Origin of the sequence: Azospirillum sp. A29 (assembly GCF_042604625.1) — a bacterium.
Classification (GTDB): domain Bacteria; phylum Pseudomonadota; class Alphaproteobacteria; order Azospirillales; family Azospirillaceae; genus Azospirillum; species Azospirillum palustre.
Genome location: NZ_CP170460.1, coordinates 880,172 through 1,110,857, shown reverse-complemented (window position 1 = coordinate 1,110,857; position 230,686 = coordinate 880,172). Strand labels below are relative to the sequence as shown.

Sequence of the window (230,686 nt, the reverse complement as noted above, 5' to 3'; positions counted from 1 at the left end):
TATCACACCGTGCTGGGCGACCTCCGGTTCGACCGGAAGGGCGATCCGAACTCCGAGCCCTTCGTGCTCTATGCCTGGAACAACGGCACCTACACCCCCCTGAAGTGATCGCGGCCGCACGCCTGCCCTGACGAACGGAGCCGCAACCACGGCCGCCGAACGCGGGGACATGCCCGCCGCTCGTCCCGAACCAGGACGAGCGGCGCCGTGGGGCATTGGTGCAGCGAGGATCGGGATTGCCGGTCCTGGGTCATCTTGTAGAAGGGCGCGTCACTTGATTACGGGATTGGTCAGCCTCGGCATGCCGAACAAACACAACGACGCGCGGCGCCATCACATCCCGAAGATGCGGTTCAAAGTAACGAATTGGGCGTCATACGAAGCCGGACTGCGCCGGCGCGGCAGTCTGACGCTGTGGGTCAGCGACGCGGCGATCGCCGTTTGGCGAGCGGCGGCGCGGACGACGCCTGATGGGCAAGCGCGCTACTCGCAGACGGCTATCGAAACAGCCCTCATGGTCCGCTTGGTGTTTCATCAGCCGCTGCGCCAGACCGAGGGGCTGCTCGGCTCGTTGCTGGATCTCAGGGCGTGGATCTGCCTGTTCCCGACCACACTACGATCAGTCGCCGTGCGGCGCGCTTGACGCCGGTGTTGGCCACGGCCCTGCCGACGGGCCCGGTCACGCTGGTGATCGACAGTACCCGACTGGATGTCTACGGGGCTGGCGAGTGGCACCGGGACAAGCACGGTGTGCGCGGCCCGCGGACCTGGCGGAAACTCCATCTCGCGGTCGACGCCGCCGCCAACACCATCGTCGCTGCCACGCTTACGACCACCAGCAACGGGGACGCCTCCCAGGTCGGACCGCTGCTCGACCAGATCAGCGGCTTCATCGACACCGTCATGGCTGACGGCGCGTACGACGGCGAACCGATTTTCCAGACCATCGCCGTCCGGGATGCCGGGGCTCGGGTGACCATCCCACCGCGCGCCACGGCGGTCGTGAGCGAGGCCGCCACAACCGCTCCGACCCAGCGGGACCGCCACATCCAGAGCCTGGCCGAGCACGGGCGCTCAGGCTGGCAAAAGCAGACCGACTATGGCGAGCGGGCGAAGGCGGAAACCGCGATGGCGCGTTGCAAGCGCATCCTCGGCGACCAGCTGCGTGCATGCACGTTGCCCGACCAACGAACTGAAGCCGCCACCGGCGTCATCATCCTGAACCGGATGATCGATCAAGCACGCCCGAACTCCGTCCGCATCGCCTGATCAAAGGTCGTGTCAGGCTTCACTGCGTCTGTGCGGACCTCGCTGCACCGACACCCTATGCCGTCATCAATCGCATGACCAACCCGGGCATGCCAACCACCCGGAAGGTCGCCTGATCGCCATCGCCTCTGGGCGAAATCCGTCCGCAGGCTGAGTTCTGCACCAAAGTCAGCTCATGCATAGTAATGCTGTCAGATTTCGAGAACGGCCGTCGCCACAAACTCGATACGGACACCGGGGGACAGGAGTGCCTTGACCACCACGGTTGCACGGCAGGGATAAGGCGGTTTGAAGAACTCCGTATAGACGGCGTTCATGCCGCCCGCGTCGGCCTGGTCGACCAGATAGATGGCCATGTGCACCACGTTGGCCAGCGATCCGCCGGCCGCGCGCATCGCTTGCTCCAGATTGCGCAGCGCCTGTCGCGCCTGCGTTTCGATGTTGCCCTCCACGATGGCGCCGGTGAGCGGGTCCTTCGGGATGTGCGCGGAATAGACCATGTTGCCGGCGCGCAGGGTGGCGGTTACCGGCCCCTTGGGCGGGGCGATGCCGGTGTCGATGGGATCGAACATTGGTAAACCTCGTTGGTGCCCACTGGTCAGGGCAGGTCGTGCCGGTGGGTGATGAATTTGGTGGTCAGATAGGCGTCGAAGCTTTCCAGTCCGCCCTCACTGCCGTAGCCGCTGTCGTTCACGCCACCGAAGGGGGTCTCAGGCAGCGCCAGTCCGAAATGGTTGATCGACACCATGCCGGTTGAAAGCCCGTGCGCGACCGCATGCGCCGTGTCGGCGGATCGGGTGAACAGGTAGGCGGCCAGCCCGAACGGCAGGCTGTTGGCGCGGCGCAGCACGTCCGCCGCATCGTCGAAGGGCGTGACGATGCCGAGGGGGCCGAAGGGCTCCTCCCGCATGGCACGGATGTCGTCCGGCGCGTCGTGGATGACGGTCGGCGCGTAGAAGAAGCCCGGTCCATCCAGCCGCCGGCCGCCGGTGGCGATGGAGGCGCCGCGCGAGCGTGCGTCATCCACCAGCGCGTCCATGGCGTCCTGCCGCCGGGCGTGGCAGAGCGGCCCCATGACGACGTCCGCGCCAAGCCCATTGCCGATCCGGGCGCTGGCGAGCATCGCGACGAAGCGGTCGAGGAAACGGTCGTGGACGCGCCTCTGGACATAGAAGCGCGTCGGCGACACGCAAACCTGCCCGGCGTTCCGCAGCTTCTGCGCGGCGAGCGCCTCGGCGGCGGCCTCGACGTCGGCATCGTCGAACACGATGGCCGGGGCATGTCCGCCCAACTCCATGGTCGTGCGCTTCATGTGCTGCCCGGCCAGCGCTGCCAACTGCTTGCCGACCGGGACCGAGCCGGTGAAGGACAGCTTCCTCACCTCCGGGGCCTCAATCAGCGTGCGGGAGACCACCGCCGGCTCACCCCAGACGAGGTTCAGGCAGCCGGGCGGCAGACCCGCCTCCATGAACAGGCGGCCGATGGCGACGATGGCCGACGGCGTGTCCTCCGGTCCCTTCAGGATGATGGTGCAGCCGGCGCCCACCGCGGCGCAGACCTTGCGCACGGCCTGGCTGAAGGGGAAGTTCCACGGCGTGAAGGCGGCGCAGACGCCCACCGGGTCCCGCACCACCGACTGGACGACGCGCGGGTCACGGGGTGGGATGATCCGTCCGTAGATGCGCCGGCATTCCTCGGCGTGCCAATCCGCATGTTCGGCCGAAAAGCGGACCTCGCCCAGCGCCTCGGCCAACGGCTTGCCCTGGTCGAGGGTGATGGCGCGGGCAATGTCCTCGGCGTTGACCCGCACGAGGTCGGCGAAGCGGCGCAGAACCGCGGACCGGACCATCGGCGAACTGCTGCGCCATGTGGCGAAGGCCCGCTCGGCGCCCGCGACGGCGCGGCGAAGGACCGCGGAATCGGCGTGCGGGAGCCGCCCGAGCAGGCCGCCGGTCGCCGGGTTGACGATGTCCTGCGTCGCCCGGCCATCCGTACCCAGCCATTCGCCGTCGATCAGCATGCCGATCGGCGGGTAGGCCTCTTCAGCCGCGACCGCGTCTACGGGGTCGTGCCGCATGGGCCTCTCTCCTCTCATATGCGATCAGCCCATCACGGCCTGATAGAGGCGCAGCCAGTTGCCGCCCAGGATCTTCCCGGCCTCCTCAGCGCCGAATCCGACGCGGCGCAGGCCATCGGGGACGGCGGCGAGCTGGCCGGCCTGGACGAACCAATCGGGTTTCGGCACCTTGCCCGGACGCGCCGCGGAACCGGCGCCATACTGCACCGACCGCGTCCAGCGCCCCTTGCGCATCCAGTCGATGTCCACCTGCGTGGTGTTGTGGCTGTAGTCGGTGCCGATGCCGACATGGTCGATCCCGGCCAGGTCGACTGTGCGGGCGACCATCTCGCACCAGCCCTCGACGGTGGCGCAGGCCGCATCGGGGGTGATGTTGCGGTAGGCGACGCAGCCGATGACGCCGCCGTTGCGGCTCAGCGCCTTTACCACCTCGTCGCTCTTGTTGCGCTTGTGCGGGAACAGGGAGGCAGCGTTGGCGTGGGTGATGGCGACCGGCTTTTCCGACCATTCGATGGCGTCCAGCGTCGTCTTGTCACCGACGTGCGACAGGTCGACGACCATGCCCACGCGGTTCATCTCACGCACCACCTCACGGCCGAAACGGCTGAGTCCGCTGTCCTTCTCCTCGTAGCAGCTTCCGCCCAGCTCGTTCTGGTTGTTGTAGGTGAGCTGCACGACGCGGACGCCGAGATCGGCGAACAGCTCGACATAGGCGATGCGGTTCTGGAACAGGTTGCTGTTCTGGTAGCCGAGCAGGACGGCGACCCGCCCCGTCTCCTCCGCCCGGCGGATGTCCGCGGCGGTGCGGGCGATCAGGAACAGGTCGCCCATCTCCCGTTCCATGTCGCGCCACCGGCCGACGGCGTCCAGCGACTCCAGGGTGTCCTCCCAGAAGCCCAGCGTCGGGGTGACGCAGGTGTAGCCGCTGTTCTTCAGTTCCTCGAAAACCGCGCGGTCGAAGTGACCGCACTGGAGTGCGTCGATCAGCATGAGTGAATATCCGTCTTAAGAGGGAATGCCGGCCAGGCGCGGTTCAAGCCGCGGAGGTGTTGCCGTGCAGGAGGGACAGGTCGGTGTCGTCCTCATCCTGGCGGCCGACGACCCGCCCGTCGGCGGTGACCATGATCGCGCCGGCATGGCGGCGGGAGGTGTAGCTGTCCGGCGCCAGCGCCTCGTTGGCGAGATGGAACAGACGCCACCACAAATCCGCCTCCACCGGGATGCCGTGACGGCGGATGGTGTCGAGCACGGTCGGCCGTCCGTCCGCCCTGGACTGCACGGACAGCCGGACGGCTGTGCCATCCTGCTCCGCAGCGGTTACGGTCGCGGACAACCCGTGGGCTTCCGCCAGAGCCCCGGCGATGTGGAGTTCTCCGATCTCGGCGAGATTCTGCGCGACGAGGATTCCGGGCAGTCCGCGGCGATGCCGCTCGACGCACAGGTCCACGAGGAACGGCGCGGCGATCCAGGCATGCTGCCCGGTGCAATCCGCCACCGATATGTCAGTCAGGAGCGTGTCGGCACCCTCGATGATGCGGAGGCCGATCGGCTTGGCAGCCCGCAGCAGGTCCAGGTGGCGCAGCAGTTCCGGAAAGCCGCCGAGGCCAAGGGCCGCGGAATAGAGGGCGCAATCCCGCAGGCTGGGGACCAGCCCCGGATCCACGCGGGTCACCTGCATCAGCCGCTCGAGCACCAGCCGGCTTTCGCGCAGGCTCACCCGCAGCGGCACGCCGGAAGCGGCGGCCGCATCATTGGCTGTCCGTATGGTCATGACAGAGGCTCCGCAGGATAGAACCAGGTCTCGTCCGCACCGGCGGCCAGTTCGACCGGGGTCGGCGCGCCGTGGAACAGCACGCCGCGCAGGTTGCGGTTCAGGAAATCGCGCGTCTTGTCGATGCCGTGGATGCCGACGTTCAGCAGGCGGGTGATGTGGGCGGGAACGAAGCCCTCGCTCATGATGTCGGCATGCGGCGAATGATAGGGCAGCCCGGCCAGCGCCTGCACTCGCGTGACGATGGCGCGGTGATGCGGGTGGGCCAGCAGAAAGCGCGCGGTGCTCTGCTTCGGGTCCTGGGCTGCCAGGTCGGCGTCCAGCCGGACGATCAGGCGCGGCAGGTCGAGCCCGAGATTGACCGCGTCGCCAACCTCGTCCCGCGGGCCGCGGCGCGGCTCCTCCGCCGTCACCGACTTGTACCAGACGTAGCGAAGCGCGGTGTCGGACTTCAGGTCGAGCCCGAAGGCCCAGGCATACTGGCTGTGGATGATCTCCCGCAGCCGGCCGACCGGCATTTCCGGACGCCCGGCCAGCTCCTCGTCGATCACCAGCGTCTCGACCAGCGAGTCGGCCTCCTCCGGCACCAGCTCGATCAGCAGCGAGTGCAGCGTTTCCATCGCGTCCGGATGGATGCGCCCGGCCAGCGAGGCGCAGAGATCGGCGATCGGACGATCGGCCACCGTCTCGCCCTGGCGCAGCCGGGCCAGCAGACGCTCGGTCTGCTCGCGGATGATGACGAGGTCGGCGTGCACCACTTCGCTCGGGGTGATCGCCTCGTAGACGACGCGGTCCTGGCGGCGGAACAGGATGGCCTTGTCCAGCAGCCGCAGCAGTGTCGCGACCTCCGCGGCGTCGGGGCCGGGGATCAGGCACTTCGCCCGCGCGATGGCCTCTTCCCGGATCCACAGCCAGCGGTCGATCAGGCGCGGATGGTTGTTGACGAACAGCATCAGCCCGAGGGCGGAGCCGTTGCCGACACCGAGATAGCGCGCCAGTTCGGGAGCGAGCGTCACCGCCTGCGGCGATGCCGTCCGCGCCAGATGGTGCAGCAGATCCTGGGCGAACGTCCGCATCATGTAGGCGCACAGCATCTGGGCGGAGAGCGACCAGCGCAGCGGATGGTCCTTCTCGAAAGCCAGGAAGCTCTTAGTCCCGAAGGTGCCGTTGCCGTCCAGCCCGGTGTTGCGCATCAGGTAGCAGATCTGGCCCAGCTGGGCGACATCCGGCTGCCGGCCGGCGGCCAGCGATTGCAGGGCATGGTCGAACAGCCGCTGGCTGCGGTTGGAACGGCACCAGATCAGCGTGCCGGGCGTCGCCCGGCCCTCGTAGAGCTTCGGCAGTTCGACGCGGGTCCGTTCCACGTCGGCCGGGCTGATGTCGCCTTCCACCAGGGCGCCCATCATGTCCCAGGAGCGGCCGATGATGCGGCCGGAACGCCCCTGGGTCGACGGCTCGAACGAGAAGACTGGGAAGGAGAAGCGCCAGCCGCCGATGTCGATGCGGTAGCCGGCAGTGCCGCGCCCGCGCTCGTCGATATCGAAGCTGGTGCGGGTGATCGACCAGCGGTCGCGGATCGCCCGGCTCATCAAGGCGCGCGACGCGCTGATGCGGGAGGGCTGGATGGAGGCAAGGCGTTCGGGGGTCATCAGTTCCGCCGGGTTCCGCATCAGCCGGAACAGGCTGTGCGGGTCGGGACCCGGTGCTGTGCCCCCCGCCGACGGGGTTAGGGCAAGGCTCATTCTTTGGCTCCGCGTAGGCGAGCGTTAACCCGGGCCGCCGCCGCGACCACGACACTCGCGCAGGTTTGCGTGTTGAAGCCCGCGGTCGGCCCCGAAAGCGACAGCGCGGCGATACAGTCGCCATGGCTGTCGATCACGGGGGCGGCCACGGCGGAAACGGTTCGGGGGCCGGTGATGCCGGAAACCGCGTAGCCGTCGGCGCGGATGCGCTCGGCCAGTTCGGGTTCCGGCAGTGCGACGCCGGCCTCGGCCAGTCGTACCAGGGTGTCGGGACGGGCGAATGCGCTGAGGACGCGGCCCAGCGCGGTGCGCGCCAGATCGAGGCGGGTGCCGACCCGCAGGTCGGCCCGCAGGATGCCCTTGGCTTCGACGCGCCGCATGATGGCGGCCTCCTGCCCGTCGAGCACGGCCATGGAGGCGGTTTCTCCGCTCTCGGCGACCATGTCGTGCAGGATGTCGGCCAGCCGGGCCCCCAGGTTCGCCTGTTCCATGGCCATGGCCGCATGGGCGACGATGCGCAGGGCGAGGCGGTAGCGCCCATCCTCCGTCTGCTCGACCCATCCGGCTTCCACCAGGGTCTGGAGGCGCTGGTGTGTCGCCGCCCGGGCCTCCTCCACCGCCCGGGCCACGTCCGCGAGCCGCACGGGTTCCGACGACGCCGCAACGACGTCGAGGACGTCAAACGTCTTCAGCACGGAGGAAAGCGGACGAACACTCACGGATGGCTCCTGGTCTGCATGGGTGGCGGGCGGATCAGTGCCTGGTCTTCACATCACCGCCTCGATCAGGAATGGTCCCTTCCGGCGAAGCGCCGCCGACAGCCGGTCGGCGAAGGTTCTGGCATCCTCCACGCGCGCCGCCTCCACACCCATGGATCGGGCGAGACCAGTCCAGTCGATCACCGGCTCGACCAGATCGAACAGCCGGTCGGCGTTGCGGCCCGGTTCCCCGGCGCCGACGCTGCGGTATTCGTTGCGCAGGATGGCGTAGGAGCGGTTGGCGAAGATGATGGTGACGACGTCCAGCCCCTCCCTTGCCTGCGTCCACAGGGCCTGGGCGGTGTACATGCCGCTGCCGTCGGCCTGGAGCGCGATGACCTTGCGGTCCGGACAGGCCACCGCGGCGCCGGTCGCCAGCGGCAGTCCGATGCCGATGGACCCGCCGGTCAGCGCCAGGACATCGTGAGGCGGCGCGCCGCGGGTGAGTTCGAACAGGCGGCGCCCGGAGGTCAGCGCCTCGTCGCACAGGATGGCGCCCTCCGGCATCAGGGCGCCGACGGCCGCCGCGATGGAATCCGGCGTCAGCGCCCCGTCGATCATCGCCGGCCGTTCGAGCCGCTGAATCAGCGGTTGGCCACCCGACCCGACGCCCAGTGCGTCGGCCAAAGCGTCCAGCGCACCGGGCAGGTCGTCCTCCGGCTCGGCCAGCGTCAGGATGCGGCACCCATCCGGCAGCGGGCTGCTCGGCCGCCCGGGATAGGCGAAGAAGGCCACCGGCGCCGCGGCGCCGACGAGGATCACCTGCTCGACGTCGCGGAAAATGGCGATTGCGCCGTCCAGCGGGTAGGGGACGCGCTCCACCGGCACGCGACCGGCGCCGCGCTCGATGCGGCCGTTCGACTGCTGGGCCAGCAGCCGGACCCCGGTGGCCCGGCCGATCCGCTCCGCCGTGGCAAGGGCCGGCGCCCGCAGCGCCCGGCCGGTCAGCAACAGGACCGTCCGCCGACCCGAACGGATCGCCGCCGCCGCGTCCGCGACCATCGCGGCCGACACCTCCGCCGGAGGTGGGGCGGGCAGCGGCGGCAGGCCGGGTGAGGTTTCGCTCCAGGCCGCGTCGGCCGGCAGGATCAGCGTGGCTATTTTGCCCGGTGCCGTGCGGGCGGTCCGGATGGCCTCCGCCGCGTCCTGGGCCACCGTGGCGGCCGAGGCCGTGCTGCGCACCCAATGGGACATCGGGCGGGCCAGCCCCTCGACGTCGCTGGTCAGCGGCGCGTCGTAGGCGCGGTGGTGGATCGCGTGATCGCCGACCACGTTGACGATGGGGGATCGGGCGCGCCGCGCGTTGTGAAGGTTTGCCAGCCCGTTGGCGAGCCCCGGTCCGCAATGCAGCAGGGTGACGGCCGGTTTGTCGGCCATGCGGGCATAGCCGTCGGCGGCCCCTGTCACCACCCCCTCGAAAAGACCGAGGATGCAGCGCATGCGTGGCTGGCGGTCGAGGGCGGCGACGAAATGCATCTCCGAGGTGCCGGGATTGGCGAAGCAGACCTCCACCCCGCCGGCCAGCAGCGTGTCGCACAGCGCATCGGCACCGGCGTAGGGTGCATGTTCGGATGTTGCCCGGGTCATCGTCATGCCACCGGGATGGCGTGGACGGCCGCCGCCGGCCACAGCAGTTTGAGCGAGGCGCCGCTGCCGATGCCATCCGCTTCCTGCGCGCGCAGGCGGATGCGCAGATCGCCGCCGCCCGACCGCCCGATCAGCAGCGTGCTTTCACCGTAGGGCACCACCGTGTGTACATTCACCTCGGCGCGGTTCATCCCGTCGGGGTCGCCGCCACGGGCGTCCATCATGCTGGCAAGGTGGATGGATTCGGGGCGCAGCATCAGCGTCACCTTCGCCCCGGGCGCCGTCTTCAGCCGATCGGGCAGGCGCATCAGGCCGAAATGCTCGGTCCGGACCAGCCCCTGTTCCGGGTCCAGCACGATGCCAGGCAACAGGTTGCTGTCGCCGATGAACCGCGCGACGAACGGCGTGCTGGGCCGCCGGTAGACCTCCTGCGGAGTGCCGATCTGGTCGATGCGGCCCTGTTCGAACACGGCGATGCGGTCGGACATGGTCATCGCTTCGGACTGGTCGTGCGTGACGAAGATCGTGGTTACGCCCAGGCTCTTCTGGATGCGCTTGATCTCGATCTGCATCTGTTCGCGCATGCTCTTGTCGAGCGCGCCCAGCGGCTCGTCCAGCAGCAGGAGCGACGGCTCGAACACCAGCGCGCGGGCCAGCGCGATGCGCTGCTGTTGGCCGCCGGACATGTCCTTGGGCCAGCGGTCGCCGTAACTGGACAGACCGACGAGGTCCAGCATGGCGCGCGCCTTGCGCTCGGCTTCCGCCGCTGGGACGCCGCGCATGTTCAGCGGGAACATGATGTTCTGCAGCGCCGTCCTGTGTGGGAACAGGGCATAGTTCTGGAAGACGATGCCGATGTTGCGGGCGTGCGGCGGGATGTTGCTGAGCGAGCGGCCGCCGATCTCGACGGTGCCCGAAGTCGCCGTCTCGAACCCGGCGATGATCATCAGCGTGGTGGTCTTGCCCGAGCCGCTGGGGCCGAGGAGCGTGACGAATTCGCCCTTTTCTGCGGCAAGGGACACGCCGCCGAGCGCCGTGACGCTGCCGTAGGATTTGGTCAGGGCGGAAACCTGAAGGTGGGGATCGGGCATGGTCGGCCTCAAGCCTCCAGTTGCACGCGGCTCGGCGCGCAGGGATCGATGTCGGGTGACGCGGTGCCGGCGGTCGCCCCGGCGGCGTCGCGGGCGACGGTGCTGGGGCCGGTGGGGGAGCGGCGCTTGCGCACCGCCTTCCACAGCACCGGCACCAGAACGACCAGCACCACCGCGGCGAACAGCAGGGTGGACACGACGGAGATGACGGGGTCGGCCTGCACGCGGATGCTTTCGAACATCTTGCGCGGCAGGGTCTCGCTTTCGCGTCCGGAGATGAAGAGGGCAACGACCGTCTCGTCGAAGGACTGGATGAAGGCGAACAGTGCGCTGATCGCGAAGCCCGGCCGCAGCACCGGCAGCGTGACGTGCCAGAAGGTCCGCAACGGCGTGGCGCCGAGGCTCATTGCCGCGCGCTCCAGGTTGCGGTCGAACCCCTTCAGGTTGGCCGACAGGATCAGGAAGGCGACGGGAACCGACAGCGCGGTGTGGGCGATGATCACGCCGACATGCGTCTGCGTCAGCCGCAGGTCGCCAAGGAAGGAGTAGTAGCCGATCGCCAGCACGATGTGCGGCATCGCCATCGGCATGGTCAGCATCAGGTTGGCGATCCCGCGGCCGAGGAAGCGGTGGCGCACCACCGCGAAGGTCGCCGGGGTGACGAGCAGCATGGTCAGCAGCATCGTCCCGAAGGCGATGACCAGACTGTTGATGGTCGGCTGCGTCCAGCGCTCGTCGGTGAAATAGGCGGTGTAATAGCCGAGCCAGTAGCCGGGGGGCGGGAACTCCAGCGACGGCGCCGTGCTGAAGGACATCGGCACGACGATGAGCAGCGGAGCCGCGATGAAGGCGGCGACCAGAATTCCGATCAGACGGGGCAGGAGCCTCATGGTCATCCCCACAACCGGTCGAGGCCGAAGCGGCGGTGATAGACGGTGAGCACGACCAGCGTGCTGGCGAGCAGGACCATGGCCATGGCCGACGCCTGGCCGAAATCCAGGAACTCCTCGATCTGCGTGCCGATCAGCCCGGCGACCATCTGCTCCTGCGGGCTGCCGAGCAGCACCGGCGTGACGTAGAAGCCGAGGCAGATCATGAACACCAGCGTGGCGCCATTCACCATGCCGGGCGCGCTCAGCGGCAGATAGACCTGCCGGAACACCGCCCAGGGCTTGGCACCCAGGCTTTCCGCCGCCCGCAGCAGGGCCGGATCGATGCGCTTCATCACCGAATAGAGGCTCATCACCATGTAGGGGATGAGGATGTGCACCATGGCGAGCGTCGAGCTGAAGCGGGTGAACAGCAGGTGGGGCGCAGGGTCCCAGCCGAGGAGCGCCAGCAGCGCGGTCACGGGGCCGTTGTTGCCCAGCAGCACCATCCAGGCGTAGGTGCGGACCAGGAAGCTCGTCCAGAAGCTCATGGTGACGAGCAGCATCAGCAGCGCAGCCACGCGCGGCGATGACTGCGCCATCAGATAGGCCAGCGGGTATCCCAACAGCAGGCAGCAGACCGCCACCCCGAGCGCCGTCAGGAAGGTGTTGAGAAAGACCTGGAGGTACAGCGCGTCCCCGGCCAGATGGGCGTAGTTGCCGAAGCCCGGTTCGGGCTCGGTCACGCTCATCATCGCGACCTGGACAAGCGGGACCAGGAAGAAGGCGGAGAGGAACAGAACCAGCGGAAGCAGAAGAAGCCATGGCTTCGACGCTCCCCGGACGGTGGTTGAAATCACGGGCTTCTCCCTTCGCGGCTGCAGCGGGATGCGGTCGAAAGGCGCTGTTCAGCTCGCGAGCCACTGCTCGAATCGCTGGGTCACCTTCTGCACGTTGCCACCGAAGTCTTTGACGTTCTGCTCGAAGGCGAGGGGGTAGTTACGCGGGCCGGTCGGCATGCGGTCGGCCTCTTCCTTCGGGATGAACCCGAAGGCGTCCGGGTTGAGCGGGCCGTACAGCGCCTCGCGGCAGAAGCCGGCCAGTCGTTCCGGCTGTACGGCACTCTGTATGAACTTCCAGGCGATCTCGCGGCGCGGGCTGTCCTTGGAGACCACCCAATAGGCGCGGTCGATCTCCGCCTGCTTCCAGGAGATGCCGACCGGGTGGCCCTGGTCGATCAGCTCCAGCGCGCGGGAGTGCCAAATGCCGATCATGTCCACCTCGCCGTCGCGCAGAAGCTGCTGCGACTGCTGGCCCTGGGTCCACCAGACCCGCAGGTCCGGCTTGATCCGTTCGAGCGCACGGAAGGCGCGTTCGGTGTCCAGCGGGTAGAGCTTGTCCTGCGGCACCCCGTCGGCCAGCAGGGCCAGCGGCAGGATACGGGCGCAATAACGCTGCAGGCAGCGGGTTCCGGGAAATTCCTGCCGGTTCCAGAAATCGGCCCAGTTCTGCGGTCCGCCCTTGGGAAGACGGTCGGTGCGGTAGGCTATGACGGTGGAAAAGGCATGCGAGGCCACCCCGTTCTCGAACACCGCGTCCTTCCACAGCCCGGCCGACGCCAGAGGGGAGCCTGCAAGGGGGTCGATGATCTTGGCGGCGTTGGCACGGACGATGTCGCCGCCTCCCAGCGTCGTCACGTCGAATTCATAGACACCCGTGCGGACCTGTGCCGCCAGCTTCGCGAAGGACACCGGCGACACGGTACGGATTTCCACACCGGTTTCCTTGGTGAACGGTTCGAACAGATGCTTGACCGCAGCCTTTTCCCAGGTGCCCCCCCAGGTGTTCACGTAGAGAATCTCGGCGGCCCGTGCGCTGCGGACGATGGCCGGCATCGCGAGAGCGCCCATGGCACCCGCCGCCACCTTCATGACCGAGCGGCGGGACCATCCCTGAGCCGCAGGCTCATGGCTGGTCTTGTTGCCGGTCTTGTCGATGTCTTTGCTCATAGCCCCTCCTGTGCGGCAGAACATTCCCTGACGACAGCACAGCCGTGGGCTGCAGCGCACCTGCGGGCGTTCCGTCCATGATGATCACAGCATTGGAAGCCACCTGCCCTCTGATGCGATTTCCCGAACGGCATGAAATGCCTTCAGCTTTCGTCGCATCTCTTCTGGACAGCGGATGACTTGCACCGAACTTTTCTTGACGGCTGTCGGTGTATTCTAATAGAATACAACGTCTTCATAAAGAATATGCTGCGCTGGCTGCGGTAACGTGTCAAATCAACGCAGCGTCAATGTGACGCATGTCTGCCATGCCAAAACCCAATGTCGGCTCGGTTCAGATCGGGGTGAGTTCCGGTTGTCGGGCAAGGGGCGTCGCATGAGCACGCTCGCTCCCTGGAATCCGCCCTAGCGGCGGAGAGGGGGCCCTGCCGGGACGAGGCACGGTCGTTCCACAAGCTTGCTTGCTGCTGCCGCCTGAGGTGGGCGCGCTGCGCGCCTTGGAAGATAAAAGCTTCCAGACGCCATGGTGAGGTGGGCTTGCCCCGACCTCGGAAAGAACCACGGAGCCGACAGGCCCCCCTCAATGCCGTGGCCGATGATCCAGCTAGAGGGCTTGCTCCCCTGTCGGCAATTGAAGAACCAAAGTCGTCCGGCATCATCGCCTCGATGCCGGACAAAATGGTGGGCTCAACCTTGCATGGGCCCACGCGGGCAGTTCGTCAGCGGGTGCGGCGCGGCTTCAGTCACGAGAACTGTCTCGCTCACGGCAACGCCGCACGCCGACGCATACATGTGGCATCGTTGGGGTGGGGGCTTTCGCCCCCAGTTTCTGACACGTCTGCGAGTACGCCCTCGTCCAGATGCCGCTATCGTCCCACAGTGCGATCCAAGTGGCCAACGGCCCCCTCCCCTATCGCGCCAGTGCGTCGATAAGCACGCTGTGCATGTTGCCTTCCTTCGCACATCTCAAGGGTGTGCTCGGCAATACCGATCTGGCAACCACCAGGATCCGGAAGCGCCGCCCGTCCCTGAAGCTGTCAGCGACGCGTCCAGCGACCGGCGCTGGTTGGCCCCTGGGCCGCCGGCGCGACAGCTCGAGCGATCCGCTCCCCGCAAAAGGCACGCCCGCCGCTCGCTCCCTCACCAGGACTGACATGAGAGCTGACGGACTCTGTACTCCGCCGACACGATCGACGGAACGACAGCGTTGGCTATCCGCCGGCAGACAGCCAGGGATCGTTCGCCGCGCTGAAATATCCTGCCTCATCGAAGGTCCGGATGAGCCGCATCAGCGCAGGGGACAGCCGCGGCCGGTCGCGGACGATCAGCTGCACCCGGCTTCTCTGCAGAATGGGATTGGCAATCGGGCGGGCGATCAGGCGCCCGTCCGCCAACTCCGTCGCCGCCGCCTGTGCGGACAGGAAGGTCAACCCCAGCCCCGCCTCGGCATAGTGCTTCATCGGCATGACGGTGTTGGAGACGAAGCTTGGCCGCAATTCGACGCACTCGTCGTCCGCTGCCGATTGGATCAGCGTACGCAGCCCGGTCCCCGGAGCAGCCAGGGCCAACGGGTATTTCTGAAGCAAGGCAAGGGTCAACGGCGCCTCGATCCTGGAACAGGAATGGTCGGGGGCCATCAGGGCACAGATCGGGTGGGCGCGCTGGCTGACCACGCGGATGGCCGAACTTGTCGGCGGTGACAGGGCCAGCCCCAGATCGCAGCGGTCCTCGGCAAGCGCCCGCACCGTCTCGCTGGTGCCACCAACCTCGACGGTGACCTCGACCTTTGGAAATTCACTGCAGAAGCGCCCGACCACCAGCCTCATGACGGTGTCGACAAACCCGTCGCCCACCAGCAGATGCAGGCGGCCGCGTTTCAAACCTTCGAGTTCCATGAGCTGGGTCCGCAACGCATCGTCGCCGGTGACGCGGTCCCGGCAATAGGCAAGGACCAGTTCGGCCGCTTCCGTCGGGACCACGCCGCGGCCGCGCCGCTCCAGCAGGCTCACCCCCAGATCGGCTTCCAGGGCGGCGACCTGCCGGCTGACGACGGACGGCTCAACGTTGGAGGCTTCGGCCGCACCGCGGACCGATCCCGCCCTGAGAACCTCCATGAAGTAGGACAGTTGACGGCTGCTGGGTCCGAGCGGCATCGGCACTGACTTTCGTTGCCTCAATCGCAACGTATCACAGCGTATTTTATCATTGTTGGCAACACCGGTCGAAGGAATGCTGGGCACAAGAACAATAGCTACCCGACAGGAGGCCTTCTTGAACGCACACGTGACCACCATGGCCGGACCGATGGACCCGGCGGCGACCGACCGGGAGAAGGCGCGTGTCTTCAAAAAGGTGGGAATGCAGATTCTGCCGCTGCTGATCCTGTCCTATGGGCTGGCCTATCTGGACCGCGTCAACATCAGCTTCGCCAAGCTGCAGATGCAGAGCGATCTGGGTTTTTCGGAAGCGGCATACGGGTTCGGCGCCGGCATCTTCTTTCTCGGCTACGTGCTGTTCGAGGTCCCAAGCAACCTCCTGCTCGCCCGGATCGGAGCGCGGCGGACGATGAGCCGGATCATGGTGCTGTGGGGGCTGGCCTCGGCCGCGATGATCTTTGTCCATGACGAGCATACCTTCTACATCCTGCGCTTCCTGCTCGGCGTTTTCGAAGCCGGCTTCGGACCGGGTCTGCTCTATTACCTGACCCTGTGGTATGGCCGGACCCATCGTGGACGGGTGATGGCGACGGTTCTCCTGGCGAGCCCGGTCGCCGGCGTCGTCGGCGGTCCGCTTTCCACCGCGATCATGGCCGGGCTGAACGGAGCGCTGGGGCTCGCGGGGTGGCAATGGCTGTTCCTCGTCGAGGGGCTTCCCTGTGTCGCCCTCGGCGTCGTGCTGTTCCTCGTCCTGTGCGACGGTCCCGAACAAGCTCCGTGGCTCACCGAGGCCGAGCGTGCCCTGATCAGGTCCGACCTCGCGGAGGAAACCGGCGAACGGCGCCACGACGGCTTTTCCCGGGCGTTGCGCGACCCGCGCATCTATGTTCTCGCATTCTCCTATTTCTGCATGATCGCAGGGCTTTATGCCGTCAGCTTCTGGTTGCCAACCCTTCTGCGGTCGGGCGGCGTCTCCGGGACGTTCACCATCGGGCTTCTCTCGGCACTGCCTTATCTGGTTGCCGTGGCGACCATGCAACTGGTCGCCCGGCGCTCCGACCGCAGCGGCGACCGCTATGGCTACAGCATTGCAGGCTGTTTCATCGGTGCGGCCGGTCTGGCCGCCACCGGTGCAGCGCTCGGCAACGTGCCGGTGTCGCTTGCCGCCCTGGTCGTAGCGACGGCCGCCATCTATTCGGCCTATACGGTCTTCTGGACGATCCCCGCGGATCTGCTCCGCGGCACGGCGGCGGCAGGCGGCATCGCGCTCATCAACAGCATCGGACTGCTTGGCGGCTTCATCAGTCCGATGGTGATCGGCACCATCCGCGACGCGACCGGATCCTTGCAAGGCGGGCTCGCGACAATCGCCTTGGCGCTGGCCGCCGGCGGCGTGGTGCTGATCCTGCTGCGCCGGCGGCGGCAGGCCATCCGCGCCTGATCCGCCGGCCCATCCATTTCCATCCATCTCTTGAAAACCATCCATCCCTGGAAAAACGATGAAGTCACTGCGCGTCTTCTCCGGCTCCCTGGCGACGGAGACCAACACCTTCGGTCCGATGCCGACCGGTGTATCGAGCTTCCACGAGCGGGCGTTCTTTCCCGCCGGCCGGCATCCCGACGCGATGCAGATGCACAGCGGCCCATTGTGGGCCGCCCGCAAGCTGGGGCGAGAGCGCGGCTGGCACCTGACCGAAGGTCTGGTCGCGGCCGCCGTCCCCAACGGGCTGGTGACGAGAGCCACCTATGAACAGTTGCGCGATGCGCTGCTCGACGACCTTCGGGCGGCCCTGCCGGTCGACATGGTTCTGATCGGGCTGCATGGCGCGATGGTGGCGGATGGCTATGACGATTGCGAAGGCGATCTGCTCGCCCGGATCCGGGCGATGGCCGGGCCGGACGCCGTCGTCGGGGCCACGCTCGATCCCCACACCCATCTGAGCGATGCGATGGTCGTCAACGCCGATCTGTTGATCTGCTGGAAGGAATATCCTCACACGGACATCGCGGAGCGTGCGCTGGAACTGGTGGAGCGCTGCGCGGAACTGGCTGGGGGGCGTCTGCGGCTGCGCCCGGCCGTCGCCGATACCGGCATGATCGGCCTGCTCCACACCACGCAGGAACCGGCCCGCGGTTTCGTCGACCGGGTGAAGGCTATGGAAGGCCGGGACGGGATCGTCTCGATCTCGATCGTCCACGGTTTCGCATGGGGCGATACGGCCGATATGGGCACCAAGATCCTCGTTTACGGCGACGCCGACGAGGATCGCGACGGCACCCGCGCCGAATCCGTCGCCGATGCCCTGGCCAACGACCTGTTCGCGCTGCGGGACCGGCTTGCCAGTCCCATGCCGACCGTCGAGCAGGCCATCGATCTGGCCCTCGCCACGCCTGGTCCGGTGGTGCTCGGCGACGGCAGCGACAATGCCGGCGGCGGTGCTCCGAGCGATTCCACCTTCATCCTGCGGCGGCTTATGCAGAGGGGCGTCGAAAATGCCTGTCTCGGCCCCCTCTGGGACATGGTCGCCGTCCGCATCGCCTTCGATGCCGGTGCCGGCGCGCGAATACCGCTGCGCATCGGCGGCAAGATCGGTCCGCTGTCGGGCGATCCGGTGGACGGGATCTGGGAGGTGAAGGCGCTCAAGCGCGACATGACGATGACGGGGCTTGCCGGTACACCCGCGAAGCTCGGCGACTGCGCGCTGGTCGCCTGCGACGGCATCGACGTTGTGCTGACGAGCTACCGCTGCCAGGCCTTCGGCCTCGACCTGTTCACCCAGCTCGGCTGCGACCCGGCGGACCGGCGGATCGTGGTCGTCAAGTCGTCCCAGCACTTCCGCTCGGCTTTCGCGGCAATCGCCTCGCGGATCGTCATGGTCGATGCCCCGGGCGTCGTCACCCGGGATATCACGACGCTGCCCTTCCAGAAGATCAGGCGGCCGAAATGGCCGTTCGACGCAGCCACGGAGCGTCTGCCGTGAGGAAAGTCGATGTCCTCGTCGTCGGCGCCGGCGTCGTCGGGGCCGCGACCGCCCTGCATTTGCAGATGCGTGGACAGTCCGTCGCGCTGGTCGACCGGCGAAGTGCGGCCGGACGGGAGGCCTCATACGGCAATGCCGGTCTCATTCAGCGCGAGGCGATCTTTCCCTATGCATTCCCCCGCGACATGGCGACGTTGCTGCGCGTCGCCGGCAACCGGGGAAGCGACGTCCATTATCATGCGAACGCCCTGCCCGGGCTCGCTCCGTTCCTGCGGCGCTACTGGCATCACTCGCACCCGCTCCGGCACGCGCGGATTGCAAGGGACTATCACAGCCTGATCGCCCGCTGCCTGGAGGAGACCTGCCATCTGGCAGGCATTGCCGAGGCAGGGCATCTGCTGCGCCAGACCGGCTGGCTGAAGGTCTTCAGAACCGCCCGACGGCAGGACGCGGAACTGCAGCAGGCCGACGAGCTGCAGCGCCTTTTCGGTGTCCAGGCGAGGCCGCTCGACCGAACCCGGCTCGCGTCGCTGGAACCGGACATCGACCCGGGGGTGTTGGGCGGACTTTACTATCCCGAGCCGCTCACGGTGACGGATCCCGGCCAGCTTGTGGATTCCTACCGGATGGCGACGGAGCGGCTGGGCGGACTGTTTCTGACCGGGGACGCCGGCTCGCTCCGGCAGGTGGCCGGCGGCTGGTCGGTCGAAAACCAGGACGGTCCGGTCCAGGCGGGTGCCGCCGTCGTCGCCCTGGGGGCATGGTCCGATCAGGTGACGGCGAGGCTGGGGTATCGCTTTCCACTTGCAGGCAAGCGCGGCTACCACATGCATTATGGTTTGCAGGCCGGGGCGCAGCTTGGGCGGCCGGTCCTCGATGCCGAGCGGGGATATGTCCTCGCTCCGATGCGCCAGGGCGTGCGTCTGACCACCGGTGCCGAGTTCGCCCGGCGCGACGCCGAACCGACGCCGGTTCAGATCGACAGGGCTCTGCGCCATGCGCGGCGCCTCATCCCGCTGGGAGACGCGTTGGAGTCCCGGCCGTGGATGGGCATCCGGCCCTGTCTGCCGGACATGCTCCCGATCATCGGTCCCGCTCCGCGGCATCGGGACCTGTGGTTCGCCTTTGGGCATGGCCACCAGGGGTTGACGCTCGGGGCAATTACCGGCCGCCTGATCGCGGAGTCGATCGTTGGCGACGATCCGGTCGTTGACCTGGAACCGTTCCGCGCGGATCGCATTGCACTGCGATGATGGTGGGGCCGGGCACCGTCAACTCGTGATGGTGTAGCCGGCGATCATCCGGCGCGCGGCGTGGAATCTCTTGAAGCCGAGCCCCAGCCGGATCAACCGCTTGATCGGCCGGTGATCCTGCTCGCCGATGTTATTGAGGCACTTGGCCTGTCGCAGCTTGGTCAACCGCCACAATTCGCTGTCCTTCTTCATCGCCTTGGTCACGTCTGGATAAGCGGCGTTTTTGTGGAGCGGGTGCGCGGGCAGACCATCGACGGCGCGGTACAGGTACATCCACCGGCCCTTCACCTTAATCCGGTGGCGCCCTCAAGACGGCACGGGCTCCGGAGCCACGTCGTCGAACCGCCATTTGAGCCGCACGCCCCCCTCGCCCGTCGGTGCCAGCGCCGGAATGGCGGAGAGCAGCCGCCGCGTGTAGGCGTGGGACGGATGATCGAAGACGGTGTCGCGGTCTCCCTGTTCGACGATGCGACCGTCCTGCATGACAACGACCCGGTCGGCGATCTGTTCGACCACACCGAGGTCGTGGCTGATGAACAGGCAGGAAAAGCCGTGCCGCGCCTGGAGGTCGGCGAACAGCTCCAGCACCTGGGCGCGCACCGTCACGTCGAGGGCGGAGACCGGCTCGTCGGCGATGACGAAAGCCGGACGGCGGACCACCGCGCGGGCGATGGCGACGCGCTGGCGCTGGCCGCCCGACAGCTCGTGCGGGTAGCGGTCGGCAAAAGGTCCGGCGAGGCCGACCTCCGACAGCACCTCTGCCACCCGGTCGGCCTTCTCGCCCCGGCCCATGGCTGGCACGGAGCGCAGGGCCTCGCCGACCAGCGCGCCGATGGTCATCCGCGGGTCGAGCGAGGAATAGGGGTCCTGGAAGACCATCTGGCAGTTGCGGCGGTAGTCGGCCCATCCCGGGCCGCCCGCCCCGATCGGCCGGCCGGCATAGCGGATGGTCCCGCCGCTGGAGGGCAGCAGTCCGGCGATGGCGCGGCCCAGCGTCGTCTTGCCCGAACCCGAGCCGCCGACCAGCGCAACCACCTCCCGAGGCATGATCGACAGGGACAGGCCGTGCAGCGCGCGCTTGCCCGCCTCCTTGCGGAACAAGCCGCGGCGGCCGCCATACTCGACGACGAGGTCCCGGACCTCGATGATCGGCGTTGCGGCGGGCGGAATGGGCCGCGCCGGCAGGCGGCGCGGCATCGCCGACAGCAGCGCCCGGGTATAGGGGTGTTGCGGCGCGCGCAGCAGCTCGTCGCTGCGCCCCTGCTCGACGATCTCGCCCTTGCGCATGACGATGATGCGGTCGGTGTAGCGCGCGACCATCGACAGGTCGTGGCTGATCATCAGCACCGCGGTCCCGTGCGCCCGCGTCAGCCCGACCATCAGTTCGAGAACGTCGCGCTGAACCACGGCATCGAGCGCCGTCGTCGGCTCATCGGCGATCAGCAGCGCCGGCTGGAGGAGCATGACCGAGGCCAACATGATCCGCTGGCGCATGCCGCCCGAGAACTGGTGCGGGTAGGAGGCCAGCGACCCGTCGGGATCGGCGATGCCGACCCGCCGCAGCATGTCGAGCACCAGGGCGCGCCGCCCGTCGGCGGACAGCGTGCGCCGGTGCACGGCCAGCCCCTCCTCCAGTTGCCGGCCGATGGTCATCGACGGGTTGAGGGAGGTCATCGGCTCCTGGAAGACCATGCCGATGCGGCCGCCACGCAGGTCGCGCAGCTCCTTCGGCGACAAGCCGGCAAGGTCACGGCCCTCGAAGCGGATGGTGCCGGCGGTGCGGCGGATCGCCGGCGGCTGGAGCGCCATGATGGAACGCACGGCCAGCGTCTTGCCGCTGCCGGATTCGCCGACGATGCCGACGATCTCGCCCGGCGCCACCGCGAAGCTGACGCCGCGGACGACCTCCGTGCCGGTGGCCGCGACGCTGAGGCTCAGAGTCTCCACGTCGAGAAGGGCGCCGGAAGAAATGATGTCGGTCATGTCAGGAGGCCCCTCTCATGCGCGGATCGAGCCTGTCGCGCAGCGCGTCGCCCAGCAGGTTGATGCCGAGCAGGGTCAGGGAGATGCAGAAGCCGGGGAAGATGGCGAGCCAGACCGCCTGGGCGATGAAGGGCCGGCTTGCCGCCAGCATGTTCCCCCAGGTCGGCGCCGGCGGCGGCACGCCCAGCCCAAGGAAGCTGAGCGCGCTTTCGGCCAGCAGCACCCAGCCGAACATCGAAGTGGCCAGCACGATCATCGGCCCGACGCAGTTCGGCAGGATGTGGCGCAGGACGGTGTAGAGTTCCGAGTTCCCCATCACGCGCGAGGCCTCGACGAACTCGCGCTCGCGCAGCGACAGCACCGTACCGCGCACGATGCGGGCGACCGAGGGCGTGTAGGCAAGGCCGAGGGCGACGATGATCCCGGAGCTGTTGGCCCCCGCCACCGTCAGCAGGCCGAGCGCCAGCAAGATCGCCGGAAAGGCCAGAAGAGCGTCGTTGAACGCCATCAGGATGCGGTCGGTCCAGCCGCGCACATAGCCGGAGACCAGGCCGACCGCGGTGCCGAGCAGGCCGGCCGCCGCGACCGTGGACAGGCTGATCAGCATGCTGGTCGCCGCCGCCGCCATCAGGCGGCTCAGCACGTCTCGACCGAACTCGTCTGTGCCCAGCCAGTGGGCGGCCCCCGGCGGTGCCAGCCGGCCGACGAAATTGATCTTGAGCGGGTCGTAGGGAGTCCAGACCGCGCCCAGCACCGCCCCGACGACGACCGTGCCGATGATCGCGCCGCCGAGGACGACGTTGAGGGAAAGCCGTTTCATTCCGCGGTCACCCTGGGATCGAAGAGCGGATAGAGCAGATCGACCACGAGGTTCACGGCCACGTAGACGAAGGCGATGAACAGCAGGCAGCCCTGGATGACCGGATAGTCGCGCGCGAAGATCGCGTCGACGAGCAGACGGCCGAGCCCCGGAATGGTGAAGACCGTCTCGACCACCGCGATGCCGCCCAGCAGGTTGCCGAGCACCAGCCCGATCAGTGTCCAGGTCGGTCCGAAGGCGTTCTTGAAGGCATGCCGCCACAGCACGGCGGATTCGGACAGCCCCTTGGCGCGGGCATGGGTGATGTAGTCGAGGCGCAGCACCTCCAGCGTGCTGGCGCGGGACATGCGGATCAGAACCCCCATCTCGTGCAGGAACAGCGTCATCACCGGCATGACGATGTAGAGCAGGGCCGCTCCCGGATCCTCGGAGAAGGACACATAGCCGACGACGGGAAGCCAGTTGAGCTGCAGGCCGAGGAAAAGCAGCAGCAGCAGGCCGAGCCAGAAGGTCGGGATCGAATAGAGCAGCGTCGCCGTTCCGACCAGGAACAGGTCGGTGCCGGTGTTCTGGCGCCACGCGGCGATCATGCCGGCCGGCACCGCGAACAGGCTGGCCAGCAGCACGGCGATGAGAACGACACGCGCGCTGATCCAGAAGCGGTCAAGCACCAGCGGCAGGACCGGCTGGTTGGAGGTGATGGATGTGCCGAGGTCACCGTGCAGCACGTTGCCGAACCAGATGCCGAACTGGACCGGCAGGCTCTGGTCGAGGCCCAGCCGCTCATGCAGGTCGGCGAGGCTGGCCGGGGTCGCGAGATCGCCGAGCATCAGTGCGGCGGGATCGCCCGGTATGAGGCGGATCAGCACGAAGACCGTCACCGCCATGATCAGCAGCGTCGGCACCGCCATGGCGATCCTTTTGAACACGAAATGCAGCACGCCCGTCTCCTCTCCGCGGCGGGACCCCGCTACCGGGAATCCCGCGACCTTACCCATGCGCGGACGATCAGTTCCCGACCACCCTGGCGCCCCAGACGCGCGCCTTGCCTTCCCACGGGTCGGCTCCCTGGACACGCTTGGTGTGGGCCCAGGCTTCCTGACCGTTGGAGAAGATGATCAGCGGAGTCGCCTCCATCTGCCGCTTGTGCAGCTCGTCGAAGACCGCCTGGCGCTGCGCCTCGTCGGAGATGGTGGACGCCTTCGTGATCAGGTCCTGGACCGCGGGATCGTCCCACACCTTGCGCGGCTGGCTGTCCTTCGGGCCCGAGAACTGCTCGTAGCTCAGTGCCGGGTCGAGGCGCCCGGAATAGGAGAAGGACATCATCTGGTAATTGCCGGTGTTGTAGCGGTCGAGCTGCGTCACCCACTCCAGCACTTCGATCTGGGCGTTGATGCCGACCGCCTGCATCATCGCCTGGGCGATCACCGCGGCGTTGAAGCTCGGGACATGGACGCGCTTGTTGGCAATGATCTTGATCGGTTCGCCCTTGTAGCCGGCCTCCTTGAGCAGCGCCTTCGCCTTGGCCGGGTCGTAGGCGTAGCCCTTGGCCTGGACGGCGTCGTAGTAGGCGGAGGTGACGGCAACGCCCGAATTGTTCGGCTTGCCTTCGCCGTTCGTCACGGCGGCCACCAGCTGCGGGATGTCGAGCGAGGCGGCGATCGCCTGACGCAGCTTGACGTTGCCGAGCAGCGGGTCGCGCGTCTGGAACAGGAAGGTGTGCTTGGTGGTGGACGGGTAGAAGCCGGCCTCGACCGTCTTGGTCTTGTTCAGCTCCGGCACGTCGGTTTCCAGCACCTGGGCGACGTCCACCGCGCCGGAGGCCAGCGCCGCCTTGGCGGTGGAGGCGTCGGGAACCACCAGGAACTTCACAGAGGCGAGCGCCGTGCGCTTGGCGCCGACCATGCCGTCGGGCTTGTCGCCCGGCGGCGACTGGTAGCCGTCGAAGCGGGCGACCGTCACATACTCGCCGCGGCGCCATTCGCCGAACCGGAAGGGGCCGGTGCCGACCGGCTTGTCCCAACTGCCGTCGGGCTTCAGCGAGTCCTTGTGGAGGATGGCGGTGCCGCCGCAATCGGTGCGGGCGAGGGCGTCGAGGAACAGCGCGCTGGCGTGATCGAGCGTCATGGTGACGGTGCGGTCGTCCGGCGCCTCGACCTTCTCGACCTTCAGGCCGTTCCGCCCGTCGAAGTCGGAGCGGCAGCGCCAGTCCGTCTTCGGATCCATGTAGCGGTTCCAGCTCCACAGCACGTCCGCCGAGGTCAGCGGAGCACCGTTGTGGAAGGTCACACCCTGGCGCAGGCGGAAGCTGTAGGTCTTGCCGTCGTCCGACCGGTCGACCGATTCCGCGAGCAGCGGGGCGACGGAGCCGTTCGCGCGATAGCCCACCAGCCCCTCGACCATGTGCAGGACGACGGCATCGGTGTTGTCGTCCCGGTTCACGCCCGGATTGGTGCTGCGGATGTCGGCGTTCAGCGCGACGGTGATGCTCTGGGCGGAGGCGGTCGCCGCTCCAGCCGCCAGCGCCGTGCCCAACAGGGCTGCCAGGAACCTCGTCATCGACCTACCCCTCTGTTCATGCGTCATTGTCGTTGAACGCCGGCCTGTTTGCCGGCCGGCGCGTAAAGGCTAAGAACCACCTGCCGCCGGCCCGGCCGCCCCGGTCGGCGGACGCACGCGGATCGCCATGCCGTCCCGCTGCGGATCGGCACCGCCGCTGCAGACTCCGCCGTCGATGCGGATGCCGTGCAGGGCGGCGAAGGCATAGCTCTGCCACGACCGCTTCACCGCATAACCCTGCTCCGTCAGCGCATCGGTGACCGAGCGGCGGATGCGGTTCGACACGTCGATGGTGTTGGAGACCGCCATGACGCGCGGGGCGCTGACCGCCTCCAGCATCGGCATGCCGAAGTCGATCACGTTCATGATGCCCTGCGCCATGGCCGGAGCGATGTAGCTGCCGCCCGGCGCCCCCATCACCACGAAAGGCCGGTCGCCCTTGAAGACGATGGTCGGCGCCGCCGAGCTGGCGCGCCGCTTGCCCGGCGCGATGGAGCCGGCGCGTCCCGGCCGCGGGTCGAAGCGGGCCATGGTCCCGTTGTACATGAAGCCGAGACCGTCGGTAATGGCGCCCGACGGGCTGCCCAGCGTGTGTGTCAGGGCGACGGCATTGCCCTGGCCGTCCACCACCGAGATGTGGGTGGTGTCGCGGCTGGATTTGTCGAGGCGCGACACCTCGGCGCGGTTGCCGGCGCGGATGTCCTCGGCCAATTCCCGGCAATAGTCCTTGGCGATGAGCCGGTCCACCGGAACCTCGACATAGGCGGGGTCGCCCATGTGCCTGTCCTTGTCAATCGTCATCCGCTTCATCGCCTCGGCCAGCAGGCGGACATGCTCGGCCGAGCCATGCTCCAGCGCGCCGATGTCGAAATTCTCCAGGATGTGGAGAAGCTGGAGCATCGGGAAGCCGCTGGCCGGCGGCGGGCTGGTCGAGATGCGGTGCCCGCGATACTCGCCCCAGACCGGCGCCGCGGTCGAGACCGCGTAGGCGGCGAGATCGTCCAGGCCGATCAGCCCGCCATGCGCCGCCATGTCGGCGGCGATCTCCTCCGCGATCTCGCCGCGGTAGAACAGGTCGGGTCCGCCGGCTGCAATCCGCTCCAGAGTCCGCGTCAGGTCGGGGTTGAGGACGAGGTCCCCCGGACGCTTCACCGTCCCGTCGGGCCGGAAATAGATGTCCCGGCCGGTGCGGCTGTGGCGCAGCTTGTCGATGGTGTCGACCTCGCCGCTGCCGCTCTGGTCGAGCGACCAGTACCAGTGGACATGGGGCCGGACCATGAAGCCGCGCCTGGCCTGGACGATGGCCGGGGCCATCACGTCGGCCCAGTCGAAGGTCCCGTAGCGGCCGAGCGCCTCGGCATAGCCCTTCAGGCTGCCCGGCGTGCAGACGGCGAGATGACCGATCTCGCTGATGCCGCCCTTGAGCAGAAAGCCGAAGCCGTCGCGCGTCTGGCCGAGCAGCAGGTCGGTCCACATGTCGGGCCGGGCGGCGAGCGGAGCGCGGGCGTAGAACTCCAGGATGTCGTGGACGCCGCGTCCCGGCATGTAGACTTGCATCGAGCCGAAGCCGCCGATGCCCGACATCTGGGGATCGACGACCCCCTGGACGAAGGCGCAGGCGATGGCCGCGTCGACGGCATTGCCGCCGCGCTCCAGCACCTCCGCCCCGGCTTCCGCCGCCTCGGGTTGAGGGGCGACGATCATCGCCTCCCCGATCCGCTCTGCCACCATGATCGGCCCTCCTCTCAGCCCCTGGCCGCGCGGCGGCGCTTCAGCATGTCGGCGAAGAAGTCTTGGACATGGCCGACCACCTTGTTGCCGTCATGCGGGACGTTGGGGACCAGATCGAAGCGGACCTGCATGCCGGCGGCCTCGAAGGAGCGGCGCAGGCTGTCGAGCCGCTCCGGCCGGGTGCGGCCGGCGTCGTTGGCGCCGGGCATCCAATGACGGCCGCCCTCGCGGTGGGTGATCTCCCAGGTCTCCAGATCGGCGGCGCCGACCACCATCTGGACCGGAACCGACGCCATCGCCGCGGGATCGGCCTCGATGCCGAAGCGCGCCTTCATGTCGCGCACGCCGACCCACCAGTCGCGCGTCGGGTCGAGCAGCGTCACCGACCCGGGCGCGCCGATGGAGACGGCCCACAGCCGCTGCGGCCGCAGCAGGAAGAAGCGGTTGGCGAAATGCCCGCCGCCGGAATAGCCGAACAGGGCGAAGCGGGAGACGTCGAAGCCGTAGCGCTCCCCGACCTCGTCGACGATCGACAGCAACACCTCGTCGTACCGGATGTCGGCTTCCTGCATGTACTTGAAGCCGTCGCGGTTGCCGTCGCCGCGCACCCCGACCGGGAACAGCGGGCAGAGGATGGCGCAGTTGTTCCAGCGGCCGAAGTCGGCGAAGGCGTCGCGGTAGGCCATGAAGGCGCGGCCGGTCCCGTGCATCACCACCGCCAGATCCGGAGCGGCGCCCCCGACCGGCGGCGGAACGTAGAGGCAGTAGGAAAAGCGCGGATCCTGCCGGCTGGCGAACACCGTGGTGTGGCCGAGGTCGTAGATTTGCCGGCCGCGGTCCTGTGGAGCACCGCCCTGGGCACCGGTAGGGCCGCCCGGCGGCACGTCGAGGAGAGTCATCGCGTTTCCAATTGGTGTAGAAATTGGCGCCAAAATTGGTTACACATCGCCGACGCCTTGGCAAGGGGGCAATTCCGTTTTTCCGATGATCGGCGGACACAACGTTCCGCCGGTCCGGATTGGGGAGAGCGGCGGCGGCGCTTCGACGGAGAGGGAATCCCCTGGAGAACCGTCGCCACATCCGTTGCCGCGTGCGTGGGGCGGCCTTACGATATGGCGCCTCTTCCGGCGTTGCCGGAGCGAGGGTTCAGACAGAATGCGAGGTCACCTGCGTCCCATGAGCGTCAAAGCGGATTCCGTCACCGGCAACCTCGTCGACCGCATGGCGCGCGACATCCAGGCCGGCGTCTTCGCACCGGGAATGTGGCTGAAGCAGATCGACCTGGAGACCCGCTACGAGGCCAAACGAATGGAGGTGCGGCGCGCGCTCGACCAGCTCGCGCTCAAGCGGCTGGTACGGCATGTCCCGAACCGGGGCTATCACGTCCACACTCCCGACGACCGCCAAGCCGAGGAAGTGCGCGAGGTCCGGCTGATCCTGGAAACTGCGGCGGCGGGCAGCGTCGTCGCCAATGCGACCGCCGCCGACATCGCGGATCTTCGTGCGCTGGCGCAGCACTTCGCCGACCTCATCCTGGAGGGGACGCTGCTCGATCTCTACGAGGCCAACATCGCCTTCCATGCCAAGCTCCTGGCGCTGGGGTCGAACCGCGAATTGATCAACATCGTGTGGGAATTGCGGGGGCGTGGCCCGTCGGCACCGGTCACCCAGTGGAAGACCCGTGCCCGCATCGAGCAGTCGAGCCGCGAACATTTCCACATGGTCGAGGCCATCGCGGCCGGCGATGCCGCGTCACTGCGCCAGTTGACCGCCGATCACATCCTGCAAAAAGGGCAGAACAGCAACTGTCATTCAGACGACATGACGAACCCATCTTGACCATGGGAGGTCATGGCGCCGCCCGCCCGACCGTTCCCCGTCCATTTCAAGGACCTTCGATTGCGGTTCGATCTACCGGAGACGAATATTCCATCTAACCCCGTCACGCCCCGGTAGGCGGGCCGCCGATCTAAGTCCTCTGGCTTCCCAGATTGGCAATGATCTCTCCCACCCCCTGACGGAGCCGCTCGACCACGTCTGGTTCCCTTTTTGCGGTCAGCCGCCGCTGCACCGCGGCGAGGGTCAAGGCGGCCTGAGGGCTTCCGGCTGGTCCGGTAAAGGCCACCGAGATCGCTTTGGTCCCCGGCACCAGACCGATGTTGCGGATGCAGAAGCCCAGTCTGAGCGCCTCGGCCACCTCGGCGGCGGCGGTCTCCTCCGCCGTTCGGTGGCGTTTGAAGCGCTCACGGTTGCGTTCCAGGATTTCGGCCGCCTGTTCGGGCGGAAGCTGTGAAAGCAGGGCGATGCCGGCACTGCTGCCCCCCAGAGGACGACGCGTGCCGACCTCCAGCGAAATGACCTGTATCGGGAAAGGACCGATGCGACGGGCAACGCACAGCGTGTCCAGGCCGGTCCGGATGGTCAGGAAAAGGGTGTCGCCCAAGGTCTGCGACAGCTCGTCCAGGGGATGCTGCGCCGCCTCCAGCAGCGGCGAGCGCGACGACCGTGCCAATGCCAGCAGCGGCACCTGCTCGCCGATGGCGTAGCGCCGGCTTCTCGGCTTCTGCTCCACCACCCCCTCCTCAAGCAGACACGGACGATCCGATGCACCGTCGGGCGGCTGATCTCGGTGACGCGCGCGACCTCCGACAGCGACACCCCGGCGTCGCGGCCCTCGGCGAAGATGCGGAGGATCGTCAACGCCCGGCGGATGCTCTGTGCGCCATCGACCGGCCGCACATCCGCGGCCTGATCCACTCGTCGGCGACGCCGATCTGCCGCTGTGTTTCCGCTTCTGCCACCATCGGACCATATCGTCGTGGCCGCTCCCACCATGGACCTCCCACCCGTGACCCACACGACCGACTCCACCGCCGCGACGACGGCGCCCGCTGTCCAGCCGCCCCAGCAGGAGCAGCGGATCGTTCCGCTCGAGAAGTTGCTCGGATTGGCGCGCATTCTGGCGCGCCATGAGATGCGCCGGCGGCCGTCCCAGGCCGGCTTCATGACGTTCGCTGCCGGCCTCGCCCTTGTTCTTCACGCGGCCCTGATCGCGTTCTCCCTGAAGGCCCTATGATGACCGTCCTCCACCACCCCCGCCGTCGCGGCCGTCATCTACGCCCGCTACTCGACCGACAAGCAGCGCCAGGAATCGATCGCCGACCAGATCGAGCTGTGCCGGCGTTACGCCGTCCAGCAGGGCTGGGAGGTTGTCGATACCTACACAGACGCGGCGATCAGCGGCGCCTCCCGACACCGCCCGGGCTTTCTGAGGCTGGTGGATGACGCCGGGCGCCGCCGCTTCGATGTCGCGGTGTCCGAAGCCGTCGACCGTCTGGGTCGGCGATTGGCGGACACCTCCGATCTCTATGACCGCCTCAGCTTCTACAACATGAAGCTGTACACGCCGCACGTCGGCGAGATCACCACGATCCACGTCGCCATCATGGGCATGATGGCACAGGTGCAGCTCAAGGAGATCGGCCAGAAGACCCAACGCAGCCATCTCGGCCTCGCCAAGGAGGGACGTATTCCCGGCGGCAAAGCCTATGGATACGACGTCGTCGACGGCGACAAGGCAGGTGGCGGGTACCGCCGCATCAATGCGGACGAAGCCGCCGTTGTCCGCCGCATCTTCACGCTGTACGCCGACGGCATGAGCCCCCGCGCCATCGCCCGCCTGTTGAACGATGAGAACGTTCCAGGCCCCAGGAGGAGAAAATGGGTCGATACCACGATTCGCGGACAGGTCGCCCGCGGAACCGGTATCCTCAACAACGCCAATTCTGCCGGCGTTCTGGAATGGGGATGTTGCGAGTTCGTCAAGGATCCGGGCACCGGCAAGCGCGTCGCCCGCATCAACCCTCAGGAAAAGCGGGAGATTGTCGAAGTCCCCGAGCTGCGCATCATCGACGACGTTCTGTGGAACCGCGTCAAGCTGCGACAGGAGGCGGTTGCCACCGAGATCGGTCGGGATGAGCAGGGCAACGCTCTGAACCGCGTGCATCGGCGGCGCTTCCTTCTGTCCGGCGTGCTGGTGTGCGGCGTCTGCGGCGGCCGCTACACCATCATGGGCAAGGACCGCTACGGTTGCGCCGGCCACCGGAATTCGGGCACCTGCCCGAACGACCGCACCATCACCCGACAAGCGATCGAGGGCCGTGTTCTTGCCGGGCTGAAGGAGCGCCTGCTCGGCGCCGACGTGGTCGCCGCCTTTGTCGAGGAAATGGTGGTGGCGCAACGGCGTGATCAGGCCGAGGCCAGGAACCAGCGCGGCGACCAGGAGCGCGCCCTCGCGGGCATCGACCGGAAGATCGCGTCGATCCTGGAGGCAGTGGAGAACGGGATGTACAACCCGTCCCTGAAGGAGCAGCTGTCCGCCCTGGAGGCCGAGCGTGCCGGGCTCGCCGCCGAGATCGGCGCCCTGGGGACGGAGGCGCCGGAGATGCTGCTGCCGGCCAACCTGCCGGAGCTGTACCGGCGGAAGATCGCGGAGCTCGAGTCCGTGCTCAGCGACGGCGACGAGGGGATGGCCGCGATGGAGATGATCCGGTCCATGGTCGACCGCGTCGTGCTGTCCCCCTGCCCCTCGGGCGCCGGGCTGGAGGCGCAGCTTCATGGCGATCTGCTGGCGATCATAGAGGCGTGCGCCGAAGCGGACCCGAAATGCCGACAGCCCGCCTCGTTGGAGGCGGGCTGTCAACTGTCGGTGGTTGCGGGGGCAGGATTTGGCCTTTACCGAACATCGTCCTTGTGCTGAGGAACCGAACGCAAGCGCATCACAATGCTTACGAATTAAACTCACCCGGCGGAGAGTTCCGGTTCAGCTGTTACGCTGGACTGCCGCGACCGTTGCGCTTCGCGCATTTTCGATGCGCCACAAACAGTGGCAAGGGCACAGGCCGTGACGTACCAAGCGGGGGAGATCGGATTCCCGGTGACGCTGATCAGCCAAGTAACGATAAACTGGGCGAAGCCACCGAAGATCGATACGCCTACACTGTAGACGATCGACAGGCCCGAGGCGCGGACACGGGACGGAAAGCTCTCCAACAGCAGAAGCAGGCAGGCCCCAGCCCCAACAGCATTCATGGCGATCAGCAGCCCGATCACTGCCAACGCCACCGGAAGGCTGGCGGCTTGGGACAGCGCCCAGAAAGCGGGATAGGTCAGCAGCACGCTTGCCAGCGCGGTCCAGATGACGAAGGGACGGCGTCGGCCCAGGCGGTCCGACAGAAGCCCGGCCAGGGGAGCCACCGCCAGCATGGTCGCACCGGCAGCACAGCCCGACAGGAATGCGGTCTGAGGCGGCAGCCCGACGATCCGGATCAGGTAGGTCGGCATGTAGAAGATGTTGACGTAGGTGGAGGCGGTCCCGCCCATGATCATCAGAACGCCGATCAGTAGCTTCGTCCGATGACGGGACAGCAACTCCGCCAGGACGGCCTTACCGCCGGAATCGTGTCGCGCGGTTTCCGGAAGCAGGCGGCGCAGATGAAGGCCCACCGGAACGATCATCAGCCCTGCCAGGAAAGGAAGGCGCCAGCCCCACGATTCCAGCGCGTCGGCCGACAGGTGCGTCGACAGCAGATAACCGCTGAGCGCGCCCAACAGGGCGGTCGCCCCCTGGCTGGCCATCTGCCAGCTGACCCGCAGTCCGCGGCCGGCGGGATGGCCCAACTCCATCAGCATGGTCGTCGCCACGCCGATCTCGCCGCCGGCTGAGAAGCCTTGCAGGGTGCGGCCGATGACGATGATGACCGGTGCTGCCGCACCGATCTGCGCATAGGTTGGACAGAGTCCAATCAGCAGAGTGCCCAGCGCCATCAGGGCGATGGTCAGCACCAGCGCCGGCTTGCGCCCGACCCGGTCGGCATAGGCGCCGATAATGATCCCGCCCAAGGGCCGGACGACGAAGCCGATCCCGAAGGTCAGCAGCGCCAGCAGGAGTGGACCAAAAGCCGATTGGACCGGGAAGAACAGCTTGCCGATGGTCAGGGCGAAGAAGCTGTAGATGGTGAAGTCATAAAGCTCCACCGCGTTGCCGATCGACAGCGCCAGGATGGTGGCGGGAGGCGACGGCGCGGACGGACCGCCGCCGATTAAACTCGACGATGCCATGGTCCTTTCCCCTCTTCCACTGCCCGGAGCGCACGACGGCGTTCATAAGATTCATGTCAATTAGTCTTTGCAAAAACAGGGGCCCGGCGATTCCGGGATATCGAATGGACAGGGCTGCGTCTCTTTTCTCAGCAGAACCGCAAATCAAGACACAATCTGCTCAATACCAATCCTGAATCCATGCCGATTGTTTCCCTGGGAATATTGATAATACCTACGGATGGCTTTGAAAAGTGCCTCATTCCGGTAGGGGTTGAAAGCACCGGCGTTCCGCGGCGCCGATCAGCTGAACCGTTGACGCACTGACATAAGGACTTGAACGATGCGACCCGAAGACTCCACGTCGGCGCCGGATGCCACGCGCCGCAGCTTCATCGTCGGCACCGCAATGACCGGGGCCGCCGTCGCGACGACTGCCATTACAACCACCGCCGCCGCGGCCGAACGCCAGCCCGCCGGCAACGGCTCTGTCCACCACAGGGAAGGAAAACGGACGATGACCAACGGCAAAACCGAAGACGGATTCGTCACCGCCAAGGATGGCGTATCGATCTATTACAAGGATTGGGGGCCGCGCGACGCCCAGACGGTCATGTTCCATCACGGCTGGCCGCTGACCGCCGACGATTGGGACGCGCAGATGCTGTTCTTCCTGAATCATGGCTACCGCGTCGTCGCCCATGACCGGCGGGGCCATGGCCGCTCGACCCAGACGGCGACCGGAAACGAAATGAACACCTACGCCGACGACGTGCTGGCCGTCGTGGCCGGGCTGGGATTGAAGAAGGTCTTCCATGTCGGCCATTCGACCGGCGGCGGCGAAGTCGCGCGCTATCTGGGCCGCCACGGCACCGCGCGGGCGGGCAAGGCGGCTCTGCTGGGAGCCGTTCCGCCGATCATGGTCAAGACCGAGGCAAATCCCGGCGGCCTGCCGCTGGAGGTGTTCGACGGCTTCCGCGCGGCGCTGGCCGCCAATCGCGCCCAGTTCTTCCGGGACATCCCGTCGGGCCCCTTCTACGGCTTCAACCGCGACGGCGCCCAGGTTTCCCAAGGCGTCATCGACAACTGGTGGCGGCAGGGGATGATGGGCGGCACCAAGGCCCATTACGACTGCATCAAGGCCTTCTCCGAAACCGACTTCACCGAGGATCTGAAGAAGATCGACATCCCGGTCCTGGTGATGCACGGCGACGACGACCAGATCGTGCCGATCGCCGATTCCGCCCTTCTGTCTTCCAAGCTGCTGCCGAAAGGCACATTGAAGGTCTACAAGGGCTTTCCGCATGGCATGGCGACCACGCATGCGGAAACCATCAATGCCGACCTGCTGGCCTTCTTCAAGGCCTGAAGGTGCTTCGCCCCCGCAGGGCCGCGCCCGGCGCTGCGGGGGTCAACCTATACGCAGGTATGAATGCCGCATCCTGCTCCACCTGTTGAAATGAGTCGGCCGCAACGGAGGTTGTTGACGGGCCGTGCCGCGGCTGGAGTGCGATGTTGTGCTGAGTGTTCCCACCATCTGTGTCGTCGACGATGATGAAAGCATCCGGGAGAGCTTGGACAACTTCTTGCGGTCGGTCGGAATGCAGGTTCGCACCTTTTCCTCGGCGGAGGAGTTCATCGCCTATGACGGCGAGGCGGACTGCCTGATCACCGATCTCAATCTGACCGGTATGGACGGGCTCAGCCTGCAGATGGTGTTGCTGCAGCAGGGCCGCACTCACCCCGTCATCGTGATGACCGCCTTTGCCACGCCTGCGGCCCGCAGCCGCTCGCTTGCGCAGAAGGTCACCGCCTTTCTGACCAAGCCGCTCGATCCGGAAAAGCTGCTCGTCCTCGTCGAAGACGCCATCAAGACCAAACGGGATCGCACCCCATGACCGCTCAGCGACACCGCAGTGACACCACCGTTGGGAGATACGACTTCGCCGGCTTTGCCGCGGGAGAGCGGCCCAGCTACGATGAACGGGCCGGTCGAAAGGAACGGCAGATGGTCTTGACGGAGAGAGCCATGGCGGACGGCGGCACCCCTGCCCTGGTCTGCATCATCGACGATGATGCCGACGTGCGATGTGCGGTGGAGAGCCTGCTCCGCTCAGTCGATTACAAGGTGATGGCCTTCCCCTCGGCGGAGGAGTTCCTGGCTTGTGACGAAGCCGCAAGCGCGGCCTGCCTGATGCTGGACGTCTATCTGGACGGCGCCGATGGGCTGGAGGTCCAACAGGCGCTGCACGACCGCTCCATCGCCGTGCCGGTGGTGCTGATGACCGGCCAGGGCGACATCCCGATGACTGTGCGCGGAATGAAGGCCGGCGCCGTGAACTTCCTGACCAAGCCCTTCACCGAACCGGATCTGCTGCAGGCCGTCGCGGAAGCGGTGGAACTGGACAGCCGCCGCCGGGCCGAACGCGGACAGGACGACACGGTGCGCGGGCTCTACGCCAAGCTCACCCCGCGCGAGCGCGACGTCATGGCCCTGGTCACCGCCGGGCTGATGAACAAGCAGGTTGCGGCAAAGCTGGACCTGAGCGAAGTCACGGTGAAGATCCATCGTGGCAACCTGATGCGCAAGATGCAGGCGCAGTCGCTGGCCGACCTCGTCCGCATGGCCGAAATCCTGGACGTGCGCGAACGGACGGTCACCCGCTACAGCACGGCCGGCTAATCCACCGCTTCCCCCGCGGCAGAGACCACCGGCAGCGAGAAGGACAGGGCGGCGCCTTGCCGGCTGTCAGGGGCCGCCCACAGCCGGCCGCCATGCTCCTCTACGATCGTCTTGCAGATCGACAGGCCCAGCCCCATCCCCTCCTGCTTGGTCGAGAAGAAGGGTTCGAAGATCCGTGGCAGCACATCGTCCGGAATGCCGGGGCCGCTGTCGGCGATGGTGAAGGTTACGGCATCCGGCCCGTCCGCCGCGGCGGCGATGGCGATGCGGCGCTCCGGTGACTTCGCCGCCTGCATGGCCTGGATCGCGTTGTAGGCGATGTTGACGATCACCTGCTGGATCTGCGTGCGGTCGCCGACAATGGCCGGAAGATTCGGCGGGACATCGACGGCGATCCTCGTTTTCTGGCGGTAGGCCTCATGCTCAACCAGCGTAACCGCGTCGGCGACGCAGTCTTGCGGCTTCAGCGCTTCGGTGACGAGTTCGCCGCGCCGCGCGAAGGAGCGCATCTTGCCGACGATCCGCACCGCATGCTGCGTGCTGGCGGTTATGCGGTTCAGGCTGGTGGCCACCTCGGCCAGGTTCGGCGTCTCGCGGGACAGCCAGCGCGTCGCCGCCGCCGCATGGCTGGCGATGGAAACCAGCGGCTGCGACACCTCATGGGTCAGCGACGCCGCAAGTTCCCCCACCAGCGACAAGCGTCCGGCATGGCTGAGGTCGGCCTGGGCCGCCATCAGCGCTTCCTGCACCCGCTTCAATTCCGTGACGTCGACGGCGAAGAAATAGAGCCGGCTGTAAGCCTGCGGGTCGGCAGGGCCCGGCGGCAGGCTCGCCTGCCACAGGATCGGAACGACGCGTCTGTCCTTGGTGTGCAGCACGCGTTCGCCCTGGCAGACCGTCTCGCCGCGCACCATTGCCTTGAACACCTGGGCATTGCTGGCCGGATTGGCCGGCAATCTCACCCGCGATTCCCGCAGGAAGGTCTCCTTGTCCCGGAATCCCAGCAAAGCGAGCGCGGAAGGGTTGGCGTCGAGGATGCGGTGGAACCGCCGCACGTCGAAGAAGAACTGCGGGTTGTCCTCCAGGAAGCGGTCGAAATCCGTCACCCCACGGGCAATCGCCTCGTCGACGGCACGCTTCACCCCCGACCAGTCCTCGCACAGGATCGAGATGGGCGAGATCTCGAACAGGTCGGCATGCCGAAGCTCCATCGCTCGATTTCCTTCCCTGTCGCCGTTCACCATCCCGCGACGCTGCGGTTGCCTGTTCTCAGTCATCTATAGAAAACACTTGAAAAGACGGCAACTTTGTCTTGATTGGCGGTCTTACGCGGTTTCCGGTCATTCAACGTCCATATGGTTCGGCATCCTTAATACCTAGGGATGGATACGAGACCGGCGGGCTGTGGGCAAGAATAAGCATCAACTGAATTCCCCCACATGAACTCCCTGACGGAGACCGTCATGACCACCCTCCATGTCAACGGCCACGCCTATCAGGTGGCGGTCGAGGATGACACGCCGCTGCTCTGGGTCCTTCGCGACACGCTGGGGCTGACCGGGACGAAATACGGCTGCGGCATCGCGCAGTGCGGCGCCTGCACCGTGATGATCGACGGCACCGCCACCCGCTCCTGCCAAGTGCCGGTGGACAGCGTCGGGTCAGCCGACATCCGCACCATCGACGCCATCGAGGAGGACCCGGTCGGCCGCAAGGTGGTGGAGGCCTGGGTCGCCGGACAGGTGCCGCAATGCGGCTATTGCCAGTCCGGACAGGTGATGGCGGCGACCGCCCTGTTGAAGCAGACGCCCAATCCGACCGACGGCGACATCGCCGACGCGATGACCAACCTGTGCCGCTGCGGAACCTACAACCGCGTCGCCGCCGCCATCCGCCAGGCCGCCGGCTGAGAGGAGGACACGTCATGGATCGCCTGCTCACCGTCGCTTCCCCCACCCTCCCGCACCCACGCAAGGACCCGCTGGAACTGCAGATAGAGGCGCAATCGGCCGTCGCGCTGATGAAACCGGACGGCGTTTCCAACCTGTCGCGCCGCGCCTTCCTCGGCTTTGGGGCCAGCGCGCTGGTGCTCGGCGCCCTGCTGCCGTCGATGCCGGTGCGGGCGCAAACTGCCACCGCCGCTGCCGTCAAGCCGGGCACCCGCATTCCCGCCTTCCTGGTGATCGGCAAGGACAATGCCGTCACCCTGCTCAGCCCCTTCGTCGAGGGTGGCCAGGGCATCAACACCGGCCTTGCCCAGATCGTCGGCGAGGAGCTGGACGTCAACCCCAGCCGCTTCACCGTCGAATGCGCCCCGCCGGGGCCGGATTATGCCGTCATCAACGGCCTGCGGATGACCGGCGGCAGCTTCTCCACCCGGTCCAGCTATCCGCTGATGCGCCGGCTGGGCGCGACCGCCCGTGACATGATGATCCGTGCGGCATCCGCGAAACTGAAGGTCAAGCCGCAAAGCCTGACGACGGAGGACGGCTTCGTCATCCATGCCGCCAATGGCAAGCGGCTGTCCTACGGCGAACTGGCTCCGGTCGCCCTCGCCCTGCCGCCGCGCGACGATGTGGCTCTGCGCGATCCGGCCAGCTTCCGCTATATCCGCCAGCCGGTGGCGCGGCTGGATGTACGAGCCAAATCGACCGGCAAGGCCGTCTACGCCATCGATCAGAAGCTGGAGGGTATGCTCTACGCCGCTGTCCAGCATGCGCCGAACCAGGGCACCACGGTCCAGGCCATCGCCAACAAGGACGCGGTGGCGGCGATGCCCGGCGTCCATTCCGTCCACATGCTGCCGGGTGCGGTGGCGGTCGCCGCCGACAGCTGGTGGCGGGCCCGCAAGGCGGTGGAAACCCTGTCGGTGAGCTGGTCGGCCCCGGCCGCGTCGGGCCTGGACACAGTGGCCGCCGACTATGCGTCGGACGGCATGCTGGCGGCGCTGAAATCCTCCACCGAAGCCGGCCTCCCCGCGGAAGCAGCGGGCGACGTGGCCTCGGCCTTCGCCGCCGCCGCCAAGGTGATCGAGGCGGAGTATGACGCCCCCTATCTGGCCCATGGTCAGTTGGAGCCGCCGTCCTCCATGGCGCGCTTCAACCCGGACGGCACGCTGGAGCTGTGGGCGCCCAACCAGATGCCGGAGCTGTTCCAGTCGGTGGCGGCCCAGACCGCCGGGCTGGCGCCGGACAAGGTCATCCTGCATTCGCCGATGCTGGGCGGCTTCTTCGGCCGGCATTTCCTCTATGGCAGCGCCAACCCCTTCCTTCAGGCAATCCAGCTGGCGAAAGCCACCGGCCGCCCGGTCAAGGTGCTGTGGTCGCGCGAGGAGGAGTTCCGCATGGATGCGCTCCGCCCGCTCAGCTTCAGCCGCTTCCGCGCCGCCATCGGCAAGGACGGGCGCCCCACGGCGATCCAGGCGCGCACGGTGGGCGAAGGGCCGCTCGGCCGCTGGTTCGGCGCGGTGTTCAAGGATCCGGTCGACAGCTCGGCGGTGGAGGGCATCACGGAGAAGCCCTACGCCATCCCCAACCGGCGGATGGAGTACGTGAAGTTCCCCCATCCGGTGACCATCGCCTTTTGGCGCTCCGTCGGCCATTCGATGAACGACTTCTTCTATGAAGGCTTTCTGGACGAGATCGCCGACGCTGGCGGCCAGGACCCCTTCGCCCTGCGGATGGAACTGCTGAAGGACAAGCCACGCCACCGCAAGCTACTGGAAACCGTCGCGGCGATGTCCGGCGGCTGGAAGCGCGGCCCCTACGAGGTGGACGGCACCCGCCGCGCCCGCGGCGTCTCCATGGCCTCCCCCTTCGGGTCGGAGACCGCGACGATCGCAGAGGTATCGGTCCAGGGCGGCGAAACGCAGGTCCACAATGTCTGGGTCGCCTTCGATCCCGGCAGCATCGTCAACCCGGCCATCGTGAAGTCGCAGGTCGAATCCGCCGTGGCGCTCGGCCTGTCGGCCACGCTATTCGAGGAGTTGGTCTACAAGGACGGCGTGCGCCAGTCGCATAATTTCGACGATTACCCGATCCTGTCCCGCCGCTCCATGCCCGCCGTGCATGTGGAGATCGTGGAAAGCGGCGCTCCGATGGGCGGCGTCGGCGAACCGGGCCTGCCCGGCGTTCCGCCGGCGGTGGTCAATGCGGTGGCGGCGCTGACCGGCCAGCGCATCCGCAGCCTGCCGCTGGCGAAGAACAAGATCGGGGTCTGAGGCCAAGAGCCTCCCCGTGTGGCGTGAATGTCCGGAAACGAGGTTTCCGCGATATTCACGCCGCCGCTCCCCTGTCCTAAACTCCATGCATCCGTCATTTCTTGCCGCCGGTCTGCCGACGGGGCGCAGAGGCCCCATGGCTGGCATCGCCCGGGCTGGCTCCGCACAGGAATTTCCCATGGCCACCACACCCCTTCATTCCAGGGCGCCGCTCTATTGGCTGGCGCTCGGGTCCTTCGCCGTTGGTACCGAGAGCTTCATGATCGCGGCGATCCTGCCGGACATCGCCGCGGACCTGTCGGTCAGCGAACAAGCGGCGGGACAGCTGGTGTCCGTCTTCGCGCTGACTTATGCCGCCAGTTCGCCGCTGCTGACTGTCCTGACCGCGGCCGTCAGCCGCCGGCTTCTGCTGATCGTCACCATGCTGGCTTTCGTCGTCGCCAATGTGGTGGCGGCGCTCGCCGGCAGCTATGGCGGGCTGATGGCGGCCCGCGTGCTGCTCGCCATGGCGGCGGGGCTGTTCGTGCCGAACGCCAACGCGCTGGCCGGCGTGCTGGTGCCGCAGTCGGAGCGGGGTCGCGCCCTGTCCATCGTGACCAGCGGCCTCAGCCTCGCCATCGTCTTCGGCGTGCCGCTGGGCGCGGTCGTCGGCCACACGCTGGGCTGGCGCATGACCTTCGGCGGCGTCGCCGTGCTGTCGGTCGTGGCAGCGGCCGGGCTGCTGGTCGGATTGCCACGCGCCATCGGCTCCGCCGCCCCGGTCGTCGGACTGCGCGAGCGGCTGGGGGCACTCGCCAATCCGGCCGTGCGCCGGCCGCTGGCCGTCACCACCCTGTGGGCGATGGGCCCCTTCACCGCCTACCCCTACATCGCCTCCTACCTGCAACGGGTGACCGGGCTGGAAGGGGCGGCGGTCGGCTTCGCCCTGTTCGCCTGGGGCCTGTCGGCCTTCATCGGGCTGGCGGTGGGCGGGCGCCTGACCGACCGGCTGGGCGGTGCCCGCATCGTCGCCCTGACCCTGCCGCTGATCGTGCTGGCGCTGGCAAGCCTGTCACTGACCGCGGAGCTGCTGCCTCCGGCCTTGGCGCTGATCCCCGCCTTCGTCGGCATCATGCTGTGGGGTTTCTCGGCCTGGGCCTTCTATCCCGGCCAGCAGGCCAGGCTGATCGGCATCGTCGGACCGAAGCACGCCCCGATCATCCTGTCAGTCAACGCCTCCTTCCATTATTTCGGCTTTTCGGTGGGGGCGGCGCTGGGCTCGCTGGTGCTGAGCGCCGGCAGCGTGCGGGAGCTGGGTTGGGTCGGCGCGCTATGCGTTGCGCTGGCATGCCTGCTGGAATTCACCCCTGCCAAGGCGCCGCGGATGGCTCGCGCCCCGGCCGAATGAACTGACGGCGAAAAGGAAAGGCCGCCGGGCTTTCGTCCGGCGGCCTTTCCTTCTTGCGTCGGCTCCGATCAGACCGGGATCGGGTTCTCGGCGATGTAGCTGTTGAAGCCCATGACCAGGGCATGCTCGTTGGGGCCGGCATTGTCGCGCATCGGGCGGGCGCTTTCGACGATGGCCTCCTCCGCGTCGGTGCCCAGCGCCGCCATCGTCTGTTCGATGAAGGCGTCCAGCGGCATGGCACGCGGATCGTCGCCCTTCTTGATCAGGTCGGTGTTGACCCAGGGCGGCGCGATTTCCTGCACGGTGACGCTGGTGTTGCGCAGCATGAAGCGCTGGGACAGCGTGAAGCTGTGCAGCGCCGCCTTGCTGGCGGAATAGACCGCGGTGGTGGCCAGCGGCGTGAAGGCGAGCACCGAGGTGTTGTTGACGATCACCGAGCGGGGCTGCGCCTTCAGATGCTCGATCAGGGCCGAGGTCATGCGGATCGGGCCGAGCAGATTGGTGGTGATGATCGACTGCGCCTGCGCGTCGTCAATCGGGCCGGAGGCATCGTCGAACGGCATGATGCCGGCGTTGTTGATCAGGACGTTCAGCGTCGGGTTCCCGGCGACCAGCCGTTCGGCGGCGGCCTGGATGCTGATCGGGTCGGTGATGTCCAGCTCGATGCCCTTCATGCCGGGATTGGCGGCGGTCACCTGATCCAGCAGGGCCTTGCGCCGGCCGGCGATGATGACTTGGTTGCCCAGCTTGTGGAACGCTTCGGCCAGACCGCGGCCGATGCCGGAGGTGGAGCCGGTGATGAAAATGGTGTTGCCGGTGAGTTGCATGGCGTGATGCCCGTCCTTGCTTGATATCGGGTAAGTGAAGGCATTCGGGGAATGGAAGTATTCCCCGGGAAAGCCCTGTCTTGGGTGATGTGAAAACCTACCGCACCCGACGTGCCGGCGGATCCATATCTAGGTGTTAATGGCCGCCCGAACCTCCGATCCCCGGACGCCGCCTACTCCGGTCCCGCCTATTCCAGCGCCGAAGCGCGGCCAGTTTCGACGGCGCGGCGCACCACCTGCGGCGGCTGGCCATAGGCGCGCAGGAAAGCGCGGCGCATGCGCTCGCGGTCGGCGAAGCCGGTTTCGCGGGCGATGATGTCCATCGAATGGCGCCCCTCCTCCATCATCACGCGCGCCGCCTCCAGCCGCAGATGCTCTACCGCCTTGGCCGGGGTCTGGCCGGTTTCCTGGCGGAACAGGCGGCTGAACTGGCGCGGGCTCAGATTCGCCGCCTCCGCCAGCTCCTCCACCGACAAGTCGTTCGTCAGATTCTCCTTGGCGTGGACCAGCGCCCGCCTGATACGGTCGGAGCGCGGTTCCAGCTCCAGCAGGGCGGAGAACTGCGACTGCCCGCCGGGCCGGCGCAGATAGACCACCAGCTTGCGCGCCACCGCCTTGGCGACCTCGGCGCCGAAATCATCTTCGACCAGTGCCATGGCGAGGTCGATGCCGGCGGTCATCCCGGCCGACGTCCAGACATTGCCGTCGACGCTGAAGATGCGATCCTCCTCCACCTTCACGGCAGGATAGAGGCGCTGAAGGCTGCGGGCATGGTTCCAATGGGTGGTGGCGCGGCGTCCGTCGAGAAGCCCGGACTCCGCCAGCACATAGGCGCCGGTGCAGATTCCGGCGATCCTGCGCGACGCGGCGGCGGCGTCGCGCAGATAGGCCAGAAGTCCGGGCGTGCTCGGCTTGACCCGCAAGGATCCGATCGTGATGGTCGTGTCGAAGAAATCCCTGCCGAACGGATTGGTTTCGATGGCGAAGCCCAGCGAATTGCGCACCGCCCCACCCTGTTCCGACAGGACATGAACCTGATAGGCCTGCCTGTCGAGCACGAGATTCGCCATCTCGAAGGCCGACAGCGCGGCCATCCCCATCACCTGGAAATCGTCGAAGACCACGAAACCGATGGTGAGCATATCCCTCTCCGCCTCGCCCGCTGCCCCATCCCGCAGCCGCGCCCCTGGAGGTAATGCGGCCGTGACCAGCCTATGCCGCGGCTTGGCTGTCTGGAATGTCAAAGATCCGACGATTCCAGCCATCAGGCCGGTGCGTGATGTCCGCTTCCACCAGGATCAAGGGCCGGAAATGCGCCCTGAACCTCGTCCAAAAGACGAGCACTTCCTTCTATATCGCCACCAGACCGGGAGATAGCGTGTGCTGACAAAGCCGGCCGCCGCGACCGCGGGGGTGGCAATCGCAGGAGACAGGGACCATGATGCTCAACTGGAACGAATACCGTCAGCAGGTGCTCACCGGCGTCGGCGAAATCGCCAAGCTCAGCCCCGATACCGTGAGGGGCTATGCCGGTCTCAGCGCCGCCGGGCAGAAGAAGGACCTGCTGGGCGCCAAGACGCGGGAGCTGATCGCGCTGGCCGTCGCCGTCAGCCTTCGCTGCGACGGCTGTATCGCCGTGCACACCGAGGCGGCGATCAAGCAAGGCGCCACCCAGGATGAGATTGCCGAGGCGCTGGGCGTCGCCATCGCCTTGAACGCCGGCGCGGCGCTGGTCTATTCCACCCGTGTGATGGACGCCTACGCCGCGCATGGCTGAACCGAAGGCGGCGGACCCCGATCGTCGGGCCGCCGCCCTCCTCCCGGCAATAGACTTTGTTACCGGTCTTCTGCACCGCCCACGTTCGGCGCGTCGACCGGATCGGCGCCGTCAATCAGATGCTTGTGCCGCCACACCCGGGGAACCTCTCCTGTCACTCGGCGGAAGATGCGCGAAAAATGCGACTGGTCGGAGAAACCGCAGTCGAGCGCGATCTGGGACAATGGCATGGTCGTGGTTTCCAGCAGCTCCTTAGCCCGATCGACCCGCCGACGCACGATGTAGCTGTGTGGCGGGCAGCCGAAGCTGTCCTTGAAGCTCTGACAGAAATAGCCGCAGCTGAGCTTCGCCGCCGCCGCCAGATCGCGGTTGCGGATGGAACTGGCCAGATGGGTGTCGATGTAGGCGGTCACCCGCCGCACCTGCCAAGCCGCCAGCCCGGTCTTCGCCAATGCGGCCTTCTCCGGCCCGTTCGCGTGACCGGCATCGTCCGGCATAAGGATGGCGCGGTCCAGTTCGCCATCGCCACCTTGCAGCCGCGCCAGGGCAAGCGACAGGCACTCCTCCACCGACTGCCGATCCGGCTCGAGCATGTCGCGCACGACCCGTAGAAGCCAGTCTGCCGCCGCGGCCAGCTTGTCGCCATTGTCGGCATGCTGCCCGTGCGGTCGCAGCCCAACGGAGACTGGAACCGGCGGCACCGGAAAACGCTGATGCGTCTCGAAAGCAGCCGAATGCATATCGCTCTCCTGCAGAGGGTCACCTTGAAGGCGACAGTGCCGGAGGCGCGGGTGTACCGGAACCCATACTCAGGTATCGATTTCAAACCGGATAGGGGCCGGGTTGGCGAACTCCTGCTCCGGAAGCCGGCGGGGCGAGGTGTTGCCGCACCTGCGAGGGGTGCGGGTGAGGCTTCGCCATCAGCCGGCGGTGGCAGGCCGACGCCGTCAGGGTCGCAAACGCTGCCTACAGCCTGCCCAGAAGTGCTGCCGCCTCCCGGAGGTCGGGGGTGTCGTGCCCTTCGGAAAAGCTGTTGTGAACGGAAGAAAGGACGGATGGGGCATCGGGGTGACGCCCGGTCTCCAAATGCCACCTGACCATGCTCATCGCCGTTCGCAGGCTCCAGGACCGAGCCCCCTGTGCCTCTGCGATCTCCATGGATTGCCGAAGCAGCGCCTCCGCCGCCTCCACTTCACCAACGTTTTCGGATTTCAGGCGGAGCAGTTCGGCCGTCGCCCAATTGTTCGAGCCGTCATTCACCTCATCCAGGATGGCCGGCGTGATCAAGCGCGGCGCGACGGTCGCGAGCATCCGGATCCGCTTGTTCCGGTATACGTCGGCAAACCGAGTAGACCAGCGGAGTGCGGCAATCCGATGATCCGGACACTGCCGCGCCTCCAGCGCCAGCTGGTAGCACAGCCCATAGGTGCGCCAGACGAACAGCGAGCCTTCACTGGTCTTTTCGACCAGCAGGCTGGCGTAGCGCTCCGTCAGATCGTAGTCCCCGCACCAGAAGGCCACCGGGCAGGCGCCGAGCGACAGGGCGAAGCACAAGGAGAGCGCGTGCCCGGACGCCAGCGCCAGCTCCACCGCCTCGTGCATGGCCTCCCGCGCCCGGTCCGGCTGGCCCTGGATCCAGGAAATGCGCGCCAGATGGGTGTGGGAGACGATCCGCTGTTCGAACTGGTATCCCCTCAGGCTCGAACCGGTGGTCGGGGCCGGCGCGCTCAGGCAGCGTTCGACGAAGTCGCGGGCGCGGTCGAATTCGCCCACCGTGATCAGACCGAGCGCCATCATGCGCTGGTGCATGGACTCCGCCCCGGGATCGACCGGACTTCCCAGGAGATCCCCGAAGCGCTCCGCCGCCTCCAAGGCGTCGTGGTCCTTCTCCAGCGCCAGATAATAGAGCCACAGCCCCCACAGGGCGCGGCGCTGGCATCCGACGTCGCCGAGCTGCTGCGACAGTTCGAGGCTGCGCAGCAGCACGGCGCTGACCTCCGGCGCGGGGCCGAGCGAGTTCCAAAGCGCCGGCCCCAAATGAGCCGTGATCGCCATCTCCGACTTCAAGTCGGGCTGCGGTTGCCGCCGAACGACCTGGAGCACCGTCTCGGCGCGCCGGCGGAATTCGTCGGTCAGCGACAGCTGGAACCACATCGGTGCCGACGCGACGGTCAGGTCGACGGCGGTCGCCAGATCCCCGGCCGGCGACAGGCACCATTCCAGCGCGCTGCGGACATCGTCCACCCGGGTCCCATACACGACATTCCAGGCCACTGTGTTGGTCGACTGTGATCCATCCAGCATCCGGCAGAGATGCCGCGCCAGATTGCGGCAGACCACGTCCGCCTCACCGCTTTCCTGAAGCCGTTCCGCCGCATATTGGCGGGTGGTTTCGAGCAGACGGAACTGGACGCTCTGCTGCCGGTGCTCCACCGACAGCAGCGACTTCTTGGCCAGTTCCGAGATTCCCTCAACGACATCCTCCTCCGAAAGCGCTCCGAAGGCCGCAACGCCGATGGCCAAGTCGCCGGTGAAGGACCCGCGGATCACGGAAAGTCGACGCAGGACGACGCGCTCGCGCTCGTCCAGCAGGCGGTGGCTCCACTCCAGCGTGGCCCGAAGGGTCTGGTGACGGGGCAGCGCGGTGCGACGGCCGCCGCGCAGAACGTCGAAGGCCCGGTCGAGGCTCGCCGCCAAGCCGTGGATGCCCAGCAGCGGCACGCGGGCCGCCGCCAATTCCAGGGCGAGCGGAACGCCGTCCAAGTGGCGGCAGAGTTCGGCGGCAACCGGCGCGTCGGCATCCGACAGGCTGAACATCCCGTCGCCGGACGACACCCGCTCAATGAACAGCTCCACCGCCGGATAGGTCAGCGCCTGTTCGGCGGTCAGCGTGTGTTCCTGCCCCGGTGGAACCGACAGGGGCGGCAGGCGGTAGACCCATTCGCCCTGCGCGCGCAGTATCTCACGGCTGGTCACCAGGATATCGATGTCGCGGGCGGTCGTCAGGATACCTTCGACGACGACGGCGACCTCCTCGATCAGATGCTCGCAATTATCGAGGATCAGCAGGGCGTCCCGCCTCTTGACCGCCGTCAGGAACCCTTCAAGGGCGCCCTTGCCGCCACCGGGCAACTTCATCACCTGCGCGATGGTGGCGCACACCAGCGTCGGGTCCGACAGCGTGCTGAGATCGACGAAATGGACCCCGTCCCGGTGGCTGCCGGCGGACAGCTGCGCCACCTCGATGGCGACGCTCGTCTTCCCGATGCCGCCGACGCCGGTGATGGTGACAAAGCTCTTCTCCACCAGCTTCCGCACGATGTCGTCGATCGTCTCGTCACGCCCGATCAGGCGGTCGATGTTGCGCGGCAACAGGCTTGACAGGTCGACCTGAGAAGCGGGCGGAGGCGCGGCGGCTTCCTCTCCGGTCTCGGCCATCGGTGTCAGGAACGTCCCGACAAAGCGGTAGCCCTGCGCCGGAATGTTCTCGATGTAATCCGTGCCGACATCGTTCTTCCCCAGCAGCTTGCGCAAGGAGCCGATGTGGACGCGGATGTTCGCCTCCTCGACGAACAGACCGGGCCAGACACGGGCCATGATGTCACGATTGCTGACGACCGCACCGGCCTGTTCCAGCAGCAGGGCGAGAATGGCCAGGGGTCGGCTTCCCACCTTGACGGCCATGCCGTCCTTCAACAGCCCCCGCATCGGGGAAAAGCGGAAGGGTCCGAAGGTGACCTCGCCCTGCTCGATGGCAGGGACTGTCATGGACCGCGGTTGGGAAACCTCGGAACGGGGGGATACGGACGTGTCAGCCAAAGGTCGCGTCCACCGTCCCGCCAACGGGAAAGCGGTGACACAACCTCCGGCACGGCTCCGTCTTTTTCAGGTCATCGAAGGCAAAAGAAAGCGTCATTTCCCAGCGCTAAGCATACGTAAGACTTCACCATGATACGTATGCTTTGCCGTAGGTCAACGCATCATAACGTGGCATGGTGCGGTGCCATAGGTATGGTTCCGCACTGGGCATCAACGACCATCGGCGCCATCCTCCAGCATGCCGGCTTCGACCCCGATGGTGTCGGCCCAGCGGCTTCTCACCAACTCTATCGCGCGCTGCCGGGTGAAGGCGCCGGACACGATGATCGCGGAGGGAAAGGCTGCGCGAAGGCGGTCGGCGGCGCTGCGGTCCTCATAGGGCAGATGGCCGAGCGGAGCCCCATCCCCAGCGGTGCGGACCAGATGAACGAAGGGAATCTCCTGCCCGGCCAACGTGGTAAGGAGCATGGTGAACAGCGCGACGGGGTCCGAATCCGACATGCCGCGGAATTGGCCGAACGGCGACAGGCGAACACCGACCCGCTCCGCCGTCCAGACGCTGGTTACCGCATCGACAAGTTCGCAGAGGAAGTTCAACCGGTTCTGGATGGAGCCGCCATACCGGTCCGTGCGCCGGTTCACCCCGTCCTGAAGGAACTGGTCGGGAAGTGTGCCATCCGCCGCGTCGAGTTCCACGCCATCGAACCCAAGGCGCTTGGCCTGCTCGGCCGCGCGGCAGAAATCCGTGATGATCGCATCAATGCCGGTGCCGTCCAGGGTGGCGGCCCGGACAGGGGCGTATCCCGGGTGGCACAACCGCACCACCACCTTGGCTTTCCTGGCATGTGCCAGGCTGATCGCCGCAGCCCAGGCCACAGCCACCCTGGGCTCGTCGAACCCCTCCAGGACGGGGGCGGTCGCCGCCGTGGCGGAAACCGGCACGGGGGGCGTTATGACCAACCCACCGGGCGAGACATGCGGAACGCAGGCCACGTAATCGGTCACCGAGCAGCGCTCGCCGATCCGCCTGTGGTCGGTCCCCGCCGACATGACGACGCGATGGGCGAGATCGAGCGCACCGATGTTGATTGGGAGGAACAGCTTTTCCATTCCGGCACCTTCCACCGGATCAAAACCGCATCGCGGTGCGACCGGACGCCGGAGCTTCAATCACGCCAGACACGGGCCAAACGAACACGAGCCAAACGAACTCTGCCATGCCAAGCTCAGCCATGCCGGACCCGGACCTGCTTGTCACTTTGCACCGTCCTCAGCCCCGGGGCTGAGCGGAAGGCGGAGACCGGAGCCGCATTGGCGCGCTTGGGAAACGATGGCGGGGTGGACGCCGCGCGCACGGACGCCACCAGCTCAACGATGCGGTGTGCCATGTCGTCGGCACGGTCCATCTCGGCCTCGATCAGCCGGGACATCTTCTCCGCGTCGGGGCAGGCAGGACCATTGCGCTCCGTCCAGCGCCGCCGGGCGTCCGACGCCAACCGGATGGAGGTGACGGCATTGACGAGGATCCTGACGTAGGAGACATAGGTGTTGATCTCCACCTCGCCGAATGCGTGCGGTTGCATCGCGAAGGTTTCGGCTTCGGGCCACAGCTGGTGCGGCGACATCGACGATGCACCAGCGTCATGGGCGGAAAGGTGAGCCATGGCCCCTGCTCCTGTCTGGGTTGTTCTGACGAGAGTGTGGCCGGGCGGTGGACTGTAAGCGAGTAAAGCGTTGTAAAGGCCGGTGCCCCTTTACGCGCATCAGCGCCCTTCTCCCCACGCTTGCGAAGGAGCTTGGCAATCAGGCGGAAGCTCCGCAATATTCTTTTGTATGCAAGTGCCATTGGGCTCCCGACGGAGATGCGGCACGCCCGCTGCCTTTGATTTGATTGATGGAATTGACCATGACGGTAAATCGGCGGAAAGTGCTGGCGGCCTCTGCGGCGGGCATGTTCCTCGCCTCGGTAAGGCCACTGGGTGCACAATCGCAGGACGCCCTGTCCATCGTGCTGCCCACCCACTTCATCCTGGCCTTCATCGATGTGCTGTTCGCACAGGCTGCCGGATATTTCGAACGGGAAGGGCTGCAGGTCGGCATCGAGGAAGGCCGAGGCTCCTCCATGGCGTTGCAGCAGGCCCTGGGTGGAAACGCAACGATCGCCCGCATCGGGGCGGTCGATCACATCCGGGCCGTCGGGCAGCCGGCGGGCCGCGATCTCGTCGCCTTTGGTACGGTACAGCAGACCTCCCCCTGGTTCGTGGTGAGCCTGCAGGACAAGCCGGTGACCGGGCCGCAGGATATGGCGGACCGGACCATCGGCATCCAATCGGTCGGCGGCACCACGGAAACGCTGCTCGACATCATGCTGGCTGCCCGCGGCATCGATCGCGCCGGTGTCCAGCGGGTGGTCGTGGGTAACTCGCCGGCCGGGGTCGATCTGATCCGCCAAGGCCGGATCGACGCCTATCTCGTGACCGCCAGCATCGCGGTCGCATTGCGGAAGAGCGGCCAGCCCGTGCATGTCTGGAACACGGACGAGGTCGCCCCGACGCCGGGCTTCTGCTATTCCGGCAAGCGCAACGTGATCGAGCGGCACGGGGCCCTGATCCAGCGTTACGTTCGCGCCGTCCGCACCGCGATGCTCGACCTGATCGACGGGAAGGTCGCCGTCGCCGACGCGCTGAAGGCCATGGAGCGCTACGACATGGCCGAAGCCCGCAACAGCGAGCTTGCCGCCGCCATCTACAAGGAAAACGTCGCCTTCCTGGTGGCGGACGGCCGGGAGAATCTTTTGCGCAATGTGCCGGGGCGCTGGCAGAGCGCCTACGACCTCATGGTCTCCTGCGGGTTGGCACCGCCGAACCTGAAGCAGGAGGATCTTTACACCAACCGGTTCATCGACGCGCTGTGACCGGGATCGGCAGCAGCGGGCGGTCGCCTCTGATCACCCTGACGGAGGTCGGCAAGACCTTCGATGTCGGCGACGGGACGGTGCCGGCGCTCCTGCCCAGCAGCCTGTCGATCGCCGACGGCGAGTTCGTCGTGTTTCTCGGGCCGTCGGGCTGCGGCAAGACCACATTGCTGCGCATGATGAGCGGGCTGCTGGAACCGACTGCGGGGACCATCGCCATTGCCGGAAGCCCTCTATGGGACAAGGGGCGCTGCCGGAAGGGGATCCGGTCCCGACTTGGGCTGGTTTTCCAGGAATCGTCCCTGCTCCCCTGGCTGACGGTGGAGGAGAATGTCAGGCTGCCGCTGGACCTGCGTGGGCTGCCGCGCGCGGAGCGGCTGTCCGGCGCGCGGGCGATGCTGGCGCTGGTCGGCGCCGCCGACATCGGCGCCCGCATGCCTCACGAGATTTCCGGCGGCATGCGCCAGCGGGTGTCCATCGCCCGGGCGCTGTCCTACGATCCCGATGTGCTGCTGATGGACGAGCCCTTCGCGGCACTCGACGCGATCTCCCGCGAGGCCTTGAACATCGAGCTTCAGACGCTCTGGCTCGCGACCCGCAAGACCATCGTCCTGGTGACGCATTCAATGGCGGAGGCGGCCTTTCTGGCCGACCGGATCTTCCTGTTCTCGCCGGGGCCGGGTCGCATCGACAGCGTGATCGACGTGCCTTTTCCGAGGCCACGCACCCGCGATCTCACCTATTCGCCGGAATTCCAGCGGATGGTGCGCGACCTGCACGAACGATTGGCCAGGCTGATGGGGCAACCATGAAAAAGGTCCGGTTGCGCGATACGGTCTGGCTGCCGTGGCTGGTCACGCCCTGCCTGCTGGTGGCTGGGCTTCTGGCATGGCACGGATTCGTCACTGCCTGGGGTGTCTCCCCCTTCATCCTGCCCGCGCCCCGGCCGGTGCTGGAGGAGTGGGTAGCGCTACTGTCCAGCAGGCGGGCCTGGAGTCACACGGCCATGACCTTCGCCGGTTCCGTGGCCGGCTTCCTCCTGGCGACCGTCCTGGGCGTGGCCGCGGGCATCCTGCTCTCGCTGTCGCCGACGCTGGAGCGCCTGTCGAAACCCTTCATCGTCGCCTTCCAGGTTCTTCCGAAGGTGGCGCTGATACCGCTGTTCGTGGTTTGGATGGGATTTGGTCTCGGCCCGAAGATCCTCACCTCCGCCATTCTGCCCTTCTACCCGATCATGATGAACACGCTGCTCGGCATCAGGTCGGTGCCGGACGGGTTGCGCGACGTGATGGCCTCCTTCGACGCCAGCCGCTTCCAGCTGCTCCGTCGCCTGGAGCTTCCCTATGCCCTGCCCTTCATCGTCACCGGCTTGGAAGTGGGCATCGTCCTGGCTCTCGTCGGCACCGTCGTGGCGGAATTCATATCCGGAAGCTATGGGCTGGGGTACCTGCTGGTCAGCCGGATCAATTCCTACGAAACCGCACAGATGTTCGCCATCGTCCTGCAGCTTTGTTTGCTGGGGCTCGTGCTCTACGCCGGGGTGGCGGGGCTCCGCCGGCTGCTGGTGCCGCGCCTCACGCCGCCGCGCTCCAACTGAGACCCGCCCCACCGACGATAAGGCCGGCTAGACCCGCCGCCCGTCATTGTCGGTGCCGGACATGCCCAGCCGCTCGACCGTCTCATCGGTGCTCCACAGGGCATTGGCCAGCCAGCGGAAGTTGATCAGCGCAGCCAGATAGCCATCGCCTTCCGGCAGCTTGCTGGCGGCTGTGGCGTCGCGCACCACGGCGACCTCGAAGCCATGCTCGACGAAATCGCGCAGATGCGATTCAACGCAGAAATTGGCGGCCATGCCGGCCAGGATGACCTGATCCACCCCGCTTCTTGCGCAGTTGGAACAGCACGTCGTTGGTCTGCGGGCCAGCGATCTTGTGGGGCGAACAGACGATGGTCCGCCCATCCTGGATCAGGTCGTGGTATTCGGGCATCCAGTCAGCGCCCGATCCGGCGAAGACCTCGAGCGACAGCGGGTCGCGGCGATCGAACATGCGCAGTTTGTGCATCAGCACCTCGCCGGGGGCGGCATGGTCCCAATCATGGTCGTGCGGGTAGTAGTAATGCGGCGAAATCACGACCGGGATACCGGCACTCTTGGCGGCGACGAGCAGCCGGCCGATGTTGCCGACGGTGCCGTGCTCGGTGATGCTCTCGCCGAAGGCCCCCCAGGCGGCGCCCCGTGGGCTGAGAAAGTCGATCTGCGGGTCGGTGATGACGAGCGCGGTTCGGGCGAGGTCCAGGACCATCTCGCCCTTCGGCAGCGCAGGGGATGCGGGGTCGGCATAGGCGGCCGGAATCCGGGTGGCCATGGTGAACTCCTTCTTTACAGGGGATGAAATCGTGAGGAGAAGATGACGGACGGGCGCGCTCAGGCGTCGCCTTTCAGGACCGCCGACGCCGCGCGCGACCGGTGCAGGCCATGGGCGACCGCCCAGGCGACGGCGAAAAGAACGACGATCAGCAAGCCCAGGCTGTCGGACTCGTCCTTCAGCAGGCCCAGGAGGCTCCAAACTCCGCCGTCCAGGCCGAAATGCGCGCCGATCAGGCCCAGCAGCTCGGTTCCGCCGATGAAGCCGGCGAGAAGGGCGGACAGCAACGTGATGCCCATGTTGTAACGCAGCCGGCGGGTGGGACGGGCGGTTGCCCAGCGATAAGCTCCCAGCATCAGCAGCCCGTCGGCGGTGTCGACCAGCAGCATGCCGGCGGCGAACAGCAGGGGAAAGACCAGGATCGTCGCGAAGGGCAGCCCGTTGACCGCCTGCGCGGCGGACAGCCCGAACATCGCGATCTCGGTCGCCGTGTCGAAGCCCAGCCCGAACAGCACGCCGAGCGGGGCCATGTGCCAGCTCCGGCTGATCAGACCGAACAGCGGCCGCAGAAGCTTTGCCAGCAGCCCCTGCCCGCCCATCATGCGGTCCAGTTCCGCCTGATCCGGCGAACCGCCCGCCCGCAGCGCGCGATAAGCCCGATAGACCGACCGGAAAACCAGGATGTTGAGCAGCGCCACGGTCAGCAGGAACAGCGCCGAGATGCTCGTGCCCAGATAGCCGCCGACCTCCTGCACGCTGCGGAACAGCTCCAGCGAGCCAGCCGTGGCGCCGACCGCCGCGGCCACCAGCACCACCAGGGCCGAATGGCCGAGCGCGAAGAAGAAGCCGACAGCGACCGGGCGTTCTCCTTCCTGCATCAGCTTGCGCGTGACATTGTCGATGGCGGCGATGTGGTCGGCGTCCAGCCCGTGGCGCATGCCGAGCCCATAGACCAGCAGCGCCATGCCGAACAGCGCCGGATCGCCACCGAAGGACAGGACGGCACCGAGCCAGCCGCCGGCGTTCAGCAACAGGACGGCTGCGGACACCAGGACAAGCCGGGCTTTCAGGCCGGGGCGGCCGAGGACGGCCGAGGGTTTCGGAAGCGGACTCATGACGCTTCTCCTTCGACAGGGGTGGGAGCCGCCCCGCCAAGCGAAAGCGACCTTTTCGGATAGGCGATGGAAATCACCAGAAAGGCGGCAAGCGCCCCCGCCGATTGCGCCAGGACATAAAGCAGCGCCGATCCGCCCGACAGCGCCACCGGCCCGCCGGTGAACAGCGCCCCGAGCGTCACCGCCGGGTTGGCGTAGGAACCGGACGGCGTCGCCAGGATGGCCGCCGTCAGCCACGCGCCGACGGCGAAGGGACCGGTCTGCGCCCGGCCGCTGCGGCTGCATCCGAACACGATGATCATCAGACCGGCCGTCGCCACCGCCTCGCTCAGCAGCGGGTTGCCGAACGGCAGGGCGGCGACGGCCTGGGTCCGAACGCCGAACAGCGCGTCGGCCAGCATCGCGCCTGCCACCGCACCGGCGCTCTGCGCAACGACATAGGCGATGGTGCAGTCGAGCCGCCTTCCACCGGCCAGCCATTGCAGTACGGTGATCAGCGGGTTGAAATGCCCGCCCGACACTGCACCGAAGGCCAGGATCAGGCCAATCAGGCTTCCGGAGGTCGCCAGTGCGCCGGGCAGCGGGCCGCTTCCGGCCAATCCTCCTGAACGCAACACGGCGTCCCCCGCTCCTGCCACCATCAGCATCAGCAGAAGCGTGCCGATTCCCTCGACCGCCGCCCGGCGGGCCAGCGCCACCCGCGGATCGCGCTCGACGAAGCAGGTCGCGGCGGCGGCCGGCCGGGCCACGCTCATGGCTGCGGAGCGGGGTGACGCGCCGCGACCTCGTCCATCTTGCGGGCCAGATCCTCCGGGGTCAGCAGCCCCTTCTGGAAGAGGATGTTGGAGAAGGCGACGATCCAACGCTCGTAATAACCAAGCGCTCCGACCATCTCCGACCCCAGCGCCTCGACGCCGCGGCGCTTCTCCTCGGTGTTGATGATCTTGCGGAAGTCGAGCACGTCGGCCAGCGCGTGGCAGCGCTTTTCCCACGGCAGCAACTCATGCTCGACCTGCTCGATCGGTCCGGCGGACAGGCCGCCGATGTCGTTGGGCAGACGCCTGACCAGCTGTTCGCCACCGCTCATTGCACCGTCCTCCCCGTGGGAGCAGCCACCGGGACCACGCCGATCATGGCGTCCCTGGTCACCAGCGCCGCCAGACTTTCTTCATCCATACCGTCCGTTCCGGCCGGCCGGCGCGGCAGCACGAGGTAGCGGACCATGGCAGTGGAATCGCTGACGCGGATTTCGACGTCTTCAGGAATGACGGTCCCGAACTCGGCCAGCACCGCCCGCGGCTCCACCACCGCGCGGGCACGGTAGGCCTTCAGCTTGTACCAATCCGGCGGCAGCCCCAGCACCGGGCGCGGGTAGCAGGAACACAGGGTGCAGACGATCAGGTTGTGCACCGTCGCGGTGTTCTCCAGCACGATCAGCCGGGTGTCGTCATAGAAGCTGATGCCCAGCTCCTCGCACGCCGCCCGGCCGTCGGCGAGAATGCGGTGGCGGAATTCCGCATCCACCCAGGCACGGGCGACGACCTTGGCCCCCAGCGCCGGCGTTCGGGAATCCAGAACCTCGATCTGCCGGCGGATCTCGTCGGGACCGATCATCCCGCGTTCGACCAGCAGTTCACGCACCGCGGTTTCCATGACCTCGTAGTAACCGGGCGGGCTTTCCTGCCCGATGGGGGCATGCGGATGGGCATGCCCATGCTGATGCCCATGCTGATGGCCGTGTTGGTGGCCGTGATCTGAGTCGGTCATCGGGTCAGGCCCTTTCCAGCCAGGTCTCGTAGATTTCGATGCGCAAGCCGTCCTGTTCCGGACCGGCATAGTCGGGCCACACGTCGGTCAGCGGGATGGCGACCCGGTAATAGTGTCGCTTGGCGCCGGCATTGCGGCCGTACGCCTCCTGCTCGTTGTCGATGGCGGCGGGTTCGATGACGGCTTCGACCGTGCCGGTCTTGCCGCGCAGGTAGGCCGGTACCCGGTAATGGCCGATGGGGCTTCGGGTGAGGATGCGGACGGCGTCGCCGGGCCGGAAAGCCGGCTCCTCGCCAAGCGCCGTCACGATGCCGGGCAGCGGCGCCGTTCCGGCCGGTTCAGCTTGTCGGTTCACGCAAACCTCCTTTTGCGACAGGGCCACGGGCTGGCCGACATAAAATTTTGCAAGGGATTGCGGGGCGGACAGGGTTCCAGGGGAGGGAGCCCTGTCCGGCGCGATCAGCCGGCGGCGCGGGGAAACTCCACCGGTTCCGTTCCCGAAAGCGAACGGATCGTCATGATTCGTCTTCAGGAACCATGGCGGCGATGTTGCCCGTCCAGGTCAGGATCGTCTTGGACAGGGCACCGCTGATTTGAACGCTGCACGGTTTCGACACCAAGCGGTCCGCGACATCCGGCTTTCGTTCAAATCGACGTGGCTTTTCACAAGATCGGCAGGCGGTTGATGGGAAGAGTCGGGCAAGCCAGTTGGGGGACATCCCGGCACACCCCCATACAAATGCGAACAAGGCCGACTGACATGTCCCACACGCTCCGTGTCGGTCACATCGACCTCAGCTTCCACGACGCAGCTGCCCGCGCGGTGGAGAGCATTCTCGGCGCTAACGGCCATCGGATCGAAAGCGCCGCCGCACTGCATGAGGAGATGTTCCAGCGGATGGTACATGGCGAGATCGACATATTGGTCTCGGCCTGGCTGCCGGCCAGCCACGGTGCCTACCTCGCCCCCTTCGAGCGGGAGGTGACCAAGATCACCGTTCTTTACGAGCCCTACTGCATCTGGGGCGTACCCGATTGCGCGCCGGAGGATGAGGTGGTGGAGGTCGCCGATCTGCTGAAGCCGCCAGCGCTCGACCGGATGGAGCGGTTTATCCAGGGCATCAACCCCGGTGCAGGCATCAGCCGCTTTTCCAGGGCCATCGTCGCGCAGTACGAGTTGGGCCGCGCCGGCAATGAGTTTCGCACCGGCACCGAAGAGGGCTGCTTCGGCCGCTTTATCGAAGCCGTCGACGGAAAGCGCTGGGTGGTGGTGCCGCTGTGGCATCCGCAATGGCTGCACAACCGCTACCGCATCCGGGCGCGGGCGCGGGCGCGGGCGGAGCTCCAAAGGACTTTTGAGCGGCCAGGACAAGGCTACCCTGATCGTCCACAAGGAGGCCGAGGCGCGGATCGCACCTGCCGCACTCGCCGCCCAGGCGGCCCTCCATTTGGGAAATGCGCGGGTCAGCGCGCTCGACGACCAACTGCGGCAGGCATCCGTCGCCTCGGCCGCTTGAAGGGCGCCCGTGAACGGGCCCGCTCACCCCCTTCCATAGGAAAGACGACCCATGAAATCTACACTCTTCGCTTTGGCCTTCTGCACGTCAGCCGGTGCCCTCACCGCGCTCCTTCCCGCCGCCGTCCAAGCCCAACAGAAGATCGAGGTCGTGGCCAACTTGACCGGCGCTATGCCGACCGGCGTCACCGTGGCGCCGAACGCCGACTCCCTTGAGGTCTTTTACGACCCAAACCACCCAGAACATGCCGATATGAAGCGAAGGGCAGGACGCGCCTTCCACCCGGAAAAGTTTGACCTCACCAAAACCGATCGGGCTGTTCGAGCCGCCGTTCGATCCGCAAAATGTCGAGCGGCACTCTTACGGTACGACTGACCGATCCACATGCGGCAGGACAAGGTAATTGACGTCCGCCGGACATCGAAATTGTCGTCACACACACGGCTCCATTCCCGGCTGGACGTTTCAAGCCTGCGATCCGGCGCGGACGGCCGCCTCAAGCGCAGCGATGTCGATTTTGCGCATCGTCATCATAGCGTCGAAGGCGCGTTTTGCCGCGATGCCGTCGGAACCCGTCGTCAACTCGAGCAGCCGCCTCGGCGTGATCTGCCAGGAGAAACTCCATCGGTCCTTGCACCAACCACATGCGCTCTCAGTGCCGCCATTGGTGACGATCGCATTCCAGTAGCGATCGGTTTCTTCCTGGCTTTCGGTAACCACCATGAAGCTGACCGCTTCGTTCGCCGTGAAATTCGGTCCACCGTTCAGACCCGCGAAGCGCCGGCCGAGCACCGTGAATTCGACGGTCAATTCGGCGCCTTCGTGCCCACCGGGAAAATTGCCGGGCGCCATGTTCACACGGTCGACATGGCTGTCGGGAAAAGTGTCGGCGTAGAACTTGGCCGCTTCGGCGGCTTGGCCATGGTCGAACCACAGGCAGGTTACGAGATCGGTCATATCCGGTACTCCTACTGGCTTGGTTGCTTCCGCGCTGGCGTGCGGCGATCGGTGCCGCACTACATGTTGATTTCGGGTTCGACCAGCTTTGCGAATTTTCGCAGGCTTTCCTGCCAGCCGAGATAGCAGGCCTCCAGCGGGATCGCGTCCGGCACGCCCGCCTGCTCGATCGCCATGTCCGTACCAACCGACACGGCCCTCAAGGTCACGGTCACTTTCATCTCGCCCAGCAGGTTGGGATCATCGAACCTGTCCGTGTAGACGAGCCGCTCGTTGGGGACGAGTTCGAGATATTCGCCCCCGAAGGCGTGGCTGTGGCCTGTGGTGAAATTGCGGAACGACATCCTGTGCGTGCCGCCGACCACGGCATTCAGTTCATGTACGGTGCAAGTGAAGCCGTGGGGCGGCAGCCAGCTGGCAATGGCGTCCGGCTCCACGAAGGCCCGGTAGACTTTTTCCGGCTTGGCACTGACGACACGATGCAGGCGGACGGTGTTGGGCATGTCAGTTCACCTTCGTTGCGGGGTTGGAGCTTTTGCCGCTGTCCGAGCGGAACAGAAGCGTCAGGTAGCGATGGAGATGGTCGATGCTGTCGGCGGCGATGGACGCACCGCCCTTGGCCTTGGCGAGGACGAAGGCGCCCTGGAGAACGGCTTGGGTGTGAAGTGCGAGGCTTTCGGCACTCCAATCGGCGTTCACACCATATTTCCGCATGGCTTCGCGGATGTCGGCTTCGAGTGTCCTCGCATGGCCGGCGATATTGCGGGCGCATGCGGCCACGATCTCGGGACGGGTCTCATAGGCTTCCTGGGTGATCATGCCGGCGAAACAGGTGAAATCGGGAAGGTCTCCGGCGAGCAACTCTTTGCGGAATTCCAGGTAAGCGAGCAGCCGGTCCAGCGGGTCTGCGAGATCATGGTAGGGCGCCCGTGCGAACAGGCCGCCGGTCACAGCATCCCAATGGGCGACAGCCGCAAGCATCAGGTCGTCCTTGCTCTTGAAGTGATGGAAGAAGCTTCCTTTGGTGACGCCGGCCTCGGCGCAGAGATCCTCGATCCGCGTTGCCGTATAGCCCTTGGTGCGCACGACCTTCAGCGCCGCGTCGAGAAGTCTGGACTTTGAATCAGGCTGCATGTCGATCACCCACCCACCATACCCACTGGTTGGTTTTTTGTACCGACTGGTTGGTATGGTGTCAAGCGGATAGAGTGCGCCTGCCGGTGATCGCTGGAAAATGTTTCCTCAATCTCGACCGCCGGATGTCGGCGGATGCACCCGACGTCTGGGCTGGCTCTCGCGGCTTTCTTGGCCAGGCGCGGCGGATAGATGCCGTGCGCCGCTATGGAATTTCGTGCGTTAGAGTGAAGCCGGATCAAGCGGGACCGCGTGAACCGGTTGCACGGAAGATCGGAAGCGCAGGGTTCTTCCGGCGCTTCGACAAGCACCGGAAGAACCCTGGTTCCAAGTCCACGATGATCCATCCCTTCATTTGGCGATCGGCTTCACGCGTCAGATCGAAGCCGAATTCACGCAATCCGTTCTAATTGCCGAACCAGTCTCCAAGAGCCGTCAGGAGGCCTTCGGTGCTTCCTTCTCCGACCCATGCCACATGTCCATCCGGTCGGATCAGGACGGCGGTCGGAGTCCGGACCATGCCGATGACGGGAAGCTCGCACACCCCCTCAAATTCCACATCGACCAGCTTGACGCGCTCCTTCCACGCGTCGATGGCCGGGAAGCCCGTTTTCCCGAAATCGAGCAGCACCGGCCGCGCATCACGCAGGAGCGCGAAGACCCGCGTCGGCCCCTCGGCGGTGACGATGTCCAGATCCGGTATGCGACGGCCGAGCAGTGGGTGCCCCCCTTCCGGGCCATACCGGATGTCGAGGCCGGACACCATGGCGGAATACCACCTCCTCGGCTCGTCCATCTGCATCGTCTTCGCCACGAACGCCCGGAGCGCCGTTGTGTGTTCGTCGCCGCGGTTGAGAGCGGTCAGCGCCAAAGTAAGCTCGAGCAGCGCGGCTCCGACCGGGTGCCGCTCCGCATGGTAGGTATCGAGCAGGCTTTCCGGCGAAATACCCTTCACCACCTGGGCCAGCTTCCATCCGAGGTTCACGGCGTCCTGCAGCCCGACGTTCAGCCCCTGCCCGCCAACGGGAGAATGAACGTGCGCGGCATCTCCCGCAAGCAGGACGCGGCCCTTCCGATAGGCCTCCGCCTGTTGCGCCGCATCGGTGAAGCGCGACATCCAGGTGATCCGATGGATGCCCATGTCCGATCCGTAGGCGGCTGTGAGCGCTGCCCTGAGTTCCTCCTCGCCGGGGCTTTCCCCCCGCTCCAGCCGCTGCTCCGTCACTATGCCGCGCACGCGCGGCCCCTCGTCGAGCCGTCCGAGGGCGTACAGGCCGTGCTCCCCGTACCGGATGCCGAGCGGCGGTTGATCCTCCATGTCGGCCTCGAAGATGAGATAGCTCGCCCGCGCCTCGGTTCCCGGAAAGCGGATGCCCGCCGTCTTGCGGACAAGGCTGCGGCCGCCGTCGCAGCCGACCAGATAGCTGGAACGGAACCTTCGTCCGTCCGTCAGATGGAGGTCCACGCATTGTTCGGTGTCGGCAAAGGCCGCCATTTCGCACCCGCGATAGAACGGCACCCGCAGTTCGGTGACCCAGTCGGCCAACCCGCGCTCGATCTTCTCCTGCCAGAGTCCGAGCGTATAGCTGTGGCGGGTCGCCCGGTCGCTGGCATCGAGGATGATGCCGGCAAGGGCGACCGAATGGTGCTTCGTTCCCTGAGGGAGGAACTTGTCCGTTATGCCGCGCTGATCAAGCAGTTCGATCGCGCGGGGATGAAGGCCGCTCGCGCGCGACCCCTCAAGGTCCTGGTTCTTGCGCCGCTCGACTATCGCGACATCAACCCCCGCGAGCGCCAGTTCGCCGGCCAGCATCAACCCGGTTGGACCGCCTCCGACGATGATCACGTCGTGTTGGGTCACCTGCATCGTGCCACCTCATAGATTCGGTCGATGACCCGTCTTGTAGTGAATGGCGGGGGGCTTGAAGCAAGAGCCTTGCGCAACCTATCTAAGAAATGCGGGAGTTCGGGTGTTTTCCATTCCGGGGTCGCGGCGACAGGAGCGTCATCGGGGCATTTGCGGGCATCCCGATACGAAGCCGAAAGACCTCCATGGGAATGAGCCATATGGCTGCGCCGGCCGCCCCGGTCCTTTTGCGCGACGAGCATGAGCATCCCTGACAGCGACGCTGGAGGGCCCGGGTCACCGGATCGAAGCAAGCGACCGGCTACGCCCACTAATCGAGCGGGTGGCGGTGCGCTTCGGCACAGCCGATGCCCGAGGGGTCGAGATAACGCTGGAGGGTGATCTGATGGCGTTGCTCAGCCTCGGGCTGAGTCCGAACGCACCGAAGGCCGGCGCTGCGGGAACGGCCGGCCTTCGGACGTAGGTGCGTTCGGAAATGGTTGGTTGCGGGGGCGCGAAGCCACCGAGAGTTGACTCTGCCTCCAGTGGCGATCTGATCGCTCAATTTATGTGCCTTCGCGGAAGATAAGACTGTCCGCTTTGCGCCAGGAAGATCGCCGATGTCTAAGAGGCGGTTTCCAGAACCTTCATCCGATGATCACCCGTCCTGAAACCCGCTGATCTGCTGTCGGTTTCCTGTGTCTTTGGCGCAGAGAGGCAGGTATGGGACCGACAATTGCGGACTTGGTGGCGGGGATCATCGACCGGATCGAGGATAGGCCTGTCGGCCCCGGGCGCCCACCGATGCCCACCGTGGAGGTCATCGAAACACTCCGCTTCTTCCTGCGCGAGGGCATCCAATGGCGCGAGCTGCGGGCGGTGGACGGGCGTGCGTCGGGCTTGACCCTGCGCCGCCGTCTGGATGAGTGGCATGGGGCCGCGTTGCTTCAGCGGGTTCATGCCGTCCTCGTGCGTATGGCGCGCTCTGGTCCTGACGTCGCCGCGTGGGACGTCGTGGTCGACAGTTGCTCGGTACGGGCCAAGCACGGTGGTGAGCTGACCGGCCCGAACCCGACCGATCGCGGCAAGTCCGGGACCAAGTACCACGTCGTCATCTCGACCGACGGCTTGCCACTGGCGGTCATGCCGTCTGCCGCCAATGTCCATGACACCATGCTCTTTCCGGACTTGCTGCGCTTGGCTCAGGTCGTCTGCACCGCCATTGCCAAGCTCTACGCCGATGCAGGCTATGACAGCGCAGACAACCGCTGGCTCTGCCTGCGTGACGGGGTTCAGCCGCACATCCGCAAAATCGGCGAGACCCATGGCTCGGGTCTCGGCAAGGTCCGACGCGTCGTCGAGCACGGCTGTGCTTGGCTGCTCGCAAACAAACGCCTCGACCGAAGACACGATCGGTTGGGGCGGATCATCCTCGCCCAGCTCACCGCGGCCGTCATCTTCATCATCGCAAACCGACTCAGCAAATTCTGAAAACCGCCTCTTATGCAGCGCGCCAGGCGCTCGCAGACGCCCAGAAGCCGATCAATCTCCGCCAGCAGCGGAACGCCGGCATCGGAAGTGAGACGGCCGCCATCGAAGGCGGCGTGAACCGGCTTGCCGGCAACCGGTGACAAGCCGGGCAGAACCCCGGTACTCTCGGCCATGGCGGGCGTGAACTCCGTTGATCCGTGGTGAAACTGTTTCAGCATCAGAATCATACACGAATTCAGTGGATTAGCCTCGCGTCCGCCGCCCAAGCTTCAGCTCCGGTGAATTATCCGGCTTGGTGCGCATAGGTGCCGACCAGTTCGGCTTCGCCCAGCAGGTGCTTGCCGGCCTCCTTGCGCACCTCGTCGACCGTCGCCTTGGGCCCAAGGCCAAGCGCGTCCACGTCCAACGCCATCAGGCTTAAGCGGTAATGGTGCGCAGCGTGCCCGCGGGGGGGATTGGGGCCATCGTAATGGGCGTGACCATAATCGTTGATGCCGTGCCCCAGGCTTTCGGTCTTGGCGCCCTAGGTGGTGCCTTCGGGCAGACGGTCGCGCTCGGCGGCGATGTTGTAGACCGCCCAGTGCTGGAAGGTCTCGCCCGCCTCGCCCGGCGCGTCGGGATCTTCGACGATCAGGGCATAGCTCCGAGTGCCGGCGGGAGCATCCGACCATTCCAGCGGCGGCGAAACGTTGTCGCCGTCCGCCGTGTGCCTTGGCGGAATTGTCTGGCCATTTGCGAAGGCCGGGCTGTGCAAGGTGAAAGCCATGCTATCGGTCTCCAACGCCGGTTCCCAATGTTTGTCGCCGACCGAAGCGTCCCGTTCCTTCGGCTGACCCGGAACCTCGCTGCGGACAGCCGGCCGTTGCCGGAGTTCGGAGGAGGGCTTCACCTCGGCGGAGCTACCCGGTGTCTCATGCAACCATTCCCGTTTCACGCAAATGCCCATCTGATGCTCCCAAGCATGCCTGTCGTGTGAGAGGCTCCGGCCTGCCGTGGAGCGGTGGGCCGGAGGTGAGCGGTCGAGCTTGCCGCCGGTGGAGGGCCTGGCGGCGGTGTGCGGATCATCCTATGCGGGCGATCGTCACCCTCCACGGCGCGGCAGGAGATTCGAGGAGCGCCGGAATTGACGCCGCCGGGCGGGTCGCCGCGCACCTGCTCTCCCGCATTCACGAAGAAGGATCGTTCCGCATCGCCGGCCGGCCATCCGGCGTGTGCCCAAGGGGGATCTCATGCAGAAGCCCTCAGCGATGCTGCACGACGGGCGCCTGCACGAGAGCGACCGAACCACGCAGCCCCGGTAACGGGCAGCCGCCTTGCGACTCACTGCTTTGCCGCCCCCCTCCTGCTCGATTGCTTGCATAGGCCGGTGCCGGTGAAGGCAGGACACGATGATGCGGATCGGCGGATGTGGGCGTATACGGCGCGACCTCCATCCGGCCGGCGGCCAGTGTATCGATGAGCAGGAATATGCAGACCCGGAAGTTTCCCCTCTTGATCAGTAAATAGGCATGCAATACCACTGCCGCATGCCGCACGTCCGGTATAGCTGGCTCAAGGCCATACATTCTGCCCCTATACTTTCAGGGCTCACCTGATGTCTTCGCGCTTTTTGCATCGGTGGTAGGAACTATTTTATTATTGAAAGGTTGATAAAACGACCGTCTCCACGCCTCGTGGTCATCCGCCGCACCCGAGGGAAATCGTCATGAGTTCAGCATCATTGGCACAGGATCCCCTGGGGTTTCTCCGCGGTGGGGGAGAGCTCGGCGCGCTGATGCGCGCAAAGGACTGGTCGGCACATCCGCTTGGACCGCCCGAGATCTGGACCCGGAGCATCAAGACCGCCGTCAGCCTCTGTCTGAACTCCCGCTTCCCGATCCTGCTCTGGCTCGGCCCCGAACTCCGCATCGTCTACAACGACGCCTACATTCCATTCCTCGGCGAAACGAAGCATCCGGCCATGCTCGGTGCCCCCGGGCGCGAGGCTTGGAGCGAGATCTGGCCGGCCATCGGCCCGATGCATGACGAGGTCCGGGCCGGGCGGGCAACCTGGGTCGAAGACCTCCAGTTCTTCTTCGCCCGGCGGCTGCCGCTCGAAGAGGTCTATGTCACCTTCAGCTACAGCCCGATCCTGGCGGAGGATGCCCGCACGGTCGAAGGCGTCTTCTGTGCCTGCACGGAGACCACCGAGAGGGTGCTCGGCGAGCGGCGGCTTTCGACCCTGCGCGACCTCGGCCTGCGGGTGTCCGAGCAACGCGCGGTCGACGCCGCCTGTCGGAAGGCAGCCGAGGTTCTGGACGCCAATCCCTTGGACATCCCCTTCGCCGCCATCTATCTCCTGGATGAGGATGGCGCAACCGCCCGCCGGATCGCGGGGGTGCGGCTGCCCGACGATCCCTCGACGTTCCCTGCGGTTTTTCCCCTCTCCGGACAGGCCGCGCACCAGCCCTGGCCATTGGCCGCGGTCGCCCGGACGCAGAAGTCCGTGGACGTGCGCAACCTCCCGGGCCGCGGCGGCACCTTCGCCGCTCCCCTATGGCCCGACCTCGTCCAAACCGCCCTCATCCTTCCCTTGGAGATGCAGAGCCAATCGGCCCTGACGGGATTCTTCGTTGTCGGGATCAGCCCGCGGCGCGTTCTGGACGCCGATTACCGCAGCTTCCTCGACTTGGTGGCGGGGCACATCGCGGGAGGTATCGCGGATGCACGGGCTTTCGAAAGCGAACGCCGGCGCGCGGAGGCGCTTGCGGACATCGACCGGGCCAAAACGATATTCTTCTCCAACGTCAGCCACGAGTTCCGCACGCCACTCACCCTGGTGATCAGCCCCCTCGAGGAGCTGCTGGCCAAGCCCGAAGGCGAGTTGCCGGCGGACGGCCGGGTTCTGGCGACGATGGCCCATCGCAACAGCCTCCGCCTGCTCAAGCTCGTGAACATGCTGCTCGACTTCTCCCGCATCGAAGCGGGCCGGGTGCAGGCAGCCTACGAACCGACCGACCTCTCGCGCTTCACCGCGGAACTGGCGTCAAGCTTCTGCTCGCTCTGCGAACGCGCCGGCCTGCGGTTCGACATCGCCTGCCCGCCGCTTCCGCGACCGGTCCATGTGGACCGGGACATGTGGGAGAAGATCGTCCTCAACCTGCTCTCCAACGCCATCAAATATACCTTCGAAGGCGGGATCACCGTGTCCATGACCGCGACGGCCGACGGCGCCGCGCTGCGGGTCAGCGACACCGGAATCGGCATCCCGACCGCGGACCTGCCGCAGGTCTTCAAGCGCTTCCACCGCATCGGGGGTCAGAAAGGCCGCTCGTTCGAGGGCAGCGGCATCGGCTTGGCGCTCGTGCAGGAGCTGGTCCATCTGCATTGCGGTACGATCACGGCCGAGAGCAAGGTCGGCCGGGGCACGACCTTCACGGTCGTCCTGCCGTTCGGGACAGGCTCCCTGCCGGTGGAGCGGGTCGAGGTTCCGCGCTCCCACTCGCTCACCTCCACGCGAGCGGCCGGCTATGTCGAGGAGGCGCTGCGATGGCTGCCCGGCGATGACCCCGCAGACGGGATGCCGCGTCCTCCCGGCGAGGTGGCGGGTGCGACGCACGTCAAGGAACGTGCGAGGATCCTGCTGGCCGACGACAACGCCGATATGCGGGACTACCTGATCCGCCTGCTGTCGGCGCACTGGGATGTCGCGGCGGTCCCGGATGGCCAGGAAGCGCTGGAGGCGGCGCGGCGGTGCAGGCCCGACCTCGTGCTGTCGGACGTGATGATGCCCCGCCTGAACGGAGTCGAGCTGGTGACCGCTCTGCGGCGGGAACCGAGGCTCGCGGACGTGCCGATCATTCTGCTGTCTGCGCGCGCCGGCGAGGCAGCCCAGGTGGAGGGGCTCGCTGCGGGAGCCGACGACTATGTCATCAAACCGTTCGCCGCCCGCGAACTGCTGGCCCGGGTGAATTCCGCCCTTGCCCTGTCACGGCAGCGCCGCGACGTGGCCGACCGCGTGCGCCGAAGCGAAGCGCGGCTGAGGACCGCCGTCGATCTCGTCGGCATGACGCTCTATTCCTGGGATCCGGCAACCGGCGCCCTGGAGTGGGATGCGCGCCTCAAGGCGATGTGGGGCCTGCTTCCCGAAGCCCATGTGGACGTGGACGTCTTTCTCGGCGCCATCCACCCGGACGACCGGCCAAGCGTCGAGGCCGCCATCGCGCAATGCCTCGATCCCCGGGGCGACGGCGTCTATGCCATCGCCTATCGCGTTATCGGCATCGAGGATGGGATCGAGCGGTGGATCTCCACGCACGGCCAAACGGTCTTCGATGCGGGGCGGCCCGTCGGATTCATCGGAGCCGCGCTCGACGTCACCGCGCACAAACGGGCGGAAGATGAGCTGCGCGAGAGCGAAGAGCGCTTCCGGCAATTCGCCGCGCACTCCGCCAGCGTGCTCTGGATCGTCGATGTCAGGACCATGCGCATGGAATACCTCAGTCCCGCCTACGAGCATGTCTGGGGAGAGCCGCCGGACGCGATGCTGCGGGACTGGCGTCATCATTGGCTCGGGACCGTGCATCCGGAGGATCGCGGGCTTGCAAGCGACGCGATGGACCGTGTCCTGCAGGGCGAGACCGTCGACCAGGAGTACCGCATCGTCCGGGGCAACGGCTCGGTGCGCTGGATTCGCGACACCTTCTTCGCCATCCGCGGCGAGGGCGGCCGGATACGGCGCGTTGCCGGCATCGCCCAGGACATCACGAGCCACAGCGGCCCGCTGATCTATGTGGTCGATGCCGAGGAAGGAGCTCATCGAGAGCTGCCCCTCCTGCTGCGAAGCGCAGGGTACGACGTAAAGGCCTTCATTTCCGCGCGTGCCTTCATCGAGATGGCGCCGGCGCTGCTTCCCGGCTGCGTGCTGCTCGACATCAGGGCGCCGGAGACGGGCGGTCTGGCGATCCCGAGGGAACTCCGGGCACGAGGCCTCCACCTCCCCGTGATCGTCGTGGGCAGCTGTGATGGAGACATCAGGTTGGCGGTGCAGGCCATGAAGGCGGGCGCGGTGGATTTCCTGGAGGTGCCTTACGAGCGTGAGGCGTTGCTGGCCGCTGTGGCGTCCGCCTTGGCGGACATCCGGGACACGGCGGAACGCGACAGCGTTACAGAAATCGCGCGGGCGCGCATTGCGGACATGTCCACCCGTGAGCGGGCGGTGCTGGAAGGATTGCTCGCCGGCGGTACGAACAAGACCATGGCCAGGGATCTCGGGATCAGCCCGCGCACAGTGGAGATCCACCGGGCCCATGTGATGGAGCGGCTCGGCGCACGGACCCTGCCCGAGGCCGTGCTCATGGCCTCAGCGGCAGGCATGCGCCCCCCGCTCCGCACACAGAGCGAAACACAGGAGGAATAGGGGCGTACCGTAGGAATGCGCCGGATTGCGGCGCCCCGACCCCATCGTGATATTGCACATCGTCCTGCAGCTGGTGGCGCAACGACGTACCGGCTGCACCGTCTCGACAGTTCGATCTGCCCCGATAGGCACGAGGAACGGCCTTCATGCATGTTTCCAGCCAGCTTAACCATGACCGACCCGCGAGGCATCGCCATGATCCTGGCGATGTTCTGGGCTCACTGGCGATGACCATACGCTACGGCCACGGGCAGGAGATTTATACCCAGGATGCCCCGGCCGAGCACTGGTACCGCGTCGTCTCCGGCGCGGCACGGCGATTCACCGTTCAGGTCAACGGACGGCGGCAGATCGTAGATTTTCTGCTGCCCGGGGATTTCTTCGGCTTTGCATCCCGGAATGCGCATCTCTTCGCCGTCGAGGCGCTCGTGGAGGGCACGATCGTGGCCGCCTACCCACGCGAGCGCGCCGAGGCCCTTGCCGACGCCAATCCCCATCTCGGACGGGACATCCGTACCGTGACGGCTGCGGAAATAGCCCGCCTGCAGACGAGGATTCTCATCCTTGGGCGTATCGGCTCGCTGGGAAAGGTCAGTGCCTTCCTCCTCGAAATGGCGGAACGCCTGTCCAGCAGGCCCCAGGCCGGCAGAAGCGGGGAAGAAATTCTCCTGCCGATGTCGCGCTACGACATCGCCGATTATCTCACCCTGTCGGTCGAGACGGTGAGCCGCGCCCTGACCAGCCTCAAGCAATGCGGCGCCATCAGGCTCGTGGGCACCCGCCGCGTCAAGATCATCCATTATGACGCCCTCGAGGACAACGACGAATAGACGGGGCACTCCAGGAGGAGGGAGAAATGTCCGAAGCGCTGCACATCGTCTGCCCCCACTGCGACACGACCAACCGGGTTCCGCGTGCCCGGCTGGGCGGCGGCGGCAAATGCGGCGCCTGCCATCGGCCGCTGTTCGAGGGGCACCCCCTGTCCCTGGACGACCCGGGCCGGTTCGCAAAGCACGCCGAAGGGAGCGACATCCCGCTCCTGATCGACTTCTGGGCCGCGTGGTGCGGTCCGTGCCGCATGATGGCGCCGATCGTCGAGCAGGCGGCGCAACGACTTGAGCCGCATGTCCGGCTGGCAAAAATCGATACCGAGGCCGCTCCCAATCTCGCTGCGCGATTTGGGGTGCAAAGCATACCAACGCTTGCGCTGGTCCTGCGCGGCAGGGAAATTGCCCGGACCGCCGGTGTCATGCCTCTGCCCCAACTCATCGCGTGGACGCAGCAACACGCCGGAACAACGGCGGACTAGACCCGCGGCGGCAGGGCGCCGGGCGATTGGGGCACCGACGCCCGGGCGGATCGAACGCTATCTTCAGGCACCATCGCCTTCCGGGTCGGCATCGGCGCCATCCATCGGCGCTGCGCTCGCGCGTACGGCGACCAGGAGCGTCCGGCGGACCTCCTCCGGTTGGGCGTCGATCGCCTGGTACAGCAGCTTCATCTGTCGCCGCACGCCGTAGAGCTGGTCGAGCAGCGAGAGCACCAGCGGCAAGGCCTCATCGTCAATCGCCAGCTCACGCAACTCCGCAACCAGATGCGCACGTGCGACATCGATCTCATGAAAGACATAGGCACCCCGCCGCTTTTCCGGCCGGATCCAGCGGTTGTCGATCCATCGATCGAGCTCCGCCGCATCAAGGTCGGCGAAGGACCGTCGCAACTCGTTCAGCGTGATCATCACGGTATCATCCCCAATTTGCGACGCGGATCGAACGCATGCCCGGGCGCCCAATTCCGCAGGAATGCCTTGAGCTCGGCATCGTCGGCACCGGGCCCGACCTCGACCTTCAACATGACGTACTGATCGCCGCCCGGCCGGCCGACGCGCCCCGCCGGCACGCCCTTGCCACGCAGGCGCAGCACCCGACCGGTGTCCGAGCCGTCCGGCACCGTCATCGTTACCGGCCCGGTCCGTGTGGGTACGGTGATGGAGCCGCCCAGGACCGCCTCCGAAAGCGTCACGGGCACTTCGACGTGAAGGTCGTTGCCGACGCGCTTGAAGAATGGGTGGGGGGTGATCCGGACCTCGATCAGCGCATCGCCCGGCGGGCCGCCCCCCAGACCCGGATCGCCCTGCCCCTTGAGCCGCAGCACCTTGCCATCCTCGATCCCGGAAGGAACCGCAACGTCGAGCGTCTTTCCTTCCGGCAACTGCAGCCGTTGCGTCGTCCCATTGATCGCGTCGAGGAAGTCCACCGTCAGCGAATAGCGGCGGTCGGCTCCGCGCAGCCGGATCTCCGGCCCGGCACCGCCACCGGCGGCCCGGGCGCGAAACCTGCCGCCAAAGAGGTTCTCGAACAGATCGTTGAAATCATCGGCTTCCTCCTCATCACCGCCGTGGTATCTGCCGCCGTTCCGCCCCTCGGCGAAGTCACGGTAATAGGAGTGGTCGGGCCGTCGCTCCGCACCCGTGGCATCGATCTCGCCGCGGTCGTAGCGGCCGCGCTTGTCCGGATCGGAGAGGAGCTCGTGGGCCGATGCCACCGCCTTGAAGCGTTCCTCTGCCTGGCTGTCGCCGGGATTCAGGTCAGGATGGAATTTCTTGGCAAGCTTGCGGTAGGCGCGACGAATGTCGTCGTCGCTCGCGTCCCGCTTCACCCCGAGCACCTCATAGGGGTCTTCCACGACGATGCCTCCAGCAACAGGAACGGATTGGCAAGCATTCGGCTCAAATGACGCTCAACATAAAACCATATTTCGGACAAAGACGGAAAATATGGAACTCAAATGCACAAGATCCGATACCCATGTAAATATCCAAGAAGATAACTCCCGCAAGCTCCGAACAAAATGACATTCGTCAATTTGACATCTGTCAACGTCATTCCACACTGATTGATGCATCCTCTTTTCAAGCGCGACGCCTCCTTGGCCGCACAGAAGCTCGACAAGGCTGAATGGCGCAGCATTCCCGTTCCCTATGGCTTCGTGCATCCAATATGAAACGCCCGAAGCCGCAGGCCGTTGTTCGGCGATCGGCGTCACGCTTCAAATCGAGTCCGATTTTGTGCGATCCGATCTATCGAAAGGCCCCGCCGGCAAACGCACCGGGATTGGGCGGCCGGGAGCGGCGTCGGTGCGTCGAAGCAGGGATCGTCCAGGCTTGGAAAAACAAAGAAATGTTGACGCTCGTCAACGCGGCCGTCAGCCACCGCATCATACTCGACGCCATGCGGATAACGCTATGGAGACCATTGTCGTCCACTTCAGCGAGGTGACCCATGTCTCAAGTCTTATCCCCGGGGACTTCGGCTCCCGATTTCACGCTCCATGTCACGCCCGACCAATGCTTGTCGCTTTCTGAATTGCGTGGCAAGCCGGTGATCCTTGCCTTCTACCCTGCCGATTGGAGCCCGGTCTGTGGCGACCAGATGGTGCTGTACAACCAGATCCGTCCTGAGTTCCTGAAGCATGGAGCCGAGGTGCTGGGTGTTTCCGTCGACGGCGCTTGGTGCCATCAGGCGTTTGCAAAAGCGCGCAACCTACACTTCCCGCTGCTTGCCGATTTCGAACCCAAGGGCGGCGTTTCGAAGTCCTACGGAGCCTATCGGGAAGGCGACGGGGTCAGCGAACGCGCGCTGTTCGTGATCGACAAGGACGGCGTCATCTTCTGGAGCCATCGCTCGCCACTCGCCGTCAACCCCGGTGCCGACGGCATCCTCGATGCGCTGGAGCGGTTGCCCAGCTAGACCGAATTCACATTGGGGGCGACCATGCCGTTCATGCCGAACGGACCATCGCTCCGGGAGAACAGCCATGGCGGTATCGAAAATGCCGGTCACGTCGAGTGACCACATCCAGGGAGACGCCCACGCTCCGGTTACCCTGGTGGAATACGGCGACTACGAGTGTCCGTACTGTGCGGCCGCGCACCCTCACGTCAATCTCGTGCAGAAACAATACGGCCGGCAGCTTCGGTTCGTGTTCCGGCACTTTCCGCTGACGGAAGTCCACCCCAATGCCCAAAGCGCGGCGGAGAGTGCGGAATTTGCAGGGGTGCATGGGCGGTTCTGGGAGATGCACGACCTCCTCTTCGAGAACCAGGAGCGCTTGAGCATCGAGCTTCTGTTCGCCGCGGTGCGGTCGTTGGGGTTGTCCGAAACCGAGCTCCGCGACGCACTGGCCGAGGGGACATACACGCCCAAGGTCCGCGACGACTTCCTCGGCGGCGTGCGCCACGGGGTGAACGGCACCCCGGCCTTCTTCATAAACGATCGGCGCCACGATGGCGCGTTCGACTTTCCCCATCTCGCCGCAGCCATCGACAGCCAGCTTTAGGCTGTCGGTTTTAGGCGGGTTTGTCCCGAAAGAGCGACCCGACGGGCCGGAGCGCAGACGCAGAACCCCGGCGAAGGCAAGTTGTGTTTGGCGCTGGCGCCGTGGCCGGTCCTGCCGATGTGGCCAAGGCGGTGGAGGAGACGCGCAATGCCAGTGCTCGTTCTGCGTCTGCATGAAGACGGCGCCCTGATTCTTGCCGCTGCCGGTCGTGAGCCGACCCTGAAGAGGATAAAGACCATGCGGACCTCAATCCTGCCGTCGCTGTATGCAACCGTGCCGCTGAGTGCCAATCCCTGTGCCCAACGCGGAGACCGGCAGGATGGGGCGTCGGTGCTCCCGTCTCCAGCCCACATGCTGGTCGGCCTCGTTGTCCTATCGGAGGATGGGAGCCGGCCGGTGGGAACCGTCCACGACGTCGTGATGGACGCCAGCAACCAGCCGGCCGAGATCATCGTCGCGAGCGGGTCGCCGACGAGTCCCGTGATTCACCTCGTCGCCGTCAGCCCGGCGAACATGCGCTACGCGCCGGAACAGGCCGCCGTCGCTCTCCTCGACCTGACGCCGGAGCAGTTCGCCGCCCTTTCCCCAGGGCGTTTGAGGATCGCATGATCTTCATGCGGTTCCCTGGACCGAAGACTGGTCGGAAGCAACGTCACCTTGGTAAGGAGCTGCCATGCTGGAGGCGAACACGACGGCCCGGCCGGGCGATTCGAAGGGCTTCCGGAGGATGTTCGCGCCGGACCGGTTGACGCTCGGGGTATTTTTCCCGATTGAATCCTTCCAGCGCGACGAGCCGAGCATGCGCAACCAGGAACGGCTGGCCAGGCGGGCCGAGGAATTGGGCTTCGCCGCGCTCTGGGTGCGGGAGGTGCCGTTGCGCGACCCGTCCTTCGGCGACATCGGGCAGGTCTATGACCCCTGGGTCTATCTGGCATGGATCGCGGCGCAGACGCGCGACATTGCGCTCGCCACCGGTTCCGTCATCCTGCCCCTGCGCCACCCGTTGCACACGGCGAAGGCGGCCGCTTCGGTGGATCGGCTTTCCGGCAGTCGCCTCGTGCTCGGGGTCGCGTCCGGCGACCGACCGGTCGAATTCCCGGCGTTCGGCGTCGACATCGACAGGCCGGGCGCCCTCTTCCGCGAGAACCTCGCCGTTCTGCGCACCGTGCTCACCCAGAACTCCCCCCGCCTCCAGTCCTCCTATGGCGTGATGCAAGGGACCGCCGACCTCGTGCCGAAGCCGGTCGGCGCGCTGCCGATCCTGATCACCGGCACCAGCCGGCAGAGCCTGGACTGGATCGCCGGGCATGCCGACGGCTGGATCACGTATCCGCGCCCCCTCGCGCAACAGGCGGAGCGCGCCGCGCACTGGCACGCCACCGTAACGGCCGCGAGGCCGGGCGTTTTCATGCCATTCGTGCAATCGCTCTACATCGACCTGACCACGGATCCCGACCACCCTGCCCAGCCGATCCATCTGGGTTTCCGCGGCGGCCGGAACGTGCTCCCACATCTCGATGCAGCCCCGTGAGTATTGATCGCGAGGGTCATGAATCGAGATCGCCGACATGGCTTTCGCCGCCGGTCGGGGGCATCAATCGACGTACTTGAATTCCGGCAGCTTCTTGAGTTCATCCTTCGACGCTCCCGGCAGCGAGATCCTTTTGCCGGTTTCGTCCAACTGCAGGTCGCTGAACGGGACGGCCACCAAGTGGGCGCCGATGCCGAGGAAGCCGCCGACCTCGAGCACCCCAAAGAGCACCTTGTCCCGTCCGATGATGATGTCGTCGAGGGAGCCGATCTTCTCGTTCTTCTCGTTCACGACGGACGTGCCCGTCAGCTTGCTCGCGCGGTAGCCCGCCGCGACCGCCTTCACATCGACGACGACCAATGCGACGGCCTGCGACAGCGCCGGCCGGGGGGTCTGGACAGCCAGGACGGCGGCGGCCAGCGCCGCGCCGGTCAGGATGCTCCGAGATGACTTCATTGTGGCTCTCCCGAATTCGTATGTTATGGGACGATATGGCCGATGGCCGTCAGGCGGCCTGCTGCATGGTTTGGTTCCTCGCCTCGCGGACGAGGATGACAACACCGAGGTGCCGGGTTCGAAAGCTTCGCCGAGTTCCCGCATGAAACCATCATCGATGCCGATGCCGATGCCGGTGAACCGCATCATCCGGACATGGATCGTGTCACTCCGCAGCGTTTCGAGACTGCTGTTCAGTCGCCCCATCGCCATGTTGCGGCGGCTCAATGAGCAGGCCCAGCTCCGTGGCGGTGACCCGGACCGTATCGCCGTCGCGGACTTCGCCGCGCAGGATCTTCTCCGCGAGCGGATTCTGCAGCTCGCGCTGGATCACCCGCTTCAGGGGCCGGGCGCCGTACACCGGATCGTAGCCGGCGTCGGCCAGCCAGCGCTTCGCCGCGTCGTCCACCTCCAGCACGACCTTGCGGTCGTCGAGCAGCCGTTGCAGCCGCCGGAGCTGGATGTCGACGATGCCGCTCATGTCCTCGCGCGAGAGGCGGCGGAAGATCAGGAGCTCGTCGAGCCGGTTCAGGAACTCGGGCCGGAACGCCGCCCGCACCGCCTCCATCACCTCGGCGCGCACGTTGTCGACGTCCTGGTCCTCCCCCAAGGTCGCCAGATACTCGCTGCCGAGGTTGGAGGTCATCACGATCAGCGTGTTGCGGAAGTCGGCCGTGCGACCCTGCCCATCGGTCAGGCGCCCGTCGTCGAGCACCTGGAGCAGCACGTTGAAGACATCCGGGTGTGCCTTCTCCACCTCGTCGAACAGGACGACCTGATAGGGCCGGCGCCGCACCGCCTCGGTCAGGCTGCCGCCCTCTTCATAGCCGACATAGCCCGGAGGGGCGCCGATCAGGCGGGCCACGGAGTGCTTCTCCATGAACTCCGACATGTCGATGCGCACCATCGCATGCTCGTCGTCGAACAGGAATTCGGCCAGGGCCTTGGTCAGCTCGGTCTTGCCCACACCGGTGGGGCCCAGGAACAGGAAGGATCCCATCGGCCGGTTCGGATCCTGAAGGCCGGCGCGGGCGCGACGCACCGCGTTCGAGACCGCAACGATGGCTTCGTCCTGCCCGATGACACGCCGCCCCAGCGCGTCCTCCATGTGCAGCAGCTTCTCGCGCTCGCCCTCCAGCATCTTGTCGACCGGGATCCCGGTCCAGCGGGACACGACGGCGGCGATGTGCTCGGCGGTGACCGCCTCCTCGAGCATCTGCTGGTCGCCTTGCGCCTCGGCTTCCTTCAGCTTGCTTTCGAGATCGGGAACGATGCCGTAGGCGAGCTCGCCCGCCCGGGCCCAGTCGCCGCGCCGCTGCGCCTGCTCCAGTTCGATGCGGGCTTGGTCGAGCCGCTCCTTCAGCACGCGCGCGCCGGCGAGCTTCTCCTTCTCCGCCCGCCACTTCGCCGTGAGTTCGGCGGAATTCTGCTCGAACTCGCCGAGCTCCTTCTCCAGCCTCTGCAGGCGCTCCCGCGAGGCCGGATCGCTCTCCTTCCTGAGCGCTTCGCGCTCGATCTTCATCTGCACGATGCGGCGATCGAGTTCGTCAAGCTCCTCGGGCTTGGAATCGACCGCCATGCGAAGCCGCGAGGCCGCTTCGTCCATCAGGTCGATGGCCTTGTCGGGGAGGAAGCGGTCGGTGATGTAGCGATGCGACAGCGTCGCCGCGGCAACAATGGCGCTGTCGGTGATGCGCACGCCGTGGTGAACCTCGTACTTCTCCTTGATGCCGCGCAGGATGGAGATGGTGTCCTCCACCGAGGGTTCCCCGACGAAGACGGGCTGGAAGCGCCGGGCCAGGGCGGCGTCCTTCTCGATGTGCTTGCGGTACTCCTCCAGCGTGGTGGCGCCGACGCAGTGCAGTTCGCCACGGGCAAGCGCCGGCTTCAGCATGTTGGAGGCGTCCATCGCCCCCTCCGCCCCGCCCGCTCCCACCAGCGTGTGCAGTTCGTCAATGAAGAGGATGACCCCTTCCCGGCCCGAGGTGACTTCCGACAGGACCGCCTTCAGCCGCTCCTCGAACTCGCCGCGGTATTTGGCCCCGGCCAGCAGCGAACCGAGGTCGAGCGACAGCAGCTTCTTGTCCTTCAGGCTTTCGGGCACATCGCCCTTGACGATGCGCTGCGCCAGGCCTTCGACGATGGCGGTCTTGCCGACGCCCGGCTCGCCGATCAGCACCGGGTTGTTCTTGGTGCGGCGCGCCAGAACCTGGATCGTGCGGCGGATCTCCTCGTCGCGGCCGATGACGGGGTCGAGCTTGCCGTCGCGCGCCACGGCCGTGAGGTCGCGCGTGTACTTCTTCAGCGCGTCGTACCCGTCCTCGGCCGAGGCCGTATCGGCGCTGCGGCCCTTGCGGATGTCCTCGATGGCCTTGTTGAGGCCCTGGGCGTTGACCCCCGCCGAGGCCAGCGCCTTCGCGGCCGGCGTGCCCGCGGCGGCGGCCAGCGCCAGCAGCAGCCGCTCCACGGTGACGAAGCTGTCGCCCACCTTCTGCGCCAGTTGCTCGGCGGACTCGAAGACGCGCGCCAGTTCCGGCGCCATGTAGACCTGCCCGGCACCGGACCCTTCGACGCGCGGCAGTTTGTCGAGCGTGGCGTCGACGGCTGAAAGCGCCGCCTTCGGGTCGCCTCCGGCCGCGCGAATGAGGTTCGCACAAAGCCCTTCCGGATCCTCCAGCAACACCTTGAGCAGGTGCTCCGGCGTCAGGCGCTGATGGCCGCGGTTCACCGCCAGCGTCTGTGCCGACTGGAGGAAACCCTTCGCCCGATCCGTGTATTTTTCGAGGTCCATGGCTGCGGTGCTCCTTTCCCGTGGCACTCAGCCGCGCTGCCGATTCTGGTCGTCCACTTCCTCGAACTCGGCGTCGACGACGCCTTCGCTCCCGCCGGCCCCACCACCGGACGGACCGGACGGGCCGGCATTGGCGGCGGCGGCCTGTTCCGCCGCGCTGCGCGTGCCGGTGTCGGCGGCGGCACGGTGGATCGTCTCGCCGAAGCGCGTGAGCGCCTGCGAGAGCGTGTCGATCCGCTGCCGGATGCGGTCGAGGTCGTCGCCACCGACCGCCTCGCGCAGGGCGTTCAGGGCGTCTTCCACGGGCTTGCGCTCCGTCTCGCCCACCCGGTTGCCATGCTCCTGCAACTGCTTCTCGGCCGTGTAGATCGCGGCGTCCGCCTGGTTGCGGACATCGACCAACTCGCGCCGCCTCTTGTCCTCCTCGGCGTGCGCCTCGGCATCCTTGACCATCTTCTGGATGTCGGCCTCCGACAGACCGCCCGAGGCCTGGATGCGGATCTGCTGTTCCTTGCCGGTCGCCTTGTCCTTGGCGGTCACCGAGACGATGCCGTTGGCGTCGATGTCGAAGGTCACCTCGATCTGCGGCATGCCGCGCGGTGCCGGCGGGATGCCGACCAGATCGAACTGGCCGAGCATCTTGTTGTCGGCCGCCATCTCGCGCTCGCCCTGGAAGACGCGGATGGTCACCGCGGTCTGGTTGTCCTCGGCAGTCGAAAAGACCTGACTCTTCTTCGTCGGGATGGTCGTGTTGCGGTCGATGAGCTTCGTCATCACGCCGCCCAGCGTTTCCAGGCCGAGCGACAGCGGCGTCACGTCGAGCAGCAGGACGTCCTTCACCTCGCCCTGGAGCACGCCCGCCTGGATGGCGGCGCCGATGGCGACGACTTCGTCCGGGTTGACGCCCTTGTGCGGCTCCTTGCCGAAGAAGTCCTTGACCACCTCCTGCACCTTCGGCATGCGGGTCATGCCGCCGACCAGGATCACCTCGGCGACGTCCGCGGCCTTGAGGCCGGCGTCCTTGAGCGCCGCCTTGCAGGGCTCGATGGTGCGCTGCACGAGATCGTCGACCAGAGCTTCCAGCTTGGCGCGGGTGAGCTTGACGTTGAGGTGCTTGGGCCCGTGCTGATCGGCGGTGATGAAGGGCAGGTTGACGTCGGTCTGCACCGTCGAGCTGAGCTCGATCTTCGCCTTCTCCGCGGCTTCCTTGAAGCGCTGGAGCGCCAGCCGATCGTTGCGCAGGTCGATGCCCTGCTCCTTTTTGAACTCGTCGGCCAGATAGTCGATGATGCGTTTGTCGAAATCCTCGCCGCCGAGGAACGTATCGCCGTTGGTCGCCCTGACCTCGAAGACGCCCTCGCCGATGTCGAGAACGGAAATGTCAAAGGTACCGCCGCCCAGATCGTACACCGCGACCTTGCCCTGGCCCTTCTTCTCGAGGCCGTAGGTCAGCGCGGCGGCGGTCGGTTCGTTGATGATCCGCAGCACCTCGAGTCCGGCGATCCGGCCGGCGTCCTTGGTCGCTTGGCGTTGGCTGTCGTTGAAGTAGGCGGGCACCGTGATGACCGCCTGGGTTGCCTTCTCGCCGAGGTAGGCTTCCGCGGTCTCCTTCATTTTCGTCAGGATGAAGGCGCTGATCTGGCTCGGGCTGTACCTCTTGCCCTGCGCCTCGACCCAGGCGTCGCCGTTGTCGCCCCGCACGATCTTATAGGGGACGAGGGCCTTGTCCTTCTCCGTGATCGGGTCGTCGTAGCGGCGGCCGATCAGGCGCTTGATCGCAAAGATGGTGTTCTCGGGGTTGGTGACCGCCTGCCGCTTCGCCGGCGTGCCGACGAGGACTTCGCCTTCCCTGCCGAACGCCACGATGGACGGGGTGGTCCGCATCCCTTCGGCGTTCTCGATGACCTTGGCTTGGCCGCCCTCCATGACGGCGACGCACGAGTTCGTGGTGCCGAGATCGATTCCGATGACTTTTGCCATGTCGCCCTCCGGCGTGTTCTGTCCCGGTTGTCAGAAATCCATACCGCCCGGGCCGGTATGTCGATTGGATGGCGCGGTGCCGTTCCCGGCGACGCCGACCAGCGCGGGGCGCAACAGACGCTCATGCTGGGCGTAGCCGGGTTGCAGGACCTGCGCCACGGTGCCGGCCGGCAGCCCGCTGTCCTCCACTTCGAACATCGCCTGATGGCGATGGGGATCGAACGGCTCGCCGGGAGCCGGATCGATCCGGAGGATGCCGTGCTTCGCAAAGGCGTCGAGCAGCGCCTTCTCGGTCGCCACGAGGCCGGCCATGAGGTTCTGGACCCACAATTCGGCCGCGGCGAACTCCATCGGCACGCTCTCGATGGCGCGGCGGAGATTATCGGTCGACGGCAGCAAGTCCCGCGCGAACCCCGAGGCGGCAAATCGCACCGCGTCCTTACGGTCGCGCTCGGCCCGGCGCCGCATGTTTTCCTGCTCCGCCAGCGCGCGCAGAAGCTGGTCCTTGAGGCGGGACACCTCGTCTTCGAGCCGCGGGACGGCATCATCGCCGCCGCTATCGTTGCCGTCCCTGTTTCTGCCGGTGCCTTCGGCTTCGGAAGTAATCCCGCGTTCGCCACGAACGGGAGTCCAGGCCGGCGGGTCGCTCGCGGGGAAGGACTCGACGGACGCCTCGTCGACACGGTCCACAGGAGGCTCGTCCGGCATGGGATCGGTGCGTCTCGGGTCAGGGATCATGGGTGCGCCGCCTCGACGGGGTCTGGAATGGGAAGTAGGGCGGTCCTCTCTCAGGCACTCGTCGACCTCTCAGGCACCCTGCGGCACCGCTCCCCGCGGCTCGTTCCGGTGCCCTCTGAGCCGGAACGCCAACACGATCAGCGCACTGCCGAAGACGAGCGCGTAGGCGCCGAGCCACCACGTCATGACCACCGCGCCCTCAATCGGCGCCACGAAGAGCAGGACGCCCCAGACGATGGACACCAGGCCGCCGAACCCCAGCCACCACTTGCCATGCGATGTCCGCAGGCGGACGGCGGCGGCGATCATCATCACACCCGAAACGACCGCCCAGGCGCCGCCGAGCCAGACGAAGGCGAGAACGGTTGCAATCGGCGCGACGACGGCGACCAGCCCCGCCGCGAGGTCGATCACGCCTTCGAGGATAAAGGGCCACCATCGCTCGTGGCGGGTGGCCGCGCGCACGCCGGCGACGACGGCGAACACGCCGTCGACCAGCATGTAGGCGGTGAAAAGCAGAACGAGGGAAGCGATCGTGGCGCCCGGAAGCAGCAGCGCGATCAAGCCGAACAGGACGGCGCATACGCCGCGCAATGCCATCGCCCACCAGTTCCGGGCCAGCATGGCGCTCATTGCCCCGGACTTCGCGGGCCCGGAATCGGGAAAGGCGGTGTCTGCGCCGAAAGTCGTGCCCATCGCAGCTTCCTCTCACGGACTGATGACGGATCCGGTTCTCAATCCCGGTGATGCCGGCTTGGTGACGCCGGGTGCCCCGCCCGGGCAGCCCCGACACAGTCGAAGGCTCCCATATCGATGGTCAGCAGGGCACATGCGAGGCGGATTATGCCTCTGCATCGTTTTGCCGCCTTGACGGTCATCAACTTTCCGTCGTTCGCCGTCGACCGTCCGGACGATTTTCTTCGTCTCGGGGTAGCTTCACATATGCTGCGTTCTGGAACGCCCAATGTCTTCAATATCTTGAGAGCAGAGTGGCGAAGGCCCGTGAACCGAGGCGGGCCGGTGACTTGGTCAAGCAAGGAGTCGAGAGACCCTGCAGCGGTGAGCGGAAATCGAGCCGCGCTACGGAAACTTCCTCAGGGAACGACCGGGTAGATCGATGGCAGGCTGCGCGACACTCTTCCTATCGACCATGCAGCTTCAGGTCGGGAGAGCGAAATGAGAGCAGTTGTCTATAACGGACCGCGCGATGTCGCGGTACAGGACGTGCCCGACGCGCGGATCGAGAGACCGACCGACGTGTTGGTGCGGATCACGAGCACCAATATCTGCGGCTCCGACCTGCACATGTATGAGGGCCGGACCGACTTCCCGCAGGGCGGCGTGTTCGGGCACGAGAACCTCGGGCAGGTGGCCGAAGTGGGCGATGCCGTCGATCGGGTGAAGGTCGGGGACTGGGTCGCCATCCCTTTCAACATCGGCTGCGGATTCTGCAGGAATTGCGAGCGCGGCTTGAGCGCGTTCTGCCTGACCACGGCGGATCGAAGCGTCGTGCCGAACATGGCCGGCGCCGCGTACGGCTTCGCCGACATGGGGCCGTATCGGGGCGGCCAGGCCGACCTTCTGCGCGTTCCCTATGGCGACTACAATTGTCTGAAGCTGCCGCCGGACGCGGAGGAGCGGCAGAACGACTATGTGATGCTGGCCGACATCTTCCCGACCGGCTGGCACGTCACCGAGCTTGCAGGACTGCGTCCCGGCGAGTCGGTCGTCATCTACGGGGCCGGGCCGGTCGGCCTCATGGCTGCCCACGCGGCGATGATCAAGGGCGCCTGCATGGTCATGGTCGTCGACCGTCACCCCGACCGCCTGCGCCTTGCAGAATCAATCGGGGCCCTGCCCATCGACGATTCCAAGGGCTCCCCGGTGGACCAGGTCCTTGAGTTGACGAACGGCATTGGCGCCGACCGCGGCTGCGAGTGCGTCGGCTACCAGGCGCACGACCCGGAGGGCCACGAGCACCCCAACATGACCATGAACAACCTGGTCAAGTCGGTGAAATTCACCGGCGGCATCGGCGTCGTCGGAGTCTACACGCCGGAGGACCCGGCCCCCCAGGACCCGCTCTACAAGCAGGGCGAGATCGTTTTCGACTACGGCCTCCTGTGGTTCAAGGGGCAGACGATCGGCACCGGCCAGTGCAATGTGAAGGCGTATAACCGGCAGCTGCGCGACCTCATCTCGACCGGTCGGGCGAAGCCGTCCTTCATCATCTCGCATGAGCTGCCGCTGCGTGAGGCGCCGAACGCCTACCAGCACTTCGACGCGCGCGACGATGGCTGGACCAAGGTGGTCCTCAAGCCCGCCGCGTGACCAGCCGGGCCGGGCGGGCAACCGCTCACCCGGCCTGTCCGCCATCCCGCCGGATGGGTTCGAGCGTGAGGAGACGTCATGCCGATCTACGATTACGAGTGCGAAGCTTGCGGGCCCTTCACAGCGATGCGGCCCATGGCACAGTTCCGGGACCCATGCGCCTGCCCGGAATGCGGGGCAGCGGCACCGCGAACCATCCTCAACGCACCAGCCATTGTCGGCGGTAACCCGGGCGGCAGCATTCGCCACGCCGCAACCGACCCGAGTGGGACCTCCCAGCACCGGGCTTCGGCTGCGCATCCAGCCGGCTGCGGCTGTTGCGTGCGCCGTTTGCCATTGCCGGGCGCCCTGTCCGCGGGAGGGCGGGTGTTCACGTCGCACGGGCCGGTCCGACGGAGCGGACGGTAACCAGGGAAGGGCTGTCCATGGCAGGCGGAACCCTGGCTCTGTAACTGCGGTTGATCCCCTCAAGATCTTGACGATTGGAAAGAACGATCTTGCTCGTTGAAACACGCCAACGCCGTTGACATGAGTTCCCTCGTTGCGGCAGTCGAGCACACCATGACCTTCTGGGCCGCCTTGACCGGCGTAACGGTGGGGCTGTTCCTGGCCGTGGCGCTCGGGTGGACGCTGGCCGGTTTTTCTAACAGGCGGCACGAGGCGACGCGGCACGCACGCGCCATGCAAGCCGTCTCCTCGGCGGAACAGCGATGTACCGCGATTCTCGAAAGCACGACCGACAGCGTTTATGAGGTGGACCGTGACTGGCGCATCACCTTCATCAACAGGCGCGCGCGCCACCTCCTGGCGCAAGGGCGGGATTTGACCGGACGCATTCTGTGGGAAGAGTTTCAGGACGCCCGTGATACACCGTTTTGGGACAACTACCAGCGCGCCATGACCGGGCAAGTTCCGGTCGAGTTCGAGGTGTTCTATCCGCCGCTTGGCGGTTGGTACGCAGTGCGTGCTTTCCCGTCCTCAGCGGGGCTGGCAGTGTATTTTCAGGACGTCACCGAACGCCGGCGACTGACCGAGGAACTGCGGCGCCATGAGGCGCTGCTCGACCGCGTGCTGGAAACCTTGCCGGTGGGTGTGATCATCCTGGAGGCCGACGGGATGATCCGGCGCGCCAACCCGGCCGCGCAACAGATCTGGGGCGGCCTGCTCGCCGTCGGCATCGATGATTTCGAACAATACCGGGGTTGGCGGGACAATACGGGCGAGCGCATCGGGGCGCAAGATTGGGCCGCGGCCCGGGCCATCACGCATGGCGAGACGGTGCTTGACGAAGTGATCGCCATTGAAGCCTTCAACGGTCGCCGTAAAACCATTCTCAATTCCGCTCTGCCGGTCCGAGACGCGAGGGGAGCCATCATCGGCGCCGTGTCGGTGATGGAGGACGTCACCGAGCGCTTCCAGGCGGACCAGGAACTGCGCCGGGCGAAGGCGGAGGCCGACCAGGCCCTTCTCTCCAAATCCAGGTTCCTGGCCGCAGCCAGCCACGACCTGCGCCAGCCCATGCAATCGCTCTTCCTGTTCTCGGCGGCACTGGCGCCGCACGTTGCCGACGACCGGGGGCGCCACGCCCTGGCGCTGCTCGACCGCGGGTTGGAGACGCTCAAGGCCCTGCTCGACAGCCTGCTCGACGTGTCACGCCTGGACTCCGGCGTGATCGAGCCGCAGGTCGGCGATGCACCGCTCGGTCCAATTCTCGACGACATCGCAGCGGCCTACGCGCCGGTGGCCCAAGCCAAGGGGGTGGCGTTCGAGATCGGGCAGTCGTGCCGCCTGGTCGTCCACACCGACCCGATGCTGCTCGGTCGTATGATCCGCAACATGGTCGAAAATGCCGTGCGTTACACCGATCACGGAAGCGTCCGCATCGGGTGCACCGTCACCGGCGGCTCGGTCCGCATAGAGGTGAGCGATACCGGGGTCGGCATCCCGCCCGTGCACCTGGAGCGCATCTTCGACGAGTTTCATCAAGTAGGCAACCTCGAGCGCGACCGCAGCCAAGGCCTCGGTCTCGGGCTGGCGATCGTGCGGCGCCTGTCGCAGATACTCGCCCTGCCGGTCCACGTGACGTCGGAACTCGGCCGGGGCTCGAATTTCTCCATCGACGTGCCCCTCGGCAAAGGCAACATGGAACCCGCGGAATTGCCCTGTGCCCCGGGGCCGGCTCGCACTCCGGGCCTGCTCGCCCTGGTCGTCGACGACGATGTCCTAGTGCTGACGGGACTGCAGGCCATACTGCAGAACTGGACCTACGAGGTGATCACCGCCACCTCCGGCGACGAGGCGGTGGAGCGCGTGCGGAATGCCGGCCGGCCGCCGGATATCGTCATCGCCGACTACCGGCTGCGCAACGGCGAGGTCGGCCCTCAGGTCATCCAGCGTCTTCGCGACGTTGCCGGAGTATCCGCCCCGGGGATCATTCTCACCGGCGAGACCGGCCCTGAACACCAGGAGGAAGCCGCCCGCCATGGTTTCGAACTCGTGCACAAGCCATTGACCCCAAAGCAATTGCATGATGTTCTCGAGCGGACATTGCACAGGGTGCAATAGCACGGCGGCGCTTTTCCGGCCTGCTATTCGGCGACCTGCAGGCGAGACCGGAAATCGCTCGGGCCGCCCTTCGATCCAAGAGCGCTGATTGCCGCGTCGATCTCCTCGATGCTGTAAGCCATCGAGGGAGCTAGGTTCGTGATGTGATGGTCCCATTGCATTCGGCAGGAGATATAAGCCTCGGCACCGGCCTGCCCGTCGGCCGCGACCTGGATCCCCGCCTGCCGAAGCCGCTGCAGGGCAGCGTCGTAGCGTGCTCGCCAGAGGTCCCGGGTCTGCTGGTCCGGTTGCGCCTCCCGGTCCGGTGCCCCCTGGGGAAGGAAGGTGTTCTCCAGGGAGGTGACGAGCATCATCGATGCTTCCCGCAGCTGCGCGACGGCTCCCGCCTGCTTCAGCCAGCGGTATTTCTGATCATCCAGGGCGCTCTCGATCAGGCTCACCGTGTCCAGAACGACCAGCGTGGAACGCGACACCGAGTGGTACGGATCGCTGAAGCGGAAATAGAACAGCACCGGGTAGAAGTGATGGGCCTCCTTGGCCTGGGTCAACTCGACGCCGAGTTCCGACAGGTTCGTGTAGCCGCCACTGAACTGCCCCTCGGGTCCGAGGCGTGCCAGCAATTCGGCGGCATCCCCTGTGCACCCCGAGAGGAAGTGGATGTTCATGGCCAGCACGTTGCGCCGCTGGAGCGCCGTATAGACCTGCATCAGATAGGTCAGCGTCAGCGACATCACCGACATGCCGATCAGCGAATTGAACAGGAAAAGCAGCCGCATGATGCTGCTGTGCGGGGTGAAGTCGCTTGCACCGACGATGGCCATGCTGGTCCCCCCGGCATACATCGCGGTGACGAAGTCGGTGGGGGTATCGCCGTTGGTGGCGCGGATGGAGGTGCCGAGTTCCGGGTGCATGATCAACGCCGCCCCGAGCGTCAGCCCGAGAGCCCAGACCCCGACCAGCAGCACGAGGATGACCGGACCGCAGAAGGACAGAACGGTTCCTTGTCTGGAGCCGGGCCTGGAGCCAGCCAGCTTCGAGGCTTTGACGAAGGAGGCCCAGACCAACCGCCCGACCCCGGCTGCGATGAGGCTGGTGCCGAGCCGGGCGTAGAGCACGGTCAGGAAGATATCGAGCAGGATGATCAGGATCAGCAGTATCCCAAGGCCCTGTTCCAGTCGCCCCATCATGGCAGCCTCCCGTCATCCCGGCCGGTCCGTCGGAGTCATTGGGGCTGCCCGGCCGGGCCGCCCGCCGTCCCGTTCGATCCCTTCCCATCCTGTCCGGGCTCGATGCGCCACAGCTGCGTCTCGAGGCGCGGGCCGGTTTCGGGTTTGAACCAGCTCATGTCCTGTATGCGGGAACTGGTGACGTAGATGGTCCCGTCGGGTCCCTCCGCGAAGGTATCGGGCCAGCGCAGCCGTTTGTCCTGTACGAGAGTGGCGATGCGATCCCCGTCACGGACCTTCACCGCATCCTGCTCGATCGCGCTCAGATAAAGCCGCCCCTGCCCGTCGATCCAAAGACCGTCCGTCGGCTCGGTTTCGGCGGCACGCTCCACGCGGGCTTTGAGGTCCTTCTCCGACAGGCGCGGATTTTCCAAGGCATCCGTCCTGATGCGATAGAGGGTCCGGCCGGTCAGCGCCTTCCAATAGAGCGTGCGCCCATCGGGAGAGAGCGCGATGCTGTCGGCGGCAAATTCGACCCCGCGCCCGTCGGGCCGGCGCAACTCACGCCCATCGGTCTTCACCACCACATCCTTTTCCGGCTGGGTGCTCGGGTGGCTGTTAAGGACGCGTCGAGCCTTGCCGCTCTGCAGGTCCACGACGACGAGAGCCCCCTTGGCCCCGGCATCGGTCAGGTAGGCGTGCCGCCCATCCGGCGAAAACCGCACATCGTTCAGGTAGCTACCCTGAGGGGCGACCGTCTCGTCGAAGCGGATCACCTGTGCAACCTTGTTCGTCTTCAGGTCGATCCTGACGAGCTCGGGTCCGCCCTGCACGACGGCTGCGGTGGCCGGCGCGGCCGGATCGACGACCCAGAGATTGCCATGCGCATCGGCCACGACGCTCTGGACGCAGACGAAGTGATCCCCTGCCGACATCTGGTTCTTCCTGGCATTGCGCCAGGAGTTCCAGGCGTCATCCGGGTAGGGCTTGATATGGCCGTCGCGCGTCACCTCGGCGACCGAGACCGGTGCATCCTCCGTCCAGCGCGGGAAGTTGACGAAGATGCGGCCATCCTTCGAAACGGTCACTCCGGTCACTTGGTGTTCAAAGCTGGCGACCTGCTGCAGATGCGCCGTCCCCTGAGAGGGTGCGGCACTCTGCTGCGCCGTGGATGTGCAGGCGGATGTGCAGGCCAGGAGCGTTCCGAAAAGCAGGGTCACCGTTGCGAGCCGTTGCATATTCATTTCCATCGCGTGGCCATGATCCTGTGGGATTCGGCGGCCGTCTCACGGCATGAACGCTGCTCGGAGGCCGCCGCATCGTCGATTGCTCAGTGCGGCCGTGCCTTCTCCTGTGCCTTCTCCTGAGGGGCACGATCGGACACCGCTGCGAGGGCTGGTGCGGCCCGCATGTCCGGAGGCACCTTGAAATCCCTGGCTGCGCCACGCGCCGCCTGGACACCCTGCGGGAAGCCCGTCCGGTCCCGGTAGGAGCGTGGCCGACCACGGGGGCGGCTGTGGCGGGCCGTGACTCCCTGCGCGCCGATGATGTCGAGCAGCGTCACCCCCAGCACCGCCGCAAGAGCGATCCCGACATTGTCGCGCTTGGGATTGTCATGCCGCATGGCCGTCATCAGGGTGGCGATGTCGAGCCCGTCCCCGGCCACCCGGCTCCACAATCCGAGATGTTTGTCGGGCGAGAGCGAGACGATGCCGTGCCCGAGTTCGCGGACGCCATAGGCCCGCACGAGGGCTTCCTTGCCCTCCATGCCGAGCGCCCGGGTGATGCGCTTCGCCGCGAACAGCTCCGCCAGGCCGAGCCCGATGCTGTACCAGCCAAGTGCCCTGGCCAAGCGGTCGGCGGCTCCCAGCGAGCTGGGGCCGGAATGCAGGACCTTCGGGTCGCCCTTGGACCGGGCGATGTTCGAGATGCTGTAAGTCACGTCTTCTCTCCCCGGTCTTTAGGGTTTCAGGACGACCTTGATGCATCTGTCCTGCTTGTCGCGGAACACCTTGTACATCTCGGGTCCCTCCTCGAGACTCACGCTGTGGGTGATGACGAACGATGGATCGATCTGCCCCTCCTCGATGCGGCGCAGCAGGTCATCGGTCCAACGGTTGACGTGCGTCTGGCCCGTCCGGATGGTCAGCCCTTTGTTCATCAGCTGGCCCATCGGGATCTTGTCGACCAACCCGCCATAGACGCCCGGGATCGAAATCACCCCGGCAGGGCGGCAGACGTGATCATCTCGCAAAGGACGTGCGGCCGGTCGCTTTCGGCTCCCAGCATCTGCTTGGCGCGGTCGTAGACCGTATCCGGCATGGAAGGCGAGACATGCGCTTCCATCCCGATGGCGTCGATGCACTTCTCCGGGCCCAAGCCGCCGGTGAGTTCGTTCAGACTTTCGACCACGCTCTCTTCGTCGAAGTTGATGGTGATGGCACCGCCGGCTTCCGCCATTTCCAAGCGCTCCGGCAGATGATCGATGGCGACCACCTGCTTGGCACCGAGGAGGACGGCGCTGCGGATCGCCATCTGACCGACGGGACCGCAGCCCCAGATCGCAACGGTGTCGGTCGGTTGGATGTCGCACTGCACGGCGGCCTGCCAGCCGGTCGGGAAGATGTCGCCGAGGAAGAGAACCTTCTCGTCCGGGATTCCATCCGGCACCTTGATGTGCGTCGCGTCGGCGAACGGAACGCGGAGATATTCCGCCTGCCGGTTACGCCGCTTACCTCGCCAGTCCTCATTGGCGCGCTCTGCGGCGTGATGCGTTTGTCCGCGATGGCGGGCGGTGCGTCCTGTGCAACGCGACAGACCAGTTGGAAGGGCACCACCGCGTTTACCCGCCCCGCGGCGACTGGACCCAGGACCGCCTGGAGGCCGTGACAACGCTGTGCGCGCCTTGCCACTCGACCGTGACCAGCATGCTGCGCGGTCGCCGCTACGCCACGGATACGGTCAACCTCCCCGACACCCAGCCAAGCCGCCCCAGTCCGCGGCTGGAGGCCCCCAATGTATCAGCCCCTGAGCTTCCAGATCACCGGCGTCTCACCCCTTCTCATGCACAATGGCCGGCTGGCCGATCCGCTCGACCCGCTGGTCAAGGACATCAAGAAGCTGAGCAGCAAGCGACCGAAGACGGAGGCCGACCTGGAACGGATGGCCAAGCTTGAGTTCCTCGGCTCGCTTTACCTGCACGGCGGTGAACCTTGCCTCCCCGGCGAGTTGATCGAGGCGGCGCTGATCGATGGCGCCAAACGCAAACGCCGCGGGCCACTGGCCAAAGCGGGCATCCTGTGTGACGGCAACATCCCGCTTCAGTATGAGGGCCCCCGTGAGCCGGAGGCGTTGTGGGATGATGGCCGCTTCCGCTTTCGCACCGGCGTCCGGGTGGAACGCCTGCGGGTAATGCGGGTCCGGCCGCGCTTCAACGACTGGAGAGCTGCGGTCACCATCCAGTTCATGCCGTCGCTGCTGAGCGAGGATGACGTTCGGGACATCATCAGGACCACCGGCGAGGTGGTCGGCCTTGGAGATTGGCGCCCCAAATTTGGGCGCTTCACGGTGCATTGAGGGGCCGACCGGCGCCTCGATGCAACCTTGGCGTGGCACGGATCGGCGTGGCATGGCAAGGCTGGGCATGGCAGGGGAAGGGCGGCGTCAGCCGCCCTTCATGCTATTCATATCTTCTAACGCCCCGCGTTAACACACTACTGTCCATGCAATTTTAGGTCACCGTACTTACCGCTTATGACGCTGTATACGCTGACCGGGCCAACAACTGCCTCCAGAACACTGCATGGGTCAGCAAGATCAGCCTGGATCAGAGCCCGAAACGGTTTACCCCGGCATCGCTCGCCAATACGATAAGCCACCTGAATAAAGCCCCTTTTCCCAAATAGAATATTAAATAGGGGTTCGGGGCTTCTTTCTCGATCACGCTTGGCAGCCTTCTCCGTCGGCCACAGATCATTGAACAAGCGGGATTGCTCGGAGGCAGACAAAAGTAGCACTGCACCTCCGGTTCTCGCGAAAGCTTGATGAAGCCGGTTTCCTCCTGCTACCAGTTCCTTGTGAGAAACAATTTGGTCGTAGGTAAAGTCACAAGCCAGCTCATTGAGGAGCAGGATTCGGCGCTCGTTAAAAATTGGACGCACGCGGTCTGCCGCCTGCGCGATTTCAGCTTCGCGAATTTGCTCCAATACACGCTGGCATCGTGGGTCCGGATGCGTCTGCACTTCCACCACCTCTATGGTGCCGTCTCGCATCCGCCGGCCGCGACTCTGAAGAACGTACCCCCCCAACCATCCCCGCCGTTCTTTTACATTTTCTTCTTGGATAATCTCGCCTAGGGCGATCAACGGCTCTGGGTCAGTGAGGAGAAAAGCGCGTGTCAGCGCCTCCAGGTCTTCTGTGGACGGTTGCTCGCGGCCAATGATGATGGCCGTCCGGCAGTCCTCCCAATCATTAATACCACGCACTGCATTGTAATGACCTGTCCGGGTGTCGGTCGGAAGATCTGGCTGCAACCCTGTCAACACCTTCTTTGAGGCGCTAACGAATACGGGGCCGCTTTGCTGTGACACGATCGTCGCAATGGCCTGGCGCAGCACTGCAGCTGGTTCATGTGGAAGCGGATCGGATTGACAGTCTTCCTGCTTCCTGATGGTGAAAGATCGGCGTGAATATAGCTTTCTCCGTGTGCCTGTGACTGTCGCACACCTTTCAACTGGAACATGGATGTGCTCCATGGCTTTGCCGAACAGCGCTCGATTCAGCCAATCATCGGCAGTTCCGTCCAGCAGCAGCATCGGGATGTCCGCAGAGATTTGTGGCGTTTTAAGCCAGTGAATGAAAACTCGTGGTTGACGCTCACGCTTGCCGTTTATCAACACTTCGGCGTTGTTCTTAAACACCACGGTGTTTGCACGGCTGCGCGCAATGCTCATCTCCTTTTGGAGACGCCGTAGGAGAAAGACAACACTCTTGGTTTCGGTCTTTTCGAAGCTGTCGAGTACAGCGGTAATAGCCGAGTCCGTCATGCTGCCGTTAACTGAGGGCTTTCGCCTCTGATCGGCATCCTCTAGGTAAGCGATTGCTTTCGCCAATTGCTGATCATCAAAGCCGATTTCTCGCAATCCAGCCAATATGTCTCGCCGACTTTCCAACACTTCGCGCACCCTGTGCAGAGTGCTGCGCACGCCAAGCGCCTCATCAAGGTTGCCACCGGCAAACCCAGCAACCTCCGTAATACGATCGGGTGTGAAGCTAATTGGTTCCTGAACAGCGGTGATGGTGATCGCCTCGTCCGCCACCACGAGTCCAGGATCGGGTGCAGGGGAGCGCGAGAACAGATATTCATGTGCCATCAGGAACAAGCCACGCTTATCGATGCTCTTGACCAGTTCCTCCTGGCGGAGATAGCCGCATTCATCTCTCAGCGGGCACTTGGGACAGATGTCTACCCTGGCATTGATCCCGTGCTGACCGGCCCGCTCCACAATCATGTGCCGCGGGCACATCGCCTTGCCGACATGCTCTGGATTACGAGACGAACGACCGCGGATGACCATCACCGGCATGCTTCCGGCTTCAGCCCGTCTATGGTAGTCCGCAGCTTGCTCTTCGGCCTTGGCGAGAGTTGGAACAACCCACCATACGATCAGGGCCTGCGTGATGCCTGCAATCTCAGCAGCCGCGGCGGAACTTTTGCCGCTGCCCTGACTGCCGGTCAACAACAAGCGGCGCCCGCTACGCCGGGGGCGCAACCCCATCTCTGAAATCAGGTTACGGCGAAGATGACGACGTGCAGCGGCGAGTTCACGTGAGGACAGATCATTGAAATCCGTCCATCCACGTTTTGCTCGATCAGCCTCGCGGAACGCTTCGAACCTTCGCTGCAGTTCCTGGCGGAATGCAGATTGGGGGGCCTCGCTCTCAAAAAAGGTCCGAATTGTAGCTCGCTGCCGGTCCAGTGCGGCATCGCGCGGTTCGGTCGGAGCTGGGTAGTAGGGCAATGCGCAGCACACGTCACGCCACGGAACCGCACCCGCAAACGCATGATCGATAGCTTCCAACCCATGACGTACCAGTACGTCGTTCCAATCCGTCTTTTTTAGATCAGCGTGCCGCGATGGTGAGACAACGGTGACCTTACGGCCTCTGTGGTGAAGCACTCTCACGGCCTCGACAAGCTTGATGTCTGCCGCGGACCCCTCAGCGTCGGCATCTCGGGCAACGGTCACTGGTCCGGTCGGTACCATGTCGACGAGTTTGGCGATGCTGCCCAAAGCGATCCAGATCGGCCGCTGGGTCGCTGCCCACACTGACAACCCGGTCTCCGGCCCTTCCGCCAGGATAAGCTCACCTACGCCCGACAGACGCACCGCGGCGCCGACCAAAGGACCCACGGTGCGTTTTGCATCCTTTGGCAGCTTTTCCGCCGTGTTCGTCAGCCGCACCCCCTGAACGGCGTGAACCACACCACAACGATCACTTGCAGCGAACAATAGAGCTGGAAAAGGGCGATCCTTGCTATGCGATCGAAATGTCGGATGAAAACGGACCGGACAGTCACCAGAGGTCACTAGCGCGTTGATTGCCTCTGCCGGAATCATTCGGTGTTGGGTCAGGTAGCACTCGGCCGGGGTTCCAACAATCGACGTGGCCTCGCCCCAAAGCTGGCGTGCAAACACTTTGCGTTTTGCAGCATCAGAGCTCTCCTCCAACGCTGGCATGCTGACCGGTGGGCTGGCCGGAACCGTGCCTTCCCCTAGCCACTCACGCGCCCATTCGAGCGCGTCGTCGCGGTTAAGGCCCCGGACAAATTCAATCAATTGAAGGGGTCCGCCACCACACCCTGCTTCGTGGCTGAACCAGGTCCCACGCTTGGAGCCAGCGATCTCCACAGAAAGGCTATGTTTGCGGTGAAACCGAAGATTTTGGGATGTTTGACTCCTTGGCATTCCTAGCAACCCCACCGCCAGTCGTTCGATCTGGTTGGCCAGGACGCTATGGAGGTCGTTAGCAAAAGTCATATTAGCCACTGATTATGAGCGGTGGAGAGCCTCACCTCAACCGCGGGCGCGCCCGAACAGCCTGTGGTTAGGCAAAGTTGCGCCCCATTTTTGCGCAAAGTTTTCCAGATTCATCAAGACATTTTTTCGTATTGACTCCCGTTCGTGCAGTCGTATAGCGTTTTTTACCGAGGTTGGTGTTGTCATTTTCTGGCAACACCTCTTCTTTTTGAGGAAATTCCAGATGTTGAGTATTTCCTCAACATCAAAAGCACAGGAAAGGCAGATGGATTTTTTGCAACTTTATTTGCTTAGGCGATATTCTTGGATTTATTCGAGATGCATTTCGCTGCCACCACGTATCTCTCATCCCGCTGAAAGGAAACTGACATGCTTGACAAGAACATGAGATATCTACCTGATGGGACTGCCTTTCCATCGACTACATTCCCGGCCAAGCGAGCTCACATTTACTGGAATCAGAAGCCTGAAATTTGTGATGTGGTAGTCAATGATGGACCGCTTCCAGCAGAAGTCGCTCCAAGTCATTCGGCCGGAGCTGTCAATCCGGGCTGGTGTGAGCCCGAGAGCATGGACCTGAAAGCTACTCTATTGCAGCCCTACGAACGCACTCCTGAGGGTGTGTTCGGAATGCTCTTGGCGCGTGACTTCACCAATGAGTATGACGATGTTATCGGCGCCACGTTGTTTGGCTTTTCCCAGATTGATGAGTGTGATTGGGCCCGACGAATGCTGTACGCTTACAACGCGATGGCTCTTGGCTACATTCATCAGCCGAGCGATGGCCCACTGACGACCTGACGAAGACAGATCAAGCACTCTTCCTGCGATCAATGAAGAGGTGACATCAAGCAAGTGGATCGGCAGACACCATCACATTGCTCGAATTCGCCTCTTCACTGATCCAGGATCGAGCAGAACTTCAACTTATATTAGCAAATTGTAGGTTTGCACGTAACATGAGCAAAACCTCTGACCCCCCTGAAGCAGAGGAGGCCATCTTTAATATTGTCGTCGAACGATTGGGGCTTTTGGACCCGTCTAAGATCAAAGCATGGAGGTGTTACGCTCAGCAACTTCCGGCCTTGGCGGCGTCCCAGTCGGCCATCGACCAGACGCCCGCCCCCAGCGCCACCCGCGACCGGATGAAGCGCATCATGGCGGCCTGCAACGCCCTGTTGGATGCCATCCAGGACAGCGCACCGCAGGATGGGCGCCTCCGTCCTGTCCCGCAGCTTCTGTGGGGCTTGGCCGCGCAGTTGGCGCCGGACGATCCCAACGTCGCCATCATCGATGGACAGGCAGACAACGCGCTTGAGGACGCCGTCAGTGGCGTGCTGATGCTGCGCTCTGCGGCTGAACTGGTGCGGGATGCCGAAGCGGATCGCGTCGCCTCCGGCGTCGGTGGAAGGCGCCACAAGGCCGCGGCGGGCTACCACATGACCTTCAACTTCCTGCTGGACGTCTACGAGGCCATCAGCGACCGACCACTCGGCACCTCCTGGGACGACATGAGCGGGGCCGCCGGCGGGCCGCTGGTCGACTTCCTCCAGCTCTGCCTGGAGGCGCTGGGCTACACGCCGACCAAGAACGCCCTGCGCACAGCCGTGAAGCGCGCCATTAAATCGCGGCGAACCGACCCGAACAAATCAGCTGCGCCGCAAAGCTGATCTGGCCCTTTCGGCACAAGAGTCCAGCTTTGGCACGAAGAGGGCATGACCCACCATGTCCTCTCCTCCGACACCGCCCCCTGCACCCCTCCTGAGTCCGAGGCCGCGGTCGAGCGCCTGCGTGCGCTGGCGCGCCTGCTGGGTCGCATGGCGGCGCGGGAGTACCTAGCGGCTTCGGGCGAGGCGACGCAGCCCCAGAAGCCGGAATGAGCAAGCCCCCCTCCCGTCCCCCCCTCCTGCTGACCATCCCTGACGTCGCTGACCGCCTGCAGGTCAGCATCAAGACCGTCCGCCGCTGGATCGTGTCGGGCGAACTGCCCACCGTCCGGCTCGGCCGTCAGATCCGCATCCAGCCGAAGGACCTCGACATCTTCCTGCGGCAGCGCTGGACCAGCTGACCACCACTGTCCACCCTTGTCCAGTAATGGCAAGGCTTTAGACGATCATCGGGAAGAGGTAGCTCTCGTATTTTCGAACCAAAAACGTGCTACGTCTTCCCGATCCGGACTTCCTGTCCACTCCTGTCTTCCCGAGGCCACGGATGACCACTGCCACCACTTCCCAGTCTCAGCCCAGCCTGCCTGCGGTGCTTGATATGCGCTCTCTGGCCGACCTGCTGACCCACGTCCTGGCCGACCCCGCCCTGCCGCCGCAGCGCGCCCGGGACCATGCCTCCTCCCTGCGCCGCTTCGGCCGCATCGTCGGACGCGACCTCGCCGCCATCCCCGCCAGCTTCGATGCCCTGCGCCCGCTGATCGCCTCCGTCCATCCGGCGGCCCACGACCTGTCGCTCAAGCGCTGGCAGAATATCCGCTCCAACGTCAGCACCCTGCTGCGCCACTACGGCGCCACCGCGATCCATCGGCGCCTCGCCTGCCACTTGCCGGAGCCCTGGTGCAGCCTCCGCGCGGCGGTCACCGACCCGGCAATGCAGCGCGGCCTCGCCCGCTTCCTGCGGTACTGCGCCGACCACAACATCGCGCCGGACGCCGTATCGGACGCCACCTTCACCGCCTTTGCCACATCGCTGACGACCGGCACGCTGGTCGCCAAGCCGCAGCGGGTCGAGCGGATGGCCCGCCAGCAGTGGAACCGCGCCGTCGCCCTGCCCGGCTGGCCGATCACGCCGGTGCTGGTCACCAGCAACCGGGATGACTACCAGCTGCCGTTGGAGCGCCTCCCGGCGTCCTTTGCCGCCGACCTGGAGGCATGGATGCGGCGGCTGTCCGGCGCCGACCCTCTGGACGAATTCGGCCCTGCCCGCCCGTTGCGCCCCAGCTCGCTGAAGACCGCCCGCGGCCATGTGCTGCGTTTCGCCGCTGCCCTCGTCCATGCCGGCGAGGCCCCTCAGGCGTTGTCCACGCTGGCGGCGCTGGTGGTGCCGGAGCGCTTCAAGGCCGCCCTGCTGTGGCTGATGACCCGCCGGGGCGGTGCCAGCCCCGGCCTGATCGAACAGGCGAAGTGCCTGCTCGCCGTCGCCCGCCACTGGGTTCAGGTATCCAAGACCGACCTGGAGCGGCTGAACAAGCTGGTCGCCAAGCTCGGCAGCCGGCACAAGGGCATGACCGACAAGAACCGCACCCGCCTGCGCGCCTTCGACGATCCCAAGCACCTGCTGGCTCTGCTCACCTTGCCGGAGCGGTTGATGGACAAGGCCGACCGCGTGGCGGCACCCAGCCGTCGGGAAGCCCTGATGGCGCAGACCGCGGTGGCGGTGCAGATCCTGTTGCTGGTGCCGCTGCGCCGCCTCAACCTGCTGCGCTTGGACGTTCATCGCCATCTCTGCCGCAGCCGCTCCGGCCGCCACGCCGTCGTCCATCTCGTCATCCCGCCGGAGGAGACCAAGACGAGCCAGCCGATCGAGGCGATGCTGCCGGAGCCGCTGGTGCGGATGATCGACCACTTCATGACGCGCTACCGTCCGCTGCTGACGTTGGACACCGGCGGCCTGCTGTTCCCCGGACGCGATGGTGGCTGCAAGCACATCACCGCTTTGACGGCGCAAATCGAGCGGACGGTGCGCAACCATACCGGCCTCGTGGTCAATCCCCACCTGTTCCGCCACCTCGCCGGCAAGCTCAGTCAGCAGTTCGATCCCGGCAATTACGAGCTGTCGCGCCAGCTCCTCGGCCATCGCTCCACCGATACGACGGTGACCTACTACACCGGCCAGGACACCGCCGCCGCGGTCGCCCGCTATGACGCCAACATCCTGGAGCGCGCCCGCTCGCTTCGTGGCCAAGTCGTGGGGCGCTGAGGCGATGAGCAAGACCTCCGTGATGATCGACCGCCGCAGCATGCCGGTCAGCGCTTGGCCCGAGCAGGACCTCAGCTTGTGGCAAGCTGCCTGCGAAGCTGGCGGGCCGCTGGATGACGCCGGTGCCGCCGCCGACTGGGCACCGGCCACCCGTCGCAGCCGCGCCGCCAACTACGGCCGCTGGCTTACCTTCCTCGACCAGCAGGGTCTGCTGACGCCGGATGCCGCCCCTGGCGACCGCGTGACGCCGGACGTGGTGCGCCGCTACATCGACCTGTTGCGTCCGGCTCTGGCGCCGTTGTCCCTGTGGACTACCATCGACCAGCTCGCCGCCATCATGCCGGCCCTGGCCCCAGACGCCGATTGGGGGTGGCTGCGCCGCACCGCTGGTCGCCTGAAGCGGGGCGCCGCCAACCAGCGTCCGGTCTCGCCGCGCATCCGCAACTCCGCCGACCTCTACCAGCGCGCCCTCGCCGCCCTTGCCGGAATCGACGGCAAGCCCGAAACCCTGTCGTTCGCCCATGCCTCCGGCTTCCGCGACGCCCTGATGTTCGCCCTCACCATTGCACGGCCGATCCGCCGCCGCACGTTGGCCGGTTTGCGTGTCGGCCACCATCTCCGGCCGACCTCCGGTGGCTTTCTGATCCAGCTGGAACGCGAGGACCTCAAATGCGGCGGTCCGATGAGCTTCCCGCTGCCGACGAGCTTGGTGCCCCACATGGCGCGCTATCTCGACCACTATCGCCCGTGGCTGCTGCAAGGCCACGCCCATGATGCCCTGTGGATCACCCGCGAAGGGCTGCCGATGACCCTCAATGGCGTCTCCAGCCGCTTCGAGCGCGCCACTCCGGCCATCCTCGGCGAGCGGATCAACCCGCACCTGCTGCGCCACTGCGCCGCGACCAGCATCGCCCTCGACGACCCGCAGGGCGCTCGGTTGACGGCGGCGCTGCTCGGTCACAGCACGCTGCGAACCAGCGAGCGGCACTACACGATGGCCAAGGGGCTGGAAGCCAGTCGCCGCTATCAGACCACCCTCACCGACCACATCACCCGCCTGCGCCGCGCCGTTCGCGGCGAGCGCCCGTAGGAGTTCCATGATGCGTGCCGTCATCTACGCCCGCTACTCCAGCGACCAGCAACGCGAAGCCTCCATCGCCGACCAGATCGAGGTGTGCCGGCGTTATGCCGAGCGCCAGGGCTGGACTGTCGTCGACCATTACAGCGATGCCGCCCTCAGCGGCGCCAGCCGTCACCGTCCGGCCTTCCAGAAGCTGCTGCGTGAGGCCGGACAGCGCCGCTTCGACATCGTGCTGTGCGAGGCGATCGACCGCCTCGGCCGCCGCCTCGCCGACACTGCCGACCTTCAGGACCGTCTCGCCTTCCACGGCGTACGGCTGTTCACCCCGCAGCTCGGCGAAATCACCACCATTCATGTCGCCGTCATGGGCATGATGGCGCAGGTCGCCTTGAAAGACCTGGCGGACAAGACCCGCCGCGGTCAGCTCGGACGCGCGATGGCCGGCCGGATGCCGGGCGGCAAGGCCTTTGGCTATGACGTGCTGGAGGGTGACGCCGACGGTCGCGGCAAGCGGCGGATCAACCCGGCAGAAGCCGAGGTCGTCCAGCGCATCTTCCGCCTGTTCGCCGACGGTGCCAGCCCGCGCGCCATCGCCAAGCGCCTCAACGCCGACGGTGTGCCCGGTCCGGAGGGCCGGCTCTGGCAGGACACCACCATCCGCGGTCAGGTCGAGCGCGGGACCGGCATCCTCAACAACGCGATTTATGCCGGCCGGCTGGAATGGAACCGCTGCTCCTACGTCAAGGATCCGGAAACCGGCAAGCGGGTTGCGCGGCCCAACCCGCCGGAGGCATGGGAGGTGGTGGAGGTGCCGGAGCTGCGCATCGTAGATGCCGCATTGTGGGAGCGGGTGAAGGCCCGGCAGGCGTCGATCAGCTTCGAAATCACTCGCGATGACCAGGGCAACGCGCTGAACCGGGCGCACCGCCGCAAGTTCCTGCTGTCGGGGCTGCTGACCTGCGGGTGCTGCGGCGGCACCTACGCCATCATGGCCAAGGACCGCTATGGCTGCGCCGCCCACCGCAGCAAGGGGACCTGCACCAACGACCGCACGATCACCCGCTTCGACATCGAGCGGCGGGTCCTCATCGGGCTCAAGGAGCGCCTGCTGGCGCCCGAGCTGGTCCAGGAGTTCGTCGAAAGCTTCCGTGCCGGCGTCGAAGCGGCAACGGCCGACCGCGAAGCCAACCGCCGCACGCGCGAGCGCGAACTGGCGGCGGTCGAGCGCAAGATCGCCGGCATCCTCAAGGCGATCGAGGACGGGCTGTACCACGAGTCGATGAAGGAGCGCCTGACCATCCTGGAGGCGGACAAGGCCCGGCTACTCGCCGAGGCCGGGGAGCCCGACACGGACCTGCCGTCGGTCCTGCTGCATCCCCAACTGTCGGACCTCTACCGTCGCAAGGTGGAAGCGCTGGAGGCCGCTCTTGCTGGCGGCGACGACAGCGCCGAGGCGATGGAGATGGTGCGGATCATGATCGACCGCGTCGTCCTGACGCCCTCCCCGGCCAGAGCGGGGTTGGACGCAGACCTGCACGGCGAGCTGGCCGCCGTCCTGGCGGTCTGCGAGGGCGCCGCTCAGATGCGCAAAACCCAGACGCACGAACGCCCCGGCTCTTTCGAACCGGGGCGTCAACTGTCGGTGGTTGCGGGGGCAGGATTTGGCCTTTACCGAACACACTATCGACATGGACGTGAAGAACAAGTCGCCCAAGAAAATTCGGGCCAATGAGAATCGCCACCATGTCACTTGGTGGAAACTTCTTATGGTTGACATGCCAGCGCGTCGGCTGCAAATGCAGGAATGGTGCGCAGAGTGGAGATTACAGCAGCGATGTGCGGCTAACCGAAAATCGAGGTCGGGCCGCTTTCGAGCTCTAGAACATGTCGTCAGTTAAGCCATATGACAACCGATGCGAGATGAACGGCGGCCAGAAAAGTGCTGGCAAGCTTATCGTATTATGTAGCAATGGCGCGACGCCCTTCAACTTGTTGAAGAATCGCTCGACGAGATTGCGTTCCTCGTACAAGACGAAGTCGGTGTAGCGATACGGCACGGCGTCGACGAACAGGCGGTTGTCCTTCGCCGTCCTGCCGACATGGCCGGGACGTCCAGGCGGAAGATCCTGGATCCGCTCCCACTGGTCGTCGCGCAAAACATAGCGTCGCATCGGTCAACCCTTCTGTTAGCCGTCCTTGCTCTGTCGAAAGCCTCGCGGTCTGACGAAGTGATGCCCATCTGCCGGGTATCATGAAAAATCATCTGCTGTGCTTTGCGCGGCTGGCCCATGCTGTGGCGCGCCGCGCACTCCCCATACTTCTGAGCAAGTACGCCCGCCCTGCCTATCGGCCTTCCAGCCTGTTTGCCGCTCTGCTGGTGAAAGAGCATCTCCGTCTGAACTATCGCGGCTTGGAGGACCTGCTGCGGATCTCAGGTCAACTTCGCCGCCTGTTCGGCTTCCTGAGCGTCCCCGACCACTCCACCTTCTGGTGGTTCGCCCGCCGCTGGCTCAGTGCCGAACTGGTGGCGTCGGCTTTGGTGGAGACCGTGCGCCGGGTCAAACGCGATGGACAGCGGTGACAGGTTGCCCTGGACAGCACAGGGCTCTGGCTCAGCCATACCTCACGGTATTTTGAGTGGCGGGCCAAACGCGAGCGCGGTCAGCGCGGATGGCTGAAGTGGGCGTTGGCTATGTGGGTAGGCCCACAAATGCTTTTGGCGCAACGTGTTCGTCCAGGACCAGCGGGCGATTTCCCCGATCTCGTCCCGCTGGCGACTGACGCCTCTGCGGTGATGGCCTTCGACGAAGTGATCGCGGACGCCGGGTACGACAGTGAGGCCAATCACCGCTTCTGCCGCGAGACGTTGGGTGTCCATTCCCTCATCCCGGCGAAGAAGCGGCGCTCGATCAAGGTCATCGCAACCACCCCATACCGGCAGGAGATGCACCGACTGCTCAATGACCCAGGGGATGCTGCCAGCAAGCGCGCTTACCGACAGCGCTGGAAGGTCGAAACCGTCATGTTTGTTGCGAAGCGGAGGTGGGGCGAGGCCCTATCCGCCCGCACCGACCTCACGCAACAGTCTCAAGCATTGCTCCGAGGCGTCGTCTACAACGTTAACCGCCTTGTTCTGCTTGGGATTTCCGCATGAGACTTTCGACAGAGCAAGCCGTCCTTCCATAAATCACGCATTTCTCCCGATGGGAATCCCTCAACTGACGACACGTCCTAGTGCGGTTCAGTTCCCCTTCAATCGGATACCACAACGAGCAAATCCTTGGTCTCGACACTCCATCCCTGCTCGATCACGATGCGCTCGACCGCACCGGAGCGATCGGCGCGCACGATGGTCTCCATCTTCATCGCTTCCAGCGACATCAGCGCGTCGCCGGCTTCGACCCGCTGGCCCGGCCGGATCAGGATCCCGGTGATCAGCCCAGGCATCGGCGCCCCGATATGGGCGGGGTTGCCGTTCTCTGCCTTGGGCCGTCCAGCCCGCGCCGGCGTTACCGAGCGATCCTGGACCTCGATCATGCGCGGCTGCCCGTTCAGTTCGAAGAACACGGCGCGCTGCCCGGCTTCATCGGCCTCCCCGATCGCCAGGTAACGCACCACCAGCGTCTTGCCCGGTTCCAGAGACAGTGACACCTCCTCGCCCCGCACCAGCCCATGGAAGAAAACCGGGGTGGGGAGCACACCGACGTCCCCATAAGCCGCGCGGTGCCCGGCGTAGTCGGTGAACACAGTCGGGTACATGAGGTATGAGGCGAGTTGGCGGTCGTCGACCGGATGGCCTGCCGCACGCTCCGCCGCGCCGCGCTCCGCCTCCAGGTCGGCCGGCGGGATCAGCGCACCGGGCCGGCCGGGCAGCGGCGTCCCGCCCTTCAACACCTTGCGCTGCAAAGCGTCCGGGAAGCCGCCCGGCGGCTGGCCTATCTCGCCGCGCATCAGCTGCACCACCGAATCGGGAAAGGCGATCTCCTTTGCCGGATCGAGCACATCCGCCTCGCCCAGCCCGCCGGTGACCATCACCAGCGCCATGTCGCCGACCACCTTCGACGTCGGCGTCACCTTGACGATGTCGCCGAACAGCCGATTCACCGCGGCGTAGGCCTCCACCACCTGATCCCAGCGCTCCTCCAGACCGAGCGCGCGCGCCTGTTCACGCAGGTTCGTGTACTGGCCGCCGGGCATTTCGTGCCGGTAGACCTCCGACGTACCGGCACGCACGTCACTCTCGAACGGCGCATAGCATCGCCGCACCTGCTCCCAATAATGGGACAGAGCCGTAATCGCCCGCCGGTCAAGGCCGGTATCGCGCGCCGTATGCTCAAGCGCCGCGGCGATGGAACCAAGGGGTGGCTGCGAGGTCAACCCTGACAGGCTGTCCATGGCGGCGTCCACCACGTCCACCCCGGCCTCCACCGCAGCCAGCACGCTGGCCGCGCCGGCGCCGGAGGTATCGTGGGTGTGGAAGTGGATGGGCAGCCCGACCTCCTCGCGCAGCGTGCGCACCAGCAGAGCGGCCGCCGCCGGCTTGCACAGGCCGGCCATGTCCTTGATGCCGAGGATGTGGGCGCCCGCCGCCTCCAGTTCCCTGGCGAGGGCCACGTAGTATTTCAGATCGTACTTCGGCCGGCACGGATCGAGCAGATCGCCAGTGTAGCAGAGGGCCGCCTCGCAGATCGCTCCGGTCCCGCGAACCGCGTCGATGGCGACGCGCATGTTCTCGACCCCGTTCAGGCTGTCGAAGACGCGGAATACGTCGACGCCGCCCGCCGCCGCCTGTTGGACGAAGTGGCGCACCACATTGTCCGGGTAGTTGGCGTAGCCAACCGCATTCGACGCGCGCAGCAGCATCTGCAGCAGCAGGTTCGGCATCGCCGCCCGCATGCCGGCGAGGCGCTCCCACGGGTCCTCCTTGAGGAAGCGCATGGCGACGTCGAAGGTGGCGCCGCCCCAGCACTCGACCGAGAACAGCTGCGGCAGCAGCCGGGCGTAGGCCGGCGCAGCGGCGAGCAGATCTTGGCTTCGAACCCGGGTGGCCAACAGCGACTGGTGGGCGTCGCGCATGGTGGTGTCGGTGATCAGCACCTTGCGCTGCTCGCGCACCCAGCGGGCCAGGGCGTCGGCCCCATCCAACTCCAGACGCTGCTTGAGGCCCGGCGGCGGCGCGTCCGCGGACACGGCGGGTGGCTTCGGCTGTGCCGGACGGGGAGCGGCTTTGCTCTTCAGCTCGGGATGGCCGTTGACCATCACCTCGGCGATGTAGGTCAGCAGCCGGGTGGCGCGGTCGCAATGCGGCGGGCTGCGGAAAAGCTCGGGCGTGAAGTCTATGAAACGCGTGGTGCAGGTGGCGGCGCGGAACTCCGGATGCGCGATCAGCGCCTGAAGGAAGGTGAGGTTGGTCGTCACGCCGCGGATACGGAACTCGCGCAGGGCCCGGTCCATGCGGGCGATCGCCTCGTCCGGTGTCGGCGCCCAGGCGACCACCTTTTCCAGCAGGCTGTCATAGTGCCGCGTGACCAGTGCCCCGGAATAGGCCGTGCCGCCATCCAGACGAATGCCGAAGCCGTTGGCGCCACGGTACAGGCTGATGCGGCCGTGGTCGGGGACGAAGGTGTTGTCCGGATCCTCGGTGGTGATGCGGCACTGGATGGCATGGCCCGACAGGGTGATGTCGCTCTGGGCCGGCACCCCGCTCCCGGCATCGCCGATGCGGGCGCCGGCGGCGATGCGGATCTGTGCCTTCACGAGGTCGATGCCGGTGACCGCTTCGGTGATGGTGTGCTCGACCTGGATGCGCGGGTTCACCTCGATGAAGTAGAAGGCGCCGGTGTCGGCGTCCATCAGGAACTCGACGGTGCCGGCGTTGCGGTAGCCGGCAGCGCGGGCAAGCGTGAGTGCGGCGTCGCACAGCGCGGCGCGCTCGACCGCCGTCAGATAGGCGGCCGGGGCGCGCTCGACGACCTTCTGGTTGCGGCGCTGGACGGAGCAGTCGCGCTCGAACAGGTGGACGAGCGTGCCGTGCGCATCGCCCAGAACCTGCACCTCGACGTGACGGGCGCGGCGGACGAGCTTCTCAAGGTAAAGCTCGCCGTTGCCGAAAGCGGCCTGGGCCTCGCGCCGGGCGGCGGCGACCAGATCCGGAAGATCCCCGGCCGTCTCGACGACGCGCATGCCACGGCCACCGCCGCCCCAACTTGCCTTCAGCATCAGGGGATAGCCGATCTCCGTGGCAAGGCGCGCCGCCCCGGCGACGTCGTCGGGCAGTGCGCCCGTTGCGGGCATGACGGGAACGCCGGCCGAGACGGCAAGGGTGCGCGCCGCCACCTTGTTGCCGAGCAGGCGCATGGTGTCGGCCGACGGACCGATGAAGGTGATGCCCGCCGCGGCGCAGGCGTCGGCGAAGTCCGGGTTCTCGGAAAGGAAGCCATAGCCGGGGTGGATGGCGTCGGCGCCGGTGCGGACGGCGGTGGCGATGATGGCGTCGATGTCGAGATACGCCTCGATGGGTCCCCTGCCCTCGCCGATCCGATAGCTCTCGTCCGCCTTGAAGCGGTGCAGTGAAAAACGGTCCTCGTATGCAAAGACGGCGACGGTCGGGATCCCGAGTTCGGTAGCCGCACGTAGCGCACGAATGGCGATCTCGCCCCGGTTGGCGACCAGAATTTTGCGAAAGGGGGAGGCATGCATCATGATATCCCGACCAAAAGAGAACATCCGGAAGCCGTCCGGACCTGACGGAGGGTTGGCGTCACCCCTACAGGGCGGCGTCCAGGGCCGGCATCGCCGTGAACAGGTCGGCGACGAGGCCATAGTCGGCGACCTGGAAGATCGGCGCCTCCTCGTCCTTGTTGATCGCGACGATGATCTTGCTGTCCTTCATCCCGGCCAGATGCTGGATGGCGCCGGAGATGCCGACGGCGATATAGAGATCCGGCGCCACGATCTTGCCGGTCTGGCCGACCTGATAGTCGTTCGGCACATACCCCGCATCCACTGCGGCGCGCGACGCACCGACCGCGGCGCCCAGCTTGTCGGCGACCGCTTCCAAAAGATGGAAGTTCTCGCCCGACTGCATGCCGCGTCCGCCGGAGATCACCACCCGCGCCGAGGTCAGCTCCGGCCGTTCGGACTTCGACAGCTCCGCCGACACGAAGCTGGACATCCCCGGATCGGCCGCGGCGGCCAGCGCCTCGACCGGCGCCGAACCGGTCGCCGCCACCGGATCGAAGGCGGTGCTGCGCACCGTGATGACCTTCACCGCATCCGCCGATCGCACCGTGGCGATGGCGTTGCCGGCGTAGATCGGCCGTTCGAACGTATCCGGTGACACCACCGCGGTGATTTCCGAAATCTGCGACACGTCCAGAAGCGCCGCCACGCGCGGCAGCACGTTCTTGCCCGTGGAGGTCGCCGCCGCCAGCACATGGCCGTACCCCGGCGCCAGGCTTGCCAGCAGTGCGGCCAGCGGCTCGGCCAGCGCATGCGCGTAGATTGCGTCCTCGGCCAGCAGCACCTTGGCGACGCCGTCGGCCCGGGCGGCGTCCTCGGCCGCGGCGCGGGCGCCTTGCCCGGCGACCAGGACGTGGACTTCGCCGCCGATCTTCCGGGCGGCGGCGATGACGGACAGCGTGGCGGTCTTGAGCGACGCGTTGTCGTGCTCGGCCAGGATCAGGATCGTCATGTCAGATCACCCGCGCTTCCGTCTTGAGCTTGTCCACGAGGTCGGCCACATCTGCCACCTTGATGCCGCCCTTGCGACTGGGCGGCTCGGTCACTTTGAGTGTCGTCAGACGCGGCACGACATCGACGCCGAGCGCGTCGGGCGTGAGCGTGTCGAGCGGCTTCTTCTTCGCCTTCATGATGTTCGGCAGCGAGGCGTAGCGCGGCTCGTTCAGGCGCAGGTCGGTGGTGATGACCGCCGGCAGCGTCAGTTCGATGGTCTCCAGACCGCCGTCGATCTCGCGGGTGACGGCGAGCTTGCTGTCGCTTGCGACGACCTTGGAGGCGAACGTGCCCTGCGGCCAACCCAGGAGGGCGGCCAGCATCTGGCCGGTCTGGTTGCAGTCGTCGTCGATCGCCTGCTTGCCCAGCAGCACCAGCTGTGGAGCCTCCCTATCGACCAGCACCTTGAGCAGTTTGGCGACGGCGAGCGGCTGCAGCTCGGCATCCGTCTGCACCAGGATGGCGCGGTCGGCACCCATCGCCAGAGCGGTGCGCAGCGTTTCCTGGGCACCGGCCGGACCGATGGAGACGGCGACCACCTCGGTGGCCTTGCCGGCTTCCTTCAGGCGGACAGCCTCTTCGACGGCGATCTCGTCGAAGGGGTTCATCGACATCTTGACGTTGGCCGTCTCCACGCCCGAACCGTCCGCCTTCACACGGACCTTCACATTGTAGTCGACCACCCGTTTGACGGGCACCAGCACCCTGCTCAACTCGCCATCCCTCCCTAATTCCGTATGGGTACGGCCGTGGCGTCGCGCATCTCCCTGCACGGCGACCGCCACGGCCCGTTGTCTCGTCACCGGCTCCGGCCGGAACTCCCGGCCCCTACTCCCCGGCCGCAGCGAGGATGAGCCTCGCCCTGCGCGCCACCGCTTCGTCGACCATGCGGCCGGAGACCACGCCGACGCCCTTGAGGCTTTCCTGCAGGATGTGACGGGCCTCTGCCACGGCCTCCGCACCCGGCGTCAGCGCTTCGTTGATGACGGCCACCTGCCTTGGATGGATGGCCGCCTTGCCTGCAAAGCCGAGGCGGATGGATGCATGCGTTTCGGCGCGCAGTCCGGGATCGTCGTCCAGCATGAAGTACGGTGAATCGATGGCGGCAAGCCCGCCAAGCGCCGCCGCCTGGACCACCCGGCTGCGCGCCAGCAGCAACGGCTCCCACGCGCAGTCCGCACCGAGATCGGCGGCGAAGTCGGCGGCCCCGAAGAACAGCGCATCGAGACGCGGCGTGGCCCGCGCCATGGCCTCGGCCTTCTCCACGCCTCCCGCGCTCTCGATCAAAGCGACCAGGCGGGCGGCCTTTCCCGCCTGGGTCAGCAGCTCGTCCAGCAAGCGCAGGATGTCGGGCGAGTCGGCCTTGGGAACGATGATCGCGTCAGGCCGCGCGCCGGAGTGCAGGAGGGCCAGCACGTCTTCGAGCCAGAACGCCGTGCCTGGAGCGTTGATGCGCAACGCACCGCCCGTATGGCCATCCGGCGTCCGGGACAGCCAGTCCATCGCCGCGGCCCGTGCCGCAGCCTTGTCGCCGGGCGCGACGGCATCCTCCAGGTCGATGATGACGACGTCGGCACCGGCCTCGGCCGCCCGATTGAAGCGCTCCGGCTTGGTGCCGGGCGTAAACAGCCAGCTGCGGCGGCGCATCACCCGGCCTCCAGCTCGGCCTGCATGGCGATCCGTCCGGCGGGATCGAGTGCCCACAGCGACGCCCCGCCCGCGGTCGGCGTGCCAAGGAGCGTAAAGGGCTGCACGTCGAACACCGGCCGTTGCGCACGGAACTGGAAGGCGGAGATCCGGGCGCCGGGGTTGTGACGCAGGAACAGGTCCATCAGCAGCGTGGCGATCAGCGGACCATGAACCACGAGCCCCGGGTATCCTTCGACCGCCTCGGCGTAATGTCGGTCATAGTGGATTCGATGGCCGTTGAAGGTCAGCGCCGAGAAACGGAACAGCAGCATGGGGTCGGGTTCGACGGTCCGCTCCCACACGGCCGACGGTGCCGGGTCGGCCGCGTCGGCGGATGGCGCGGCACCAGGAGCCGCGGCCTCGCGATAGACGATGTTCTGCACTTCGCGCAGCGCGGGACCGTCCTGAACGAAGACGTCGTGCGCAACCGTCACGAACAGCATGGGGCCCGACCGTCCCGTCTTGGGCTCCACGGAAAGGATTGTCGAGCGCCGGCGCAGGGCCTCGCCCTGGCGGATCGGTGCGAGAAACTCCAGGCGTCCGCCGGCGAACATGCGGCGCGGCAACGGCACCGGAGGCAGGAAGCCACCGCGGCGGGGATGGCCGTCGCGGTCGAGCATCCCCTGCATGGCTTTCGGCAGGAAATACAGCCAATGCCCGAGCGGCGGCACCTCGCCGGATCGCCAGGGCGGAGCCGCGTAATCCAGCGTGGCGGCCAGCGCCAGAAGCGGCGGCACCGCAGCGACGTCGAGGTTCTCCTCCTCGCGCCCGATCCAGTCCTTCAGGTTTTCCAAATTCATCATACCCATCCCTCGCGGGCGTCCCGGTCAGAACGACTTCGGCATCTGGAGCACGTGCGTGCCGACGTGGGACAGAATCAGGTTGGTGGAGATCGGCGCGATCTGATAGAGGCGCGTTTCACGGAACTTGCGCTCGATGTCGTATTCTTCCGCGAAGCCAAATCCGCCATGAGTCTGCAGGCACGTATCGGCGGCATGCCAGGAGGCCTCCGACGCCAGCAGCTTCGCCATGTTGGCTTCGGTACCGCACGGGATGCCGGCGTCGAACATGGACGAGGCCCTGTCGACCATCAACGCCGCGGCCTGCGTCTCCACGTAATTGCGTGCGATGGGAAACTGAACGCCCTGGTTGGCGCCGATGGGGCGGCCGAACACCTCCCTCTCGCGGGCATAGGTCGAAGCCCGGTCGATGAAGAAGCGGGCATCGCCGATGCATTCCGACGCGATCAGGATGCGTTCCGCGTTCATGCCGTCGAGGATGTAGCGGAAGCCCTTGCCCTCCTGGCCGATCAGGTTCTCCGCAGGGACCTCCAAATTGTCGAAGAACAGTTCGGTGGTGGCGTGATTGATCATGGTGCGGATCGGCCGGATGGTCAGGCCGTTGCCGACCGCCTGGCGCATATCGACCAGCAGAACACTCATGCCCTCCGCGGGCTTGGCCACCTGATCGCGAGGCGTGGTGCGCACCAGCAACAGCATCAGGTCGGAATGTTCGGCGCGCGAGATCCAGACCTTCTGGCCGTTGACGATGTATCTGTCGCCCTCCCGCTGGGCGAAGGTGCGGATGCGGGTGGTGTCGGTGCCGCTCGTCGGTTCGGTCACTCCGAACGCCTGGAGGCGGAGCGACCCATCGGCGATTCCCGGCAGATAGGCCTGCTTCTGGGTCGGCGTGCCGTGCCGCAGGAGGGTGCCCATCGTGTACATCTGGGCGTGGCAGGCGCCGCCGTTGCAGCCGCTGCGGTGGATTTCCTCGAGGATCGCGGTCGCCGCACCGAGGCCGAGGCCGGAGCCGCCGTATTCCTCGGGGATCAGCACCGAGAGAAAGCCCGCCTGGGTCAATGCCTGGACGAATTCGGTCGGGTAAGTGCGGTTCGCATCGAGCTTGCGCCAGTATTCGCCAGGGAAACCCGCGCACAAACGGCGGACAGACTCTCTGATTTCGGGAAAGGAATCCGCGTCCATTTCAATTCCATTAGTGTTGCGGGTCGATGTTCGGGGAATTAAACGGCGCTTGGACGATATCCGTCAAATGGGATGTCATCTATGCGGGCCATAGGGTCCCACTATGGCGGCTTGGCGGAAAACGCGGTGCGGCCGGTCGTCCCTGAAGGCGGGGAGGACCGTCATTTCAAGTCGTGCCTCCGCGTCACTCCGCGGCATGGCTCTACAGTCCCGGGTAGTTCGGTCCGCCGCCGCCCTCGGGGGTCACCCAGTCGATGTTCTGGGTGGGATCCTTGATGTCGCAGGTCTTGCAGTGGACGCAGTTCTGCGCGTTGATCCGCAGGCGCGGATCGCCGCCGTCCCCGCTGCCGACGATCTCGTACACCCCGGCCGGGCAGTAGCGGGTCTCCGGCGCGTCGTAGAGGGCCAGATTGACGCGGATCGGCGTCTCCGCGTCCTTCAGCGTCAGGTGCGGCGGCTGGTCTTCCTCGTGGTTGGTGTTCGACAGGTACACCGAGGACAGCCGGTCGAAGCTCACTTTGCTATCCGGCTTGGGATAGGTGATCGGCTGCGCGTCGCCGGCCTTCTTCAGCGTCGCATGGTCCGGGTGCTTGTGGTGCAGCGTCCACGGCGATCTGCCGCCGACGGCCGTCTCGTAGGCCGCGTTGGCGAGGCCGGCCCACAGGCCCTTCCGGAAGCCGGGCCGGATGTTGCGCGCCCGGTACAGCTCGTCCCACACCCAGGATCGCCTGAGCCGCGCTTGGTATTCGGTCACCTCGCGCCCGTCGCCGCCGCCGGTCAGGTGCTCGAACACCGCCTCCGCCGCGACGATGCCCGACTTCATGGCGGTGTGGTTGCCCTTGATCTTCGGCACGTTCAGGAAGCCGGCACCATCGCCGACGATCAGGCCGCCTGGAAAGGCCAGCTTCGGGATCGACTGGAAGCCGCCCTCGCTCAGCGCACGGGCACCGTAGGCCAGACGCCGGCCGCCCTCGAAGGTCGGACGGATCGCCGGATGCGTCTTGTAGCGCTGGAACTCTTCGAAGGGGCTCAGATGCGGGTTGGAATAGTCCAGCCCCACCACGAAACCGACCGACACCAGATTGTCCGACAGGTGGTACAGGAACGAACCGCCGTAGGTGTCGGGTGTCAACGGCCAGCCGATGCTGTGTTCGATCAGGCCCGGATTCGACTTGGCGGGGTCGATCTCCCACAGCTCCTTGATGCCAAGGCCGTAGGTCTGCGGATCGATGCCGTCGCGCAGGTTGAAGCGCGCCATCAGCGTCTTGGTCAGGCTGCCGCGGCAGCCTTCGGCGAAGACGGTCTGTTTGGCGTGCAGCTCGACGCCGGGGGTGTGGTTGCCGGTAGGCTCGCCGTCCTTGCCGATGCCCATGTCGCCGGTGGCGACCCCCTTCACCGCACCCCATGGATCATAGAGCACTTCCGCGCCGGCAAAGCCGGCGTAGATCTCGACGCCCAGCTGCTCCGCCTGCTGGCCGAGCCAGCGGCCGAGGTTGCCGAGCGAGATGATGAAGTTGCCGGCGTTGTGCATCTGCGGAGGGGTCGGCAGGCGGAACGCCTTGGCCTCGGTGAGGAAGAGGAAGCGGTCTTCCTTGGCCGGGGTGTCGAGCGGGGCGCCCTTGTCGCGCCAGTCCGGGATCAGTTCGTCGAGCGCATGCGGCTCGAACACTGCGCCGGAGAGCAGGTGCGCTCCCACCTCCGAGCCCTTTTCGATGACGCAGACCGACAGCTCCTTTCCGCTGTCCTGCGCCAATTGCTTCAGACGGATGGCCGCGGACAGGCCGGACGGACCCGCGCCCACGACAAGCACGTCGAATTCCAAGCTTTCGCGTCCACTCATGTGCATTTCCATCGAGGAGGCGCAATGGGCCTCGAAAAAGAGGGGAGAGTGTTCGCATCACCCCGACCGAACGCCGCACTTCGCGGGGAACGCGCAGTGCGGCGGGAGGTTCTGACTGCCTTTCGCCGCGCGTCGAAGACGCCGCATCCCGCAAAATGCGATGGTTTGGAAAGGGAGCCGGGCGATGCACGCCCGGCTCAAGTCCCGCGCTCCGCCAGGAGGAAGAATGCGCAGAGCGCGGGAAACTGAGGACGATGTCGAAGAGGCATGCCGGAGAGGGGCGCGATCCCAACCTTCATCTTTTCGATGAAATCCGGGGAACGGACAGCGGCTCCAGCGCAAAGGTGCCCAGCCGCATCCAGGCCGTGTTGTATTGGACCGGTACGCGGGCCTCCCCGGTCCGGTCGAGCGCCACCGCCGCACGCAGCGGCCAGTAGGGATCCCGAAGCATTTCGCGGCCGAGATAGACCAGATCGGCCTGTTCTTCCCGGATGATGCCGTCGGCCTGGGATGGCTCCAGGATCATCCCGACCGCCGCCACCGGAATTCCGGCGCCGCTACGGACCGCCTCGGCACCCGGAACCTGATAACCGGGGCCGAAAGGGATGGCGGGACGCGGCACGTTCCCCCCGGACGACACGTCGATCAGATCGACCCCGTCCTCCTTGAGCCAGCGGGCAAGCTGCACCGTGTCACCGGTGCTCCATCCGCCATCGGTCCAATCGGTGTGGGACAGCCGGAAGGACAGCACCTTGCCGGCCGGCCAGACCGAGCGGACCGCCTGCGCCACCTCGCGGGTGATGCGGCACCGGTTTTCCAGAGTGCCGCCATACTCGTCCTCGCGCCGGTTGGACAGCGGTGAATTGAACGAGTGAAGCAGATAGCCGTGGGCCGCATGAACCTCCAGCCAGTCGTAGCCGGCCGCGTCGGCCCTCCGGGCCGCGGCGGCGAACGCCTCCACGACCCGCCGGATCTCTTCGCCGGTCATGGCGCGCGGGGCGGCATAGCCGTCGTCGAACGCCAGCGGGCTGGCGCCCTCCAGCGGCCATGCCCCCTCCTCCTCCGTAAGGGGGCGGCCCTGCTGCTCGCGCGGGTCGAGCTCCCAGGGCGGGAGCCGGGCGGCCTTGCGTCCGGCATGGGCGATCTGGATCCCGGCGGCGGCGCCCTGGCTTTTCAGGAAGCGGACGACGCGGGCATGTCCCTCGACATGCCCGTCGCGCCAGAGCCCCAGGTCGGATGGGGTGATGCGCCCCTCCGACAGCACAGCGGTTCCCTCCGTCAGCACCAGTCCGGCGCCGCCGGCCGCGCGGGAGCCGAGATGGACGAGGTGCCAGTCGTTCACCTCCCCGTCGACGGAGCTGTACTGGCACATCGGCGAAACGCCGATGCGGTTGCGCAACGTGACGCCGCGAAGGGTGATCGGGTCGAAAAGGCTGGGCATTTGAAGTCCTCGAAGTGCTCAGGCCGGGTTCTGCATGTCCCGCCGCCCTGCTATTTCCGATAATACTGCCATTCGAGCATCAGGCATCCCCGACGGGATGCGTAAGGGCCGTGCGGCGTGCCCGGCGGCCGGCAGGAATAGGCGGGCGCCTGGATGCCGCACTCGCCGGCCTCGCCGTCGAACTGCATGTCTCCCTCCAGCAGATAGACCTCCTCCCAGTAGTCGTGCACCAGGGTGGCGGACGTGGCGAATCCGGGCGCGAAGCGGACGATCCGCGTGCGCGCACCGGTCTTCGTCGTCTCGTCCAGGTCGTCGGAGAGGAGTTTCACCTGCAAGTCGGCCGGGTAGCCCTTCAGCGATTCCCAGCCCTCGGACAGGTCGAGCGCGGTCAGGTCTATGGGACGGCGCGGAGTGTTCATGCTGCTGGTCTCCGGAAAGCGATGTGCGCCGCTGCGCAAGGCCGGTTGCGTATGGCCTGCCGGGCAAGGGGCGCGGAGGGCAGCATTCCATCTTCGCCGTACCGAAGGAAGAGCCGGAGCCCGGCCGCTCCGGCCCCATAGGAAGCGGCTATCCCGGACATAGCCGATAGCCACACGGGGCCGCCCGGCCGCTCCGGCGATGCCTCAGGCCGTGGCTTCGCCGACGCTCAGGTAGCGGTTGCGCAGGGCCTCGTCGTCCAGCAGGGCCGATCCCCTGCCCTCCCACGCCACGGCCCCTTTTTCGATGATGTACTGCCGGTCGACCACCTTGCAGACCGCCTCGATCTCCTTGTCGACGACGATCATCGACATGCCGTCGGAGCGAAGCATGGCGAGGTTGGCCCATATTTCCTCGCGGATCAGCGGGGCCAGCCCCTCCGTCGCCTCGTCGAGGATCAGCAGCGACGGGTTGGTGACCAGCGCCCGTCCGATCGCCAGCATCTGCTGCTCGCCGCCGGACAGCAGGTTGCCGGGATTGCCCAACCGCTCGCGCAGGCGCGGGAAGACCTCCAGTACCCGATCGTAGGACCAGTTGCGCCCGGTATTCCGCGCGGGCGCCGGACGAGCCGCCATCAACAGGTTCTCGCGGACGGTCAAATTGGGAAAGATCCGGCGCCCCTCGGGAACCAGACCGACGCCGCGACTGGCGATCCGGTGGACCGGCATCGCGTCGATCCGCGCCCCGTCGAAGGCGATGGTTCCGCCACGCGGCGGACAAATGCCCATGATCGTGTTGATCGTGGTCGTCTTTCCCATCCCGTTGCGGCCGACGAGCGCAATCGCCTCCCCCTTCGCCAGCCGGAGCGAGAGTCCGTGCAGGATCCGGACGGCACCGTAGCCGGCCTGGACGTTCGACAATTCGAGAAGCATGCCGCCCCCTTAGAGTCCACCGGAGGCTCACCGAAGCATCCGGTGGACTCTGGTCGTTTGATTTTCCGTGCAATTCACGCTTCAGACGAGTCCGTCCGAACCGATCGCACTCTAATGCTGATGACCGAGATAGGCGGCCTGGACCGCCGGGTCGGCGCCGATCTCGGCCGGCGTGCCGGTGGCGATGACGCTGCCGCGCACCAGAACGCTCACCCGGTCGGCCAGCGAGAACACCGCATCCATGTCGTGTTCCACCATGACGATGGTGTAGCGGCCCTTGAGCGATTTCAGCAGTTGCACCAGCCGCTGGCTCTCGTCTCGTCCCATGCCGGCCATCGGCTCGTCGAGCAGGAGCAGCTTCGGCTCCATCGCCAGCGCGATGGCGATCTCCAGCTGGCGGCGGTCGCCGTGCGACAGGTGGGCCGCCTTGGTATGGGCCCGGCCGGCCAGATTGACCAGCCGCAGGCACTCCATCGCCGGTTCCTGCAGCGTGCGGTCGTCGTCGGCCCGCTTCCAGAAGCGGAAGCTGTGCCCCTGCCGCGCCTGGACCGCCAGCGCCACGTTCTGCAGCGCGGTGAAGCCGGCGACGATCGAGGTGATCTGGAACGACCGTGCGACCCCCAGCAGGGCCCGGCGATGCACCGGCTCCCGCGTGATCTCCACCCCATCGAACCGAATGGCGCCGGCGTCGGGCAGGATGCCGCCGTGCAGCTGGTTGATGAAGGTCGTCTTGCCCGCCCCGTTCGGACCGATCAGGGCATGCGTTTCATGCCGGCGGACGTCGAGCGACAGGTCGCGGGTCACTTGCAGCCCGCCGAACCGCTTGCCCAGCCCGACGACCTGCAGAATGGACTCAGTCATGGCCACGCCCTCCATCGCCGCTGCGCAAGGCGCCGATCAGGTTGGCGAGACCGTCGCGCAGGAACAGGACCAGCAGGATGATGATGATGCCGAAGGGAAGCTGCCAATGGATGGTCAGCGCCGATAGGACGAGTTCCAGCAGGAGGAACACCACGGCCCCCAGGGCCGGGCCCCAGACCGTCGCCATGCCGCCCAGCACGACCATGACGATCAGATCGCCGGATCGCACCCAGGACATCTCGGCCGGGCTGATGAACGTCTGCGACACGACCAGCAGGGCTCCCGCCAGTCCGGCAACCGCCCCGGCGATGACGAAGACCGCCAGACGATAGCTCAGCGGCGCGATGCCGACCGAGGATACGCGCCGGTCGTTGCCGGCGGCGGCACGGATCACCATGCCGAAGCGGCTGTCGGCGAGCCGCGTCCCCGCCACCAGCACGGCGAGCAGCACCGCCAGGCACAGGTAGAAGATCGTGGTCCGCCCGCCGAGCGCCATGCCGGCGACGTCGAGCGGCGCGAAGACCTGCAGCCCCTCCTCGCCGCCATACCGCTCCAGCGCGACGAAGAAGTAGAAGAACATCTGGTTGAAGGCGAGCGTGATCATGATGAAGTACGCGCCGGCCGTCCGCAGGGCGATCAGCCCGAAGACCGCGGCGGCCAGCCCGCTTCCCAGGACCGCCGCCGGCACCAGGACCAGCAGCTCGGTCGTGCCGTGCTCCGCCAGGATCGCCACGGTGTAGCCGCCGAGCCCGAACAGGGCGGCATGCATCAGGCTGACCAGCCCGGCCACGCCCAGGACGATGTTCAGCGAAACGGCGGCGATGGCGAACACCACCATGCGGGTGAACACGCGGATCAGGAACGGCTGGTCCAGCCCCTCCGCCAGCACCGGCACGAGAGCCAGAAGCCCGACCAGGACGATGACCGGCGCCAGGGGGCGCAGGGATTGCAGGCCGGACCAGGACGCCGACGGGCGGAATGTCGTCTGTTGAGGTTTGTCAAGCATGGCTCGGAAACAGGCCTCCCGGTCGCAGGGCGAGCAGGGTCGCCATGATGACGTAAATCGCCATGGACCCCAGGGCGGGGTGCAGCAGCACCCGGCCGAAGGTGTCGCCCAGGCCGATGAGCAGGGCCGCGACGAAGGCGCCTCGGATCGATCCCAGGCCGCCGACCACGACGACCACCAGCGCCAGGATCAGGATCGGTTCCCCCATGCCGACCTGGACCGCAAGGATCGGTCCGGCCATGACGCCGGCCAGACCGGCCAGGGCCGCGCCGGCGACGAACACCACGGAGAAGACGCGCGAGACATCGATGCCGAGCGCCGCCGCCATGGTCCGGTCGCTGGCTCCGGCGCGGACCCACATGCCGCCGCGGGTGTGGGTCACCAGCACATAGAGGACTCCGGCCATGACCAGCCCGACCGCCAGGACCACCAGCCGGAACACCGGATATTGCAGGTCGGGGAGCAGCGGCACCGATCCCGCCAGCAGGCCGGGCAACGGCATGGCCAGGGGCGTCGCTCCCCAGATCATGCGGACCAGCTCGTTCGCCGCCAGGATCAGCCCGAAGGTCGCCAGCGTCTGGTCCAGATGGCTGCGGCGATAGAAGTGCCTCAGCAGGACGCGGTCGACCGCGTAGCCGACCGCCGCGGCGGCCGGCACCGCGACCAGCACGGCCAGCAGGAAGTTTCCCGTCGCAGCCAGCACGCTCGCCGCCACGTAGGCGCCGATCATGTAGAGCGAGCCGTGGGCCAGATTGATCAGGTTCATGATGCCGAACACCAGCGTGAGCCCCGCCGACATCATGAAGAGCATCACGCCGAGCTGACAGCCGTTCAGCACCTGCTCGATGATCAGGTTGAGGGTCATGTCGCCGACCCCGACTTGATGGCCGGGAGATGGGCGACCGTTTCTGTATTTTGCATGTCTCCACCCTGTCTCATGGATTATTGCCGGAAGCCGACGGTCGGGTCCGGTGGAAGCGGCCCGCGCGGATGCGGATCGCGCCGTCGAAGGACGGCGCGGCGGCTGATCTTTCCGTGGGCATGGCGTCTTGAGGGGGCTTCCAGGAGATCGCACGATCCCGCAGCGAAGCGCCGACCTTCCGTTTTACCAACGAACTTTCTGCGGTGCAGAGGTCCGTAAGACCCGACTTGTTTGGAAGACTAACACCCGGCGGACGGGCGACCTAGGCCCCAGTCGGGCCGTCGGTCCATCCATAGGACGGGCCTATGCCGGATAAGGGTTGCAGGTGGGGATGCCGCCACCGGCAGTCGGGCGCGGTGCCGTCAGGCCGACGCCACCTGCTTGAGAAAGCCGTCCACCTGCACCCGCAGGGAATCCGCTTCGCCGGCCAGCGCCGTCGCGGCGGCAAGGACGCATCCGGCGATCCCGTCGGTACTCGCCATCGCAGCCGAGACCCCGCCGATGCTTTTGGAGGCGTCGCCCGTCCTCCCGGCCACCCGCTGCATTCCGGTCGCGATCTCGCGGATCGCGATGCCCTGCTTTTCCACGGCGTCCGACACCCCTTCGGTGATCGCGTCGATCCGGCCGATGATTTCGGTGATGGCCTGGATGGCCTGTGCCGAGTCCTGCGACGCCCTCTGCACCGACAGGATCCGGCCGGTGATGCTCTCCGTCGCCTGCGAGGTCTGGCTGGCGAGCTGCTTGACCTCTCCCGCGACCACGGCGAAACCGCGCCCCGCCTCCCCGGCCCGGGCCGCTTCGATGGTGGCGTTCAGCGCCAGCAGGTTCGTCTGCTCGGCGATGCCTTGGATCATCTGCACGATGGCTTCGATCTCCGACGCGGCCTGCGACAGCGCGGCCATTTTCCGGGTCGACTCCCTGGCTGCAGCGGTGGCTTCCGCCGTGATCCGGACCGAGCTGTCCATCTGCTGGCCGATCTCGCCGATCGAGGCCGACAGCTCCTCGGTCGCCGAGGCAACGGTCTCGACGTCGATGGTGACGCCGGAGGCCGCATCCGCGGCGCTCGACGCTTCCCCGGACGCCTGACCAGTCGTCTCGGACAGGCGCGACGCCGTGTCCTGCAAGCTCCGGGCGGAGGAGCCCACCGCCTCCACCACCCGATGGACGTTCCGGTCGAACGATGCGGCGAGCGTTTCCATCGCCGCGCGCCGCGCCATCCCCGCCTGTTCCCGGATGCCGTCCTGCTCCCGCTTCAGACGATCCATCTCCAGGATGTTGGCCCGGAAGACGTCGAGCGCCTCCGCCACGGTGCGCAGTTCGTCCCGCCTGTCATGGCCGGGCACGCTGTCGATCATCTCGCCCCGCGCCAGACAGCGCATGGCGGTGACGATCCCGGCCAGCGGGCCGGTGATCCCCCGCCCGATCCCCCAGGCGAGACCGCTCCCGATCACCAGGGCGAACGACACCCCCGCCGCGATCAGCCAGCCAGCTTCCCGCCGCCCCTGCTCCATCCGGTCAAGCCCGAGGCGGCGCAACCGCTCGGCCTGCGCGGTGACCTCTCCGGCACTGGCATACAGGCTGGCGGTCAGGCGCCGCTGCTCCGATTTGGCGGCGACGATCTTCCCGGCGCCGGCGCGGAGCTGCCCGATGTCGTTGCGGAGCCTGCCCAAATTCCGGCGGATGTCCGGGTCGGCGACACGGAAATAGATCTCCTCGGTGATCCCCAGCAGCAGCTCGGTCGATTGGTCGAGATCGGCGCTGTCGGTTCCGGTGGCGACCAGCGCCAGACCCTCGGCCTGCGCACGATTGCCGAGCCCGATCGTGGTGAGCGCGGCATCGCGGAGATCGGTGGCCTTGGTCAGCCGATCCTGCGCCTCCTCCATCTGGTCGCTCACGGTGTTGCGCTCCTCCAGAACCGCAGTCCTCAGCAGGCCCATGCGGTCCCGCACGAGCGCCAGCGCTCCGTCGAGCCCCCGCCCGTCGGCCGTGCGGAGCGCGGCATCGAGCACCTCTGTGTAGGCATCCAGCGCGGCGGCCAGCGCCACCGCCGCCGATCCCTCGCCCAGCCTTGCCCGCAGGGCCGTCACCGCGGCCCCGGTCCCGTCCAGAACCCAGCGCAACCGCTCCGCATCGGCAGGATCGACTGACTTCTTCCAGACGGCCTGCGCCCCTTGAAGTTCGGCAAGATCCTGGCCGAGCGCGCTCATCAGCTGATCGGCGACCGCGACCTTCGCCTGACGCTGCTTCACCTGGGCGAAGGCGGTCCGCGCTGCCGACACCTCCTTGGCCTGGGCATCGGCGACGGCGGTCGCCACCGTCTGCAATCCCCCGGTCACCTCGTTCAGGGAGCGGCTGATCTCCCGGATGGCGCCCTGCTGCGCGGCCTGCTCCTCGACGGCAGCCCTGAAGACTCCGACCGGTGCCTCGAGCACCGCCTGCTCGTCGGTGGCGATCTCCGACAGCCGGCCGACCAGGGCGATGTCCGCGAGCACCTGTCGGATCAGCCGCTCCACGTCTTTGCCGTCGTCCGGCGCCGCACCCCGCCCCGCCCTGTCGCCGGCGGCGACCATGGCGGCGGCATCCATCGCCAGTTGCTGTGCCGCCTGGGCGCCGGCGACATGCCGCGCGAAGGCCTCCAGACCCTGCCAGCCGGCGGCTGCGACGGCGGCCGTCAACAGCAGCAGGCCGAGGAAGCCGCCCATGATCCTGGTTCTGATGGACATTGAAAATCCCCGTTTGGCACGCGACGGCATCGTCCGCCGCCGGCCGTCACTGTCCGATGCGGGCCTTCAGCTCGTCGGGCAGGATCCGTTGCCGCTCCACCAGCTTTCCACCCTGGATCTGGCTGACGATCACGGGGATGAGCATCTGCTGCGCCGACCCGTAGTCCGCCTTCCCACCATAGGCGGCCGGCCCGTAGAAGGAGTCGAACACTACCTCGGGCAGCGCCGCCGCGACCTTGCGCGGATCGACGCTCTGCGCCTTTTCCATGCCGGCCTTGAGCGCCATCACGGCATTGTAGGCGCCGATCTCGATGGCGTTCAGGTTCTCGCCGAACGCCGCGCGGGCCTCCTCGTTGATCGCCTTCTGCTTGTCTGTCGCGAACGGCCCGTCGAAGGGAATGGCGGCGCCGACATAGACGCCGTTGGCCGCCTCGCCGCCGGTCTGGACGATGCCGTCGGTGCCCGATCCGGTGCCTTCGACCTTCACGCCGTCCCAGCCCAGCACCTTCAGCTCCCGGAGGATCGAGCCGCTCTCGCCGGGCGGCGAGGTTCCGAGGTCGACCGCATCCGGCTTCATGCCGGCGATCTTGGCGGCGATCGGCTGGAATTCGGTGGTTCCGCGCTCGTACCAGTCGCTCGACACCACCTTGACGCCCAGCGATTCCCAGACCTTGCGGTTGACCGGTTCGGAATCCTGTCCGGTCGCGTCGTTTGGATTGAGCAGCGCCACCGTCCTGATGCCGGGATTCTCGTTCTTCACATAGCCCAGCAGCGGCCCGAACAGTTCGTACGGCGTGTTCATCTGGGTGAAGGTCAGCGGGAAGTTCGGACCCTTGATGCTGGCGCCCCAGGCAACCGTGAACAGCAGGGCGCCGTTCCGTTCCGACAGCGACTGCAACGCCCGCACCGGCGCGGTTCCGATGCTCAACGCGATGAAGCGCACCCCGTCGCGGTTCAGCAGCGTCTGCGCCACCTTCGCCCCGTCGGCGGCGTTGTACTTGTTGTCGTAGGAAATGCATTCGAAGGCATAGGTCTTGCCGGCGACCTTGACTCCTCCCGCCGCGGCGACGTCCTGCGCCGCCCGCTTGCAGAGCCAATCCGCCGCCTTGCCCCAGACGGCCGCGGTACCGGACAACGGCACCGAGAGGCCGAGCCTGACCACCTCGTCCGCCGCCCGGCCGGTCCCGGCCGCCAAGGTGATCATGCCGCCGACGGCCAGAGCCAGCCTGACGCTTCCCTTCATGGTCCCTCTCCCTGATTTGAATTGTGGTGCCGGCAAAGCGCACCGTGTCGAGCCGGCAGGCCGCGTGCCTACCGGTCGCTGATCATGGGGCACCTGCAAATATCCTGGAAACTGTGCATTCCCCAGCCATGTATTGCCAGCGGGACAGCGCCAGTTTTTATCTATTTCTTCCATAGAAATTGGCTATGGCCCGAATTTCCTTCATTGCGATCACGCCGCTCATCCGGAGAATGCTTTCTCACCAAACAAACAGTTTGTCGGAATCGAAGGAAAATGGCTGAACAGGCGACACACTACATTTGGTCCGACCTGCCGTCGGAACATCTGCGCGGATCGATCACCCGGCGCTTCGTTACGAGCGGGACCGTGATGGTCGGCGAGGTGAAGTTCCGCAAGGGCGACACGGTGCCCCGCCATTCCCACCCGAACGAGCAATTCACCCACGTCGTCTCGGGCGCTTTGAAATTCACGTTCGGCGAAGCGGGGGAGCAGGAGATCGTCGTCGGTGCCGGCGGGATCGTGATGATCCCTTCCGACCTGCCTCACAGCGTCGAGGCCTTGGAGGACACGCTCGAATACGACATCTTCAACCCACCCCGGCAGGACTGGATCGATCCGGCCAGCGGCTTCCTGCGCGGCTGAACAGGGTTCTCCGGTTCGGGCCACAGGCCCGTCCCGGAGCAAGCCGGGAAGTCCGCCGCCTCAGCGGATCCCCTTCAGCATGCCGCCATCGACCTGCAGCGTCGTGCCGGTGACGTAGGAACTGCGTGGCGAGGCCAGGAACGCCACCACGTCGGCGATCTCTTCCGGTTGGCCGACACGGCCGAGCGGAATGTCCCGGCCCAGATCCTCCCACAGATCCTCCAGGCGGCTTCCGATTTTCGCGGCCGCCTTTTCCAGGCGCCCGGTATGCACCGGTCCCGGACAGACCGTATTGATGCGGATGTTGTCGGCGCCGAGTTCGATCGACGCGGTTTTGGCGTAGCCGATCACCCCCGCCCAGGTCGCGACGGACAGCCCATAGGTGGCGATCGGCTGGATGGCCGATATGGCGGTGATGTTGACCACACTGCCGCCGCCGCGCCGCCGCATCGACGGGACGAAGCCGCGGGTCATGCGGACGACGCTCATCAAATTCTGCTCGACCGCCACCGCCCATCGGGCATCGTCGAAGCCGAGCAGGCCGCCGACCGGTGGCGCGCCGTCATTGTTGACCAGCACGTCCGCTCCACCGTAATGGGCGAGGGATTGCGCGACGATGCGCTCGCAATCCTCGGCGCTGCGGATGTCGGCGGCGATGGGAAGGACCTCGGCGCCGGTCTGGCTGCGGATGCGGTCCGCCGCCTCCGCCAGCGCCGCCTCCTTGCGGGCGCTGATCGCCAGTTTCATCCCTTCACCGGCCAGCATGCGCGCGATGGCATAGCCGATGCCCTGGCTGGCGCCGTTCACGACGGCGACCTTCCCGGCCAACCGCAAGTCCATGATGCCTCCTGCCGGAAATGAAGTTTCAGCGCGCCAGCCCGAGTTCACGGGCTTCGCGGTCCAGCCCCTCGCGGAACGGTGGGGCCGCGACGTCGATCATCCGCTTCACCCGCTGCGACAGGGTGAGGCCGCGTAGGTCGGCCACGCCATGCTCCGTCACGATGATGCCGGCATCGGAGCGGGCCGTGCTGACCGGGCCGGACAGGTGGCCGACGATGCGGCTGACCGTCTGGTCCGCCTTGCCGGCGGTCGCCGGCAAGGCGACGATGGGCAGTCCACCGCGCGAGCGGTGGGCGCCGCGCAGGAAATCGACCGCACCGCCGACCGCACCGACATGGACCCCCCTGACCGTTTCGGCATTTATCTGGCCGGTCAGATCCACTTCGATCGCGGAGTTGATCGCGACGAAGCGGTCGATGCCCTCCAGAACGCCGGTATCGTGCGTGTAGGCGGTGGCCCGCAGCGACACCGCCGGATTGCGGTCGGCGAACCGGTACAGACGCCGGCTGCCCATCAGCATTCCGGCCACCGACACGCCGCGATCGACCGTCTTGCTGGCGTTCGTCACGACGCCCCGCTCGATCAGGTCGACCACCTCGTCGCCGATCACGCCCGAGTGGATCCCCAGGTCGCGCCGGTCGGCGAGATCGCCCAGGATCGCCTTCGGCACGCCACCCAGCCCCATCTGCAAGGTCGCACCATCTTCGATCAGGGCGGCGACCCGCCGCGCGATCAACTGGTCCACGGGACCGGCATCGGCCGCCGGCAACTCCACCACCGGCCGCGAGGTCCGCACCATCACGTCGATGGCGTCGGCCGGCAGGACCCCGTCCCCACCGGTCCAGGGAGCCCGCCCGTTCACTTCGGCGATGACCAGACGGGCCGTGGCGACCAGCGGCACAAGATACTCGTGCGCAAGGCTGAGGCTGAACCCATGCGGCCCTTCCGCCACCTGCACCAGCAGCACATCGACCGCCCCGGGAAGCCTGGCCGCCATGTCCGAGTAATGGCAGGGCAGCGGGTCGAGCAACCCGGCGGCGGCCAGCCGCCGGTTCTCCCCGCTGCCGCAATAGCTGGAGAAGGTAACGGCGTCGGCATGCGCCGGATCGGCCGTCCCGGTCAGCGTGATCCCCAGGAAGGCGCGGAAGCCGCCGATGCGATGGCGCTGGGCCATCAGGGCGGTAGTCAGCGGCAGCGGCTCCGCCGCCGCCTGCCCCCAGGCGACCAGATCGCCGGGACGCACGAACTCGGTGAAGTCCAGCGCGTCGAGGGTGATTTCGCGCGGCACCGCGTCAAGCCGCCTCGAACAGGGCGGCGAGACCCTGCCCGCCGCCGATGCACATGGTTTCCAGCCCGTAACGCCCCTTGCGGCGGCGCAGCTCGTGCAGCAGCGTGGTCATCATCCGCACCCCGGTCGCCCCGATCGGATGGCCGAGCGAGATGCCCGAGCCGTTCACGTTGAGGCGGGAGCGGTCGTCCCAGTCCCACCCCTTGAGCACCGCCAGAACCTGCGCGGCAAAGGCTTCGTTCAGTTCCACCAGATCGATGTCGGCGAAGGACAGCCCGGTCTTGCCGAACAGCCGTTTCACCGCCGGGACCGGGCCGAAGCCCATGGTCGCCGGATCGCACCCCGCCGCAGCCCAGCCGGAGAGGAAGCCCATCGGCGACAGTCCCAGCGCCTCCAGCCTGTCCTCGGCGACCACGAGGCAGGCTGCGGCGGCGTCGTTCTGCTGGCTGGCATTGCCGGCGGTCACGGTGCCGCCCTTGGTCAAGGGGCTCAGGCGGGCCAGGCTTTCCGGGGTCGTGGCGGGACGGATGCCCTCGTCACGACCGACGACCACCGGCTCCTGCCTGCGGCGGGGAACCGTGACGGGGACGACCTCCTCGTCAAATCGCCCGGCCTCCCAGGCGGCGGCGGCCCGGCGATGGCTTTCGGCGGCGAAGGCGTCGGCCTCTTCCCGCGTGATCCCATGGATGCGGGCGAGGGTCTCGGCCGTCTCGATCATGCCGGAGATGCGGCCGAAGCGGTGCTCGGGCTGCGACCGCTCCCGCCCGCGGTCGAGCCGGTCGTAGAGAGCGGCGTTTCCGGACCGGGCTCCCCAACGCATGCCGGTCGTATAGTATTCGATGTTGCTCATGCTCTCGACGCCGCCGGCCAGCACGACGTCGCAGGCCCCGGTCTCAACCATCATGGCGGCGGTGATCAGCGCCTGGAGACCACCGCCGCAGCGGCGGTCCAGCTGCATCCCCGGAACCTCGATGGGCAGCCCGGCATGTAGGGCGATCCAGCGGCCGACGCAGGGCGTTTCGCTGTTGGCATAGGACTGGGCGAAGACCACGTCCTCGATCAGTGCCGGGTCGATGCCGGTGCGCTCCAGCACGGCCCTGACCGCCACCGCGCCGAGTTCCTCGACCGGCACCGGCTGAAGGCTGCCGCCGAACGTGCCGACCGGCGTGCGGACCGGGCTGACAAAGGCTGCTCGTCTCATCATCGATCACTCCGGTGGCGGGATCAGACGGGATCCCAGCTGAACACGTCGGCGCTGCAGTCGAGCGGCACGAAGGACGGCTTCAGCGCCGCCATGCCGTGCTCGACGATGGTGTCGGGCGTCCAGCCCTCGCCGCGGTGGATCGTGCGCAGCGGACGGCTCTGGCTCATCAGGACGATTTCGTTGTTGCGCGCCGCGAAGATCTGCCCGGTGACGCCCTGGGCTGCGTCGGACGCCAGGTAGACGGCGAGCGGGGCGTTCTTGGCCGGCGTCATCCGCATCAGCTTTTCCACGCGGGCCTTCTGCTCGGGTGTCTCGGCGGGGATGCCGCTGGTCATCCGGCTCCAGGCGAAGGGGGCGATGCAGTTGGAGCGCACGTTGTAGCGTTTCATGTCCAGCGCGATCGACTTGGACAGGGCGGCGACGCCGAGCTTGGCCGCGGAGTAGTTCGACTGCCCCAGATTGCCGATCAACCCGGACGTGCTGGTCATGTGGACGTAGGCGCCCTTTTCCTGCGCACGGAAATGGTCGGCGGCGGCCCGGCTGACGAAGAAGCTGCCGTTCAGGTGGACGGCGATGACGGAAAGCCAGTCCTCCGGCGACAGCTTGTGAAACATGGCGTCGCGCAGGATGCCGGCATTGTTGACCACCGCGTCGATGCGGCCGAAATGGTCCAGCGCCGCCTGCACGATCTTCTGTGCGCCGGTCCACTCGCTGACGCTGTCGGTGCTGATGCAGGCGCGGCCGCCGGCCCGCTCGATGATGGCCCTGGTTTCCTCGGCCGGCGTCGCCGACTGGCCAGCACCGCCGAGCGATGCCCCCACGTCGTTGATCACCACCGCAGCCCCGGCGGCGGCCATCGCGATGGCGATGTCGCGGCCGATGCCGCCACCGGCACCGGTGACGATCACGGCCTTTCCTTCAAGTAGCATTCGTAGAATCCTCGGGTTTGAATTCAGGAGGGCAAGCCCAGCACGCTCTTCGCCAGGATGTTCCGCTGCACCTCCGACGAGCCGCCGTAGATGGTCGCCGCGCGGGCGGTGATGAACAGGCCGGCCGGATCCAGGTCGCGGTCGCCGCCGATCGGGTCGAGCAGGCCGGCATGCTCCGCCGCGATCTCCATCATGGTGTCGGTGATGCGCTGGAACAGTTCGCTCTGGTGGATCTTCAGGAGCGAGACGTCGGCCCCCAGGCTTTCGCCGCGGCGCAGCCGGTCGGCGAAGGTCTCGAACAGCGCGTTGTGATCGGCCAGATCGAGCGCCAGCTGCGTGTAGCGGTCGCGGAAGACCGGATCGTCCCAAACGCCGAGATGCCGCGCCAGATGCTTCAGCCGCGCCAGCGCATGGGCCGACTGCCTGGGCGAGCCGAGGAAGATGCGCTCGAACCCCAGCAGTGCCTTCGCCATCGACCAGCCGCGGTTGATCTCCCCGACCAGATTGCCCTTCGGCACCCGGACATTGTCGAAGAAGACTTCGCAGAACTCGTCATGGCGGTGGATGTTCAGGATCGGGCGCACCGTGATGCCGGGGCTGTCCATCGGCGCCAGCAGGAAGCTGATCCCCTCCTGCTTCCTGTCGCCCTTGGCCGTACGGACCAGCAGGAAGATCCAGTTGGCGTCCTGGGCCAGCGTCGTCCAGGTCTTCTGGCCGTTGATCACCCATTCCTCACCGTCGAGCACCGCCTCGGTCCGCAGCGAGGCGAGGTCGGAACCGGCGTTGGGTTCGCTGTAGCCCTGGCACCAGATATGCTCGCCCGAGAGGATTTTCGGCAGGAAATGGGATTTCTGCTCCTCGCTGCCGTGACGGATCAGCAGGGGGCCGAGCAGGATAATCCCATGGTCAGGCAGCCGGGCCGCCCCGAACCGCTCGAACTCGTCGACGTAGATCAGCTGCTTGGAGGCCGAAAGGCCCATGCCGCCATACCGGCGGGGCCAGCTGGGCGCCAGCCAGCCATGGCCGGCGAGGGTCAGGTACCAATCCCGGGCCTCGTCCCAGTGCAGCCGCTTGGCCGGGTTGCGCAGGTGGCGGGGATGGTGGTCGGCCAGGAAGGTCTGGACGGCGGCGCGGAATTCCTCGTCGCCCAGCGCGTCGAAATCCGGCGGTTGCGTCGGGGTCGTCATGATCTGTGTTCGCCTCTCGTCTGGGGTCGCCGGCTTCACGGCCCGTCCGCCACTTCGTCCACCACTTCGTCCACCGGGGACTGGAGCGCGGCGTAGCGGCGCCGGTGCAGGGCAGCGCCGCCATAGGCGGGCGCCAGCACCATCGCCTTGCGCAGGTAAAGGCCGACGTCGCATTCGTCGGTGTAGCCGATCCCGCCATGCAGCTGGATCGTCTGCCGGGTCACCAGCATCGCCGCGTCCGAGGCGCGGGCCTTCGCCCGCGACACCGCCGCCTGCGCCTCCGCGCCGACGGCCCCGCCGTCGAGGCAGGCCGCAGCACTCTCGACGCTGGCACGGGTCAGCGCCGCCTGGAGCGTAAGGTCGACCGCGCGATGCTGCAGAGCCTGGAAGCTGCCGATCGGCACGTCGAACTGGCGGCGCGTCTTCAGATAGTCGACGGTCAGCGCCAGCGCCCCCTCGATCACCCCCAGCAGGTAGGCCGCGGTGGCGAGCGCAGCCTCGTCGAGCACCCGGCCGGCGTCGCCCGGCAGGAGCTCCCCCTGCACGCCGTCGAAATGCAGGGTCGCCAGATGCCCGCCATCCTGCCCCGGGGACCGCTCGACAGTCAGGCCGGCGGCGTCGCGCGGCACCAGGACTAGGCCGCTTTCCGTCGTCACGAGGAACTCGTCCGCCGCGTCGGCGGCCGGCACGAAGCGCTTGCAGCCGGAAAGCCGCCCGCCGGCGACGCTCGCTCCACCGGCGGGGTCGAGGCTGCCGGCGCGCTCCTGCCAGGCGAGCAGCACGATACGGTCGCCCGACAGCCGGTCGCTGCCGGCGTTGCGGCCGAGCAGGCGGACGGCAGCAGCGGCGGCGATCAGCGGCTCCGGCGTCAGGGTGGCGCCCAGTTCCTCGACCAGCGCGCAGAACTCCAGCATGCCGAGGCCGGAGCCGCCATCCGCCTCGTCGACCCGCAATCCGATCCAGCCGAGATCGCCCATCGCGCGCCAGACCGCGCGGTCGAAGCCGGGCGACCGGTCACGCCAGTCGCGGGCGCGCCGCAAGTCACCGCGCCTGGCGATCGCCTGCGCGCTGTCACGGATCATGCGATTGTTTTCCAACCGGTCCGCATCGATACTCATAGCCCCGCACCCTTCAATTCCGATCATCCGCGCCGGCAGCGAACCGCCATTACGTGAATTCGACGAACCCGTTGTTGAGAACCACCGCGTCGCGTTCGACCACCCGCGCCCGGAACGATCCGTCGCGCCAAATCTCGGTGCGTATGGTTTCGCCGGGAAAGACCGGTGCGGAGAACCGGAGGGACATCCGCCGCAACCGGTCCGGCCGGTAGTCCGCCAGCGCCCGGAGCAGGGCGTGGCAGGCCACGCCAAAGCTGCACAGCCCGTGCAGAATCGGCCGCGGGAAGCCGGCATGCAGCGCCACCGCGGGATCGGCATGCAGGCTGTTGTCGTCGCCGTTCAGCCGGTAGAGCAAAGCCTGCTCGGGCCGGGTGGCGAGGTCGACGATCATGTCGGGCGCTCGCTCGGGAACGGCATGCACCGGCGGAAGCGGTCCGGGCGAGCCCCCGAAGCCGCCGCCGCCGCGCAGGAACGTTGTGCTGCGCGTCACCGCGAGAAGGTCGTCGGTGGCGGCATCGACGATTCGCTTTTCGGTCAGCAGGAGAGCGGCTCCCCCGACCCCCTTGTCGATCAGGCCGGCGATGCGCGTCCGTCCGATCACCTGCCCGTCCACAGGCAGCGGGCGCAGCAGCTCGATCTGCTGTTCCCCATGAAGGACCGATTTGGGATCGACCCCGCTGTCGTCGCGGCCGAGCCAGAATCCGGGATGGCCCAGCACCACCGCCATGGAGGGGACCGCCGCCAGATCGCGGTGGTGATCAACGAAATCGAGCTGCCGCTCGTCCAGCGGATCCTGCCCGAGCCCGACCGACAGCGCGTAGAGGATCGCGTCCCGCTTGCTCACGCTCTGGCGGATTTCCGGAATTTCTGTCTTCAGTAGCTTTTCGGCATCGATCATTGGCGATCCGCTGTTCCCGCAGGCGGCGGAGCCGCGCCGGGATTTTCCCTTCGCGCGGGAATTCCCTGGGTGCCGCCGCATGTATTGTCGGTGCGTGTAGCCGGGCCCGGTGCGAGAGACGGCGTCCCGGTTCATGGGAGCGACGCCGGTCAGCCAGTCGGCCAAGCTGTCGGAACGATTATCTCACCGGGATTATTGGAATAGAAGACTTCGATTTTTAAGGCCGTGGCAGATATAGGCCACTCCTATATTTTAAAATCGACCCTTCCATTACCGGCGGACCGGTCCGTATGCCGGGCAGCCTGGACGCCACCGGGCTGGAAGCGGCGTCCGGGCGGTGCGAACGGTCAGACGGAGCAGGATTTCCCAAAAGACGGCGGGCGCTTCTCGCGCAGGGACGCCACGCCCTCCCGCACGTCGGGTCCGCTGAAACCCAGAATTTCCAGGGCGGTCGAGGTGTCGAACATCGGTCCGGCCATGCGGAGCCAGTTGTTCAGGGCGTATTTGGTCCAGCGGATGGCGCTCGGCGCCCCCTCGGCCAGGCGGATCGCCGTCTTCAGCGCGGTTTCCTGAAGCTCCGCTTCCTCGACGCAGAGCGCGACCAGCCCGATCTCCTCGGCCCTCTGTCCCGTCAGCGGTTCGCACAGCATCAGGTAATACTTGGCCTTCGCCATGCCGCACAGAAGCGGCCAGAGGATCACGGCATGGTCGCCGGCGGCGACACCCAGCCGGGTGTGCCCGTCGACGATCTTGGCGTCCTTGGCCGCGATCGGGATGTCCGACAGCAGGGCCGCCACTAGGCCCGCCCCGACGGCCGGCCCCTGAATGGCGGAGACGATCGGCTTGGAGCAGTTGATGATGTTGTAGACGAGGTCCTTGGCTTCCTTCCAGACCCGGCAGCGCGCGTCGAAGTCGCCGATCATCTCGTCGATCATCTCGAAATCGCCCCCGGCGGAGAAGGCCCGCCCCTCGCCGCACAGGATAACGGCGCTGACACTGGGGTCGCGGTCGATGTCGCGCCAGACGTCGGTCAGCTCGCGATGACCGATGGCGTCCAGCGCGTTCATCCGCTCCGGCCGGTTCAGCGTCAGGCGCAGGACGCCGTCCGCCGGACGGTCGAACCGGATCCGCTGGTAGCTGGCATAGAGGTCGCTCATGTCACTGTCTTTCACGTTATGGAACGACGGGAGGCGATGCCGCCATCGACGGTGAAGATCGCGCCCGACGTGTATCCCGAACGCGGCGAAGCCAGGAAGACGAAGAGGTTGGCGACCTCCGCCACATGGGCCGGACGGCCCAGCGGATAGGCCCGCGACAATTGCCGATAGTCCCCCTCGTCGCCATGGAGCGCCTTGGCGCGCTTCTTCAGAAGACCCTCGATGCGGGCGGTCGCCACCGGCCCCGGATTTACGCCCACCACCCGGATGTTGTCGTCCAGGCTGCGCCCGCCGAGCGCGCGGGTGAAGGCCATCAGGCTGGCATTGCCCGTGCTTCCGGCGATGTAGTTGAAATCGAAGACTTCGCCGCCGTTCCCGATGTTGTTCAGGATCACGCCGCCGCCGTTCGCCTTCATCAGCCGGTACATCGTCCGTGTCAGATCGATGTAGCCGAAGACCTTCAGCTCCCATCCGGCGCGCCAACGCTCCGCGTCGATCTCCCACAGGTCGCCGCCCGGAATGGCACCGGCATTGTTGACCAGCACGTCCACCACGCCGCAGACCCCGACGAGGCGGTCGATCGCCCCCGGTTCGGTCAGGTCGAGCGCCTGCACGGCGACGGTAACTCCGTATTCGGCGCGGATCGCCTGCGCCAGCGCGTCGAGCTTGTCGGCGGACCGCGCCACCAGACGCAGCGAGCAGCCTTCGGCGGCGAACGCGTGGGCCAGCCCCTCCCCGATGCCCTGCGATGCGCCGGTAATCAGGACTTTTCTGCCCTTCAACTCCAGATCCATTTTCCCCTCCTTGCTGCCGCCGCCTATTGGCCGATTGCCGCCCTGATCTCGTCGAGCGCGTCGGGGTTGCTCAGGGCGGTCAGGTCGCCCGGCGGGCGGTTCTGGTAGATGTTGCGGATCACGCGCCGCATGCTCTTGCTGGTGCGCGTCTTGGGGATCTGGCTCACCACATGGACCTTCTCCGGCCGGAAGGGCTTGCCGAGCCGCAGCTCGATGTGCTTCCCGACCGCCGCCGACAGCGCCGCGTCGTCGCGCGCGCCGTCCGTTGCGGGAACCACGAAGACCACCAGCTTCTGCCCCTTGACCGCGTCGTCCACCCCGATGGCCGCAGCCTCCGCGACGTCCGCCAGTTCCAGCAGCACGTCCTCCACCTCCGCCGGCCCCAGCCGCTTGCCGGCGACCTTCAGGGTGTCGTCCGAGCGTCCGCGCAGGAAATGATTGCCGTCGCCGTCCCGCATCGCCAGATCCCCGTGGATCCACATGCCGGGAATGGTCCGCCAGTAGCTGTCGAGATAACGCTCGCGGTCCTGCCAGAAGGCCTTGGTCATGCCGATGAAGGGGCCGAGGACCGCCAGTTCGCCGACCTGGCCGGTCAGGCTACGCCCGGTCTCGTCGACCACGTCCACCACGATTCCCGGCGTTGCCGTGTTGAAGCCCGACGGAACGATCGGCTTGACCACGACGCTGGACAGCAGGGCCCCCGATACCTCGGTGCCGCCGGTATAGTTGATGACCGGTGCCATCCCATGGCCGAAATTCTGCTGGTACCACTGGAAGTGTTCGGGGTCGATGCCCTCGCCAGCGGTGATCAGCAGCCGCACGCTCGACAGGTCGCCCCGCGTCGACACCGCCGCATTGGCGGCCAGTCCGCGGATCAGGGTCGGCGCGGATCCGTAATGGGTGATGCGGTGCCGTTCGATCAGCCGCGACATGCGCGACCAGTCTGGAAAGTCGGGGGCGCCGTCATAGCAGACCAGCGTCGCTTCCCGCATCAGCGCCGTGGTGGCGACCAGAGAGCCGGCGATCCAGCCCATGTCCGCCGGCCAGCAGAACACGTCCCCCCGCCCGACATTGAAGTGGACCGCGGCGTCGTGGGCGATCCTGACCGGAAAGCCGCCGTGGGTGTGGACGGCTCCCTTGGGCTTTCCCGTGGTGCCGGAGGTGTAGATGATCATGAAGGGATCGTCGGGCGACATGCGCGCCGACGCTTTCGCGGCGTGCGCCGTTCCGGATGCCGATACGGCGTTCCAGTCGTGCCACCCGGCCGGCAGTTCCTCGTCCGCCGACCGCCGCTTGACGATGATGCTGTTCAGGTCCGGGAGGCTCGCCGCCGCCTCGCGCAGATGCGCCAGCACGCCGACCCAGCGGCCGCGCCGGTGGAAGCCCGTGGTGCCGAGCAGCGCCGTTGCCGAGCAGGAGGCAAGCCGTGCCACGATTGCATCGACGCCAAAGCCGCTGAACAGCGGCACGGCGATGGCGCCGATATGGGAGAGCGCCAGCAGGGAGACGATGCTTTCGATGCCGGTTTCCATCAGCAGGCCGACACGGTCGCCGCGTCCGATGCCCAGGGCCGCAAGCCCGCCGGCGAAGCGGCCGACCGCGTCCGGCAACTCCCCGTAGGGAATGCTGCCGACGGTGCCGTCCTCGTGTTCGGCAACGATGGCCGGACTGTCGCGCAGGTCCGGATCGGCGGCACGGGCCAGAATCGAGTCGACCCAGTTCAGTTCGCCGCCGACGAACCAGCGCGGGAATTCCACACCGTCGCTGAGATCGACCAGCCGGTCGTAGGGACGTTGCCAGACGATGCCGCAATAGTCGGTCACCGTCCTCCAATACCGCTCGGGATCGTCAATCGACAGGCGGTAGAGCGCGTCGTAATCCGATACGCCGAGCAGCCTGCCAAGTTCGGTGACCTTCGCGGATTCGATGTCGTTCGCGCTGGGCGTCCAGACACCGGATTGCTCTTTCGTCACGGACGCCCTCCACACTGGCTGTTCACTTCAGTCATCGAACAGTTTGCCCTTCAAACGAATAGTATGCCATGGTCCGCTCCCCCGACGGAGCGGCCTCAGATGCCGAGATAGGCCCGCTGGACCGTCTCGCTGCGCGCCAGCGCGGCGGACTCGTCCTCGGCCACGATGCTGCCGTTTTCTAGGATGTAGCCGTAGTCGGCGATCGACAGCGCGACCTCGGCATTCTGCTCCACCAGAAGGACGTCGACGCCGGATCGCCCGATCGTCTTGACGATCCCGGCGATGTCGTCGACCACCGCCGGGGCCAGCCCGATGGTGGGCTCGTCGAGCAGCAGGATCCTCGGCGCGCTCATCAGCGCCCGGCCGACGGCGACCATCTGCTGCTGCCCGCCGCTGAGGCTGCCGACCGGGGTGGACAGCCGGTCGCGCAGCGCCGGGAAATAGTTGAGCACGCGCGCGAAATCTTCGCCCACCCGCTGCCTGTCCCTGCGCCGATAGGCGCCAAGCTCGAGATTCTCGCGGATGGTCATGCTGCCGAACAGCCGGCGGCCTTCCGGGACCAGCGACAGGCCGCGCACGACGATCTCGTCGGCGGGCAGGCCGGTGATCGGCTTGCCGAACAGGCTGACGCTGCCGCCGCGCGGCTTCACCAGACCGCTGACCGCCTTCATGACCGTCGATTTGCCGGCCCCGTTGGCGCCGATGATCGTGGCGATCCGCCCCCTGCGCAGCGCCAGCGATACGCCGCGCAGAGCGGGAACCACGCCGAAATCGACGCTGAGATCCGTGATCTCCAGGGAAAGGTCAGTGGGAGTCATGGCGCTTCCCCAGATAGGCGGAGATGACGGCTTCGTCGCGGCCGATCTCCGCGGGCGTGCCGCTGGCGAGCTTCTGGCCGTGGTGAAGGACGACGATCCGGTCGCAGACCTGCATGACCGCCTTCATGTTGTGCTCGACCAGCAGGATCGAACTGCCGTCCTCGTCCCGGATCGAGCGGAAGAGGTCCAGGATGCCGGCGACCTCCGACTGGTTCAGCCCGGTCAGGGGCTCGTCCAGGCAAAGCAGCCGTGGCCCGGTGGCGACGGCGATCCCGATGCTGACCAGCCGCTGGAGGCCGTGCGGCAGGTTGCCCGCCCTTTCGTCGAGATAGGGGACGAGGCGCAGGCGCTTGGCCGTCTCCGCCACACGGGCGCGGCGCGGTTCGCCCCGCGCCTGCGGCAGCGCCCCCACCGCGCCGACCAGCAGATTGTCGCGCACCGTCATGCCGCGCATCAGGCTGCCGTGCTGGAAGGTCCGGACCAGGCCCAGCCGGCTGATCTGTTCGGGCGACCGGCCGGTGACGTCGCGCCCGCCGATGAACAGGCGTCCGGCCGTCGGTTTGTGAAAGCCGCTGATCAGGTTGAACGTCGTGCTCTTGCCGGCGCCGTTCGGGCCGATCAGGCCGAGGATCTCGTTGGGACGGATGTCCATGTCGAGATTGGAAACCGCCAGCAGGCCGCCGAAACGGCGGGTCAAGGCTTCGGTTCGCAGAAGTGCGGTGGTGGCGGTCATTGTCCACGAGCCTCCCGGACGGCCGGGGCGGAAGCGGCCGGCCTGCCCGGCCGGCGCAGGAGTCCGTCGATCGTGCCGACGATCCCCTTGGGCATGATCAGCACCGACAGCACGATCGCGGCGCCATAGAAGACATGTTCGCCCGCCCCGAAGCTCAGCGCGACGCTGCCGAGAAGGATCAGGAGCGCGGCGCCGGCGACCGGTCCGAAGATCGACTCCTCGCCGCCGACCTTCAGGTAAGCGAGCGCCATGATCGAGAGCAGCACGCCGAAATCGCCGGGGCTGATGACGGTGTTGGCGAAGGCCTGGAGCGACCCTGCGATCCCAGCGGCGAAGCAGGCGATGGCGAAACAGGCCACCTTCGCCCGGTGCACGTCGATGCCCACCGTCCGCACCACCGCGTCATTGTCGCGGATGGCGGTCAGGACCTTGCCGAAATCGGACCGCTCCACGGCATAAAGCCCGACCAGCATCAGAACGACCACGGTCATGACGAAGGTGCCGTACCAAGCGTCCAGGCCGGCCGGCGGAAAGATGCCGACCATTCCGGAATTCCCGCCGAGCCAGTCGATCTGCGTGCAGCAGAGCCGCACGACTTCGGCGAAGGCGAAGCCGATCAGCTTGAAATAGGGTCCCTTGATCCGCAGCGTGACATAGCCGAACAGGATGCTGACCAGGGCGGCCATGACGCCGGCCGCCAGGATCGCCGCCAGGAAGGGCACCTCGAAGCGGGTCGTCAGCAGGCCGGCGGTATAGGCGCCGATGCTGACGAAGGCCGCGGTGCCGAAGTTGAGTTCGCCGAACAGCAGGACCATCCTGAGGCTGGCGGCGATCAGCGCGGCGATGGCGATCCAGTTCAGCAGGTTCGACGCATAGGACGCCGGAAGCGACGCTGCAAGCGCGATGGCGAGGATGGCCGGGGCGCCGGCTTTCAGAATTGCGTGATTATCCATGTCCCATCAACCCCTGGGGCCTGACCAGCAGGACCACCATGACCAGCGCGAAGATGGCGATGCTTGCCCGCGACGGATCGAAGAAGTAGCCGCCGACGCTCTCGACGAGCGCGATGAACAGGCTGCCGACGATGGCGCCCGGAATGCTGCCCAGCCCGCCGACGATCACGGCGATGAACCCCTTGATCAGGTAGTCGGAGCCCAGCGTCGTGGTGACCACCGAGACCGGTGCGATCAGGGCGCCGGCGACCGCCGCCAGGAGCGTCGCGATCATGAAGCCGTGCCGCGCGATGCGCTGGTAGGGGATGCCCTGGAGCATTGCCGCCTCGTGGTCGATCGACGCCGCGCGCAGGGCCTTGCCCACCGGCGTCATCGCCAGCGCCGCGTAGAGCAGGCCGGTTAGGACCACGGCGACGAAGCAGAGCAGGAGGCGCTGGGAGGTCAGCGACGCGCCGAAGACCGACACCGTACCGTCGACGATTGGCGGAACCGATCGCACCGCGCCGCCGAAGACGTCGAGGTACAGCCCTTCGAGCAGCAGGATCAAGCCGAGCGACAGGATGAAGGACCCGACGAAGTCGCGCTGGAGGCGCTTGAATCCCCACTCATAGGTGACGAGGCCCAGCAGCAGGGAGGCGGCGACCCCGGCCGCGGCGGAGCCGGCGAAGGCCGCCGGCAGCGGCAGGCCAGCGGACGCCAAGTACGGCATCGCCACGGCGACGACCAGGGCCGAGAGGGTGAAGAACTGGCCATGCGCGAAATTGACGATGCGCATGATTCCGAAGGTCAGGGTGAGGCCAAGGGAGAACAGCACATAGATGGCGCCGATCTGAAGCCCCGTGGCAATGATTTGTAATGCGGTCTGCATGCCGCATACTCCTTGTCTGCGGGCGGGAATGGACCGGCCGGCGACGGTTGCAGGGGGGGTCTGCAGGCGGCCGCGTCAGACGACGCCGCTATTCCGGAAATCGGCGATCTCAGGATCGCCGTAACCCAAGCTCTTCATGATGTCGTCGGTATCCGCTCCCAGCGCCGGCGCCGGTCGCCGCTCCGGCCGCGCCCCCGCCGTCAGCCTGGCCGTCGGCGCCACGAGCGGAATCGCGGCGGAAAGCCCGGGCGGCCGCACCCAGTCGAAATGTCCGCCTTCGGCATGCTGGGGTTCGACCAGCGCCTCGGCGGGCGACAGCAGCCGGCAGCCCGGGACACGGGCTTCCGCCAATTCGGCCAGACACTCCGCGCTGGTCCGCGGCGCGCACCACTCCGCGACGATGGCGCTCAGGACCTCGCCATGTTCGCCGCGCCCGATGTCGTCGGCGAAGCGCGGGTCGTCGATCAGCCCCGGCGCTCCGACGAGCCGTGCCAGGCGTTCGAACATGTCCTGGCCGATCACCTGGACGAACACCCACCCGTCGCGCGTCACGAAGAGATCGGAAGGTCCCGAAATCGGACTGCGGTTGCCGGTCGCGGTTCGGGAGCGGGCGCCGGAAGCCTCCTCGATCAGCACCGGATTCATGATGGCAAGCGCCGTCCCCAGCAGCGAGGCCTCGACCAGCTGCCCCCTCCCCGTCCTGTACCGGGCCAGGATGGCCGCCAAGGCCCCATAGGCCGCGGAAATCCCGGTGCTGTAATCGACATAGGAGGTGGCCGACCGGAAAGGCTGGCCGGGCAGGCCGGTTAAGGCCATCGCACCGCTCATCGCCTGGCCGGTCACATCGAAGCCGATGCTGTCCTTGCGCGGCCCGCGCGAGCCGAAGGCGGTGATCGAGACCAGGATGATGTCCGGCTTCACCGCGCACAGCGCCTCATAGTCCAATCCCAGGCGATGCGCCGCCTTGGGCGGAAGGTTGACCACCGCCACGTCGCTGCCCGCCACGAGGCGGGTCAGGATGTCCCGCGCCTCCGGTTGCGTCAGGTCGAGGGTCAGCGACCGCTTTCCGCTGTTCATCTGGTGATAGACGGCGCCCTCGCCGTCCGGGGTGAGCGGCATCACGTAACGGTCGTCGTTGCCGCCGGGCCGCTCGATCCGGATGACCTCGGCGCCCAGACCGGCCAGCATCGCCGCGCAATAGGGGGCGGCGATGTATCGGCCGAAATCAAGGATCCGGATGCCCTCCAGAACCCCGTTCATTCCCATATCCATGCCCATTCGCTCCGGCTTGGGATCGTTCTTCCGAATAGAAGAACCTGCAAGACGCTCCCAGGATTGCCAATTCTCTTTAACTGGGCCCTTCTATATCAAAGTCACACGGAGGAACGATCATCTATTTTTCCTTGATACTGGATAGGCGAAATCTATGCGTTGCTCCAATATTTCTTTATGGTTGATCTTATGTCTTCTAATTTTGTATCTTATTCAGAAACAGGATCGGCAAACAATTCAGCCAGGCACCGGTTCCTGACACGGGAGCGGGCATGCCGGTCAGCGTGTGGCGGCAAGTTGGGCCCGCAGGTTGAAGCGGTTTATCGCCTCCTCCAGGATCGTCCCGATCACCGATTCCACCTGGAGGCTGGCGCTGCTAGCGGGCCGGTCGCCGCGGCGCGCCAGATAGGCGGTCCGCTTCAGCGCCGGCTTCTCAATGGGAACCAGGATGACGCGGCCATCGTGGACCGCATCGAAGCAGGCCGCATGCGAAAGGATCGTATAAGCGCTTGCCCGGTCCACCAGCTTCAGGATCTGCGCAAGCGAGTCGACCTCCATCACCACATTGGTCGCGGTGCCGGCCGAGCGGGCGTGGCGTTCGATGATCTCCCGCAGTCCATGGGGGCGGCTCGGCAGCACGAGCGGCAGCTTGCAGACGTCGGAGAAGCTGCACCCTTCGACGGCGACGCCGTCGACGACCTCTGCCGACGGCCAGTGATCGGGTGCGGTGACGAGGTACAGTTCTTCGTTGAGCAGCGGCTTGACGACGAGCTGGTCGGAATCGGGCGGGTCGTAGAGACAGGCGATGTCGACATGCCCCGACGTCAGCCAGTCGAGGACATAGCCCGACATGGATTCGATGATGCGCAGGCGGACGGCGGGAAAATCGTTGCGGACCGTCTCGGCGAGCGGCACGCTCAACAGAAGGGCCATCGAGGGCGGCAGGCCGATGGAAACGGCGCCCCCGGCATTGGTTCCCCCCAGGTTCCTGACCTCCTGCACGGCGACATCGACGTTATGCAGGATGTCCCGGCTGTGACGGGCCAGCGCCGCACCGGCCTCCGTCAGGCGCGTGCCGCGGGGGGTCCGCACCATCAACTGCACGTCCAGTTCCCTTTCGAGCTTTCCGAGGACGTCCGACAGGGATGGCTGGGCGATTCCAAGACGTGCCGCGGCAGCGGACACCGACCGGTGATCGACGATGGACAGAAAATAGCTCATCTGCCGAAATTCCACGTTCTTCCTCCCTTGCAGGCAATTCTTGTTATCGCCGAATATTGTAGGAAGATACCAAAACATCTTCCTTTATCCGGCCATTATTTTATTTACCGGCCAACTCGAGCTTGACTTCTTTTTTTGCGCCGATGATGCTGCCGACGAGTTCCGAGAGCATATCACGGCCCGTCCGGTTTGCATCGCTCAACCGACGATCAGGGAGGCTATCATTCACAATACAGAAGATCAATCGGTATATGGAAACGATGCGGCGCCCGCCTCGAAGGATGTCGGGGCCGTCGTGAATGCCGTCCATATTCTTCGCTTCCTCTCCAGCGCGACGGCGCGGGTGGGGGTGGCTGCCGTGGCCCGCGGGACGGGGATCAGCCCGAGCACCTGTTTCAACATCCTGCGCACCCTGGCGCGGGCCCGCTTCGTCGCCTTCCACAGCGCGGACAAGAGCTACACGCTGGGCTTGGCCGTGGCAGAAATGGCGGCGGGGATGATCGGGATCGGCCATGCGGAGCTGATCCGTCCGGAACTGGAACGGCTGGCCCTCAACTATGACATGCTGATCGTGCTGTGGCGGGTCACCGAAAACGGGCATCTCGTGCTGATCGACCGAGCCCACAGCCACACGGCGGTCAGGGTCGAGATGCGGATCGGGCTTCGCGTGCCCCAGTTGATCGGCGCGATCGGCCGCTGCGTCGCGGCGGCGCTGGACCTGCCGTCTTCCGAACTGCGGCGGCGCTTCTCGACCTTGCGCTGGCAATCGCCCCCTAGCTTCGAGACCTACGCGGCGGACGTTGCCGCCGCGCGCGAGCGCGGGTGGGCAATCGACGATGGCCAGCTCTATCGGGGAATCATCACGGTCGCCGCGCTGGTGACCGACGGAAACCGCCAGCCGCGGTTCGGGATCAGCGGCATCACGATTTCCGGCCAGCACTCCCTGGAGCGGCTGGCAGAACTGGGAAACGACCTCCGCGAGGTGGCGGAGGTCGTCGGCCAGTCACTCTTCCGCGGAACAGCCGGTACTCGCTGAATGGCGTTCGGAATGGAGAATGTCTTGCATCTCCGAGGCCTGTACCGGCAGGCCCCGAACCATTCTCACTTCAACGGGCATTTCGCCGCGTAGACGTCACCATGCTCTTTCATCACCGCATCGCCCAGTTCAATGACGGGATCTCCGTCAGTACCCTTGACGACCGTTCCGGCGAACAGATCCTGGATCGGGAAATGATTGGTGTTGAACTTGAAGTTTCCACGAACCGAATGGAAGTCGGCCGCCTTGATCGCCGCGAGGAAGGCCTTCTTGTCTTCGATCTTCCCGTTGACCTTTCCGATGGCGCTGTCCAGCAGCCGGCCGGCATCATAGGCCTGCGCAGCGGTTGCTGAAGGCGCGTATTTGTACCTGCGTATGAAATCCGCGACGAATTTCCTGTTCTCTTCGTTGCCTCCGATATGACTCCAGTTATCGGTCACGGTGATACCGAGCGCGGCGTCGCCGATGGCCGGAAGGTTCATGTTGTCGACGGAGTAGGACATGTAGAGCGGGAACTGCTCCTTCATGCCGCTCTGCACGAACTGCTTCACGAATTGGATCGCCAGCCCGGACGGGTAGAACGCAAACACGGCGTCCGGCTTCGCCGCCCGCAGCTGAGCCAGTTCAGCCGCAAAATCCAGTTGGTTCAGAGGCGTATAGACCTCCCCCACGATGGTGCCCTTGTAGTACCGTTTGATGCCATTGATCACGTCCCGGCCGGACAGGAAGTTCGGCGCCATGACGTAGAGCTTCTTGACCCCCTTGTTCTGCAGCACCGATCCCATGGCCTCGGCCAGATTGTCGCCCTGCCACGATGTCGAGAAATAATATTCGGAGCACTTGTCGCCAGCTAGGGGAGAGGGCCCGGCGTTCGGACCGATCATGACCGTCTTGTTGCTCGTCACCCGTTCCGACGCCGCCAGCAGGGCACTGGAAATCACCGGCCCGACGACGACGTCGACCTTGTCGAACTCGACGAACTTGTCCGCGATCTGACGCGCGACATCGGGCTTCTGCTGGTCGTCCTCGAGGAGGACTTCCACCGGCAGCCCGCCAAGCTTGCCACCGGAATGCTCGATGGCGAGGTTGAATGCGTCGCGCGCATGGATCCCGATGACGGAGTTCGTCCCCGACAGGGTCGCAACGAAGCCGATCCTGACCTTGTCGGCCGCCTCGGCACCGGTGACCCAGCAGGATGCAAGCGCCGCGATGCAAGGAACAATGACGGATTTTGTCAGGATCATGGCCGTGTCCTCCTGTTGGCCGGTCTTGGCGACCGACCTATTATCAATTCAGCGAATGCGACGTGGAACGGTTGGCCGTACCGCGCCCTCAGGCGCGCGCGGCGCCGACCAGCAGGCTTGCAAGGGCTCCGCGCGTGAGCATCGGGCTGGGCGCCGGCACGCTTTCCGGCAATCCGGACCGATTAGCGGATGGATGGCCGAGCGACTGGAGCAGCAGATCCAGAAACGCTTCGCCTTGCGCGGACGACACTGGGGCATCGACCTGCAACTCCAGCCAGCGCGTGCGCAGTTCCGGCCTGAGATGGTCGGCGGGCACATCGATGACCGGATGGCGCATGTTGGGGAACAGCGCCACACCGGCCCGGCTGGCCAGATCGTAGAGTGACTCGACGTAGCGGAAGGAGCGGTGGCCGGGATTGATGCCCTCGAAATGGAAGCCGGTCACGCTGATCGGGATATCGAAGCAGAGCACCGCGGCTTCGACGAGGTCCCCCCAGGTCGCCGCCATGTCCGGCAGGAACCGGTAGCGCTCGTCGTCCGGCACGAATCCCTTGAGCGCCAGCTTCTGGATCGCGACGAAGTCGGGATGTCCCGTTTCGACGTCGGAGAAATAGGTCAGCTTGCATTTGCGCTGGAGCATCTCCTCCTGGATGTCGGAAACCGGCACCTCCGACACCTTGCATCCGGAGCCGATGGACAATCCGGCCGCGATGCCCGCCGCCGTTCCGGTTTCCGTCCAGAGGGCTTCGACACGCAGGGCGCAGAAGGCGACATGGCTGGCGGAGATGGTCGTGGTGACCAGCAGGTTGTCGACGCCCTGCGGCGTCAGGCATCCGTACGGCACCTGATAGGGAGCACGGAGCGCCCGCATGAACATCGACCCTTCATAGGTCTTCGTCGCCGAACTGGGTTCGTCGTTGCAGCGCCTGCTCTCGATCGCCCAGTCGCCGATCGCAATCGAATCCGGCTGTCTCGGTGGGCGCGGCCCCGGTCCGGCCAGATAGGGATTGACGTTCGCTTCCGTCATCTTCACCTGCCCGCGGAACCGCCGCCCTTCCCGGACATACAGAATGTAGGGAAGATGGTTGTTCTCGACATACTCGTCCTCGGCGAGGACGAGTTGCGGCATTTCTCCTTCGGTCTGGATGAAATGCAGGAAGCCCAGGACGTGATCGAAGAAATTCCGGCGGATCGCCGTCCGCTCACGGGGATGGGAAAGAATGAACTCCCGCGTCCCCTGAAGCAGATCGTTCCCCTCGTACCGCCGATTGAGGATCATCTTGCCGTTGACCGTCGGGATGACGTCGGGTCCGAAGGTGGGAACGCCGTCGGCGGACAGGGCAGCGGCGTTCCATGCGTATTTGCCGGGGTCGTAGGACGCCGGCCTGGCCTGCAGGCGGCCCGGCCGGCCGTCCTTCAGATAACGCAGGCTCAACCGGTAGGTGAAGGCCATGATGTTGTCGTCCATCGCCCCCGTGCTGCCCGGCAGGATCGTCGACGGCAGGAACCCCTGGTCGTCGACCCGGCGTTCGTGCGTCGCGGTGTAGATCACGCCGGCATGCGGCTCCTCCGCGGAGCGGGCTTCACGGCCGATGTCGAACGGCGCTCCCGCCCAGGCCGCCACGTCGCCTTCGTAACTCGCATCGATGAAAACCGTTCCGCGCACCCGGTTCGGCTGCGTCGGCTCGCCGGGCGGGTTGCCGAAGGAATCGCTGGCCGGTTCCCAGTGAACCTCCCTGAGGCGTTTCCGGTCGACCACGACGTCGACGGGGACGGCACCGGTGATGACCGTGATGTTCCGATGCTCCGCCAGAAGCTCGCGCCAGATGCGTTCGGCGACATGGAACTCCCAGAAGACATCCGACCGGCTTGCGAGCATCGGGTCGACCAGGCCGACCTGCTTGTAATGCCTCAGCACGAGGTCCACGAACTCTTCCGCGATTCCGCTCAGGGCTTGCAGCGAGCCGGTATCGAAGCAATGCACACCGTTCGTCGTCACCCCACCCAGGGTCGGCGTCGGTTCCAGGACGATAACCTTCATGCCGCCGCGGGCCGCCGCAATGGCCGCGGAACAGCCGGCCGCCGTTCCGCCGACGACGACGACGTCCGCTTCAAGATCCGAGTAGTTCTGCTTGTCCGACATGACGTTCCTTCCCATTCCGAATGCGCCGGAAATAGCGGGGATCGCTCGCAGCGCTCAGCCGGCTTTATGTACAATCCGCCTTTTGCAGGCAGTATTCGCACGACTCTGCCAATTCGCCCGCTTCGCGACAGGCCGGCGTAGCCGTGTGGCAATAAAGCCCTAGCTCCGCATGCAAATGAAGTCAAACGCCACCGCGCGGCCTCCTTTGGCCGTCATAGGTTTTACCTCTATCCGCAAACGCATCTGGAAAAAAACAATGATGAAGAAGGACTGTCGGCCGACCGATGCCGAGCGCACTTCTTCGGGGATCGGAAATGTGGCCTGCCAATTCACGCGGCCGAGGGAGGGGCGAGGCTGGCACCTGCTATGCTCTGCACCCAATCGACGAAGACACGCAAGGCAGGCGAAAGATGCCGTGACGACGGATAGAGGACGGACACGGGGACCGGTTCGGGGCTGTATGAACCGAGCACTTCGCGCAGGTCACCGCGTTTCACAGTGTCGGCGATGATGAAATCGGACAGGCGGGCCAGCCCGAATCCGGCCGTGGCGAGGTCGCGGAGCGCGAAGGTCTCGTCGACCACCAAGCCGGTCCGCATGGTCATGGTGGTCGATGCACCGCCCTCGTTGAAGGTCCACCCATCGGGCCGGCCGTTGCGGGAGGACGAGTAGCCGATGGCGAGATGATCCTGGAGGTCCGCCAGCGCCTGCGGCTCGCCGTGCACGGCAAGATAGGACGGTGCGGCGCAGACAACCCAGCGGTAGCTGCCGATGCGCCGCGCAATGAGGCTGGAATCCGGCAGGGTTCCGGTGCGGATGACGCAATCGATCCCTTCCTGGACGAGATCGACCAGCCGGTCGCTCATGCCGATCACGAGGTCCACCTCCGGATACCGTTCGCGAAATCCTGGAAGCGCGGGAAGAATGATCGAACGCCCGATGGAGGCCGGCATGTTCACCCTCAGCCGGCCGCTGGCCCGCCCGCGCCCGTCCCGCAGCCCATTCTCGACGGTGTCGACCATGGACAGGATCTGGCGGCTCTGTTCGTAGTAGGCTTCCCCGTCCGGGGTCAGCTTGATCTGGCGCGTCGTGCGGTTGATCAGCTGGACCCCGAGATGCTGCTCCAGCCTCTGGATCGTCATGGTGACCGACGAGCGAGGCAGGGACAGGGCATGGGCGGCCTTCTGGAAGCCGTTCCTATCCACGACATGGACGAAGACTTCCATGGCCCGCAATCTGTCCACACGCTCCTCCCTCGAAACTCGGCGATCTCGGAACCCGATCCGAGGCAACCGGCACGCCAGCCGGCGTCTACGTTCACATAATGTGAACTTTCAAGTCAAACGCCCCGGGATTGTACGGGCAAACCTGCCGCAATACCTCCTGATCCAGAAAATGCAGGGCCTGCCGACCGTCCTTCGCTCAGCACCGGAACGTCCTGGCGCGGGCTTGGCGATGATCGGAGCCCCTTGGATCGGGAGATCGACGACATGCCTTACAGGCTGACCATCAACGGCGAGGCGCGCGAGATCGACGCCGATGGCGACACGCCCCTGTTGTGGGCGCTCCGCGACATCCTCGGGATGACCGGAACGAAATTCGGTTGCGGTGCCGGCCTTTGCGGCTGCTGCACGGTGCATGTCGACGGTGTGGCGACGCGCGCCTGCCAGACTCCGATCGACAGCGTCGGCACCGCCGGGATCGTGACCGTCGAGAGCGTGGACCGCACCGACGCCGGCCGGCGTGTCCAGCAGGCCTGGATCGACCTGGAGGTGGTGCAGTGCGGCTATTGCCAGCCCGGCCAGATCATGTCGGCCGCCGCCCTGCTCGCCGGCAACCCCGACCCGTCCGATGCCGAGATCGACGAGGCGATGTCGGGCAATCTCTGCCGCTGCGGAACCTACAGCCGCATCCGCGACGCGATCCGGCACGCCGCCCGCCTCGCCAAGCCGGCCATGGAGACGGCGCAATGACAAATCCGGCCACCCGCCCGGGCCACGGCCCATCGCGTCGCACCGTCCTGTCCGCAGGCATCGCCGTCGGTGGCGGGCTGCTGATCGGCGTTCCGCTGGCGGCGCCGGTTCTCTCGAAGAACGGCCCGGTCGATTTTGCCCCGAACGCGTTCATCAGGATCGCCCGGAACGGCACCGTCACGCTGACCATGCCCTATGTCGAGATGGGACAAGGCACTTACACGTCGGTGCCGATGCTGATCGCGGAGGAACTGGAGGTGCCGCTTGCCGCGGTGACGCTCGAACACGCGCCGGCCGACGACATGCTGTACCGCAACCCGATCATGGGAGCGCAGGAGACCGACGGTTCTCTGTCGATGCGTGCGGCCTGGGAGCCGATGCGCCGCGCCGGGGCCACGGCGCGGACGATGCTGGTCGCCGCGGCTGCGGCGGAGTGGCGGGTGGACGCCGCCGAATGCCGGGCGGCGGAGGGCTTCGTCGTCCATGATCCGACGCGGCACCGCATCGCCTATGGCGACCTCGCCGAACGGGCGGCGACCTTGCCCATACCGCAGCAGGTGACGCTGAAGGATGCAGCGGCCTTCACCCTGATCGGACGGCCGCAGAAGCGGCTGGACTCGGCGGACAAGATCAGAGGCACCGCGATCTTCGGCATGGATGTGCGATTGCCGGGCATGAAGATCGCCGCGGTGATGGCCTCGCCGGTGCTCGGCGGGCGGATCGCCAGCCTGGACGACCGCGCGGCCCGCCGGGTGACGGGGGTGCGCGGCGTGGTTCTCCTCGACGATGCCGTGGCGGTCGTCGCCGATCACTGGTCGGCCGCGAAGAAGGGTCTTGACTTCCTATCCGTCGTCTGGGACGACGGGCCGAACGCCGACTTCTCGACCGCCCGCCTCCAGGGCGAGTTGGAGGCGGCCTCGCAGCGGGACGGCGTGATCGGCGACGAGGCGGGCGACGAGGCGGGCGCCTTGGCCGGCGCAGCGCGGCGGGCGGAGGCCACCTACCGGTTGCCGCTCCTGGCCCACGCGGCGATGGAACCGCTCAACTGCACCGTCCATCTGCACGACGGGCGCTGTGACGTCTGGGTCGGCACCCAGGCGGCGAGCCGCGCCCAGGCCGCCGCGGCTGCCGCCGCGGGCCTGCCGCGGGATCGCGTGGCGATCCACAACCAATATCTCGGCGGCTCGTTCGGCAGGCGTGCCGAGACCGACAACATCGTCCAGGCCGTGTCCATCGCGCGGCGGCTGGACCACCCGGTCAAGGTCGTCTGGAGCCGCGAGGAGGACACGCAGCACGATTTCTACCGGCCGGCCTATCACAACACGCTGCGAGCCGGGCTCGATCGGGACGGCCGGGTCACGAGCTGGTTCCACCGGGTCGTCGGCCCGTCGCCCCTCGCCCGCTGGCTGCCGCCGGCCGTCCAGAATGGGCTCGACCCCGATGCGGTGACCAGTGCGACCGGTCCCTACCAATTCCCGAACCGGCATGTCGACTATGTCCGGCATGAGGAGCACGCTTTCCGGTCCGGCTTCTGGAGAGGCGTCGGAACCACCCACAACGTGTTCGTCGTCGAGAGCTTCATCGACGAACTGGCCGCGGCGAGTGGGACCGACCCGCTGGAATTCCGCCGGCGGCACCTTCGGGACGACCCGCGCCTGCGGGCCGTGCTGGATCTGGCAGCCGAAAAATCTGGCTGGGGCGAGCCATTGCCTCGGAGAACCGGACGCGGCATCAGCCTTCTTCAGGATTTCGGCGGAACGATCCTCGCCCAGATCGCCGAGGTCTCCGTCCATGACGGCGGATCGTTCCGGGTGGGCAGGGTCACCTCCGTCGTCGACTGCGGCAAGCTGGTCAATCCCGACACGGTGATCGCCCAGATCCAGGGCGGCGTCATCTTCGGCCTCTCCGCCGCGCTCTACGGCCGGATCACCTTCTCCGAGGGGCGTGTCGAACAGGGGAATTTCGACAGCTACGCCGCGGTGCGGATGGACGAAGCTCCACGCGTGGCCGTTCATCTCATCGAAAGTGGGGAGGCGCCGTTCGGTGTCGGTGAAGCCGGCACGTCGGGCATCGCCCCTGCCGTTGCAAACGCCATGTATGCAGCGACGGGCAACCGTGTCCGGAATCTGCCGATCACATCCGACAGGTGAATCAGCATCAGGCCGATAGCGTCGTGCGTTTCCTTTAAAATGCACGACGCTATAAAAGTGTTATCCGGTAAAATATTGAAGAAATTTGGATACGGCATTGAACTGGTACAGGTGGTTGCGCTGGGGGTTGATCAGGTATAGTTCCTGCTGCCCCGGAGACCGGCCATGCCCTCCGACCCGAACCCCTGGGAGCCCGTCACAAAACGGAGGCAACGGCTGCTCGGCTGAGGGTATAGCTGGCGCGATGTCCAACTCGCCCCGGCTCCAGACATTGTACTTGAGGGTGCATCTGCGCGACGTATGGCCAGAGCTGCGGCATCCCCAGCGTCAGATCGAAGCGCTCGACCGGCTGCGTTCGCTAATCGAGCGGGTAACGGTGCGCTTCAGCACCGCTGATGACCAGCGTCGAGATCGAGTTGGAGAGTGATCTGGTAGCGCCTCTCGGCCTTCGGCTGAGCCCAAAAACAGCGAAGGCCGGCGCTGAGAAAGCGGCCGGCCTTAGGTATGTTCGGTAAAGGTTGGTTGCGGGGGCAGGATTTGGCCTTTACCGAACCCGCGGCTGCGACGATCAAGGGCGATGATGGCCTCGATCAAATCGCCTTTGTACAAACACGGGGCCGTTTCTCATGAGCTGGGTGAAATCATTGATCAGGTCAGTCACGCTGCGGATGTCGGGTGCGACGGCCTGGACAGTGGTAACGAACTGCTGATTAGTCCGGCTCAGGGGGCACGATCCGGCTCAGCGTCTCTGGAGGGCTCATCAACAGACGAGCGGCCCGGCGGCTGGACGGTACGCGCCAGGACGGTAGGGCGATCTCGGGCGACTCCATCTCGGCAACCCGTCGCCGTTTGGCCCAACGGCGCACGATATTGTAGCCGCTCTCGAAGCCGGGAGTGTCCAGAATTCATCAAGGTCTGCTGCCACTGGTTGCGACAACAGGCCGGACACATGGATGCACCGCTCTCGGCCAGTCAGTGCGGATTTCCCTCTTACACCGGAGGGGCCGTCCACCACATCACCTCACCACCAGCGAAACATTTTCCAAGAAGACGGGCAGAGGCCGCTCACACCGTGATCGAGCGGACTGTTCTTGGAATCCATTGTCCGTGATTTTGCGGCGAATGGGTCCATATGTCGGAATCGCCACAATGTCGACCTGGCTTCATCACTATTTCCTCGATAGGCGATTTCGCAATCGTTGAAGCGCGGCGCAATGAGGAAGCCATCGCGGCATCCTTGGTTCGGTCCGCCGAACATATGGAGCACGACCATGTCCCGTCCCCCGACGGATACCGGCTCTTTATCCTCATGGAACGCCGTGAAAGCATACTTCGTGCCACCGGTGGTGATTCCGATCGCCATCATGCTGACGCTCTTGCTCTTCGTCCTGATACATGGTCCCGCTGTCTGAACCAAAGGCTTCGCCATGTTCGAGAGCGTCGATCGGAAGTCCTTTGAACGATGCGTTGTCCCTGTCCCGCTGTAGCCAACCGATTTCAGCAGGATGGACCGAACTGGGGCTGGCGTCATCAAGGACGGGACGGTCCACTGTCACCCCCATCACCGTGGCCAACGTGTCGACCTGAACCTCGCAAAGCTGTTGATCGGCCCTCCCATGCGCGACGATCGGATAGTCCGTGGCCCGCATCAAAAGAATGAGCAGACGGCAGCCTATGCCGGGACACTCACAGAAATTCCGCCTTCAGCTCCCGCGCCAACAAAGATAGCCCGAATAAAATGGTGCGGCGGCCACCCTCGATGCCTACAGCGATGATCACACCGCTATTTGGCACGCGTCTCTCTTAATCGCGGTCGCACGCTGATGCTGGCCGGAAAGGCACTGATGAATGCGATCCTCCGCCATGCTTTCGGGCGTCGTCTGCCACCGTCCCCCTGGAGCGATCTGGCACCGGTACGCGAGGAGCTCTTCGGTCTGGACCGGCTCGAGCGGCACGCGGAGAGTCTCGCCGCCGCGCAGCCGGTGACACGCAACCCGCTTGCCGTCCTGTCCCTGCACACCCGCCTCGCCAACAACGCCGCGGTGCTCCTCGCCGCCTATCGGGCCAGCGCGGCGGAATTGGAGCACGGCCGCAGCGTGGATCCCGCCGCGGAATGGCTGCTCGACAATTACCATGTCGTCGAAGAGCAGATCCGTGAAATCCGCGTCGACCTGCCGCCGGGTTTTCACCATCTCGCCGGGGCCAGCGGCGACCTCGTCTTCGCCCTGTTGTCGGATGGTCTCGACGCCGACCGGGAGGTGGTGGTTGACGACGACGCTCTCCTGGCGGTGGCCGCTACGGCCATCAAGCGGCTGAATCTGCGCCATGGCCCTGGTCCTGACGGCGGGGACCGTTTTTTTCTGCTGCATCGCCGCCGGCTCTACAATGACGGCGAGGGCAAATGGATGGGGTGGGAGCGCAAGCGCGGCAAGCTGCACGAACTCAACCGGTTGTTGCGCGGCGCCACCGACACCAGCTTCATGCCCATTGCCGGTCGCGCGCCGCAGGTGCCGGCCGACGTGCGTTATGTCATCACGCTTGACGCCGACACGCGACTGCCGCGGGACGCCGCACTCCGGCTGGTCGGCAAGATGGGGCACCCGCTGAACCGACCGACGTTCGACGCGGCCGGTCGGCGCGTCATCAACGGCTATGCCATTCTTCAGCCCCGCATCACGCCGTCGCTGTCGCTCGGCGGCGAGGGCTCGCTCTATCAGCGGATCGTTTCCGGCCCCGGCGGCATCGACCCCTATGCGTCGGCCGTCTCCGACGTTTACCAGGATCTGTTCGGCGAGGGATCCTTCACCGGAAAGGGCATCTACGACGTCGATGCCCTCGAAGCGGCGCTGGACGGCCGGGTTCCGCGCAATGCCCTGCTCAGCCACGACCTGTTCGAAGGTGTTTTCGCCCGCGCCGGTCTCGCTTCCGACGTCGAACTCGTCGAGGAGTTCCCCTCGCGCTACAACGTCGCTGCCAAGCGTCAGCACCGCTGGACCCGCGGCGACTGGCAACTGCTCCCCTGGATCCTCGGCCATAGGACAGGTCCTCAGGCGGCTCCGCCGGTCGGTCGCTGGAAGATGCTGGATAACCTGCGACGCTCACTGCTGGCGCCGTTCACCCTTGCGACGCTGGCCGTGAGCTGGCTGCTGCCTCTGCCGTCCGCCCTGGCGGGAATCCTGCTCGTGCTCACTGTCAGCGCGGTTCCGGCGTTCCTGCCGGCGGTGTCCTCGGTGCTGCCGGGCCGGCCGGGTACCCGCCTCGGCAGCCATGTCGGCTCACTCATGCAGGATCTGCGGATGGCGGCGATGCGGACCGTGATGTCGGTTGCCTTCCTGGCCGACCAGGCGTGGCGGAGGGCCGATGCCATCGCAAGGACATTGACCCGGCTGTTCGTCACGCACCGCCATCTTCTCGAATGGACGACGGCGGCGCAGACAAGCGGCCGGCCGCAGCTGGATCTCGGCGGCTTCTATCGAGACATGGCGGGTGGCACCGCACTTGGGCTCGTCGTGGCGGCCGGTACCGTTGCCGTGACGCCATCGTCCTGGCCGCTGGCCCTGCCTTTCGCCCTGCTGTGGCTGACGGCCCCTGCCCTCGCCGCGTGGACCAGCCGGCCGCCGGCCATACGTCGGCGGGCGGCGTTCTCCGATCCGGATGCCCGCGACCTGCGCCTCACCGCGCGGCGCACCTGGCGCTTTTTCGAGACGTTCGTCACACCGGCCGAGAACATGCTGCCGCCGGACAATTTCCAGGAGGACCCGAAGCCGGTGGTCGCCCACCGGACATCGCCGACCAACATCGGTCTCTATTTGCTCTCCACCGTCGCCGCCCGCGACTTCGGCTGGTCGGGAACGACGGAAACCATCGAGCGGCTGGAGGCGACGTTCGAGTCCATGCGGAAGCTCTCGCGGTTCAGGGGGCATTTCTACAACTGGTATGGGACACAGGATCTGAGGGTGTTGGAACCGGCCTATGTCTCGTCGGTCGACAGCGGGAACCTTGCCGGCCATCTGATCGCACTCGCGAACGCCTGCGAGGAATGGATGGGCTGTGCTCCGGCGGCGGACGCCCGGCTCGGCATGATGGATACCCTCGCCCTGGCGCGAGAGGCCGCGGACGCCCTCTCCACAGCGGGCAGCGCGCAAATACGCCGGCTTGGCGCCGTTCTCGACGAGATCGCCGCACAACTCGACGGGGGGCAATCCATCGAGGTCCAGTTGCCGACGCTGAAGCGGCTGACCGACAAGGCTGTCGAGGCGGCCCGCGACGTCATCCCGGCGGGCGGGCCGCCGGCCGGTGGCGAGGGTCCGGCGGATCTGATGTTCTGGATGGTGGCATTGCGGAACGCGGCGATCGAACATGGCCGTGACCGGTTCCCCAGCGCCGGGACGCCGGACATGCTGAGGGGCCGGTTGGTGGCCCTCGCCGATACGGCACGCGCCATGGCGCTCGCGATGGATTTCTCCTTCCTTCTCGATCCCGAACGCAAACTGCTATCGATCGGCTACGCTCTTCCCGACAACAGCCTGGATCCGAGCTGCTATGACCTGCTCGCCTCGGAAGCCCGGCTCGCCAGCCTGTTCGCCATCGCAAAGGGCGACGTCGCGACGCGGCATTGGTTCCGCCTCGGCCGTGCGGCGACACCGGTCGGCAACGGCTCCGCGCTGATCTCCTGGTCCGGCTCCATGTTCGAATATCTGATGCCGGCGCTGGTGATGCGCGCGCCGGTTGGCAGCCTTCTGGAGCAGACAAGCCGTCTGGTGGTGGAGCGTCAGCAAGCCTACGCGACAATAGCCGGTGGTGCAGGAACCCAGTCGGGCCTGTGGCCGCACGCGATTTCAGGGGATCTGCCCATCGTCATGCTGCGCATCGACGACGTCGAGGACATCGCCCAGGTCCGCCAGTTGCTGCGTGCCCACGAATACTGGCGCATGAAGCGTCTGGCCGTCGATCTGGTGATCGTCAACGAGCGCGCCTCATCCTATGTTCAGGATCTTCAGGTCGCCATTGAGACTGCGGTGCGCAGCAGCCAGTCGCGGCCACGGTTCGGCGAGGAACCGGCGCAAGGCTCGGTCTACGCGTTGCGTGCCGACTTGATGCGTGCCGACGCACGCGCCCTGCTCCATTCGGTGGCCCGTGTCGTGCTGATCGCCCGGCGCGGCTCCATCGCCGAACAGATCGCCCGCCTGCAGCAGCAGCGGGCTCCATCGGCACCCGCCGACACTCTCGTATCGATCCAGTCCGCGGCCCAGCCCATGTCGGACCAGGTGCCGGTGCCGGGATCCCTCGAGTTTTTCAACGGTCTGGGCGGCTTCGACAAGGACGGACAGGAATATGTGACCATCCTCGACGCCGGCCGTATGACGCCCGTTCCCTGGATCAACGTGATCGCCAACCCCGATTTCGGCTTCCAGGTGGCGGCGGAGGGCGGTGGTTCCACCTGGGCCGGGAACAGCCGGGAGAACCAGCTCACGCCGTGGTCCAACGATCCGGTCGGCAATCCGGCTGGGGAGGCGATCTATCTCCGCGATGAGGTGACCGGGGACCTGTGGAGCGCCACCGCGCAGCCGATCCGCAACGGTGGGACCTATATCGCCCGCCATGGTCGCGGTTACAGCCGCTTCGAACATCGGACGCACGGCATCGCGCTGGAGCTTCTGCAATACGTGCCACTGGCCGATCCGATCAAGATTTCCCGCCTGACCCTGCGCAACCATTCGCCCGGCCCGCGCACGCTGTCCGTCACCGCCTATGCGGAGTGGGTGCTCGGCACGGCGCGTGGCGCTTCGGCTCCGTTCATCGCAACGGAGATCGACGCGGCCACTGGAGCCATGCTGGCCCTCAACCGCTGGAGCCCGACCTTCGGCGAACGCGTCGCCTTCGCCGATCTCGACGGCCGGCAGACGGCGTGGACGGCCGACCGCACCGAGTTCCTTGGCCGCAACGGCGGCCCCTCGGCGCCAGCGGCGCTCGTCGGGCGGTCACCGCTGTCCGGGGCGACCGGCGCCGGTCTTGATCCCTGCACGGCCTTGCAGGGCGTTGTCGAGTTGGAGGCCGGCGAGACGGTCGAAATCGTCTGGTTCCTCGGGCAATGCGCCTCGGCGGAGGCGGCCCGCGTGCTGATTGCGCGCTAGCCCGCCGACCCGGCTCCGGTGAATTGGTCAGGTAGAAATCCCGACACGGTTCAGGGGGCGGTCGTGGCAATCGACACCAGCTTGAAATGAGTGGCATCAGATCCCGGCGATCTCCAGCGTGCCATAAAGCAGGCTGAAGGGGTAGGAGGTGGCGAGCTTCGTCACCGCTTCCCCGTCGGCATTCAATCGGAACAGCGCGCCGCCTTGCCCGGCGTCGATCCCGCTGAAATAGAGGCTGTCGCCGACCGAGTGGAGGTTGCCGGGCGCCGTCCAGATCGTGTCGTGGGACCTGTCCGCCACCATGCGGGTGCCAGCCTCGGTACCGTTGCTCATCCACAGACTGCGTCCGTGCACTCCGTCGTCCGCGGTGAAGAACACCCTGTCGTCCAGAACGGCGAAGTCCCCGATGTTGGCCCCGGCGCTGCCAGGGGCGATATCCTTCACCATGCGCGTTCCCTGCTCCGTCCCGTCCGACATCCAGAGCTCGAAGCCGTGCTCCCCATCCCCGGCCACAAAGGCAATCCGGTCGTCGAAGGCGACATACTGGTTGGGCAGGGAGAGGCCGACCGGCGGAAAATTCTTTACCAGCATTGTGCCTTCCGGAATTCCGTCGCTGGTCCACAAATCCTCGCCGTGGTTATAGAACAGCCTGTCTCCCACTGCGGTCAGGACCTCCAAGCGCCCGGCCCTTGGGTCCTCGCCAATGCTGCCATCCAGCTTGACCGTGCCCTCATCCGTCCCGTCGCTGACCCAAAGCTGGCCATAGCCGCCGGTCCCGTCCCAGGCGGTCAGGAACAGCCGGTCGCCGACCGCCGTCAGATGCGTGGGCAGGATCGGCAGGGGAACCGGGGGGCGAAGCTGCCGGGGAAGAAATCCTTGACCAGTTCCGTCCCGGCCGCCGTGCCATCCGACCGCCACAGTGCTCTGCCGTGGTCGCTGTTGTTGGCGGTGAAGAACAGCTCGTCCCCAACCGCGGTCAGGTTGGAGGGAAGGGACGGCCGTCCGCCGGCACTCACGTCCTTTACCATATGCGTCCCGGCCGCCGTCCGGTCGCTGACCCAAAGCTCCCCTCCATGCTGGCCGTCGTCCGCCTCGAAATAACGGCGGCCGTCCGCTATGGTCAGGGCCGTGGGTGCCGACGATGCGACGCCTGGATTGAGGTCCATCAGCAGGCGGGTTCCACCCGGTGTTCCATCGGTGGACCACAATTCACGCCCATGGACGCCGTCGTCGGCGCTGAAATAAACATGACCATGGAGTTCGATAAAGCCCCGCGGCTCCGATGAAGCCGCCCCCGGAGCGATGTCCCGCAGCAGGGTGGCCCGGCGCCCGTCCGCTCCCCACAGCTCGTTCCCGCTCGCATTGTCCGTCGCCGCGAATACGGCGCTGGCTTTCATCGGCTCGTTTTTCAGTCGCAGATTGCCGGCAGTGAGATCCTCGCGCGACAGGCCCATCAGCTTCACGCCGTCGCGTGGTCCAAAATCGAGGACCAGCCCGTCGCTGTCCTGATGGGAGCGGGCCAGCACATCCTCCATGCTGCCGATCCCACTCCAGGCCCGCAGGTCCAACAAGTCCCCGTCGGCTCCGCCCTGGAAGTTGCCGATGCAGTCCCATCCGTCGCCGGGTTTGAGAATGAAGCGGTCGCGGCCGCCGCCGCCTTCCATGTAATCGTTGCCGCGATTGCCGGCGATGATGTCGTTCCCTTCGCCGCCGAACAGAAAGTCGCGGCGCCCGCTGCCCATGATTGTCCGCCCGGATGTGCCGTGATGCTTTTCATGATCCTATCCCATGCCGGCGCCCTTTCGATGGTAGCGGTGGGTCTGGATAGAAATGCTCTTAAAGGTTGCTGTTGCGAATGACGCATCGGGCCAGGGCTCTATCGGCCCATCCGTCTACTCCAATCCAGCGGAAATATTTTTAGCATTGTCCAACCGAAAGAGTGCCGGCAGTGAAAATCCGGAGCGTCGGTCCGCAGTCGCCGTTTTCGAATCCAGCCGTGTGGCGCCAAGTCCCAACCATGAAATTGCGGGCTATCGTAAGCGTCATTTCTCATTCCTCGGCCGGCGCCTACACTGGTGCAACTGCCGAGGACACGACCTTTGGACCAAGGCATCATCGCTGACGGGATCTGGAAACAACCGATCTCCGTCGTGCTCAAAAACCTGGATGCGACCCCCGCCGGGCTGAGCCGGACCGAGGCGGAGGCCCGCCGGCGCAGATACGGCCTCAACCAGCCGCTGGCGCGCCGCCGCCGGCCGCTCTGGCTGCAATTCCTGACCCGCTTCCTCAATCCCCTGGTGCTGATCCTGCTGTTTGCCAGCGGCCTGTCGGCAGCCACCGGGAACATCACCAGCTTCGTCATCGTGATCGTCATGGTCGTGCTCAGCGTCACCCTGGACTTCGTCCAGGAGATGCGGGCCGAGAACGCCGTGGAGGCGCTACGCCGCACCGTCGCTGTGCGTGTGCAGGTGCGCCGGGACGGTGTGGAGGTATCGGAGCCAGTGGATCAACTGGTTCCAGGCGATGTGGTCCGTCTGGCCGCCGGCGATCTGGTTCCAGCCGACTGCCGCCTCCTCGAAGCGCGCGATCTGTTCGTCAACCAGGCCATGCTGACCGGGGAGCCCTACCCGGCGGAAAAGCGGGTCGATGCCGTCGCGATCCCGGCTGAAGACGTTGAGAAGGCGCTCGACACCATATTCATGGGGACCTCGGTCATCAGTGGCAGCGCCACCGCCGTGGTCTGCCGAATCGGCGACGCGACGGCGTTCGGTCAGTTGAGCGGCACCCTGCAGGCGCCTCCGCCTCCCACCGCCTTCGAACTGGGCATCCGCCAATTCGGTTTCCTCATACTGCGCCTGACGATCTTCCTGGTGTTGTTCGTGCTGGCGGTGAATGTGCTGTTCCATCGCCCCTGGCTGGAGTCCCTGATGTTCGCCCTGGCCCTGGCGGTCGGGCTGACGCCGGAACTGCTGCCGATGATCGTCACCGTCACGTTGGCGCGCGGGGCGATGCGGCTGGCGGAGCGCCGTGTCATCGTCAAACGGCTGGCGGCCATGCACAACATCGGCGCCATGGACGTATTGTGCACCGACAAGACCGGGACACTGACGGAAGCGACGATCCGGATGGTCAGGCACCTGGATTTCCGTGGCGCGGAGAGCGAGCGCGTCTTTCGGCTGGCCTACCTGAACAGCCATTTCGAAAGCGGCATCAAGAGCCCGCTGGACGAGGCCATCATCGCCTTCCGCACTCTCGACGTGACCGGCTGGCAGAAGATCGACGAGGTGCCGTTCGATTTCGAACGGCGGCGCGTCTCGGTTCTCGTTAGCGATGGCACCGAGCGGCTGCTGGTGGTCAAGGGGGCGCCGGAAGACGTTCTGCGGCAGTCTACCCATTATGAAGGCGAAGGTGGCGTCGAGAAGCCGCTCGATCCGGCGGCGCGGGCAGAACTGGATGCCCTGTTCCAGAAGCTGGGAGAGGATGGGTTCCGGGTGCTGGCGATCGCCTCCAAGGCGATGGGACCGGATCATGCCTCCGCCGCGCTGGGAGACGAAAGCGAACTTGCCTTCGCCGGCTACGCGGTTTTCCTCGATCCCCCCAAGGCGAGTGCCATGGCGGCGATCCGCGATCTGACCGGCGCCGGGGTGGCTGTGCGCCTTCTGACCGGCGACAACGAGCGGGTGACGCGCCACGTCTGCGCCGAACTCGGCCTGCCCGTCATCGGCCTGATCACCGGCGACGATCTGCGGGTGATGAGCGAAGAGGCGTTGCGGGCCCGCCTCCCCAAGGTCAACGTGTTCTGCCGGGTGACGCCGGCTCAGAAGGAACGCGTGCTGCTGGCGTACAAGCGCTCCGGCCGGGTGGTGGGTTTCCTGGGCGACGGGATCAACGACGCCTCCGCCCTCCATGCCGCCGACGTCGGCATCTCGGTGGACAGCGCCGCCGACGTTGCAAAGGAGGCAGCTGGCCTGATCCTGCTCGACCACGATCTGTCGGTGGTGCACGAGGCGGTGATGGAGGGGCGTCGGACGGTGCAGAACGTCACCAAATACATCCTGATGGGAAGCAGTTCGAATTTTGGCAACATGTTCAGCATGGCGGGAGCGTCGCTGTTCCTGCCCTTCCTGCCGATGCTGCCGACCCAGGTGCTGCTCAACAACCTGCTCTACGATGCGTCGGAGGCCGGCGTTCCGCTCGACAACGTGGAGGCGGAGGCGTTGGCCCTGCCGGTGCAGTGGGATCTGCGGCTGATCCAGCGCTTCATGCTGGTGCTGGGTCCAGTCAGTTCCCTGTTCGATTTCCTGACCTTCTACGCCTTGCTTCACCTGTTCAACGCCGATGAGGCACTCTTCCAGACCGGATGGTTCGTCGAGAGCCTTGCCACCCAGGTGCTGGTCATCTTCGTGATCCGCACCCGCCGCAGCCCCTGGCTCAGCCGACCCAACGCAATCCTGGCCGGGTTGTCGCTGGGAGCTGCCGCCGTCGGCGCGCTGCTGCCGCTGACGCCGCTGGCATCCTTCTTCGGCTTCGTGGTTCCTCCAGCCTCCTTCTATCTGTTCCTGGTGGCCGCCGTCGTCACCTATCTGGTCCTCGTGGAGATCATCAAACGGGTGTTCTTCCACTACATCGCTCCACGACAGTGATGCGGAACTCAGGGCGTCGACGGGCTCCATCCTGGGAAGTTGGCGTTCAGGCGACCCTGCGAGAAACTGGCATCCCGAGGCCGGTCATGACGTTCAAAACCTTGCAGCCGACGCGGGCCTCGACGTTCTGAGTTGGGAGGGTCCGACAACTCGTCGCGATCAGCCGAATGGCTTCTTGCTTGAACTCTTTCTTACGCCGTTGACCGTTACCCATGCCAAACTTCCCAGTCCCTCGGGCTATAGATGGATCCCCTTTATTTTCTCCGGGCAAGTCCATCCAATCATTGCTGGGTTGAAACGGAGGGACCAAATTTTCTTCGGAGCCGGCACGTGGGCCAACGCCAAATTGCAGGAGCTGGAACATTTTTCTCCTCCCAAATCAGAAATACCACCTTTTATAGCATTTTCACATATTGGTGCCACCAATGTGAGAAAACGGATCCCCATCAGCGTGCATAGCCATAGCTTTTGTCCAACTGTACAGCGAAGGCCAAAGGCATATGGTCTACGGGAGGCCTGATTAAAGGGAGCGGCGGATGTCCGAAAAGCTGCTGAACGACCGCCGTGTTCTCATCGTGGAGGACGAATTCCTCGTCACCGTTGTATTGGAGGCGGCAGTCTTGGAGGCAGGCGCCAATGTGGTTCGGCTTGCCGCTTCGACCGTGGACGCTCTTGCGCTGATTGAGGCCGAACCCTTCGATGTGGCGCTTCTGGACGCCCGATTGGATGAAGAGCCGGTCCTTGACGTTGCCGAGGCTTTGGACAAGCGGGGCATCCCATTCGTTTTCCATTCCGGATATGGTCCGGAACATCTTCCAAGCACCTACCGTCATCGCCCCTTGCTCCGTAAACCATCGCTTTCATCCAGTGTCGTCCAGGCACTGTACGAAGCGGTGAAATAAATGGGACCGGGCGGAAGGCCCATCGCAGCGAAAGACGCCGATCTCTGTCGGACTCTTATGGGACGGTTCTGTCCCTCACCATCGTTGGATCGACATTGGACGCGACCATTTGGCGCCGTGCCTTTCGCAATTTTCCACTTTGATCGGCTCGTCGGTACCCGCTCAAGCAATGGCAGTGCACAACATGCGAACGATGGCAGCGGGGGCGGAAGGTTTCCGGAGTAAAGGTCTGTGTCGGTGTCGTTGCGGAAGGAGCTCCGGCCCGTACCCCGAGTGGAAGACAAAAGGCTTTGCGCCGGCTTCGAGCGCGTCGGCGACGGCAGTCACCCGCTCATCGTCGAGCCGGACATCCAAAATGGCGGCATCGAAATCTTCCCGTTCGATCAGCGCCAGGGCGTCCGCCACGCAGCCGGCCATGCCGACGATGGTGGCGCCCGCATCCTGCAGGATTTCCTCCAACGCCATCGCGATCAGCAATTCGTCCTCGACGATCATGATCCGGCAGCCTTCCAGATGCTTTCCGGTCATCGGATATTCTCAAGGGAGGCGGGGCTTTCGTCGTCGCTCCTCGTCTGGGCGACCGGTACGGTGAACGTCGCCTGGAGGCCGGTCGGATCGTAATCCACCGTGACATCGCCACGCAGTTCGTAGCGGATTTGCTGGGTGATCAGTTTGGAGCCGAAGCCATGATGGGTGGGAGGCGACACCGGGGGACCGTCGGTCTCGCGCCAATGGACAAGCAGCACTGCATCGGCATCCCTTTGCCCGAATTCCCAGGTCACCACGACGCGCCCTTCCGCCACGGACAATGCACCGTATTTCAGCGCGTTGGTCACCAACTCGTGGATCACCATGCCGAGCGCCAACGCGGCCTTGGGCCGGAGTTGAACGGCAGGTCCGTCAACGGCAAAGCGTCCTTCGCTGGTGGCATAAGGCTTCACTTCATTGAGCACGACGTCACCGAGGGGAATATTCCCCCAACCGTCACGGGTCAGCAGATCGTAGGTGCTGGCGATCGCCTGCAGGCGCCCGAGAAACGCCGTGCATTCCGGTGCCTCGGCAATCGCCTTCAGCGTCTGCTGGGCCAAGGCGGTGACGACGGCCAGCATGTTCTTGACGCGGTGGTCGAGTTCACCGATGAGCTGGCGCTGCTGCTCCTCGGCCTCCTTGAGCGACGTCACGTCCACGAAGGTCAACAACAGGCCTTCCAGATCGTTGCGGGCTTTCCGGTAAGGCAGGATGCGCATCATGTAGTGCCTGGTCCCGTCCCTGGACCGAACCGCCTTTTCCACGGTCGCCGGGTCGGTAAGCGCATGTCTCAGATCCCGATCCAGATCGACCTGATCGAGATGACTGACGATATCGGTCAGCGGACGGCCGCGGTCGCTCGAGATCAGATTGAAAATCTGGATGACCGCCGGCGTGAAACTCCGGATCAGCAGGGATCGGTCCAGGAAAATGATCCCGATCTGGGTGCTGTTGAACAAATTCTGGAGATCGTTGTTGGACTGATCGAGTTCCTCGACCTTGCTGTTGAGTTCGATATTGACGGCGTGAAGCTCCTCATTGACAGACTGCGTTTCCTCCTTGGCTGTTTCCAGCTCCTCATTGGTTGATTGCAGCTCCTCGTTGACCGAGATGAGTTCCTCATTGGCGGACTTCAGTTCCTCCAATGAGGTTTCATACTCTTCGATCGTGCTCTGGAGACGCTCCTTGGTATCGCGAAGTTCACGTTCCAGCTGCTCCACCGCAACGGGATCCTGGCCCCAGTGACGCTCCTTGCCGTAGATCTCTTCCGCAGGACTTGGGCCTCCGACATCGGAAAACAGGACCAGGAAGAAGGGCTCCCCGTCGCGGTCGAACGGCTCGATCGTCAGATCGAGCACTTGGACACGATCGTCCACCTCCACCGCCAAGTGTTTGCGGGTTACCGGCTTGTGGGTCTGCATCGCCTCGTGCAGGGCGCCGCGAAGATCGAGCCGCAGCCCCTTGCGGGCCATCGCCAGAAGCTGGCGGTTCGGGGCGCCGGGAGGCGCCTGAAGGTACTTGCCGGTGTTGGCGGAATAGTAGACCACCTCACTGTTCTGGTTGACGACCACATGGGCCGGAGCGAAGCGCTCCAGCACGCGCGCCTCCACATGCCCACGCAGATTGGCGGCATTGGACTGGATCGAGCGGGGGGTCTCGACCGATCCGCGAGGCGTGCGGCCGCCATGCTCCGCCATGGCGAAGGGAATGGTTACGGAGACCGCATCCTGCCGGCGGAACAGGCGATGCTTTTTGTCCATGGGCACGAACAGCGTCTGATGCTGCCCGATCGTCTCGGCCACGCCGAGGAAAAGATAGCCGCTGGGGCGCAATGCATAGTGGAACATCGGGATCACCTGATCCTGAAGTCCCATCCCCAGGTAAATGAGCAGATTGCGGCACGAAATCAGGTCGATGCGTGAAAAGGGCGGGTCACGGACGACGCTGTGCGCCGAGAAGATGCACAGGTCGCGCACCTCCTTGCGAACGAGATAGCTGGTGCCGTCCTCGGTGAAATGGCGCTTGAGCCGGTCTGCCGGCACATCCCGCACCAGATTGGCGGGATAGCGCCCGGTGCGTGCCACCTCCAGGGCATGCTCGTCGATGTCGGTGGCGAAGACCTGGATCTTCGGCACGCTGTGGAGGGTTTCCGCATATTCGGACAGCAGCATGGCGATGGAGTACACCTCCTCGCCGGTGGCGCATCCCGGAACCCAGACGCGCACCGCATCGCCGGCGCTTTTCCCGGTGAACAGATGCGGGATGACGAGGTCCTCCAGCGCCTGGAAGGTCTCGCAGTCGCGGAAGAAGGTGGTGACGCCGATCAGCAGATCGCGAAACAGTGCCGCGGCTTCCGTGCGGTCCTCACGCAGGTGTTCGACATAGCTGTCGATGTCCGTCAGCCGCAGGGCCTGCATCCTGCGTTGGACACGGCGGAGGAAAGTGTTGTGTTTGTAGCCCTGGAAATCGTGCCCGATCTGATTGCGCAGAATGGTGGTGATGCTCCTGCGTGCCGCTTCCAGCCGCGCATCCTCTTGAACATCCTTCTCACCCGTCAGATCGCCCAGCGACGTGGCGGTTCGCGCATAGTCCACCAGCGTCGCCGCAATCGTTTCCACCGGCGCGACAAGGTCGACGACGCCGGTGGCGATGGCGCTGTTCGGCATGCCGTCATGGCGGGGAATTCCGTCATGCCCCTGGGCGATGGTGAAGCCGCCCCGTTCCTTGATCGCCTTGACGCCCAAGGTGCCGTCGCTGCCGCCGCCCGACAGGATGATGCCCACCGCTCTTTCACCGCAGTCGCTGGCGAGCGAGCCGAGGAAGAGGTCGATCGGGTTGCGCTCGCGGCGGGAGGCGCTGTCCGGCCGGACATGCAGCCGGCCGCTGTCGATGGTCAGCAGGGTTCCTGGCTGCAGGGTGTAGATGCAGTTCGGCTCGACCAAATCCCCGTCGCAGGCCTGATGCGCCGGCGTGGGCGTGCATCGGCCGATGATGTCGGCCAGCAGGCTTTCGTGTTCCGGTGACAGATGCGTCACGACCACGAAGGCCATGCCGCTGTCGGCGGGAACGGCACCGAACAGCCCCTCCAAGGCCTCCACCCCGCCAGCGGATGCGCCGATCCCGACGATTGGGAAGGATGCCTTGTCGCTCATGCTGCTGCCCTTCCACAGATCCTGACGATCCGGATCGATGTCGTTTGAGGATGCCGGGGATGGCGCTCTTGTCGGCGATGAGCTTTTCTACATTTCAACTGGAGCACCCCCTCGGGACGATGGCCGGCCGTCCCTGGTGGCGTTCTTCCTCACAGTCAATGCCAAATTCTGACGCGGACGGTCAACTCACTCTTTAGCACCCTCCTTTGGTTGCGCACCACCGTCATCGTCCCAGTTGCGTAGCGGAGTGCCGCGCTCCCGCTGGCGCAGACGCTCATCGCCGATCTTCAGGCTCACCAGTGGCACGGACGCGGTTTCAATGAACATTTTCCCGTTCAGGAAATGGACTGACGACGAACGATGTTTCAGTTGTACGGTTTGCATGACGACACCTCCTCTGCGGTAAACTCCGGTGCGGAACGGCTTTCCGCGATAGACGGAGCATTGCTCTGCCCGGTCCTCGCAACGGTGTTCATCCGGGCAGGGGATTTCCGTTTTCCGCCGGTTCCAGGAGCCGGCCCAGTTCATCGGGGTCGATGAGCACCGTCTGCTCCATAGCCATTCCGCGATTGGACTGCGGAAGACGGAGCCAGGTAGCGCTCCGCCGATACACAGGGAAGGAGAGCGAGTCGATCAACTCCTCGTCGGTCTCCACGATGTAGCTTCCCGCCGGTTGCACCCCGTCGACGCCGCTCAAGGCAAAAGGATGGGCGAACGTTACGGTCCTGCTGGTGGTGCGGGTGAATGCGTTGGTCATCGAAGGGTGCTCCCATTCATGTCCGGCGGATTTCCTTGAAAGCAGCTGTCTATCCGCCCGAACTGGAGAACAGCAACCCGGCAAGAAAGCCGACTGAGACGCCAAGTGTCAGATAAGCCATGTTCTTCCATTTCGGCGCGGACAAAGCCCAGGCGGCACGCTCTGAAACCATCCACTCCGACAACGTCCCGTGCGTGAGCGACATGGCGATCTCCTTCCGGATATTTGGTTCAAAATATGGTGTCAGCAAATTTTATTACAATGGGGAAGGGCAAATAATTACATTGATGCTTATTTGATTCATGCTGCCGCCCGACTCCGCTGGACAGGACCCTCTACCTGAATGATTCTTGAGCATCCCTTATGGCTGCCTTATCTCCATTTGGCGCGATTGAGCAACGGCTTGCATGCCAAAGCACGCGGCAAGAACCTGCCATACGCCGCTTTGCCGGATGGGACGCCGGTCCAACAGCATTGTCGATCATGTCCGGACGGATGATCTTCCCCCCCGCAGAGCCATACGCGGCCCTGACAGATGTGAGCCACGGCTCAAAAAAACATGGACCGGACCGCCTCGACCGACTGCCAGACGGTGATCGCCGTGGCGATGAGAACGGCGGCGGCCATCGCCAACGACACTGCCAACAACACCCCGTCCTCTTCCAGATAGGCCAAGGCGATCAGCATGATCGTCACCGCCGGGACGATATTGCTCAGCGGAATGGGAACGAAGAAGACGCCTGCCAGCACGAGGACGACCAATCCGACCACGCGCGTCGTCGTCTCGAACGGCATCTTCCAGCGTGGACGTATGACCGTCTCCATGCGCCTCAGCACCGGCACGGTACGATCGACCATACGGACCAGGCGCTGTGTCGAGAAACGCCGGGACATGATCGTCCTGGGAAAGGCCGGAGTCTCCCGCGCGAGAATCATCTGGAGGGCGGGAATGGTCAGCAGCAGCCCGACGACCGGCGATGTTCCCGGAGTCAGCCCGATCACTGCCAGCAACAGCAGAACGACGCCGAAGGAGCGCTTGTGCAGCCTGTCCAGCAGCCAGCCGAATGTAACGCCCTCGGCCGGAGCCTCTGCGAGCAGGCCACGCAAAACCTCGGATGTCGGGATATGCGGGGGCAAGACCGAGGTCATGACCACATCGCTCCGGCCGCTTCGGTGGGGCGACAGCGGTCTGTCATGCCGGGATCGACACCGTAACGGTCGTGCCGGCGCCGGACCCGACGGCCAGACCGCCTTTGACCTGCTCGGCTAGCAACTCCATCAAGGTGAGGCCGAGCGACCCCGTGCGTCGTTCGTCGGCCATGCCGATGCCATCGTCACTGATGCTCATGCGCAGGACTTCGTACGAGATTTCCCGGAACGAGACGGCGATGCGGCCGGATCGCCCGTCCGGGAAAGCGTATTTCAGCGCATTGATCATCGCTTCGTTGGCGATGAGGGCGAGCGGGATGGCCCTATCCGGTTTCAGGAACACCTCGTCGGCGTCGACATCCAGCACCACCCGCAAACTCTGTGCAGGCTCGAAGGACACCAGCAGGTCGCGGCACAGCATCCGCAGATATCCCCCGAATTCGATCTCCTGCAGCCCCTGCGTCCGGTAGAGCTTCTCATGGATCTCGGCCATGCGGTCCAGCCTTTCCACGGCGCTGTGCAGCGCCTCCTGCACGGCCGGCTCCCGGCCATGTGTGAGGTCCAGTTGGATGCGCAGGAAGGACGAGGCCATCTGGAGGGTGTTTTTGACGCGGTGGTTCACCTCCTTCATCAGGTTGTCCTTGTCGCGCAGCAGCACGTCCTTGTCGGCAAGGGTGTTGCGCAGCACATGCTCCACCTCGGTGCGGCGGTCCACTTCGGCGGCAAGTTGGCGATTGAGTTCATCCAGCCGCCCGGTGCGCACCGAGACACGGCGATCGAGTTCTTCGTTGAGCTGGCGCAATCCGTCTTCCGCCGCCTTGCGCTCGGTGATGTCGACAAAGGACACGAAATGGTGGCGGATACGGTCTTCTTCGAAAACGGGTGCGACATGCTGGAGCACCCATAGCGGCTTTCCGTCCCTCCGATAGAGACGGACCTGGCGCACGATGGCCTCGCCGGCGCGTAGGGCAAGGCCAATGGCGCGCGCCACCTCCGGGTCGGTGCCGGAGCCGGACAGCAGATGATAGCTCTTGCCCAGAATCTCTTCGCGCGCATAGCCGCTGAGCCTGGTAAATGCGGCATTGGCGAAGACGATCGGGATATCCGGCAGGGTGGGATCGGCGATCAGCATGGGCATCAAGGTGGTTTCCGCGGCCACCACAAAGGGGCCACCGCGCGCTGCCTCAATCCTGACCATTCTCTCTGCGTCCTGTTGGTCGCGGGGATTATCGGGCATGCAGCGCTCCTTCGTCCGATCCATTGTCCGAAAAGGATATAGCCGCTGAATGCAGCCTTCCCAGGCGAAGAAGTGGCAGAGCCCGCTCGCCAGATCGGCGCCAAATTGAAAAATATAACGATTGATCCACAGCAAAAAATCTCCTGGCATTCTTGCGTATGTAAAATATAGCTTCGCAATACCAAAAGAACATCTCCTTTATATTCAGCAATTTATAGTTCTTAATTTCAGATTATATTTTCAAAGCCATTGATATTTTGCGGTGCGGCATAATATAGGATTAAGTCATCGAGGTAGAGCACAGCGCTCCCTTTCAGCTCTCGCACCCCAAACAGTCATGGAGACGTCATGGACGACGGCACTCATCCCACATCCACAATTCGCCCGACCAATCGCCCCACCATTCGCAGCGCCAGCGACGAAGCCGCGGCGGGCAACGACGCGCCGAAGGACGCCGGCATCCGCAGCGCCAGCGAGGAGCACACGGCGAAACCTGCCCGTGAGCTTGGTCAGCAGCCGAGGCCCTGGCCGCCGAGGCTGCCCGGCGCTTCAGGCAACCAGGGCTTTCCGGAAACCGTCCGGACCGCCGGCCAGAGATTCGACCGTGCTGTCAAAGACGGGCTCGACGAGAGTGGCGGTCGGGCCACGGCACTCGGCGGCGCCCTGATGGCAGGCTACGGAACGGCCATTTCAGAAGCGGTCTCCTTCATGGGCCAAGCCGCGGAACGCCAGAACGAGCTGTTGGGCAGCATGCTCCAGGCCCGCGGCCCGCAGGACATCATGACGGCGGGACAACGCTACCTGCTCGGCGGATGGCTGGCCTTCTTCGAGGTCAATGTCCGCGTCGCCCAGGCCGCGTCCCGGATGTCGCAAGACACCGCGTACAGCCCGCCCCGGCCTGGCGCCTGACGCCGCCGGCGCTCTCCAAAACCGCATGACAGTATTTCGGGAGGATCTCCGTTGACCGGTTCGGAAAAGGAGACGCAGACGCTTCTCACCGTCGAAGAGCAGGTGGGCGTCCGCAAACGCCGACAGGTCACCGGGACCGTCCGCGCCAGCACCTTCAGCCATGAGCGGGAACAGTCGGTCGAAGCCGACCTGTCGATGGAAACGCTGGAGGTCGAGCGGGTTCCCATCGGGCGGTTCGTCGATGGCCCGATCCCCGACCGCCAGGACGGCGACTCCACCGTCATCTCGGTGATCGAGGAGGTGGCGACGGTGGAGGTTCGCCTGAAGCTGGTGGAGGAGGTCCGGATCACCCGCCGCACCACGGTCGGCAGGATGTCCGACACCGTCACGCTGCGCCGTCAGGAGGTGGTGATCGACCGGGATCCTGCGTTGGAAGAGGACTCCGAGGTCTGACCCGCCCGGAAATACACAAACAAATACACAAACTACCCGAAACACCCGAAATTCCATTGGAGACCATCATGAGCACGATCGTCGTAGGACTTTACAAGGAAAGCGGTTCGGCCAGGAATGCGTTCCAGGCGTTGATCGCGGCAGGCTGCCAGGAGGTCGACATCGAGACCTTCGACGGTGCCGACAGCGCCGACGAGGCAGCCCAGGGACTGCTGGGACATGGATTTGAAAAGGACTTGGCCGAGCAGTACGGCATGGCCGTCCGGCACGGCCACATCCTGGTCGCTGCCGACATTGCCGACCGGGACGCCGATGCGGCGGAGGCGATCCTCGACGAGAATGGAGCCATCGACCTGCCTGACAACCTGCCTGTCGTTGCGGCAGCGCAGAAACCGGCCCAGAAGGCGGGCAATGGCGCCACCGTCGAGCAGGAAACCCTCCAGTCGGTGAAGGAGGAGGTCGAGATCGGCAAGCGGCGGGTCGCCAAAGGCGGATTGAAAGCCGTGTCGGAGATCACGGAAACCCCAATTCGGGAGACCGTAACGCTGCGCGACGAGGCGGTGGGCGTGGAACATCGCAAGGTCGACCGTCCTCTCCGCCCCGATGAGGAGAAGGCTGCGTTCGGCGAGAAGACCGTCGAGCTGACGGCGACCTCCGAAACGCCGGAAATCACCAAGGAAGCCCGCGTGGTCGGGGAGGTCGTGCTGTCAAAGACCGCTTCCGAACAGGAAAAGACCGTGGGAACCGTCGCCCGCCGCAGCGACGTCAAGGTGGAGCCCGTCGGCAACAAGCCCGGCAACAAGCGCTGATCTGAAGCGTGCACAACAGATGGGGCGGCCGTTCGGCCGCCTCCCGCCGCAGCGGATATAACCTGCGGCGGAGCGGTTGAAGGTCTTTCGAAATAAATCACAGATTCAATTATCGTTTATCGGTAGATTTCTCTCAATAGAAATACAAAACGATTTTAAAATATCGAATGTCCACTTATGCATTTCGGGGATACACCATTGCAAAAACCTTTGAGTACCCCACTTTAATTATTTCAAAGCCACCCCAGGCCTGCTCATTTTTGCCGAGGATCGCAAATCCGAGGTGTTTCCTGGCGTGACTCGATCCGGATGGCATGGCTGCCGCCATTGCCGACAAACCGGCCCACATCGGAGACACTTTATGAAATCCCGGACAAGGCTGGCCTTCTTCATTCTTAAAACCCACGCCGGATGGATCGTCCGGGCGGACGGATTCGTCTATCCGCCCTGCACCGACCAGATCGATGCGCTCACCAAAGCCATTCGGGAAGCGCAAGCGGCGGAACGGCTGGGCTTCGCCAGCGTCGTGCTGGCGCAATCGGCGGCAGGGGAACCCTGCCATGTCCGCTGGTGCTGTGCCGGCAATGACGGAGCGGCACAGGCGGTTATGGAGCCTCCATATCCGGTAATTCCGGCGATGGCCGACACCCTGACGCCGGGGTCCGTATCGGAGGGACGTCCATGACGCCCCTTCTCCATTCCATCGAGGGGCGATGCCCCCGTGGCGCCGATGCGTTGCGTGAACAGCTGCGCTGGATGAATGCCGAGCGCCGCTGGCATCCAACTGTCTACGGCGCATCGCCGGACCAGCGTCCCCCCGCCTTTACGCCACCGAGCCATGTCAGTCTGCCGCAGGGTGCCACGCTGACCCGCCTTACCAGAGCCTGTGCCGCAGCTGGTGCGGCCGCCATCGAGGAACGGTGATCTCATGAGCCTATCAGCCCATTATACCGTGTCGTGCCGTACAGACGGGTGGTTCGTCGGGCTTGAGGGGGAACGCTACGGCCCCTTCCCCAACGGACATGTCGGTGCCCTGATCGCCGCTGTACAGGCCGCCAACCACGCCGGCAAGGACGGCCACGATGCCCGCGTGCTGTTGCGTATGGCGGATGGCCGGACCGACGCCGTCTGGATATTCGGCGTGGACAGCTACCCGTCGCCCTGGGTGGAGGAGTTGCATCGGATTGCACAACTTCCGCGGCGCGCACGCGCACGCGCACCGGTCCCGGCCTTTCTTTCGACAGCTCTGCACGCCATGATCCCGAACTCCGTGCCCGCTGGCCGGGCGTGATCGGACGGACCAGGATTTTCCTCGTTTGTTCAAGTACGAATTTCAAAATTCTCTCTTATCAAGAGTTGAAATATTCTCCAAAGAGCGGGTCGCCATTCCAATATTTTGAGCGCAAGACTGCCAGATTATTTTAGAAACACGGAGTGGATGGCAATGTCTATTGTTTCCGTATCCTTGATAGACGCCAACAATCTGTTCCGCCAGGGGTTGAGAGCCATGTTCGCGGAGCAGGGCTTTCACGTCGCCAAAGAGACCTCGTCTCTCAAGGCGGCGCTTCAGATTGTCTAGGAGGGCGACGCATCCCAGGTCATTCTGATCGACCCCGTCGGCATCGGCGACTTCACGGATCTTGTCCGGTCGTTGAAGGAGGCCTGTCCGGACACGCATGTGGTGGTGCTTACCGGCACGCTGGACGCCGAAATCATGACGAAGGCCATCCAGGCCGGTGCGGACGGGTTCTTGATGAAGGACATGTCCATGGAGGCGCTGGCGCAATCGTTGCGGCTTGTCATGATCGGCGAAACGGTCTTCCCCAGCGCCTTGGCCGCACTGCTGATCGGCGGTCGCCTGAACGGCGCAGCCTATCAGGCGGTACCGCACAAAGGTGTTTCCAAGCGCGAGGCTCAGGTTCTGCGCTGCCTGCAGAATGGCAGCTCCAACAAGACGATCGCCAACCACCTTCGGATCACCGAGGCGACCGTCAAGATTCACCTCAAGAGTTTGCTGCGCAAGATCGAAGTCTCGAACCGCACGCAGGCCGCCCTTTGGGGCCTCAACAACGGCTTTGCGGATGCAGAGTGACCTGACTTTCTCCGACGGCATGTTGGGATTGCCGCCCTGCCGGCCATGGACGGACGCGTGAAGCCGGCGACATGGCACGCACCGCACGGGACTTGACGTCCTCCGGCCCATTGCGAAGCGGTTGGCCGCAACCGGACAGATCAGCCGGTTATCCCGCAGGTCCAGGCACAGGTTCTGCCAACCTGTTGTTATAGAAGATGTGGCTGAGCCACATATTCGCTGCATCGCGTCGATGCGCAATCAATATTTTCCCGTTCCGAGTGGCGTTTCCGTGCAGAATAACACATCTGTTTTTGCGGAACCTCACGCAGATCAAAAATAATGAAGTTATAAAAATTATTGATTGACAAGATGCAATTTGCGCATTAACTTTGCGGTTATTGTATGATTGGTCTGAAAATACCGTGGAGTTATGGGTATAATTATTTTAACTTTTGTCTATTTGAGATCATGCGGTAAATTTATAAGTGCTCTAATTGTTTAGTGTCTGTACGCCAGCCCCATGCTTTCCTGCCATGAACCCCGGCGCGGCGAGGCTTGGTTAAAAGTTTCGCTGGCTGGGATCATCCTATTGGCAGGAGGCGATCATGATGTCGGTGGATGAAGGCACGGATCGTCATTGTCAGGACATTCTCCGTATGGATCAGGATGAACAGCGGCGCATACGGCCCGGCCCTTTGGCGATCGTCGGTATCGGTGCCTCGGCTGGCGGTCTCAAAGCCATAACGGCCCTGCTTAGAGGGGTACCGGCTGACAGCGGCTTGGCCTTTGTGGTGATTCAGCACCGGATCCCGAACAATGAACGATTGCTTGCCGATCTGTTGAAAAATGTGACGGTGCTGCCGGTCCTTACGGCCCATGACGGGATTCCGCTGGAGGCCGATCACATCTACATCGCTCCGGCGGGTCGGTTGCCGACCATGGAGGCCGGCCAACTGCGCATCCGCGAATCGCGGCAGTCTGTCGACGCGACCCTGCCCATCGACATCTTCTTCCGCACACTGGCGACCGACCAGCAGGAGAAGGCGATCTGCGTCGTGCTGTCCGGTACCGGCGCCGACGGCACCAATGGACTGCGTTCGATCAAGGAATGCGGTGGGCTGGTGGTCGTGCAGGATCCGACGACCGCCGACTTCGACGGCATGCCGGGCAGTGCCATCGCCACCGGCATGGCCGACTATATCCTGCCGCCGGAGCGCATGCCCGGTGCCATCGTCGATTTCGTCCACCAACCCTACATCGGCCCGGCAACGGTTCAGAAGGCCGATGCGCCGGACGGCGCACTGGACGGCATCCTCGATCTGCTGAGCGCGCACACCAAGCGCGATCACAAGGCTTACAAGCCGCGGTCGCTGATCCGCCGCATCGAACGGCGCATGGGGATTCACCATATCGCCGATATGACGGAATACCGGGCCTTTCTGGGCACCCACCCGGCCGAAATCGAACTGCTGTCCCGCGACATCCTGATCAGCGTGACGCGCTTTTTCCGCGATGGTCCGGCATTCGACATCCTGGCCGGAGACTACATCGTCCCGCTGGTGCGGAACCAGCCGGCGGGCAAGCCGATCCGCGTCTGGGTCCCGGCCTGCGCCACCGGGGAAGAGGCTTACTCCATCGCAATCCTGTTGATGGAGGCCTGCGCACGGAGCGGCGTATCCCCCGGCTTCCGGGTCTTCGCGACCGACGTGGACAATCGGGCGCTGACCGTCGCCCGCACCGGCCTGTATCCGGAAACCATCACGGTCGACGTGTCGGTCGAACGGCTCGCCCGCTTCTTCACCAAGGTCGAGGACGGCTACAAGGTCGCCAAGCCATTGCGCGATGTGGTTTCCTTCGCCCAGCACGATCTGCTCAGCGATCCGCCTTTTTCCAAGCTCGACCTGATCAGTTGCCGCAACATGCTGATCTATATCGAGCCGGACGTGCAGAAGGCCATCTTCGCCCTGTTCCACTTCGCCTTGTTGGATAATGGCGGCCTGTTCCTCGGTACGGCGGAGAACCTTGACACGCTCTCCGACCTGTTCGCACCTCTTTCAAAAAAATGGCGCCTTTACCGCAAGATCGGTGCGACGCGCAGCAGTGCGATGGCGGTCCCGCCGACGGGCGGGCGGTCCGTGGTCCCGGTGCCGACACTGCCCACCCCCTTGCGCGGCACCAGCCCGGCGGACATCATCCGACAGGCCCTGCTGCTTGAATACGCGCCGGCGGCCGTCCTGATCGACGGGCTGCATCGCATCCAATATCTCTTCGGTCCGACCGGCGATTTCCTCGATCTGCCGACGGGAGAACCGCCCTGGGATCTGACGGCGATGACACGCGGGGAATTGCGCCTGCAGCTCCGCCGCGCCGTCACGCAGGCGCTCTCCTTGCATGGCCGGGTTCAAATCTCCGGAATTCGGCACAAGCGTCACGGCGTCGTGGTGCCGGTGACCGTTCTGGTTATCCCGGTGCGTTTCCCCCGGGCCGGCAGTGACTTGCTTCTGGTGACATTCACGGCGGACCGCGCTGTACCAAGCACGCCGGTCGCCGAGACCGCGCCGCTGCCGATGGAAATCGAGGGCGTCGAACAGCTCGAAAACGAGCTGCGCATGACCCGTGAGGAGTTGAACGACACCATCGAAGAACTCAGCGCCATCAGCGAGGCGCTGCGGATCGCCAACGAGGAGATCCTGTCGATCGGCGAGGAGTACCAGTCGACCACCGAGGAGCTGGAGACATCCAAGGAAGAGCTGCAATCCCTCAACGAGGAACTCAGCACGCTGAACTCACAGCTGCATGAAAAGGTCGACGAGTTGGAGGCGACCACCAACGATCTGAGCAATCTGCTGAGCAGCACCGACATCGCCACGGTCTTCCTGTCGTCAGACCTGCGGATCAAGCGTTTCACGCCGTCGGCGACCCGGCTGTTCGCTCTGCTGCCGCAGGACGCCGGACGGCTGATCACCGACATCTCCCGACATTTCTCCGATCCTTGCCTGCTGCCCGACATCCGGTCGGTGCTGTCATCCCTGATGCCGTCGGAACGCGAAGTGTCGACGGACGACGATGCGACCTTCCTTCGCCGCATCCAGCCCTACCGGACGCAGCAAGGCCGGGGGGAGGGGGTCGTGATCACCTTCAGCGACGTGACGCCGCTGAAGCGCACCAGTCTGGCCATGGCTCTGCAGGCCCGCCAGTACAAGCTGATCGCCGATCTCGGACACAGGGACCTCATCGGAGCGGAAGGGCCGGAGACACTGACGGAAGCGGCCCGTCTGATTGCCGAAGGGCTGGGAGCGGACGGCGTCGCCATCCTCGGTCCCGGCGAGGACCCGTCGGGCCGGCGCACCGGGGACGCTGACGATCTCATCCTGCTCGGCAGTGCCGGCCTCTCCGTTCCACAGGAGCCTGCCGTCAGGATCCCCAGCGACATGTCGACACTGGTCGGACGGGTGTTCCGGTCCCGGCAGCCGTCGATCATTGAGGAGTTCGCCACCGATCAACGTGTCCGCTCCTCCATGGCGCTATCGGGCAGCCACTTCATCAGCGGTCTGGCGGTTCCCTTCGGCGGCGAGGCGCGCGGACCATCCATTCTCGCGGTTCTGAGCCGCAAGGCCGGACGGTTCAGCAATGCCGACCTGGAATTCGTCCAGGCCATCGCCAGCGTGCTGGGGCTGGTCATCGAACGGGCGGGGGTGCTGCGCACGGCGCGGGCCGAGCGCGATTTCGCCCAGGCCATCGTCGACACGGTCCGCGAACCGCTGCTGGTGCTTGACGAGACGCTGCGGGTGGTCGGCGCGAGTGCGGCCTTCCACCGATCCTTCGCCACCACGCCGGACGGCGTGCTCGGCGTCCAACTGGCCGAGACGGCCGGCGGTCTGCTGGCCGATCCCGCCCTGCACCGGGCGCTGGAACGGATCGTACCCGACGGCACGGTCATCGATGCGCTGGAACTGACCATCGGTCAGGGTGTCGGCGAGCAGGGCGCCGAGGGACGCCGCACCCTGCTGCTGAACGCCCGCCGGCTCAATCAGGCGGGCCGGCTGATCCTGTTGGCGATGGAAGACGTTACAGAGCAGGTGCGCGTGCGCGAAGCCCTCGCTGCCGCCAAGGCTGCCGCCGAACTGGCAAGCGCCAGCAAAACCCGATTTCTCGCGGCCGCCAGCCACGATCTGCGTCAACCGGTCCAGGCCCTGCTGATGTTCCATCATCTGGTGGCGATGCAGCCGCAAGGCGAGGCGGCGGCGAAGCTGCTGGTCAGCATGGGCAATGCATTGGGCGCTATGACCACCATGCTCGACGACATCCTGGATGTGTCACGTCTTGACGCCAACGTCATCCAGGTGCAGCTCCTGTCGTGTCCGATCCAGACGATGATCGATTCTCTCTGCGCCGAGTTATCACCACTGGCCGAGGCTGCCGAACTGACATTGCACAGCGTTCGGACCAGCCTGTCGGTGCGGAGCGACCCCAAGCTGCTGGAGCGCATCCTGCGGAACTTCATCGCCAACGCGATCAAATACACCGACCAGGGTCGCATCCTGGTGGGTTGCCGCCGTGCCGGGCCGAACCTGTGCATTCAGGTCTGGGACACCGGGCGCGGCATTCCGCCGAACCAGTTGGCGTCGATCTTCGAAGAGTTCCATCAGGTCGACAATCCGGAGCGTGACCGGCGGCAGGGGTTGGGGCTGGGGCTTTCCATCGTGGAACGCCTCGCCGCGCTGCTCCATCACCCGATACGGGTCCAATCGGCACCAGGGCAAGGATCGATGTTCGAGATCCTGGTTCCATTGGCCGGTCCGGACGATTCTCTTCCGAAGGATGAGGAGATGGTCGTATCCGACGGCGGCAACGGCGAGCGGGTGGTGGTGATCGACGACGACACGGCCGTTCTCGACGGGGTCGCCGCCTTCCTCCATGAACTGGGCTACGATGTGGTGGCGGCATCCGATGGCGACACGGCGGCGGAGCGGTTGGGGAGCCGGGTGCCGGACTTGGTCATCGCCGATTTCCGGCTCAAGGGCACGGAAACCGGATCGGAGGCAATCCGACGGCTGGAGCGGCATTTCGCCGCCCGGCTGCCCGGAATTCTTCTGACCGGCGACACCTCGCCCGCGCGCATCCGGGAGGCGAGCGCCAGCGGCTTTCTGTTGCTGCACAAGCCACTGAGCCCGGAGCCGCTGCTGACTGCCATACGACACGCACTGACGGACCAGTCCTTGGAGCCGGGAACCGCCTGATTGATCTTGCCCCGGTTCGGTTGCTCTTGCGCACTTTGCGTGGATGTTCTGGGTTGCGGTGGCGAGCAGGCCGGGTGTTGCCCACATGGAAGGAGGATGCAGACGTTCTCTTTCCTTCCGGGCTGCCGCGTGCTTCAGATCGAGCGTGGCAGCCGCGGCTCCCTTGTCATTCTTGCAGATAGTCGCCGAGGCAGTGCTCGTTGCCCGCACTGTGGCGCCATCAGCCGCGCGGTTCACAGCAGGTACCGGCGATCTCCTGCCGACCTCTCGGCCTTTAGACATGAACTCCGTGTTGCCTTGCTGGTCCGGCGGTTCTATTGCCGGCAGGCGACCTGCCCCAAACGCACGTTCGCCGAGCGCTTTGCAGGCGCTGTGGCACCTCACGCCCGACGTACCCAACGGCTGGCCAAGGCACTGGGCCGGGTCGGGATCGCTCTCGGGGGCGCTGCGGGGGCGCGGCTCGCCCGCGGGCTTGGGATGCCAGTCAGCAGGGACACCCTGCTACGCGTCATCCGGGCATTGCCCTTGCCGGCCGTTGAACCGCCACGCGTCGTCGGCGTGGATGACTGGGCGCTTCGCAAGGGACGGACCTATGGCACCATCCTGGTCGACCTGGAACGTCGTCGTGTCCTTGACCTGCTGGCCGATCGATCCGCCAACACCGTTGCGGCTTGGTTGCGCGATCACCCCGGCATCACCGTGGTGGCGCGGGATCGCTCCACCGAATACGCTCGTCCCGCCACCAATGGCGCTGGTTAAGCGACGCAGGTTGCCGACCGATGGCACCTGCTCGCCAATACGCGCCAGATGCTTGAACGCTGGCTCTTCGCCGTCCATGGTCGGCTGCGCCGGTTGGCGCCGGTCCATACCGACGCGTCGGCTATCGCACCCCGACGCACCCGAGCCTTCGCGCCCGCGTGCCGAGAGAGGGGCGAGCGTCGCAAGCCACGAGCGGTGGCTGGCCGTCTTTAAAGAGGTCCGTTGCCGCCATGCCGCCGGCGAGACGCTGCTGGGCATTGCCCGGTCGATGGGCCTGGCGCGGGGAACGGTCCGTAAGTACGTGCAAGCACAGAGCTTTCCGGAACGCGCATCGAGGGCTCCGGGACCGAGCGCGTTGGATCCTTTCATCGGTTATGGGTTCGGATCGATGATGCCCCCTTTCCCGCTATCCTACCGTCGCGGATCATCCGCTTCGGTAATGTCGTCGTGACCTACAGCACCACCGCCCCGATCCTCTGACCTATCCGCCCCGTGTCGCTGCTGTATTCCAAGACATCCGCGCGGCACTCGCGGCTGCCGGGTTCGGAGAGGTGGACATCAGCCTGTCGCAGACGGCGGCAGAGCGGCAGGCCAAGCGGATCCTCGATCTGACCCGCAGCGCTCACGGACGCATGCAGCTAGCCAGTCTGCTTGCCGCCGCCGGGCTGGACGATGAGGCCATCGCCGTCCAACTCGATTGGCTCGACCGGACCTCGTAACGGCCGCGTCCCTCGATAGACGCCGATCGCGTCGCCGTAGCCGCAAGCGCCGCAATCAATCTGTAGCCCCGCGACGGCCGGACACAACACTCCCATCAGCCCTGGAGGTATTTCGACATGACCTCGACCGATCTCATGCTCCCACCGGGCAAGGCCGCACTGGCCACCGATCCTCTCTCCGCCACCCTCAATGCCTTCGAAGTCCGACTCTTCGCCACGACACCCACGGACGGACCAAAAGCGGTGATTGAAACAGCCGATCTTGTCCCTGTCGTGACCGCCGATCTCATGGTCTGGCGGCACCAGGTTGGCGACGATCATGTCCTCTGCGCCTTGGGAGCGATCGCCGAGGCTCTCGACGATGCGCACCTCTTGGTCGTCACGGCCCGGCGGAACGCACCGCAGCCATGGCAGCCGTTGGTGAGCCAATATGACTGCTACACGCGAATACGACGCCTTCTGACCGATGCCGCGGAAATCCTCGATTGGGCGATGACCCTGGCCCGTGGCGTCGACCTGACGATGACGATTGACGTCCGGCAATCGATCCGCCGTGACGAGGAGGGCTGGGCCGCCGCGGTATCGATCCCTACGCTCAGCCTGCGCGAGTAATGGAAAGGCGAGCACAACGATGAACCAGCCCGCTATGCCAGCTCCAGATGCATCTCATGATACGGTCATCGGACGCCTCGCCCGGCGATGGCTGGCCGACAGCTGCCCAAGCGTCCGTCAGGAGAGCGAACAGGACACCGCAGGCCGCTGCGACCGTCTGGTCGATGCCTTGGAAAGCCTGACGAAGCTGCCAGCCAACGATTGGGCCGATGTCGACGCGAAGCTAATAATCTTGTCCGTTCGACTGCGTCAGGCAGCCACCACGGCCGACCCCGAGACGATGCTGCTCGCTCTTCTCGTTACCAGTATACAGCATGACCTGCTCCGCTTGCGCCTCTGAACGACATGAACTGGAGATACGGTGATGTTGGCGTTTGCTGACCTTTAACCCGAAACCTCATCATCTGGGAGATAACTCAGTGATTGACTGGCAACCGATTGAAACGGCTCCGCGCGACGGGTCGAGGATTCTCGTCGCGATGTCCAGTGACTTCATGAAATATCAACCATGGGACGCGCCAAGTGACGAGTACTGTATTTTTGTTCGCTGGGTGGAGCAGATTGGATATTGGGTAGATGATTTTAAAACATTCGTGGCCGATAACGATATCACGCATTGGGCTCCAGCTCCTGTACCACCGCCAGCGACAGCCCATCAGCGCATGCGTGACGCCGCAGCGATTTCAAGGCACCGCAAGGATGATGTTTGATCACAAGAAATTCGAAGGAATTGGACGTAACTATCAGCATCTAATAACGATCTTTCGGGACCTTTCCCAAACCTTTTCAATTGATGTTCGAGCATGAGGGCGAGTACGCCGTAAAGGTAGCGGCGATTAGCTCGAGTGTCGAGAAGATCAGCTGCAATTACCCTGAAAATTCTAACACGATCGGCGGCGAGTAGCTGGGCACACGGCGACATGAGGCCGCCAGTATCCGGCGTGATCTGCTCCACTGCGACTCTACAGCACGGCTTGGACATGTGACGATATCGGCATCGCCATACGTTGCGCGTGTCAAGAACTTTATTTCCATGAGCATCTCCTCCGAGGCAAACGCGGAGACCAGGAGGAGCATGGGTGCGGCACGCTGCTCTGCAGCCGGATCGAAAGCGTCTCCGATCCGCTACTGCAGGAGCGCTTCATGCCAGTATCCCTCCGCAAGATCGAACCGGCCATCCCCGCGCCCGCCGAACCCGAGCCCTTGGAAGTGGACCACCGCCTCCAGCGCGTCGAAGAGACCTTGCTGGACTTGGTGCGCCTGATCGCCCATACCGAGGCCCGCCGCTTCCTGGGGTCGTCCCGCGGCGTCACCGACCTTCGGCTGCTGCTGCTGATCGCCCTGATCTGCCTGACCATCACGATCGGCATCATCGCCGCGCCCCTCTCCTGACCCCCTTGCCCCGGAAAGGACACGCCCTCATGAGACGCAAGCCGAGCTCCAGCCAGGCCAACGGCACCATCGGTGACCGGGTGGTCATCTACGCCCGCTACTCCGATCAAAAGCAGGACCCATCCTCCATCCAGGCCCAGCTGGCACTCTGCCAGGATTTCGCCGCTTCCAAGGGGTGGGAAGTGGCCGGTGAGTTCACCGATGCGATGATCAGTGGCGCGACCAAGGCGCGGGAGGGTTACCAGGCCATGCTGCGCACCGTCGATGCCGGCGGGGCGGACATTGTCTTCGCCGAGGCACTCGACCGCCTGACCCGCGATCCGGAGGAGAGCCATGCCCTCTTCGAACGGCTCAAGCACCGGGGCGTCCGTCTCGTCAACCCTGGCCGAAGGTGAGGTCAGCAACATCCACGTCGCCGTCAGCGGCATCTCCAACGCGCTTTACCTGGAGGCGGTCGCCTTCAAGACCCGGCGCTCGATCCTCGACAAGGTCCGCAAGGGTGAGATTATCACCGGCCTCGCCTACGGCTACCGTGTGGTCAAGGTTCATGCCGAGGACGGCACACTGGTCGACCGGCACTGGGAGATTGTCGAGGAGCAGGCGGCGGTGGTCCGCGAGATCTTCACCGCCTTCGCCAACGGCCACAGCCCCAAGCAGATCGACCCGGCTGCTGATGCCAAGCGCGTTGCCAGCCTCAATGACGAGTCCGATTGGGTGCGCGTGCCCTGGCCGGACCTGGCCATCCTCCCGCAGGCCATGTGGGACCGGGTCCAGCAGCGGCTGCAGGACATCCGGAGCGGCGCAGCATCCAGCGCCATCCGCGACGTGCGTCCGTGGGAGCACCGCCGCCAGCATCTGCTCACCGGCCTTGCCGTCTGCGCCGGCTGCAAAACTTCGCTCAGCAACGGCGGTCGTGACTATCTCACCTGCAACACTGCCAAACTGTCGTCGGCCTCCTGCTCCAACCAGGGCAGCATCCGGCGGAGCGTGCTAGAGAAGCTGGTGATGGACGCTCTGCGTGACCGGCTGATGCAGGAGGACATGGTGGCGGCCTTCATCGCTGCCTTCCGGGAGGCGGTTCGCACGGATGGCCAGGAACAGAGCGCTGAACAGCGGCGGATGGAAGCCGAACTGAGGGGGTGCGCCAGGATCTCGACGGGCTCGACGCGACCGCGCGGCAGGGCCGGCTGACCGATCGCCTGCGCCGGTTGATGGTCGAGTTGGAGGAGAAGGTCGGGTCGTTGGAGGCGGCGCTGGCCTCCCCTCCCCCGCCGCCGGTGCCCCTGCCCGACAATTTGGCGGCCCTTTATCGGGAGCGGATCGCCGATCTGGTGGCGACACTGGAGGACCCGGACCACCGGATCGAAGCACGCGACCGCCTGCGCCCGCTGATCGAGCGGGTGGCGGTGCGTTTCAGCACGGCCGGTACCTGCGGCGTCGAGCTCGAGTTGGAGGGCGACTTGGTGGCATTGCTCAGCCTCGGAATGAGCCCAAACGCAGCGAAGGCCGGCGCTTCGCAAGCGGCCGACCTTCGGGAACGGGTGCGTTCGGTAATGGTGGTTGCGGGGGCACGCAACCAACGATTCTTGCGACTAATTGAAGCCACAATTCCCAAATTGGCAGCGTGATCTCCCTTGAAAAACAAATGGATTCGCTGTCTCAGAAGATGGGATCTCGAACAAACTCGGTACGGTTCACCAGCACGCCATCAGTCTCCGGATCGGATACTCGCTTCGCCCAGCTGCCTACCAACAAGTTGATGGTGCCTCAGCGCTGCCGCTTTTCGATCTTGGGTCCACACTTTTGCAGCCAGTGGTCAATGGTCGAGCGACAGACTGATACGCCGCGCCCGCCAGGACGGCTACCGTTGCGAGCAAGCTCTTAGAACCACGGCCATCCGGAAGCGTATAGGCCGCAAATTCCGTTCGATATCGAAGAAATTGCTCTACTTTCTATATAGAATTATGCATTAATTCCACCCAACAAACAATTGAGCCTAACCATTGCCAGCGAAGGGGGAAAAGCCGACGCGAAGCGCCGGACTGCGCGCACCGGCCTGCCCGCCTCCTCCCCGGGAACGTCGCCGGGGAATTAGGCGCATCCCGCTCCCCAACTCGGAGGATCACCCATGCCTTTCCAAGTGATGTGGAAGCAGACCGCCCTGTCTTCGTCAGGCACCACGACGGTGCGGCTGACCTTCGACAAGAAGCCCATCCAATACGTGGTGGGCATCGGGGCATACAGCTTCGAATTCAATCAGGATGACGGCGACCAGCACATCAAGGAGATCAGCCTGACGGTCAAGGCGACCCCGTCGGGCGGCTCCGACAATGCGCTCGACGTGACCGTGACCTACACGCTCGACGACGCCAGTTACAACAACCTCGACCCGGACTCCTCCTCCGTCACCATCGCCGCGCTGGCGTGGCTCGGCACGAATTCCGACCAGATCGTCCTGCAGAATTCGGGCGACCTGATCTCCCAGGGCAATCCCAGCAGCCCGATCGGCGTCCCGGGCAGCGAGGCCTACAAGGCCGCCGTGCTGTCGGGCTTCGACCTCAAATATGGCGGACAGGACGACGAGCACCTGCTGGATCTGAAGACCGAAGTCTACCCCGGATCGGTCTCCGCAGGCGCCATCCAGATCCTGGGGGACGCGTATATGGAGGATTCGAGCAAGAACAACACCGGCGATGCGTCCTCCGGCGCCGTCGCCTGGGTCAACGGCGGGCTCATCTACTACAGCACCAAGGCCGGTACCCTGAACGTCGACTTCCAGTCGTTCCCGCAGAACAACAAGTCCGACCTGACGGTGACCTACGACACGGCGATTTCGGATGCGACGGTCTTCCTGATGGGGGAGAGGGTCAGCTACGGTTCGGGCGGCGACAACCATGTCTATCGCCTTGGCGCCGGCCCCAGCACGCTGACCATTTCCGACGACAAGAAGACGGTTACCCTGACGGACGCCTCAGCCAGCGTGCAGGATGCCAGCGACCACCACCAGGATGGCAGCCAGAGTTACGCCAACCTGCTGGTCGTGGCGACCTACGCCTGACGATCCGCGGCCGGCGGGACCCGTCCGGCCGCCTTTCCCGTCCGCCACAACAGGGGTGACCCATGCCGTCCGCTGCTCCCGCCAGCCAGGGCCCCACCATCCGCCCGTTCCAGATGGACTCGATCTCGCTGGGGCAGCTGGCCAACAGCGTCAACCTGTTCCGCGGCGACGTGACCTTGACCCAGCCCCTGTTCACGCTGCCGGGCCGCACCGACGATCAGGGGCTCGACGTGACGGTGGCCCTCTCCTACCAGAGCAACGTCGTACGGGCCGCGCAGAACTGGAACCGCGGCCAGCCCACCGGCGTGGCCGGCCTGGGCTTCGGCATCGGGCTGACCTGCATCGAGCTGGACGACGGCGATTCCCCTGTTCCGGGCCTGTGGAGCTACAGCTACACCCAGGGCGGCCAGCGCAACCAGTTGATCCGCGAGCCCTCCCCTCCCTTCCTGTTCACCCTGCCCGCCGGCGTCGCGACCGATCTCACGGCGACGCCCTCCGACACGGCGTCCCTCATCGCTGCCTTCGCCACCAACGGCATCGCCCTGTCCGCCGGTTCCACGGTCACGCTCCGAACGGACGGCACCGGCTACGACGTAGCCGACGACGAGCGCCGGCAACTGTTCCAGCTGGTGACGGCGGCGGACGGATCGCTCCAGGCCTTCGACGGCGGCCAGTCGTTCCAGCTCACCAACTACGCCTTCTGGAAGATTCTCTACTACCCGCCCTACGAGCGCTGGGTGGTGGTGATGGACTCCGGACAGGTCCAGTCCTTCGGCGGCGACGCCGGAACGCTCTCCGACGGGCGCCGCGCCTCCCTCGGCAACAGCATCGTCTGGGGCGTGCGCTGGACCACCGTAGCGGGGACGCCGTTATGGGCCGGGTCCAGCAGCCTGACGGACGGCCAGGCGCAGTTCCCCCGCGCCTGGTACTTGGAGAGCCTGCGGAACATCTGGGGCGACGCCGTCACCTATGCCTACAACGAGTTCGATCCCGCCCCGGAAACCGGCCTGATCCCCGGCTGCGAGCAGAGAGTCGGCAGCGACGCCGGCCGCATCTACACCAAGGCGATCTACCTGACCCGGATCACCGATGTGTTCGGCCGCCGCGCCGTCTTCTCCTACGGACAGAAGCTGTGGCGGGGCACTGGGCCGGCCGACATCCGTGAATATGCGGATCCGCACAAGGCGGTGCCGGACGACAGTCCGAACGCCTATCAGGACCGGTACGAGACGCGCTTTCTGTCGGGGATCGCTGTGACCGATGCAGCCGGCGGCCCGCTCTTCTCGGTCGAGCTGGTCTACCGGCCGCGCCCAGACGTTGAGGACGACGCGGCGGCGGTCGCCAACGTCACGCCGCAGGCGACATCGCCCGACCCGGGCGACCTGCTGGGCGATACCTACAAGCGCTACCTGACGGCCATCGTCATGCGCAACGCCAACGGGGAGGCGCTGCCCGGCATCCTGTTCGACTATTGCCTGACGCCCATCGACGCCGACGGCAGCGTCCCGGACGGCGAATCCCCCGGCGCGCTCGCGTCCGTGACCTATCCGCAGGGCGGCGTCGCCACCTACCGCTACGCGCGGCAATCGCTCACGCAATGCGACCGCAGGCAGGACGTCACGCCGCCCGTGGGCACCGGCGGCACCGTGCATGGCGGGATCCCCCGCTGCTGGTTCGGCGACGATTACGCGGTCACCTGCTGGTACGACGTCGGTGCCGGACAGCTGACGCTGCAGGTCTACAGCTGGGTCGGCAGCTGGCTGCTCTGGCAACCCGACGCCGACCAGCCGCTGATCTTCCAGAACATCTACGGGCTCGACCTGACGACCCTGGACGTCGCCGCCGGTTCCGACCATTTCGCGCTGTTCTTCGAGAACACGGACGGGTCGGAACTCTATCTTTTCCGCAAGGACGTCGGCCGGCCCGGCCAGTGGACGCAGGCGCCGCGGACGGCGGGGGCCGCCACCGGCCTGAACATGCCCACCCTCTCCTGGGACACGCCGCTGCCGCAGATCCTCGCCGGCATGGATTTTCTACTGTGCGTGAGCATGAGCGAGACCGGGGGGCCTTGCGGCTACCAGCGGATCACCTGGAACTGGGAAAGCCGCAGCTGGACCTTCGAGAGCCCCGGCGACGTGACGGGCTATGCCTATGTCGCGGCCGGGGCCGACTATTACGTGACGCTGGACGCGGCGACGGGCGTGCTGGCGCTCACGCATCTGGACGGGCGGCTGGCATGGGTCAGGTCGCAGGCGACGGTGACCTTGTCGTCGGCCGGCTTCCCGGTCGACTCCTACGACGCTGTCGCGCTGATGGCCGGTTCCTCGATGGTGGCCGTCAGCTGGCTGCGCGCCGCCTCACCCAACGTCACCGACTATTCGGTCCAGCTGGTCCAATGGGACGGAACCTACATGCTGCAGGCGCCGGCCGGTCCGTTCGATCTCAGCGACCTGCAGGATCCGAACTCACCCCTGAAGACCGGCTGGGTGCCGACCATCGTCGCCGACACCATGGTGGCCGTGGGCGGCAACCTGCTGCGCTTCAACGGGCAGTCCTGGTTGGCCAATTCCAACCTGTCCCCCGCAACGATGCCGGTCCCGCTGCAACTGCGCTACGCCTACGGGCCGGACTACGCGCTGCTGGTGACGGTGCGGTCGGACGGGCAGTCCGAGCCGACCGCGTCCGTCCTCGCCTTCGATCCCAACACCGACGGCGCAAGCGGGGCGTGGACCACCGCACCGAGCGCGCCCGGCTGCTCCCTGTCGGTGCCCGCTGCCCGCGGCACCACGGCGAACTGGCCGTCGGCCGGTCCCGACGATTATCTCGCCATCGGCCCCTACCTCTATTTCCGCGGCACCCTCAACAACTGGCAGGAGGTCGTCCGGCTCGCTCCGCTGGCCGACCTGCAGGCGCTAGCGGACCAGGCGGCGGGCGGCGTCGGCGCCACGACCCTGAACACCCAGTCCCTCATCGACGAGGCGCCGGACTTCCTGGCCTGCTGCCTCTACGACACCGATGATTCCACCGCCGCGCACGCCGCGGCCGTCCTGCTGAAGAACGGCCGCGTCGCCGGCACGGCCGAAATGCTGGCAGGACAGCGCCTGCCGATGCCGGGCGACGGCGGTGCCGCCGGTCCTGGCCAGACCGCCGCCGGCCCCGGCGCCTTCATCGCCTATCCCGACAGCGCCACCTCCTTCTCCGACGCCGACTCCTTCACTCTCTACCGCTGTGCGGGCGATGCCTTCCAGGGACCGATCAAGCATTTCGCGGTTGCCCAGCTGACGCTGACCGACGGGTTCGGCGGCCCCCCTTGGTCCAGCCTCTACGTGCAGGACGTCGCCACGGCGGCCTGCGACCCCACGGGCGACGTCGTCAAATACTACAAGACGACCGTATATCCGGGAACGGACGACATCGACGATGCCGCCTATGGGCGTGTGGAGGCGACCTACCTGAACGGCCTCCAGCTCGGGGAGAACGTCACGACCCGGTCCTGGTCGATGATGGACGGGCTGCAGCAGAGCCTTTCCGCCTATGATGCCGGAGGCACGTCGCTGGCCGAGACCAGCTATGGCTGGACGGTCATGACGCAGCGTGCCCTGTCGCCCGATGCCGCCGCGGATCCCGTCAACCTCTATGGCGGATACGTCCTCAAGACCAGCCAGCAACGTGTGATCGACGGGGTTCCCTGCACAACGACGACCGTCTATGTGCCGGACGGTCTGAAGGCGCCCTTCTCCGGCCAGCCCGTGCGCACCACGACGACCAGTTGGGACGGCCAGGGCCGGGAGATCGCCCTGACCACCACCACGCTGTACGGCTGCGAGGTGGTTGATGCGTTCCGCACGCTGAACATCCTGGACGCCCAGGCGCAAACGACGTCCAGCCGCGGTCTCGGCGGCGCCGACGCGGCCCAGACTCCGGCGGACCCGACCGTGACGCAGGCACAGGCGACCGTCTTCCGGTCCTGGCCCTCCGCCCTCGGGCCGGGCGTGATGGTGCCTGCCGAAGCCGCGCAATATTCCTGGACCGGTGGGCTGCCGGCCTCGTTCCCCTTCGCCGGATTCGATCCGGTGACGTCGAAAACCCCGGCCGGCTGGATCCCCGCCGGATTCACCACCACGCGCAGCCCATCCGGCATGGTGCTGGAAACCGCCGACGCCGCCGGGACCGTGTCCGCCACCCTGTTCGACACGCTGACCGCGCTGCCGGCGGCGCAGGTAACCAACGCCTCCTTCGTAAAGGGCCAGTGCGCCTTCTGGTCGCCCTCGCCGGATGTGGCGGGAGGCTTCACGGCGACCGGCATTGCCCTGCGGTCCGGCGACGGACATCTGGGCGACAGCTGCCTGGAGCTGCCGGCCGGCAGCGGCGCCACCGTGACCGCCAGCGTGACCGCGACCGTCACGCCGGCGCCGGGGACCGGCAGCTATCTGCTGGGATTCTGGTACAAGACCGCACCGGGCTTCCAGCCGGCGGACGGGGCCGGCTGGACCGCCACCGCCGGCGCGACGGCCCGGACGCTGCCCTTCACCGACACCGAGGGCGCCTGGATCTACCGCACGCTCGGCATTCCGGTCCTTGACGGGGCGTCGGTGACCGTGACCGCCACCAACACGGCCGGCGACGCGGTGCGGCTCGACGCCATGTTCGTGCAGCCCCTGGTCGCGGATCTGGAGGCGACCGTCTACGACCCGCGCTACGATCTGGAGCTGGCGTCGATGGATGCCGCCGGCAGGACGCGGCGCAGCGTTTACGACCGCTTCCAGCAGCAGATCGTCGAGGTCGATCCCTGCGAGGCCACGGTGAAGCTGACCCAGGGCTTCGCCTCGCGCCGCGGCAATGCGGATGAGACGTTCGATCCGGCGAGTCCCAATGCGCTGATCACGGTGGAACCGGCCGGCGGCGGCACGACCGCGCGCTTCCTGGCAGACGGCGACTGGCAGGCGCGCTGGCAGCCGGGCGGCGGAATCTGGACGGCGGAGGCCGGTCTGCTGACGCATGCGGCGGGACCGGCGGCGACCCTGGACTGGCGCGGCTGGGGCGGCACGACGCCTGCGGCCGCGGCCCTGCTGGTGGAATGGGTGCCCGCCAACCCGGTATCCGATAGCCCGCTCGCCGGACCGATCGCGATCACCTTCGGCGACGGCTGGGTGCTGTCCTACGATCCACAGCCCGCCGCGGGCTATGAACTGGCGGGCAACGGCGTGGCCCAGCCGCCGCTCGCCCGGCCGCCCGGCATGGCGGGCAGTTGGCTGCTGGTGATGGCCCGCGAACGCATCCTGTTCTTCGCCGACGGGCAGCTGCTGTTCAGCTTGGCGGCGCAGCCGGGCGACCTCGACGCCATCCGGATTTCCTCCGGGCCCAACGCGATCTCGATCCGCAGCCTGTCGCTGGTGGCCGAGCCGCGCCTGACCGTCCTGTACCAGGATGCGGCCGGCCGCTCCCACCAGTCGCAGCATCTGCTCGGCGACGACGCCATCGTCAGCGCCACGATCCACGACGCCCTCAACCGGGTCGTCGCCAGCACCAAGTCGGCGCCCGCCAGCTTCGGCGCCGATCCCGGCTATCAGCCCATGGCCTACCAGCCGCGCTTCATCGACGTCGACGCCTTCCTGGCCGCGCTGCGGACCAGCTGGCGCCTCGACGGCGCCCTGTCGGATTATTACGCCGGCCAGGGCACGGGCATGCAGCAGCGGTCCGACGACCAGGGCTATCCCTACCACGGCACCCGCCACCCGGCGGGTGCAGCGAAGCGGCCGGTGGAAGTGGGCCTGCCCGGCAAGCCCTACGCCATCCACGACATCGACACGACGTCCCCGGCGGACCGCCAGACCGTGCAGTACGCCTACGCCCCCAACACGGCCGACGGTGCCCTGCCGGCCGGACGCTATGGCTGCAAGACCGTCACGACGCCGCTGAAATCGGTCGCCACCGTCATCACCAACACCTCTGGCGACCAGATGGCGGCAACATTGTGCGGCAAGGACGGCGGCGACGCCGCAAGCTCCAACGCCTACGCTAATTACGCCGCGGACGCCGGCCGCACCGCGACGGTAAACCTGCCCAACTGCCAGACTCCCGGGCCGCAGTCGGGTTTCCTCAGCTACAGCGCGGAGACGCTGACCAATCCGCTCGGCCGGATCATCCGCAGGACCGACCCGTCGTCCGGCACCACGCTCTACATCTACGACGATTGCGGAAGGCTGCGGTTCGTGCAGCCGCCGCTCGACCCGGGCGAGGTTTACTTCGTCTATCACCGGTACGACGCACTGGGCCGGCTGCTGGAGCAGGGCACCGTCAACCAACCCTGGGATCCGGCGGCGCTGCAAGCGGCGGCCGAGGACGTTGCTTGGCCGGGCACCGACGTGCCGCACACGCCCTGGCTGACCCTGCGCTATGACGGAAACGGCGACGAGCCGACGGAGATCGGCCAGAAAATCGAGACGGTTGCGGTCAATCCGGCCCCGACGGGCGATCCCGACGCAGGGACGGTGACGGTGACCGAGCGCTTCACTTACGACGGGGCCGGCCGCGTCGCGGGCGTGACGCAGACGGTCGACGGGATCCTTCAGGCAGAAGGCACGATCGCCTACGGCTACAACGCCCTGGCCGACGTCGTCTCGATCCTCTACCCCGCCGGTTCGCCGCTCGCCCAGGCCGTCTACGGCTATGACGAGCGCGGCAAGGTGGTGACCATCGGCAGCGCCGCCGGCACGCCGGACGACATCGCGGCCTTCACCTACACCTGCGACGGCGAGGTGGTCACGGTCGCGCGCAACCGCGGCAGGCTCCAGGCCTCGTTGCGCTACGGCTCGCCCGGCTGGGTCGAGGCCCTGGAGATCCGGAGCAATGGGGCGCAACGGGCCCTCTTCGCCGCAACCTACGGCTACGACGCCCAGGGGTCGGTGACCGCACGCCGGATCGCCTTCCCGACGGTGGGGCCGGCCGGGACCGAGTGCAACACCGCCTACCGCTATGACGGGCAGCGCCGGCTGGTCGCGGCCACGGCGACCGACGGCTTCGGTGCCGCCGTCCCCGGCACCGAAACCATCGACCTGTACGACCCCAACGGTAACATCTGGACGGCGACGCTCAACGGCGCCCAGGATTCATACACGCTGGCCTTCGGATCCGACCGGCTGGCCACGGCCACGCTGGGCGGCAGCGAGACGGGCTTCACCTACGCCGCCGACGGCTGGCTGGTGACCGGCGACGGACTCACGCTGGAGCACAGCGCGGCCTTCCAGCTGACCACGCGCGTCGCATCCGACGGGGGCGCGGCGGTCCGGTTCGCCTATGGCGGCCAGGGTCAGCGCGTGGTGCGGCAACTGCGCGGCGATACCGGCGGTGCCGGCGTCTCCTACAGCGGCATCGGCCGGGTTCCCCTGCTGGCGGTTGGGGCCGACGGCACGCCCGTCGCCACGGTGGCCGGCCCCGGCGGGGTCCTGGCCGTGGTCGCTCCGGACGGACCGCTGTTCCCGCTGACGGACATGCAGGGCACCGTCTGGGGCGCCGTCGACGACCAGGACCGGCTCGCGGCCTGGTGCAATTTCGGACCGTTCGGCGAGCCGCTGAGCGCCCAAGGCCCGGCGGCGGCCCGGATCGGCTACACCTTCCTGGGCCAGCGCCTGGACGCCGCGACCGGCCTCTACCACTTCGACAGCCGGCTCTACGCACCCCGGCTGCGGCGCTTCCTCAGCCCGGACCCGGCCGGGCAGTTCCCGAGCCCCTACATCTTCGTCGGCAACGCCCCGGTGTCGATGACGGACTCCGACGGCGCCATGGCCGGCTGGGCGCAGGCGCTGCTGGACGGGCTGACCATTGCGGCGCTGGTCGTCGGGGCGGTTCTCACGGACGGGGCGGACACGCCGGCGCTGATCGCCGCGTCGGAGGGAATGGCCGACGAGGAGGCCGCGAGCGGAGCCCTGGACGCGGCGAAGGCGGCCGGCAAGGCCGCGGGGGACGCCCCCGGCAAGCGAACGCCCAAGCCAATGTCGCGCTCCGAGTTCTTCGCCCGACGCACCGGCGCCACGGCGGTCAAAGGAGCGGTGGGCGGGGCCAAGTCCTACTCCAAGGACAGCGGCCAGAACTTCAACGCCAAGGGGCTGTTCGAATCGATTGCCATCGGCGCCACCGCCGGGGCGGTGCGCGGGGCGCTCGGCGGTGTCGTCGACCTGCCAGCCTTCGCGCCCGGCAAGAGCGGAAATGTGACCGGCAAGGCCGCCAAATATGCCGCGCGCTATGCAGCCAAGGGCATCGCCACCGCCGTCGGGAACGAGGTGTCGCAGATGCTCACCAACGCCCAGCAACATGAGCCCTGGAGCCAGAACATGGCGAAAACGGCAATCGCCGGCTTCGTGTCCGGCGCCGGTTTTGCCGCCGCGGGCGATGCCTCGAAAGTCCTCAACGGGAAGTACGGCCCGCAGATTGAACAATTCAAGGCCAAGGCCAAGGCCGGTGCCGGCACGGCAGCGAGGGGGATCGGCACGGCCCTGTGCGGCACTGCATCGGCCCTGTCAGCCAGCTACCAGACGTCGAGCCTTTTGAAGGACCTATCCACGGGGGCGATGGTCGGAGGCGGCGCCTAGGCAATGTCTGGCGGGCACCGTAAACTTGCCGGTTCTGTCAGCGCTCGCGCCAACTTGGTTGACGGCGCGGGGCTGACGTCGAGGATCACCTCCCCTCCGGAGTTGACCAATGCGCTGCCCACACTGCCACTCGATCAGGACGACGGAGCGTTCGGATCGGACGACCCACGACTACCGTCGTTTCCGCTGCCTGGAGTGTGGGCGCGGTTTCAATGAGCGCACCGGCTCGGTGCTGAACCGGCTGCAATTGCCTTCCGACGTCGTCTTCCTGATCGTGCTGTGGCGGCTCCGATTCAAGCTGAGCCTGCGCGGTCTCGCCGAAATCCTGCTCCTGCGTGGCTTGGTCTTCTTGCACGAGACGGTGCACGACTGGGAGACCAAACTGGCATCATTGCTCCCCGATACCCTGCGGCAGCGCCGGAGAGCCCGATGCGTCGTGGGCGGACTGTTCGGCGACCGCCTGACCGCCGGCCATCAGGCCGGACGGCTGTGCCTGTCGATCCTGTGCGTGCCCGCCTGAATAGCCGCGGTGGCGCTGGCGGCGGCAACCGGCAATCCATGGCTGGCTCTGGCAGCATTCGGCATTTCCGACTTCTTCAGCAGCGTGCTGAACTGCATCGGTCCGACCGGGGTGGCATTGGAGACAGACCATGTGTTCGGCGATCCCACCGCCTTGCCCCGGTCGATGACAGTGATCGCCCTGCCTGCAATCCTGTTGGGTGAACTGTTCGCCCATGTCGCCCGTGCGCCGTTCCGACGCACCCACGCGGCATTCGGCGAACCGATCGGTGGCAAGGTTATCCCCGTTTCCCGGAGATGAGCACGTTGTCCATCCGCCGGCCATGCCTCACCATTGCAACCTCCTCTCCCCCCACCATGCAAGACACCGACGGCGTGCCCCGTCAGTGCGTGTGAGGACGGGAGAGCGCGCAGTCGGGGTTCAGGCGGACGCCGAAGCTCGGCTGGTCCGGAACCTTCAGCCGGCCGTTGACGGGAACCGGCTCGTCGAGAAGCAGCGGGTTGAACATCGGCACCACGGTGTCAGCCTTCGGCGCCATCATCAGGAACTCGGCGAACGGGCTGTTGTGGCGCGTCACGACGAAGTGATAGCTGTAGACGCTCGATCCGTGCGGCACGACCAGTGTGTTGTGGGCGCATGGTCAACTTGGAGGCGATGCCATCAAGCACTCGCCTGCCAAGCCCATCGTAGAAAAACGCAACTGTAATGCTAATTCATCTTGTGCGCGGCTAGATGTTTAGTCCCGGCATTTGATGGTGCATCCTACGTGCAGGACTGGAGGGATGCACTATGGGCCAAGAGTACTCCATAGGAGCGCCACGACGACAGAGGCGATCCGTCGAGCGATACAACATAGTCAAGAGAGCCTGAAGGCTCTGGCAAAGCGCTACGGGATCAACCCGAAGACCGTTGCCAAGTGGAAAGCGCGGCCCACGGTAACCGACAAGAAGACCGGTCCCAAGGCACCTCGTTCGACGGTGCTGTCGGTGGAAGAAGAGGCAGTCGTCGTCGCTTTCCGGCGCTATACCCTGCTGCCGCTCGATGACTGCCTCTATGCCCTGCAGCCGAGAATCCCCCACCTGACCCGGTCTTCACTGCACCGCTGCCTGCAGCGCCATGGCATTGCCCGCCTGCCTGATGTCGAAGGAGACAAGCCGGTCCGCAGGAAGTTCAAGGCCTATCCCATCGGCTTCTTCCATATCGACATCGCCGAGGTTCGGACCGAACAGGGCAAGCTGCACATGTTCGTCGCCATCGATCGAACGTCGAAGTTCGCCTTCGTCGAACTGCATGAGACGGCGACGACAGCTACCTCTAGGGACTTCCTGCTGCGCCTGATCGCTGCCGTCCCCTACAAGATCCACACGGTGCTCACCGACAACGGCATCCAGTTCACCACACCGGGCGGCGGCGGATCGGCCGTCTCCTTGATCAAGGAAGCCATCGCTAAGGGCGAGCGCTTCCGGGCCCATGCCTTCGAACTTACCTGTGCGCGTCACGACATCGACCACCGCACGACCAAGCCCAAGCACCCGTGGACCAACGGCCAGGTCGAGCGCATGAACCGCACCCTCAAGAACGCTACGGTCAAGCGCTTCTACTACGAAAGTTCCGGCAACACCTCACCGACTTCGTGGCCGCCTACAACTTCGCACGTAGGCTCAAGACCCTGAAGGGGCTGACACCATACGAGTTCGTCTGCAGAGCTTGGCGCAAAGACCCCTCCAGCTTCACCGAAAACCCGCACCATCAAACGCTGGGACTAAACATCCTAGTTGACGGTGCCCGGTCCGCGGAGTCGGATGAACACCTCATCCAGGAAACACTTGGCGCCCGGCTTGGGCCGGCGACGCCTGAGGGTGTTGGCGAAGTCGCGCCCGAACCGGAGGCCCCACTCGCGGATGGTCTCGTAGCTGACCTCGATGCCCCGCGCCGCAAGGATCAGTTCGACTTCCCGCAGGCTCAAGCTAAAGCAGTGGTACAGCCACACCGCTTCGCTGATGATCTCGGACGGAAAGCGGAAACCGGACAAGGATCGGACGCCGTGCTCATGCTCAGCAACCCGCCATGCCGGAGCAGCAAACGCCAACCTAACAACGCCCTTCGGGTCAATTCCGATCGCCCAAGGCCGGCCGGCGGCGTCAGCCGCCCTTGCCGGGATCCTTCACCGCGGCGACCTTGTCGAACTCGACGTTCATCAGCTCGCCATCCTGCCGTTCGACCCTGCGAATGTAGATGTCCTGGACGATGTCGCGGGTGTCGGCGTCGATGGTGACCGGACCGCGCGGGCTGGTCCAACTCATGCCCTTGGCGGCGGCGACGAAGCTGTCGCCGTCGGCCTTGCCGCCGGTCTTCTTTAGCACCTCATAGACCAGATGCATGCCGTCCCAGCCGCCGACCGACATGAAATTGGGGCGCAGGCCACCGTTCGCCTTGCGGAACGCTTCGACATAGGCCTTGTTCTCCGGCGAGGGGTGGGCGGCTGAGTAGTAGTGCGCGGTCACGGTGCCGATCGCGGCATCGCCTATCGCCGGCAGGATGTCGTCGTCCGTGACGTCGCCGGTGGCGAGCAGCCGCACCCCGGCCTTGGCCAGACCGCGCTCGGCGAACTCCTTCATGAAGGAGGATCCCTCGCCCGAGGGCACGAAGGCGAAGATCGCGTCGGGGGCGGTGTCCTTGGCGCGCTGCATGAAGGGACCATAGTCGGGGTTCTTCAGCGGGATGCGGACGTCGCCGACCACTGTGCCGCCGGACGCGGCGAGGCGCTGCTTGAAGACGGTTTCCGCATCGATGCCGGGGCCGTAGTCGGTTACCATCGAATACATCTTGACGGCGCCGTTTTTCGCTGCCCATTGGGCGATGGTCGCGGCCGACTGCGGCAGGGTGCCCGACGTGCGCAGGATGTAGGGCGACTTGGTGGTGATGACGGAGGAGGCCGCCGCCATGACGATCATCGGCGTCTTCGCCTGCTCCGACACCGGGGCGGCCGACAGCGCCAGCGGGGTCAGCCCGAAGCCGGCGAGGACGGACACCTTCTCCTTCACCACCAGCTCCTGGGCCAGACGCTTGGTCATGTCGGGCGCCACGCCGGTGTCGTCCTTGACGATCACCTCCACCGTGCGGCCGGCGACACTGTCGCCGTTGACTTGCTGGTAGAGCTTGACCGCCGCCTCGATCTGCTTGCCGGTCGAGGCGAAGGGGCCGGACATCGGCAGGATCAGGCCGATCTTCACCGGGTCGGCCGCCAGCGCGGGCGATCCCGCCAGCATCGTCCCGGCCACCGTACCCAGCACGGCCGCCGCAGTCAGATTCCGCAGCACAGACGTCATCATGAACCTCCCCAGTCTTATTGGATGTTGTTTCTAGGCCGCCTTGGCGGCGACGCGCATGCCGACATAGCGTTCCAGCGTGGCGTGGTCCTGCCCCAGCGCTGCCGAGGCCGCCCGGTGGACGATCCGCCCGCGTTCCAGCACGATGGCCTCGCGGGTCAGCCCCAGCGCGATGTGGGCGTGCTGCTCCACCAGGATGATGGCGAGACCCTCGCGCTCCACCATCAGGCGGATGGCGGCGGACAGCTCCTCGACGATCACCGGGGCCAGCCCCTCCAGCGGTTCGTCCAGCAGCACCAACGCCGGGTTCAGCATCAGCGCCCGGCCGATCGCTAGCATCTGCTGCTCGCCGCCCGACAGTTGGGACCCCAGGTTGCTCCGCCGCTCGCGCAGGCGCGGGAACAGCTCGTGCACGCGGGCGAGCGTCCAGGGGCCGCGCCGCGCCGCCACCGTCAGGTTCTCCTCCACCGTCAGGGAGGGGAAGATGTCGCGTTCCTGCGGAACCCAGCCGAAGCCGGCGCCGGGCCGCAGATGCGGGGCGAGCCGTTCCACCGGCAGGCCGCGCAGGGCGATGCTGCCGCCGCGGCGCAGCGTGTGCCCCATCAGCGTGGCGAGCAGGGTCGATTTGCCCATGCCGTTGCGGCCGAGCAGGGCCAGCGCGCCGCCCTCCTCCAGCTCGAACGACACCTCGTCCAGCACCGACGCGTCGCCGTAGCCGGCGCTCAGCGAGCGGACGCTCAGCAGCGGTTCAGACATGACCGGCACTCCCCAGATAGACCCGCTGGACCTCTGGGTTCTCCGCGATCTCGGCCGGTGTGCCGTGGCACAGCACCTGCCCGCTGACCAGCACGGTGATGCGGTCGGCGAAGCGGAAGACGAGGTCCATGTCGTGCTCGATGAACAGGATGGCGAGGTCGCGCGGCAGGCCGGCGATCACCTCGAACAGTTCGGCGCTCTCCCGCGCCGGGACGCCGGCCGCCGGTTCGTCCAGCAGCAGCACCCGCGGCTCGCAGGCCAGCGCCAGCGCGATCTCGACCAGCCGCTGCCGGCCATAGGCCATTTCCCGCGTCGGCCGTTCCGCATCGGGGCCGAGGCCGAGCCGGTCGAGCAGGGCATGCGCCTCGTCGATGGCGTCGGTGCGGCGGCTCAGCCGTGACAGCCAGCTCCGCGTCAGCCCGCGCCGCTCGCACACCGCCAGCGTCACCGATTCCAGCGGCGTCAGCGCCGGGAACAGGCTGTTGATCTGGAAGGTCCGCACCAGCCCGCGCCGCACCCGCTCGGCCGGGGTCGCGTGGGTGATGGTGGCGCCGTGCAGGCGGATCGCGCCGGCGCTCGGCCGCAGCAGGCCGGTCAGCAGGTTGATCAGCGTCGTCTTGCCGGCGCCGTTCGGCCCGATCAGCGCGTGGCGCGCGCCCACCGGCAGGTCGAGCGAGACATTGCGCGTCGCCAGCAGCGCGCCGAAATTGACCGACAGGCCCTCGGTCGACAAGGCGGCGGTCATGGTGTGCCTCCCTTGCGGAAGCGGGCGGCGATGGCGGCAATCCCGCCGATGATGCCGCCGCGGGCAAACAGCACGACCAGCACCAGCATCAAGCCCAGCCAGAAGAACCAGTATTCCGGGTTGGCCGCCGCCAGCTGGTCGCGGACGATCATGAAGACCGCCGCCCCGATGAAGGCGCCGTAGAGATGTCCCGCCCCGCCCAAGATCAGCATGATCAGCACCTCGGCAGAGCGCTGGAAGCCCAGGACCTCGACCGACACGAACTCGGTGGTCTGGGTCAGCAGTGCACCGGCCACCCCGGCCAGAGCGGCGGACACGGTGTAGATCAACGCGCTGTGCCAACGCAGCGGCGCGCCGATGGCGACCATCCGCCGAGTGTTCTCGCGCATGCCCTGCAAAGCCAGCCCGAAGGGGGAGGACACCAGCCGGCGGGCCAGCAGGAAGCCGGCGAAGGCCACGGCGAGGCTGTAGCCGAAGGCGGTCCGCCCCCACATGTCCATCGAGAACAGCCCAAACAGCGGGTCGAGAGCGATGCCCTGCAGGCCGTCGTCGCCGCCGGTGACGGCGTAGCCCTTCACCGCCGCCTCGTGCAGCACCAGCGAGACGCCGAGCGTCACCATCAGTAGCGCGATCCCGCGCACCCGGACGATAATAAAGCTGAGGGCGAAGCCGAGCAGCCCGGCCAGCGCGCCGGACAGCAGAAGCCCGCTGACCGGCTCGCCCCAGCCATGACGCGCCAGCAGGCCGGCGGCATAGGCGCCGACGCCAAAGAAGGCGGCATGGCCGAGCGAGACGATGCCGCCATAGCCGAGCAGCAGGTCGAGCGACAGGGCGAACAGCCCGGCGATCAGCACCTGCGACGCCAGCACCAGATCGTCGGGGACGAGCAGCGGGCAGCTCGCAACCGCCAGCCAGAACAGGATCTCGTGCCAGCACCAGCGGCTGCGCCGCTCCAGCCGGCTGACCGGACGGCCGCGGGAGGCGTGGCCGGATGCCGGCGGGGACTCCAAGGGAAGCGACACCATCGGCTACCTCCGCCCGAACAGGCCGGCGGGGCGCCACAGCAGCAGCGACACCATGACGGCGTAGATGATGAAGGCACCGACCTCCGGCACGTAGTATTTGCCGCCGACGTCGAAGACGCCGAGCAGCAGTGCCGCGATCAGCGATCCCTTGATCGAGCCGAGGCCGCCGACGGCGACGACGATCAGGAAATAGACCATGAACTTGATCGGGAAGCCGGGGTCGAGCCCGATCAGGTTGATGCCGACCGCGCCGCCCAGACCGGCCAGTCCGCTGCCGGCCATGAAGGTCAGGCTGAACACCCGGTTGACGTTGATGCCGCAGCCCTGGGCCATGCGCGGGTTGTCGACGGCGGCACGGATCATCGCGCCGAAGCGGGTGCGCTCGATCCCCAGCACCAGGGCGGCGGTGACGGCGATGCCGACCAGGATCAGGAACAGCCGGTAGACGCCGATGTCGATGCCGGCCACCGTCCACTGGCCGGTCAGATAGTCGGGTATCCGCACCGGCTGCTGGCCCGGCCCCCAGACATAGGTCGCCCCCGCCACCGCCATGAAGACGAGGCCGATGGTCAGCAGCACCTGATCCAGCTCGCCCGCCCGGTAGAGCCGGCGGTACAGCACCCGCTCCAGCACGAAGCTGACCGCCGCGACCGCGACGAAGGCGATCGGCAGCGTCAGCAGGAAGGGCACCCCCGCCTTGTTCATCAGCGTCGTCGCGACATAGCCGCCCAGCATCGCGAAGGCGCCGTGCGCCAGATTGGCGAAGCCCATCAGCCCCATCGTCACCGACAGGCCGACCGAGATCACGAACAGCAGCATCCCATAGGCAAGGCCGTTGAACAGCACATTGCCCAGACTGACCATCATGGCCGTCCCCTCCCCTTTTTCGACTTGAACAGGCGCCGCCCCCGTTCCGGGATTCGGTCAGGCGCCGGCACTCACACGCTGCGATCCGCCGTGTCGATGGTGATGCCGCCCTGCACCGCACGCGACACGCAGGTGCACATCCGCTTGCCCTCGTCCTTCTGGCGGTCGCTGAAGAAGACGTCGCGATGATCCAGGGCGCCGTCGACCTCCAGCACCGTCACGGTGCACAGCCCGCACTCGCCGCGCCGACAGTCGGAGATCATCGCCACGCCGGCCGCCTCCAGCGCGTCCAGCATGGTCCGGTTCTGCGGCACCTGCACCTCCAGACCCAGGCGGGGGATGCGGACGGTAAAGGACTCCGCCGCGAAGCGGCCGGTGTTGCCGAAGGTCTCGAAGCGCAGGTTGGCGGCAGGCCGGCCGCTGTCGCACCACAGGCGGCGGACGGCGTCGAGCAGGCCGATTGGACCGCAGACATACAGCTCGCCGTCGGGCGCCAGCGCCGCCACGGCGCCCGGCAGGTCGGGCCGTTGCCCCTCCTCCTCGACGGCGACCTCCAGCCGGTCGCCGATCCGCTCGCGCAGCTCGTCGGCGAAGGCGAGATCGCCGCGCGAACGGCAACCGTAGAGCAGGCGGAACTCCGCCCCTTTCTCGGCAAGCGCCAAGGCCATGCTGTAGATCGGCGTGATGCCGATGCCGCCGGCGACCAGCAGATAGTCCGGCCGGCCATGGGCCAGCGGGAACAGATTGCGCGGCGGCGTGATCGACAGCCGGGCGCCGGGGGCCAGCGACCACAGATAGGCCGACCCGCCGCGGCTCTGCGGCATGCGCTTCACCGCGATTCTGTATACAGAGTCGCGGCAGGGCCCGACGACGGAGTAGGAACGGGTGTCCGGCCGCTCATTGATCCGGACCGCTACGCCGATGTGGCTTCCCGGCGGCGGCGGCTCGAACCATCCCCCGGGCTCAATGTCGAGCAGGCGGATGTCGTCGGCGATGTCGGCCACCGAGCGCAGCCGGGCGTCACGCCAGTCGGATTCAGTGGGCATATCGGGTCTCCACGCGATAGGCGGATGAAGAAATGCGGGGATCAGGCGCGTTCGCGTTGGCGGATCAGCGACGCGCCGGGAATCCGGTGGCGCTGCTGCTGGTTCGACAGGGCGATCTGCAGGTTGCGCTGGGCGATGCGGGAATGCTCGCGCGCCAGCGCCTCAGCCCGGCCGCCCTCGCCATGCTCGATCGCCTCCAGGATGGAGCGGTGATGCTCCTGCGCGATCGACAGGATCTCCCGCGATTCCGGCAGCTCCGACTGGACGAAGACGAAGGCGTTGGGCGAGGCGAAGGGCAGATGTAGGATGCGCTCGATCGACCGCTTCAGCACCGCGCTCGCCGCCAGTTCCACCAGCAGGCTGTGGAAGCGGTCGTTGAGCCGGATATAGTCCGAAAAGTCATCCATGCTCAGTTCGCGCCGGCGGATCAGCGCATCCAGGCTGCCGACGCAGTCGCGGATCTCCGCCAGTTCGGCGCGGTCCGGCCGGCGTTCGGCGGCGCGGCGGGCGGCCATGCCTTCCATCGTGCCGCGCAGCTCGATGGAATCGGCGATATCCTGGTCGCTGAACTCGCGGACCACGAAGCCGCCGGTGGCGAGGCAATCCACCAGCCCCTCCTCCTCCAGACGGACCAGCGCCATCCGGATCGGGGTGCGCGAGACGCCCAGCCGCTCGACGATGTTCAGCTCCGCGACGCGCTCGCCCGGCGGCAGTTCGCCGTTCAGCACCATCTCGCGCAGTTTCAGCAGCGCCTTGACCGTCTGGGCGTTACGCGGCTTGTCGTCCGCGACGGCGGAGCCGGCGGTCATTCCGCCGCCATGCGGGACTTGGGTTGGGGCTGGGGCGCCGCGCCGTTTTCCGCCGCGATCATCCCGTCGATCAGCCGGCGGGCCCACAGGGCGCCCGCGTCGATGTTGAGGTTGTAGAAGGGTTGGCGCCGGTTGTGATCGATGGCCCTCTGCTGCGCCTCCAGCACGGCGTGGTCCTGGTCGTAAACGCCGCGCCCGTCGTTGACATGGGCAAGGTTGAGCTGTCTGGTCAGCTCCGCATCGTCAGTGCGGTAGGTGCGGACGAAGTTCCAGAAATAATGGCAGCTCGTCTCGCTTTCCGGCGTGATCGCGGCGAGGAAGCAGCCGTTGACCCCCTGCGAGCGGTCGCCGGCGCGGGCACCGGTCCCGGTCAGCGCCACGCCGACGTCGCCGACCACAATCGACGGCGCCTGGAACAGGATGATCTGCCAGCGGTCCACCCGGCCGCTGCGGCCGGTCGACGCCAGTTGACGGGCCCAGAAGGGCGGCGGCTCGATGTCCTCCATCCAGCGCTCCACCGTCGCGGTGCGGTCGGTATGAGTGACCTCGAACGGGGTGCGGGTGATGGCATCGTCGCCGATGCTGCCGGCATGGACATAGGTCTCGTGGGTCAAATCCATCAGATTGTCGGTGACCAGCCGGTAATCGCATTTCAGGCTGTAGAAGGTGCCGCCCTCGCCGACCCAGTCGGTGCCGTCATTCCAGTGGAAGTCGGGAATGCGGTCGGGATCGGCCAGCGCCGGATCCCCCATCCAGGTCCAGACCAGCCGGTGCCGCTCGACCACCGGGAAGCTCCGCACGCAGGCCGACGGGTTGATGGTTTCCTGCGCCGGCATGTGGGTGCAGCGCCCGCCGGCGTCGAACACCAGCCCGTGATAACCGCAGACGACCTGATCGCCGTCCAGCCGGCCGAGCGACAGCGGCAGCAGCCGGTGCCAGCAGGCATCCTCCAGCGCCGCGACCTCGCCGGTCGTGCGGCGGTACAGCACGATGTCCTTGCCGCAGATCGTCCGCGCCGTCAGTGCATGCCCGATCTCGTGGCCCCAGGCTGCGGCGTACCAGGAATTCATGGGAAATGGCTTGGCGTCCGACACCGGCTCCTCCCTCTTCGCCTTTCAGCGTCTCTGGCCCTGTGGTGGCTTGCCTCGGGAAAGAGTATAGTATCACCGATTGTTGTATACAACTGATCATTCGCAGACAAAATAATTATGGATATTCCTTGGGTTTGCGCGGGTCTCTGCTCCGCCCCACCGTTGGAACTGTTCAATTATGTATCCAAAGCCGGATTTTGCGCTTCGGCCGCCGCCCGTCGCGGGGTCGCATGACCGCTCCGCTGTGGATAATCGGTTCGCCCACGCCAGTCGTGGGAGGGCGTTGCGGCGGACCGGCGACTGATCGGGCGCACCCTGCGCCCAGGGTCTGCCAGCCCAGAAGGTCGAGGCCGTGGTCGGCCGCAAGGTCATGACCATCATGACCAGCGTGGACATGCCGGCCATCCGCAAGGTGGCCTGATTACCGTTGGATGCAGGCGAATTCCGTCCTCACGCCGATTCGTACGCCAAAGTCGTCGCGATGACCTCGGCGGGGTAGCGGTAGCCAGCGCAGCAGCAATCAGAGCGCGTCGTCATACCCGCACCATACCCAGGCCAACCGCCACCAGCAGCTGCGCCGACGCCAACTTGACGGTGCCCGGGAACCGTGGCCCAGCCGTCCAGATAACGGCCGGGCCACCGCTCGCAGGCGGAATCAGATCGACAGACTGTTGGTCGAGCGCCATGCATCGTCCAGTGCCACCGCCACCTTTTCGCCTGCACGAACCGGAACAGCGGAAGCAAGCGGGCTGAACACCTCGGTCGACCAGATCAGGAAGTCGTTGAACCACAGTTCCTGCACCCACATCACCGCGTTCAACGTGCCGGCGGACTGGATGGTGAGCGAAACGCGCTCGGGCAGACGCGCGAAGGAGGCCCCGGTGTCGTAGCGGATGTCCTCGACCGGTGTCGGATCCCCGAGGAAGCGTCCACCCCCACGCCGATGGCGGTAGCCGCCATTGGTGAATCCCGGCGACCAGTCATAGTCGCCGAACGTCACCGGCCGGGACCGGTTGTAGCACAGCTCGGTGGTCATCGCGTCGAGCAGCGGGCCGAATCTGAGGCCGTAGCGGTTTTCCAGATCGGCGACGGACCGCCGCAGATCGGCCATCTCGGAAAAAGCGTCAATCTGCGGCCAGTCGCAGGGGATCGCCAGATAGCGGACGCGGTTCGGCACCGTGACGCAGCCCGGCTTGCCGAAACGGCGGCGCAGGGCGCACACGGTGGCCGAACGCGGCTCGTCGACGACGATGTGGTTGGTGTAGATGAAAGCGAACAGCACATCGAACAGGCCGGGAACCTGGGAGGAGTCGACGGTGGTGAGATCCGCCTCCAGGAAGCGGATGCGGTCGCCATAGCCGTTGGCCCGCGCCAGCTCGCGGGCCAAGTCGACGTGATCACGATCGACGGCGATCACCTCGGACGCACCGGCTTCCAGCGCCAGGAAAGACAGGATCCCCATGCCGCACCCGGCGTCGAGCACCCGGTCGCCGGGTTTCACGGCCGCCCGCACCGCTTGCTTGATGCTGAAGGTGCGGTCGAGCCGCAGAAGGTTCCTCAGATGCATCGCGACGGAAAAATGGACATCGTGCACCGGCGGGGGCGCCGGCGTATCGACGGACTGGTCGCTCATGGGATGTCACTCCAGATGGAAAGTCGGCTGGTGGAAAGGCGGGTCGGTCAGGGGAACGGGGTCAGGGCGCCGCGCCTCTCAAGATGGGCGACGACCCGCCGGACGAGTTGCTCGGGCGTCTCGCTGTCGGCGTGAAGGTGAAGGTCGGGGTCGACCGGGGCCTCATAGGGACTGTCGATGCCGGTGAAGCCGGGAAGCGCGCCGGCCCGCGCCTTGCGGTACAGACCCTTGGAATCGCGCCCTTCGCAGATGTCGAGCGGTGCGTCGACGAAGATTTCGACGAAGTCGTCCCCGCCGATACAGAGCCGCGCCGCCTCGCGGTCCCGGCGGAAGGGAGCGATCAGGCTGACCAGCACGATCAGGCCGGCTTCGACCATCAGCCGGGACACTTCGGCGACACGGCGGACATTCTCGTGGCGGTCGGCGTCGGTGAAGCCGAGATCGCGGCCCAGGCCGCGGCGCAGGGTGTCGCCATCCAGGCTCATGGTCCGGTGGCCGCGCCGGTGCAGCTCCTGCTCCACCCGGTCGGCGACACTCGATTTGCCGGCACCCGACAGGCCGGTGAACCAGAGCACGCATGGGTGCTGGCGGTTGGCAGCCGCGCGGGCCTTGCGGTCCACCGCCATCGGGTGCGGGTGCAGGTCCGATGCCGCCCACCGGGTGGCGGTGACCATACCGCAGCCGACCGTCGCATTGCTCACGCGGTCGATCAGGATGAAGCCGCCGAGGTCGCGGCTTTCCAGATAGGTTTCGCAGGCCACCGGACGGTCGAGGACAAGACGGCACAGCCCGATCTGGTTGGCCGCCAGTTGCCCGGTCGGCCGCTGTTCCAGCGTGTCGACATCGATGGCGTGGACGAAGGCGGCGATCCGCGCGCCGACGATCGCCGTGCCGATCTGCAGCAGGTAGGAGCGGTCGGGCAGCAGGGCGCCATCATCCAGGCACAGGATCCGGGCTTCCAGAAGGTCGGTCACCGGAACCGGCGCCCCGGCGGCGGCCAGCAGGTCGCCACGCGCCACATCGACATCCTCGGCCAGCACCAGGGTGACCGCCTGTTCGGCGACCGCCTCGTCCAGGTCGCCGTCCATGGTGACGATGCGCGCCACCGTGGCGGCGCGGCCGGCAGGCAGGACGACGAGTGGATCGCCCGGCCGCACGCGTCCCGCAGCCACGGTGCCGGCCACGCCGCGGAAATCGGCGTGCGGCCGGTTCACCCACTGCGCCGGCATGCGGAACGGTCCGGCCGGTCCATCGGCGCTTTCCACCGTTTCCAGGAAGCCGAGCAGCGACGGCCCGCGATACCAGCCGATCGCCGGAGAGGGGGAGCAGACATTGTCGCCGGTCAGCGCCGACAGCGGGATGCAGGTGACCGCGCCGATGCCGAGCCGGCCGGCGAAATCGGTGTATTCCGCCGCGATGGCTTCGAAGACCGCAGGGTCCCAATCCACCGCATCCATCTTGTTGACCGCCAGGACGACCTGCCGGACGCCCAGCAGATGGGCGATCAGGCTGTGCCGGCGGGTCTGCGGCAGTACACCCTTGCGGGCGTCGGTCAGCAGCACCGCGACGTCGGCGGTCGAAGCGGCGGTCGCCATGTTGCGGGTGTATTGCACATGCCCCGGCGTGTCGGCGGCGATGAAGGCGCGGCGGGACGTGGAGAAAAACCGGTAGGCGACATCGATGGTGATGCCCTGCTCGCGCTCGGCGGCCAACCCGTCGACCAGCAGAGCCAGATCGAGCTGTCCGCTGCCGGTGGTGCCGAAACGCCGGGATGCCCCGTCGAGCTGGACGATCTGGTCGTCGAACAGTTGCCGGCTGTCGTAGAGCAGGCGGCCGATCAGGGTCGACTTGCCGTCATCCACCGAACCGCAGGTGATGAAACGCAGAAGCCCGCGCCGCGGCGACCCGGGCATTTCATCGGGCGGCGACCTCGGCTGCCCGCCCGGCAGATCGTCGAGGGGACCGTCATTGGCTGGATTGATACCGTGACCGTCGGGCATCAGAAATACCCCTCCTGCTTCTTCATCTCCATCGACGCGGCCGGATCATGGTCGATGGTGCGGCCCTGCCGTTCCGACATCGTGGCCGTCAGCGTCTCACGCAGCACATCCGCCACCGTCTGGGCCCGGCTCTCCACCGCGCCGGTCAGCGGATAGCAGCCGAGCGTGCGGAAGCGGACCCAGCGCATCACCGGCACCTCGCCCTCGCCGAGCGGCATGCGGTCGTCGTCGACCATGATCAGGGTGCCGTCCCGCTCCACCACCGGGCGCGGCTTGGCCAGATACAGCGGCACGACCGGGATGTCTTCGCGCAGGATGTAGCGCCAGACGTCCGGTTCGGTCCAATTGGACAGCGGGAAGGCGCGGATGCTCTCGCCGGCGTTGACCCGCCCGTTGTAGAGGCGCCACAGCTCCGGCCGCTGGTTGCGGGGATCCCAGCGGTGGGAGGAGGTGCGGAATGAGAAGACCCGCTCCTTGGCGCGCGAGGCCTCCTCGTCGCGCCGGGCTCCGCCGAAGGCGGCGTCGAAGCCGTGGGCGTCGAGCGCCTGCCGGAGTGCCTGCGTCTTCATCACATCCGTGTGCAGCGCGGCGCCGTGGCTGAACGGGCCGATCCCCTGGCGCACGCCCTCCTCGTTCCGATGCACGATCAGCCGGAGCCCCAACTCCGCGATCCGCCGGTCACGGAAGGCGATCATCTCGCGGAACTTCCAGCCAGTATCGACGTGCAGCAGCGGAAACGGCGGCTTCGCCGGGTAGAAGGCCTTCATCGCCAAGTGCAGCAGGACCGCGCTGTCCTTGCCGATGGAGTAGAGCAGCACCGGGTTGCGGCATTGCGCCACGACCTCGCGCAGAATATGGATGCTTTCCGCCTCCAGCCTTTGCAGATGGCCGTCCAGCCGGTGCCCGGACGTGGTGGCCTGCGCTGTCTGGCCGGCCACCGCCGGCCGCGTCGCCAATGCCGTCATACCCCGTTCCTCCGTTCCATCCATGGTCCGGCCCGGTCAGATCGCGCGCAGCTGGCTGAAGAAGCTGTTGACCTGATCGTTGAGCACGGACGCCTCGCGCCGCAGGGAGTCCGAGGCGCTGTGCAGGTCGTTGGCCGCGGAACTGGTGACTTCGGCCGCGTCGGCGACGCCGGTGATGTTCGTCGACACCTCGCGCGTGCCGTCGGCGGCGTGGCCGATGTTGCGGGCGATGTCCTGGGTCGTGGCGCCCTGCTGCTCCATCGCCGAGGCGATGCCGACCGAGATCGCCCGCATGTCGGCGACGATCGAGCCGATGGAGGAGATCGCCATGACGGCCCGCTGGGTTTCATCCTGAATGCCGCCGACGTAGGTCTGGATCTCCTTGGTGGCCTGCGATGTCTGGTTGGCCAGCACCTTGACCTCGCTGGCGACGACGGCGAAGCCCTTGCCGGTCTCTCCGGCGCGGGCGGCCTCGATGGTGGCGTTCAGCGCCAGCAGGTTGGTCTGGTTGGCGATCTCCTGGATGACCTGGACGATGGCGCCGATCCGCATCGCCGCCTCGGCAAGCCCCTTCATGGTGACGTTGGTCTGCTCGGCTTCCTGCACGGCGCGTTCGGCCACGTCGGTCGACCGGGTGACCTGATGGTTGACCTCGCTGACCGCCGCCGACAGCTCCTCGGCGGCGCTGGCGATGGTCTGCACGTTGCCGGTGGTGTCGTTGGCGGCGTGATTCACCGTCGCGATCATGCTGCGGCTCTGCTGGGCCATGGTGGCCAGATTGCCGGCGTGGGACCGGACCTGCTCGGCGGCGGCGACCACCGCCGTGACCACTTCGGCCGTCCGCTGCCGGAAATCGGCCAACGACCGCTCGATCGCCGCCTGCCGGTGCTCCTTGGCGGCGTGCTCGATTTCCTGCTCGGCGACCAGCTGATCGGCCTTGCGGCGGTTGTTCTTGAAGATCTCCATGGCACGGGCGAGCTGGCCGACCTCGTGCCTGTCGTCGATGTGCGGAATCTCGACCGAGAGGTTGCCGTCGGCGAGCGCCCCCATGCTTTCAGCCATGGTCGCCACCGGGCGGCTGATGCTGCGGGCCAGCATGAAGGCGAAGCCGCCGCCCGCCGCGATGACGACCGCTGCGATCCCGATATAGATTTCCAGGATGCGGTTGTAGATCGCTTCGACATCGTCAAGGTAGAGGCCGGTGCCGATGGACCACTGCCACGGCTCGAAACCGGCGGCGTAGGCCATCTTGTCCACCGGCTCGCTCTGGCCGGAGCGGGGGAAGCGGAAGCTGTAGAAGCCGCCTCCGCGTTGCGCCGCTTCGATTTGCAGACGCACCGTCGGCACCCCGTCGACCGTCTTGAAGTCGAGGCGGTTCTTGCCTTCGAAGGCCGGGTTGACATGCACCATGGTGACGCCATCGAACCGCGTGGCGAAGAAATAATCGCCTGCCCCGAAGCGCAGCGGGCGCAACTGGTCGCGCGCGCCTTGCTGGGCCTGTTCGCGGGTGAGCTGCCCGGCTTTCTCCTTCTCGTACCAGCCTTCCACCATGCCGCGCACCACGCCGACTGTCTGCCGGAGCTGCTCCTTGCGGTCTTCCAGCAGGCTGTCCTTCAGGACGCTGAGGCTGAATCCGGTGACGATGACCAGCGTGACCAGGAGAAGAGGGATGAAGAGCATCAGGCGATGGGATATGCGCAAATTCTTGAGCATGGACGTCTCTCTGTCTCTTACAGCTGGAAGCGAAGTCGGATGTCGCCATCCGGGTCGAAGTGCCGGCCGCCCATCGGGACGGACGGTCGGGGAGCGAAGATCACGATGCGGCGATCAGGATGCTGCGATCGGCGATCCGGCTGGCCGGGATCGGGCGGCGAGCATCGCAGGGTCGGGCAACCGAGAGGGGGGCACGCCCGCCGGGTCCACGGTAATCCCAAGTTCCCGGGCACAGGCGTCCGCGTTGGCCCGGTAGAGATCCTGGATGCCCATGCGGTCCAGCAGATCGAGATCGTCCTCAGTGACGGAGCCGAGACCGCGGTCGAGGTAGCGATAGCTGCCGCCGGCGCGATGAATTCCCGGCACGAAATAGACGTCGGGTTCCCTGGTGAAGATCAGGCTCGACCGGTCGGAGGTGAATTCTTCGATCCCGTTCCAGTCGGTCACCGCCTCGGTGAAGAAGCGATCGGACAGGCCGAGACAATGGAAGAGGGCGGCGGTGGCCTTCTCCGGCTGGCGGCTCGCCTCATGGACATAGTGGGTTGTCCGCACGCCCTCGCGCTTGGCGTAGGCCTCGACGCGGATGGCGTTGAGGGATGCAATGACGAAATGTTTCAGCAACCGGCTGCGCGGCACCCGGTCGCTCCATTTGGTGAACCAGGACGAGAGCGACAGCGCCGGCTCGCGATCTAGCATGATCAGGTGCAGGCGATCCGCCGGATAGCCGGCCTCGATCAGGATTTGCAATGGAATGAATAGGCATTCGGCCATCAGGTAGGGGCCGGCCACCTCCTTGCTGAACAGATGCGGCTGGTCGGCGGCCGACGGCGGCACCCAGGGCGTCTGCGGGCAGTCGGTGAGAAAGTTGCGCATGGCCGCCTTCACCGGCTGGAAATAGGCGGGCAGCCCGGCGACGCCGAACAGGTTAGCAAGCGCCGTCGATCCGACGCGGCAGCGCCCCCAGCCATAGTGCAGCATCGGAAACTCGTCCGATGGGATGCGGTGAAACGCCTCGGCCAGTGATCCGGCGATTCCATCCGTCAACTTGTCGAGCCGTATCCGGCGCAGTTGGTACTTCCCATCGGGTTCAAGCCATGACGTAAGAAGGGAAGCATCGTCTCGGCGCATGAGTTCCGCCAAGCGATTGAGATCGCCAAAACGCGTCGTAAGGACACTCATGATCATGTCTCCTTGACATTGGAACGCTTCGCATCTCGGGTAAAAAATACGATTTATAAATATAATTTAAATACGGCACTCAATTATATTCTTAATTATGCATTTGAATGCGTAAAAAATAAAATTACGGTGAGACGATATGCGTATGATTGACCATTTTCGTTAACAATCAGTTACCGATACTATATGTTTATAACGAAATATTGCATTTGCGCGACATTATTTATTATCTATTTTCTATTAAAATAAACGCATAACCATGTATTCATTTGTCCGCTTGCTGATCCCATAAGTTATTAAAAATGTTGGATAAGCGGATTGCTGAAGACGTCACGTCGAGGTTGCGGCACCAGTGTTTAGAACGGTGTACTCGCGTGTTTTACCCTGTTGCTCACGCGGCAAAGGGGGGCGCTGCCTGAAAATGATCTTCGTCCTTGCGCATCTCGGGTGCCTGTCTCATCCCGGCCGCAGATGTGCAGTCGGGCATGGCGAGCATTCCGCCGAAGAGAGGCTCGATGGCGGACTGACCCTGTCGGTTTACGGTTCCGGTAACGCCGCGATAGCCGGCGTAGATACCCGGGGTTCGGTCGCTGAAGAAGGCAGGGAGTTCGACAGGTTCCGGCGCCAGTTTGGTCTCCCAATCGCGCGCCGCCTCGTGGGAGAAGACCAAGCCGCGCAGCAGCAGGATTTCGGCCAGATCGCGCAAGCTCAGCTTGAGCCGGAGGCGCCACAGCACGATCAGGAAGACGACGTCGGAAGGCAATTGCAGCCGGTTCAGCACCGAGCCGGTGCGCTCGTTGAAACCGCGCCCACACTCCAGGCAGCGGAAACGACGGTAGTCGTGGGCCGTCCGATCCGAACGCTCCGTCGTCCTGATCGAGTGGCAGTGGGGCAGCGCATCAGTCACCTCCAAAGGAGAGGTGATCCTCGACGTCAGCCCCGCGCCGTTGAACAAGCTGGCGAAAAGGCTGACAGAACCGGCAACCGCACTGGCCGCCGATCCCCGATCCCCGCCGGCTCGCCGACGACCGCAAGAGCCTGCGCCCGGCGATGCAGGACTCACGCCTGTGCAACGCCAGCGCCTTTTCGCGTGAATTTGAACGCGCGTGCTTCGCACTGACCCAGCGCGCCCCGCTGCGGTAACAACAGGGCAACGTTCGGCGTCACGTTGACGGTGTCCGGCGCAACTGCTGGGAGACGGCGGATGCGGCCTTGTTCAGAACCGCCGCCGTCCGGTCGCGCGCAGCGGAGCTGTAGCGCACCGCCGGCATAGCCACGTTGATTGAGCCGAGCACTGTCCCTTGATCGTCCAGGATCGGGCAGGCCATGCCGACGATCCCCTCGGTGAACTCCTCGAACGAGTAGGCAAGGTTCTCCCGCCGGATCGTCTGCAACTGGGCCCGCAGGTCGGCGATGGTGCGGATCGTCTTGTGGGTTGCCGGCACCAGTTGCACCCGCTTCAGATACTCTTCCTGCATGTCGGGCGGCAGGAAGGCCAGGATGACCTTGCCTCCTGACGTGGCATAGAGCGGCGCCATATCGCCCAACCGCATGTGTGACAACAGCCGCATCGGGCTGTTCACCGCCGCCACCACCTTCGCCTCGTCGCCGCTCAGGATGTTCAGCGCCGAGGATTCGTTGGTCGCCGCGGTGATTTCCTCCAGCAGCGGCTTTACCAACTCGACGAGGTCGTAGCTCTGCGAACTGCGGTCGGCCAAACGGCGGATTGCCCGGCCCAGGTGGTACCCCTTGGTCAGCGCCGAATAGGCCAGATACTCCCGCGCCACCAGAGTGCGCAGCAGTTGGGTCAGGCTGCTCTTCGGGATTCCCATCGCGTCGGCGATTTCGGTATGCGACATCTCGCGGTCCCAGCGTCCGAGGAGTTCGAGCAGGGTCAGCACCCGATCCGCAGATTTCACCGTCGCCCGGTCATCGCCGTTCATTTCAGACGAATCCATTCACATATGCGTATTACCTCATCGCTAACATGGTGAAGCCGGGGCTGTCAACGCCACTGCCCTGGCCGTGGCGATGCGGGACGGCATGTTCCGATCCGCAGGGATTTTCCTGCCAATTCGTTCGATGGAGCCTCACATCCACATGGCGCAATATGATTGCAGCCCAGAGAAACCTGCACGCGAGCTATTCCCACACGTGAATTTTCCAAGGAAGGCGCACCACCCTCAAACGCAAAAGTTCCTATTTGAAAACTAGTTCATGCAGTGGTACAAACTGCGGCGGGCGCCCACCCTCTCCGACTCCGACCGGTGATCCTCCGATGCCATTGCTGTCCTTTCATCACCTGTGCCGGATCGACACCCATCCGGTGGCCCTGATCGAGGCCGCCGCTGCCGGCGGGTTCGATTTCTGCGGACTCCGTCTCGTCGCCCCCCGGCCCGGCGACCCGCTGGTGCCGGTCGTCGGCGATGAGGCGGCCGTGCGGGCCATCGAGCGCAGGCTGCGCGACACCGGCGTGCAGGTGCTGGATATCGAGGCCGTCTGGCTGGCACCGGACACCGATGTCGCGGCTCTGCGCCCGGCGATCGAAACCGGCGCGAGGCTCGGGGCACGCCACCTCCTGGTCGTCGGCTTCGACACGGACCGGACACGGCTGCTCGACAATTTTACGGCCCTGTGCGAGCTGTCCGGCTCCCTGGGCCTGCGCACCATGCTGGAGTTCATCACCTACACCACGATCCGCAACCCGGCCGAGGCGCTTTCCCTCATCCGCGACAGCGGGACAAATGCGGGGGTGTTGATCGACGCGCTGCAATTCTTCCGATCCGGAAGCGACCCCGCAGAGCTGGCCGCGTTCCCCCCGTCGCTATTCTCCTACATGCAAATCTGTGACGCCCCGTTGCGCGCGCCGAAAACCGTCGAAGACCTGCGCCGGGAAGCTCGAACCGCCCGGCTCCTGCCGGGAGAGGGGGAACTGCCGCTCGATACGCTGCTCGGGCAGCTTCCGCCCGACATCACGCTCAGCCTCGAAGTGCCCGATACGCGTCTGATGGCACTCCCGCCGGCCGAACACGGTCGCCTCGCAGGAGCCGCCCTGCGGCGCTTCCTGGAGCGGCACACCGCTTCCCGGAGAGCCGGCTGACAAGAGGATTGGCGGTCCGTCGGACGGGTGCCGGCTTCCCTCCTTTCCATTCAAGAACCGCCGCGATGCCGGACGCATGGTGGCTCAGGAGATCAGAAACGATGACCGACGAACAACAGGACCGGCTTGCACTGCGCGATTTGATCGAGAATTGGGCGCTGTGGCGCGATGCCGGCGACTGGGAGCGCTTCCGCACCGTCTGGCACCCGGAGGGCCGCATGATGGCCACCTGGTTCCAGGGCGGCTTCGAGGAGTTCATCGCCGTCAACCGCAAGGGGTGGGAGCGCGGCGTGCGCATCCTCCACTTCCTGGGCGGCATGTCGGTGGAACTGGCCGGCAACCGCGCCGTCGCCCAGACCAAGATGACTATCTCCCAGCGCGCCGACGTCCATGGCGTGCGCTGCGATGTCGTCTGCACCGGACGCTTCTACGACTTGCTGGAAAAGCGCGGGGGACGATGGGGCATGGTCCTGCGCCAGCCCATCTATGAGAAGGACCGCCTCGACCCCGTTGATCCGGGGGCCAGCCTTGACCTCGATCCGGTCCTGCTCGCCCGCTTCCCCGAGGGCTACCGTCACCTCGCCTATATCCAAACCTCCATCGGCTACGACGTCAAGCCGGACATGCCGGGCATCGACGGCCCCGAGGTCCAGGCTCTCTACCGGCGCGGGCGCGACTGGCTCGACGGCGGCGCGGCACTCGCGGAAAGCGAAGGATGGGCCGCCGAATGAGGGACGGCTTCGTCTACAACGGCCTGCCGATACGGGTCATATTCGGCGACGGCACCCTTGCCCGGCTGCCGGAGGAGGTCGAGCGTCTCGACCGCAAGCGGGTTCTGATCCTCTCGACCGCACAACAGCGCGACCAGGCGGAGAGACTGGCGGAACTGCTCGGGAAGCGGGCCGCCGGCGTCCATCCCGCGGCGGTCATGCACACGCCGGTCGCGGTGACTGAAAAGGCCTTGGCCCGCGTCACGGCGGAGGGTATCGACGGGGTTGTTTCGCTCGGAGGCGGCTCGGCCATCGGCCTTGGGAAAGCCATCGCGGTGCGCACCGGCCTGCCCCATCTGGCGGTCCCGACCACCTACGCGGGATCGGAGATGACCCCGATCCTGGGGGAGACCGACAATGGCATCAAGACCACCCGACGCAGCGGCGCGATCCTGCCGACGGTCGCCCTGTATGACGTCGCCCTCACCCATGGTCTTCCGGCCGCCTTTTCGGTCACCTCGGGCATGAACGCCATCGCCCATGCGGTGGAGGCGCTGTATGCCCAGGACCGCAACCCGATCGTCTCGATCATGGCGGAACAGGCGATCGCCGCCCTCGTCCGCGCCTTGCCGGGCGTCGTCGCCGATCCGGCCGATCCCGCCGCCCGCACCGACGCCCTGTACGGGGCCTGGCTCGGCGGCACCTGCCTGGGATCGGTGGGAATGGCCCTTCATCACAAGCTCTGCCATGTGCTCGGCGGCGCCTTCGACCTGCCGCATGCGGAAACCCACACCGTGCTGCTTCCCCATGCCGTCGCCTACAACGCCGAGGCCGCTCCCGACATGGCCGGACGGCTCGCCGCCGTCCTGAATGACGGGTCGCGGGTGGAGCCGCAGCCCGGCGGCGCCCTGCAAAGCTTCGCGCGGCGCCTCGGCGCGCCAACGGCGTTGCGCGCGCTCGGCATGCCGGAGGCTGGCATCGACCATGCCGCCGATCTGGCCGTCCAGTCACCCTACTGGAACCCGCGACCGGTCGAGCGCAATGCCATCCGCACCCTGCTGGCCCGCGCCTGGGCCGGCGACGCCCCGATCACACCCTGACGCAAAGGCCTTGCCGCCATCGCCTTTGGGGAGAAAACAATGCTCGACACCCGAGAGGATGCTATCACCCGGACCGTGCTCGACCGCATGCAGACGACTGCCGATCCACGCCTGCGACGCATCAGCGAGGCGGTGGTCCGCCATCTGCACGCCCTGGTGCGGGAGATCGAACCGACGCAGGAGGAATGGCGGGCGGCCATCGACTTCCTGACCCGGACCGGACAGCTCTGCAGCGACACCCGGCAGGAGTTCATCCTTCTGTCGGACGCACTGGGCGTCTCCATGCTGGTGGACGCGGTGAATCATCGCCATCCGCAGGGGGCGACCGACACGACCGTGCTCGGCCCCTTCTATGTCGAAGGCCCGCCGCCCTTCGAGAACGGCGCCGACCTGTCCGGCGGGATGTCGGGCCTGCCGATGCTGATCCACGGCTCCGTCGCGACGGCCGACGGACGGCCGCTGGTCGGCGCCGTCATCGACATCTGGCATGCCGACGATCAGGGCTTCTACGACGTGCAGCAGCAGCCCGACATGCGTGCCGGACGGGGCCGGCTGCGGACGGACGCGGACGGGCGGTTCCGGTGCTGGTCGGTACGCCCGGTCCCCTACCCCATCCCCCATGACGGGACGGTCGGGGCGATGCTCGAATTGCAGGGGCGCCACCCCTACCGTCCGGCTCATGTCCATTTCATGATCGCCGCACCAGGCTTCGAGCCCCTGGTCACCCACCTGTTCGTTTCCGGAGATCCGTACCTGACCTCCGACGTGGTGTTCGGCGTGAAGGAGTCGATCATCGTCGACCTGATCGAACATCCCGCCGGCAGGGCGCCCGACGGCCGGATGGTCGCTACGTCCTTTGCCGAGATGTCCTACGATTTCCGGCTGGCGCCGGCCCGCATCCGACAGCCGGCATGACGTGATCGCCCGTCCCCGACAATCACCCGAAGGAGTCAAGCGTCCATGTCACTGGGACTCGGCGGGGCAACCCGCGTCTACGTCATCGTCGGAGACCCCATCGCCCAGGTCAAGGCGCCCAGGGCGCTGACCGCCGCCCTGCAAAGCCGGGGGCATGATGCCATCGTCGTGCCGATCCATGTTTCACCGGATCATGTCGATCGCTTCATCGACACGATGGGGCCGATCCGCAACCTGGACGGCATCATCGTCACGGTTCCTCACAAGTTCGCCGCCAGCCCCCATTGCGCGAGCCTGAGCGACCGCGCCCGTTTCCTCGGCGCCGTCAACATGATGCGGCGCAACCCCGACGGCTCCTGGGACGGCGACATGCTCGACGGTGTCAGTTTCCTGGCCGCCATGCGGCTGGCCGGCCGCGACCCGGCCGGCCAGCGTGTCCTGCATGTCGGGGCCGGCGGTGCCGGACGGGCGATCGCCCTGTCGCTGGCGGAAGCGGGCGTCCGCGATCTGGCGATCCACGACGAGGACACCGTTCGCCGGGATGACCTGATAGCCCAGCTTCATCAGGCGGGCTGGACTGCCGCGCGTGTCGGATTGCCCGATCCCGCCGGGGCCGACATCGTCGTGAACGCCACCCCGTCGGGGATGGGCGGCGACGAGCCGCCGCCGGTCGACATCACGCGGCTGTCTTCCACCATGCATGTGGGCGACGTGATCACGGTGCCGGAGATCACGCCGCTGCTCGCGCATGCGCGCTCCATCGGATGCACGACGCAGAGCGGCATCGACATGTTCGACGCACAGCTCGATCTGATGGTGAATTTCCTGAAGGGGCAACGGGCAGGATGACGGAATGACGGCAACGGCCGGGCCTGCGATCTCCACCGGCCCGGCCGTTGCTATTTTACCAGGGCTCCACCAGGACGCCCGGCCCGTCGTGTCATCGCGCTCCGTCGAGGAATGGAACGAGTTGCCCGACGACGAAGTCCGGAACATCCTCGGGCATCATATGGCTGGACGCGACGGACGCGCCGCGAACGTCGTCCGCCCAGGAACGCCAGATGTCCAGCGGGTGCGGCGATGCCGCCGAACTCGTCTCCGGCAGAAGCACGAGCACTGGACAGGCGAGGCGCCGGCCGCCGTCGCGATCCGCGCTCTCCGCCTCGGCATCGAATGTCATGGCCGACCGGTAATCCTCGCACATCGCGTGCCGAACCGCCGGATCGCGGAACGCGACGTGATAGGCGGCCAGCGCTCGTGGATCGTAGATGTCGCGGCCGTCGGCCATCTTCCGCAGCGTCCAGGCGAGGAATCCGTCCGGATCGCCGGCGAGCAGCCGTTCTGGAAGATCGAAGGGCTGGGACAGGAAGAACCAGTGGTAGGCGTTGAACGCGAACGCCCGGTTCACCCGCTCCCAGATTTCGACGGTGGGAATGACCGTCAGGGAAGCGTAGGCCGACACCCGCTCCGGATGATCCAGCGCCAGCCGATAGCCGACACGCGCTCCCCGGTCGTGGCCGACCAGGGCAAAGCGTGTGAAGCCGAGCGCCTGCATCAGTTCGACCTGATCTCGGGCCAGGGTCCGTTTCGAATAGGCCTCGGCCTCGTTGGGGTCGAGGGCGATGCTTTCCCCATAGCCCCGCAAATCCGGCGCGACGACCGTGAAGCCTTTGGCGACGAGGCCGGGCGCAACGCGATGCCACGCGTGTCGGCTCTGCGGATAACCGTGAAGAAGCAGGACCGGCGGCCCCGACCCGCCGACCACGCAGCGGAGGTCCGCCCCGGAGGTGCGCACCCGTTCGGTCCTGAAGCCTTCGAACAGGCTGTCGTCCATCGTCATTCTATCCAACCCTCCGTTCGGCCCCGTCGGAACGGGCAATACTTCCAAGCGTGACGGTCCATTCGAAGATGCGCACGTCGTCGTAGACACCGTGCAGGACGAAGGGGTCGCCGTCGCTGAAGGCCACGAACTCCTCCACGGCGCCCACCTCGGCCACGACGAGCCCGCCGGAAACCGATGAGCCCGTCAGCGGCCCCGATTGCAGGATGCGGACACCCCCGCTCCTCAGATATGCCTTGTGCGCCTCGATCAGGCGCTGGCGTTCCGCAGCTTTCCGGGGATCCGAACAGGCGACCCTGACAACGATCATGGTGAACTCCCGAATGTTTGAACGCCGGCCGCCGCACGCCATGTCACGCGGCGGCGCCGGTCGCGACGGAACCACCGAGAAACAGCTCCGCAACCCGCGGATCGTTCAGGATCGCCCCGGCGGTATCGAAGATGCGCGTCTGCCCGAGCTCCAGCACGACGCCATAGTCGGACATCTTCAGGGCCGAGCGCGCATTCTGCTCGATCATCAGCGTCGACACGCCCTTGTCGCGCAGGTGCAGCAGAATATCGAAGGTCTCCTGCACCATCATCGGCGACAGTCCGATGGACGGCTCGTCGATCAGGATCAGCTTCGGATCGAGCAGCAGCCCGCGCACGATCTCTAGCTGCTTCTGCTCGCCGCCGGACAGCGTGCCCGCCTGGCGGTCGGCCTTCCGGCGCAGCACCGGAAAGCGGTCGAGGGCCAGTTCGATGCGGGCCGGCATGTCGGCGATGCCCTTGCCCGCCGCCACCGCCCCGAACTCGATGTTGTGGCGCACGCTCATCTCGGGGAAGATGTTGCGACCTTGCGGGATGTAGCAGATGCCGGCCTCCAGCAGGCGGCGCGGCGTCCAGTTGGTGACATCGCGCCCGTCGAAGCGGATGCTTCCGGTGCGAACGGCCAGCAGGCCGAAGACCGTCTTGAAGACCGTCGACTTGCCGGCCCCGTTGGGGCCGATCACCGTGGTGATCGCCCCGCGCGGCACGTCGAAGCTGGTGCCGTTGAGGATCGTCATCGCCCCATAGCCGGCGACCACGTCGCGGAGCCGCAGGATGGGATCGCCGGAGATCGTTTTGCCGAAAATCGTCTTAGTGTCCAAGATAGGCCTCGATCACTTGTCCGTTGGCGCGCACCTCGGACGGCGTCCCTTCGGCCAGCACCTTGCCTTCCGCCAGGACGATGACGCGGGTGCACAGCGACATGACGAAATCCATGTTGTGCTCGATGACGACGAAGGTGGCGCCCTGCTCGGCATTGATGGCCTTCAGGCGCTCCTTCAGGTTGCCCAGCATCGTCAGGTTGACGCCGCCCGCCGGTTCGTCCAGCAGGACCAGACGCGGACCGGCCATGAAGGCCATCGCCGCGTCCAGAAGCTTCTGCTGGCCGTAGGACAGCCCACCGGCCCGCTGGTGCGCGAGATGATCGAGCTTGAAGAAGGCGATCATCCGGTCGGCGTCCGGGCCAAGACCGGCATCGCGCGGCCCGAACAGCCGCCGGGCCATGCCGCCCTTGTGCTCCTGCCCGGCGAGGATCAGGTTCTCCCTGACGGAAAGCTGCGGGAAGACCTGCAGAAGCTGGAAGGTCCGGCTGACACCAAGGCGGTTGAGCTCGCACGGGCGCATGCCGGTGGTCACCCTGCCATCGACCCTCACCTTGCCCTCGGTGGGCCGGAGCTGGCCGAGGATGCAGTTGAACAGGGTCGACTTGCCACAGCCGTTGGGGCCGATGATGCCGAGGATTTCGCCCTCGCGGACCTCGAACGAGACGCCGTCGACCGCCGTGATGCCGCCGAACCGCTTGCGGATGCCCTCGACCTCCAGGATCGCGTTCGTCATTGCGCCTGCTCCTTCAGGGTCGCCACGGAGGCGGCGCGGGCGGCGGAGGCAGCCTGCGCGCTGCGGCGTGCCAGATGGCGGTCGAGGATCCCGAGAATGCCGGAGGGCGACCAGGCGAGCAGCGCCATCACGAACGTCGCGTAAAGGATGAGATACAGCCCATCGGCGAAGCGCAGCCATTCCGGCAGCAGGACCGCGATGAGCGCGCCGAGGAACGGGCCGAAGAAGAAGCCGGCTCCGCCGACGATCACCATCAGCAGCAGATTGAACGACAAGACGAGCGTGAACGGCGTCGGGTCGACGAACTCCAGCAGCGGCGCATAAAGGCTCCCCGCCACCCCGCCGAGCGCCGAGCCGAGCGCGAAGGCCATTAGCGTGTAGCGGCGCGTGTCGACGCCGAGCGACAGGGCTCGGACTGGATTTTCCCGCAGAGCCAGGAAGGCGCGGCCCCATGGCGAGCGGATCAGCCCGAAGGTGAAGGTCGAGACGAGGCCGAGGATGGCGAGGCACAGGTAATAGAAGGATGCCGGGCTGTCGGTCGCCAGACCGAAGAGCGTGGGACGCTCCACCACGACGCCGACGACGCCGTTGGTCAGCCATTCCTCGTTGCGGAGAACCAGGAAGACCAGCGTGGAGAAGCCGAGCGTGACGAAGGCGAGATAATGGTGCTGCACCCGCAGGGCCGGATAGCCGAGCAGCCAGCCGATGGCGAAGCAAAGGACGACCGCCGCCGGCAGTGCCACCAGGAAGGGCCATCCCGCACCGGTCAGCAGCGCGGCGGCGTAGGCGCCGATCCCGACGAAGGCGCCCTGCGCGAGCGACACCTGTCCGGCATAGCCGAGCGTCAGATTGAGCCCGACCGCGGCGATCGACATCACGCACCACATGGACAGGATATAGGTGCCGTAGCGGCTGAGCAGCCAGGGCGCCGCCACCAGCACCCCTGCAGCCATCACGGCGAGCAGGATGTAAAGCCTGCGGTTTTGGGAGGCGTTCATACCGTGCGCTCCTCCGTCCGGCCGAGCAGTCCCTGCGGCCGGACCATGATGAAGGCGATGAGCAGGAACAGCGGCACGGCATCCCGGTACTTGGTCGAGATGTAGGCCGCGGCCAGATTGGACACGACGCCGAGCAGCAGGCCGCCGGCGATGGCGCCCCGCACCTGGTTGAAGCCGCCGATGATCGCCGCGATGAAGGCCGCCTGCCCCAATATCTCCCCCGATGAGAATTTGGCGAGGTAGATCGGGCTGATCAGCAGCGACGCCACCGCGACCAGCCCGCCGTTGATCAGGAACGCGTGGCCGATCATCCGCCGCACCGGGATGCCGAGGATGGTCGCGACGGCCGGATTTTGCGCCGCCGCCTGCATCTGACGGCCGGTCGAAGTCCGGGTCAGGAACAGGTGCAGGGTCACGACGGCGACGATGGCGACTGCCAGCGTGCCGATGCTTTGCAGCGAAACGACCGTGCCGGCGATGGTTACGTCGGCGGGCGGAATGATGGAGGGGAAGGGCTGCGCCTCCGCGCTGAACCCGTCCTTGACGCCCTCCTTCAGGAAGATCGACAGCGCCATGGTCGCCATCGCCAGGGGCAGCACGCCATGACGCAGCATGGGATCGACCAGAAGCCGCTTGAAGACGAAGCCGAGCAGGGCGACCGAAACCGCGATGCCGACCAGAATGCCGAGCCAGAACGGCAATCCGGCATGCATCGCCGCAAGCATGAAGAAGGCGGGAGCCATGACGAACTCCCCCTGGGCGAAATTGACCGTCTGCGACGTCTGCCACAGCAGTGAGAAGCCGATGGCCATCAGGGCGTAGATTCCGCCCGTCGCGAGGCCGGTGATCAGAAGGCTGATGAAGTCCGACATCCTGTTGGCTCCTTAAAGAGTCCCGTTGCCGGTCGGACCCCGGCGCCGGCGCCGTAGGTCCGGACTGCCGCTCACCCGCCGGTTCGCGGCAGGGTCTTCTCGATCCGGAGCGTGTTGTTCTTTTCCACGACCGCCAGGAACCCGTCGCGGTCGATGTCGCCGTTCCTGTCCCAAGTCGTGGTCAGCAGGACGCCTGGCTCCTCCTCGGCGGTGATGGTCAGTCCATGGAGGGTTTGCGCGAACAGCTTCGGGTCCACCTTGCCGGTCTTGCCTAGTACCGCCTTGATCACATGACCAACGATGTATCCCTGGAAACCGTTGTGATCCGGGGTGTAGTGGAACTTCGTGGCAAAGCGGCGCGACAGGTCCTGCAGCGCCGCGACGGGCGCATCGCCGGTGAGCGGGATGTAGCCCTTGGCCCCGATCCCGGCATCGCCGGCGAGTTGCAGGACAATGGGGTTAAGCAGGGTCTGCTCGCCGAAGATCGGGGTCTTCAGCCCCTGGCGCTGTCCCTCCTTCAGGAAGCGCGCCACCTCCTCCTCGTGGATCGACAGGAAGATGGCGTCGAGCGCGCCGCTCTTGAGCTTCAGGACGTCGGATGCGAAATCGGCCTGCCCCTGCTCGCTGGACAGGTCGACGGGAACCTCGATGCCCTTCTCCTTCGCCGACTGGAGGAAGATGTCGCGGCCGCCCTTTCCCAGATCCGTGTTGGCATAGATCACGCCGACCTTCCTGGCATGCACGGTCTCGGCAAGATAGTTGACCACCTTCGGGATGCTCGTCCGCTGGCTGCCCAGGGTGCGGAAGATGTAGGGGTTTCCCAGTTCGGTCAGTTGTGCAGCGCCGCCACCGGTGAATTCGGGAATTTCCGCCTTCTGCGCAATCGGCATGGCGGCCCTGACCGATCCCGAATAGGTCGGCCCCACCAGAACGAGCGGGTTCTCGTCGAGCGCCTTCTGCATCTGCCCGCGGGCGATGCCGGGATTGGTCTGGGTATCGTAGAACTTGGCCTCGAGATTGCAGCCCAGTACCCCGCCCTTCGCGTTGATCTCCTCGACAGCCATCTCCAGGCCGTTCTTGTAGGCCGTCCCGACGGGCGCCCCGGCGCCCGACAGCTCCAGAATGCCGATGATCTTGATCGGATCGGCCGCCAGCGCGGGGACCGCCGTCAGGCAGCCGGCCGCGACCAGAATTCCATGCAGCTTCATCGCCGCTCCCTCCCTCGTTTTTCGTTTTACACGCGGTTTCGCTTCACACCGGGATCGCCTGCCCGGTATTCGCCGCCGTCTTGATGGCCTGCGTGACCTCCAGAGTCCGCGTGGCATCGGCGCCGGTCACCAGCGGTGCCTCGAGCCCCTGCGCCACCCTCAGAAAATGTTCGGCCTGATGGCGATAGGGATCGCCCGGCTCGAAAGGCACCTGCCGCACCGCCAGCGGATGCGCCCAACCCTGTTCGCCGGAGAAGCGGTAGTGCCGCAGGTTCGGCAGCGTCAGGGACCCCTGGGTTCCCGACAGGAAATGCGTGTCGTCCCTGCCGCGGTCCACCAGCCCCGCCTTGCCGGACATCAGGTCGAATTCCCCCGATGCGAGGTCGTAGGACCAGGGTGTCGCGACACAGTCGGACAGGGTGATCGTCCCGATGGCACCAGAGGCGAAGCCGAGGAGAACAACCGCGCTGTCCTCCACCGGCAGCCGCCGGACGGCGTGCGACTGCATCGCCTGCACGGACCTGATGTCGCCGAGCAGGAAGCGGAGCTGGTCGACCTCGTGAATGAGGTTGATCAGGATCGGACCGCCGCCCTCCGGTTCCACATGCCAAGGAATATCGAAATAGGCGTCCGGCTTGCGGACGGTGTAGAGAACGGTCGCCACGGTCGGCTGCCCGATCAGCCCGCCACCGATCAATTCCGCCGCCATCCGCACCACCGGGCTGTGCCGCCTGTGATGCCCGACCAGCAGGGGAACTCCGGCGGCCTCAGCCCGCCCGGTCAAGAGTCTTGCGGCTTCCACGCCATCGGCCAGAGGCTTCTCGACGAGGATCGGCAGGCCACGCTCGATGCATTGCGAGGCCGTTTCCAGATGGTCCGCGGTCGGCGTCGCGATGACGGCAGCGCCCAGTCCACCCGCGCGCCACGCAGCCGGAATGTCCGGATAGACGTCGAACCCCATGCCTTCCGCCTGTGTCCGCCCCTGGGCGCCCGGCTCCACGATCACGACGCGCTTGCAGGCGGCACAGGACCGCAGCACCTCGGCATGCTTCCGTCCGATGGCTCCGAAGCCGGCGACGGCAATGCCCATGCGCTCCATTGCGCCTCCCTCCATGCTATTTGGGATTTTCCATCCGGCGTGCCGCAACAAGGGTCGCGCCGAAAGAGTTTGTTCATATTAACGAACACATACCTTGATGTGAACAGTCGGTCAAGGCGGTTTTCCGCGATACCCCCGCGAACGAAACTACCTTTCCCCGCTCAATACTCTCTTTTTTGTGCCGGTGTTAATCCGCCGGATGCCCGCTGCCCATCGGGACGTCATCTGCAGCGCCGGGATTTCAATTCACGAATGCGAACAAGAGCCACATCGGCGGGATCAGGATGCGCCCTGCCGATGCGGCCTTCGAACGAAGGGTTCAGCCCTTGACGATCGTGGTGACGAAGGCGGACAGCTCCCGCCCATAACGCGCCGGTTCCTCATAGAAGGGGGAGTGCCCGCTGTCCGGGTAGAGCGACAGGTGGCTGCGGGGATGGAGCGCCTTGATCCGCTCGGACATCTCCACCCGGACAAGCCGGTCATGCACGCCGTGCGTCAGCAGGATCGGACCCGTGAATGCCTGGAAGGCCGGTTCCAAATCGGTAGTTTGCGTGCCGGTGAACCCCTCGTTGACCGCCCTTGCCGTCATCCCGTTGACGACGAGCATCCGCTGCAAGTCGATGCCCGTCGGCGGCTGGTAGAAGCAGGCGGACAGAAAGTCGGTCGTTGCGGCCGTCCTTTCGGCGAGATCATGCGAACTGGTGCTGCGAGCGAAGGTCCCTGCCAGCGGAGTCAGGAGGTCCCGCGACAGTTTGGTGACCGCATCGACCAGATTGATCCCGGCAACCGCCGCTCCGCCATAGGCCCGCAGATAGGCGCCGACCACATAGCCGCCGAGCGACCAGCCGACCAGAACCGGGCGGCGAAGACCGGTGCCCGCGATCACTGCGGCCAGATCCTCTGCCCACCGGTCGGCATCCCGATAGGCGTCGGGCGACGCCGGCTTGTCCGAATCTCCATGGCCGCGCAGGTCGAAACGGACCAGACGGAAGCCCGCCAGCGCCGGGTCTGCGAACTGCCGATCCCAACTCAGCCGGCTCTGTCGCAGACCATGGACGAACAGAATCTCGGGCGCCTGCGGGTCGCCCTGCGCATCCCCCGTCAGCACCGTCCCATCGGATGAGCGGACGGAAAAGCCCTGCGGCATTGCGGACGGCCCTGCGGCTTGCCCACCGGTCTGCGAGGTGGTGGCCCCGATGGCCGGGCCGGCAACCACGCCGACGGCAGCCGCGCCGGCGAGGCCCAGCATCAAGTTCCGCCGCCCGATCTCATACTGCGATCCCATTGCGTCACCAATTTGTTTATCGATCGATAAACAATGTGGACTTGCGGCCGGCCCGTCAAGGACCTAGTGTCGCTCCATGGCGACACCCCCGACCAAACCTCCTCAGACGGCACCCCGGCCCCGGGGACGGCAGCCAACCTTCGACCGGAACGAAGCGCTCGACACGGCGCTCGATCTGTTCTGGCGGCACGGTTATGACGGGGTCAGCATCGCCGATCTGACGAAGGCGATCGGCATCGCGGCGCCAAGCCTGTATCACGCGTTCGGCAGTAAAGCCGATCTCTACCGCGAGGTGTTGCGTCGCTATGGTGCGAGCGGCATCGATCCCGATGAGATCGCCCAGGCGCCCTCGGGCTACGAGGCGGCTCGCTTGGTGCTTGAACGGGGCATCGCGGCGGTAACCATGCCAGGCAAGCCACTCGGCTGCATGATATCGAGCGGCATGCTGATGACCTCCGCCGCAAACGCCGATCTGGCAGCCGAGTTGAAGGCAATCCGCGCCACCACGCGCATGGCGTTGGAGCACCGCATCCAGCGTGATGTCGATGTCGGGCATCTTCCTACGACGACCGACGCGAGGGCGCTCGCCCGCCTCCATGCGACCGTCTTGCAGGGGCTTTCCGTACAGGCCCTGGACGGCGCCACCGCCGAGGAGCTGCATGCGGTGGCGGACCAGGCCCTCGCGGCATGGCCGGGCCGCCCGCCGCAGGGATGATCCGTTCCGGCCCGCCTCAGCGCTTGGCGGTGGTGAACAGGGGCGAACCGGCGGCAAGCAGAGAAAGTTCAGCTGCGGCCTCCTGCAGGATCGGCGCGATCCCCTCCATACGGGCCTCGGTCAGCCGGATCGTGGGGCCTGCGACGCTGACCGTTCCGACCACCCCGCCTTTGCGGAGGATGGGCACGGCCACCGCCGATGTGCCGGCTTCGTAAGCATCGACGACCATGGCGAAGCCGTTGCACCGGGCTCGTTGCAGAGCATGCAGAAGCTCCGCCATCGACCGGGGGGCGCCCGGGCCATAGCCCTCGCGCCGGATGCCCTGCCGCACCGCGATCGCCAGCGCGGCGTCGTCATCCATGCAGGACAGCCACGCCTGCCCATTCGCCGTGGCGACCAGATAGACCTCGGCCCCGTCGTCGGGATCGACCCGCAGCCCATGCTGCTTGCCCTGCGCCTTGGCCACCCAGGTCAGCTGGTCGCCATCGACGACCGCCAGCCGGACCAGTTCCCCGGTCGCCTCGGCCAGACGGTCGAGCACCGGCTGCGCGACGTCCGGAATGCCGTTGCCGACGAGATAGGCGAAGGCCAGTGTCACGATCTTCGCCGTCAGGCGATACGGCCCCCCGTCGCGATCCTGCCGGACATAGCCGGTTTCCTTGAGGTCGGCGAGCACACGGTGCGCGGCCGCCCGCGGGATGTCCAAGCGGTCGGCGATCTCCGCCAAAGGCAGCTCCGGGGGATGATGCGCAAGAAGATCGAGAATGGACAGCGCACGATCCCGGACGCTGGGCATGGGCAAGGTTCCTGATGAAACGGCGGGACGTTCCAGCTAAGCCGCCGTTCCGGTGGAGTCAAGTCGCGTTTCTGAAATACAATTCCAATTGAAATGCTATATCAGAATTGTTAGCGTGCCTCACGAACAAGTCGGGCCGCCGCTCCGGTCGAGCGCAGCAGGAACCCGGCCATGCGCCCGCCCGGCCGTATCCAATCAGGTGGATCGGTCGGGGGTCGCCAGCGGCAAACCAAAAACTCCGTCAATCAGAGGAAGCGCACCCATGTCCCAAGCGGCACGGCTCGACATCCAGGATTTCATAGACCGACGTCCGGTCGGCGGTTTTCAATGGAGGGTGCTGATCCTCTGCCTGATCGTGCTCGTTCTCGATGGCTTCGACATCGTCGCCATGGGCTTCATCGCGCCGGCTCTGGTGAACGACTGGCACATCTCCCGCGAAGCGCTGGCGCCGGTTCTCAGCGCCGGCCTCTTCGGTCTGGCGATCGGCGCGATCGCCGGCGGCCCGCTCGCCGACCGCTTCGGCCGGCGCTGGGTGATCATCGGCGCAATGCTCTTCTTCGGCGTGATGAGTCTGGCCTCCGCCTGGTCCACCGATGTGTGGACCCTCACGATCTTCCGTTTCCTGACAGGGCTCGGGCTCGGGGCGTCCCAGCCGAACGCCGCCACGCTGGTGTCGGAGTATGCACCGAAAGGGCGCCGGTCGTTGTTCGTCACGGTGGTCTACTGCGGCTTCACGCTCGGCGCGGCCGGCGGCGGCTTTCTCAGTGCCCAGCTGATCGGCTCCCATGGCTGGCAGTCGATCCTCGTCGTCGGCGGCATCGTGCCGATCCTGTTCGCCCTTGCCTATATCCTGCTGCTGCCGGAATCCATCCGGTTCCTGACCCTGCATCCGGAGCGGCGCGGGGCGTTGCTCGCCATCGTCAACCGGATCGCACCGGGTACGGCCGACGACCGGACGATGATCGTCATTCCGGAGCCCGTGCATCGCGGGCACAGTTCGGTCGGGCTGGTGATTTCGCGGCCTTATCTCCTGCCGACGCTGGCGCTCTGGGTCGGCCTGTTCATGAATCTACTGACCGTCTATTTGCTCAGCAGCTGGCTGCCGATCATGATCCGCGACGCCGGGTTCAGCATGACCGACGCGGCCTTGGTCGGCGCCATGATGCAGGTCGGCGGCACCCTTGGGAACATCACCATCGGCTGGGGCATGGACCGCTTCGGGCCGCACGTCACACTCGCCGGTATGCTGGCGGCGGCGGCGGCCTTCGCTCTGCTGATCGGCGTGGCGCCGGTCGACGTCGATCTGCTGATGGTGCTGGTCTTCGGTATCGGCTTCTGCATCAACTCGTCCAACACCGGCTGGACCGCGCTGGCAGCGCTCTTCTATCCGACGGAGATGCGCGCCACCGGCACCAGCGTGATGACCGGGATCGGCCGTTTCGGCGCGATCTTCGGAGCGACGGTGGGCGGACTCGTCCTCGGCGCCGGCTGGAGCTTCAGCCAGATCTTCATGTTCCTCAGCGTTCCTATCGGACTGGCGATGCTGGCGGTGATCGCCAAGGTCCGCGCCTCCGAGCGTTCGGCCGCCGCCGCCACGGTCAAGACGGTCCAATGAGCCCCATCACCGGAGACACGCTATGAAGGTCGGCATCGATTCCTACTGCTACCATCGTTTCTTCGGCGAGCTGTATGCGGGGCTGGAGCACCCCCCCGATCGAAGCATGTCGCTTCTCGACGTCGTCGACCGCGCCCATGCCTATGGAGCGGAGGGCGTGGCGCTGGAGTCCTTCATGCTCGGCGACCTCGACCCGGCCATGCTGAAGGACCGGCTGGACCGCTTCGACCTGTATCGGATGTGGGCCTGGGGCCATCCGCACGGACTTGGATCGGGAACCATGCCCGAAGCGCTGACGGATCTGACAAGGCACGTCGACATCGCCGCCGGTATCGGGGCCGATGTGATGCGCATCTGTGCCGGCGGGCGGCGCACCCGCAAGCTGACCTGGGCGGAGCACCGCCCGCTTCTTCTGCCGCTTCTCCACCGGGCTGCCGATTATGCCGGCGGCAAGGGGGTGGTGCTCGCCATCGAGAACCACGTCGACCTTTCGACCGATGAGATGCTGGATCTCGTCACCACCATCGACCATCCGGCACTCGGCATCTGCCTCGACACGGCCAATCAGTTGCGGATGTTCGAGGATCCGGCTGTCGCGGCGGAGCGGATGGCTCCGTATGCGCGTGCGGTACATTTCAAGGACGTCACGGCCTATCGCGGAAGCCCGCGGGAGTTCGGGTTCTGGCCAAGCGTCCCGACGGGGGAGGGCCTTATCGACTTCCCCCGCGTGCTGCGCGCGCTGGCGCGTGCCGGCTATGATGGGTTGCTGGCGTTGGAGCTGGATTATCTCCACCCTGCCTATAGCAGCGAGGATGACGTCATTGTCCGCAGTCTTGACCGGATGCGAGCATTGCACACATCCATGGGAGGCACCACCGCCCCGGATTGGCGGCGGGACACAAGCCCGAACCAAGATTATTCCAGCGACTTTAGTGCGCAAATGGGCGTGGCGGCGGATTCCACCGGGAAGGCGCGGTGATCAGGTGACCTTGCGGGTGGCCAGCATGCCCAAGCTGGTCATGATGTTCATGACCTTACAGCCGACGGTGGCCTCGTCCTTCTGGGCCGGCAGAGTCCGAGCCCGGATGCTGCGCCCGATCAGTTGCTTGTAGCGCATCATGGCCACCTCGCCCAAAGAGCGGCTTAGAAACGGTTTCCAGAATCCTTATCCGATGATCACCCTTCTAGAAACCTGCTGATCCGCCGTAGATTTCCTGTGCCTTTCGCGCAGATAAGGCAGAGACCGCCTTCGCCGCGACGAGGTGAGCGAGTTCAGGGAGTGAAAGCGGCTTACAGCACGGTTGGCAGTCACGGGAAAATACATGCCGAAATATTGCATGTCTGGTAAACGGTTTTTTCTGGCATGACAAAAACGATATTATAATTTTGATCTTCCCGAATGGGAGAAGTCATGGATTATAAACTTAGTTGCTATATCACTTTGTCGTCAGCCCCAGAGCATGGGGAGGCAAGGGAGAAGTTGATTAAAGCCGTGCATACGTTCGAAGCCGATCTGAGGCAAGCGGGCATCGGCTATGTTCTTGACCTTCAAAACATCCGGCAAGCCCGTACCGTGATCCATAGCGTGCACGCTGGCACGGAAATACGGAGAGCCGCCGCCGAGCCGGATGAGGACGCGCCCTTAGGTGGCCACGAATAGTGCGTTGAAGTTCTGGGAAAACAGTTATGGCTCTCAGTTTTGGGCTCTGACCCCATAAGAGACGGTTCCCAGAACTTACCTTTGAAGTCCCCGTCGCAGAAACCTGCTGATTTGCCATTGGTTTCCCATGTCCTCGGCATGAGGAGGCCAAGGTAGCAGAGTTGGTGGCGGGGGATTATCGATCGGATCAAGGATCTGGCTCTTGACTATCGCCCTGCTCACCGCCGCTACCATCTTCTTTATTACCAGATGCTTCGCCGGGTTCTGAAAACCGTGCCTAAGCGCAGCATCAACCCGGCCTTGATCGCGATGGCCGAGTAGCGCGCCGGCCGACCACGCCGTCCCGTCTTGGTCGGCGTCGAGGCGGCGATCGCCTCCGGCGTCACCCAGATCGTCTGGTCTCCACGCCGGCGCAGCGCGACGTCGTAAGCTGGACTTTGGCCAATATTCGATCCCCAGGCTGGCGGTGCGAGATGCCGCCGGCCGCTGGAAACCGCGCTGAAGTGCTGACAAGTGTGCGTCAGCTTTAAGATTGTAAAGTAGTTTTAGCTTGTCGCGGTCTCGGTTGCATATTGAGAAAATTCACGTACACCGCAGGACCTCAAGGTTTCCCGTGCTCCATGCCCGCTTCATGATGCGCAAAGACGAGCTAGGGTCCGGACTCATAACCAGTAGGCGACGATTGCCACGATGTGAACTGCGGCCATGAAGTTTGTGGTGGACCGGTCGTAACGGGTGGCGATGCGCCGGAAATCCTTGAGGCGTCCGAACATGCGCTCGATGACGTTACGGTTCCGGTAGAGGTAGGGAGAGAAGCAGTTTTTCCAGCGCTTGTTGGCGCGTGGCGGAATGTTGGGCGCGGCTCCGGCCTCTTCGATCTTCCGGCGAACAGCGGCACTGTCGTATCCCTTGTCGCCGTGCAGGAGATCGGTGGCGGGCATCCGGTCGAGCAGACGGTCGGCGGCGGTGCAGTCGGCGATCTGACCGCCGGTCAACAGGAAGGCGAGCGGCCGACCACGCTGATCGCTCAGGGCGTGGATTTTGGTGGTTCGTCCGCCTCGGGACCGTCCGATGGCCTGGGCGCGCTCCCCCCTTTCCCGCCGCTCGCCGAACGATGGGCACGGACCGCCGTGGAGTCGATCATCACCTGAGCCGGTGGGCCACCTGCCGCTGCCAAGGCATGGAAGATGTCCTCCCACACGCCCTTGGCCGCCCAGCGGACGAAGCGGTTGTAGAGCGTCTTGCGGGGGCCGTAGACCGGCGGTGCATCCGCCCAGCGCCCGCCCGACTTCAGCACATGGACGATCCCACTGATCACACGGCGATCATCCACGCGCGGCTTACCTCGGGTGTCACGCGGAAGGTGCGGCTCAAGCCGTCCGAACTGCTCCACCGTCAACCAGAACTGACTGTCGTTCACCAAAATGCCCCTTTCCGAGGCGTTGAATCACAACGGTTCCCTGCGGGAAACGCTCTTTATGGGTCCGGACCCTAAGAGCTTATCAAATTTGGCAAGAAGAAAGCAGGCCAGAGGGCAGACAAGAAGAATATTGGCTTCGCGCTCGAGAGCTTATCGAAGCATAAGCCAAATCATCCCGCCCACCGACGCATTCTCGTGGACATCGCAGATAACAAATAAAAGCGACATCCCACTGGCATCTTACAAATATATGAGCACATAAGAACATAAATTTAGGCTAAAATAAAGATTTATTCATTTATTTGCCCTGCAGGTGGGGAATTTTGCTCCGGACGGCTTGTTTCGAAAGTGTGGTTGGTAGAGGTGAAGCGTGGCGCAAATAGGGTTTTCGCCTGTTGATGAGATACCCCTCCCAGTTGGATACCGCCGATGTACACCCGCAGATCGCCGTCCGGTTGGTACCTATGCCGCCGGCCAAGCCCTGAGTGACGATCAATACGGCCTGATCGAGCCGCTGCTCCCGCCGGCGAAACTTGGCGGTCCTCCTCGCAGTACGGACATAGGCCGGTTGCTGGATGCGCTGTGTGGATCGGCATCCAAGCCCGACCAGCACCAAAATCTTGCTATCTTATTGATATTACTAAAGGATTTATTTTGGAAGGCAGCCTTTGCGCCGGCGCAGGGCCAACCAGCAATGAGATTTCTCTACGAAAATCAATGATGTATGCCGCATCCCGTATGGCCGTGGTTGGGCGCCGATCCACATCCCAGTTTATGACCGTAAGGGCGTTCGATGCGTTCGCCCTGGCACAAGGCGAGAAACCATGCTCCCCATGCTCGATTGCCTGATCGTCGGCGGTGGCCCCGCCGGTCTTACCGCCGCCATCTACTTGGCGCGTTACCGCCGCATCGTGCAAATCGTGGACGAGGCGAAAAGCCGCTGCGCCTGGATCCCGACGTCCCACAACCTCGCCGGTTTCACAGGAGGCATCAAGGGCATCGACCTTTTGGCCCGTATGCGCCTTCAAGCTGAAACCTATGGCGTGCGCATGACAGCAGGCTCGGTCCGCTCGCTGGAAAAACACCCGTCCGGCATCGGCTTTCGGGCCACGCTCGGTGATGGGCAGCAGATCGAGACGGACAGGGTTCTTCTCGCCACGGGCGTGATCGACGCGCAGCCCGCTATGCCCGGCTTGTGGGATGCCATGCAGCGGGGCCTGATCCGGGTCTGCCCCATCTGCGACGGCTACGAGGTCATCGATCACCGCATCGCTGTCCTCGGCCATGGCGCGAAGGCCGTCAAGGAAGCCCTTTTTATCCGCACCTACAGCCCTCATGTCACACTTCTGACCATTGACCAACCGATGCACCTCACACGGGAGGACCGCGTCCGTCTTGAAGGGGCGGGTATCGGGATTGAGGAAGAGCCCGTGACTGAAGTCGTCCCCGATGCTGTGATCACGCGGGTGGTCATGCAGAGGGGACGGGTTCTCACTTTCGACACGCTC

The 230,686-nt window shown here is 65.9% G+C and carries 200 protein-coding genes and 9 pseudogenes (2 of these 209 cut by a window edge); 79 read left to right on the top strand and 130 right to left on the bottom strand.

Translation table 11 applies throughout. The features are described 5' to 3' along the window. Together ABNQ38_RS04895 and ABNQ38_RS04890 are read left to right on the top strand one after the other, a co-directional pair. Positions 1-108 carry the final stretch of a branched-chain amino acid ABC transporter substrate-binding protein gene (locus ABNQ38_RS04895; protein ID WP_377805979.1) on the top strand. 1,002 nt of this gene lie to the left of the window's left edge, so 108 of the gene's 1,110 nt are visible here — the last part of the coding sequence; its start codon lies beyond the left edge, outside the window; its stop codon occupies positions 106-108. A gap of 193 nt (positions 109-301) precedes the next feature. After that, positions 302-1,269: pseudogene (locus ABNQ38_RS04890) on the top strand (IS5 family transposase). 191 nt (positions 1,270-1,460) lie between these two features. Here the strand turns inward: ABNQ38_RS04890 and ABNQ38_RS04885 are convergent. The 12 genes from ABNQ38_RS04885 to ABNQ38_RS04830 all read right to left on the bottom strand — a co-directional run bounded on the left by ABNQ38_RS04885 (position 1,461) and on the right by ABNQ38_RS04830 (position 15,326). Next, positions 1,461-1,841 carry a RidA family protein gene (locus ABNQ38_RS04885; protein WP_377805978.1) on the bottom strand — a complete coding sequence of 127 codons (381 nt, stop codon included), beginning with the start codon at positions 1,839-1,841 and terminating at the stop codon, positions 1,461-1,463. A 26-nt stretch (positions 1,842-1,867) separates the two neighbouring features. Next, positions 1,868-3,346: an NAD-dependent succinate-semialdehyde dehydrogenase gene (locus ABNQ38_RS04880; protein WP_377805977.1), complete on the bottom strand. Its 1,479-nt coding sequence runs from the start codon at positions 3,344-3,346 to the stop codon at positions 1,868-1,870. A gap of 24 nt (positions 3,347-3,370) precedes the next feature. After that, positions 3,371-4,336: a dipeptidase gene (locus tag ABNQ38_RS04875; protein WP_377805975.1), complete on the bottom strand. Its 966-nt coding sequence runs from the start codon at positions 4,334-4,336 to the stop codon at positions 3,371-3,373. Positions 4,337-4,379: 43 nt separating this feature from the next. Then, a complete protein-coding gene (locus tag ABNQ38_RS04870; protein WP_377805974.1) occupies positions 4,380-5,117 on the bottom strand; it encodes a hypothetical protein in 738 nt (245 codons plus the stop codon). Then, positions 5,114-6,859, bottom strand: coding sequence for a hypothetical protein (locus tag ABNQ38_RS04865; protein WP_377805973.1), 1,746 nt, complete (start codon positions 6,857-6,859; stop codon positions 5,114-5,116). The genes ABNQ38_RS04870 and ABNQ38_RS04865 overlap by 4 nt, the downstream gene beginning before the upstream one ends. After that, positions 6,856-7,578, bottom strand: a complete 723-nt coding sequence (locus ABNQ38_RS04860; protein WP_377805972.1) for an IclR family transcriptional regulator — start codon at positions 7,576-7,578, stop codon at positions 6,856-6,858. Before ABNQ38_RS04860 ends, ABNQ38_RS04865 begins: the two co-directional genes overlap by 4 nt. A 48-nt stretch (positions 7,579-7,626) precedes the next feature. Then, complete coding sequence (locus ABNQ38_RS04855; RefSeq protein WP_377805971.1) at positions 7,627-9,204, bottom strand: acetolactate synthase large subunit; 1,578 nt, start codon at positions 9,202-9,204, stop codon at positions 7,627-7,629. A gap of 2 nt (positions 9,205-9,206) precedes the next feature. Then, complete coding sequence (locus ABNQ38_RS04850) at positions 9,207-10,295, bottom strand: ABC transporter ATP-binding protein (protein ID WP_377805970.1); 1,089 nt, start codon at positions 10,293-10,295, stop codon at positions 9,207-9,209. 8 nt (positions 10,296-10,303) lie between these two features. Further along, positions 10,304-11,191 carry an ABC transporter permease gene (locus ABNQ38_RS04845; protein WP_377805969.1) on the bottom strand — a complete coding sequence of 296 codons (888 nt, stop codon included), beginning with the start codon at positions 11,189-11,191 and terminating at the stop codon, positions 10,304-10,306. Continuing rightward, positions 11,188-12,024 carry an ABC transporter permease gene (locus ABNQ38_RS04840; protein WP_377805968.1) on the bottom strand — a complete coding sequence of 279 codons (837 nt, stop codon included), beginning with the start codon at positions 12,022-12,024 and terminating at the stop codon, positions 11,188-11,190. Before ABNQ38_RS04840 ends, ABNQ38_RS04845 begins: the two co-directional genes overlap by 4 nt. Before the next feature lie 48 nt (positions 12,025-12,072). Next, positions 12,073-13,173 (bottom strand): ABC transporter substrate-binding protein, encoded by a 1,101-nt coding sequence (locus ABNQ38_RS04835; protein WP_377805967.1) that lies wholly within the window; start codon positions 13,171-13,173, stop codon positions 12,073-12,075. Positions 13,174-14,384: 1,211 nt separating this feature from the next. Continuing rightward, on the bottom strand, positions 14,385-15,326 hold the full coding sequence (locus tag ABNQ38_RS04830; protein WP_377805966.1) for a LysR family transcriptional regulator: 942 nt from the start codon (positions 15,324-15,326) through the stop codon (positions 14,385-14,387). Between the two features lie 118 nt (positions 15,327-15,444). Between ABNQ38_RS04830 and ABNQ38_RS04825 the strand changes: the two genes are divergently transcribed. From ABNQ38_RS04825 to ABNQ38_RS04815, 3 genes are read left to right on the top strand one after another with little or no spacing between them, the layout of a single operon-like run. Further along, complete coding sequence (locus ABNQ38_RS04825; RefSeq protein ID WP_377805965.1) at positions 15,445-16,770, top strand: MFS transporter; 1,326 nt, start codon at positions 15,445-15,447, stop codon at positions 16,768-16,770. A gap of 58 nt (positions 16,771-16,828) precedes the next feature. Beyond that, a complete protein-coding gene (locus tag ABNQ38_RS04820) occupies positions 16,829-18,310 on the top strand; it encodes a M81 family metallopeptidase (protein WP_377805964.1) in 1,482 nt (493 codons plus the stop codon). Continuing rightward, positions 18,307-19,563 carry an NAD(P)/FAD-dependent oxidoreductase gene (locus tag ABNQ38_RS04815; protein ID WP_377805963.1) on the top strand — a complete coding sequence of 419 codons (1,257 nt, stop codon included), beginning with the start codon at positions 18,307-18,309 and terminating at the stop codon, positions 19,561-19,563. Before ABNQ38_RS04820 ends, ABNQ38_RS04815 begins: the two co-directional genes overlap by 4 nt. A gap of 36 nt (positions 19,564-19,599) precedes the next feature. Here the strand turns inward: ABNQ38_RS04815 and ABNQ38_RS04810 are convergent. The 7 genes and pseudogenes from ABNQ38_RS04810 to ABNQ38_RS04780 form a co-directional block, all read right to left on the bottom strand. Beyond that, positions 19,600-19,836, bottom strand: a pseudogene (locus tag ABNQ38_RS04810) (DDE-type integrase/transposase/recombinase); the annotation flags it as partial. Between the two features lie 33 nt (positions 19,837-19,869). Beyond that, positions 19,870-21,546 (bottom strand): ABC transporter ATP-binding protein, encoded by a 1,677-nt coding sequence (locus tag ABNQ38_RS04805; protein WP_377805962.1) that lies wholly within the window; start codon positions 21,544-21,546, stop codon positions 19,870-19,872. A 1-nt stretch (position 21,547) separates the two neighbouring features. Next, complete coding sequence (locus ABNQ38_RS04800; RefSeq protein WP_377805961.1) at positions 21,548-22,366, bottom strand: ABC transporter permease; 819 nt, start codon at positions 22,364-22,366, stop codon at positions 21,548-21,550. Beyond that, complete coding sequence (locus ABNQ38_RS04795) at positions 22,363-23,307, bottom strand: ABC transporter permease (protein ID WP_377805960.1); 945 nt, start codon at positions 23,305-23,307, stop codon at positions 22,363-22,365. The genes ABNQ38_RS04800 and ABNQ38_RS04795 overlap by 4 nt, the downstream gene beginning before the upstream one ends. A gap of 67 nt (positions 23,308-23,374) precedes the next feature. After that, positions 23,375-24,925 carry an ABC transporter substrate-binding protein gene (locus ABNQ38_RS04790; RefSeq protein ID WP_377805959.1) on the bottom strand — a complete coding sequence of 517 codons (1,551 nt, stop codon included), beginning with the start codon at positions 24,923-24,925 and terminating at the stop codon, positions 23,375-23,377. A 69-nt stretch (positions 24,926-24,994) separates the two neighbouring features. After that, positions 24,995-26,656, bottom strand: a complete 1,662-nt coding sequence (gene ggt, locus ABNQ38_RS04785) for a gamma-glutamyltransferase (protein WP_377805958.1) — start codon at positions 26,654-26,656, stop codon at positions 24,995-24,997. Positions 26,657-26,670: 14 nt separating this feature from the next. Then, complete coding sequence (locus tag ABNQ38_RS04780) at positions 26,671-27,555, bottom strand: alpha/beta hydrolase family protein (RefSeq protein ID WP_377805957.1); 885 nt, start codon at positions 27,553-27,555, stop codon at positions 26,671-26,673. Between the two features lie 277 nt (positions 27,556-27,832). On the opposite strand from ABNQ38_RS04780, the gene ABNQ38_RS04775 reads away from it, so the two are divergent. Beyond that, positions 27,833-28,495 carry a GntR family transcriptional regulator gene (locus ABNQ38_RS04775; RefSeq protein ID WP_377805956.1) on the top strand — a complete coding sequence of 221 codons (663 nt, stop codon included), beginning with the start codon at positions 27,833-27,835 and terminating at the stop codon, positions 28,493-28,495. 130 nt (positions 28,496-28,625) lie between these two features. Here the strand turns inward: ABNQ38_RS04775 and ABNQ38_RS04770 are convergent, their stop codons facing one another. Together ABNQ38_RS04770 and ABNQ38_RS04765 are read right to left on the bottom strand one after the other, a co-directional pair. Further along, positions 28,626-29,228, bottom strand: coding sequence for an IclR family transcriptional regulator (locus tag ABNQ38_RS04770; RefSeq protein WP_377805955.1), 603 nt, complete (start codon positions 29,226-29,228; stop codon positions 28,626-28,628). A gap of 56 nt (positions 29,229-29,284) precedes the next feature. Beyond that, positions 29,285-29,491, bottom strand: a pseudogene (locus ABNQ38_RS04765) (hypothetical protein); the annotation flags it as partial. A 13-nt stretch (positions 29,492-29,504) separates the two neighbouring features. Here ABNQ38_RS04765 and ABNQ38_RS04760 point away from each other — a divergent pair. After that, positions 29,505-29,732 carry a hypothetical protein gene (locus ABNQ38_RS04760; RefSeq protein WP_377805954.1) on the top strand — a complete coding sequence of 76 codons (228 nt, stop codon included), beginning with the start codon at positions 29,505-29,507 and terminating at the stop codon, positions 29,730-29,732. Positions 29,733-29,768: 36 nt separating this feature from the next. Then, on the top strand, positions 29,769-31,415 hold the full coding sequence (locus tag ABNQ38_RS04755; RefSeq protein WP_377806223.1) for a recombinase family protein: 1,647 nt from the start codon (positions 29,769-29,771) through the stop codon (positions 31,413-31,415). 41 nt (positions 31,416-31,456) lie between these two features. On the opposite strand, the gene ABNQ38_RS04750 is transcribed toward ABNQ38_RS04755, so the two are convergent. Next, the gene (locus ABNQ38_RS04750; RefSeq protein ID WP_377805953.1) at positions 31,457-32,776 is read right to left on the bottom strand and encodes an MFS transporter; all 1,320 of its coding nucleotides are present in this window, start codon (positions 32,774-32,776) and stop codon (positions 31,457-31,459) included. A gap of 496 nt (positions 32,777-33,272) precedes the next feature. Between ABNQ38_RS04750 and ABNQ38_RS04745 the strand changes: the two genes are divergently transcribed. From ABNQ38_RS04745 to ABNQ38_RS04735, 3 genes are all read left to right on the top strand, one after another. Continuing rightward, the gene (locus ABNQ38_RS04745) at positions 33,273-34,124 is read left to right on the top strand and encodes an alpha/beta fold hydrolase (RefSeq protein ID WP_377806222.1); all 852 of its coding nucleotides are present in this window, start codon (positions 33,273-33,275) and stop codon (positions 34,122-34,124) included. Between the two features lie 124 nt (positions 34,125-34,248). Then, the gene (locus tag ABNQ38_RS04740) at positions 34,249-34,653 is read left to right on the top strand and encodes a response regulator transcription factor (protein WP_377805952.1); all 405 of its coding nucleotides are present in this window, start codon (positions 34,249-34,251) and stop codon (positions 34,651-34,653) included. Between the two features lie 131 nt (positions 34,654-34,784). Further along, positions 34,785-35,438, top strand: coding sequence for a response regulator transcription factor (locus tag ABNQ38_RS04735; protein ID WP_377805951.1), 654 nt, complete (start codon positions 34,785-34,787; stop codon positions 35,436-35,438). On the opposite strand, the gene ABNQ38_RS04730 is transcribed toward ABNQ38_RS04735, so the two are convergent. Beyond that, entirely contained in the window at positions 35,435-36,649 is a 1,215-nt protein-coding gene (locus ABNQ38_RS04730) for a sensor histidine kinase (protein ID WP_377805950.1), read from the bottom strand. The genes ABNQ38_RS04735 and ABNQ38_RS04730 overlap by 4 nt on opposite strands. A 252-nt stretch (positions 36,650-36,901) precedes the next feature. On the opposite strand from ABNQ38_RS04730, the gene ABNQ38_RS04725 reads away from it, so the two are divergent. The 3 genes from ABNQ38_RS04725 to ABNQ38_RS04715 all read left to right on the top strand — a co-directional run bounded on the left by ABNQ38_RS04725 (position 36,902) and on the right by ABNQ38_RS04715 (position 41,044). Next, positions 36,902-37,348 (top strand): (2Fe-2S)-binding protein, encoded by a 447-nt coding sequence (locus ABNQ38_RS04725; RefSeq protein WP_377805949.1) that lies wholly within the window; start codon positions 36,902-36,904, stop codon positions 37,346-37,348. A gap of 14 nt (positions 37,349-37,362) precedes the next feature. Continuing rightward, entirely contained in the window at positions 37,363-39,657 is a 2,295-nt protein-coding gene (locus ABNQ38_RS04720) for a molybdopterin cofactor-binding domain-containing protein (RefSeq protein ID WP_377805948.1), read from the top strand. A 178-nt stretch (positions 39,658-39,835) separates the two neighbouring features. Then, positions 39,836-41,044: an MFS transporter gene (locus ABNQ38_RS04715; RefSeq protein ID WP_377805947.1), complete on the top strand. Its 1,209-nt coding sequence runs from the start codon at positions 39,836-39,838 to the stop codon at positions 41,042-41,044. A 68-nt stretch (positions 41,045-41,112) separates the two neighbouring features. On the opposite strand, the gene ABNQ38_RS04710 is transcribed toward ABNQ38_RS04715, so the two are convergent. Together ABNQ38_RS04710 and ABNQ38_RS04705 are read right to left on the bottom strand one after the other, a co-directional pair. Then, positions 41,113-41,871, bottom strand: coding sequence for an SDR family oxidoreductase (locus ABNQ38_RS04710; RefSeq protein ID WP_377805946.1), 759 nt, complete (start codon positions 41,869-41,871; stop codon positions 41,113-41,115). Between the two features lie 188 nt (positions 41,872-42,059). Then, on the bottom strand, positions 42,060-43,013 hold the full coding sequence (locus ABNQ38_RS04705; protein ID WP_377805945.1) for a GlxA family transcriptional regulator: 954 nt from the start codon (positions 43,011-43,013) through the stop codon (positions 42,060-42,062). Positions 43,014-43,312: 299 nt separating this feature from the next. On the opposite strand from ABNQ38_RS04705, the gene ABNQ38_RS04700 reads away from it, so the two are divergent. Beyond that, positions 43,313-43,648, top strand: a complete 336-nt coding sequence (locus ABNQ38_RS04700) for a carboxymuconolactone decarboxylase family protein (RefSeq protein WP_377806221.1) — start codon at positions 43,313-43,315, stop codon at positions 43,646-43,648. A gap of 59 nt (positions 43,649-43,707) precedes the next feature. On the opposite strand, the gene ABNQ38_RS04695 is transcribed toward ABNQ38_RS04700, so the two are convergent. The 4 genes from ABNQ38_RS04695 to ABNQ38_RS04680 form a co-directional block, all read right to left on the bottom strand. Further along, positions 43,708-44,388, bottom strand: coding sequence for a helix-turn-helix transcriptional regulator (locus ABNQ38_RS04695; protein ID WP_377805943.1), 681 nt, complete (start codon positions 44,386-44,388; stop codon positions 43,708-43,710). Between the two features lie 226 nt (positions 44,389-44,614). Then, positions 44,615-47,416: an ATP-binding protein gene (locus ABNQ38_RS04690; RefSeq protein ID WP_377805942.1), complete on the bottom strand. Its 2,802-nt coding sequence runs from the start codon at positions 47,414-47,416 to the stop codon at positions 44,615-44,617. A gap of 261 nt (positions 47,417-47,677) precedes the next feature. After that, positions 47,678-48,577, bottom strand: coding sequence for a hypothetical protein (locus ABNQ38_RS04685; protein ID WP_377805940.1), 900 nt, complete (start codon positions 48,575-48,577; stop codon positions 47,678-47,680). Between the two features lie 116 nt (positions 48,578-48,693). Further along, positions 48,694-49,131, bottom strand: coding sequence for a hypothetical protein (locus ABNQ38_RS04680; protein WP_377805939.1), 438 nt, complete (start codon positions 49,129-49,131; stop codon positions 48,694-48,696). A 242-nt stretch (positions 49,132-49,373) separates the two neighbouring features. Between ABNQ38_RS04680 and ABNQ38_RS04675 the strand changes: the two genes are divergently transcribed. Genes ABNQ38_RS04675 through ABNQ38_RS04665 form a run of 3 tightly spaced genes read left to right on the top strand, consistent with a single transcriptional unit; the run spans position 49,374 to position 51,978 of the window. Then, complete coding sequence (locus ABNQ38_RS04675) at positions 49,374-50,381, top strand: ABC transporter substrate-binding protein (protein ID WP_377805938.1); 1,008 nt, start codon at positions 49,374-49,376, stop codon at positions 50,379-50,381. Further along, a complete protein-coding gene (locus ABNQ38_RS04670) occupies positions 50,378-51,193 on the top strand; it encodes an ABC transporter ATP-binding protein (RefSeq protein WP_377805936.1) in 816 nt (271 codons plus the stop codon). Before ABNQ38_RS04675 ends, ABNQ38_RS04670 begins: the two co-directional genes overlap by 4 nt. Continuing rightward, positions 51,190-51,978: an ABC transporter permease gene (locus tag ABNQ38_RS04665; RefSeq protein ID WP_377805935.1), complete on the top strand. Its 789-nt coding sequence runs from the start codon at positions 51,190-51,192 to the stop codon at positions 51,976-51,978. The genes ABNQ38_RS04670 and ABNQ38_RS04665 overlap by 4 nt, the downstream gene beginning before the upstream one ends. 27 nt (positions 51,979-52,005) lie before the next feature. Here ABNQ38_RS04665 and ABNQ38_RS04660 read toward each other — a convergent pair whose 3' ends face one another. The 7 genes from ABNQ38_RS04660 to ABNQ38_RS04630 are packed head-to-tail and all read right to left on the bottom strand — an operon-like array spanning position 52,006 to position 55,984. After that, positions 52,006-52,257 (bottom strand): isochorismatase family protein, encoded by a 252-nt coding sequence (locus tag ABNQ38_RS04660; RefSeq protein ID WP_377805934.1) that lies wholly within the window; start codon positions 52,255-52,257, stop codon positions 52,006-52,008. Then, the gene (locus ABNQ38_RS04655; RefSeq protein ID WP_377805933.1) at positions 52,211-52,747 is read right to left on the bottom strand and encodes an isochorismatase family protein; all 537 of its coding nucleotides are present in this window, start codon (positions 52,745-52,747) and stop codon (positions 52,211-52,213) included. The genes ABNQ38_RS04660 and ABNQ38_RS04655 overlap by 47 nt, the downstream gene beginning before the upstream one ends. 59 nt (positions 52,748-52,806) lie before the next feature. Next, positions 52,807-53,862 carry a HoxN/HupN/NixA family nickel/cobalt transporter gene (locus ABNQ38_RS04650; protein WP_377805932.1) on the bottom strand — a complete coding sequence of 352 codons (1,056 nt, stop codon included), beginning with the start codon at positions 53,860-53,862 and terminating at the stop codon, positions 52,807-52,809. Beyond that, positions 53,859-54,617 (bottom strand): aquaporin, encoded by a 759-nt coding sequence (locus tag ABNQ38_RS04645; protein WP_377805931.1) that lies wholly within the window; start codon positions 54,615-54,617, stop codon positions 53,859-53,861. The genes ABNQ38_RS04650 and ABNQ38_RS04645 overlap by 4 nt, the downstream gene beginning before the upstream one ends. Further along, positions 54,614-54,949 carry a hypothetical protein gene (locus tag ABNQ38_RS04640; protein ID WP_377805930.1) on the bottom strand — a complete coding sequence of 112 codons (336 nt, stop codon included), beginning with the start codon at positions 54,947-54,949 and terminating at the stop codon, positions 54,614-54,616. Before ABNQ38_RS04640 ends, ABNQ38_RS04645 begins: the two co-directional genes overlap by 4 nt. After that, positions 54,946-55,629, bottom strand: a complete 684-nt coding sequence (gene nthA / locus ABNQ38_RS04635; RefSeq protein ID WP_377805929.1) for a nitrile hydratase subunit alpha — start codon at positions 55,627-55,629, stop codon at positions 54,946-54,948. Before nthA ends, ABNQ38_RS04640 begins: the two co-directional genes overlap by 4 nt. Positions 55,630-55,633: 4 nt before the next feature. Beyond that, positions 55,634-55,984 (bottom strand): SH3-like domain-containing protein, encoded by a 351-nt coding sequence (locus ABNQ38_RS04630; RefSeq protein ID WP_377805927.1) that lies wholly within the window; start codon positions 55,982-55,984, stop codon positions 55,634-55,636. A gap of 405 nt (positions 55,985-56,389) precedes the next feature. On the opposite strand from ABNQ38_RS04630, the gene ABNQ38_RS04625 reads away from it, so the two are divergent. Continuing rightward, positions 56,390-57,361 carry a glycine betaine ABC transporter substrate-binding protein gene (locus ABNQ38_RS04625; protein WP_377805926.1) on the top strand — a complete coding sequence of 324 codons (972 nt, stop codon included), beginning with the start codon at positions 56,390-56,392 and terminating at the stop codon, positions 57,359-57,361. Between the two features lie 250 nt (positions 57,362-57,611). Here ABNQ38_RS04625 and ABNQ38_RS04620 read toward each other — a convergent pair whose 3' ends face one another. From ABNQ38_RS04620 to ABNQ38_RS04605, 4 genes are all read right to left on the bottom strand, one after another. Beyond that, positions 57,612-58,103 carry a VOC family protein gene (locus ABNQ38_RS04620; RefSeq protein ID WP_377805925.1) on the bottom strand — a complete coding sequence of 164 codons (492 nt, stop codon included), beginning with the start codon at positions 58,101-58,103 and terminating at the stop codon, positions 57,612-57,614. A gap of 59 nt (positions 58,104-58,162) precedes the next feature. Beyond that, a complete protein-coding gene (locus ABNQ38_RS04615) occupies positions 58,163-58,606 on the bottom strand; it encodes an SRPBCC family protein (protein WP_377805924.1) in 444 nt (147 codons plus the stop codon). Position 58,607: 1 nt separating this feature from the next. Further along, positions 58,608-59,237, bottom strand: coding sequence for a TetR/AcrR family transcriptional regulator (locus ABNQ38_RS04610; RefSeq protein WP_377806220.1), 630 nt, complete (start codon positions 59,235-59,237; stop codon positions 58,608-58,610). A 406-nt stretch (positions 59,238-59,643) separates the two neighbouring features. Beyond that, on the bottom strand, positions 59,644-61,104 hold the full coding sequence (locus ABNQ38_RS04605; protein ID WP_377805923.1) for an FAD-dependent monooxygenase: 1,461 nt from the start codon (positions 61,102-61,104) through the stop codon (positions 59,644-59,646). Between the two features lie 702 nt (positions 61,105-61,806). Here ABNQ38_RS04605 and ABNQ38_RS04600 point away from each other — a divergent pair. Then, positions 61,807-62,574 (top strand): IS5 family transposase, encoded by a 768-nt coding sequence (locus tag ABNQ38_RS04600; RefSeq protein ID WP_377805922.1) that lies wholly within the window; start codon positions 61,807-61,809, stop codon positions 62,572-62,574. A gap of 283 nt (positions 62,575-62,857) precedes the next feature. Here ABNQ38_RS04600 and ABNQ38_RS04595 read toward each other — a convergent pair. Next, positions 62,858-63,340 (bottom strand): annotated as a pseudogene (locus ABNQ38_RS04595) (YbhB/YbcL family Raf kinase inhibitor-like protein). Positions 63,341-64,279: 939 nt separating this feature from the next. On the opposite strand from ABNQ38_RS04595, the gene ABNQ38_RS04590 reads away from it, so the two are divergent. From ABNQ38_RS04590 to trxC, 3 genes are all read left to right on the top strand, one after another. After that, positions 64,280-67,972 carry a response regulator gene (locus tag ABNQ38_RS04590; RefSeq protein WP_377805921.1) on the top strand — a complete coding sequence of 1,231 codons (3,693 nt, stop codon included), beginning with the start codon at positions 64,280-64,282 and terminating at the stop codon, positions 67,970-67,972. 146 nt (positions 67,973-68,118) lie between these two features. Beyond that, positions 68,119-68,802 carry a helix-turn-helix domain-containing protein gene (locus ABNQ38_RS04585; RefSeq protein ID WP_377805920.1) on the top strand — a complete coding sequence of 228 codons (684 nt, stop codon included), beginning with the start codon at positions 68,119-68,121 and terminating at the stop codon, positions 68,800-68,802. 26 nt (positions 68,803-68,828) lie between these two features. Next, positions 68,829-69,281 (top strand): thioredoxin TrxC, encoded by a 453-nt coding sequence (gene trxC / locus ABNQ38_RS04580; protein WP_377805919.1) that lies wholly within the window; start codon positions 68,829-68,831, stop codon positions 69,279-69,281. 63 nt (positions 69,282-69,344) lie between these two features. Here trxC and ABNQ38_RS04575 read toward each other — a convergent pair whose 3' ends face one another. Further along, positions 69,345-69,710, bottom strand: coding sequence for a hypothetical protein (locus tag ABNQ38_RS04575; protein ID WP_377805918.1), 366 nt, complete (start codon positions 69,708-69,710; stop codon positions 69,345-69,347). Then, the gene (locus tag ABNQ38_RS04570) at positions 69,710-70,657 is read right to left on the bottom strand and encodes a DnaJ C-terminal domain-containing protein (RefSeq protein ID WP_377805917.1); all 948 of its coding nucleotides are present in this window, start codon (positions 70,655-70,657) and stop codon (positions 69,710-69,712) included. The genes ABNQ38_RS04575 and ABNQ38_RS04570 overlap by 1 nt, the downstream gene beginning before the upstream one ends. Before the next feature lie 596 nt (positions 70,658-71,253). On the opposite strand from ABNQ38_RS04570, the gene ABNQ38_RS04565 reads away from it, so the two are divergent. The 4 genes from ABNQ38_RS04565 to ABNQ38_RS04550 all read left to right on the top strand — a co-directional run bounded on the left by ABNQ38_RS04565 (position 71,254) and on the right by ABNQ38_RS04550 (position 73,841). Beyond that, complete coding sequence (locus tag ABNQ38_RS04565; protein ID WP_377805916.1) at positions 71,254-71,721, top strand: redoxin domain-containing protein; 468 nt, start codon at positions 71,254-71,256, stop codon at positions 71,719-71,721. Between the two features lie 67 nt (positions 71,722-71,788). Further along, on the top strand, positions 71,789-72,310 hold the full coding sequence (locus ABNQ38_RS04560) for a DsbA family protein (protein ID WP_377805915.1): 522 nt from the start codon (positions 71,789-71,791) through the stop codon (positions 72,308-72,310). Between the two features lie 147 nt (positions 72,311-72,457). Further along, a complete protein-coding gene (locus ABNQ38_RS04555) occupies positions 72,458-72,919 on the top strand; it encodes a PRC-barrel domain-containing protein (protein WP_377805914.1) in 462 nt (153 codons plus the stop codon). A 64-nt stretch (positions 72,920-72,983) separates the two neighbouring features. After that, complete coding sequence (locus ABNQ38_RS04550; protein WP_377805913.1) at positions 72,984-73,841, top strand: TIGR03571 family LLM class oxidoreductase; 858 nt, start codon at positions 72,984-72,986, stop codon at positions 73,839-73,841. A gap of 63 nt (positions 73,842-73,904) precedes the next feature. Here ABNQ38_RS04550 and ABNQ38_RS04545 read toward each other — a convergent pair whose 3' ends face one another. The 5 genes from ABNQ38_RS04545 to ABNQ38_RS04525 form a co-directional block, all read right to left on the bottom strand. Next, positions 73,905-74,297: a PRC-barrel domain-containing protein gene (locus ABNQ38_RS04545; protein WP_377805912.1), complete on the bottom strand. Its 393-nt coding sequence runs from the start codon at positions 74,295-74,297 to the stop codon at positions 73,905-73,907. A gap of 205 nt (positions 74,298-74,502) precedes the next feature. After that, positions 74,503-77,127, bottom strand: a complete 2,625-nt coding sequence (gene clpB / locus ABNQ38_RS04540; protein ID WP_377805911.1) for an ATP-dependent chaperone ClpB — start codon at positions 77,125-77,127, stop codon at positions 74,503-74,505. Positions 77,128-77,154: 27 nt separating this feature from the next. Continuing rightward, a complete protein-coding gene (gene dnaK, locus ABNQ38_RS04535) occupies positions 77,155-79,107 on the bottom strand; it encodes a molecular chaperone DnaK (protein ID WP_377805910.1) in 1,953 nt (650 codons plus the stop codon). 30 nt (positions 79,108-79,137) lie between these two features. Then, complete coding sequence (locus ABNQ38_RS04530; RefSeq protein WP_377805909.1) at positions 79,138-79,845, bottom strand: nucleotide exchange factor GrpE; 708 nt, start codon at positions 79,843-79,845, stop codon at positions 79,138-79,140. A gap of 69 nt (positions 79,846-79,914) precedes the next feature. Continuing rightward, a complete protein-coding gene (locus ABNQ38_RS04525; RefSeq protein ID WP_377805908.1) occupies positions 79,915-80,541 on the bottom strand; it encodes an HdeD family acid-resistance protein in 627 nt (208 codons plus the stop codon). Positions 80,542-81,021: 480 nt separating this feature from the next. Here ABNQ38_RS04525 and ABNQ38_RS04520 point away from each other — a divergent pair, with 480 nt between their 5' ends. The 3 genes from ABNQ38_RS04520 to ABNQ38_RS04510 all read left to right on the top strand — a co-directional run bounded on the left by ABNQ38_RS04520 (position 81,022) and on the right by ABNQ38_RS04510 (position 84,741). Beyond that, a complete protein-coding gene (locus ABNQ38_RS04520) occupies positions 81,022-82,176 on the top strand; it encodes a glutathione-independent formaldehyde dehydrogenase (RefSeq protein ID WP_377805907.1) in 1,155 nt (384 codons plus the stop codon). Between the two features lie 78 nt (positions 82,177-82,254). After that, positions 82,255-82,584 carry a zinc ribbon domain-containing protein gene (locus ABNQ38_RS04515; protein ID WP_377805906.1) on the top strand — a complete coding sequence of 110 codons (330 nt, stop codon included), beginning with the start codon at positions 82,255-82,257 and terminating at the stop codon, positions 82,582-82,584. A 153-nt stretch (positions 82,585-82,737) separates the two neighbouring features. Next, positions 82,738-84,741 carry an ATP-binding protein gene (locus tag ABNQ38_RS04510; RefSeq protein WP_377805905.1) on the top strand — a complete coding sequence of 668 codons (2,004 nt, stop codon included), beginning with the start codon at positions 82,738-82,740 and terminating at the stop codon, positions 84,739-84,741. Between the two features lie 23 nt (positions 84,742-84,764). Here ABNQ38_RS04510 and ABNQ38_RS04505 read toward each other — a convergent pair whose 3' ends face one another. The 4 genes and pseudogenes from ABNQ38_RS04505 to ABNQ38_RS04490 form a co-directional block, all read right to left on the bottom strand. Beyond that, positions 84,765-85,928 (bottom strand): two pore domain potassium channel family protein, encoded by a 1,164-nt coding sequence (locus ABNQ38_RS04505; protein ID WP_377805904.1) that lies wholly within the window; start codon positions 85,926-85,928, stop codon positions 84,765-84,767. 35 nt (positions 85,929-85,963) lie between these two features. After that, the gene (locus ABNQ38_RS04500) at positions 85,964-87,145 is read right to left on the bottom strand and encodes an SMP-30/gluconolactonase/LRE family protein (RefSeq protein WP_377805903.1); all 1,182 of its coding nucleotides are present in this window, start codon (positions 87,143-87,145) and stop codon (positions 85,964-85,966) included. Between the two features lie 92 nt (positions 87,146-87,237). Further along, positions 87,238-87,849, bottom strand: coding sequence for a hypothetical protein (locus ABNQ38_RS04495; protein WP_377805901.1), 612 nt, complete (start codon positions 87,847-87,849; stop codon positions 87,238-87,240). Positions 87,850-87,867: 18 nt separating this feature from the next. After that, positions 87,868-88,625, bottom strand: a pseudogene (locus tag ABNQ38_RS04490) (zinc-binding dehydrogenase); the annotation flags it as partial. Between the two features lie 297 nt (positions 88,626-88,922). Here ABNQ38_RS04490 and ABNQ38_RS04485 point away from each other — a divergent pair. After that, the gene (locus ABNQ38_RS04485) at positions 88,923-89,483 is read left to right on the top strand and encodes a hypothetical protein (protein ID WP_377805900.1); all 561 of its coding nucleotides are present in this window, start codon (positions 88,923-88,925) and stop codon (positions 89,481-89,483) included. 137 nt (positions 89,484-89,620) lie between these two features. Here the strand turns inward: ABNQ38_RS04485 and ABNQ38_RS04480 are convergent, their stop codons facing one another. After that, the gene (locus ABNQ38_RS04480; RefSeq protein WP_377805899.1) at positions 89,621-92,746 is read right to left on the bottom strand and encodes a toprim domain-containing protein; all 3,126 of its coding nucleotides are present in this window, start codon (positions 92,744-92,746) and stop codon (positions 89,621-89,623) included. A gap of 570 nt (positions 92,747-93,316) precedes the next feature. On the opposite strand from ABNQ38_RS04480, the gene ABNQ38_RS04475 reads away from it, so the two are divergent. The 7 genes from ABNQ38_RS04475 (at position 93,317) to ABNQ38_RS04445 (ending at position 99,687) form a co-directional block, all read left to right on the top strand. Next, positions 93,317-93,748 (top strand): hypothetical protein, encoded by a 432-nt coding sequence (locus ABNQ38_RS04475; protein ID WP_377805898.1) that lies wholly within the window; start codon positions 93,317-93,319, stop codon positions 93,746-93,748. A gap of 284 nt (positions 93,749-94,032) precedes the next feature. Continuing rightward, positions 94,033-94,617 carry a hypothetical protein gene (locus ABNQ38_RS04470; protein ID WP_377805897.1) on the top strand — a complete coding sequence of 195 codons (585 nt, stop codon included), beginning with the start codon at positions 94,033-94,035 and terminating at the stop codon, positions 94,615-94,617. Between the two features lie 45 nt (positions 94,618-94,662). Next, entirely contained in the window at positions 94,663-94,827 is a 165-nt protein-coding gene (locus ABNQ38_RS04465; RefSeq protein WP_377805896.1) for a hypothetical protein, read from the top strand. Further along, positions 94,824-95,015, top strand: a complete 192-nt coding sequence (locus ABNQ38_RS04460) for a helix-turn-helix domain-containing protein (RefSeq protein WP_377805895.1) — start codon at positions 94,824-94,826, stop codon at positions 95,013-95,015. The genes ABNQ38_RS04465 and ABNQ38_RS04460 overlap by 4 nt, the downstream gene beginning before the upstream one ends. Positions 95,016-95,158: 143 nt before the next feature. Beyond that, positions 95,159-96,874: a hypothetical protein gene (locus ABNQ38_RS04455; protein ID WP_377805894.1), complete on the top strand. Its 1,716-nt coding sequence runs from the start codon at positions 95,159-95,161 to the stop codon at positions 96,872-96,874. 4 nt (positions 96,875-96,878) lie between these two features. After that, positions 96,879-97,964 carry a tyrosine-type recombinase/integrase gene (locus tag ABNQ38_RS04450; RefSeq protein ID WP_377805893.1) on the top strand — a complete coding sequence of 362 codons (1,086 nt, stop codon included), beginning with the start codon at positions 96,879-96,881 and terminating at the stop codon, positions 97,962-97,964. Between the two features lie 7 nt (positions 97,965-97,971). Further along, positions 97,972-99,687: a recombinase family protein gene (locus ABNQ38_RS04445; protein ID WP_377805892.1), complete on the top strand. Its 1,716-nt coding sequence runs from the start codon at positions 97,972-97,974 to the stop codon at positions 99,685-99,687. 158 nt (positions 99,688-99,845) lie between these two features. Here the strand turns inward: ABNQ38_RS04445 and ABNQ38_RS04440 are convergent. Continuing rightward, a pseudogene (locus tag ABNQ38_RS04440) lies at positions 99,846-100,126 on the bottom strand (transposase). 80 nt (positions 100,127-100,206) lie between these two features. Between ABNQ38_RS04440 and ABNQ38_RS04435 the strand changes: the two are divergent. Both ABNQ38_RS04435 and ABNQ38_RS04430 read left to right on the top strand, forming a co-directional pair. Next, on the top strand, positions 100,207-100,536 hold the full coding sequence (locus tag ABNQ38_RS04435) for a transposase (protein ID WP_377805891.1): 330 nt from the start codon (positions 100,207-100,209) through the stop codon (positions 100,534-100,536). Between the two features lie 9 nt (positions 100,537-100,545). Next, positions 100,546-101,109: a transposase gene (locus tag ABNQ38_RS04430; protein ID WP_377806219.1), complete on the top strand. Its 564-nt coding sequence runs from the start codon at positions 100,546-100,548 to the stop codon at positions 101,107-101,109. Between the two features lie 98 nt (positions 101,110-101,207). Here the strand turns inward: ABNQ38_RS04430 and ABNQ38_RS04425 are convergent, their stop codons facing one another. The 15 genes from ABNQ38_RS04425 to ABNQ38_RS04355 all read right to left on the bottom strand — a co-directional run bounded on the left by ABNQ38_RS04425 (position 101,208) and on the right by ABNQ38_RS04355 (position 120,745). After that, entirely contained in the window at positions 101,208-104,657 is a 3,450-nt protein-coding gene (locus tag ABNQ38_RS04425) for a pyruvate carboxylase (RefSeq protein ID WP_377805890.1), read from the bottom strand. Between the two features lie 64 nt (positions 104,658-104,721). Further along, on the bottom strand, positions 104,722-105,648 hold the full coding sequence (locus ABNQ38_RS04420; protein ID WP_377805889.1) for an electron transfer flavoprotein subunit alpha/FixB family protein: 927 nt from the start codon (positions 105,646-105,648) through the stop codon (positions 104,722-104,724). A 1-nt stretch (position 105,649) separates the two neighbouring features. Further along, a complete protein-coding gene (locus tag ABNQ38_RS04415; protein ID WP_377805888.1) occupies positions 105,650-106,402 on the bottom strand; it encodes an electron transfer flavoprotein subunit beta/FixA family protein in 753 nt (250 codons plus the stop codon). Positions 106,403-106,517: 115 nt separating this feature from the next. Then, positions 106,518-107,336 (bottom strand): aldolase/citrate lyase family protein, encoded by an 819-nt coding sequence (locus ABNQ38_RS04410; protein WP_377805887.1) that lies wholly within the window; start codon positions 107,334-107,336, stop codon positions 106,518-106,520. Continuing rightward, positions 107,336-108,181: a MaoC family dehydratase N-terminal domain-containing protein gene (locus ABNQ38_RS04405; protein ID WP_377805886.1), complete on the bottom strand. Its 846-nt coding sequence runs from the start codon at positions 108,179-108,181 to the stop codon at positions 107,336-107,338. Before ABNQ38_RS04405 ends, ABNQ38_RS04410 begins: the two co-directional genes overlap by 1 nt. A gap of 24 nt (positions 108,182-108,205) precedes the next feature. Next, positions 108,206-109,360 (bottom strand): acyl-CoA dehydrogenase family protein, encoded by a 1,155-nt coding sequence (locus ABNQ38_RS04400; RefSeq protein WP_377805885.1) that lies wholly within the window; start codon positions 109,358-109,360, stop codon positions 108,206-108,208. Positions 109,361-109,562: 202 nt separating this feature from the next. After that, entirely contained in the window at positions 109,563-111,200 is a 1,638-nt protein-coding gene (locus ABNQ38_RS04395) for an electron transfer flavoprotein-ubiquinone oxidoreductase (protein WP_377805884.1), read from the bottom strand. A gap of 295 nt (positions 111,201-111,495) precedes the next feature. Next, the gene (locus ABNQ38_RS04390; protein ID WP_377805883.1) at positions 111,496-112,641 is read right to left on the bottom strand and encodes an NADH:flavin oxidoreductase/NADH oxidase; all 1,146 of its coding nucleotides are present in this window, start codon (positions 112,639-112,641) and stop codon (positions 111,496-111,498) included. 50 nt (positions 112,642-112,691) lie between these two features. Continuing rightward, a complete protein-coding gene (locus ABNQ38_RS04385; protein WP_377805881.1) occupies positions 112,692-113,060 on the bottom strand; it encodes a cupin domain-containing protein in 369 nt (122 codons plus the stop codon). A gap of 204 nt (positions 113,061-113,264) precedes the next feature. Continuing rightward, complete coding sequence (locus ABNQ38_RS04380) at positions 113,265-113,990, bottom strand: ABC transporter ATP-binding protein (RefSeq protein ID WP_377805880.1); 726 nt, start codon at positions 113,988-113,990, stop codon at positions 113,265-113,267. Positions 113,991-114,101: 111 nt separating this feature from the next. Beyond that, complete coding sequence (locus tag ABNQ38_RS04375) at positions 114,102-114,851, bottom strand: ABC transporter ATP-binding protein (RefSeq protein ID WP_377805879.1); 750 nt, start codon at positions 114,849-114,851, stop codon at positions 114,102-114,104. Continuing rightward, a complete protein-coding gene (locus ABNQ38_RS04370) occupies positions 114,844-115,857 on the bottom strand; it encodes a branched-chain amino acid ABC transporter permease (RefSeq protein WP_377805878.1) in 1,014 nt (337 codons plus the stop codon). Before ABNQ38_RS04370 ends, ABNQ38_RS04375 begins: the two co-directional genes overlap by 8 nt. Then, complete coding sequence (locus tag ABNQ38_RS04365; protein ID WP_377805876.1) at positions 115,850-116,722, bottom strand: branched-chain amino acid ABC transporter permease; 873 nt, start codon at positions 116,720-116,722, stop codon at positions 115,850-115,852. The genes ABNQ38_RS04370 and ABNQ38_RS04365 overlap by 8 nt, the downstream gene beginning before the upstream one ends. Before the next feature lie 419 nt (positions 116,723-117,141). Next, positions 117,142-119,502, bottom strand: coding sequence for a methyl-accepting chemotaxis protein (locus tag ABNQ38_RS04360; RefSeq protein ID WP_377805875.1), 2,361 nt, complete (start codon positions 119,500-119,502; stop codon positions 117,142-117,144). Positions 119,503-119,548: 46 nt separating this feature from the next. After that, positions 119,549-120,745 (bottom strand): ABC transporter substrate-binding protein, encoded by a 1,197-nt coding sequence (locus ABNQ38_RS04355; RefSeq protein ID WP_377805874.1) that lies wholly within the window; start codon positions 120,743-120,745, stop codon positions 119,549-119,551. A 273-nt stretch (positions 120,746-121,018) separates the two neighbouring features. Here ABNQ38_RS04355 and ABNQ38_RS04350 point away from each other — a divergent pair, with 273 nt between their 5' ends. Beyond that, complete coding sequence (locus ABNQ38_RS04350; RefSeq protein WP_377805873.1) at positions 121,019-121,387, top strand: cupin domain-containing protein; 369 nt, start codon at positions 121,019-121,021, stop codon at positions 121,385-121,387. Positions 121,388-121,447: 60 nt separating this feature from the next. On the opposite strand, the gene ABNQ38_RS04345 is transcribed toward ABNQ38_RS04350, so the two are convergent. The 16 genes from ABNQ38_RS04345 to ABNQ38_RS04270 form a co-directional block, all read right to left on the bottom strand. Continuing rightward, positions 121,448-122,227, bottom strand: coding sequence for an SDR family oxidoreductase (locus ABNQ38_RS04345; RefSeq protein WP_377805872.1), 780 nt, complete (start codon positions 122,225-122,227; stop codon positions 121,448-121,450). 25 nt (positions 122,228-122,252) lie between these two features. Beyond that, positions 122,253-123,515 (bottom strand): acetyl-CoA hydrolase/transferase family protein, encoded by a 1,263-nt coding sequence (locus ABNQ38_RS04340; protein WP_377805871.1) that lies wholly within the window; start codon positions 123,513-123,515, stop codon positions 122,253-122,255. A gap of 4 nt (positions 123,516-123,519) precedes the next feature. After that, positions 123,520-124,719, bottom strand: a complete 1,200-nt coding sequence (locus ABNQ38_RS04335) for an acetyl-CoA C-acetyltransferase (RefSeq protein WP_377805870.1) — start codon at positions 124,717-124,719, stop codon at positions 123,520-123,522. A gap of 20 nt (positions 124,720-124,739) precedes the next feature. Beyond that, positions 124,740-125,648, bottom strand: a complete 909-nt coding sequence (locus ABNQ38_RS04330; RefSeq protein WP_377805869.1) for an SDR family NAD(P)-dependent oxidoreductase — start codon at positions 125,646-125,648, stop codon at positions 124,740-124,742. A 23-nt stretch (positions 125,649-125,671) separates the two neighbouring features. Beyond that, complete coding sequence (locus ABNQ38_RS04325) at positions 125,672-126,835, bottom strand: acyl-CoA dehydrogenase family protein (RefSeq protein ID WP_377805868.1); 1,164 nt, start codon at positions 126,833-126,835, stop codon at positions 125,672-125,674. Positions 126,836-126,870: 35 nt separating this feature from the next. Continuing rightward, positions 126,871-127,917, bottom strand: a complete 1,047-nt coding sequence (locus tag ABNQ38_RS04320) for an acyl-CoA dehydrogenase family protein (RefSeq protein ID WP_377805867.1) — start codon at positions 127,915-127,917, stop codon at positions 126,871-126,873. Positions 127,918-128,002: 85 nt separating this feature from the next. Beyond that, entirely contained in the window at positions 128,003-129,016 is a 1,014-nt protein-coding gene (locus ABNQ38_RS04315; RefSeq protein ID WP_377805866.1) for a MaoC/PaaZ C-terminal domain-containing protein, read from the bottom strand. A 182-nt stretch (positions 129,017-129,198) separates the two neighbouring features. After that, positions 129,199-130,008 (bottom strand): enoyl-CoA hydratase/isomerase family protein, encoded by an 810-nt coding sequence (locus ABNQ38_RS04310; protein ID WP_377805865.1) that lies wholly within the window; start codon positions 130,006-130,008, stop codon positions 129,199-129,201. 11 nt (positions 130,009-130,019) lie between these two features. Then, a complete protein-coding gene (locus ABNQ38_RS04305; RefSeq protein WP_377805864.1) occupies positions 130,020-130,802 on the bottom strand; it encodes an SDR family oxidoreductase in 783 nt (260 codons plus the stop codon). A 23-nt stretch (positions 130,803-130,825) separates the two neighbouring features. Next, the gene (locus ABNQ38_RS04300) at positions 130,826-132,775 is read right to left on the bottom strand and encodes an AMP-binding protein (protein WP_377805863.1); all 1,950 of its coding nucleotides are present in this window, start codon (positions 132,773-132,775) and stop codon (positions 130,826-130,828) included. A gap of 95 nt (positions 132,776-132,870) precedes the next feature. Beyond that, positions 132,871-133,593, bottom strand: a complete 723-nt coding sequence (locus tag ABNQ38_RS04295; RefSeq protein WP_377805862.1) for an ABC transporter ATP-binding protein — start codon at positions 133,591-133,593, stop codon at positions 132,871-132,873. Further along, positions 133,580-134,326: an ABC transporter ATP-binding protein gene (locus ABNQ38_RS04290; protein WP_377805861.1), complete on the bottom strand. Its 747-nt coding sequence runs from the start codon at positions 134,324-134,326 to the stop codon at positions 133,580-133,582. The genes ABNQ38_RS04295 and ABNQ38_RS04290 overlap by 14 nt, the downstream gene beginning before the upstream one ends. After that, positions 134,323-135,279 (bottom strand): branched-chain amino acid ABC transporter permease, encoded by a 957-nt coding sequence (locus ABNQ38_RS04285; protein WP_377805860.1) that lies wholly within the window; start codon positions 135,277-135,279, stop codon positions 134,323-134,325. The genes ABNQ38_RS04290 and ABNQ38_RS04285 overlap by 4 nt, the downstream gene beginning before the upstream one ends. Continuing rightward, positions 135,272-136,147, bottom strand: a complete 876-nt coding sequence (locus tag ABNQ38_RS04280; RefSeq protein ID WP_377805859.1) for a branched-chain amino acid ABC transporter permease — start codon at positions 136,145-136,147, stop codon at positions 135,272-135,274. The genes ABNQ38_RS04285 and ABNQ38_RS04280 overlap by 8 nt, the downstream gene beginning before the upstream one ends. Positions 136,148-136,222: 75 nt before the next feature. Then, a complete protein-coding gene (locus tag ABNQ38_RS04275) occupies positions 136,223-137,407 on the bottom strand; it encodes a CaiB/BaiF CoA transferase family protein (protein WP_377805858.1) in 1,185 nt (394 codons plus the stop codon). A 291-nt stretch (positions 137,408-137,698) separates the two neighbouring features. Continuing rightward, on the bottom strand, positions 137,699-138,640 hold the full coding sequence (locus ABNQ38_RS04270; RefSeq protein ID WP_377805857.1) for a LysR family transcriptional regulator: 942 nt from the start codon (positions 138,638-138,640) through the stop codon (positions 137,699-137,701). Positions 138,641-138,680: 40 nt separating this feature from the next. Here ABNQ38_RS04270 and ABNQ38_RS04265 point away from each other — a divergent pair, with 40 nt between their 5' ends. Beyond that, positions 138,681-139,676: an IclR family transcriptional regulator gene (locus ABNQ38_RS04265; RefSeq protein WP_377805856.1), complete on the top strand. Its 996-nt coding sequence runs from the start codon at positions 138,681-138,683 to the stop codon at positions 139,674-139,676. A gap of 65 nt (positions 139,677-139,741) precedes the next feature. Here ABNQ38_RS04265 and ABNQ38_RS04260 read toward each other — a convergent pair whose 3' ends face one another. From ABNQ38_RS04260 to ABNQ38_RS04250, 3 genes are all read right to left on the bottom strand, one after another. Continuing rightward, the gene (locus ABNQ38_RS04260; protein WP_377805855.1) at positions 139,742-140,920 is read right to left on the bottom strand and encodes an ABC transporter substrate-binding protein; all 1,179 of its coding nucleotides are present in this window, start codon (positions 140,918-140,920) and stop codon (positions 139,742-139,744) included. An 88-nt stretch (positions 140,921-141,008) separates the two neighbouring features. Beyond that, complete coding sequence (locus ABNQ38_RS04255; protein WP_377805854.1) at positions 141,009-143,063, bottom strand: FAD-dependent oxidoreductase; 2,055 nt, start codon at positions 143,061-143,063, stop codon at positions 141,009-141,011. Between the two features lie 329 nt (positions 143,064-143,392). Beyond that, entirely contained in the window at positions 143,393-144,289 is an 897-nt protein-coding gene (locus tag ABNQ38_RS04250) for a LysR family transcriptional regulator (RefSeq protein ID WP_377805853.1), read from the bottom strand. A gap of 264 nt (positions 144,290-144,553) precedes the next feature. On the opposite strand from ABNQ38_RS04250, the gene ABNQ38_RS04245 reads away from it, so the two are divergent. Beyond that, complete coding sequence (locus ABNQ38_RS04245; RefSeq protein ID WP_376961248.1) at positions 144,554-145,036, top strand: (2Fe-2S)-binding protein; 483 nt, start codon at positions 144,554-144,556, stop codon at positions 145,034-145,036. Further along, positions 145,033-147,186 carry a molybdopterin cofactor-binding domain-containing protein gene (locus tag ABNQ38_RS04240; protein WP_377805852.1) on the top strand — a complete coding sequence of 718 codons (2,154 nt, stop codon included), beginning with the start codon at positions 145,033-145,035 and terminating at the stop codon, positions 147,184-147,186. The genes ABNQ38_RS04245 and ABNQ38_RS04240 overlap by 4 nt, the downstream gene beginning before the upstream one ends. Positions 147,187-148,207: 1,021 nt before the next feature. Here the strand turns inward: ABNQ38_RS04240 and ABNQ38_RS04235 are convergent. Then, positions 148,208-148,552: a hypothetical protein gene (locus ABNQ38_RS04235; protein ID WP_377805851.1), complete on the bottom strand. Its 345-nt coding sequence runs from the start codon at positions 148,550-148,552 to the stop codon at positions 148,208-148,210. A gap of 478 nt (positions 148,553-149,030) precedes the next feature. Here ABNQ38_RS04235 and ABNQ38_RS04230 point away from each other — a divergent pair, with 478 nt between their 5' ends. Further along, the gene (locus ABNQ38_RS04230) at positions 149,031-153,320 is read left to right on the top strand and encodes a hypothetical protein (RefSeq protein ID WP_377805850.1); all 4,290 of its coding nucleotides are present in this window, start codon (positions 149,031-149,033) and stop codon (positions 153,318-153,320) included. Positions 153,321-153,416: 96 nt separating this feature from the next. Here ABNQ38_RS04230 and ABNQ38_RS04225 read toward each other — a convergent pair whose 3' ends face one another. Then, entirely contained in the window at positions 153,417-153,998 is a 582-nt protein-coding gene (locus ABNQ38_RS04225; protein WP_377805849.1) for an ELWxxDGT repeat protein, read from the bottom strand. 137 nt (positions 153,999-154,135) lie between these two features. Then, the gene (locus tag ABNQ38_RS04220; protein WP_377805848.1) at positions 154,136-155,062 is read right to left on the bottom strand and encodes an ELWxxDGT repeat protein; all 927 of its coding nucleotides are present in this window, start codon (positions 155,060-155,062) and stop codon (positions 154,136-154,138) included. A 333-nt stretch (positions 155,063-155,395) separates the two neighbouring features. Here ABNQ38_RS04220 and mgtA point away from each other — a divergent pair, with 333 nt between their 5' ends. Beyond that, complete coding sequence (mgtA, locus tag ABNQ38_RS04215; RefSeq protein ID WP_377805847.1) at positions 155,396-157,963, top strand: magnesium-translocating P-type ATPase; 2,568 nt, start codon at positions 155,396-155,398, stop codon at positions 157,961-157,963. A gap of 46 nt (positions 157,964-158,009) precedes the next feature. Here mgtA and ABNQ38_RS04210 read toward each other — a convergent pair whose 3' ends face one another. Further along, positions 158,010-158,327 carry a hypothetical protein gene (locus ABNQ38_RS04210; RefSeq protein WP_377806231.1) on the bottom strand — a complete coding sequence of 106 codons (318 nt, stop codon included), beginning with the start codon at positions 158,325-158,327 and terminating at the stop codon, positions 158,010-158,012. Positions 158,328-158,499: 172 nt separating this feature from the next. Here ABNQ38_RS04210 and ABNQ38_RS04205 point away from each other — a divergent pair, with 172 nt between their 5' ends. Then, positions 158,500-158,865 carry a response regulator gene (locus ABNQ38_RS04205; RefSeq protein ID WP_377805846.1) on the top strand — a complete coding sequence of 122 codons (366 nt, stop codon included), beginning with the start codon at positions 158,500-158,502 and terminating at the stop codon, positions 158,863-158,865. Between the two features lie 162 nt (positions 158,866-159,027). Here the strand turns inward: ABNQ38_RS04205 and ABNQ38_RS04200 are convergent, their stop codons facing one another. The 7 genes from ABNQ38_RS04200 to ABNQ38_RS04170 all read right to left on the bottom strand — a co-directional run bounded on the left by ABNQ38_RS04200 (position 159,028) and on the right by ABNQ38_RS04170 (position 165,823). Further along, positions 159,028-159,393, bottom strand: a complete 366-nt coding sequence (locus ABNQ38_RS04200; protein ID WP_377805845.1) for a response regulator — start codon at positions 159,391-159,393, stop codon at positions 159,028-159,030. Continuing rightward, positions 159,390-162,545, bottom strand: coding sequence for a CheR family methyltransferase (locus ABNQ38_RS04195; protein ID WP_377805844.1), 3,156 nt, complete (start codon positions 162,543-162,545; stop codon positions 159,390-159,392). Before ABNQ38_RS04195 ends, ABNQ38_RS04200 begins: the two co-directional genes overlap by 4 nt. Before the next feature lie 186 nt (positions 162,546-162,731). Beyond that, the gene (locus ABNQ38_RS04190; RefSeq protein WP_377805843.1) at positions 162,732-162,929 is read right to left on the bottom strand and encodes a hypothetical protein; all 198 of its coding nucleotides are present in this window, start codon (positions 162,927-162,929) and stop codon (positions 162,732-162,734) included. Between the two features lie 88 nt (positions 162,930-163,017). Beyond that, positions 163,018-163,302, bottom strand: coding sequence for a hypothetical protein (locus ABNQ38_RS04185; protein WP_377805842.1), 285 nt, complete (start codon positions 163,300-163,302; stop codon positions 163,018-163,020). A gap of 49 nt (positions 163,303-163,351) precedes the next feature. Then, entirely contained in the window at positions 163,352-163,507 is a 156-nt protein-coding gene (locus tag ABNQ38_RS04180) for a hypothetical protein (RefSeq protein ID WP_158279295.1), read from the bottom strand. A gap of 344 nt (positions 163,508-163,851) precedes the next feature. Continuing rightward, complete coding sequence (locus ABNQ38_RS04175) at positions 163,852-164,451, bottom strand: exopolysaccharide biosynthesis protein (RefSeq protein ID WP_377805841.1); 600 nt, start codon at positions 164,449-164,451, stop codon at positions 163,852-163,854. A gap of 43 nt (positions 164,452-164,494) precedes the next feature. Beyond that, the gene (locus tag ABNQ38_RS04170) at positions 164,495-165,823 is read right to left on the bottom strand and encodes a sensor histidine kinase (RefSeq protein WP_377805839.1); all 1,329 of its coding nucleotides are present in this window, start codon (positions 165,821-165,823) and stop codon (positions 164,495-164,497) included. 213 nt (positions 165,824-166,036) lie between these two features. Between ABNQ38_RS04170 and ABNQ38_RS04165 the strand changes: the two genes are divergently transcribed. From ABNQ38_RS04165 to ABNQ38_RS04155, 3 genes are all read left to right on the top strand, one after another. Beyond that, positions 166,037-166,597, top strand: a complete 561-nt coding sequence (locus ABNQ38_RS04165; protein WP_377805838.1) for a hypothetical protein — start codon at positions 166,037-166,039, stop codon at positions 166,595-166,597. Between the two features lie 51 nt (positions 166,598-166,648). Beyond that, positions 166,649-167,050 carry a YsnF/AvaK domain-containing protein gene (locus ABNQ38_RS04160; protein WP_377805837.1) on the top strand — a complete coding sequence of 134 codons (402 nt, stop codon included), beginning with the start codon at positions 166,649-166,651 and terminating at the stop codon, positions 167,048-167,050. A 68-nt stretch (positions 167,051-167,118) separates the two neighbouring features. Next, on the top strand, positions 167,119-167,859 hold the full coding sequence (locus tag ABNQ38_RS04155; protein ID WP_377805836.1) for a YsnF/AvaK domain-containing protein: 741 nt from the start codon (positions 167,119-167,121) through the stop codon (positions 167,857-167,859). Between the two features lie 175 nt (positions 167,860-168,034). On the opposite strand, the gene ABNQ38_RS04150 is transcribed toward ABNQ38_RS04155, so the two are convergent. Next, positions 168,035-168,421, bottom strand: coding sequence for a hypothetical protein (locus tag ABNQ38_RS04150; protein WP_377805835.1), 387 nt, complete (start codon positions 168,419-168,421; stop codon positions 168,035-168,037). A 119-nt stretch (positions 168,422-168,540) separates the two neighbouring features. Here ABNQ38_RS04150 and ABNQ38_RS04145 point away from each other — a divergent pair, with 119 nt between their 5' ends. The 17 genes from ABNQ38_RS04145 (at position 168,541) to ABNQ38_RS04065 (ending at position 191,121) form a co-directional block, all read left to right on the top strand. Then, positions 168,541-168,783, top strand: coding sequence for a hypothetical protein (locus ABNQ38_RS04145; RefSeq protein WP_377805834.1), 243 nt, complete (start codon positions 168,541-168,543; stop codon positions 168,781-168,783). A 4-nt stretch (positions 168,784-168,787) separates the two neighbouring features. Further along, the gene (locus ABNQ38_RS04140) at positions 168,788-169,150 is read left to right on the top strand and encodes a hypothetical protein (RefSeq protein WP_377805833.1); all 363 of its coding nucleotides are present in this window, start codon (positions 168,788-168,790) and stop codon (positions 169,148-169,150) included. Between the two features lie 309 nt (positions 169,151-169,459). After that, entirely contained in the window at positions 169,460-169,951 is a 492-nt protein-coding gene (locus ABNQ38_RS04135; protein WP_377806218.1) for a LuxR C-terminal-related transcriptional regulator, read from the top strand. 587 nt (positions 169,952-170,538) lie between these two features. Continuing rightward, entirely contained in the window at positions 170,539-175,173 is a 4,635-nt protein-coding gene (locus tag ABNQ38_RS04130) for a chemotaxis protein CheB (RefSeq protein ID WP_377805832.1), read from the top strand. 96 nt (positions 175,174-175,269) lie between these two features. Beyond that, a complete protein-coding gene (locus ABNQ38_RS04125) occupies positions 175,270-175,932 on the top strand; it encodes an ISL3 family transposase (protein ID WP_377805831.1) in 663 nt (220 codons plus the stop codon). Positions 175,933-176,483: 551 nt separating this feature from the next. Next, on the top strand, positions 176,484-176,651 hold the full coding sequence (locus tag ABNQ38_RS04120) for a hypothetical protein (protein ID WP_377805830.1): 168 nt from the start codon (positions 176,484-176,486) through the stop codon (positions 176,649-176,651). A 117-nt stretch (positions 176,652-176,768) separates the two neighbouring features. Next, entirely contained in the window at positions 176,769-177,263 is a 495-nt protein-coding gene (locus tag ABNQ38_RS04115; protein ID WP_377805829.1) for a hypothetical protein, read from the top strand. A gap of 19 nt (positions 177,264-177,282) precedes the next feature. Next, the gene (locus ABNQ38_RS04110; RefSeq protein WP_377805828.1) at positions 177,283-177,603 is read left to right on the top strand and encodes a hypothetical protein; all 321 of its coding nucleotides are present in this window, start codon (positions 177,283-177,285) and stop codon (positions 177,601-177,603) included. A gap of 79 nt (positions 177,604-177,682) precedes the next feature. Then, positions 177,683-177,973: a hypothetical protein gene (locus tag ABNQ38_RS04105; protein ID WP_377805827.1), complete on the top strand. Its 291-nt coding sequence runs from the start codon at positions 177,683-177,685 to the stop codon at positions 177,971-177,973. A gap of 433 nt (positions 177,974-178,406) precedes the next feature. Further along, on the top strand, positions 178,407-178,655 hold the full coding sequence (locus tag ABNQ38_RS04100) for a hypothetical protein (RefSeq protein WP_377805826.1): 249 nt from the start codon (positions 178,407-178,409) through the stop codon (positions 178,653-178,655). A gap of 29 nt (positions 178,656-178,684) precedes the next feature. Then, on the top strand, positions 178,685-179,050 hold the full coding sequence (locus ABNQ38_RS04095; protein ID WP_377805825.1) for a recombinase family protein: 366 nt from the start codon (positions 178,685-178,687) through the stop codon (positions 179,048-179,050). Further along, positions 178,989-179,846, top strand: coding sequence for a recombinase zinc beta ribbon domain-containing protein (locus ABNQ38_RS04090; RefSeq protein ID WP_377805824.1), 858 nt, complete (start codon positions 178,989-178,991; stop codon positions 179,844-179,846). Before ABNQ38_RS04095 ends, ABNQ38_RS04090 begins: the two co-directional genes overlap by 62 nt. Beyond that, positions 179,795-180,283: a hypothetical protein gene (locus ABNQ38_RS04085; protein ID WP_377805823.1), complete on the top strand. Its 489-nt coding sequence runs from the start codon at positions 179,795-179,797 to the stop codon at positions 180,281-180,283. The genes ABNQ38_RS04090 and ABNQ38_RS04085 overlap by 52 nt, the downstream gene beginning before the upstream one ends. A 500-nt stretch (positions 180,284-180,783) precedes the next feature. Beyond that, the gene (locus tag ABNQ38_RS04080; protein ID WP_377805822.1) at positions 180,784-181,713 is read left to right on the top strand and encodes a hypothetical protein; all 930 of its coding nucleotides are present in this window, start codon (positions 180,784-180,786) and stop codon (positions 181,711-181,713) included. A gap of 62 nt (positions 181,714-181,775) precedes the next feature. Further along, positions 181,776-190,301, top strand: coding sequence for an RHS repeat domain-containing protein (locus tag ABNQ38_RS04075; RefSeq protein WP_377805821.1), 8,526 nt, complete (start codon positions 181,776-181,778; stop codon positions 190,299-190,301). Between the two features lie 109 nt (positions 190,302-190,410). Further along, positions 190,411-190,821 (top strand): hypothetical protein, encoded by a 411-nt coding sequence (locus tag ABNQ38_RS04070; protein WP_377805820.1) that lies wholly within the window; start codon positions 190,411-190,413, stop codon positions 190,819-190,821. Between the two features lie 9 nt (positions 190,822-190,830). Continuing rightward, positions 190,831-191,121 carry a hypothetical protein gene (locus ABNQ38_RS04065; protein WP_377805819.1) on the top strand — a complete coding sequence of 97 codons (291 nt, stop codon included), beginning with the start codon at positions 190,831-190,833 and terminating at the stop codon, positions 191,119-191,121. 82 nt (positions 191,122-191,203) lie between these two features. On the opposite strand, the gene ABNQ38_RS04060 is transcribed toward ABNQ38_RS04065, so the two are convergent. Then, positions 191,204-191,437, bottom strand: coding sequence for a hypothetical protein (locus ABNQ38_RS04060; protein WP_377805818.1), 234 nt, complete (start codon positions 191,435-191,437; stop codon positions 191,204-191,206). Positions 191,438-191,603: 166 nt separating this feature from the next. Here ABNQ38_RS04060 and ABNQ38_RS04055 point away from each other — a divergent pair. Beyond that, positions 191,604-192,589 (top strand): annotated as a pseudogene (locus ABNQ38_RS04055) (IS481 family transposase); the annotation flags it as partial. A gap of 3 nt (positions 192,590-192,592) precedes the next feature. On the opposite strand, the gene ABNQ38_RS04050 reads toward ABNQ38_RS04055, so the two are convergent. From ABNQ38_RS04050 to ABNQ38_RS03975, 16 genes are all read right to left on the bottom strand, one after another. After that, the gene (locus ABNQ38_RS04050) at positions 192,593-192,853 is read right to left on the bottom strand and encodes a hypothetical protein (RefSeq protein WP_377806230.1); all 261 of its coding nucleotides are present in this window, start codon (positions 192,851-192,853) and stop codon (positions 192,593-192,595) included. A gap of 109 nt (positions 192,854-192,962) precedes the next feature. Then, positions 192,963-194,153, bottom strand: a complete 1,191-nt coding sequence (locus ABNQ38_RS04045) for an ABC transporter substrate-binding protein (RefSeq protein WP_377805817.1) — start codon at positions 194,151-194,153, stop codon at positions 192,963-192,965. Between the two features lie 30 nt (positions 194,154-194,183). Further along, positions 194,184-194,906 (bottom strand): ABC transporter ATP-binding protein, encoded by a 723-nt coding sequence (locus ABNQ38_RS04040; protein WP_377805816.1) that lies wholly within the window; start codon positions 194,904-194,906, stop codon positions 194,184-194,186. After that, positions 194,899-195,651 carry an ABC transporter ATP-binding protein gene (locus ABNQ38_RS04035; protein ID WP_377805815.1) on the bottom strand — a complete coding sequence of 251 codons (753 nt, stop codon included), beginning with the start codon at positions 195,649-195,651 and terminating at the stop codon, positions 194,899-194,901. Before ABNQ38_RS04035 ends, ABNQ38_RS04040 begins: the two co-directional genes overlap by 8 nt. Next, the gene (locus ABNQ38_RS04030; protein ID WP_377805814.1) at positions 195,648-196,676 is read right to left on the bottom strand and encodes a branched-chain amino acid ABC transporter permease; all 1,029 of its coding nucleotides are present in this window, start codon (positions 196,674-196,676) and stop codon (positions 195,648-195,650) included. The genes ABNQ38_RS04035 and ABNQ38_RS04030 overlap by 4 nt, the downstream gene beginning before the upstream one ends. 3 nt (positions 196,677-196,679) lie before the next feature. Continuing rightward, positions 196,680-197,543, bottom strand: a complete 864-nt coding sequence (locus tag ABNQ38_RS04025; RefSeq protein WP_377805813.1) for a branched-chain amino acid ABC transporter permease — start codon at positions 197,541-197,543, stop codon at positions 196,680-196,682. Between the two features lie 71 nt (positions 197,544-197,614). Continuing rightward, positions 197,615-198,589 (bottom strand): PDR/VanB family oxidoreductase, encoded by a 975-nt coding sequence (locus ABNQ38_RS04020; RefSeq protein ID WP_377805812.1) that lies wholly within the window; start codon positions 198,587-198,589, stop codon positions 197,615-197,617. A gap of 41 nt (positions 198,590-198,630) precedes the next feature. After that, positions 198,631-199,398, bottom strand: a complete 768-nt coding sequence (locus ABNQ38_RS04015) for a GntR family transcriptional regulator (RefSeq protein ID WP_377805810.1) — start codon at positions 199,396-199,398, stop codon at positions 198,631-198,633. Further along, positions 199,395-200,492: a Rieske 2Fe-2S domain-containing protein gene (locus ABNQ38_RS04010; RefSeq protein ID WP_377805809.1), complete on the bottom strand. Its 1,098-nt coding sequence runs from the start codon at positions 200,490-200,492 to the stop codon at positions 199,395-199,397. Before ABNQ38_RS04010 ends, ABNQ38_RS04015 begins: the two co-directional genes overlap by 4 nt. A gap of 652 nt (positions 200,493-201,144) precedes the next feature. Beyond that, positions 201,145-202,122: a 50S ribosomal protein L11 methyltransferase gene (locus ABNQ38_RS04005; RefSeq protein ID WP_377805808.1), complete on the bottom strand. Its 978-nt coding sequence runs from the start codon at positions 202,120-202,122 to the stop codon at positions 201,145-201,147. A 47-nt stretch (positions 202,123-202,169) separates the two neighbouring features. Continuing rightward, on the bottom strand, positions 202,170-204,122 hold the full coding sequence (cysC, locus tag ABNQ38_RS04000; protein WP_377805806.1) for an adenylyl-sulfate kinase: 1,953 nt from the start codon (positions 204,120-204,122) through the stop codon (positions 202,170-202,172). Then, a complete protein-coding gene (cysD, locus tag ABNQ38_RS03995; RefSeq protein WP_377805805.1) occupies positions 204,122-205,087 on the bottom strand; it encodes a sulfate adenylyltransferase subunit CysD in 966 nt (321 codons plus the stop codon). The genes cysC and cysD overlap by 1 nt, the downstream gene beginning before the upstream one ends. Before the next feature lie 36 nt (positions 205,088-205,123). Next, positions 205,124-206,800: a methyl-accepting chemotaxis protein gene (locus ABNQ38_RS03990; protein WP_377805804.1), complete on the bottom strand. Its 1,677-nt coding sequence runs from the start codon at positions 206,798-206,800 to the stop codon at positions 205,124-205,126. Positions 206,801-206,914: 114 nt separating this feature from the next. Further along, a complete protein-coding gene (locus ABNQ38_RS03985; protein WP_377805803.1) occupies positions 206,915-207,979 on the bottom strand; it encodes a sulfotransferase family protein in 1,065 nt (354 codons plus the stop codon). A gap of 391 nt (positions 207,980-208,370) precedes the next feature. Next, a complete protein-coding gene (locus ABNQ38_RS03980; protein WP_377805802.1) occupies positions 208,371-208,892 on the bottom strand; it encodes a hypothetical protein in 522 nt (173 codons plus the stop codon). 250 nt (positions 208,893-209,142) lie between these two features. Further along, positions 209,143-209,922 carry an IclR family transcriptional regulator gene (locus tag ABNQ38_RS03975; RefSeq protein WP_377805801.1) on the bottom strand — a complete coding sequence of 260 codons (780 nt, stop codon included), beginning with the start codon at positions 209,920-209,922 and terminating at the stop codon, positions 209,143-209,145. A gap of 335 nt (positions 209,923-210,257) precedes the next feature. Here ABNQ38_RS03975 and ABNQ38_RS03970 point away from each other — a divergent pair, with 335 nt between their 5' ends. The 5 genes from ABNQ38_RS03970 to ABNQ38_RS03950 all read left to right on the top strand — a co-directional run bounded on the left by ABNQ38_RS03970 (position 210,258) and on the right by ABNQ38_RS03950 (position 214,653). Next, complete coding sequence (locus ABNQ38_RS03970; RefSeq protein ID WP_377805800.1) at positions 210,258-211,079, top strand: sugar phosphate isomerase/epimerase family protein; 822 nt, start codon at positions 210,258-210,260, stop codon at positions 211,077-211,079. 101 nt (positions 211,080-211,180) lie between these two features. Further along, complete coding sequence (locus ABNQ38_RS03965; RefSeq protein ID WP_377805799.1) at positions 211,181-211,810, top strand: nuclear transport factor 2 family protein; 630 nt, start codon at positions 211,181-211,183, stop codon at positions 211,808-211,810. Next, a complete protein-coding gene (locus tag ABNQ38_RS03960) occupies positions 211,807-212,889 on the top strand; it encodes a maleylacetate reductase (protein ID WP_377805798.1) in 1,083 nt (360 codons plus the stop codon). The genes ABNQ38_RS03965 and ABNQ38_RS03960 overlap by 4 nt, the downstream gene beginning before the upstream one ends. A gap of 39 nt (positions 212,890-212,928) precedes the next feature. After that, complete coding sequence (locus tag ABNQ38_RS03955) at positions 212,929-213,804, top strand: intradiol ring-cleavage dioxygenase (RefSeq protein WP_377805796.1); 876 nt, start codon at positions 212,929-212,931, stop codon at positions 213,802-213,804. A gap of 45 nt (positions 213,805-213,849) precedes the next feature. Beyond that, positions 213,850-214,653 carry a shikimate dehydrogenase family protein gene (locus ABNQ38_RS03950; RefSeq protein ID WP_377805795.1) on the top strand — a complete coding sequence of 268 codons (804 nt, stop codon included), beginning with the start codon at positions 213,850-213,852 and terminating at the stop codon, positions 214,651-214,653. A 91-nt stretch (positions 214,654-214,744) separates the two neighbouring features. Here the strand turns inward: ABNQ38_RS03950 and ABNQ38_RS03945 are convergent, their stop codons facing one another. The 9 genes from ABNQ38_RS03945 to ABNQ38_RS03905 all read right to left on the bottom strand — a co-directional run bounded on the left by ABNQ38_RS03945 (position 214,745) and on the right by ABNQ38_RS03905 (position 222,936). Then, a complete protein-coding gene (locus tag ABNQ38_RS03945; RefSeq protein ID WP_377805794.1) occupies positions 214,745-215,638 on the bottom strand; it encodes an alpha/beta fold hydrolase in 894 nt (297 codons plus the stop codon). Between the two features lie 7 nt (positions 215,639-215,645). After that, positions 215,646-215,954 carry a YciI family protein gene (locus tag ABNQ38_RS03940; protein WP_377805793.1) on the bottom strand — a complete coding sequence of 103 codons (309 nt, stop codon included), beginning with the start codon at positions 215,952-215,954 and terminating at the stop codon, positions 215,646-215,648. A 43-nt stretch (positions 215,955-215,997) separates the two neighbouring features. Beyond that, positions 215,998-216,774, bottom strand: a complete 777-nt coding sequence (locus ABNQ38_RS03935) for an ABC transporter ATP-binding protein (protein WP_377805792.1) — start codon at positions 216,772-216,774, stop codon at positions 215,998-216,000. Next, positions 216,764-217,510: an ABC transporter ATP-binding protein gene (locus ABNQ38_RS03930; protein WP_377805791.1), complete on the bottom strand. Its 747-nt coding sequence runs from the start codon at positions 217,508-217,510 to the stop codon at positions 216,764-216,766. Before ABNQ38_RS03930 ends, ABNQ38_RS03935 begins: the two co-directional genes overlap by 11 nt. Beyond that, positions 217,507-218,508, bottom strand: coding sequence for a branched-chain amino acid ABC transporter permease (locus tag ABNQ38_RS03925; protein ID WP_377805790.1), 1,002 nt, complete (start codon positions 218,506-218,508; stop codon positions 217,507-217,509). The genes ABNQ38_RS03930 and ABNQ38_RS03925 overlap by 4 nt, the downstream gene beginning before the upstream one ends. After that, a complete protein-coding gene (locus ABNQ38_RS03920; RefSeq protein ID WP_377805789.1) occupies positions 218,505-219,380 on the bottom strand; it encodes a branched-chain amino acid ABC transporter permease in 876 nt (291 codons plus the stop codon). The genes ABNQ38_RS03925 and ABNQ38_RS03920 overlap by 4 nt, the downstream gene beginning before the upstream one ends. Positions 219,381-219,451: 71 nt before the next feature. Then, positions 219,452-220,588, bottom strand: coding sequence for an ABC transporter substrate-binding protein (locus ABNQ38_RS03915; RefSeq protein ID WP_377805788.1), 1,137 nt, complete (start codon positions 220,586-220,588; stop codon positions 219,452-219,454). 43 nt (positions 220,589-220,631) lie between these two features. Further along, positions 220,632-221,687, bottom strand: a complete 1,056-nt coding sequence (locus tag ABNQ38_RS03910; RefSeq protein WP_377805787.1) for a Gfo/Idh/MocA family protein — start codon at positions 221,685-221,687, stop codon at positions 220,632-220,634. Positions 221,688-222,006: 319 nt separating this feature from the next. Beyond that, positions 222,007-222,936, bottom strand: a complete 930-nt coding sequence (locus tag ABNQ38_RS03905) for an alpha/beta fold hydrolase (RefSeq protein ID WP_377805786.1) — start codon at positions 222,934-222,936, stop codon at positions 222,007-222,009. Positions 222,937-223,048: 112 nt separating this feature from the next. Between ABNQ38_RS03905 and ABNQ38_RS03900 the strand changes: the two genes are divergently transcribed. Further along, positions 223,049-223,687, top strand: a complete 639-nt coding sequence (locus ABNQ38_RS03900; RefSeq protein ID WP_377805785.1) for a TetR/AcrR family transcriptional regulator — start codon at positions 223,049-223,051, stop codon at positions 223,685-223,687. A 16-nt stretch (positions 223,688-223,703) separates the two neighbouring features. On the opposite strand, the gene ABNQ38_RS03895 is transcribed toward ABNQ38_RS03900, so the two are convergent. Continuing rightward, positions 223,704-224,483: an IclR family transcriptional regulator gene (locus tag ABNQ38_RS03895; protein ID WP_377805784.1), complete on the bottom strand. Its 780-nt coding sequence runs from the start codon at positions 224,481-224,483 to the stop codon at positions 223,704-223,706. Between the two features lie 262 nt (positions 224,484-224,745). Here ABNQ38_RS03895 and ABNQ38_RS03890 point away from each other — a divergent pair, with 262 nt between their 5' ends. Then, a complete protein-coding gene (locus ABNQ38_RS03890) occupies positions 224,746-226,098 on the top strand; it encodes an MFS transporter (protein WP_377805782.1) in 1,353 nt (450 codons plus the stop codon). Between the two features lie 22 nt (positions 226,099-226,120). Further along, entirely contained in the window at positions 226,121-227,077 is a 957-nt protein-coding gene (locus ABNQ38_RS03885) for a sugar phosphate isomerase/epimerase family protein (RefSeq protein WP_377805781.1), read from the top strand. Here ABNQ38_RS03885 and ABNQ38_RS03880 read toward each other — a convergent pair whose 3' ends face one another. Next, positions 227,078-227,218: a hypothetical protein gene (locus ABNQ38_RS03880; protein ID WP_377805780.1), complete on the bottom strand. Its 141-nt coding sequence runs from the start codon at positions 227,216-227,218 to the stop codon at positions 227,078-227,080. It lies immediately after the preceding gene. Positions 227,219-227,509: 291 nt separating this feature from the next. On the opposite strand from ABNQ38_RS03880, the gene ABNQ38_RS03875 reads away from it, so the two are divergent. Next, positions 227,510-227,758, top strand: a complete 249-nt coding sequence (locus ABNQ38_RS03875; RefSeq protein WP_377805779.1) for a hypothetical protein — start codon at positions 227,510-227,512, stop codon at positions 227,756-227,758. 278 nt (positions 227,759-228,036) lie between these two features. Here the strand turns inward: ABNQ38_RS03875 and ABNQ38_RS03870 are convergent. Next, positions 228,037-228,189: pseudogene (locus ABNQ38_RS03870) on the bottom strand (IS5/IS1182 family transposase); the annotation flags it as partial. Positions 228,190-228,420: 231 nt separating this feature from the next. Further along, a pseudogene (locus tag ABNQ38_RS03865) lies at positions 228,421-229,151 on the bottom strand (IS5 family transposase). Positions 229,152-229,204: 53 nt separating this feature from the next. Here ABNQ38_RS03865 and ABNQ38_RS03860 point away from each other — a divergent pair. After that, positions 229,205-229,342 carry a DUF2934 domain-containing protein gene (locus ABNQ38_RS03860; protein WP_377806217.1) on the top strand — a complete coding sequence of 46 codons (138 nt, stop codon included), beginning with the start codon at positions 229,205-229,207 and terminating at the stop codon, positions 229,340-229,342. A 660-nt stretch (positions 229,343-230,002) separates the two neighbouring features. Beyond that, positions 230,003-230,686 carry the 5' portion of an NAD(P)/FAD-dependent oxidoreductase gene (locus tag ABNQ38_RS03855; protein WP_377805778.1) on the top strand. Its footprint extends 225 nt past the window's final position, so the window shows 684 of its 909 coding nt (coding positions 1-684); the start codon lies at positions 230,003-230,005; its stop codon lies beyond the right edge, outside the window.

Excerpts from the sequence above, each read along its gene's own strand:
- ABNQ38_RS04885 (WP_377805978.1), bottom strand. The coding sequence starts at position 1,841 with ATGTTCGATCCCATCGACACCGGCATCGCCCCGCCCAAGGGGCCGGTA.
- ABNQ38_RS04880 (WP_377805977.1), bottom strand. The coding sequence starts at position 3,346 with ATGCGGCACGACCCCGTAGACGCGGTCGCGGCTGAAGAGGCCTACCCG.
- ABNQ38_RS04875 (WP_377805975.1), bottom strand. The coding sequence starts at position 4,336 with ATGCTGATCGACGCACTCCAGTGCGGTCACTTCGACCGCGCGGTTTTC.
- ABNQ38_RS04870 (WP_377805974.1), bottom strand. The coding sequence starts at position 5,117 with ATGACCATACGGACAGCCAATGATGCGGCCGCCGCTTCCGGCGTGCCG.
- ABNQ38_RS04865 (WP_377805973.1), bottom strand. The coding sequence starts at position 6,859 with ATGAGCCTTGCCCTAACCCCGTCGGCGGGGGGCACAGCACCGGGTCCC.
- ABNQ38_RS04855 (WP_377805971.1), bottom strand. The coding sequence starts at position 9,204 with ATGACCCGGGCAACATCCGAACATGCACCCTACGCCGGTGCCGATGCG.
- ABNQ38_RS04850 (WP_377805970.1), bottom strand. The coding sequence starts at position 10,295 with ATGCCCGATCCCCACCTTCAGGTTTCCGCCCTGACCAAATCCTACGGC.
- ABNQ38_RS04845 (WP_377805969.1), bottom strand. The coding sequence starts at position 11,191 with ATGACCATGAGGCTCCTGCCCCGTCTGATCGGAATTCTGGTCGCCGCC.
- ABNQ38_RS04835 (WP_377805967.1), bottom strand. The coding sequence starts at position 13,173 with ATGAGCAAAGACATCGACAAGACCGGCAACAAGACCAGCCATGAGCCT.
- ABNQ38_RS04830 (WP_377805966.1), bottom strand. The coding sequence starts at position 15,326 with ATGCCGCTCGGACCCAGCAGCCGTCAACTGTCCTACTTCATGGAGGTT.
- ABNQ38_RS04820 (WP_377805964.1), top strand. The coding sequence starts at position 16,829 with ATGAAGTCACTGCGCGTCTTCTCCGGCTCCCTGGCGACGGAGACCAAC.
- ABNQ38_RS04805 (WP_377805962.1), bottom strand. The coding sequence starts at position 21,546 with ATGACCGACATCATTTCTTCCGGCGCCCTTCTCGACGTGGAGACTCTG.
- ABNQ38_RS04800 (WP_377805961.1), bottom strand. The coding sequence starts at position 22,366 with ATGAAACGGCTTTCCCTCAACGTCGTCCTCGGCGGCGCGATCATCGGC.
- ABNQ38_RS04790 (WP_377805959.1), bottom strand. The coding sequence starts at position 24,925 with ATGACGAGGTTCCTGGCAGCCCTGTTGGGCACGGCGCTGGCGGCTGGA.
- ggt (WP_377805958.1), bottom strand. The coding sequence starts at position 26,656 with ATGGTGGCAGAGCGGATCGGGGAGGCGATGATCGTCGCCCCTCAACCC.
- ABNQ38_RS04780 (WP_377805957.1), bottom strand. The coding sequence starts at position 27,555 with ATGACTCTCCTCGACGTGCCGCCGGGCGGCCCTACCGGTGCCCAGGGC.
- ABNQ38_RS04775 (WP_377805956.1), top strand. The coding sequence starts at position 27,833 with ATGAGCGTCAAAGCGGATTCCGTCACCGGCAACCTCGTCGACCGCATG.
- ABNQ38_RS04750 (WP_377805953.1), bottom strand. The coding sequence starts at position 32,776 with ATGGCATCGTCGAGTTTAATCGGCGGCGGTCCGTCCGCGCCGTCGCCT.
- ABNQ38_RS04745 (WP_377806222.1), top strand. The coding sequence starts at position 33,273 with ATGACCAACGGCAAAACCGAAGACGGATTCGTCACCGCCAAGGATGGC.
- ABNQ38_RS04735 (WP_377805951.1), top strand. The coding sequence starts at position 34,785 with ATGGCGGACGGCGGCACCCCTGCCCTGGTCTGCATCATCGACGATGAT.
- ABNQ38_RS04730 (WP_377805950.1), bottom strand. The coding sequence starts at position 36,649 with ATGGAGCTTCGGCATGCCGACCTGTTCGAGATCTCGCCCATCTCGATC.
- ABNQ38_RS04725 (WP_377805949.1), top strand. The coding sequence starts at position 36,902 with ATGACCACCCTCCATGTCAACGGCCACGCCTATCAGGTGGCGGTCGAG.
- ABNQ38_RS04720 (WP_377805948.1), top strand. The coding sequence starts at position 37,363 with ATGGATCGCCTGCTCACCGTCGCTTCCCCCACCCTCCCGCACCCACGC.
- ABNQ38_RS04715 (WP_377805947.1), top strand. The coding sequence starts at position 39,836 with ATGGCCACCACACCCCTTCATTCCAGGGCGCCGCTCTATTGGCTGGCG.
- ABNQ38_RS04710 (WP_377805946.1), bottom strand. The coding sequence starts at position 41,871 with ATGCAACTCACCGGCAACACCATTTTCATCACCGGCTCCACCTCCGGC.
- ABNQ38_RS04705 (WP_377805945.1), bottom strand. The coding sequence starts at position 43,013 with ATGCTCACCATCGGTTTCGTGGTCTTCGACGATTTCCAGGTGATGGGG.
- ABNQ38_RS04700 (WP_377806221.1), top strand. The coding sequence starts at position 43,313 with ATGCTCAACTGGAACGAATACCGTCAGCAGGTGCTCACCGGCGTCGGC.
- ABNQ38_RS04695 (WP_377805943.1), bottom strand. The coding sequence starts at position 44,388 with ATGCATTCGGCTGCTTTCGAGACGCATCAGCGTTTTCCGGTGCCGCCG.
- ABNQ38_RS04690 (WP_377805942.1), bottom strand. The coding sequence starts at position 47,416 with ATGACAGTCCCTGCCATCGAGCAGGGCGAGGTCACCTTCGGACCCTTC.
- ABNQ38_RS04685 (WP_377805940.1), bottom strand. The coding sequence starts at position 48,577 with ATGGAAAAGCTGTTCCTCCCAATCAACATCGGTGCGCTCGATCTCGCC.
- ABNQ38_RS04680 (WP_377805939.1), bottom strand. The coding sequence starts at position 49,131 with ATGGCTCACCTTTCCGCCCATGACGCTGGTGCATCGTCGATGTCGCCG.
- ABNQ38_RS04675 (WP_377805938.1), top strand. The coding sequence starts at position 49,374 with ATGACGGTAAATCGGCGGAAAGTGCTGGCGGCCTCTGCGGCGGGCATG.
- ABNQ38_RS04665 (WP_377805935.1), top strand. The coding sequence starts at position 51,190 with ATGAAAAAGGTCCGGTTGCGCGATACGGTCTGGCTGCCGTGGCTGGTC.
- ABNQ38_RS04655 (WP_377805933.1), bottom strand. The coding sequence starts at position 52,747 with ATGGCCACCCGGATTCCGGCCGCCTATGCCGACCCCGCATCCCCTGCG.
- ABNQ38_RS04650 (WP_377805932.1), bottom strand. The coding sequence starts at position 53,862 with ATGAGTCCGCTTCCGAAACCCTCGGCCGTCCTCGGCCGCCCCGGCCTG.
- ABNQ38_RS04645 (WP_377805931.1), bottom strand. The coding sequence starts at position 54,617 with ATGAGCGTGGCCCGGCCGGCCGCCGCCGCGACCTGCTTCGTCGAGCGC.
- ABNQ38_RS04640 (WP_377805930.1), bottom strand. The coding sequence starts at position 54,949 with ATGAGCGGTGGCGAACAGCTGGTCAGGCGTCTGCCCAACGACATCGGC.
- nthA (WP_377805929.1), bottom strand. The coding sequence starts at position 55,629 with ATGACCGACTCAGATCACGGCCACCAACACGGCCATCAGCATGGGCAT.
- ABNQ38_RS04625 (WP_377805926.1), top strand. The coding sequence starts at position 56,390 with ATGTCCCACACGCTCCGTGTCGGTCACATCGACCTCAGCTTCCACGAC.
- ABNQ38_RS04620 (WP_377805925.1), bottom strand. The coding sequence starts at position 58,103 with ATGACCGATCTCGTAACCTGCCTGTGGTTCGACCATGGCCAAGCCGCC.
- ABNQ38_RS04615 (WP_377805924.1), bottom strand. The coding sequence starts at position 58,606 with ATGCCCAACACCGTCCGCCTGCATCGTGTCGTCAGTGCCAAGCCGGAA.
- ABNQ38_RS04610 (WP_377806220.1), bottom strand. The coding sequence starts at position 59,237 with ATGCAGCCTGATTCAAAGTCCAGACTTCTCGACGCGGCGCTGAAGGTC.
- ABNQ38_RS04605 (WP_377805923.1), bottom strand. The coding sequence starts at position 61,104 with ATGCAGGTGACCCAACACGACGTGATCATCGTCGGAGGCGGTCCAACC.
- ABNQ38_RS04600 (WP_377805922.1), top strand. The coding sequence starts at position 61,807 with ATGGGACCGACAATTGCGGACTTGGTGGCGGGGATCATCGACCGGATC.
- ABNQ38_RS04590 (WP_377805921.1), top strand. The coding sequence starts at position 64,280 with ATGAGTTCAGCATCATTGGCACAGGATCCCCTGGGGTTTCTCCGCGGT.
- ABNQ38_RS04585 (WP_377805920.1), top strand. The coding sequence starts at position 68,119 with ATGCATGTTTCCAGCCAGCTTAACCATGACCGACCCGCGAGGCATCGC.
- trxC (WP_377805919.1), top strand. The coding sequence starts at position 68,829 with ATGTCCGAAGCGCTGCACATCGTCTGCCCCCACTGCGACACGACCAAC.
- ABNQ38_RS04575 (WP_377805918.1), bottom strand. The coding sequence starts at position 69,710 with ATGATCACGCTGAACGAGTTGCGACGGTCCTTCGCCGACCTTGATGCG.
- ABNQ38_RS04565 (WP_377805916.1), top strand. The coding sequence starts at position 71,254 with ATGTCTCAAGTCTTATCCCCGGGGACTTCGGCTCCCGATTTCACGCTC.
- ABNQ38_RS04560 (WP_377805915.1), top strand. The coding sequence starts at position 71,789 with ATGGCGGTATCGAAAATGCCGGTCACGTCGAGTGACCACATCCAGGGA.
- ABNQ38_RS04555 (WP_377805914.1), top strand. The coding sequence starts at position 72,458 with ATGCCAGTGCTCGTTCTGCGTCTGCATGAAGACGGCGCCCTGATTCTT.
- ABNQ38_RS04550 (WP_377805913.1), top strand. The coding sequence starts at position 72,984 with ATGCTGGAGGCGAACACGACGGCCCGGCCGGGCGATTCGAAGGGCTTC.
- ABNQ38_RS04545 (WP_377805912.1), bottom strand. The coding sequence starts at position 74,297 with ATGAAGTCATCTCGGAGCATCCTGACCGGCGCGGCGCTGGCCGCCGCC.
- clpB (WP_377805911.1), bottom strand. The coding sequence starts at position 77,127 with ATGGACCTCGAAAAATACACGGATCGGGCGAAGGGTTTCCTCCAGTCG.
- dnaK (WP_377805910.1), bottom strand. The coding sequence starts at position 79,107 with ATGGCAAAAGTCATCGGAATCGATCTCGGCACCACGAACTCGTGCGTC.
- ABNQ38_RS04530 (WP_377805909.1), bottom strand. The coding sequence starts at position 79,845 with ATGATCCCTGACCCGAGACGCACCGATCCCATGCCGGACGAGCCTCCT.
- ABNQ38_RS04525 (WP_377805908.1), bottom strand. The coding sequence starts at position 80,541 with ATGGGCACGACTTTCGGCGCAGACACCGCCTTTCCCGATTCCGGGCCC.
- ABNQ38_RS04520 (WP_377805907.1), top strand. The coding sequence starts at position 81,022 with ATGAGAGCAGTTGTCTATAACGGACCGCGCGATGTCGCGGTACAGGAC.
- ABNQ38_RS04515 (WP_377805906.1), top strand. The coding sequence starts at position 82,255 with ATGCCGATCTACGATTACGAGTGCGAAGCTTGCGGGCCCTTCACAGCG.
- ABNQ38_RS04510 (WP_377805905.1), top strand. The coding sequence starts at position 82,738 with ATGACCTTCTGGGCCGCCTTGACCGGCGTAACGGTGGGGCTGTTCCTG.
- ABNQ38_RS04505 (WP_377805904.1), bottom strand. The coding sequence starts at position 85,928 with ATGATGGGGCGACTGGAACAGGGCCTTGGGATACTGCTGATCCTGATC.
- ABNQ38_RS04500 (WP_377805903.1), bottom strand. The coding sequence starts at position 87,145 with ATGCAACGGCTCGCAACGGTGACCCTGCTTTTCGGAACGCTCCTGGCC.
- ABNQ38_RS04485 (WP_377805900.1), top strand. The coding sequence starts at position 88,923 with ATGTATCAGCCCCTGAGCTTCCAGATCACCGGCGTCTCACCCCTTCTC.
- ABNQ38_RS04475 (WP_377805898.1), top strand. The coding sequence starts at position 93,317 with ATGCTTGACAAGAACATGAGATATCTACCTGATGGGACTGCCTTTCCA.
- ABNQ38_RS04465 (WP_377805896.1), top strand. The coding sequence starts at position 94,663 with ATGACCCACCATGTCCTCTCCTCCGACACCGCCCCCTGCACCCCTCCT.
- ABNQ38_RS04460 (WP_377805895.1), top strand. The coding sequence starts at position 94,824 with ATGAGCAAGCCCCCCTCCCGTCCCCCCCTCCTGCTGACCATCCCTGAC.
- ABNQ38_RS04455 (WP_377805894.1), top strand. The coding sequence starts at position 95,159 with ATGACCACTGCCACCACTTCCCAGTCTCAGCCCAGCCTGCCTGCGGTG.
- ABNQ38_RS04450 (WP_377805893.1), top strand. The coding sequence starts at position 96,879 with ATGAGCAAGACCTCCGTGATGATCGACCGCCGCAGCATGCCGGTCAGC.
- ABNQ38_RS04445 (WP_377805892.1), top strand. The coding sequence starts at position 97,972 with ATGATGCGTGCCGTCATCTACGCCCGCTACTCCAGCGACCAGCAACGC.
- ABNQ38_RS04435 (WP_377805891.1), top strand. The coding sequence starts at position 100,207 with ATGAAAAATCATCTGCTGTGCTTTGCGCGGCTGGCCCATGCTGTGGCG.
- ABNQ38_RS04425 (WP_377805890.1), bottom strand. The coding sequence starts at position 104,657 with ATGATGCATGCCTCCCCCTTTCGCAAAATTCTGGTCGCCAACCGGGGC.
- ABNQ38_RS04420 (WP_377805889.1), bottom strand. The coding sequence starts at position 105,648 with ATGACGATCCTGATCCTGGCCGAGCACGACAACGCGTCGCTCAAGACC.
- ABNQ38_RS04410 (WP_377805887.1), bottom strand. The coding sequence starts at position 107,336 with ATGCGCCGCCGCAGCTGGCTGTTTACGCCCGGCACCAAGCCGGAGCGC.
- ABNQ38_RS04405 (WP_377805886.1), bottom strand. The coding sequence starts at position 108,181 with ATGATGAATTTGGAAAACCTGAAGGACTGGATCGGGCGCGAGGAGGAG.
- ABNQ38_RS04400 (WP_377805885.1), bottom strand. The coding sequence starts at position 109,360 with ATGGACGCGGATTCCTTTCCCGAAATCAGAGAGTCTGTCCGCCGTTTG.
- ABNQ38_RS04395 (WP_377805884.1), bottom strand. The coding sequence starts at position 111,200 with ATGAGTGGACGCGAAAGCTTGGAATTCGACGTGCTTGTCGTGGGCGCG.
- ABNQ38_RS04390 (WP_377805883.1), bottom strand. The coding sequence starts at position 112,641 with ATGCCCAGCCTTTTCGACCCGATCACCCTTCGCGGCGTCACGTTGCGC.
- ABNQ38_RS04385 (WP_377805881.1), bottom strand. The coding sequence starts at position 113,060 with ATGAACACTCCGCGCCGTCCCATAGACCTGACCGCGCTCGACCTGTCC.
- ABNQ38_RS04380 (WP_377805880.1), bottom strand. The coding sequence starts at position 113,990 with ATGCTTCTCGAATTGTCGAACGTCCAGGCCGGCTACGGTGCCGTCCGG.
- ABNQ38_RS04375 (WP_377805879.1), bottom strand. The coding sequence starts at position 114,851 with ATGACTGAGTCCATTCTGCAGGTCGTCGGGCTGGGCAAGCGGTTCGGC.
- ABNQ38_RS04370 (WP_377805878.1), bottom strand. The coding sequence starts at position 115,857 with ATGCTTGACAAACCTCAACAGACGACATTCCGCCCGTCGGCGTCCTGG.
- ABNQ38_RS04365 (WP_377805876.1), bottom strand. The coding sequence starts at position 116,722 with ATGACCCTCAACCTGATCATCGAGCAGGTGCTGAACGGCTGTCAGCTC.
- ABNQ38_RS04360 (WP_377805875.1), bottom strand. The coding sequence starts at position 119,502 with ATGTCCATCAGAACCAGGATCATGGGCGGCTTCCTCGGCCTGCTGCTG.
- ABNQ38_RS04355 (WP_377805874.1), bottom strand. The coding sequence starts at position 120,745 with ATGAAGGGAAGCGTCAGGCTGGCTCTGGCCGTCGGCGGCATGATCACC.
- ABNQ38_RS04350 (WP_377805873.1), top strand. The coding sequence starts at position 121,019 with ATGGCTGAACAGGCGACACACTACATTTGGTCCGACCTGCCGTCGGAA.
- ABNQ38_RS04345 (WP_377805872.1), bottom strand. The coding sequence starts at position 122,227 with ATGGACTTGCGGTTGGCCGGGAAGGTCGCCGTCGTGAACGGCGCCAGC.
- ABNQ38_RS04335 (WP_377805870.1), bottom strand. The coding sequence starts at position 124,719 with ATGATGAGACGAGCAGCCTTTGTCAGCCCGGTCCGCACGCCGGTCGGC.
- ABNQ38_RS04330 (WP_377805869.1), bottom strand. The coding sequence starts at position 125,648 with ATGCTACTTGAAGGAAAGGCCGTGATCGTCACCGGTGCCGGTGGCGGC.
- ABNQ38_RS04325 (WP_377805868.1), bottom strand. The coding sequence starts at position 126,835 with ATGACGACCCCGACGCAACCGCCGGATTTCGACGCGCTGGGCGACGAG.
- ABNQ38_RS04320 (WP_377805867.1), bottom strand. The coding sequence starts at position 127,917 with ATGATCCGTGACAGCGCGCAGGCGATCGCCAGGCGCGGTGACTTGCGG.
- ABNQ38_RS04310 (WP_377805865.1), bottom strand. The coding sequence starts at position 130,008 with ATGAGCGACCTCTATGCCAGCTACCAGCGGATCCGGTTCGACCGTCCG.
- ABNQ38_RS04305 (WP_377805864.1), bottom strand. The coding sequence starts at position 130,802 with ATGGATCTGGAGTTGAAGGGCAGAAAAGTCCTGATTACCGGCGCATCG.
- ABNQ38_RS04295 (WP_377805862.1), bottom strand. The coding sequence starts at position 133,593 with ATGACTCCCACTGACCTTTCCCTGGAGATCACGGATCTCAGCGTCGAT.
- ABNQ38_RS04290 (WP_377805861.1), bottom strand. The coding sequence starts at position 134,326 with ATGACCGCCACCACCGCACTTCTGCGAACCGAAGCCTTGACCCGCCGT.
- ABNQ38_RS04285 (WP_377805860.1), bottom strand. The coding sequence starts at position 135,279 with ATGGATAATCACGCAATTCTGAAAGCCGGCGCCCCGGCCATCCTCGCC.
- ABNQ38_RS04280 (WP_377805859.1), bottom strand. The coding sequence starts at position 136,147 with ATGCAGACCGCATTACAAATCATTGCCACGGGGCTTCAGATCGGCGCC.
- ABNQ38_RS04275 (WP_377805858.1), bottom strand. The coding sequence starts at position 137,407 with ATGAACGGGGTTCTGGAGGGCATCCGGATCCTTGATTTCGGCCGATAC.
- ABNQ38_RS04270 (WP_377805857.1), bottom strand. The coding sequence starts at position 138,640 with ATGAGCTATTTTCTGTCCATCGTCGATCACCGGTCGGTGTCCGCTGCC.
- ABNQ38_RS04260 (WP_377805855.1), bottom strand. The coding sequence starts at position 140,920 with ATGATCCTGACAAAATCCGTCATTGTTCCTTGCATCGCGGCGCTTGCA.
- ABNQ38_RS04255 (WP_377805854.1), bottom strand. The coding sequence starts at position 143,063 with ATGTCGGACAAGCAGAACTACTCGGATCTTGAAGCGGACGTCGTCGTC.
- ABNQ38_RS04250 (WP_377805853.1), bottom strand. The coding sequence starts at position 144,289 with ATGGAAGTCTTCGTCCATGTCGTGGATAGGAACGGCTTCCAGAAGGCC.
- ABNQ38_RS04245 (WP_376961248.1), top strand. The coding sequence starts at position 144,554 with ATGCCTTACAGGCTGACCATCAACGGCGAGGCGCGCGAGATCGACGCC.
- ABNQ38_RS04240 (WP_377805852.1), top strand. The coding sequence starts at position 145,033 with ATGACAAATCCGGCCACCCGCCCGGGCCACGGCCCATCGCGTCGCACC.
- ABNQ38_RS04235 (WP_377805851.1), bottom strand. The coding sequence starts at position 148,552 with ATGATGGCGATCGGAATCACCACCGGTGGCACGAAGTATGCTTTCACG.
- ABNQ38_RS04230 (WP_377805850.1), top strand. The coding sequence starts at position 149,031 with ATGAATGCGATCCTCCGCCATGCTTTCGGGCGTCGTCTGCCACCGTCC.
- ABNQ38_RS04220 (WP_377805848.1), bottom strand. The coding sequence starts at position 155,062 with ATGGGCAGCGGGCGCCGCGACTTTCTGTTCGGCGGCGAAGGGAACGAC.
- ABNQ38_RS04210 (WP_377806231.1), bottom strand. The coding sequence starts at position 158,327 with ATGTTCCAGCTCCTGCAATTTGGCGTTGGCCCACGTGCCGGCTCCGAA.
- ABNQ38_RS04205 (WP_377805846.1), top strand. The coding sequence starts at position 158,500 with ATGTCCGAAAAGCTGCTGAACGACCGCCGTGTTCTCATCGTGGAGGAC.
- ABNQ38_RS04200 (WP_377805845.1), bottom strand. The coding sequence starts at position 159,393 with ATGACCGGAAAGCATCTGGAAGGCTGCCGGATCATGATCGTCGAGGAC.
- ABNQ38_RS04195 (WP_377805844.1), bottom strand. The coding sequence starts at position 162,545 with ATGAGCGACAAGGCATCCTTCCCAATCGTCGGGATCGGCGCATCCGCT.
- ABNQ38_RS04190 (WP_377805843.1), bottom strand. The coding sequence starts at position 162,929 with ATGCAAACCGTACAACTGAAACATCGTTCGTCGTCAGTCCATTTCCTG.
- ABNQ38_RS04185 (WP_377805842.1), bottom strand. The coding sequence starts at position 163,302 with ATGACCAACGCATTCACCCGCACCACCAGCAGGACCGTAACGTTCGCC.
- ABNQ38_RS04180 (WP_158279295.1), bottom strand. The coding sequence starts at position 163,507 with ATGTCGCTCACGCACGGGACGTTGTCGGAGTGGATGGTTTCAGAGCGT.
- ABNQ38_RS04175 (WP_377805841.1), bottom strand. The coding sequence starts at position 164,451 with ATGACCTCGGTCTTGCCCCCGCATATCCCGACATCCGAGGTTTTGCGT.
- ABNQ38_RS04165 (WP_377805838.1), top strand. The coding sequence starts at position 166,037 with ATGGACGACGGCACTCATCCCACATCCACAATTCGCCCGACCAATCGC.
- ABNQ38_RS04155 (WP_377805836.1), top strand. The coding sequence starts at position 167,119 with ATGAGCACGATCGTCGTAGGACTTTACAAGGAAAGCGGTTCGGCCAGG.
- ABNQ38_RS04150 (WP_377805835.1), bottom strand. The coding sequence starts at position 168,421 with ATGGCAGGGTTCCCCTGCCGCCGATTGCGCCAGCACGACGCTGGCGAA.
- ABNQ38_RS04145 (WP_377805834.1), top strand. The coding sequence starts at position 168,541 with ATGACGCCCCTTCTCCATTCCATCGAGGGGCGATGCCCCCGTGGCGCC.
- ABNQ38_RS04140 (WP_377805833.1), top strand. The coding sequence starts at position 168,788 with ATGAGCCTATCAGCCCATTATACCGTGTCGTGCCGTACAGACGGGTGG.
- ABNQ38_RS04130 (WP_377805832.1), top strand. The coding sequence starts at position 170,539 with ATGATGTCGGTGGATGAAGGCACGGATCGTCATTGTCAGGACATTCTC.
- ABNQ38_RS04125 (WP_377805831.1), top strand. The coding sequence starts at position 175,270 with ATGCAGACGTTCTCTTTCCTTCCGGGCTGCCGCGTGCTTCAGATCGAG.
- ABNQ38_RS04115 (WP_377805829.1), top strand. The coding sequence starts at position 176,769 with ATGACCTCGACCGATCTCATGCTCCCACCGGGCAAGGCCGCACTGGCC.
- ABNQ38_RS04110 (WP_377805828.1), top strand. The coding sequence starts at position 177,283 with ATGAACCAGCCCGCTATGCCAGCTCCAGATGCATCTCATGATACGGTC.
- ABNQ38_RS04100 (WP_377805826.1), top strand. The coding sequence starts at position 178,407 with ATGCCAGTATCCCTCCGCAAGATCGAACCGGCCATCCCCGCGCCCGCC.
- ABNQ38_RS04095 (WP_377805825.1), top strand. The coding sequence starts at position 178,685 with ATGAGACGCAAGCCGAGCTCCAGCCAGGCCAACGGCACCATCGGTGAC.
- ABNQ38_RS04090 (WP_377805824.1), top strand. The coding sequence starts at position 178,989 with ATGCCCTCTTCGAACGGCTCAAGCACCGGGGCGTCCGTCTCGTCAACC.
- ABNQ38_RS04080 (WP_377805822.1), top strand. The coding sequence starts at position 180,784 with ATGCCTTTCCAAGTGATGTGGAAGCAGACCGCCCTGTCTTCGTCAGGC.
- ABNQ38_RS04075 (WP_377805821.1), top strand. The coding sequence starts at position 181,776 with ATGCCGTCCGCTGCTCCCGCCAGCCAGGGCCCCACCATCCGCCCGTTC.
- ABNQ38_RS04070 (WP_377805820.1), top strand. The coding sequence starts at position 190,411 with ATGCGCTGCCCACACTGCCACTCGATCAGGACGACGGAGCGTTCGGAT.
- ABNQ38_RS04045 (WP_377805817.1), bottom strand. The coding sequence starts at position 194,153 with ATGATGACGTCTGTGCTGCGGAATCTGACTGCGGCGGCCGTGCTGGGT.
- ABNQ38_RS04040 (WP_377805816.1), bottom strand. The coding sequence starts at position 194,906 with ATGTCTGAACCGCTGCTGAGCGTCCGCTCGCTGAGCGCCGGCTACGGC.
- ABNQ38_RS04035 (WP_377805815.1), bottom strand. The coding sequence starts at position 195,651 with ATGACCGCCGCCTTGTCGACCGAGGGCCTGTCGGTCAATTTCGGCGCG.
- ABNQ38_RS04030 (WP_377805814.1), bottom strand. The coding sequence starts at position 196,676 with ATGGTGTCGCTTCCCTTGGAGTCCCCGCCGGCATCCGGCCACGCCTCC.
- ABNQ38_RS04025 (WP_377805813.1), bottom strand. The coding sequence starts at position 197,543 with ATGATGGTCAGTCTGGGCAATGTGCTGTTCAACGGCCTTGCCTATGGG.
- ABNQ38_RS04020 (WP_377805812.1), bottom strand. The coding sequence starts at position 198,589 with ATGCCCACTGAATCCGACTGGCGTGACGCCCGGCTGCGCTCGGTGGCC.
- ABNQ38_RS04015 (WP_377805810.1), bottom strand. The coding sequence starts at position 199,398 with ATGACCGCCGGCTCCGCCGTCGCGGACGACAAGCCGCGTAACGCCCAG.
- ABNQ38_RS04005 (WP_377805808.1), bottom strand. The coding sequence starts at position 202,122 with ATGAGCGACCAGTCCGTCGATACGCCGGCGCCCCCGCCGGTGCACGAT.
- cysC (WP_377805806.1), bottom strand. The coding sequence starts at position 204,122 with ATGCCCGACGGTCACGGTATCAATCCAGCCAATGACGGTCCCCTCGAC.
- cysD (WP_377805805.1), bottom strand. The coding sequence starts at position 205,087 with ATGACGGCATTGGCGACGCGGCCGGCGGTGGCCGGCCAGACAGCGCAG.
- ABNQ38_RS03990 (WP_377805804.1), bottom strand. The coding sequence starts at position 206,800 with ATGCTCAAGAATTTGCGCATATCCCATCGCCTGATGCTCTTCATCCCT.
- ABNQ38_RS03985 (WP_377805803.1), bottom strand. The coding sequence starts at position 207,979 with ATGAGTGTCCTTACGACGCGTTTTGGCGATCTCAATCGCTTGGCGGAA.
- ABNQ38_RS03975 (WP_377805801.1), bottom strand. The coding sequence starts at position 209,922 with ATGAACGGCGATGACCGGGCGACGGTGAAATCTGCGGATCGGGTGCTG.
- ABNQ38_RS03970 (WP_377805800.1), top strand. The coding sequence starts at position 210,258 with ATGCCATTGCTGTCCTTTCATCACCTGTGCCGGATCGACACCCATCCG.
- ABNQ38_RS03965 (WP_377805799.1), top strand. The coding sequence starts at position 211,181 with ATGACCGACGAACAACAGGACCGGCTTGCACTGCGCGATTTGATCGAG.
- ABNQ38_RS03960 (WP_377805798.1), top strand. The coding sequence starts at position 211,807 with ATGAGGGACGGCTTCGTCTACAACGGCCTGCCGATACGGGTCATATTC.
- ABNQ38_RS03955 (WP_377805796.1), top strand. The coding sequence starts at position 212,929 with ATGCTCGACACCCGAGAGGATGCTATCACCCGGACCGTGCTCGACCGC.
- ABNQ38_RS03950 (WP_377805795.1), top strand. The coding sequence starts at position 213,850 with ATGTCACTGGGACTCGGCGGGGCAACCCGCGTCTACGTCATCGTCGGA.
- ABNQ38_RS03945 (WP_377805794.1), bottom strand. The coding sequence starts at position 215,638 with ATGGACGACAGCCTGTTCGAAGGCTTCAGGACCGAACGGGTGCGCACC.
- ABNQ38_RS03940 (WP_377805793.1), bottom strand. The coding sequence starts at position 215,954 with ATGATCGTTGTCAGGGTCGCCTGTTCGGATCCCCGGAAAGCTGCGGAA.
- ABNQ38_RS03930 (WP_377805791.1), bottom strand. The coding sequence starts at position 217,510 with ATGACGAACGCGATCCTGGAGGTCGAGGGCATCCGCAAGCGGTTCGGC.
- ABNQ38_RS03925 (WP_377805790.1), bottom strand. The coding sequence starts at position 218,508 with ATGAACGCCTCCCAAAACCGCAGGCTTTACATCCTGCTCGCCGTGATG.
- ABNQ38_RS03920 (WP_377805789.1), bottom strand. The coding sequence starts at position 219,380 with ATGTCGGACTTCATCAGCCTTCTGATCACCGGCCTCGCGACGGGCGGA.
- ABNQ38_RS03915 (WP_377805788.1), bottom strand. The coding sequence starts at position 220,588 with ATGAAGCTGCATGGAATTCTGGTCGCGGCCGGCTGCCTGACGGCGGTC.
- ABNQ38_RS03910 (WP_377805787.1), bottom strand. The coding sequence starts at position 221,687 with ATGGAGCGCATGGGCATTGCCGTCGCCGGCTTCGGAGCCATCGGACGG.
- ABNQ38_RS03905 (WP_377805786.1), bottom strand. The coding sequence starts at position 222,936 with ATGCTGGGCCTCGCCGGCGCGGCTGCCGTCGGCGTGGTTGCCGGCCCG.
- ABNQ38_RS03900 (WP_377805785.1), top strand. The coding sequence starts at position 223,049 with ATGGCGACACCCCCGACCAAACCTCCTCAGACGGCACCCCGGCCCCGG.
- ABNQ38_RS03895 (WP_377805784.1), bottom strand. The coding sequence starts at position 224,483 with ATGCCCAGCGTCCGGGATCGTGCGCTGTCCATTCTCGATCTTCTTGCG.
- ABNQ38_RS03890 (WP_377805782.1), top strand. The coding sequence starts at position 224,746 with ATGTCCCAAGCGGCACGGCTCGACATCCAGGATTTCATAGACCGACGT.
- ABNQ38_RS03885 (WP_377805781.1), top strand. The coding sequence starts at position 226,121 with ATGAAGGTCGGCATCGATTCCTACTGCTACCATCGTTTCTTCGGCGAG.
- ABNQ38_RS03880 (WP_377805780.1), bottom strand. The coding sequence starts at position 227,218 with ATGATGCGCTACAAGCAACTGATCGGGCGCAGCATCCGGGCTCGGACT.
- ABNQ38_RS03875 (WP_377805779.1), top strand. The coding sequence starts at position 227,510 with ATGGATTATAAACTTAGTTGCTATATCACTTTGTCGTCAGCCCCAGAG.